General features: G+C 35.4%; 214 protein-coding genes, 10 pseudogenes, 1 riboswitch and 3 other annotated features (2 of these 228 cut by a window edge). Of the genes and pseudogenes, 50 read left to right on the top strand and 174 right to left on the bottom strand.

The genetic code is table 11. The features are described 5' to 3' along the window. A pseudogene (locus NKR74_RS24115) lies at positions 1-270 on the top strand (Tn3 family transposase); its annotated part reaches 277 nt to the left of the window's first position; the annotation flags it as partial. A 148-nt stretch (positions 271-418) separates the two neighbouring features. On the opposite strand, the gene NKR74_RS10635 reads toward NKR74_RS24115, so the two are convergent. From NKR74_RS10635 to NKR74_RS10575, 13 genes and pseudogenes are all read right to left on the bottom strand, one after another. Then, a complete protein-coding gene (locus NKR74_RS10635; RefSeq protein WP_253629516.1) occupies positions 419-796 on the bottom strand; it encodes an FAS1-like dehydratase domain-containing protein in 378 nt (125 codons plus the stop codon). Positions 797-963: 167 nt separating this feature from the next. Further along, the gene (locus NKR74_RS10630) at positions 964-1,797 is read right to left on the bottom strand and encodes an alpha/beta fold hydrolase (protein WP_375337696.1); all 834 of its coding nucleotides are present in this window, start codon (positions 1,795-1,797) and stop codon (positions 964-966) included. Between the two features lie 330 nt (positions 1,798-2,127). Further along, on the bottom strand, positions 2,128-2,433 hold the full coding sequence (locus NKR74_RS10625) for a MazG-like family protein (protein ID WP_253629514.1): 306 nt from the start codon (positions 2,431-2,433) through the stop codon (positions 2,128-2,130). 176 nt (positions 2,434-2,609) lie between these two features. Further along, positions 2,610-2,921: pseudogene (locus tag NKR74_RS10620) on the bottom strand (M3 family oligoendopeptidase); the annotation flags it as partial. Between the two features lie 116 nt (positions 2,922-3,037). After that, entirely contained in the window at positions 3,038-3,286 is a 249-nt protein-coding gene (locus tag NKR74_RS10615; protein ID WP_253629513.1) for a hypothetical protein, read from the bottom strand. A gap of 153 nt (positions 3,287-3,439) precedes the next feature. Beyond that, a pseudogene (locus tag NKR74_RS10610) lies at positions 3,440-3,658 on the bottom strand (NADH-flavin reductase); the annotation flags it as partial. 44 nt (positions 3,659-3,702) lie between these two features. Continuing rightward, complete coding sequence (gene murB, locus NKR74_RS10605; protein WP_253629512.1) at positions 3,703-4,623, bottom strand: UDP-N-acetylmuramate dehydrogenase; 921 nt, start codon at positions 4,621-4,623, stop codon at positions 3,703-3,705. A 168-nt stretch (positions 4,624-4,791) separates the two neighbouring features. Next, positions 4,792-5,196 (bottom strand): DUF3221 domain-containing protein, encoded by a 405-nt coding sequence (locus NKR74_RS10600; protein WP_253629511.1) that lies wholly within the window; start codon positions 5,194-5,196, stop codon positions 4,792-4,794. A 56-nt stretch (positions 5,197-5,252) separates the two neighbouring features. Continuing rightward, a complete protein-coding gene (gene mtnN / locus NKR74_RS10595) occupies positions 5,253-5,957 on the bottom strand; it encodes a 5'-methylthioadenosine/S-adenosylhomocysteine nucleosidase (RefSeq protein WP_253629510.1) in 705 nt (234 codons plus the stop codon). Between the two features lie 132 nt (positions 5,958-6,089). Beyond that, positions 6,090-6,710, bottom strand: coding sequence for a histidine phosphatase family protein (locus NKR74_RS10590; RefSeq protein ID WP_253629509.1), 621 nt, complete (start codon positions 6,708-6,710; stop codon positions 6,090-6,092). Between the two features lie 93 nt (positions 6,711-6,803). After that, positions 6,804-7,781 carry a hypothetical protein gene (locus NKR74_RS10585; RefSeq protein ID WP_253629508.1) on the bottom strand — a complete coding sequence of 326 codons (978 nt, stop codon included), beginning with the start codon at positions 7,779-7,781 and terminating at the stop codon, positions 6,804-6,806. Between the two features lie 191 nt (positions 7,782-7,972). Next, positions 7,973-8,536, bottom strand: a complete 564-nt coding sequence (locus NKR74_RS10580; RefSeq protein ID WP_098307519.1) for a GNAT family N-acetyltransferase — start codon at positions 8,534-8,536, stop codon at positions 7,973-7,975. 70 nt (positions 8,537-8,606) lie between these two features. After that, positions 8,607-8,840 carry a hypothetical protein gene (locus NKR74_RS10575; RefSeq protein WP_098307517.1) on the bottom strand — a complete coding sequence of 78 codons (234 nt, stop codon included), beginning with the start codon at positions 8,838-8,840 and terminating at the stop codon, positions 8,607-8,609. A 291-nt stretch (positions 8,841-9,131) separates the two neighbouring features. On the opposite strand from NKR74_RS10575, the gene NKR74_RS24110 reads away from it, so the two are divergent. Beyond that, the gene (locus NKR74_RS24110) at positions 9,132-9,308 is read left to right on the top strand and encodes a hypothetical protein (protein ID WP_375337662.1); all 177 of its coding nucleotides are present in this window, start codon (positions 9,132-9,134) and stop codon (positions 9,306-9,308) included. Between the two features lie 16 nt (positions 9,309-9,324). On the opposite strand, the gene NKR74_RS10570 is transcribed toward NKR74_RS24110, so the two are convergent. From NKR74_RS10570 to NKR74_RS10555, 4 genes are all read right to left on the bottom strand, one after another. Further along, positions 9,325-9,822, bottom strand: a complete 498-nt coding sequence (locus NKR74_RS10570; RefSeq protein WP_253629507.1) for an 8-oxo-dGTP diphosphatase — start codon at positions 9,820-9,822, stop codon at positions 9,325-9,327. A gap of 61 nt (positions 9,823-9,883) precedes the next feature. Continuing rightward, positions 9,884-10,672: a methyltransferase domain-containing protein gene (locus NKR74_RS10565; protein WP_253629506.1), complete on the bottom strand. Its 789-nt coding sequence runs from the start codon at positions 10,670-10,672 to the stop codon at positions 9,884-9,886. A 227-nt stretch (positions 10,673-10,899) separates the two neighbouring features. Next, a complete protein-coding gene (locus NKR74_RS10560; RefSeq protein ID WP_253629505.1) occupies positions 10,900-12,393 on the bottom strand; it encodes a M1 family metallopeptidase in 1,494 nt (497 codons plus the stop codon). Positions 12,394-12,609: 216 nt separating this feature from the next. Beyond that, a complete protein-coding gene (locus NKR74_RS10555) occupies positions 12,610-13,338 on the bottom strand; it encodes a histidine phosphatase family protein (protein WP_253629504.1) in 729 nt (242 codons plus the stop codon). Between the two features lie 566 nt (positions 13,339-13,904). Here NKR74_RS10555 and NKR74_RS10550 point away from each other — a divergent pair. Genes NKR74_RS10550 through NKR74_RS10540 form a run of 3 tightly spaced genes read left to right on the top strand, consistent with a single transcriptional unit; the run spans position 13,905 to position 16,566 of the window. Then, a complete protein-coding gene (locus NKR74_RS10550) occupies positions 13,905-14,897 on the top strand; it encodes an alpha/beta fold hydrolase (protein ID WP_253629503.1) in 993 nt (330 codons plus the stop codon). Then, the gene (gene ybdJ, locus NKR74_RS10545; RefSeq protein ID WP_253629502.1) at positions 14,897-15,568 is read left to right on the top strand and encodes a two-component system response regulator YbdJ; all 672 of its coding nucleotides are present in this window, start codon (positions 14,897-14,899) and stop codon (positions 15,566-15,568) included. Before NKR74_RS10550 ends, ybdJ begins: the two co-directional genes overlap by 1 nt. Further along, positions 15,565-16,566: a sensor histidine kinase gene (locus NKR74_RS10540; protein ID WP_253629501.1), complete on the top strand. Its 1,002-nt coding sequence runs from the start codon at positions 15,565-15,567 to the stop codon at positions 16,564-16,566. The genes ybdJ and NKR74_RS10540 overlap by 4 nt, the downstream gene beginning before the upstream one ends. A 335-nt stretch (positions 16,567-16,901) precedes the next feature. Here the strand turns inward: NKR74_RS10540 and NKR74_RS10535 are convergent, their stop codons facing one another. From NKR74_RS10535 to NKR74_RS10525, 3 genes are all read right to left on the bottom strand, one after another. Beyond that, positions 16,902-17,081, bottom strand: a complete 180-nt coding sequence (locus tag NKR74_RS10535; protein ID WP_098307448.1) for a small acid-soluble spore protein H — start codon at positions 17,079-17,081, stop codon at positions 16,902-16,904. A gap of 680 nt (positions 17,082-17,761) precedes the next feature. After that, the gene (locus NKR74_RS10530; protein WP_253629500.1) at positions 17,762-20,956 is read right to left on the bottom strand and encodes an FtsX-like permease family protein; all 3,195 of its coding nucleotides are present in this window, start codon (positions 20,954-20,956) and stop codon (positions 17,762-17,764) included. Next, the gene (locus tag NKR74_RS10525) at positions 20,943-21,710 is read right to left on the bottom strand and encodes an ABC transporter ATP-binding protein (protein WP_253629499.1); all 768 of its coding nucleotides are present in this window, start codon (positions 21,708-21,710) and stop codon (positions 20,943-20,945) included. The genes NKR74_RS10530 and NKR74_RS10525 overlap by 14 nt, the downstream gene beginning before the upstream one ends. 241 nt (positions 21,711-21,951) lie before the next feature. On the opposite strand from NKR74_RS10525, the gene NKR74_RS10520 reads away from it, so the two are divergent. Both NKR74_RS10520 and NKR74_RS10515 read left to right on the top strand, forming a co-directional pair. Then, the gene (locus tag NKR74_RS10520; protein ID WP_253629498.1) at positions 21,952-22,623 is read left to right on the top strand and encodes a response regulator transcription factor; all 672 of its coding nucleotides are present in this window, start codon (positions 21,952-21,954) and stop codon (positions 22,621-22,623) included. Continuing rightward, positions 22,620-23,645 (top strand): sensor histidine kinase, encoded by a 1,026-nt coding sequence (locus NKR74_RS10515; RefSeq protein ID WP_253629497.1) that lies wholly within the window; start codon positions 22,620-22,622, stop codon positions 23,643-23,645. The genes NKR74_RS10520 and NKR74_RS10515 overlap by 4 nt, the downstream gene beginning before the upstream one ends. A gap of 618 nt (positions 23,646-24,263) precedes the next feature. Here NKR74_RS10515 and NKR74_RS10510 read toward each other — a convergent pair. The 16 genes and pseudogenes from NKR74_RS10510 to NKR74_RS10435 all read right to left on the bottom strand — a co-directional run bounded on the left by NKR74_RS10510 (position 24,264) and on the right by NKR74_RS10435 (position 41,169). Then, a complete protein-coding gene (locus tag NKR74_RS10510; protein ID WP_253629496.1) occupies positions 24,264-26,207 on the bottom strand; it encodes an AMP-binding protein in 1,944 nt (647 codons plus the stop codon). A gap of 144 nt (positions 26,208-26,351) precedes the next feature. Continuing rightward, complete coding sequence (locus NKR74_RS10505; RefSeq protein WP_253629495.1) at positions 26,352-27,893, bottom strand: acyl-CoA carboxylase subunit beta; 1,542 nt, start codon at positions 27,891-27,893, stop codon at positions 26,352-26,354. A 2-nt stretch (positions 27,894-27,895) separates the two neighbouring features. Then, positions 27,896-28,684: an enoyl-CoA hydratase gene (locus NKR74_RS10500; protein ID WP_253629494.1), complete on the bottom strand. Its 789-nt coding sequence runs from the start codon at positions 28,682-28,684 to the stop codon at positions 27,896-27,898. Positions 28,685-28,688: 4 nt separating this feature from the next. After that, entirely contained in the window at positions 28,689-29,600 is a 912-nt protein-coding gene (locus NKR74_RS10495; RefSeq protein WP_253629493.1) for a hydroxymethylglutaryl-CoA lyase, read from the bottom strand. A gap of 21 nt (positions 29,601-29,621) precedes the next feature. Beyond that, positions 29,622-29,837, bottom strand: coding sequence for an acetyl-CoA carboxylase biotin carboxyl carrier protein subunit (locus NKR74_RS10490; RefSeq protein WP_098307438.1), 216 nt, complete (start codon positions 29,835-29,837; stop codon positions 29,622-29,624). 27 nt (positions 29,838-29,864) lie between these two features. After that, positions 29,865-31,202, bottom strand: a complete 1,338-nt coding sequence (locus tag NKR74_RS10485) for an acetyl-CoA carboxylase biotin carboxylase subunit (protein WP_253629492.1) — start codon at positions 31,200-31,202, stop codon at positions 29,865-29,867. 14 nt (positions 31,203-31,216) lie between these two features. Further along, complete coding sequence (locus tag NKR74_RS10480; RefSeq protein ID WP_253629491.1) at positions 31,217-32,362, bottom strand: acyl-CoA dehydrogenase; 1,146 nt, start codon at positions 32,360-32,362, stop codon at positions 31,217-31,219. Positions 32,363-32,575: 213 nt separating this feature from the next. Beyond that, on the bottom strand, positions 32,576-33,544 hold the full coding sequence (locus NKR74_RS10475) for a YbgA family protein (RefSeq protein WP_253629490.1): 969 nt from the start codon (positions 33,542-33,544) through the stop codon (positions 32,576-32,578). A gap of 4 nt (positions 33,545-33,548) precedes the next feature. Next, a complete protein-coding gene (locus NKR74_RS10470; RefSeq protein WP_253629489.1) occupies positions 33,549-34,202 on the bottom strand; it encodes a TetR/AcrR family transcriptional regulator in 654 nt (217 codons plus the stop codon). Between the two features lie 21 nt (positions 34,203-34,223). Beyond that, complete coding sequence (locus NKR74_RS10465; RefSeq protein WP_253629488.1) at positions 34,224-35,243, bottom strand: ABC transporter permease; 1,020 nt, start codon at positions 35,241-35,243, stop codon at positions 34,224-34,226. Beyond that, positions 35,243-35,971: an ABC transporter ATP-binding protein gene (locus tag NKR74_RS10460; protein WP_253629487.1), complete on the bottom strand. Its 729-nt coding sequence runs from the start codon at positions 35,969-35,971 to the stop codon at positions 35,243-35,245. The genes NKR74_RS10465 and NKR74_RS10460 overlap by 1 nt, the downstream gene beginning before the upstream one ends. A gap of 227 nt (positions 35,972-36,198) precedes the next feature. Continuing rightward, a complete protein-coding gene (locus tag NKR74_RS10455; protein ID WP_253629486.1) occupies positions 36,199-37,017 on the bottom strand; it encodes an SDR family NAD(P)-dependent oxidoreductase in 819 nt (272 codons plus the stop codon). A 51-nt stretch (positions 37,018-37,068) separates the two neighbouring features. Further along, positions 37,069-37,755: an SGNH/GDSL hydrolase family protein gene (locus NKR74_RS10450; protein WP_253629485.1), complete on the bottom strand. Its 687-nt coding sequence runs from the start codon at positions 37,753-37,755 to the stop codon at positions 37,069-37,071. Between the two features lie 11 nt (positions 37,756-37,766). Continuing rightward, positions 37,767-38,360, bottom strand: coding sequence for a TetR/AcrR family transcriptional regulator (locus NKR74_RS10445; RefSeq protein WP_253629484.1), 594 nt, complete (start codon positions 38,358-38,360; stop codon positions 37,767-37,769). Positions 38,361-39,577: 1,217 nt separating this feature from the next. Continuing rightward, positions 39,578-40,681 (bottom strand): annotated as a pseudogene (locus NKR74_RS24105) (M56 family metallopeptidase); the annotation flags it as partial. Positions 40,682-40,773: 92 nt separating this feature from the next. Beyond that, positions 40,774-41,169 (bottom strand): BlaI/MecI/CopY family transcriptional regulator, encoded by a 396-nt coding sequence (locus NKR74_RS10435; protein WP_253629482.1) that lies wholly within the window; start codon positions 41,167-41,169, stop codon positions 40,774-40,776. Positions 41,170-41,584: 415 nt separating this feature from the next. Between NKR74_RS10435 and NKR74_RS10430 the strand changes: the two genes are divergently transcribed. Beyond that, on the top strand, positions 41,585-42,229 hold the full coding sequence (locus tag NKR74_RS10430; RefSeq protein WP_253631127.1) for a formylglycine-generating enzyme family protein: 645 nt from the start codon (positions 41,585-41,587) through the stop codon (positions 42,227-42,229). A gap of 151 nt (positions 42,230-42,380) precedes the next feature. Here NKR74_RS10430 and NKR74_RS10425 read toward each other — a convergent pair whose 3' ends face one another. Beyond that, a complete protein-coding gene (locus tag NKR74_RS10425) occupies positions 42,381-42,515 on the bottom strand; it encodes a YuzL family protein (RefSeq protein WP_098307419.1) in 135 nt (44 codons plus the stop codon). Positions 42,516-42,705: 190 nt separating this feature from the next. On the opposite strand from NKR74_RS10425, the gene NKR74_RS10420 reads away from it, so the two are divergent. Beyond that, entirely contained in the window at positions 42,706-43,224 is a 519-nt protein-coding gene (locus tag NKR74_RS10420; RefSeq protein WP_253629481.1) for a DinB family protein, read from the top strand. A 434-nt stretch (positions 43,225-43,658) separates the two neighbouring features. On the opposite strand, the gene NKR74_RS10415 is transcribed toward NKR74_RS10420, so the two are convergent. From NKR74_RS10415 to NKR74_RS10405, 3 genes are all read right to left on the bottom strand, one after another. Beyond that, positions 43,659-44,114 (bottom strand): putative iron-sulfur cluster-binding metallochaperone, encoded by a 456-nt coding sequence (locus tag NKR74_RS10415; protein ID WP_253629480.1) that lies wholly within the window; start codon positions 44,112-44,114, stop codon positions 43,659-43,661. 76 nt (positions 44,115-44,190) lie between these two features. Next, on the bottom strand, positions 44,191-44,898 hold the full coding sequence (locus NKR74_RS10410; RefSeq protein ID WP_253629479.1) for an SDR family oxidoreductase: 708 nt from the start codon (positions 44,896-44,898) through the stop codon (positions 44,191-44,193). 196 nt (positions 44,899-45,094) lie between these two features. Next, positions 45,095-46,561 carry an aminoacyl-histidine dipeptidase gene (locus NKR74_RS10405; RefSeq protein ID WP_253629478.1) on the bottom strand — a complete coding sequence of 489 codons (1,467 nt, stop codon included), beginning with the start codon at positions 46,559-46,561 and terminating at the stop codon, positions 45,095-45,097. A gap of 195 nt (positions 46,562-46,756) precedes the next feature. Between NKR74_RS10405 and NKR74_RS10400 the strand changes: the two genes are divergently transcribed. Then, complete coding sequence (locus NKR74_RS10400; RefSeq protein WP_253629477.1) at positions 46,757-47,854, top strand: type III polyketide synthase; 1,098 nt, start codon at positions 46,757-46,759, stop codon at positions 47,852-47,854. Next, positions 47,851-48,396, top strand: coding sequence for an isoprenylcysteine carboxyl methyltransferase family protein (locus NKR74_RS10395; RefSeq protein WP_253629476.1), 546 nt, complete (start codon positions 47,851-47,853; stop codon positions 48,394-48,396). The genes NKR74_RS10400 and NKR74_RS10395 overlap by 4 nt, the downstream gene beginning before the upstream one ends. Before the next feature lie 81 nt (positions 48,397-48,477). On the opposite strand, the gene gpmA is transcribed toward NKR74_RS10395, so the two are convergent. Further along, positions 48,478-49,215 (bottom strand): 2,3-diphosphoglycerate-dependent phosphoglycerate mutase, encoded by a 738-nt coding sequence (gpmA, locus tag NKR74_RS10390; RefSeq protein WP_098307404.1) that lies wholly within the window; start codon positions 49,213-49,215, stop codon positions 48,478-48,480. A 692-nt stretch (positions 49,216-49,907) separates the two neighbouring features. On the opposite strand from gpmA, the gene NKR74_RS10385 reads away from it, so the two are divergent. Continuing rightward, entirely contained in the window at positions 49,908-50,843 is a 936-nt protein-coding gene (locus NKR74_RS10385) for an alpha/beta hydrolase family protein (RefSeq protein ID WP_253629475.1), read from the top strand. Positions 50,844-51,393: 550 nt separating this feature from the next. Beyond that, positions 51,394-51,717, top strand: a complete 324-nt coding sequence (locus NKR74_RS10380; protein WP_253629474.1) for a DUF2834 domain-containing protein — start codon at positions 51,394-51,396, stop codon at positions 51,715-51,717. Positions 51,718-52,265: 548 nt separating this feature from the next. Here NKR74_RS10380 and NKR74_RS10375 read toward each other — a convergent pair. From NKR74_RS10375 to NKR74_RS10305, 15 genes and pseudogenes are all read right to left on the bottom strand, one after another. Beyond that, on the bottom strand, positions 52,266-52,427 hold the full coding sequence (locus tag NKR74_RS10375) for a hypothetical protein (protein WP_176524540.1): 162 nt from the start codon (positions 52,425-52,427) through the stop codon (positions 52,266-52,268). Positions 52,428-52,914: 487 nt separating this feature from the next. Beyond that, positions 52,915-53,160, bottom strand: a complete 246-nt coding sequence (locus NKR74_RS10370; protein WP_253629473.1) for an NUDIX hydrolase — start codon at positions 53,158-53,160, stop codon at positions 52,915-52,917. Further along, the gene (locus NKR74_RS10365) at positions 53,157-53,399 is read right to left on the bottom strand and encodes an NUDIX domain-containing protein (RefSeq protein ID WP_253629472.1); all 243 of its coding nucleotides are present in this window, start codon (positions 53,397-53,399) and stop codon (positions 53,157-53,159) included. Before NKR74_RS10365 ends, NKR74_RS10370 begins: the two co-directional genes overlap by 4 nt. A gap of 329 nt (positions 53,400-53,728) precedes the next feature. Then, positions 53,729-55,051: a DEAD/DEAH box helicase gene (locus tag NKR74_RS10360; protein WP_253629471.1), complete on the bottom strand. Its 1,323-nt coding sequence runs from the start codon at positions 55,049-55,051 to the stop codon at positions 53,729-53,731. A 198-nt stretch (positions 55,052-55,249) separates the two neighbouring features. Further along, a complete protein-coding gene (locus NKR74_RS10355) occupies positions 55,250-57,145 on the bottom strand; it encodes an endonuclease MutS2 (RefSeq protein WP_253629470.1) in 1,896 nt (631 codons plus the stop codon). Positions 57,146-57,658: 513 nt separating this feature from the next. After that, on the bottom strand, positions 57,659-58,171 hold the full coding sequence (locus NKR74_RS10350; RefSeq protein WP_253629469.1) for a 2'-5' RNA ligase family protein: 513 nt from the start codon (positions 58,169-58,171) through the stop codon (positions 57,659-57,661). Between the two features lie 5 nt (positions 58,172-58,176). Next, on the bottom strand, positions 58,177-58,890 hold the full coding sequence (locus NKR74_RS10345) for a class I SAM-dependent methyltransferase (protein WP_098307390.1): 714 nt from the start codon (positions 58,888-58,890) through the stop codon (positions 58,177-58,179). Between the two features lie 358 nt (positions 58,891-59,248). Further along, entirely contained in the window at positions 59,249-59,638 is a 390-nt protein-coding gene (locus tag NKR74_RS10340) for a tautomerase family protein (RefSeq protein WP_253629468.1), read from the bottom strand. Positions 59,639-59,940: 302 nt separating this feature from the next. Next, on the bottom strand, positions 59,941-60,771 hold the full coding sequence (locus NKR74_RS10335) for a DUF3974 domain-containing protein (RefSeq protein WP_098307386.1): 831 nt from the start codon (positions 60,769-60,771) through the stop codon (positions 59,941-59,943). A gap of 23 nt (positions 60,772-60,794) precedes the next feature. Next, on the bottom strand, positions 60,795-61,907 hold the full coding sequence (locus NKR74_RS10330) for a toxic anion resistance protein (RefSeq protein ID WP_098307384.1): 1,113 nt from the start codon (positions 61,905-61,907) through the stop codon (positions 60,795-60,797). Between the two features lie 206 nt (positions 61,908-62,113). Further along, on the bottom strand, positions 62,114-62,701 hold the full coding sequence (locus NKR74_RS10325) for an O-methyltransferase (RefSeq protein ID WP_253629467.1): 588 nt from the start codon (positions 62,699-62,701) through the stop codon (positions 62,114-62,116). A gap of 217 nt (positions 62,702-62,918) precedes the next feature. After that, positions 62,919-64,037, bottom strand: coding sequence for an RNA-guided endonuclease InsQ/TnpB family protein (locus NKR74_RS10320; RefSeq protein ID WP_253629466.1), 1,119 nt, complete (start codon positions 64,035-64,037; stop codon positions 62,919-62,921). A gap of 290 nt (positions 64,038-64,327) precedes the next feature. Beyond that, positions 64,328-64,687 carry a hypothetical protein gene (locus tag NKR74_RS10315; RefSeq protein WP_253629465.1) on the bottom strand — a complete coding sequence of 120 codons (360 nt, stop codon included), beginning with the start codon at positions 64,685-64,687 and terminating at the stop codon, positions 64,328-64,330. A 303-nt stretch (positions 64,688-64,990) separates the two neighbouring features. Beyond that, a pseudogene (locus NKR74_RS10310) lies at positions 64,991-65,104 on the bottom strand (zinc ribbon domain-containing protein); the annotation flags it as partial. Continuing rightward, positions 65,103-65,186: pseudogene (locus tag NKR74_RS10305) on the bottom strand (IS200/IS605 family transposase); the annotation flags it as partial. The pseudogenes NKR74_RS10310 and NKR74_RS10305, both read right to left, overlap by 2 nt. A 211-nt stretch (positions 65,187-65,397) precedes the next feature. Here NKR74_RS10305 and NKR74_RS10300 point away from each other — a divergent pair. Beyond that, entirely contained in the window at positions 65,398-65,724 is a 327-nt protein-coding gene (locus NKR74_RS10300) for a luciferase domain-containing protein (RefSeq protein WP_253629464.1), read from the top strand. A gap of 60 nt (positions 65,725-65,784) precedes the next feature. Here the strand turns inward: NKR74_RS10300 and NKR74_RS10295 are convergent, their stop codons facing one another. After that, complete coding sequence (locus NKR74_RS10295) at positions 65,785-66,258, bottom strand: GNAT family N-acetyltransferase (RefSeq protein ID WP_253629463.1); 474 nt, start codon at positions 66,256-66,258, stop codon at positions 65,785-65,787. A 184-nt stretch (positions 66,259-66,442) separates the two neighbouring features. On the opposite strand from NKR74_RS10295, the gene zwf reads away from it, so the two are divergent. Continuing rightward, positions 66,443-67,957, top strand: coding sequence for a glucose-6-phosphate dehydrogenase (gene zwf / locus NKR74_RS10290; protein WP_253629462.1), 1,515 nt, complete (start codon positions 66,443-66,445; stop codon positions 67,955-67,957). Further along, positions 67,944-68,213, top strand: a pseudogene (locus NKR74_RS10285) (cyclase family protein); the annotation flags it as partial. The gene zwf and the pseudogene NKR74_RS10285, both read left to right, overlap by 14 nt. Positions 68,214-68,380: 167 nt before the next feature. On the opposite strand, the gene NKR74_RS10280 reads toward NKR74_RS10285, so the two are convergent. After that, entirely contained in the window at positions 68,381-69,265 is an 885-nt protein-coding gene (locus NKR74_RS10280) for a GNAT family N-acetyltransferase (RefSeq protein ID WP_253629461.1), read from the bottom strand. 575 nt (positions 69,266-69,840) lie between these two features. Here NKR74_RS10280 and NKR74_RS10275 point away from each other — a divergent pair. From NKR74_RS10275 to NKR74_RS10260, 4 genes are all read left to right on the top strand, one after another. Continuing rightward, positions 69,841-70,593: a class I SAM-dependent methyltransferase gene (locus NKR74_RS10275; protein ID WP_253629460.1), complete on the top strand. Its 753-nt coding sequence runs from the start codon at positions 69,841-69,843 to the stop codon at positions 70,591-70,593. A 272-nt stretch (positions 70,594-70,865) separates the two neighbouring features. Further along, on the top strand, positions 70,866-71,069 hold the full coding sequence (gene cspD, locus NKR74_RS10270) for a cold-shock protein CspD (RefSeq protein WP_090911503.1): 204 nt from the start codon (positions 70,866-70,868) through the stop codon (positions 71,067-71,069). Between the two features lie 87 nt (positions 71,070-71,156). Beyond that, positions 71,157-71,342 carry a cold-shock protein gene (locus tag NKR74_RS10265; RefSeq protein WP_020061359.1) on the top strand — a complete coding sequence of 62 codons (186 nt, stop codon included), beginning with the start codon at positions 71,157-71,159 and terminating at the stop codon, positions 71,340-71,342. Positions 71,343-71,923: 581 nt separating this feature from the next. Then, the gene (locus NKR74_RS10260; RefSeq protein WP_253629459.1) at positions 71,924-73,624 is read left to right on the top strand and encodes a pyruvate oxidase; all 1,701 of its coding nucleotides are present in this window, start codon (positions 71,924-71,926) and stop codon (positions 73,622-73,624) included. A 71-nt stretch (positions 73,625-73,695) separates the two neighbouring features. Here the strand turns inward: NKR74_RS10260 and NKR74_RS10255 are convergent, their stop codons facing one another. The 4 genes from NKR74_RS10255 to NKR74_RS10240 all read right to left on the bottom strand — a co-directional run bounded on the left by NKR74_RS10255 (position 73,696) and on the right by NKR74_RS10240 (position 76,823). Continuing rightward, complete coding sequence (locus NKR74_RS10255; RefSeq protein WP_098307358.1) at positions 73,696-74,103, bottom strand: NUDIX hydrolase; 408 nt, start codon at positions 74,101-74,103, stop codon at positions 73,696-73,698. Between the two features lie 33 nt (positions 74,104-74,136). After that, the gene (locus NKR74_RS10250; protein ID WP_253629458.1) at positions 74,137-74,769 is read right to left on the bottom strand and encodes a YdbC family protein; all 633 of its coding nucleotides are present in this window, start codon (positions 74,767-74,769) and stop codon (positions 74,137-74,139) included. 193 nt (positions 74,770-74,962) lie between these two features. Then, positions 74,963-76,015: a metallophosphoesterase gene (locus tag NKR74_RS10245; RefSeq protein ID WP_176524544.1), complete on the bottom strand. Its 1,053-nt coding sequence runs from the start codon at positions 76,013-76,015 to the stop codon at positions 74,963-74,965. A gap of 271 nt (positions 76,016-76,286) precedes the next feature. Beyond that, positions 76,287-76,823 (bottom strand): DinB family protein, encoded by a 537-nt coding sequence (locus tag NKR74_RS10240; RefSeq protein ID WP_253629457.1) that lies wholly within the window; start codon positions 76,821-76,823, stop codon positions 76,287-76,289. Positions 76,824-77,161: 338 nt separating this feature from the next. Here NKR74_RS10240 and NKR74_RS10235 point away from each other — a divergent pair, with 338 nt between their 5' ends. Next, on the top strand, positions 77,162-77,473 hold the full coding sequence (locus NKR74_RS10235; protein ID WP_253629456.1) for a hypothetical protein: 312 nt from the start codon (positions 77,162-77,164) through the stop codon (positions 77,471-77,473). A gap of 159 nt (positions 77,474-77,632) precedes the next feature. Here NKR74_RS10235 and NKR74_RS10230 read toward each other — a convergent pair whose 3' ends face one another. The 4 genes from NKR74_RS10230 to NKR74_RS10215 all read right to left on the bottom strand — a co-directional run bounded on the left by NKR74_RS10230 (position 77,633) and on the right by NKR74_RS10215 (position 82,814). Then, a complete protein-coding gene (locus tag NKR74_RS10230; protein ID WP_253629455.1) occupies positions 77,633-80,722 on the bottom strand; it encodes an AAA family ATPase in 3,090 nt (1,029 codons plus the stop codon). Continuing rightward, positions 80,719-81,876, bottom strand: coding sequence for an exonuclease SbcCD subunit D (locus tag NKR74_RS10225; RefSeq protein WP_253629454.1), 1,158 nt, complete (start codon positions 81,874-81,876; stop codon positions 80,719-80,721). The genes NKR74_RS10230 and NKR74_RS10225 overlap by 4 nt, the downstream gene beginning before the upstream one ends. Before the next feature lie 21 nt (positions 81,877-81,897). Then, entirely contained in the window at positions 81,898-82,137 is a 240-nt protein-coding gene (locus NKR74_RS10220; RefSeq protein ID WP_098307342.1) for a DUF2584 family protein, read from the bottom strand. 416 nt (positions 82,138-82,553) lie between these two features. Next, the gene (locus NKR74_RS10215) at positions 82,554-82,814 is read right to left on the bottom strand and encodes a hypothetical protein (RefSeq protein ID WP_098307340.1); all 261 of its coding nucleotides are present in this window, start codon (positions 82,812-82,814) and stop codon (positions 82,554-82,556) included. A 747-nt stretch (positions 82,815-83,561) separates the two neighbouring features. On the opposite strand from NKR74_RS10215, the gene NKR74_RS10210 reads away from it, so the two are divergent. Together NKR74_RS10210 and NKR74_RS10205 are read left to right on the top strand one after the other, a co-directional pair. Further along, positions 83,562-84,347 carry an enoyl-CoA hydratase-related protein gene (locus tag NKR74_RS10210; RefSeq protein ID WP_253629453.1) on the top strand — a complete coding sequence of 262 codons (786 nt, stop codon included), beginning with the start codon at positions 83,562-83,564 and terminating at the stop codon, positions 84,345-84,347. Between the two features lie 14 nt (positions 84,348-84,361). Then, positions 84,362-85,414: an enoyl-CoA hydratase/isomerase family protein gene (locus NKR74_RS10205; RefSeq protein WP_098307336.1), complete on the top strand. Its 1,053-nt coding sequence runs from the start codon at positions 84,362-84,364 to the stop codon at positions 85,412-85,414. Between the two features lie 78 nt (positions 85,415-85,492). On the opposite strand, the gene NKR74_RS10200 is transcribed toward NKR74_RS10205, so the two are convergent. The 7 genes from NKR74_RS10200 to mmgD all read right to left on the bottom strand — a co-directional run bounded on the left by NKR74_RS10200 (position 85,493) and on the right by mmgD (position 95,347). Then, entirely contained in the window at positions 85,493-86,953 is a 1,461-nt protein-coding gene (locus NKR74_RS10200; RefSeq protein WP_253629452.1) for a CoA-acylating methylmalonate-semialdehyde dehydrogenase, read from the bottom strand. A 44-nt stretch (positions 86,954-86,997) separates the two neighbouring features. Beyond that, positions 86,998-87,888 carry an NAD(P)-dependent oxidoreductase gene (locus NKR74_RS10195; protein WP_098307332.1) on the bottom strand — a complete coding sequence of 297 codons (891 nt, stop codon included), beginning with the start codon at positions 87,886-87,888 and terminating at the stop codon, positions 86,998-87,000. Positions 87,889-87,904: 16 nt separating this feature from the next. Further along, positions 87,905-89,614, bottom strand: a complete 1,710-nt coding sequence (locus tag NKR74_RS10190; protein ID WP_098307330.1) for an acyl-CoA dehydrogenase family protein — start codon at positions 89,612-89,614, stop codon at positions 87,905-87,907. A gap of 139 nt (positions 89,615-89,753) precedes the next feature. Beyond that, positions 89,754-91,514: a sigma 54-interacting transcriptional regulator gene (locus NKR74_RS10185; protein ID WP_253629451.1), complete on the bottom strand. Its 1,761-nt coding sequence runs from the start codon at positions 91,512-91,514 to the stop codon at positions 89,754-89,756. Positions 91,515-91,767: 253 nt separating this feature from the next. Further along, positions 91,768-92,676, bottom strand: coding sequence for a methylisocitrate lyase (prpB, locus tag NKR74_RS10180; protein ID WP_098307326.1), 909 nt, complete (start codon positions 92,674-92,676; stop codon positions 91,768-91,770). Between the two features lie 17 nt (positions 92,677-92,693). Beyond that, positions 92,694-94,130, bottom strand: coding sequence for a 2-methylcitrate dehydratase (prpD, locus tag NKR74_RS10175; protein ID WP_309247630.1), 1,437 nt, complete (start codon positions 94,128-94,130; stop codon positions 92,694-92,696). Between the two features lie 98 nt (positions 94,131-94,228). After that, on the bottom strand, positions 94,229-95,347 hold the full coding sequence (mmgD, locus tag NKR74_RS10170) for a citrate synthase (RefSeq protein WP_098307609.1): 1,119 nt from the start codon (positions 95,345-95,347) through the stop codon (positions 94,229-94,231). A gap of 781 nt (positions 95,348-96,128) precedes the next feature. Between mmgD and NKR74_RS10165 the strand changes: the two genes are divergently transcribed. Next, entirely contained in the window at positions 96,129-96,488 is a 360-nt protein-coding gene (locus tag NKR74_RS10165; protein ID WP_098307322.1) for a hypothetical protein, read from the top strand. A gap of 118 nt (positions 96,489-96,606) precedes the next feature. On the opposite strand, the gene NKR74_RS10160 is transcribed toward NKR74_RS10165, so the two are convergent. From NKR74_RS10160 to NKR74_RS10150, 3 genes are all read right to left on the bottom strand, one after another. Then, on the bottom strand, positions 96,607-98,331 hold the full coding sequence (locus NKR74_RS10160; protein ID WP_253629450.1) for a DUF6345 domain-containing protein: 1,725 nt from the start codon (positions 98,329-98,331) through the stop codon (positions 96,607-96,609). Between the two features lie 615 nt (positions 98,332-98,946). Further along, positions 98,947-99,255 (bottom strand): DUF4870 domain-containing protein, encoded by a 309-nt coding sequence (locus NKR74_RS10155; protein ID WP_098307320.1) that lies wholly within the window; start codon positions 99,253-99,255, stop codon positions 98,947-98,949. A 138-nt stretch (positions 99,256-99,393) separates the two neighbouring features. Next, the gene (locus tag NKR74_RS10150; protein WP_253629449.1) at positions 99,394-100,710 is read right to left on the bottom strand and encodes an MFS transporter; all 1,317 of its coding nucleotides are present in this window, start codon (positions 100,708-100,710) and stop codon (positions 99,394-99,396) included. 387 nt (positions 100,711-101,097) lie between these two features. On the opposite strand from NKR74_RS10150, the gene NKR74_RS10145 reads away from it, so the two are divergent. Continuing rightward, complete coding sequence (locus NKR74_RS10145; protein ID WP_253629448.1) at positions 101,098-101,742, top strand: cupin domain-containing protein; 645 nt, start codon at positions 101,098-101,100, stop codon at positions 101,740-101,742. A gap of 151 nt (positions 101,743-101,893) precedes the next feature. Here the strand turns inward: NKR74_RS10145 and NKR74_RS10140 are convergent, their stop codons facing one another. From NKR74_RS10140 to NKR74_RS10130, 3 genes are all read right to left on the bottom strand, one after another. Further along, complete coding sequence (locus NKR74_RS10140; RefSeq protein WP_253629447.1) at positions 101,894-102,718, bottom strand: GH25 family lysozyme; 825 nt, start codon at positions 102,716-102,718, stop codon at positions 101,894-101,896. A gap of 543 nt (positions 102,719-103,261) precedes the next feature. Then, complete coding sequence (locus tag NKR74_RS10135; protein WP_098307310.1) at positions 103,262-103,441, bottom strand: hypothetical protein; 180 nt, start codon at positions 103,439-103,441, stop codon at positions 103,262-103,264. A 250-nt stretch (positions 103,442-103,691) separates the two neighbouring features. After that, the gene (locus tag NKR74_RS10130; protein ID WP_253629446.1) at positions 103,692-103,916 is read right to left on the bottom strand and encodes a hypothetical protein; all 225 of its coding nucleotides are present in this window, start codon (positions 103,914-103,916) and stop codon (positions 103,692-103,694) included. Positions 103,917-104,198: 282 nt separating this feature from the next. On the opposite strand from NKR74_RS10130, the gene NKR74_RS10125 reads away from it, so the two are divergent. Together NKR74_RS10125 and NKR74_RS10120 are read left to right on the top strand one after the other, a co-directional pair. Next, positions 104,199-104,318, top strand: coding sequence for a YjcZ family sporulation protein (locus NKR74_RS10125; protein WP_253629445.1), 120 nt, complete (start codon positions 104,199-104,201; stop codon positions 104,316-104,318). A 185-nt stretch (positions 104,319-104,503) separates the two neighbouring features. Beyond that, a complete protein-coding gene (locus NKR74_RS10120; RefSeq protein ID WP_098307308.1) occupies positions 104,504-104,719 on the top strand; it encodes a spore germination protein in 216 nt (71 codons plus the stop codon). A gap of 247 nt (positions 104,720-104,966) precedes the next feature. On the opposite strand, the gene NKR74_RS10115 is transcribed toward NKR74_RS10120, so the two are convergent. Together NKR74_RS10115 and NKR74_RS10110 are read right to left on the bottom strand one after the other, a co-directional pair. Continuing rightward, positions 104,967-105,212, bottom strand: coding sequence for a DUF3947 family protein (locus tag NKR74_RS10115; protein WP_141524982.1), 246 nt, complete (start codon positions 105,210-105,212; stop codon positions 104,967-104,969). A 128-nt stretch (positions 105,213-105,340) separates the two neighbouring features. After that, positions 105,341-105,703, bottom strand: coding sequence for a hypothetical protein (locus NKR74_RS10110; RefSeq protein WP_253629444.1), 363 nt, complete (start codon positions 105,701-105,703; stop codon positions 105,341-105,343). A 102-nt stretch (positions 105,704-105,805) separates the two neighbouring features. On the opposite strand from NKR74_RS10110, the gene NKR74_RS10105 reads away from it, so the two are divergent. Continuing rightward, positions 105,806-105,970 carry a hypothetical protein gene (locus NKR74_RS10105; RefSeq protein WP_253629443.1) on the top strand — a complete coding sequence of 55 codons (165 nt, stop codon included), beginning with the start codon at positions 105,806-105,808 and terminating at the stop codon, positions 105,968-105,970. Positions 105,971-106,239: 269 nt separating this feature from the next. Here NKR74_RS10105 and NKR74_RS10100 read toward each other — a convergent pair whose 3' ends face one another. Then, the gene (locus NKR74_RS10100) at positions 106,240-106,569 is read right to left on the bottom strand and encodes a hypothetical protein (protein ID WP_253629442.1); all 330 of its coding nucleotides are present in this window, start codon (positions 106,567-106,569) and stop codon (positions 106,240-106,242) included. A 9-nt stretch (positions 106,570-106,578) separates the two neighbouring features. Continuing rightward, positions 106,579-106,755, bottom strand: a complete 177-nt coding sequence (locus NKR74_RS10095) for a hypothetical protein (protein WP_253629441.1) — start codon at positions 106,753-106,755, stop codon at positions 106,579-106,581. A 167-nt stretch (positions 106,756-106,922) separates the two neighbouring features. Between NKR74_RS10095 and NKR74_RS10090 the strand changes: the two are divergent. From NKR74_RS10090 to NKR74_RS10080, 3 genes and pseudogenes are all read left to right on the top strand, one after another. Next, a pseudogene (locus tag NKR74_RS10090) lies at positions 106,923-107,292 on the top strand (tyrosine-type recombinase/integrase). A gap of 68 nt (positions 107,293-107,360) precedes the next feature. Beyond that, a complete protein-coding gene (locus NKR74_RS10085; protein ID WP_253629440.1) occupies positions 107,361-107,675 on the top strand; it encodes a thioredoxin family protein in 315 nt (104 codons plus the stop codon). 211 nt (positions 107,676-107,886) lie between these two features. After that, positions 107,887-108,768, top strand: coding sequence for a cation diffusion facilitator family transporter (locus NKR74_RS10080; protein ID WP_253629439.1), 882 nt, complete (start codon positions 107,887-107,889; stop codon positions 108,766-108,768). A 51-nt stretch (positions 108,769-108,819) separates the two neighbouring features. Here NKR74_RS10080 and NKR74_RS10075 read toward each other — a convergent pair whose 3' ends face one another. The 5 genes from NKR74_RS10075 to NKR74_RS10055 form a co-directional block, all read right to left on the bottom strand. Next, a complete protein-coding gene (locus tag NKR74_RS10075) occupies positions 108,820-109,473 on the bottom strand; it encodes a phosphatase PAP2 family protein (protein WP_098307298.1) in 654 nt (217 codons plus the stop codon). 72 nt (positions 109,474-109,545) lie between these two features. Beyond that, on the bottom strand, positions 109,546-110,304 hold the full coding sequence (locus NKR74_RS10070) for a sporulation protein (protein ID WP_253629438.1): 759 nt from the start codon (positions 110,302-110,304) through the stop codon (positions 109,546-109,548). Next, entirely contained in the window at positions 110,286-111,104 is an 819-nt protein-coding gene (locus NKR74_RS10065) for a serine/threonine protein kinase (protein ID WP_253629437.1), read from the bottom strand. Before NKR74_RS10065 ends, NKR74_RS10070 begins: the two co-directional genes overlap by 19 nt. Continuing rightward, positions 111,104-111,295 carry a hypothetical protein gene (locus NKR74_RS10060; RefSeq protein WP_098307292.1) on the bottom strand — a complete coding sequence of 64 codons (192 nt, stop codon included), beginning with the start codon at positions 111,293-111,295 and terminating at the stop codon, positions 111,104-111,106. Before NKR74_RS10060 ends, NKR74_RS10065 begins: the two co-directional genes overlap by 1 nt. A 234-nt stretch (positions 111,296-111,529) precedes the next feature. Beyond that, positions 111,530-111,709 carry a YozD family protein gene (locus tag NKR74_RS10055; protein ID WP_098307290.1) on the bottom strand — a complete coding sequence of 60 codons (180 nt, stop codon included), beginning with the start codon at positions 111,707-111,709 and terminating at the stop codon, positions 111,530-111,532. Between the two features lie 154 nt (positions 111,710-111,863). Here NKR74_RS10055 and NKR74_RS10050 point away from each other — a divergent pair, with 154 nt between their 5' ends. Continuing rightward, positions 111,864-112,019, top strand: coding sequence for a DUF3930 family protein (locus NKR74_RS10050; protein ID WP_098307288.1), 156 nt, complete (start codon positions 111,864-111,866; stop codon positions 112,017-112,019). Between the two features lies 1 nt (position 112,020). On the opposite strand, the gene NKR74_RS10045 is transcribed toward NKR74_RS10050, so the two are convergent. The 3 genes from NKR74_RS10045 to NKR74_RS10040 all read right to left on the bottom strand — a co-directional run bounded on the left by NKR74_RS10045 (position 112,021) and on the right by NKR74_RS10040 (position 112,950). Beyond that, a complete protein-coding gene (locus NKR74_RS10045; protein ID WP_098307286.1) occupies positions 112,021-112,593 on the bottom strand; it encodes a hypothetical protein in 573 nt (190 codons plus the stop codon). Between the two features lie 8 nt (positions 112,594-112,601). Beyond that, positions 112,602-112,733 (bottom strand): hypothetical protein, encoded by a 132-nt coding sequence (locus tag NKR74_RS23920; protein WP_301287680.1) that lies wholly within the window; start codon positions 112,731-112,733, stop codon positions 112,602-112,604. Between the two features lie 73 nt (positions 112,734-112,806). Further along, positions 112,807-112,950, bottom strand: coding sequence for a hypothetical protein (locus NKR74_RS10040; RefSeq protein ID WP_176524538.1), 144 nt, complete (start codon positions 112,948-112,950; stop codon positions 112,807-112,809). A 548-nt stretch (positions 112,951-113,498) separates the two neighbouring features. On the opposite strand from NKR74_RS10040, the gene NKR74_RS10035 reads away from it, so the two are divergent. Continuing rightward, positions 113,499-113,672 (top strand): hypothetical protein, encoded by a 174-nt coding sequence (locus NKR74_RS10035; RefSeq protein ID WP_253629436.1) that lies wholly within the window; start codon positions 113,499-113,501, stop codon positions 113,670-113,672. A 308-nt stretch (positions 113,673-113,980) separates the two neighbouring features. Here the strand turns inward: NKR74_RS10035 and NKR74_RS10030 are convergent, their stop codons facing one another. Next, entirely contained in the window at positions 113,981-115,456 is a 1,476-nt protein-coding gene (locus NKR74_RS10030) for a recombinase family protein (RefSeq protein ID WP_253629435.1), read from the bottom strand. Positions 115,457-116,091: 635 nt separating this feature from the next. Between NKR74_RS10030 and NKR74_RS10025 the strand changes: the two genes are divergently transcribed. Further along, positions 116,092-116,304: a DUF6366 family protein gene (locus tag NKR74_RS10025; protein ID WP_253629434.1), complete on the top strand. Its 213-nt coding sequence runs from the start codon at positions 116,092-116,094 to the stop codon at positions 116,302-116,304. Between the two features lie 216 nt (positions 116,305-116,520). Here NKR74_RS10025 and NKR74_RS10020 read toward each other — a convergent pair whose 3' ends face one another. The 14 genes from NKR74_RS10020 to NKR74_RS09955 form a co-directional block, all read right to left on the bottom strand. Then, the gene (locus tag NKR74_RS10020; protein WP_098307280.1) at positions 116,521-116,736 is read right to left on the bottom strand and encodes a YozE family protein; all 216 of its coding nucleotides are present in this window, start codon (positions 116,734-116,736) and stop codon (positions 116,521-116,523) included. Positions 116,737-116,810: 74 nt separating this feature from the next. Beyond that, positions 116,811-117,083 (bottom strand): YokU family protein, encoded by a 273-nt coding sequence (locus tag NKR74_RS10015; protein ID WP_253629433.1) that lies wholly within the window; start codon positions 117,081-117,083, stop codon positions 116,811-116,813. Further along, a complete protein-coding gene (gene kamA / locus NKR74_RS10010) occupies positions 117,080-118,498 on the bottom strand; it encodes a lysine 2,3-aminomutase (protein WP_253629432.1) in 1,419 nt (472 codons plus the stop codon). The genes NKR74_RS10015 and kamA overlap by 4 nt, the downstream gene beginning before the upstream one ends. Before the next feature lie 248 nt (positions 118,499-118,746). Beyond that, positions 118,747-120,126, bottom strand: coding sequence for a sigma-54 interaction domain-containing protein (locus tag NKR74_RS10005; protein ID WP_098307274.1), 1,380 nt, complete (start codon positions 120,124-120,126; stop codon positions 118,747-118,749). A 353-nt stretch (positions 120,127-120,479) separates the two neighbouring features. Next, entirely contained in the window at positions 120,480-121,334 is an 855-nt protein-coding gene (gene ablB / locus NKR74_RS10000; protein ID WP_253629431.1) for a putative beta-lysine N-acetyltransferase, read from the bottom strand. Then, positions 121,331-122,599, bottom strand: coding sequence for a peptidase (locus tag NKR74_RS09995; protein WP_098307270.1), 1,269 nt, complete (start codon positions 122,597-122,599; stop codon positions 121,331-121,333). The genes ablB and NKR74_RS09995 overlap by 4 nt, the downstream gene beginning before the upstream one ends. Before the next feature lie 15 nt (positions 122,600-122,614). Then, a complete protein-coding gene (locus tag NKR74_RS09990) occupies positions 122,615-123,277 on the bottom strand; it encodes a CoA transferase subunit B (RefSeq protein WP_098307268.1) in 663 nt (220 codons plus the stop codon). Further along, the gene (locus NKR74_RS09985; protein WP_098307266.1) at positions 123,262-123,960 is read right to left on the bottom strand and encodes a 3-oxoacid CoA-transferase subunit A; all 699 of its coding nucleotides are present in this window, start codon (positions 123,958-123,960) and stop codon (positions 123,262-123,264) included. Before NKR74_RS09985 ends, NKR74_RS09990 begins: the two co-directional genes overlap by 16 nt. Continuing rightward, on the bottom strand, positions 123,957-125,267 hold the full coding sequence (locus tag NKR74_RS09980; RefSeq protein ID WP_098307264.1) for an aspartate aminotransferase family protein: 1,311 nt from the start codon (positions 125,265-125,267) through the stop codon (positions 123,957-123,959). The genes NKR74_RS09985 and NKR74_RS09980 overlap by 4 nt, the downstream gene beginning before the upstream one ends. An 833-nt stretch (positions 125,268-126,100) precedes the next feature. Then, entirely contained in the window at positions 126,101-127,696 is a 1,596-nt protein-coding gene (locus NKR74_RS09975; RefSeq protein ID WP_253629430.1) for an FAD-dependent monooxygenase, read from the bottom strand. Between the two features lie 510 nt (positions 127,697-128,206). Beyond that, the gene (iscB, locus tag NKR74_RS09970; protein ID WP_253629429.1) at positions 128,207-129,454 is read right to left on the bottom strand and encodes an RNA-guided endonuclease IscB; all 1,248 of its coding nucleotides are present in this window, start codon (positions 129,452-129,454) and stop codon (positions 128,207-128,209) included. A gap of 1,168 nt (positions 129,455-130,622) precedes the next feature. Next, positions 130,623-132,095, bottom strand: coding sequence for an NAD(P)/FAD-dependent oxidoreductase (locus NKR74_RS09965; RefSeq protein ID WP_253629428.1), 1,473 nt, complete (start codon positions 132,093-132,095; stop codon positions 130,623-130,625). A gap of 220 nt (positions 132,096-132,315) precedes the next feature. Next, positions 132,316-132,468, bottom strand: coding sequence for a YjcZ family sporulation protein (locus NKR74_RS09960; RefSeq protein ID WP_253629427.1), 153 nt, complete (start codon positions 132,466-132,468; stop codon positions 132,316-132,318). 539 nt (positions 132,469-133,007) lie between these two features. Continuing rightward, entirely contained in the window at positions 133,008-134,639 is a 1,632-nt protein-coding gene (locus tag NKR74_RS09955; protein ID WP_253629426.1) for a glutamate/serine transporter AimA, read from the bottom strand. Positions 134,640-134,695: 56 nt separating this feature from the next. Beyond that, a riboswitch (ZMP/ZTP riboswitch) is annotated at positions 134,696-134,775 on the bottom strand. 350 nt (positions 134,776-135,125) lie between these two features. On the opposite strand from NKR74_RS09955, the gene NKR74_RS09950 reads away from it, so the two are divergent. Continuing rightward, on the top strand, positions 135,126-135,890 hold the full coding sequence (locus NKR74_RS09950) for a DUF4397 domain-containing protein (protein WP_253629425.1): 765 nt from the start codon (positions 135,126-135,128) through the stop codon (positions 135,888-135,890). Between the two features lie 109 nt (positions 135,891-135,999). Here the strand turns inward: NKR74_RS09950 and NKR74_RS09945 are convergent, their stop codons facing one another. Beyond that, positions 136,000-137,139: a BA2291 family sporulation histidine kinase gene (locus tag NKR74_RS09945; RefSeq protein WP_098307250.1), complete on the bottom strand. Its 1,140-nt coding sequence runs from the start codon at positions 137,137-137,139 to the stop codon at positions 136,000-136,002. A 175-nt stretch (positions 137,140-137,314) separates the two neighbouring features. Here NKR74_RS09945 and NKR74_RS09940 point away from each other — a divergent pair, with 175 nt between their 5' ends. Then, complete coding sequence (locus tag NKR74_RS09940; RefSeq protein ID WP_230575774.1) at positions 137,315-137,707, top strand: YueI family protein; 393 nt, start codon at positions 137,315-137,317, stop codon at positions 137,705-137,707. A 180-nt stretch (positions 137,708-137,887) separates the two neighbouring features. On the opposite strand, the gene NKR74_RS09935 is transcribed toward NKR74_RS09940, so the two are convergent. Continuing rightward, positions 137,888-139,243: a hemolysin family protein gene (locus tag NKR74_RS09935; protein ID WP_253629424.1), complete on the bottom strand. Its 1,356-nt coding sequence runs from the start codon at positions 139,241-139,243 to the stop codon at positions 137,888-137,890. A gap of 359 nt (positions 139,244-139,602) precedes the next feature. Here NKR74_RS09935 and NKR74_RS09930 point away from each other — a divergent pair, with 359 nt between their 5' ends. Further along, complete coding sequence (locus NKR74_RS09930) at positions 139,603-140,094, top strand: chromosome segregation protein (protein ID WP_253629423.1); 492 nt, start codon at positions 139,603-139,605, stop codon at positions 140,092-140,094. A 49-nt stretch (positions 140,095-140,143) separates the two neighbouring features. Here the strand turns inward: NKR74_RS09930 and hcp are convergent, their stop codons facing one another. From hcp to NKR74_RS09860, 14 genes are all read right to left on the bottom strand, one after another. Next, entirely contained in the window at positions 140,144-141,430 is a 1,287-nt protein-coding gene (gene hcp / locus NKR74_RS09925) for a hydroxylamine reductase (protein ID WP_098307244.1), read from the bottom strand. Positions 141,431-141,536: 106 nt separating this feature from the next. Beyond that, positions 141,537-142,133: a hypothetical protein gene (locus tag NKR74_RS09920; RefSeq protein WP_098307242.1), complete on the bottom strand. Its 597-nt coding sequence runs from the start codon at positions 142,131-142,133 to the stop codon at positions 141,537-141,539. Positions 142,134-142,421: 288 nt separating this feature from the next. Next, positions 142,422-144,272 carry a hypothetical protein gene (locus NKR74_RS09915; protein ID WP_253629422.1) on the bottom strand — a complete coding sequence of 617 codons (1,851 nt, stop codon included), beginning with the start codon at positions 144,270-144,272 and terminating at the stop codon, positions 142,422-142,424. Continuing rightward, positions 144,262-146,076, bottom strand: a complete 1,815-nt coding sequence (locus tag NKR74_RS09910; RefSeq protein WP_253629421.1) for an AAA family ATPase — start codon at positions 146,074-146,076, stop codon at positions 144,262-144,264. Before NKR74_RS09910 ends, NKR74_RS09915 begins: the two co-directional genes overlap by 11 nt. 83 nt (positions 146,077-146,159) lie before the next feature. After that, positions 146,160-146,420, bottom strand: a complete 261-nt coding sequence (locus tag NKR74_RS09905; RefSeq protein ID WP_098307236.1) for a LemA domain protein — start codon at positions 146,418-146,420, stop codon at positions 146,160-146,162. Positions 146,421-146,610: 190 nt separating this feature from the next. Beyond that, the gene (locus tag NKR74_RS09900) at positions 146,611-148,038 is read right to left on the bottom strand and encodes a basic amino acid/polyamine antiporter (protein WP_253631125.1); all 1,428 of its coding nucleotides are present in this window, start codon (positions 148,036-148,038) and stop codon (positions 146,611-146,613) included. A gap of 240 nt (positions 148,039-148,278) precedes the next feature. Then, on the bottom strand, positions 148,279-149,769 hold the full coding sequence (locus NKR74_RS09895; RefSeq protein ID WP_301287796.1) for an ABC transporter permease/substrate-binding protein: 1,491 nt from the start codon (positions 149,767-149,769) through the stop codon (positions 148,279-148,281). Beyond that, positions 149,756-150,745, bottom strand: a complete 990-nt coding sequence (locus NKR74_RS09890) for an ABC transporter ATP-binding protein (protein ID WP_253629419.1) — start codon at positions 150,743-150,745, stop codon at positions 149,756-149,758. Before NKR74_RS09890 ends, NKR74_RS09895 begins: the two co-directional genes overlap by 14 nt. Positions 150,746-150,848: 103 nt before the next feature. Further along, on the bottom strand, positions 150,849-151,406 hold the full coding sequence (locus NKR74_RS09885; RefSeq protein ID WP_253629418.1) for a YdcF family protein: 558 nt from the start codon (positions 151,404-151,406) through the stop codon (positions 150,849-150,851). A 530-nt stretch (positions 151,407-151,936) separates the two neighbouring features. Next, positions 151,937-153,655 (bottom strand): alpha-keto acid decarboxylase family protein, encoded by a 1,719-nt coding sequence (locus tag NKR74_RS09880; protein ID WP_253629417.1) that lies wholly within the window; start codon positions 153,653-153,655, stop codon positions 151,937-151,939. Positions 153,656-154,089: 434 nt separating this feature from the next. Further along, a complete protein-coding gene (locus tag NKR74_RS09875) occupies positions 154,090-155,319 on the bottom strand; it encodes an MFS transporter (RefSeq protein ID WP_253629416.1) in 1,230 nt (409 codons plus the stop codon). A gap of 1 nt (position 155,320) precedes the next feature. Beyond that, positions 155,321-155,857 (bottom strand): NADPH-dependent FMN reductase, encoded by a 537-nt coding sequence (locus NKR74_RS09870; RefSeq protein ID WP_253629415.1) that lies wholly within the window; start codon positions 155,855-155,857, stop codon positions 155,321-155,323. Between the two features lie 163 nt (positions 155,858-156,020). Continuing rightward, entirely contained in the window at positions 156,021-156,656 is a 636-nt protein-coding gene (locus tag NKR74_RS09865) for a response regulator (RefSeq protein ID WP_253629414.1), read from the bottom strand. 13 nt (positions 156,657-156,669) lie between these two features. Beyond that, on the bottom strand, positions 156,670-157,788 hold the full coding sequence (locus NKR74_RS09860) for a GAF domain-containing sensor histidine kinase (protein WP_301287795.1): 1,119 nt from the start codon (positions 157,786-157,788) through the stop codon (positions 156,670-156,672). 242 nt (positions 157,789-158,030) lie between these two features. Here NKR74_RS09860 and NKR74_RS09855 point away from each other — a divergent pair, with 242 nt between their 5' ends. Further along, entirely contained in the window at positions 158,031-158,621 is a 591-nt protein-coding gene (locus NKR74_RS09855; protein WP_253629413.1) for a class I SAM-dependent methyltransferase, read from the top strand. A gap of 42 nt (positions 158,622-158,663) precedes the next feature. Here NKR74_RS09855 and NKR74_RS09850 read toward each other — a convergent pair whose 3' ends face one another. The 8 genes from NKR74_RS09850 to asnB form a co-directional block, all read right to left on the bottom strand. Next, positions 158,664-159,212 carry a cysteine hydrolase family protein gene (locus NKR74_RS09850; protein ID WP_253629412.1) on the bottom strand — a complete coding sequence of 183 codons (549 nt, stop codon included), beginning with the start codon at positions 159,210-159,212 and terminating at the stop codon, positions 158,664-158,666. Positions 159,213-159,442: 230 nt separating this feature from the next. Further along, positions 159,443-159,931 (bottom strand): putative periplasmic lipoprotein, encoded by a 489-nt coding sequence (locus NKR74_RS09845; protein ID WP_253629411.1) that lies wholly within the window; start codon positions 159,929-159,931, stop codon positions 159,443-159,445. Positions 159,932-160,223: 292 nt separating this feature from the next. After that, positions 160,224-160,871: a nitroreductase family protein gene (locus NKR74_RS09840; RefSeq protein WP_253629410.1), complete on the bottom strand. Its 648-nt coding sequence runs from the start codon at positions 160,869-160,871 to the stop codon at positions 160,224-160,226. Positions 160,872-161,156: 285 nt separating this feature from the next. Then, on the bottom strand, positions 161,157-162,026 hold the full coding sequence (dat, locus tag NKR74_RS09835; RefSeq protein WP_253629409.1) for a D-amino-acid transaminase: 870 nt from the start codon (positions 162,024-162,026) through the stop codon (positions 161,157-161,159). A 723-nt stretch (positions 162,027-162,749) separates the two neighbouring features. Continuing rightward, a complete protein-coding gene (locus tag NKR74_RS09830; RefSeq protein ID WP_253631123.1) occupies positions 162,750-163,079 on the bottom strand; it encodes a hypothetical protein in 330 nt (109 codons plus the stop codon). An 18-nt stretch (positions 163,080-163,097) separates the two neighbouring features. Next, a complete protein-coding gene (locus NKR74_RS09825) occupies positions 163,098-163,586 on the bottom strand; it encodes a GNAT family N-acetyltransferase (protein ID WP_253629408.1) in 489 nt (162 codons plus the stop codon). Positions 163,587-163,602: 16 nt separating this feature from the next. Next, entirely contained in the window at positions 163,603-163,962 is a 360-nt protein-coding gene (locus NKR74_RS09820) for a GNAT family N-acetyltransferase (protein ID WP_253629407.1), read from the bottom strand. Positions 163,963-164,059: 97 nt separating this feature from the next. Continuing rightward, positions 164,060-165,961, bottom strand: coding sequence for an asparagine synthase (glutamine-hydrolyzing) (asnB, locus tag NKR74_RS09815; protein WP_253629406.1), 1,902 nt, complete (start codon positions 165,959-165,961; stop codon positions 164,060-164,062). A 222-nt stretch (positions 165,962-166,183) separates the two neighbouring features. Between asnB and NKR74_RS09810 the strand changes: the two genes are divergently transcribed. Continuing rightward, positions 166,184-166,642, top strand: a complete 459-nt coding sequence (locus NKR74_RS09810) for an Hsp20/alpha crystallin family protein (RefSeq protein ID WP_253629405.1) — start codon at positions 166,184-166,186, stop codon at positions 166,640-166,642. A 26-nt stretch (positions 166,643-166,668) separates the two neighbouring features. Here the strand turns inward: NKR74_RS09810 and NKR74_RS09805 are convergent, their stop codons facing one another. Beyond that, positions 166,669-167,256, bottom strand: a complete 588-nt coding sequence (locus NKR74_RS09805) for an SCO family protein (RefSeq protein ID WP_253629404.1) — start codon at positions 167,254-167,256, stop codon at positions 166,669-166,671. 161 nt (positions 167,257-167,417) lie between these two features. After that, positions 167,418-167,876 (bottom strand): helix-turn-helix transcriptional regulator, encoded by a 459-nt coding sequence (locus tag NKR74_RS09800; protein ID WP_253629403.1) that lies wholly within the window; start codon positions 167,874-167,876, stop codon positions 167,418-167,420. A 143-nt stretch (positions 167,877-168,019) separates the two neighbouring features. Here NKR74_RS09800 and NKR74_RS09795 point away from each other — a divergent pair, with 143 nt between their 5' ends. Continuing rightward, complete coding sequence (locus NKR74_RS09795; protein WP_253629402.1) at positions 168,020-168,994, top strand: MBL fold metallo-hydrolase; 975 nt, start codon at positions 168,020-168,022, stop codon at positions 168,992-168,994. Positions 168,995-169,101: 107 nt separating this feature from the next. Here the strand turns inward: NKR74_RS09795 and NKR74_RS09790 are convergent, their stop codons facing one another. From NKR74_RS09790 to tatA, 4 genes are all read right to left on the bottom strand, one after another. After that, positions 169,102-169,944, bottom strand: a complete 843-nt coding sequence (locus tag NKR74_RS09790; protein WP_253629401.1) for a DegV family protein — start codon at positions 169,942-169,944, stop codon at positions 169,102-169,104. Between the two features lie 152 nt (positions 169,945-170,096). After that, entirely contained in the window at positions 170,097-170,348 is a 252-nt protein-coding gene (locus NKR74_RS09785) for a DUF2535 family protein (protein WP_141524979.1), read from the bottom strand. Between the two features lie 155 nt (positions 170,349-170,503). Beyond that, on the bottom strand, positions 170,504-171,259 hold the full coding sequence (tatC, locus tag NKR74_RS09780; protein WP_253631122.1) for a twin-arginine translocase subunit TatC: 756 nt from the start codon (positions 171,257-171,259) through the stop codon (positions 170,504-170,506). A 129-nt stretch (positions 171,260-171,388) separates the two neighbouring features. Continuing rightward, on the bottom strand, positions 171,389-171,553 hold the full coding sequence (gene tatA, locus NKR74_RS09775; protein ID WP_230575744.1) for a twin-arginine translocase TatA/TatE family subunit: 165 nt from the start codon (positions 171,551-171,553) through the stop codon (positions 171,389-171,391). Between the two features lie 193 nt (positions 171,554-171,746). Here tatA and trhA point away from each other — a divergent pair, with 193 nt between their 5' ends. After that, positions 171,747-172,403 (top strand): PAQR family membrane homeostasis protein TrhA, encoded by a 657-nt coding sequence (gene trhA, locus NKR74_RS09770; RefSeq protein ID WP_253629400.1) that lies wholly within the window; start codon positions 171,747-171,749, stop codon positions 172,401-172,403. Positions 172,404-172,543: 140 nt separating this feature from the next. Here trhA and NKR74_RS09765 read toward each other — a convergent pair whose 3' ends face one another. From NKR74_RS09765 to NKR74_RS09745, 5 genes are all read right to left on the bottom strand, one after another. Continuing rightward, on the bottom strand, positions 172,544-173,263 hold the full coding sequence (locus NKR74_RS09765) for a lysophospholipid acyltransferase family protein (RefSeq protein ID WP_253629399.1): 720 nt from the start codon (positions 173,261-173,263) through the stop codon (positions 172,544-172,546). Positions 173,264-173,376: 113 nt separating this feature from the next. After that, positions 173,377-174,012: an FMN-dependent NADH-azoreductase gene (locus NKR74_RS09760; protein WP_253629398.1), complete on the bottom strand. Its 636-nt coding sequence runs from the start codon at positions 174,010-174,012 to the stop codon at positions 173,377-173,379. 286 nt (positions 174,013-174,298) lie between these two features. Next, positions 174,299-176,293, bottom strand: coding sequence for a penicillin-binding transpeptidase domain-containing protein (locus tag NKR74_RS09755; protein ID WP_253629397.1), 1,995 nt, complete (start codon positions 176,291-176,293; stop codon positions 174,299-174,301). Positions 176,294-176,564: 271 nt separating this feature from the next. Next, on the bottom strand, positions 176,565-177,047 hold the full coding sequence (locus tag NKR74_RS09750; RefSeq protein ID WP_253629396.1) for a dihydrofolate reductase: 483 nt from the start codon (positions 177,045-177,047) through the stop codon (positions 176,565-176,567). Between the two features lie 20 nt (positions 177,048-177,067). Further along, complete coding sequence (locus NKR74_RS09745) at positions 177,068-178,024, bottom strand: thymidylate synthase (RefSeq protein ID WP_253629395.1); 957 nt, start codon at positions 178,022-178,024, stop codon at positions 177,068-177,070. 269 nt (positions 178,025-178,293) lie between these two features. On the opposite strand from NKR74_RS09745, the gene NKR74_RS09740 reads away from it, so the two are divergent. After that, positions 178,294-179,751, top strand: coding sequence for a serine hydrolase (locus tag NKR74_RS09740; RefSeq protein WP_253629394.1), 1,458 nt, complete (start codon positions 178,294-178,296; stop codon positions 179,749-179,751). A 133-nt stretch (positions 179,752-179,884) separates the two neighbouring features. On the opposite strand, the gene NKR74_RS09735 is transcribed toward NKR74_RS09740, so the two are convergent. The 5 genes from NKR74_RS09735 to NKR74_RS09715 form a co-directional block, all read right to left on the bottom strand. Beyond that, positions 179,885-180,277 carry a VOC family protein gene (locus NKR74_RS09735; protein ID WP_253629393.1) on the bottom strand — a complete coding sequence of 131 codons (393 nt, stop codon included), beginning with the start codon at positions 180,275-180,277 and terminating at the stop codon, positions 179,885-179,887. A gap of 30 nt (positions 180,278-180,307) precedes the next feature. Further along, the gene (locus NKR74_RS09730) at positions 180,308-180,937 is read right to left on the bottom strand and encodes an HAD-IB family phosphatase (protein ID WP_253629392.1); all 630 of its coding nucleotides are present in this window, start codon (positions 180,935-180,937) and stop codon (positions 180,308-180,310) included. Positions 180,938-181,071: 134 nt separating this feature from the next. Beyond that, positions 181,072-181,647, bottom strand: coding sequence for a YpjP family protein (locus NKR74_RS09725; protein WP_253629391.1), 576 nt, complete (start codon positions 181,645-181,647; stop codon positions 181,072-181,074). A gap of 374 nt (positions 181,648-182,021) precedes the next feature. Then, positions 182,022-183,284, bottom strand: a complete 1,263-nt coding sequence (locus tag NKR74_RS09720; RefSeq protein ID WP_253629390.1) for an ABC transporter permease — start codon at positions 183,282-183,284, stop codon at positions 182,022-182,024. Next, entirely contained in the window at positions 183,277-183,987 is a 711-nt protein-coding gene (locus NKR74_RS09715) for an ABC transporter ATP-binding protein (RefSeq protein ID WP_253629389.1), read from the bottom strand. Before NKR74_RS09715 ends, NKR74_RS09720 begins: the two co-directional genes overlap by 8 nt. Positions 183,988-184,356: 369 nt before the next feature. Between NKR74_RS09715 and NKR74_RS09710 the strand changes: the two genes are divergently transcribed. Further along, a complete protein-coding gene (locus NKR74_RS09710) occupies positions 184,357-184,902 on the top strand; it encodes an HAD-IIIA family hydrolase (protein WP_253629388.1) in 546 nt (181 codons plus the stop codon). A 178-nt stretch (positions 184,903-185,080) separates the two neighbouring features. Here NKR74_RS09710 and NKR74_RS09705 read toward each other — a convergent pair whose 3' ends face one another. The 5 genes from NKR74_RS09705 to NKR74_RS09685 form a co-directional block, all read right to left on the bottom strand. Continuing rightward, on the bottom strand, positions 185,081-185,521 hold the full coding sequence (locus NKR74_RS09705) for a GNAT family N-acetyltransferase (RefSeq protein ID WP_253629387.1): 441 nt from the start codon (positions 185,519-185,521) through the stop codon (positions 185,081-185,083). Continuing rightward, positions 185,518-185,991 (bottom strand): tRNA (N6-threonylcarbamoyladenosine(37)-N6)-methyltransferase TrmO, encoded by a 474-nt coding sequence (gene tsaA, locus NKR74_RS09700; protein WP_253629386.1) that lies wholly within the window; start codon positions 185,989-185,991, stop codon positions 185,518-185,520. The genes NKR74_RS09705 and tsaA overlap by 4 nt, the downstream gene beginning before the upstream one ends. A 138-nt stretch (positions 185,992-186,129) precedes the next feature. After that, entirely contained in the window at positions 186,130-187,569 is a 1,440-nt protein-coding gene (locus NKR74_RS09695; protein WP_253629385.1) for a GntP family permease, read from the bottom strand. Positions 187,570-187,791: 222 nt separating this feature from the next. Beyond that, entirely contained in the window at positions 187,792-188,988 is a 1,197-nt protein-coding gene (locus tag NKR74_RS09690; RefSeq protein ID WP_098311079.1) for an iron-containing alcohol dehydrogenase, read from the bottom strand. A 200-nt stretch (positions 188,989-189,188) separates the two neighbouring features. Beyond that, complete coding sequence (locus NKR74_RS09685; RefSeq protein ID WP_253629384.1) at positions 189,189-189,845, bottom strand: HAD family hydrolase; 657 nt, start codon at positions 189,843-189,845, stop codon at positions 189,189-189,191. A 221-nt stretch (positions 189,846-190,066) separates the two neighbouring features. On the opposite strand from NKR74_RS09685, the gene NKR74_RS09680 reads away from it, so the two are divergent. After that, on the top strand, positions 190,067-190,864 hold the full coding sequence (locus NKR74_RS09680; protein ID WP_253629383.1) for a lipid II flippase Amj family protein: 798 nt from the start codon (positions 190,067-190,069) through the stop codon (positions 190,862-190,864). 54 nt (positions 190,865-190,918) lie between these two features. Here the strand turns inward: NKR74_RS09680 and NKR74_RS09675 are convergent, their stop codons facing one another. The 3 genes from NKR74_RS09675 to NKR74_RS09665 form a co-directional block, all read right to left on the bottom strand. Further along, the gene (locus tag NKR74_RS09675) at positions 190,919-192,916 is read right to left on the bottom strand and encodes a DUF3880 domain-containing protein (RefSeq protein ID WP_253629382.1); all 1,998 of its coding nucleotides are present in this window, start codon (positions 192,914-192,916) and stop codon (positions 190,919-190,921) included. 31 nt (positions 192,917-192,947) lie between these two features. Beyond that, positions 192,948-193,952 (bottom strand): polysaccharide deacetylase family protein, encoded by a 1,005-nt coding sequence (locus NKR74_RS09670; protein ID WP_253629381.1) that lies wholly within the window; start codon positions 193,950-193,952, stop codon positions 192,948-192,950. A gap of 81 nt (positions 193,953-194,033) precedes the next feature. Continuing rightward, positions 194,034-194,903: a polysaccharide deacetylase family protein gene (locus NKR74_RS09665; protein WP_253629380.1), complete on the bottom strand. Its 870-nt coding sequence runs from the start codon at positions 194,901-194,903 to the stop codon at positions 194,034-194,036. 177 nt (positions 194,904-195,080) lie between these two features. Between NKR74_RS09665 and NKR74_RS09660 the strand changes: the two are divergent. Continuing rightward, positions 195,081-196,265: pseudogene (locus tag NKR74_RS09660) on the top strand (DUF3880 domain-containing protein); the annotation flags it as partial. Next, complete coding sequence (locus NKR74_RS09655) at positions 196,248-196,718, top strand: lytic transglycosylase domain-containing protein (RefSeq protein WP_309247651.1); 471 nt, start codon at positions 196,248-196,250, stop codon at positions 196,716-196,718. The pseudogene NKR74_RS09660 and the gene NKR74_RS09655, both read left to right, overlap by 18 nt. A 623-nt stretch (positions 196,719-197,341) precedes the next feature. Here the strand turns inward: NKR74_RS09655 and NKR74_RS09650 are convergent. From NKR74_RS09650 to ileS, 4 genes are all read right to left on the bottom strand, one after another. Next, on the bottom strand, positions 197,342-197,905 hold the full coding sequence (locus tag NKR74_RS09650; protein ID WP_253629379.1) for a hypothetical protein: 564 nt from the start codon (positions 197,903-197,905) through the stop codon (positions 197,342-197,344). A 599-nt stretch (positions 197,906-198,504) separates the two neighbouring features. After that, entirely contained in the window at positions 198,505-199,797 is a 1,293-nt protein-coding gene (aspS, locus tag NKR74_RS09645) for an aspartate--tRNA(Asn) ligase (protein WP_253629378.1), read from the bottom strand. A gap of 110 nt (positions 199,798-199,907) precedes the next feature. After that, positions 199,908-200,120, bottom strand: a binding site (T-box leader). A 145-nt stretch (positions 200,121-200,265) separates the two neighbouring features. Next, positions 200,266-204,474 carry a tetratricopeptide repeat protein gene (locus NKR74_RS09640; RefSeq protein ID WP_253629377.1) on the bottom strand — a complete coding sequence of 1,403 codons (4,209 nt, stop codon included), beginning with the start codon at positions 204,472-204,474 and terminating at the stop codon, positions 200,266-200,268. Positions 204,475-204,687: 213 nt separating this feature from the next. After that, positions 204,688-207,792, bottom strand: a complete 3,105-nt coding sequence (gene ileS, locus NKR74_RS09635) for an isoleucine--tRNA ligase (RefSeq protein WP_253629376.1) — start codon at positions 207,790-207,792, stop codon at positions 204,688-204,690. Positions 207,793-207,846: 54 nt separating this feature from the next. Then, positions 207,847-208,089 (bottom strand) — a binding site (T-box leader). 264 nt (positions 208,090-208,353) lie between these two features. Here ileS and NKR74_RS09630 point away from each other — a divergent pair. Then, complete coding sequence (locus NKR74_RS09630; protein ID WP_098311086.1) at positions 208,354-208,587, top strand: hypothetical protein; 234 nt, start codon at positions 208,354-208,356, stop codon at positions 208,585-208,587. Between the two features lie 42 nt (positions 208,588-208,629). Here NKR74_RS09630 and NKR74_RS09625 read toward each other — a convergent pair whose 3' ends face one another. Further along, entirely contained in the window at positions 208,630-209,487 is an 858-nt protein-coding gene (locus tag NKR74_RS09625; protein WP_253629375.1) for a nucleoside-diphosphate kinase, read from the bottom strand. A gap of 688 nt (positions 209,488-210,175) precedes the next feature. Between NKR74_RS09625 and NKR74_RS09620 the strand changes: the two genes are divergently transcribed. Next, entirely contained in the window at positions 210,176-210,865 is a 690-nt protein-coding gene (locus NKR74_RS09620; RefSeq protein ID WP_253629374.1) for a YjjG family noncanonical pyrimidine nucleotidase, read from the top strand. Positions 210,866-210,919: 54 nt separating this feature from the next. Here the strand turns inward: NKR74_RS09620 and argS are convergent, their stop codons facing one another. From argS to NKR74_RS09560, 12 genes are all read right to left on the bottom strand, one after another. After that, positions 210,920-212,608, bottom strand: a complete 1,689-nt coding sequence (argS, locus tag NKR74_RS09615; protein ID WP_253629373.1) for an arginine--tRNA ligase — start codon at positions 212,606-212,608, stop codon at positions 210,920-210,922. 49 nt (positions 212,609-212,657) lie between these two features. After that, positions 212,658-212,873: a binding site (T-box leader), on the bottom strand. Between the two features lie 40 nt (positions 212,874-212,913). Then, positions 212,914-213,690 carry a class I SAM-dependent methyltransferase gene (locus NKR74_RS09610; protein WP_253629372.1) on the bottom strand — a complete coding sequence of 259 codons (777 nt, stop codon included), beginning with the start codon at positions 213,688-213,690 and terminating at the stop codon, positions 212,914-212,916. 45 nt (positions 213,691-213,735) lie between these two features. Then, entirely contained in the window at positions 213,736-214,170 is a 435-nt protein-coding gene (locus NKR74_RS09605) for a BrxA/BrxB family bacilliredoxin (RefSeq protein WP_098311091.1), read from the bottom strand. A gap of 84 nt (positions 214,171-214,254) precedes the next feature. Further along, on the bottom strand, positions 214,255-214,638 hold the full coding sequence (locus NKR74_RS09600; protein ID WP_253629371.1) for a thiol-disulfide oxidoreductase DCC family protein: 384 nt from the start codon (positions 214,636-214,638) through the stop codon (positions 214,255-214,257). Positions 214,639-214,643: 5 nt separating this feature from the next. Then, positions 214,644-215,771: a conserved virulence factor C family protein gene (locus tag NKR74_RS09595; protein WP_253629370.1), complete on the bottom strand. Its 1,128-nt coding sequence runs from the start codon at positions 215,769-215,771 to the stop codon at positions 214,644-214,646. 63 nt (positions 215,772-215,834) lie between these two features. Next, the gene (locus NKR74_RS09590; protein WP_098311095.1) at positions 215,835-216,173 is read right to left on the bottom strand and encodes a single-stranded DNA-binding protein; all 339 of its coding nucleotides are present in this window, start codon (positions 216,171-216,173) and stop codon (positions 215,835-215,837) included. A 543-nt stretch (positions 216,174-216,716) separates the two neighbouring features. Further along, entirely contained in the window at positions 216,717-217,979 is a 1,263-nt protein-coding gene (gene tyrS / locus NKR74_RS09585) for a tyrosine--tRNA ligase (RefSeq protein WP_253629369.1), read from the bottom strand. Positions 217,980-218,169: 190 nt separating this feature from the next. Next, positions 218,170-220,056: a tyrosine decarboxylase gene (gene tdc / locus NKR74_RS09580; protein ID WP_253629368.1), complete on the bottom strand. Its 1,887-nt coding sequence runs from the start codon at positions 220,054-220,056 to the stop codon at positions 218,170-218,172. A gap of 207 nt (positions 220,057-220,263) precedes the next feature. Next, a complete protein-coding gene (gene tyrP, locus NKR74_RS09575) occupies positions 220,264-221,703 on the bottom strand; it encodes a tyrosine-tyramine antiporter (protein WP_253629367.1) in 1,440 nt (479 codons plus the stop codon). 691 nt (positions 221,704-222,394) lie between these two features. Continuing rightward, positions 222,395-223,126, bottom strand: a complete 732-nt coding sequence (locus NKR74_RS09570) for a Bax inhibitor-1/YccA family protein (protein WP_098310820.1) — start codon at positions 223,124-223,126, stop codon at positions 222,395-222,397. A 75-nt stretch (positions 223,127-223,201) separates the two neighbouring features. Then, positions 223,202-225,094 (bottom strand): ABC-F family ATP-binding cassette domain-containing protein, encoded by a 1,893-nt coding sequence (locus NKR74_RS09565; RefSeq protein ID WP_253629366.1) that lies wholly within the window; start codon positions 225,092-225,094, stop codon positions 223,202-223,204. Continuing rightward, positions 225,091-225,738 carry an HD domain-containing protein gene (locus tag NKR74_RS09560; RefSeq protein ID WP_253629365.1) on the bottom strand — a complete coding sequence of 216 codons (648 nt, stop codon included), beginning with the start codon at positions 225,736-225,738 and terminating at the stop codon, positions 225,091-225,093. Before NKR74_RS09560 ends, NKR74_RS09565 begins: the two co-directional genes overlap by 4 nt. A gap of 124 nt (positions 225,739-225,862) precedes the next feature. Here NKR74_RS09560 and NKR74_RS09555 point away from each other — a divergent pair. After that, positions 225,863-226,207 (top strand): annotated as a pseudogene (locus NKR74_RS09555) (hypothetical protein); the annotation flags it as partial. 762 nt (positions 226,208-226,969) lie between these two features. After that, positions 226,970-227,539, top strand: a complete 570-nt coding sequence (locus tag NKR74_RS09550) for a hypothetical protein (RefSeq protein ID WP_253629364.1) — start codon at positions 226,970-226,972, stop codon at positions 227,537-227,539. Between the two features lie 244 nt (positions 227,540-227,783). On the opposite strand, the gene NKR74_RS09545 is transcribed toward NKR74_RS09550, so the two are convergent. The 3 genes from NKR74_RS09545 to NKR74_RS09535 all read right to left on the bottom strand — a co-directional run. After that, positions 227,784-229,709, bottom strand: a complete 1,926-nt coding sequence (locus NKR74_RS09545) for an LTA synthase family protein (RefSeq protein ID WP_098310823.1) — start codon at positions 229,707-229,709, stop codon at positions 227,784-227,786. A gap of 312 nt (positions 229,710-230,021) precedes the next feature. Further along, positions 230,022-230,513, bottom strand: coding sequence for a hypothetical protein (locus tag NKR74_RS09540; RefSeq protein WP_253631120.1), 492 nt, complete (start codon positions 230,511-230,513; stop codon positions 230,022-230,024). A gap of 172 nt (positions 230,514-230,685) precedes the next feature. Next, a protein-coding gene (locus NKR74_RS09535) for a glutathione peroxidase (RefSeq protein ID WP_098310824.1) crosses the window boundary here: on the bottom strand, position 230,686 shows a 1-nt sliver of it. It continues 476 nt past the right edge of the window; only 1 of the gene's 477 nt is visible here; its start codon lies beyond the right edge, outside the window; only part of the stop codon is in view: it crosses the right edge, with 1 base visible at position 230,686.

Raw genomic sequence — 230,686 nt, 5'->3', positions numbered from 1 at the left:
TAAGTTTACGACTGCTTTGTGATTAGGTACCGCATCAGCGAAAACGATTTACGAGGGATATCAAGCTCTATGTGAGTTGAGGAAAGCAATTAAGACCATTTTTTTATGTGATTATCTACACTTTGAGGAAGTCCGTAGAGAGATTAATGAAGGACTTAACACCGTTGAACATTGGAACTCTGTTAACAACTACATCTTTTACGGAAAGAATAGTGAAATTCTCTAGAAAATCAAGGAGTGTCTGGATGGTCACTCCAATTACTACAAAATCTACAATCATGTAAATCCGTATGAAACATTTAAATGAAATGAAAAAAGGCTAGCTTTACTAGCCCACATTATACTCATATATAGTATGGAATCTAATTACTTTTTATGTAAAAAATTCCACTAATACATATTTACAATTTTAGAATGTTCAGTCCCGAATAATTCCATGACTTGATCCTAGCATTACTTCTTTCCCATTTTGATTGCGATATACTGACTTTATTTCTACCTTTTTAAAACCTTCCATTTGTTCAACATTTGTAAGAGTTATTTCGCATGTAATGGTATCTCCAGTAAAAACAGGTCGAATAAATTCACTTATCATTTCTCTTGCGATGTAATTTACATCACCACCAATTTTCGTCCCTATACTTGCAGTTAATAAACCTTGCACCATTAAACGACCTTTTTCATCACGTTCAATATGATGCCTACCTTGGTCACCTGAAAAACTTCCGAACTGCAAAACATCGTCTTCAGTAAAAGTTCTTTCCCATGTAAAAACGTCACCTGTTTTAATAACCATATTTCCCTCCTATAGTTTTGAATATTCTGTATTTTTAGTTTAGCACAAAAATGAATGAATGACCACTCACTTTTAATGGTTTCACTAAATTACATACATTAATTTATTAAGAAAAAATCCTGCATGAAACAGGATTTTTAATCATCTCTTCTACAAATTATTAAATTTTATTCAAAAGCTGCAATATTTTCTTCTACTCTATTTAACCATTCATTTATTAACGAATGGAATAAAACATCCTGCTCAATCTGTAAGTTATGTCCCGCTTTATCTAAAACAGCAAAAGTAGCACGAGGAAATTTATCAAGAATCTTCCAAGCATCCTTGTAGCCTGTTACTGAATCCTGTTTTCCCAATAAAAAGAGGGTTGGTTTTTCATACAGGGATAACTGACTATCCACATCAAATGAAAAAGCATATTGCTCCATTATTTTTGTTAAAAACGCCTCATCTGCTATTTTAATACCTGATATAATCTCTTCAAGATAACGTTGCCAATTATTTTCGTTTAGTGCTACAAATTTCAAACTGAAATTCTCACGTTCCTCCGTACTTAACTGAGATAAAAACTTTTCATCTCGATAAATAACGGTATGCAGAGGAAGCTGTCTCTTGTTTATATCTGGGATAATCAAAGGGCAAATAAATGCTGCTCCATCTACTTTGTCCTTTCTCTTAGATATAACTCCTCTAGTTATGTAACCTCCGTATGATTCACCTGCGATTAATAAAGATTCATCTGGAATAATCGTATCTATAAATTTTATTACAAGATCTAACATGTCGTCTGAGTTTTGAATAGATTCATGTCCCTTTGTTTGTCCCATGCCTGGTAAATCCAAATAAATTCGTTTCCAGCCTTCTCTTTGTAAAAAAATAGGTTCCATACAACCTGACATTAACCTATGGTCAGGAGAAAAACCATGAAGCATGATAATCGGTTTTCCAGAACCATAAACCTCATAATGAACTTTTACATCCCCTATTAAGCATTCCATTATAATCCACCCCGAATTTTCAGTATTTTAATTACTATCAATAATATAAAGGTTCTATCTTTCCAAACAATTAATCTCATACTTCTTATTGCTAAATAAAAAAATTTTTTCTTTATCTCCCGTATACAGTTTACATAATATAATTATATAATACATATTTTTTATTAACTACGTGTTTGCAAAAACATTTCTAAAAGCTTTTTTATTTCTTCTAAAGAACATCCCTGACTAGATACTTCATATATAACACCATTAAATTTCGCACGATATTTTTGATCATAATTTTCAAATCGTCTAGGGAAAAGTTAATGAAAATATAGAAACCGACTATTTTTATACATCCCAATGTCTATATTTATTTATCTCACTCTTTTTTCTAAATGTATCTTCTAAGTCAATATCGAGTTTGTTAGCAAGATCAAAAAGATTCCATACCACATCGTATATTTCAAAACCTAACTGTTCCTTTAGTTCATTTATATTATCAGAGTCAGGTTTGGAAGAGATTTTTAAGACTTCTTGAACGACCTCTCCTATTTCTGTAACCAAAAATAAGGTTCTTTCTTCAATCGTTGAGTTCTCAAAACCTTTATTTTTACTAAACTCTCTAACTTCTCTTTGTAATGCAGATATTTTCACTTTACCAATCCTTCCTATTTTGAAACTCTCCAAAATCTATTTTGGAATTTAACTGTATTTTTCCTGTACTAGCTAATAATAAAATATTTATTGTAAATTAAAATCTCAACATCTTGTTACTCTCCTTCAAATAACTCCAACTCCCTCTCCAAAAATTCCATTAACTCTTTAATTGTTTACGGTGAAGAATCAAAGCGAATACCTGCCGCTTCATACACTTCTTTTACTGATTTTGTACTTCCTAAAGATAGCGCTTCTTTATAATTAATTAAGGCTTGTTTTGGATTCTCTTTATGTTGCTTATACATCTGGCACCTATTTGTGCAATTGCGAAAAGGAGATTCAAAAATATGTAAAATATACAAACGTCTTATTGCTAACCAGTTTTCATAACCTTTCCAGTTTACAAAGTCAAAGTCATATGTTCTTGCAAGTTCTTGAAGATTTCCCTTTCTTTCCACATGTGTATGATTTGGATTTTCATACATCTAATACTGAAATTGCATTGAATCTCTGCTTGTAGCAGAGATTCAAATTGCGTTTGTAACGATTCTAAAACGATAATGATGAAATATTCAGTATTATCTATTTAAAAGACGCCCTTTCATACAATATTCTTCGCAACAAGTTTCAAATGCTCAGCAAGAATAATTTGTTTGACTGATTCCTGCAAATCCTCTGCCATCACTTCTTCAATATGTTCCAATGCTACTTCTAATATACTGCATTCCATTGTTTCAATATTAAGCAGAGAATAATGATTATTTTTTTTTATCACTAAATATCTATGATTCTCTGTCACTAGTAAAGCACCTAACTGAATCCCTAGTATTCTGTTATCTTCAAATTTCATGTACACTCCTCCCATCTATAAATATTTTACAATAAAAGGATATTAAAAGGTGCAAAAAAGGTTCCTAATTTTTTCAGAGAATCTTGCTTTTTTGCTGATACAGTACTAATAACATAAAGGGAAATAGGTAACCAATTAATCGACTACAAACTATTAATTAGCAATGAAAGGACATTTTCTTACATATAAAGGACTGGAAATTTGTCTAATTAAAAAATCAGCAATATCACCATTATAAATCTTTATACCCGGTATATCTGTCAAACTCTCTTTTATTCTGCTAGTAGCAACTCCTTCTACTACAAATGGTAAACGTACAATTGTCCAATCAAGATTACTTTTTAACAACAGGTCTAATTCTTTATACTTATTTATCCCAAATAAAAAACACCTCTCATTTCGAGAGGCGCTTACCATTAAGATACTAAATCTTCTCCAATAATTTTTACTTCTGTTTCTAACTCTACGTTAAATTTAGATTTTACCGTTTCTTGCACATATCGGATAAGTTTTACATAATCACTCGCTGTACCTTCGCCTACATTCACCATAAATCCAGCATGCTTAGTAGATACTTGGACATCTCCTATTTGTTTCCCTTGCAACCCGCTATCTTGAATTAACTTACCAGCAAACATACCTGGAGGGCGTTTAAAAACACTACCACAAGAAGGATATTCTAATGGTTGTTTTGATTCACGCAAAAATGTCAATTCATCCATTTTTTCTTTGATTATATTGTATTCACCTTCCTGTAAATCAAATGTCGCTTCTAACACAAGATATCCTTTTCTAGAAATGCAACTGTTTCTGTATTCTAATTCTAAATCATTTTTATTTAAATTAAGAATTTCGCCATCTCTAGTTATAACTAATACACTTTCAATAACATGTGATACTTCGCCACCATATGCTCCCGCATTCATATATACTGCTCCGCCAACTGTTCCTGGAATTCCACAAGCAAATTCTAATCCAGTTAGATGATTTTTCAATGCAAATCTAGAAGTATCAATAATGGTTGCCCCGCTTTGAACAATTATCTTATTATCTTTCAATGAGATATCAGTCAATTTAGTTAAATTCAGAACAATCCCTCTAATGCCGCCATCCTTAATAATTATGTTTGAACCATTACCTAAAATAGTGAAATCTATATTATTTTGATTTGCATATTTTATTACGTTTTGTACCTCTTGATACGTAGTAGGTAAAACAAAATAATCCGCATTTCCACCCGTTTTAGTGAAAGTGTATCGTTTTAACGGTTCATCTTTTTTAACTTTATTATCATCTAATATGTTCAATAAATCGTTGTATACTTTATCCATTTTCATAACCTCTTTACTAAAACTTTTTCCTATCCATTATAATATATTTAGTTTCAAAAGAAAGCTAATAACTAATTTTGTTTATTTTTTAATTATTCACTTTTGGTAACTCTAATGATTAAATAATCCATAATTACATCAACATTTTTAAATATTGCATGAAACCTCTCTCTCTTAACCTTGAATTTTCTCTAACTTTGTAACCCGTACCTTTGCAGGATAAGATTCAAGTATTTCACTACACTCTATTCTAACTTTATCACCCGTTTGTAATTCCTTTTTTATACTTGGATTATTAAATTGCAAAATAGCGTCAGCGGGAATGCTCCATTTTAGCCTTTCTTCTAAATTTTTTCTGTCGTTATCTGTTTTAATATTTTTCTCGTAAATAAAAAACACAGTATCTCCCTGAAGCAAGATATAACCATCTATCCCATTAGAAACTGTATTATTATCTATTTTCGTTGTAGACTTTTTTATTTCGTTACCTGTAGCTGTTTTCCAAACTAAAACAATCATGAAGATGATTACCAAAAATAAAATCGTACCAACTGTTTGTATACTTTTTTTCATTTGCATCTCCATCACCTAAAATGCTTTTTCTAAAAAATCCATTAACAAATAGTTGAGAAAACCTACGCTTTGATTTCTTTAAAAGAATGCAATAAAAATGCAACTATATATTCACACGCTTTCTCACAAGCTAACATTTTAAATACTCTTTGCTCTTCTACTGTTTTATCATTCGCTTGATCTGAAGCAGCTTTTAAGCAAAGAAATGGCTTGCCATTCACATGACAAACGTAAGAAAATGCAGCAACTTCTTGATCCACCGCAAGTGCTCCGTAAACTGTCCGAAGCAATTCTCTCGTTTCCGAACTACGAATACGTTGATCGCCTGAAATGAAGGTACCATAATGAGAGGTATAAACTAATTGCAACTTTTTCATTTCTTTAATCAAATGTTTCGAAGGTTGAATACACGCTGCTCTGCCCGTATATAAATCAAACGGATCTGCTCCAGTTCCCGCACCTGTTACATCATGTTGCATAACTTTAGTGGCGACAACAATATCACCGTTTTTCACCTTATTTGATAAGCTTCCACAAATTCCTGTCATAAATAGTCGTTCTGGTTGAAATTCATTAATAAGAAGCTGAACACAACTTGCACATTGGACTTTACCGACTCCGGTTATGACAGAAACGACTTCAATCCCGTTCATATTATGAAAATGAAATTTCCAAGCCGCTCGGTCTTCTTTACGATAACTTGGATAATATTTATGTAAATACGCAAGCTCTGGTTCCCATGCTGCAACGATAGCGATTCGATTCATGGGTATCATTCCTTTCTAGTATTTATGTCAATTCCTAACTGTATTGATGCTCTAAATTCCCAGATTAGAAAAACCCTATTCTCGAATTGGTGACAAAAAAACGAAAATAGAGTCCCTACTATCAACAGTTCGTTAAATTGTTACAACCTTATCAAAATGTGTAGTATCTCCTTCTAGCTGTATATTATAATTTCCATCTTTCATTTCTAAAACAGTTAAACTTGTACCATATAGAAAAGGAGGGTCCCATAAATTTGTAATAGATTTACCTTTGACATGCATAAGTAATGCTTTGAGAAACACAGCATGCGTAACAATTAGAATGTTTTCATCTTGATGATTTGAAATAATAGTATGAAATATAGACACGACCCTATGTACGAATTGCTCAAACGTTTCTCCAGCAGCTGGTTCATATTGTGTTGGATTTTCCCAAAAGTTCTTGTATTGTGTAGGGAAAGATTGTTTAATTTCTTCATGTGTTCTCCCTTCCCAGGCACCCATATTAATTTCTCTTAAATCTTCGTGTAATACGAGATTCGTATCATTTTGGCCAATAATAAATTTAGCTGTTTCTATCGCTCTATTACTTGTACTCGCATAAACTGTATCAAACTTTATATCTTTTAATGATTTACTTAAAGAAATTGCATTATTTATTCCTTCATTAGTCAACTTAGAATCTTTCCAACCTTGCATTCTATTTTCAACATTCCATTCTGTTTGGCCATGTCTCGTTAAATAAATTTTCATCTTTCAGAACCCCCGCAATTTTCTATCAAAATACAGTATCATTTATTTTTAAGTTAATTAAAGCCATTCAATATATTTTTAAGTAATCCTCTTTTAAATAACACTCTCTACGTTTTCTTTCCCCTGATTGGTTAATAAGTTAGTATGTTTTCGAAACAACTCTTGAGCTACATTACTAAGTATTTTAGAATCGATTTCCCTCCACCTTTCAGGATCAGTCACATAATCCACACTATATATTTCTTTTGACAAATTAGCACAAATTACATAACTTGAATATGGATGTGGATTCTCCCTATTATTATCAGCGTCTGATAAAAACCTTTTCATTAATACCTTATTATTTAAAGGATGGTAAATTAATTCTACTAATTTTGCTCGATATTCTAAATCTACAGGAAGAAGACATGGGAAGTCTTCATAGTCCGCTAAGTGTTGCGCTTCATGAGCAAGATAAGAGTATAAAAAATCCGGCTTATTTAAAACTTTTTCATACCTTTCTTTTACACAATATAAGGCATTTTTTGATGCCCATCCTCCTGCTGCTCTCCCACCAAAGGTAGCGAAATGCAACCAGCTCTGCATAATAAAATCTGACATGAAATATACAACAACCTTTTTAGATTTATTTGGCAGGATAATTTCATACTCAGCCTTCTCTTCTTTCCTCCAAATGTATGGCCCCCTATAGGGTGGAGTAACTCCTCCAAGAAAGTAAAATCCTCTTGCTTTAAACTCTTTAGCTAATATTTCTTCAATAGAATCTAGGTCATTTGTAGTTTCAATTCCTGGTAACAACTCTATAAGGTGTTCCGCTAAGATACTTTCTGCTTCTTCTTTATTTTTTCTATTTGTTAAGACGGATATAAAGTATTCGTAATATACTCTAATAACACTTCTAATCCAAGTATCTTTTGTTTTATATTGAAATACTTGTTTTTCAGCAAAAAAACGGTTGTAGTATTTCTTTTTAAGCTTTCCCAAACCAATATTATTATCAATACTTTGGAGATATTCATAAGCTTTATTAACATTTCCTTGTAAACAATAAGAATATAGTTTTTGTTTCAATGGTAATTGAACTCCTATCTATTCTATTTTTTTGTAAACTCAGAAACTAGGTCTTAAGAAGAAATTAATAATCTCATCTAAAATTGAACTTATATAAAGTGAAACTTCCATCAGTGGGGGTCTTACTGCTCGTTAATGCGGGATAAACTTAGATTAATGACGATGTAGTGCTATCCCAAAGCACACTTTACTCATCTACTAAATATTATAGACATATCATCGGTGCGTCTCTTCCAAATCATATGATCACACCCCTCACCCCAATAATCTTTCAGTAAATAATCAGGCTCTCCAAATTTCTTCTTCCATATCTTTTGTGCATTTGTATATCCACTATCCAAACAAAATTCTTTAATATCCCTATTCAACAGGGTGAGAAACATTGCATTTAGAAGTAATGTTCCGATACCACGCCTTTGATATTCTGGAAGTACAAATACAGTTCCTATCTCATATAACTCTTTCAGTGCTCTATCTGTGCAAATGTTAATCAGTTGACTAGCTGGACCATATTCAATTGTACCGATAACTTTATTACAACTTTTATCAACAGCTATCAAAAAATATCGATTTCTCCCATTGCTATCAAAGTCACATTTCAAGTATTGTTCCTTACTTTCAATTTCCTTTTCTATATCATCAACCAACTCTGATAAACCTTCTTTAGCAAACGTATCTTTAATCGTTGTACTAAAAAATTGATTTAGCTCTTCAATGTCCTCAATTCGTGGTCTCCTTATCTCAACATTACACACCGGAAATCACTCCTAGTTTTCTAAAGTTTTATTTGTAATTGATCTATATTCTTTATTAAACAGTTCAATCCTATTTCAAACTAACTCTTAATTCATCAAACCAGCGAGCACAAGCAATTGTTTCTTCAGGCACTCGTTCATGACTTTCTATGTACCACCAAAATGAAAGGATACAGTGACATAGTCCCCACGCTATGATTCTTTCTTTGTCTAGTTGGAGTTCCTCCACTAATTGTTCTAGCATATGCCGAATATCTAGTTCCCAACTTCCTGTTAACAAGATAGAATTTATAATTTGGTTCATTCAATACGATCTCTTTATAAAAAATGCTTATAGCCATCACATTTTTATTCTACATAATAAAAAATAATCCTTTTCCATTACGTTACGTGAAATTTTATTATGCAACATATTAAATAATCGGTTGATTACACTGCGAATTCTTCTTTCCCAAGTGATCATGCTACAACTGCTTCAGTAATTACTGTAACGATTTGGCTATCTAGTAGAGGAAATAAGTTTATGTGGGTCATTTTTGGAATGTAAATTGTCTTTTCGAGAATTTGGGTTGGTGCACATTATCCTCTAGATGTATTGGCCGGTATAATCCTTGGAGGTATGTATTGCACTACTTGCCCACTATCGCATTATAAAAATGAATCTTATGAAGAAAATAACGAAATATCCCTTATTCTAAAAATAGAAACAGTCAGATTTCCTGGCTGTTTCTATTTTTATCACAAAAAAATTTATCTTCTATCTAAAAAATAAAATGGAGATACATTATTTACACTTTATGTAACTCTGATTCTTTATAATGTTTTTCCACCCTATTTAAAGTAATATCACGCTCTTTATCCCACACCGAGTGCCATTCAAATGTTCCGGGTTCAAAGAATAGAGGAAACCTTTTTCTGAACCAATCTTGCATCGGTAAATTTAGCGCATCTTTTATATCCACCCATACTAATTCTCCTTCAGGTGGATCTTCAAGTAGCTTTCCTTCAAAAGATGTAGCAAGATAATTAAATACCATATATCTTAATTTCATATTCGGCTCACAAAACTCGGATATCCCTTTAAAAATGATGTCTTTTACAATTAAACCTGTTTCTTCACGTACTTCTCGAATTGCTCCGTCTACAATACTTTCAGGAAAGTCGACTTTTCCACCTGGAGCAATGAACCCAGGAAACCCCAAACGATCTGGACGATTCATTAGTAACACTTTGTCCCCATCTTGCACCATACACATCGTTAACATTTTACATTCGAAATTATTCATCCAAAAACTCCCTCTCTTATGTAGATTCGTTGTTAGAAAATGTATTTCGAGATATCCCTTATTATTTTTTTCGTGCTAAATACAACGCAACAAACTGTGGTTTTTCAATTATGCCACCATGTTTTTCGATTACGTTACGAATACTATGAAACAATTTTTCTTTTATATCTTTTTGAAGCAAGCGATGCGCAGATTGTGTATGTAATAGTGCAATATAATCGTTACTTATATATATATCAGTCCACGTATATGTTTTCACAACTAAATCTTGAAACAAATTATGCTGCATTGTAAGACCTTTTCGTTCTTCAATTAGTTCGTCTGGCGTTGATAACTTATTAGGGTGTAAATGTGATGCATACTTTTCATAGCAAGCTCCAATCTCTCGAAAAACATCTGTATTAGGTTGTATGTGATATGTCCAAAAGAATGCCATTTTCCCATGATTACGTAACAAACTCGCCACTTTCGGATAGCAAATTTCAGGATTAATAAAATGAAATGCAGTTGCGGAAAATGCAAGCGAATATTCATAATGTTGCGGAGTCCATTCTTCAAAAGCGCTTCGATACACTTGGACGTCTTTTTCATATTTGAATTTATCAGCTGTAAATTGAGCTAGTTGCTCTCCAAGCCCAACACAATCAATACATTTATATCCTAGTTGAACAAACCCCTCCGTCGCTTTTCCTGTACCGCAGCCAACTTCAAGAACGGGAGAATATTTTTCAATTTTTGAATAATTGATAATATCAGCAAATAGTTCTCTTGGATAAGTTGTCCGTATTTTTTCATATTCGTAGACAATATCATCAAAGGTATATTTTCTTTCTTCTAAATGGTGATTCATCTCTTCGTCCCCCCTTTAATTTTTCACCTTGAACAATTCAATTTTCCATATAGTTTCATCTGCAATTGTACCAATATTAGAATGAAAATTCGTTATTTTCATCCTCTCATATTATGATAATATTTTCTACAAATTAGTGTATATGATGAAAGTAGCAACTTATCAGCGGGATATTTATCAATAAACAGAAAAACCTGCCGCATTCGATTCGTGGCAGGTTTTTCTGTTTATTCTTGGTCGGAAACAAATACCCTATGAGACGCAAAGAAATTTGTCAAATCTCTTCCAGTTGATTTCTCCATAATTTGAATAAAATCTTTTGTCGTACTCACACCAAATTTCTTTTCGTTAAAGTAATCTTTCATCGCTTTGTAAAAGACTTCATCGCCAAGTTCAAGACGAAGATCATTAACTGTTCTTGAACCGTAACCATAAATCATACCATAATATGCTCCAATCCCGCCTTCTGCAGCACGTTCAGCAAATGTTGAAACAGGATACGAAATATGATAGTCACCGACAGGTTCCGCTTTTAGTTGATCAAGTTCTTTGCCATAGAGCGCTGCTGCAAAACTAGCAAATGATTCATCAAGCCACGGTTCATCGTTCTCGTTATTTCCTATAATGCCGTAAAACCATTGATGCCCAATTTCATGCGCAGTAACATGTTTGACCCATTCTTGAGAAGGATTACCAGCGATACTTATCATCGTTAATTGCGGATATTCCATTCCGCCAAACCAGCCTTCCATGCCAACGATATCTAGTTCTGGCCATGGATACTCTCCAAAGCGGTCACTGTACAACTTGATGCTCTCAACCCCTGCCTCAACCATAGAATCAGCGTATTTTGCCTGTTCATCTGTATAATACACATTAATATTTACATTATTTACTTTCGTTTGTTTTACTTTGTAAGTCGTATCCATTTCTATTGCAAAATCGCGAACTTGTTTAGCTTTATAATGATGCGTTGCTAAATTTCCTGAAATACCTGGTTGCCCCACTTCCGTTCCTGTCGTTGCAATGACCTGGGCTTTATCAGTCGTAAGTGTTACATCAAAATCTCCAGTTAAAGAATAAAAAGATTCTCCATATGGAAAATAAGCATCTACATTCCAGCCCTCTTTATCGTAAACTGCCAGAATGGGAAACCAGTTTCCAAGCGAAACAGTGTTTTTATTCCAACCAAAACGATCTTGTTGTTCCGGTACATGAACTACAAACTCCATCGATACAGTAGATTTTTGATTATCGGGAATTTGAACAGATGAAATATGCATTGCAGTACTATCAACAGTATATTTTGCTGTTTTCCCATTTACTTTTACATTAGAAACAGACATACTTCCGCCATTTTCTTTAAATGTTTCTGCGTTTCCCCACAAGTTAAAATAAAGTTCGTTTAGCTGCGTACGAGTATTGTTCTTAAAAGTGACAGTCATTTCCCCTTGAATAGTATGATTGGTAGAATCATAGTTAACGTTCATTTTATAGTCTGGATTGGCTGGACCAAATATATCTTGTCCGTGCTTGTTCATGAATTGCGACTGAAATGGTGTCTTCAGCTGAACAGGAGATGTAACTGCCGGATGGTATGCTCCTTTTACAGGGGAATCCGTTTCCGCAGCACTTATAGTAAGTCCAGGAGAAAATAATATCCCACCCACAAATGTCGAAGCTGTCACCCATTTTGCAGTCTGTTTTACAAAACTTTTCATAAAAATCCCTCCACTTCCATTTTTCACCACATAAATTCGATATAAATGGTGAAAATCCCTTCAATTTTTATTTAAAATCACTTAAGAAAGTTATCAGGGGAATTTTTAGCACTTTTTCACATTTTTAAAGTGTTTAAGATTCCAAGAAAAAAAGGCGGTCTCTTACTCTCGTAAGAAATGCGCCTTTTTTCTCATTCTATTACTTTCGACATCCTTTTATACTCTTACACTTTCTTTGCCTTTTTCAGCATAACTCATATCACCAACAGATTCGACTTTATATTCTCCATCCTTATAGAGAATTTTAGTTACACTTGCATTTTCTAATCCAAGTTTTGTTTTACTACTATCAAGCATGTCTACTAATGCCATGATCGCAATTCCATGAGATATAACTAAAACGGTACCTCCACCATTTTTGGCAGTCTCTTCACTAATTTTATCAATTTCTTTTTTTATACGAGTTGAAAAGGTTTTCCAATCTTCAGCTTGCTTCGTATGGTCTGCTGCTGCAATGAAATTAACAATTTTCTCAATAGATAACTCCATTAGTTCATCTACTGATGTAACTCCAGCAGCATCTCCAATAACTTTCCACATAATTTCATTCTTTTCGCCTTCAAAAATCCCAAAATTCAATTCCCGTAAATCTTTTCTTTGTTCAAGTTTTAACTTTGATTGCCCGCTATATTTTAATACTAAGTTAGCAGTTTCAATTGCGCGGCCACTATCACTACTGTAAGCATCATCAAAATGAATACCTTTTAATCCATTTCCTAAATCTTTAGCTACTTCAACACCCTTCTCTACTAACGGAGAATCTGCCCAACCTTGCACACGCTCACTAGCATTTAACATTGTTTTACCGTGTCTAGTAATATATAACGTAACTATATTATCTTTATTTCTATCTAATTCGTTACTGTATTTTTCCATATTGTTCATTAATTTCTCCCCTTTAGAATATTATCTATCTGTTTTAATTACTGAATTTAATGGACACAAAAAGGTAAACCTAAGCTGCCAAATTCTCTATTGCTTGAGGAGTTTTATAACTAACTCTACTATGTATTCTCTTACAATTATATCACCCCTCGGTATATTGAAATAGTGCTAGACTTTCTATTGTGTACGATATATTAAAAATATCATAAAATTACTCGATACAAGTGCTATCACACGGACACTTCATCCTTAAAATCCGTTGTAAGGACTTAACTAATATACTCATATGACTATACTAACTCCATACATCTAATCATAGCTGTGGCTTTGAACTTAAGTCGGGGTGTTTTAAATAAAGTCACGACATTGGTAAAAATGTTGCGTTGCTCCCTCCCCTTTGGTTATGATTACCAATGGAAGGCGTTTATGTCCAAAAGAAGGAGATTACCTGAAGTTGAAAAGTAGCTTGTATTTAAAAACACAAAGAAAAATTTAATTTCTATAAAATTAATTAGAAATTTATTTTTATATCGTATCCTTTCAATATAACTTGAAAGGATAATCCTATGAGAAAATTATTTAAAGTATTAAAGCATATATTTGTTATATTAATTGCCTTTACCTTACTCGTATCAGTATCTGTTTTTATTTACCATAACTATCAATTAAGCAAAGAAGCTGCATTAATTAAAAATGAAGGAACATTAATTAATTTTAATAACAAAAAAATTAATGTATATAATGAAGGAAACGGTGAGGATACATATGTATTTATGTCTGGCTCTGGGATTGCTGTTCCTGTTTATGAATTGAAAGGACTATATAGCAAGTTTTCAAAAGAAAACAAGATTGCTGTAATAGAAAGAGCAGGTTATGGATACAGTGATGTTTTTCACGATGATAGAGATATTGATACAATATTAGAACAAACTAGAGAAGCGCTAATTAAAAGTGGAAATAAACCTCCGTATATATTAGTACCACACTCTTTATCAGGTTTAGAAGCGATTTACTGGGCGCAAAAATACCCAAGTGAAATAAAGGCAATTATTGCTTTAGATATTGGTTTACCTCAGCAGTATGTAACTTATAAAATAAGCCTAGTTGATTCATTAAAAATAAAAGGAATGAATATTTTAACGAAAATTGGTTTTCAGCGACTCGTTCCTTCTGCTACTTATAACCCCAAAGTGATTCAGCAATCTTTTTTAACTGAACATGAAAAAGAAATTTATAAAGCACTATCATATAAACAAGCTTTTAATGATGATATGGAGCAGGAGCTGTTACAGAGTTACAATAACGGTAAAAAATCAGTTAACCTACCGTTACCAAAAGAAACACCTATTTTATTTATAGATGCGATTGCTGATCAATATAAAAACTCGAAATATACAAAACAACAAAACAAAGATTATGAGGAGTTTGCGGATCGACTATTAATAGCAGATGTAATAACACTTAAAGGTACGCACAGCATTTATTTATACGCACCTGATGAAATATATAATCTAACCATGGAATTTGTTAAAAAAGTAAAAAATGAAAGGCCTAAGTGATGAAAGGATATAACATTTTAATTGTTGAAGATGATTTGATGATTGGTGATTTATTGCAAAAAATTTTGCAACGCGAAGGGTACAATGTTTGTTGGAAGAAAGAAGGAAAAAATATTATTGATATAATCCATGAGATAGATTTAGTCATAATGGATATTATGTTGCCAGGTGAAGATGGCTATCAAATTACAAAGAAAATAAAAAATCTCGGATTAAATATTCCAGTTATTTTTCTTTCCGCTCGAAATGATATGGATAGCAAACTCCATGGCTTGACAATCGGTGAGGATTATATGATAAAGCCTTTTGATCCTAGAGAGTTGTTACTAAGGATGCAGAAAATGCTAGATAATCAATATGGTACTTTTACGCAAATTAAACATTTATATATTGACGCAGAACATAAAAAGGTTTTCAATAATAACTTGCATAATGAAGTTGTTTTTACGGCGATTGAGCGTAAAATATTCTTCTATTTATATGAAAATAGAGATAGAATTTTAACGAAAGAACATTTCTTTGACTATTTATGGCAACTTGAAGACAGAAATCCAAATATCATGAATGTACACATAAAAAAAATTAGAACAAAAATCAATGATAAAATGGGTGAGATTATTGAAAATATATATGGAGAAGGGTATAGATTGAATACCTATATGAAGAAATGAAATTGAAGAAGAAATACCAGTTATTGTTATTTTCTGCTGTTATAAGCGTACCGTTTTTATTACTATTGATTAGTATCCTTATGTCAGTAATTTATGATAGGGCCTTTAAAATGAAAAATAATGGCATTCCTTTTCATGAATCTTTTGCATATCCTACAATGCTAGTCGTATTTTTTTTATCACTTTTGTTATTAGCCTTTTTATTTTCGAAATCGATTAACTCACTATTAAATAAAATAAATATATTGAATAAAACTATTCGAAATTTAGCTAGTGATAAAAAGATCCCCAATAAATTAGACGTTAAAAGCGATGATGAAATAGGAGAACTAATTAGGTCAGTAAATTTATTAATTGAAAGAACTACATATCGAGAATTAGAACTTAAGCAGCAAGAGGAAATGAAAAAAGAACTTTTAAATAAATTAAGACATGATATTAATACATCTTTAACAGCCGTGAGATTACAATTATTTTACTTAGAAGGTCAATATAATGATCAAGCACCCATACTAGAATCTTTATATCAACAAATACAATATATTGCTGAATTAACCAATGAATTTAATTTACAATCCACTGATACGTTAGAGAATTCTTATATTTTAAATGATGAAGTGAATATACATGATTTATTAGAAATCATGGTTAAAAAGTGGGATTATTTGTATAATATTCATGATATTGAATTAATATATAATCCACTAAATAAAGATTTGATATGGACTAGTAATGCTTTGTGGTTTCAAAGGTTATTTGATAACATTTTCCAAAATACGTTAAAACATTCAAAAGCTAAAAAACTTGAAGTAACCATTGAAAATAGTGTTGTTTCTATTAAGGATAATGGAATTGGTTTCGATATTAATAGCAAAAATGCGGGACTAGGATTAAAAATAATTGAAGATATATCTAGAATGCTCGATTTAAAATATACTTTACAATCAAATAAAAATGGGACTATATTTTCTTTTACAACAATCGAAAAAAATATATAATATAAAGCACACTTTTCATTACTATTTTGTGACACAATATAGTCTGAGTTTGAATATCTCCCAATTGAAATGTTTAATTAAATTTTTTTATAAAAACCAAAATTAAATCTGCTGGATCATTCAATTTGGTTGATTTACCAAGTCTTCCCCTCTTCAAAACATACACAAAATAGGTTCTGCAATCTTAATTAATACCTTGTAACAATAAAAAGAGCGAAATCCTGCATTATCAATGCAGGATTTCGCTTTTTTTATAAACGATCAGACTTTATTCTAAAGCTACAGCTATCGAGATTTTTCCGACAACTGTTTTTATCAAGAAAACATGTAAGCAATTAATGCTCAGTTAAGCTAGAAACAGGAACCTCTTGTTCATTATTTGGTTGGTTGAGAGGATAAATTCTAGCTGTTTCATTATTTTCATCTACATTTTGAATGTAGATTTGCTCTCCATTATAGGTTACATTAGCCATAACTGGTGAAGCAGCAATTTCTTGTGCACGTTGTTTGTTCATGATCATAACCTCCTTTTTCTTTTAACAACTATAATATTGACTTCAATGCCCTCAAATATTCTTGTTATTTCATAATTAAGTAAACAAGAAGCTAATTTTAAAAATATAGTTGTTTAACTTACGAGAAAGACTGTTAAAGAGTAGAAGTATATGTTATGGCTTTAAAATAAAGTTACGACGTTTCTATAATCTTTTAATAATAAATTAGTTTAAAATAAAAGACTACATACTATACGCGAAAGAATATAAACAGGGGAATTATGTGCAAGGGTTTGATTGGTTTTGGAGGAGGACGAAGCCCATAGCGGGAGGCGTATCCGCAGATACGAAGCATCGAGGACCTTAGAATAAGAATAATTAACTAAACAAGCGATTATAAATTAAATAAAAATAATCAGCTATCTAGACAAATGTAGCTTTGTAAAAAAGTTTGATCATTAAGGAAATATGAAATAAACTCTAAATTTGTATAAGTAAGTGTAAGCATCAAATATTCCCCACCTACAAGTTATAAATAGCCCATGATATAATCTCCTTACATCCTACATGTTTAACCAATAATCCCGATGGCAAATTTAACTTACTCATCGGGATTTTCTTTAGTTTGTATTTTGGTTCAAAAGGTGATCCTTAGACGCTTACTTAAGCAAATTGTGGAATACCACGTATTCTCATTTTTTCTATTTTATAAATTCAACGTCCGGGTAGTCTCCCGATGGGGAAAGCAGCAATGGTTGAGGTTCCCCCTTTAGATGAAGATCAAAAAAGGCTGTAATATAATTTCGCTGTGCAGTGATCATTTGATCGGGATCGGCTGTTCCGATACTTTGTTGAATTATCCGTGGCGAAATACCTAGCTTATTACGGAGCTGAGGAAGAAGGAACTGATAATCCGTATAGGTGAAATGGGCTCCTTTTGGTATACTAAGATCCAGTTTCCAGCCACTCGAATGCTTCCAGAGCAATTTTCGGCTCTTCGCTGTAAGATGGGAATCGACCTCGTCTTTGTCATTGTACCCCGAGTTCATCAGCATGAAGGGGCGGTCCAGCCCATACTGTGCCACAGGGAGTGGATCGTCGGGCATATAGCCTATCGTTCCATCCATGTCGATCCCGGCGTCGACTCTGTTATCCTCATACATCACTTCCACAGCAGTAGCTCCCCCGGCGGAATGTCCAAATATACCGATTCTGGAAAGATCCATTGCTTCCCGAATCCCCTTGGGCAACTCCAACTGTTGATGATCTGAATCGTGACCTTCATGGATAAGCTTAAGTTGGTCTAGAACATACCGAGTATCTTCCACTCTGACCTTCAGCATCTTTAGTATAACCTCTTTATTTGAGGACGGTAATTTCTCCGTTACCACACGTCCATCAGGAAATTCGACCGCAGATGCCTCATAAGTGTGGTCGACTGTAACCACTATATATCCTCTACTGGCCAATTCCTCAACTAATATCGTACCGAAGTTTCTTGGAACCGTCCCTCCCGGTGAATATACAATAACTGGCCACCCTTCATCGCTGCTCGCCACAGGGGCGTCCACCCATGCATTGGTGTCAATACCAGATAGGTCAATCCGCCCAGGATCGACTCCGATCGTTGACAAAATGTTTTCGTCGTAATGTTTTGCCGCCCCGGGCTGCATGTACAAGGCTTTCTGCTTGCCCTCCCGCTCAGCGGGATACCATATACTGATCATCAATTCCCTCTTCCTGTCAGTCTTCCAGGGATCGATCCGATCTTCATCTGTCAAATGCATTTCAATCGTCCCTACAGGATACGTTCCGGTTGGTTTTGGCAGGTTCAGCTGAACCTTCTCTCCGGTATACCCTTCATTACTTGGAGTCGGAGACTCCGAACTTATGAATATTCCAACCAAAGCAAGGAGACAGAAAACAAACACAAGCACAGCGAGTTTTACCACGGAGCCAGACTTTCCATTAACCATTCTACTGATGGAGTTGACAGTCAGTACATAGTAGACGGTATAGATCAGGATAAATACAACGACGCAGATGAGGATAGGGAGCATTAGACTAGTCCCTGTCATATTGCTAAACAATCTTTTCAACAAATTTAAGATTACGAAATAGTGTGCAAGTCCGATCACCAACGGCAAACCAAAGATAAATGCGGTCTGTTTGACGATGACAGTTCCAATATCTTTGCCACTCACGCCAATTTTTTTGAGGATGTCGTATCTAGGTTTATCAGCTGTGGCCTCCGTCAGCTGCTTGAAATAAATCATGCTGCCTGTCGCCATGACAAAAACCAATCCGAGAAATCCCAATATAAAGACATTAAAGGCTGCTTCTTCTATTCCAAGACGGTATTCGGAATAAAATGAGGACAATTTTGATTCTGGCGTACTTATGGCTGCAAGCTTGTCGGTTGTATTCTTCGTCGTCTTTTGCCCCTCTACGACATATCCAATATAGTGAGTCGGTGAAACCTGTTCCCTGATTTTTTGGTAGGTACCATCATTCACCACAATCATCACATCCGGATAACTCCAATTGATCACTCTTTCTTCCGCCATACCGGCAAAGTCAAGAGTTATATTATCCTTGGGCAATTGAATAGTAATGGTCTCTCCCTTGTAATCCGAGAATTCATAGTCCGTGTACATCGGTCGGATGGCAATGACTTCGTCATCATCGATTGGCGCAAGAGTGGGGAAACGCAAAGCCTTGGCAACCCGATTATATTCATTGATCGAAATTACCTTGAGCGGATTTTCATCTGCTTTCATTACCCTCTCAGACAAAATATCTGAGTCGGAAGCCTCCCCTTTTGTCTTTAGGATCGGTATCGTCATTTTCTTGCGAACCGGATGTGCTTCATCTTCACGTATGATGTTATCCACGGTCTGGTCAAATAAATTGTCCTGGACGATATGCATATAGCTGAAAGGGGCTGCCAAATTCACTGTTTTCTCAAATGAGTAGTACATGCCAACACCGACACTGAAGGCGCATAACGCAGCTGTCGACAACAGAGAAATGACACTTAATGAACGGGCATTCCCTTTAATACGGTACACCAAATTCGATGTACTAATTAAATTCATTCCCTTATAATAACTTCTTTTTCTCTTCTTTGCTGTTTTCAACAATACAATGATCAATGAGGAAAACAACAATACCGTCCCAACAATAATGCCACCCACCATAATACCCAGATTGGTAAGGATATCTTCGTTGGTGGAAAAGTCACGGAATCCGAACACATACCCCACGACCAGGCAGAAAATAGCTGCGATAGCCGAGACCTTAGATGCTTTGGGTTCCTGCTCTCCTTTTTGTTCCGCTTTAAATAATTCTATCAATTTAAATTTAAAGATCAATCGATACCCCTGAATGGACGTAATTAAAATAATCACCATGAACACAATAAGGGTATTAATCAACGCTTGCAGGGAAAAGGTCATCCCCACTTCTACTGTCGTTCCCAGCAACTTAATTAAAATCATGGTAAACAACTTGGAAAATAAAGTGCCGAACAAAATACCTATGACTAACACGGTTGCTCCAATAATAAGATTTTCATAGAACAACATTTTCCCAATGGTTTTTTTGGGTAAACCGAACAAAGAGTATAGCCCAACCTCTTTCTTGCGCTTTCTCGCAAAAAAGTGATTAGAATATAATGTAAATACTGTAACGAATAAAATTAAAATGATGGATGCAAACATAAAAATGGATCGCATGCTTTGCGAGGATTCAATCGTATCTGCTATTTCCGTGCTGTACTGAAGCGAAACGAAAATATAATAAATTACGACGCTCAAGAGCAAGGAAATGAAGTATACCAGGTAGTTTTTAAAGTTTCCTTTGATATTCTTCTTTGCGATATCAAATAAGGTCACTTGAGCCCCCTCCTAACGCAGTTAATACATCCAATATTTTTTTGAAAAAGTCTTTTCGAGATGAATTTCCTTTCACTAATTCCGTAAAAATGCGACCATCTTTGATAAACAGTACGCGTTTACAATAACTTGCCGCAAAAGTATCATGCGTGACCATTAATATCGTTGTCTGATCACATTCATTCAGGTCTTTCAGTATCTCTAGCAAGTCGGTCGCTGCTTTGGAATCTAATGCACCCGTCGGTTCATCTGCTAATATCAAGCTAGGCTTTGCGATAATTGCCCTCGCAGCAGCTGTACGTTGTTTTTGTCCACCTGAAATTTGGAAGGGGTACTTTCCTAATATTGAACGAATGCCAAATTGATTGGCTACTTCATCTACTCTTTGCTCTAATTCCTTAACGTTCATTTTGGCTAATGCTAAAGGTAGCAATATATTTTCCTTTATAGTCAATGTATCTAAAAGATTGTAATCTTGAAAAAGGAAGCCGAGTTTATTACGCCGGAAACTTGACAATTGTTCTTCATTCATCTTGGCCACGTTAGTTCCGTCAATGATGATGTCACCGGATGTGGGCTCATCTATCGTAGCCAATACATTCAGTAATGTCGATTTACCGGCACCCGACGGCCCCATAACGCCGACGAATTCACCTTCCATAACGGTCAAATCTATATCTTCCAACGCTGTAAATACATTCCCTTTTACACCATATACTTTTTTTATTTGTGTTGTTTCTACTACAGTTTTCATTTATAAAAGCCCTCCATTTCATCTGAGCTATTTGTTTTATTTTATAACAGACAATCATAAAGTAATCTTACAGATTGGTAGTCCAACCTTACATTTTTGTCACTTTGGAACAAGAACAATTCTTAACATCATTCCTTCTTTGTCTGTTTAGTGGAAATCAATTACAATGATGTTATGTCATACGCACATGTCGGGCACACGTTACAAAAGGTGCATTCATGATTGGTTTTGGAGGGATGAAATGAGAATAATGATTGTGGAAGACGATCCTATCATTCGCGATATGGTAGGAGAAACATTAGAAAAATGGAGGTTTGAAACCGTTAAGGTCGTAGACTTTGAACATGTCTTGCATGTATTTCTTAATGAGAATCCTCATCTAGTAATCATGGATATTAACTTGCCTATCTTTGACGGGTTTTATTGGTGCAATAAAATCAGAGAGGTCTCAAAAGTACCTATAATCTTTCTTTCCTCTCGTGAGACACCAATGGATATGGTGATGTCGATGAATATGGGCGGAGATGATTTTATTCAAAAACCTTTTCATACGGATGTATTGGTAGCAAAAATCAATGCACTGCTTCGAAGATCTTACTCCTATTCAGAAATACCGTCCAATGTCATTGAACATGATGGAGTCTTATTAAACTTGAAGGAAGGGAGCATCACTCATGGGAATCAGAAAGCGGAGCTTACAAAAAACGAATTTATCATTCTGAATACCCTTATGCAGCATAAAGGAACAATCGTAAGCCGAAATAAAATCATACGTAGTCTTTGGAAAGATGAAAGTTTCGTGGACGAAAATACGTTAACTGTTAATATTGCCCGTCTGCGCAAAAAACTTGCGGGACTCGGGAAGGAAAACTACATTACGACCAAGAAAGGACAAGGTTATATCATCCAATGAATTTTTTAAAATATTTGTTCGATAAGCGATTTTTCATTCTGTTTTTTATCGTCCTAATGGTATTTGTTTCATTGATGATACTTGTCAGTGTCAGTCCGAAGCATGTTGTTAGTAATCTAGTCTACATCAATATCGTATCCATTATTTTTGCTATCCTTTACATCAGCGTTGGTTTTTTTTATCATCTATCGTTTTACAAAGATTTAGAAGTTCTCATCAATAGTGAGCAGGAGGAAGTCATCGCGGCATTACCTGAACCGAAAAAATACGAACAAAAGCTCAATTTTCAACTTCTTAAGAGGCTGAATAAGAAGCAGGCGGCTCGTATACATACCTTATATGAGGAAAAGCATGATTATCAGGACTTCATCATGTCTTGGATCCATGAGGTAAAGCTTCCGATTGCCGCAAGCAGGCTCCTAATGGAAAATAGTGCAGGAAAAAGCGTCGACCACCTTATAGATAAATTTGAAGATGAGCTTGATAAAATTGACAAATATGTCGAGCAGGCACTTTACTATTCTAGAATCGATTCATTTTCAAAGGATTACTTCATTACCGAAATCGAGTTGAATGCTATGCTGAAGGAAAGTATTAAAAAATATTCCAAGCTTTTTATCAGTAAACGCATTCACTTTACATTGTTTGATGAACTTCGATTTGTCCAAACCGATCGCAAATGGTTATCCTTCATTCTCGATCAGATTGTAGCGAATTCGCTTAAGTATACCGATGAAGGTGGGGAAATTTCATTCAATTTTGAAGAGGATCAACTAGAAAAACGACTGCAAATCCGAGATTCGGGGATCGGGATAAAGCCAGAAGACATCGATCGAGTTTTTGAAAAAGGATTTACTGGATCTACCGGAAGGATTCATGCCAAATCGACAGGGATGGGACTTTACCTTGCAAAGCAATTAGCTTTGAAGCTAGGTCACAATTTAACAATCCAATCAACCGAAGGCGAATACACAAAAGTAACAATCCATTTCCCGAAAATCCGCAATTATTATCAGCTGTAAATTAAGGATGTAGTTCCCATCGAAATGTGAACCATTTCTACATTAGATGGTTTTACTGGTATGGGGTTTAAATCACCTCTTTTCAGTACCTTATTAAAGCTTCGCGTTGTTTCAGACTACACTCGATACTTTTAGTGAGATCTGAAAGACAGGTCTATGGCTTCAATTTGTAACTTTTTTTTATTTGCCGTAGTCTTTTTACAATTAAATGTCACTATATAGGGGTACCGTCACATCGCCATCAACTTAAATTAATTAGTACCCCATAGTCATCAACCTAACGCAATTAAATACTCTCAAAACGAAAAAATGCACTATTCTTTCTATAAATTCATAGGAAGAATGGCGTTTTTTTGGTGGACATTACAGATGATGATCAGACTTTTTATAAAAGAATGATTCAATTAAATATATTGAGAGCTTGTTTTGATCAAACTTTATTCCAAGCCAACATATGTAACACATGAAAGAACTTTTTTCTTTTATATTCTATATACAATCAACTTTTCTGTTTTTTGTACAGTACATTATTTCTTGCTCCTACTTCGATTTATATTAGTATTCATAAACACAAACTAAAAAGCAAACTCTCTGTATCGAAGAGTTTGCTTTTTAAAATTACATTTGTTTCTGAGACTGTAGTCCTTGAATATACGTCACAACCTCAGGATTCACAAGTGAAGATAAATCTCCAAGTTCTTTTCCTAAATACGCTGCTTTAATAACGCGGCGCATCACTTTAGAGTTACGTGTTTTCGGTAAATCTTCGACCACATGAATATCTTTCGGACACAATGCTTTCCCGATATGAGAGTTTACTAGACTCATTAATTCTTTTTTCAATTCTGGTGTAAACGAAGTGCCCTCGCGTAACACGACAAAGCAATGACACACTTCACCTTTCACTTCGTCAGGAACCCCAATTGCTCCAGCTTCTACGACATCATGATGTTTTACGAGGATGGATTCATACTCCGCAGGTCCAATACGTTTTCCTGCAATATTTAACGTATCATCAGAACGACCTGTAATGATATATTGTTCTCCATCATATAATACCCAATCACCATGCACCCACTTATTTTCGAAACGAGACCAATATGTGCTTATATAACGATTATCTTCTTCCCAAAAACTTTTCGTCATACCAACCCAAGGTTTTTCTAGACATAATTCTCCGACTTCATTTTGAACTGGTGCCCCTGTTTCATCTAATACAACAGCGGCCATTCCTGGCAGTGATGCATTAAAACTAATTGGTGCAATCGGTTTAATAAGGACGTTTCCGAAAATACCTCCAGAAATTTCAGTACCACCAGAATAGTTACAAATTGGTACTTTTCCTTTGCAAACTGTTTCAAAAAGCCACATCCATGGGTCTGGATTCCATGGTTCGCCTGTTGAACCGATTACTTCTAAACTTTGCAGTGAATGTTTGTCCACCCATGTGTCACCTTTTGCCATTAATGAACGAATTAATGTTGGTGAAATACCAAGATGCGTTACTTTATAACGATCAACCATTTCCCATAAACGATCTGGCTCTGGATAATCCGGCACTCCTTCATACATAACCATTGTTGCTCCGTTAATAAGAGAACCGAATAGTAGAAACGGTCCCATCATCCAGCCCATATCGGTAATCCATAGTACGCGATCACCTTGTTTCACGTTCATGCCAAAACTAGCATCAAACGCCGATTTTAACGGGAACCCTGCATGCGTATGCACCGTTCCTTTCGGCTTACCTGTTGTACCAGATGTATAAATAAGCATAAGCGGGTCGTCGCTTTTCATCTCTTCCGCATGAGTAAATGGTTTCTCTTTTTCAAGAACGTTCCATGAAATATCATAATCATGCGGTGTAAATTCGTTCCCAGCATGACGGACAATTACTACTTTTTCAACACTTGGGCAATGCTCACATGCTTTATCCACTTCATCTTTTAAAGAAACTGTTTTACCGCGGCGCGCAAATCCATCTGCCGTAATAATCATTTTGGATCCTGCTGCTTGTACACGCGTCATAACTGCATCTGAAGCAAATCCTGAGAAAATAGGAGAAATGATTGCGCCGATTTTCATCACAGCTAACATTGCAACCACTGTCTCTGGTATCATCGGCATGTAAATTGTTACACGATCTCCTTTTTCAATTCCTAAATGCTTAAGACCATTTGCAACGCGGCTTACCCAATGATCTAACTCTTCATATGTAAAAGATTTTGATGTTCCATTTTCTCCTTCCCAAATGAGAGCCTTTTGTGCTTTCGTATCATCTTCTGCAATCCAGCGAGACAGTGCAGATTCTACGACATTACAAGTTCCATCCACATACCACTGTGCAAATGGAATACCGTTTGCCAAATCTAACACTTCTGTATACGGACGCATCCATTGGTAGCCTACAGCTCGCTCTGCTTCTCCCCAAAACCATGCTGTATCTTCAATAGACTTATTATAAAATGTTTCATAATCATCATAGCCCAGTGATTGCATCCATTGATATAAGCGTGTTTTTGCTTTATATTCTTCTGTTGGAAACCAAACTGCTTGCTTCACTATTTTTCCCCCCTTATTTTTTGGAAAAGAAAGCCCTTCAAAAGGGCTATTTCTCTTACTCGCATAGACAAACAAAGCATTGACTATTACGAACTTGATTCATTCTACTTACCTGCAAAATCTTCCACTGAGGGAAGTTTCACTTTATACTGGATAAACTGGGTGTTTTCGATCTGTAAATACTTGATATTTGCTCATATACATTTCAAAACGTTTCTTTAATTCTTCACGTAATTGGTTCGGATGGACAACACCATCAATTACCATTTCTGATGCAAGACGATAAATATCAATATCTTGCTTGTACTCTTCACGTTTTTGAGCGATAAAGCTTGGACGCTCTTCTTCTGGAAGTGCTGCAATTTTATTTGCATACACTGCGTTTACCGCTGCTTCTGGTCCCATTACTGCAATTGATGCTGTCGGAAGTGCAAGGCAGCAATCAGGTTCAAATGCAGGGCCTGCCATCGCGTATAAACCAGCACCGTATGCTTTTCGTACAACGATAGAAATTTTCGGTACAGTTGCTTCGCTCATAGCAGAAATCATTTTTGCACCGTGACGGATAATACCAGCACGCTCTACTTTTGTACCAATCATAAAGCCTGGTACATCAGCTAAGAATAAAAGTGGAATGTGGTACGCATCGCATAATGTAATAAATTTTGCTGCTTTATCAGCGGAATCGTGGAATAATACGCCGCCTTTCATACGAGGCTGGTTTGCAATAATTCCAACTGGCATACCGTTAATACGTGCAAATCCAGTAATAAGTTCTTGTGCAAATAATTTTTTCACTTCAAAGAAAGAGTCTTCATCAATAATACGTTTAATTAAATCCAGCATATTAAAAGGTGCATTTTGATTTTCCGGGATAATTTGTTCTAATGTTTTTTCAAATTCTTTCGGTTCTTGAGGTTCTGTCATTGGAGCTTTTTCTAAGTAGTTACTTGGAAAGTAAGAAATATATTGACGTGCTTTTGAAATTGCATCTTCTTCTGTTTTGCACAGGACATCTCCGCAACCAGATACAGAGCAATGCATACGTGCGCCGCCCATTTCTTCTAATGTTACTTTTTCACCGATTACCATCTCAGCCATACGAGGTGAACCAAGATACATGGATGCATTTCCTTCAACCATCATTACAACGTCACAGAAAGCAGGAATATATGCACCGCCAGCAGCCGATGGACCAAATAGTAAACAAATTTGCGGTACTTTTCCGGATAATTTTACTTGGTTATAGAAAATGCGCCCTGCGCCGCGTCTTCCTGGGAACATTTCAACTTGGTCAGTAATACGTGCACCAGCGGAGTCAACAAGATAAAAAAGCGGTACACGTAATTTTTCAGCTGTTTCTTGAATACGTAAAATCTTTTCTACTGTACGAGAGCCCCATGATCCTGCTTTTACGGTAGAATCGTTTGCCATTACACAAACAGTACGCCCATTTACTTTACCAGTTGCGGTAACAACTCCATCAGCAGGTAAGCCTTCTTGTTCGCAGTTTGCAAATAACGCATCTTCTACGTACTCACCGTTATCAAACAAAAGCGCCAACCGATCACGAACAAACAGTTTCCCTTTTGCTGTGTTTTGCTCATGATATTTCGGTGCGCCGCCTTGCTTTATCGTTTCTATGCGTTCTTCTAATGTACGAGATTGTTGTTTTTGATCTAGCATGTTCATTCCCCCTTATAAATCGGCTTCCGTTTTTCACGAAATGCTTGTAATCCTTCTAAGCGATCTTGCGTATGAATCACTCCTTCATACGCTTGCTTTTCCATTTGTAAACCAGTCTTTAAATCTACTTGCATACCATTTGTAATCGCTTCTTTCGCAAGGCGAACAGCAATTGGGCCATTCTCTGCAATTTGCTTTGCAATTTCAATTGCTTTTTCTTCTAGTTCATCAGCAGGAACAACATATTCTACAAGTCCATATTCCTTTGCTTCTTCAGCTGAAATACGTCTTGCTGTATAAATTAATTCTTTTGCACGTCCAATTCCAATTAAACGCGGAAGACGCTGCGTACCACCGGCTCCTGGAATAATCGCAAGCGATGTTTCTGTTAAACCAAGACTTGCTGTGTCAGAAGCAATGCGAATATCACAAGCAAGACTTAATTCTGTACCGCCGCCAAGCGCAATTCCATTTAGAACTGCAATAACAGGTTGTGATAATTGTTCTACCATATCCATTGTAGAGCGAATCATCCCAACTGCATCGCGTACTTGTTCTTCATTCATATTCGCGCGTTCTTTTAAATCTGCACCTGCACAAAATGCTTTTGCACCTGCACCCGTAATCATTACGACACGGACATCATTATCTTCGTTAATACGACTAAGTGTCTCTTGTAATTCTTCTAAAAGAGCAAGTGATAAAGCATTTGCTTGTCGTTCGCGATTTAACGTTACTTTCACAATATGAGGCGTTACGTACTCAACTGAAATATTTTGCAGCTGTAACATGGGATCACCTACTCACTGTTTTATGTTGCAAAGCACGGTATACATGACTCGGAATCTGCATATCGAGCTTGCTTTGAATAAATTTCGTTGCTTGTAATAACTTTTCTTCATTTACATTTGTCTGCACGCCCATTTTATGAAGCATGTGGACTAAATCATTTGTTGCGACATTTCCAGACGCACCTGGCGCATACGGGCATCCGCCAAGACCACCGCATGAACTATCAAAAGTTGTAACACCGCACTCTAATGACTTTACAACATTGGCAAGTGCCATGCCGTACGTGTTATGAAAGTGCATCGCAAACTTGGAAGAATCATATTTTTTGAGTAAGTGCTCTAGTACACGTTCTACTTGTACCGGATTTGCTACCCCAATCGTATCTCCAAGTGATACTTCATAAATACCGTACGAAAACAATTTGTCACAAAGTTCATCTACGGCATGAACGTTTATTTCACCCTCATACGGACAACCAAACACAGTAGATACGTAACCACGTACCGTTTTCCCAGCAAATAGCGATTGTTTCGTTATATCTTCAATAACAGAAAGTGCTTCATCAATTGATTTATTAATATTCTTCTTATTATGCGTTTCACTAGCAGATAAAAAGACGTTCACCTCATCTACATCTTGCAAAAGCGCCCGTTCCAAACCATTTTGATTTGGAACGAGAGCTGCATATGTAACATGTGGTTTCCGCTCAAGCATTGTAAACACATCTTGTGCATCTGCTAAAGCAGGAATCCATTTAGGGTGAACGAAAGATGAAACTTCAATATAAGAAAGACCTGCGTCTGCTAACATATGAATCCATTTCACTTTATCTTTTGAGCCAACAATTTTCTTTTCATTTTGCAAACCATCACGCGGTCCAACTTCTTTAATAGAAGCAAAAGAAGGTAGTTTCAATCGATTACACCCCGTTTCTAATTATTCAATTTCTACTAATACATCTCCCTCATTAACAAAATCGCCTTCTTGCACAAGAATCTTCATAACTGTGCCAGATTCTTCTACAGCGATTGGAATTTCCATTTTCATAGATTCTAAAATGACGACATCTTGATCTTCCTCTACTGTATCTCCTACACCCACTACAATTTTCCAAACGTTTCCTGCCATCGATGCATACACTTTTGTCATCATTATTTCCTCCTTTAAATTTCGTAACTTTTATTTTTTCACAAGCTGTTTCGTGATAAAGCTTGTTGTGTAAATACCACTTTGGAATACTTCATCTTCTAGTACTTGCAGAAGCATCGGCGTATTTGTTTTAATACCTTCTACTTTCAATTCTTCTAATGCCACTTGCAATTTTTGAATTGCATCTGCACGCGTTTCACCATGTGCAATTATTTTTGCAATCATTGGATCATAAAACGGTGTAATTGTTACACCATCTTCTAAGAAATGATCGACGCGAACTGATGTTGGAAGAGAAAGAGACGTGATTTTCCCCGGTGATGGGAAAAATGTTTTTGGATCTTCCGCATAAATACGAGCTTCAATGGCATGACCATTGCGTTTTACTTCGTCCTGCGTAAACGAAAGTGTTTCGCCTGATGCGATGCGTAGTTGTTGCTCTACTAAATCAAGACCTGTAATTTCTTCTGTTACTGGATGCTCTACTTGTAATCTCGTATTCATTTCTAAGAAATAGAAGTTTTTCTCATCATCAACGAGAAATTCAATTGTCCCTGCATTCGCATAACCAAGTGCTTTCGCAGCTTTTACTGCAACTTCTCCCATCGCCTTGCGCGTTTCTTCATCTAAAAATGGAGATGGCGCTTCCTCGATTACTTTTTGATTACGGCGCTGCACAGAGCATTCACGTTCCCATAAATACACCGTATTCCCCTGTTTATCAGCAAGCACTTGAATCTCAATATGATGCGCATTTGTAATCAATCGTTCCATATACATTTCTCCGTTTCCAAAGAAATTTTTTGCACGCGTTTGATTACTTTCAAATGCTTGAGTGAGCGCTTGTTCAGTTTCAATCACTTGCATACCAATGCCTCCGCCGCCAGCGGATGCTTTTAACATAAGTGGATAACCAATTTGACTCGCAATTTCTTTCGCTTCTTCAACTGTTGGAATGCTAGTTGAAATACCAGGTACAATTGGCACTTCAGCTTCTAGCATTGCTTTACGGGACTCAATTTTGCTTCCCATCTTCGCAATAACATCTTTAGAAGGACCAATGAAGACAATTCCTTCTTCTTCGCAGCGCGCTGCAAATGTTGGATTTTCTGATAACAGTCCATAACCTGGATGAATTGCCTCTACATTTGTTTCTTTTGCAATTTCAATGATCTTTTCAAGGTTTAAATAACTTTCTTGTACGCGCGGACCACCAACAAGATATGCTTCATTTGCCATTTTCACATGAAGTGCAAACTCATCAGCTTCTGAATAAATCGCAACTGTACGAATCCCAAGTTTTTGACACGTCTTTATAATACGAACAGCAATTTCACCGCGGTTCGCAATTAATATTTTTCGAAACATAGTGACCCCTCCTATTAACGACATCCTAAATGTCTTGAAATAACGAGACGTTGAATTTCAGAAGTACCTTCACCAATTTCTAATAACTTTGCATCACGAATATGACGCTCTACTTCATACTCACGCATATATCCGTAACCACCATGAATTTGAACCGCTTGATTTGATACACGGCTTGCTGTTTCAGATGCAAAAAGCTTTGCCATCGCAGCTTCTTTCCCAAATGGCTTATCATTGTCTTTTAACCAAGCAGCTTTATGTACCATATTACGTGCTAATTCAATTTCTGTTGCCATATCTGCCAATTTAAATTGAATTGCTTGGAAGTTTGATAGAGAACGACCAAATTGTTTACGCTCCTTTGCGTATTGCAATGCACGCTCAAATGCAGATTGAGCAATCCCTACTGCTAATGAAGCAATGGAAATGCGGCCACCATCTAACGTATATAAAAATTGTTTAAATCCTTTATTTACATCCCCAAGGATATTTTCCTTTGGTACACGAACGCCATCTAAAACAATCTCACATGTATTCGAAGCACGAACACCCATTTTGTCGTACGGACTAGAAATTGTTAATCCTTCGCTATTTGTCGGTACGATAAAAGCAGAAATTCGCTTCTTACCACTTTCCTCAACACCATTGACAGCGGTTACAATAATCGTATTCGCATACTCAGCATTTGTAATCCAGCACTTCTCGCCGCTAATTACATACTCATCGCCATCTAATACCGCTTTCGTTTGTGTTCCACCAGCATCAGATCCAGCATTTGGCTCTGTTAATCCAAATGCACCAAGTGTCTTACCAGATGCCATTGGAACTAAATATTTTTGTTTTTGTTCTTCTGTACCAAAATAATAGATAGGAGAAGCGCCCAGTGAGATTGTTGCAGCATAACTTAATCCTGTACCACCACAAGCGCGGCCAATTTCTTCAACTGCTAATGCATACGATAACGTATCGCCGCCAGAACCACCGTATTCTTCAGGGAATGGGATTCCTAACAAACCAAGTTCGCCCATCTTTTGAAACGTTTCATATGGGAATTCTGCCGTTTTGTCGTAATACACCGCTTTTGGAGCGATTTCCTTTTCAGCAAAGTCGCGCACCATTTCTTTGATCATTTGTTTTTCTCTAGTAAGAGTAAATTCCATTTGTCACACCCCTTATCGAATTCGCTATTTCGACAGCGTGCGCGTATATAGTACAAATCTTGCTTCGAAAAAAGAATGAACAGTAGTAAGATAATTGCTATAATTCTGTCATAATTCAATTGTAAAACAGAATCTGTACTAATGCACGAAAAAATTCCTACATTGTTCTACAACAACATAGGAATTAAAAGGTCGAATTATGTAGTTTTTTGTTTAATAATCTCTACCTTTTCCAGAATCTGTGATTTCCACTAAAACTTCTGGATATGGTTCAAAATATGTTTGTCTTAATAAGTATGTTTCTTCAAATCGAAGTGCCCACGATTTTAAAATAGCAAGAATACTACTTAATGGTATTTTCTTTTCTGCATACTTACTAAGTAAAGAAAGAAAATGATCTTTCTCTTCATTCTTCAATTTATTTTTAAAATAGCCAAAAATATGCTGACATACGTTTATATTTGATGTATACCGCGGTGTACGCTTTAACAACTCATACAATGTTTTTTCGTAGTTTACAAATACTTCATCAACCGGACATTTTTCCTGATTAGCAATGATACGCCCTAATTCTTTTTGCTTCGTTTGATTATACGCCATGAATAAGTATTTATAATCGGATTGAAATTCAACTAAGGCTTTCATGTTTTTCTTTTTCTTTAACGTTTTAAAATGAGCAATCGTAAATAACTGCGTAAAAAAATGTTCACGAATAATGAAATTCGACAATCTTCCTTCTTCTTCAATTGCTAAATGCGGAAAGGTTGCTAATACTGCACTGCCAAATAAACCGGCGCCCTTTCCCTTTGTTGGTGCTTTTCCTACCCCAGCATATATTTTTACATCACGAGTTCCGCAACTTGGAGAACGATTTTTTAAAATAAAGCCATCTACATCAGGTAGAGAAGATAAAAATACATCTGAAAACTGCTGCATTTTCTCCGTTAAATCATCTCCTGTTGATGGCTGCACTAATTTTTGTATCCCATCTTGTTCAACAATACGAATCGTTTCTCTTGGAATGCTAAGTCCAATCTCCACTTCTGGACAAATTGGAATGAATTCTACAAACGGCTGTAAATTACGCACTGTTGCATCAGAAATCTTGTCACCATTATAACGGCATGCTTCAAATTCTAAACATTTACTTACGACAACTGTTGGTTTTACAAATTGCCTCATATTATTACCTCCGAGGTGTTAGCCCGTATAAAATGAATTGAACCGTAGACTCGATCTCAGCATCATCATCCCATTTTTCTTCTGGTAGTAATAAAAAACGGGTTAAAATTAAACCAATAACAGGTGATAATGTAAACCGTAATACTGCCGGCTTGGGAAGTTCAATAATTTGTCCCTGCTTCTGAAAATGATCAACGATTTTTTCAAAGCGAGAGTAAATTTCTTTTGCTAGTAATTGTTGAATTTCATCTTTCAATTCAGGATGAAACGGTACTTCTTGAATTAAAATTTTCAGCATCGGAAAGTGTTTTCTCGCAAATTCAAAGCGATTCCGAATGACAGCACGTAAAAAATTTTCATATGAATCATACGTATTTTCAAATATTTCTTTTGCAAAAGTTTGCACAAAAAACGGTGCGGCAAATTTCGTTAACGTTGGCATCACAACAGCAAACAACAAGTCTTTTTTCGTTTTATAGTAGCGGAAGATCGTTCCTTCCGCTACACCCGCACGCTTAGCAATTTCGCTCGTTGACGTTGCCGAATACCCTTTTTCACTAAACATGTCCACTGCTGCTTCTAAAATGCGCATTTGCCGTTCATTACGCTTATCCGTCCCTGTGGCAGCAATTAATTCTTCTAACCAATCCTCTTTCATGATAAACTCCTTTTATTTCCATTATATTCTTCTATGCTTCTTCAAAGCAAATACGTTACCTACTGCAAACACAATCGCAAATAATAATAAAACTCCAAGATCAACAGCAATTTCACTAAATCCTTGATTTCGAATCATAACTTGCCGCATCGCATCTGCACCGTATGTTAAAGGAAATAACTTTCCTAATAGTTGTAACCACTTATTCATAGACTCAATCGGAAATAAACCCGAAAAGAAAATTTGCGGTACGATGACCAATGGAATAAATTGAATCATTTGAAATTCATTGTTTGCATACGCTGATAAAAATGTTCCAAGTGTTAGTGCTGTTAATGAAAGCATACATGTAATAAGTAATGTGAGCCAAGGTGAACCTGCAACATATAGATCAAGAACATACACAGAAAAACTAACAATCAGTACGGATTGTAAAAACGCAAAGATACCGAATCCAATGATATAACCCGCAACAATCTCCCAGCGCCGAATTGGGGTCGATAATAATCGTTCCAAAGTACCGCTTAAACGCTCTCGAACGAATGAAACTCCTGATAAAATAAAGACAAAGAAGAATGTAAAGAAACCAATTAATACCGGACCTAATCCATCAAACATCGTAAAATCAGCTGAGCCATGTAAATAAGAAACATCAGGCTTCATAATCGTCGGTTCTTTTTTCTCCATACTCTTTTGCAAAACTTGCATGACAGCACGATTTTTCGATGAATCGCTACCTTCTAACGTTATTTTCATCTTTCCATGATCTACAGTAACTATCGCATCAATTGCTTGATTTTCTAATTCACTACGTGCTTTTTCCTTATCATACTCATAAAAAGAAGCATCTTGCTTTTTCATTGATTCTACAATTGGTGCTGGTACATCAACTAAAGCAATATGAGGCTTGTAATCTTTTTGTGTGAATACAAGTGAAAGAAGCCAAAGAAGTAGCATCGGTGCTCCGAACATAAGTGCAAGCGACCTTTTATCTCGGAAAAACTGACGAATAATGCGGATAACAACTCCAAATACTCTCATCACTCCACCGCTCCTTCCAGTAAAAAGACATCCTCAATACGTCCCGATGTTGTTCGTTCTTTTAATTCAACTGGAGAACCCGTTGCGATTAACTTCCCTTCACGAATTAAACCAAGACGTTCACAAAACTCTGCTTCATCCATAATGTGCGTTGTAACAATAATTGTTGTTCCTTGTTTTTTCAGTTCATAAAACTTTTCCCAAATTGATTTTCGAAGAACGGGATCAATCCCAACAGTTGGTTCATCTAAAATAAGAAGCTTTGGTTCATGCAACAGTGACATGGCAAGCGATAAACGCTTCTTCATTCCACCTGAAAAATGCTGCACTTGCTTTTTTGCATCCTCAGATAACTGAACAAGCTCAAAAACTTCAGAAATGCGCTCCTTCTTTTGCTTTCCTTTTAATCCGTACATTGTCGCGATGAAATCAGCATTTTCATAAGCAGATAGTTCATCATACAATGCATCAGCTTGAGCCATATAGCCAATTTGTTTCATTCCATCCAAGTTTGGCATAACCGTTTGCAGTGCTGTTACTTCTCCCGATGTTGCTTCACTAATACCAGCAATCATTTTAATAAGTGTCGTCTTTCCCGAGCCAGAAGGGCCGACTAAACCAAAAATTTCAGCTTCCCCGACAGAAAATGAAATATCTTGAATCACTTGTTTCTTTCCAAAGTACTTGGAAACATCTTTAAGCAATACTGCCTCATTTGTTGGAGACATAAACTTTCCTCCTCTTCAAATTTATGAGTGAGTACTCACTTTTATTTTAAACTGATACTAATATATGTCAAATGTTTCTTTTAGTTGTTGGTTAAATACATCCTTTCCTCTTAATTGCTCATTATTGGCATGTTAAGAAGCATTTAAAGACATAAAAAAACACACTATCTTTTCCAGTAGTTTCACAAAAAGAATAGCGTGTTTCTTTTTAGAATATCGTTTTTTTATTAATTCATACGAGCTTTTCTACTTACTGTACATACAAATCTCATCAATTTTCTATGAACTGATGGAAACAACGTAAAAATAATATCCATTGTTCTTCGCACTGGCATTGGACAAATGATTGGTTTATTTTTATGAATGCCAGCTAATGTAATTTTTGCGAGTTGCTGCGGGGTCATCATTTTTTGCTTTTTCAACTGTTTTGTAATAACTGATTTATCAATATTAACTGCTTTTGCTGTATTAAAAATAGGAGTATCAACGAATGTGGGACATAACGTGCTTACTTTAATACCGTATTCTTCTGCTTCATAATGCAAAGATGTGGTTAAACCTACAACAGCATGTTTCGTTGTAGAATAGGGTGAGGATATTGGAGAGGGGCCAAGTCCTGCTGCTGATGCTGTATTAACAATATGACCAAAACCTTGCTCTTTCATAAGATTATACCCAACTTGAGTTCCGTAAATGACTCCCCATAAATTAATGTCCATGATTTCTTTCCAGTCTTCAATCGACATATCATATAATTCGCCATACATAGCAATACCAGCATTGTTAAAGAGATAGTCTAATCTACCAAACTCTTTATATATATCCGTAATTGTTCGCTCCACACTTTCAAAATGTGTAACATCTAAGTACACATACCTAGAATTGATTCCATTTTCGTTAAGCTCAGCCTCTACGATCTGTCCTTCTAATTTATTAATATCTGCGATAATTACAAATACATTTTGAGATACCAATTCACTACAAAGCGCCCGTCCTATCCCCAATGCACCACCCGTTACTATAGAAACTTTCCTACCTTCCCCCATTATAACTCCTCCTTCATGCACCATACCTTATACAAAATTAATTGCTACTACCTAATGCCTGTTGTATAGGAATCGATCTATAGTCGAAGCATATTCGTCTGCAACAATTCTAGCACCTGTGCTATTAAAGTGCACGCCATCCATTGTGAAATGAAGTCCTCGTTTTTGGGATAGCTGATCGATTCGATTTGGATTCTTATAGAAGAGGACATCTAACATAACTCTCATAACTTTGGTGCTGATATAATCTGAACTTTTAACTTTAGCAAGATGTTCTTCAAACACGGATTGCATATTCAGAAATCTTACATTTGGATACTGACTAGAAATCGATTGAATAATGGTAGACAAATGCTTTATTTCTTTATTCGGCACACTCGTAGTATTTTCTCCAACTAATGCTGGTGACACTGTGACCACTTCTTTTGAAGAGGCAAGAACTATTTCTAAAACTTTTTGGTAATAATCTTTAAATTCCTCATGATCTTTTGCGATGGGTTGTGCTTGAACACTTAGTAATTTAGCATAAACATCATTAACTCCAATCCAAAGAAAAGTAAGCTCGTAATCGGTCTCTAACTTTGATTTAGTTAGTCGTGAATGTAAACTTTTTATTGATTCCCCTGGTTTACCATGATTAACGAATTTATCAGCTACAAACTGTTCTTGTAGAATTTTGACGAAAGAAACTCCTGGTCGCCCTTCAGTTAAACTGTCTCCGATTAAACCTATTTTCACCTTAAATCCCCCTAATTTTCTTTACTAATAGCTCCTAAGAAGATAGTAACTGCCTGTTTAAAAATAGACTCTAGGGAACTGAATTCTTGTGTATTGGTGAGTTGACATAAACCACCCAGCCATGTTCCTAACAATACGGTCCATTCATCTATATTCCCATTTTTGAATTCTCCTTTGTCTACTCCTTCTTGAAAGATGGAGCGATAAGAACCCATCGGAATAATAGATAAATCATATAGCTGTTTCACCGATTCAGGACTTGAATTTGGATTGGAAGCCAATTCTTGCCCCGCTTTTAATAAAGGTGTTTGATAATTGTAGAGGACATGTATGGCCATACCGTACAATTTCTCTGTTGCTGAGGAATAGCTAGGTTCTACCATCAGCCATTTATCATGCCAATTTTGCATCGTTCTTTGCGCTAAAAGAACAAAAAGCTTTTCTTTATTTTGAAAATGATAATAAATGTGTCCTTTACTATAACCAGAAGCTTTTGAAATATCTGCTACTGAAGTTTGATTATAGCCTTTTTGAGCAAATATTTGCGCTGCCTTTTCCATTATGTCTTTTCTTGCTTGTTCACTGTCATAACGTCTTTTGTTCACTAAAATCAAACCTTCTCACTGAAATTGAACGATTGTTCTAATTTAATTATACATATATTTCCTTTACAAACAATATGTGTATGATAATATACAATATTTTTTATTTTTCTCTCCAAAATTTTAATTATAAAACTCTTGTTACATGCTTGTTTCATTCCAGAAAAGTCACGCAAGTAAAAATAGACTCTGTTTACACAGAGCCTATAATGGATAATTAATTTTTTGGAAATTATCTTGAAAATAATTTTATTTTCTCCTAGTTATTGATATAACTTAAAGTTATTTGCAGTTATTTGGGCATTAGAAGGCTTAAAATCTCCCTGCAACTGCAACTCATATATCATATTACCATGCTCACCTTTTAGAAAATATTGCCCAGTGTATTTTTTATATAACCCCCAATTCGTATCATTTTTCACAAAAGATTCAATTAATTCTGGAGCAGGTTGCTCTCCGACTTTCTCCATTCGAATCGCCCCATCACTCAATTTCTTAGGCTCTAAGACAGGTTCTGTTCGAAACCAAGATTGCTCTAACTTCTTTGACTTATCATACTGATATGCCATAATAAAACCTTGTACTTCATTCCCATGTTCATCTCTAGTATCTTTAGAAGGAACACGATAATACAACACTACACCAGGTCCTAAATCCTTAGCATATGATACTTGAGTTAATGTTGTCGTTCCTGTGTTATCTCGATATTCATACATAGATGGTAATAGTTTCTTCACATTTTTATATGCTATATTTACTTCTGTTTCATCATTTTTTGCGCTTAAAATAGATGTTTCGTCTATTTCATTTGTAACAGGTTCTTTCTTTTCAAATACAAGATAGGCTGCTTTACTTTCATCATTTTCATATGTAACACCTTTTGCGGCAATGAATTGTTCTGGATCCTTTCCCTTTATGGAAAAGATAGGTCCTGGTGGTACTTCATTTGAATCTCCCGTTTTCTTAATTTCCCATTCTCCGATTCTTTCTACCTTACCAATTTGTCGTTCGAGTTGTTCCTTTGGAGCAATTTCACCTGTTTTTACATAATAAAATTCATTTAAAACAATGTACCCATTGCTAGCTCTGTTTTGTTTGTCCCGATCAGTATACTGTGTGTCTTCTTCTTTTTTAGCTGCCTCTTGCTTGTCTACCTGCTTTACATTTTCAACATTTGCATCACCCTTTAAATCCTTCTCTTTATGAGCAGTCTCATCAGCATTTACTAATGAGATTGCGGAAAGAGTTACTACAGCAGCAATCCCGAGTGCAGACCAGCCATATGATTTTTTTTGGAATTTCTTAATCATAAAAATCCTCCTCTTTAAAATTTTCTTATTTCTACTTAAATTCGCCAAACTGGGCACTGGATAATAATGTGAGAAGCGTTCTAAAAGACTAATAATAGTATGGCCATATGCGATTTGTTCGCCTTCCCCTAAAGACTTAAGGGCAAGTGCATCACAAGCGAGTTCTTGATCTTCTCGCATACAGAAGTAGGCATACCAAAGAATCGGATTGAACCAATTTAAAATTAGTAAACTATACATAAGCCAGTTGAAACCAACGTCTCTTCGTTTGATGTGGGCTAATTCGTGATGAAAAATATGACGGAGTTGTTGCTCATGAAGTTGATTGATATGTACACTTGACAGTAATAATCTAGGTCGGAAAAATCCCAAAACGGTCGGACTTACGATTTTCCCAGCTAAAAGTAGTGGTATACCACGCTGCACAGACATGCATTTCTTACAGTTCTCGAAAATTTTATTAACCTTTTCATCTGTAATCGCAGGTTGTTTTTGTATATAGTGGTGTAATCGTCTATTTATAAAATAAGTTGTGAAACTTAATACGATAACACCTGTTAACCAAATGTATAAAGAGATCGTATAAAAAGAAATTGGCTTATCCTTTTTCTTCTCACTATGAATTGCGTCTCCCTGACTTTCCTTAGTTGTTTGTGACTTCTGAAAAGCGTTGCGCTCTTCTACTGCCACTTCCTTTGAGTCAGACATATCCATTGTTTCTTGAGTGCGTTTATTTTCAGAGGAAACAACAGAGTGATTTTGAACTGAAAACGCTGTTTCATAACTATATGAAAGAACTGAATAAATACTATAGGAACTCTCTGGTGACCATGGTAGTAGTAGTCTTACAATCAACACCATCCATAGTAGATAATTCCACCTTGGAGTTAGCTTGTTTCTCAGTAAAACTTTGACACATAAGATAACTACCACTAATATACTTGCCATCATCGACGTTTCTATTACCCAGTCAAAAAAGCGTGGTAGGTAGATGTTTATAAACATATCTATCATTTTTACCTATCCTTCCTAGGATTCTCTTATCCAAAATACCTTTATATAATTAAAAATCTACATAAACTGATTATTTATATTCCCAATACTCATCATTCTTTTCTTCTCTCAGCTTCACTTTTATCATCAAGAATACGTTTTAATTCATTAATTTCCTCTTGGGACAATTTTTCTTCCTTTAAGAAATTCACAAGTAATGGCTTCAACGCCGCACCATAGAAACGTTTAAGAAAAGATTTTGTTTCCACTTGCAAGTAATAATCTTGAGAAACTAAAGGATGATATGTATACATTTTCCCAGTTTCTTGATGAGAAGAAATTGCTTCTTTTTGCACTAATCTGTTAATTAATGTTCGAATTGTTTTTGGACTCCAATCCATTTTCCCTTCAAGATTTTTAATAATTTCATTTGCTGTTTGAGGCGCTTTTGACCAAAGAACTTTCATTATTTCCAACTCAGCTTCGGATATTTTAGGTATTTTTTTCATATTTTACACTTTCTCCTCCCTGATATTACACTTGTAATCTTATAGATTATATTACAAATGTAGTCCATTATTGTCAACCATATTTTGGCATAAAATGCATTCAATTCTCACTTTATAGTGACAGCTACTTAATTTATATAAGATTTTCGCGATATACATTATTCTTTCTTCAACTTAGGGATAGGCTCTAAGGCACCATTATTGATTGACCTTCCTCTCCCAGCCATGAAAACATTTTCATCCTCTGTGGTGCAGCGCTTGCGCTTCACCGATCGCTAACAGGCAGTTATCTGCAAAAAACAACGTAATTTTTGTATTGATTTAATGGCTCTACACGAGGTAAAATTTGTAAAACCAAGATCATTAGGAGGAAGGTAGAGTGGTAAATGAAATAAAGAGTTACCTTGACTATCCAATGGTAAAAATTCCAGGGGGAGAAATAGAATTAAGAGACGATAGAATAAAAAGCAAATGGAAAGTTGAAATAAGACCTTTTCTTCTTGCCCGGTATCCTGTAACTATGGATTTATACTATGCTATTACAAATAAATCACCTAATTCTTTTGACGGAGATCTAAAACCGGTTGTGAATATTTCTTGGAATGATGCAATTTCTTTTTGTAATCTACTTTCACAGAAAGCTGGACTGAAAGAGTGTTATTCTATAAGTAATGATGGTGAAAACATTATTTGTGATTGGGAATCAGACGGCTATCGACTTCCTTCAGAAGCAGAGTGGCAATATGCATGTAAAGCAGGGACTACTGGTTATAGATACGGAGAGCTTGATAAGATTGCCTGGTATAATGAAAATTCAGGAGGCAAAATCCATGAAGTAGGAAGAAAGAAACCGAATGCTTGGGGTCTGTATGATATGTTAGGTAATGTTTGGGAATGGTGTTGGGATTTATATGATGAACAGGTGTACGGCTCCTACCGAATTTTCCGAGGAGGTAGCTGGGCTGAAGAGGCCAGAGGATGTGGGGCTTCGTGTCGTCGTCGTAGCCATCCGTCATTTTGCATAGACGACCTTGGATTCCGTCTTGCCCAGTCTTTTTAACTTCTACAAGCAAGCCAACTTTCGAGATTTTACAACTCAACTAAAGGAGCGCTAATTTTAACATCTAAAAAAGCCATTGGAATTAGTAAACATAATTCCAATGGCTTTTTCACTTTACTACGTTACAGAGTAAACTCATGAAAAATTATGATTAACTACGTTTTTGTCTCTTATTTGATGAAGGTACTTTCATGGAACCTGTTTCTTGCGTAGTAGTTCCTTGACCTTCGACTTGTGAAGAACCAAGGCCTGCTCTGGAAGGATCCTGTTTAGTTTTTCGACCCACTTTGCTCACCTCCACCGTTACTTTTTGCTTAGATGTTAGAAACTATGCAGGACAAAGTAAAAAACTCCCTTCCCTTTTAATAAACTGCTTTTTCATCGTTTCAAACAGGAAAGTCATAAACGCTGGTTGTATATATAAAGTAATTAATCCCTTTATAATTTGAAATTAACTGAAACTGGAGGAATTTTTAATGAAACATCCAGCATTACAAACGTATGATTATCACGTATGGGCAAACAAAAGGCTATTTGAACACTTAAAAACATTACCAACAGACGTTTGGTCTACAGAAGTACAAAGTGTATTTCCCTCTATTTCACAAACATTTGTACATATGTATATCACTGATACAATCTGGCTAGGTACTTTATTAGGCAAACCTTTTGATGAAGTAAAGGCATCAGCAATACATCTTTCAGAAAAAATAAAAGGAACTAGTATGGAAGAAATGGAGCAGTTATTTTTGAATTCCTCTGAAGACTATCAAGCATTCTTTGCTCATCAAGAAAACTTAGATAAAACCGTTTCTCCTAAACACCCTCAGTTTGGGCAATTGGAAACGAATGTTTTTGAATTGATACAGCATGTTGTGAATCACGGAACATATCATCGCGGAAATATAACAGCTATGTTAAGACAGTTAGGTTTTACAGGGACTTCAACTGATTATATTTTTTATTTGTATGCAGTGAGTGAATCAAAGAAATAATGTTTATTTTGAACTTTTCATAAGTAGAAATATAAGAGAGGCTATTTTAACGAATATGTCTAAAATATAAAAAAAGTTACTCCCTTAAAGCTTTACAAAATGTAAGGAGGAATAAACATGGACTCTAAACAGAAAGACTATCATATTGAATATCAATGTCCTAAAGGAGTTGTGTATTACAGAAAAGTTCAAGCGAATGATATTGAAGAAGCAAAATAACAAATATTAGCTCAACAACCCGACATGAAAGTTGGGGCTGTTAACCTTATTGATTCTGATTGAACTCCCCCCACCTACCGCTTCACACTTGAGGTAGGGGTCTTCTCGCTAGATATGATAAACAAAAATAGCTAGAGTTGAGGTAGATAACTACTACAAGATCTAGCTATTTTTTGCTTCGTTCACATAATTGATGTTAACGGAAGTTAATAATATTATTTTTCAACTTGCTTTATAAACGCAGATACGTTTCCTAAACAACAAGAACCTTGAGGATTATTTACCTCGCATCCACAACGGTTTGCTTTCATACGCATTGATATCTCTTGTACCGCTTGGCTCTTTCCGGTTTGTTTTATTTCTTCACGAATACGTGATCGTGTCCAATTAAAACAGTAACAAGCAGGCACGTCTTCCTCTATATCTTTTTGAAAAACAGGAACCTTAAGATCGTTTTTAATAAATACTTGTTGTTCTTCATTAAAGTACACTACATTACATTCTTGCTCTGAACAAAAATAGTATGTTTTATCTGACTCCAATTGAGCTAAAGCATTAGCATTCAGCAAGCTTTTTAATGTAATCAATCTAACTTGTTTTCCCTTCGTTTTGCATAAAGGACAAACAACATCGCTCGCTACACTTTTCGAAGCACCGCAGCAGTCTCCCATTTTACATGGAACCTCCTTTTACAAAAATTTCACCACCAAACCAAAGTGTATATTCGTATCTATCAGATATGATACTTTAAGAAACCTTTGGACAAGTAAGTGATTTTCCATTGTCTTTGGATGTGATACTAAGCATGTATGGTACAGCGACATGCGACCAAGCTTCAGGTGTTGGGGAATTCGATATATATTCTGGCGCACACGAATGCAGCATCGGAGTATCGATGCTACCACCTGGATCCATTGAAACTACTGCCATTTCTTTTGGTAATTCTAATGACATTGATTGAGTCAAACCCTCAATAGCAAACTTGGAAGCACAGTACGGTGCAAGTTTAGCTTCGCCAGACCTTCCCCAACTAGAGCTAATGTTGATAATGACACCTCGTTTATTATGAATCATAGCTGGAACAAATGACCGTAGCACATTGACTACACCATTCACATTGATATTCATAACATTTGCAAATTCTTCCGAAGAAATAGTCCAAAGCGTTGCATTTTTATTAACGATAGAAGCATTATTAATAAGTAAATCTGGTGCACCGTATCGCTGAAGAATATATTCTTCCCAAGCTCTAACAGCCTTATCGTCCGAAACATCAACGGATTGAAAATCATGTTTGTCGTCAAATTGACTCTTAATTTGTTCTATCTTGCTTTGAGAACGGCCACATCCAACAATCAACCAACCTAGTTCAGAAAAACGGTCAATTAATGACCGACCTAAACCTTGCGTTACTCCAGTGATTACCACAAGCTTTTTATTATTTTCTCTACTCAATTAGTTTCTCTCTCCCTTCTAACATTTTGATTCTTAAATTCATTTTACATTTTTTCAATTATAGATACTTGCTACATATTGACTAAATTCCCTCCAACTTTAGTAGTAATTTAAATATTGGCATCAACTGACTTAATAAACTAAACAAAAAGAGATGCTCTAAAGATATAAGCATCTCTTTTCATCTCAAACATATTTAAACCAAAGACTTCGTCTCCCGCAATACTTCAATAAAATACTCCCAGTTATTCAAAACAGAAGGAATACTTACATGCTCATCTGGCGTATGAACATGAAACATATCTGGTCCAAGTGAAATCGCATCTAGTCCTGGAATTTTCTCCATAAATACCCCGCACTCAATTCCTGCATGAACCGCAAAGATCTCTGCATCTGTACCATACTTTTCTTTATGCACTTTTTCAAATAAACTGCGAATTGAAGAATTTGGATTATATGGCCACTCTGGGTACTCAGATTCTTTTTCAAACTGAGCTCCTACTAATTCTGCAATATGCTTAATTTCATTTATAATATGTTGTTTTAAGCTTTTTACAGAACTTCTTACTTCGTTTCTTAATTTAATTTCATTATGTAACGTTTCAACAACACCTAAGTTTGTAGAACTTTCCACTAGTCCTTTTATATCCATACTCATACTTTGAATACCATTAGGGATTAAAAATAATGAAGAAATAAGCTGTTTTTGCGTTTTTTGTGCGAATACCTTCTCAACTGTTTCTTCTAATTTCGTAAGTGAAACATACACATCTGGGTCTACAGCACGTAGTTCTTCTTGCAAAATGCCTGTCCACTCTTCCACTTTTCCCTCTACTTTTTGCGCATCACTTGCAGAAAGTAAAATCGTCGCTGCACTTTCGCGCGGAATCGCATTCATTTTTAATCCGCCATGAACTTCATTTATAAAAAATGAAACTTCATTCGATACATCATGAAGGACTCTACCTAAAATTTTATTTGCATTTCCTCTTTCTTTATCAATTTCCATACCAGAATGTCCACCTTTTAATCCTCCAACAAAAAGACGATACGGTAATACGTTATCTGGAATTTCTTCCCAAACAACAGGAATTGTTTCAACTGCTTTTGCACCGCCCGCACTACTTACTAACAATTTATGATCTTCTTCTGAATCAAGGTTAATAAAGATTTTACCGCTAAAATGCTTAGGATCAACCGCAAAAGCGCCGCCCATCGTTGTTTCTTCTTCTGTCGTAATGACTACTTCAAGAGCAGGATGCGGAATATCTGTTGCATCTAATAAAGCTAAAGCATATGCAACAGCAATCCCATTATCTGCCCCTAACGTTGTATGATTCGCATACAGCATATCCTCGACAATTCGTAATTGAATTGGATCTTTCTCAAAATCATGAACAGTCGATTGATTCTTCTCACATACCATATCCATGTGACCTTGAATAATAATTGTTGGCACATTCTCATATCCAGGTGTTGCCGGTTTTTTCATAATGACATTTAACGCATTGTCCTGCACAACTTCTAAATTTCTATCTTGTGCAAACTTTACTAAATAATCACTAATCTCTTTCTCGTTACCAGATCCTCTTGGAATATTTGAAATTTCTGCAAAATGATGGAATACAGGATGCTTTATTAATTCTTCTAAATTCGTATACATATGCTTCGCCTCTTTCTACTCATAGTAAAATAAAATTCTTATTTTGCCTGCTTCTTCTTACTTTGAAACAATAAACAGTTCTATATAAGTATTGTACCACTTTCAATTGATATATCATCTATTTTCATTTCTTGAATACTTCCACATAAAATTGTGCACCGTATAATCTATATGATGAAAAATGGAGTAGATGCTATGCCTAAAATTATATCGGTTGGAATTTGTCCCCCTCCTCACATAATCAATCAAAAAACAGTCGTCCACTTTGCAAAAGATTTATTTGGAGAGGCTTTTAAAGATATAAAACGTTTATTACAAGTATTTGAAAACGGACAAATAGAAAAACGCCATATCGCAAAAGAGCTATCTTGGTTTGAAAATGATCATACATTTGAGGAAAAAAATAATGCGTATATAGAGTGCTCCATTAAACTCGGTGCTCAAGCAATCGAAAACTGCGTAACCAATAAAACGTTTTTGAAGCAAAATATGAAACTAGAAGAGATTGAAGCATTGTTTTATATTTCTTCTACAGGACTCGCAACCCCAACTATCGATGCGAGAATTATGAATGTCTTACCTTTTTCTTCACATACGAAACGGATTCCTCTTTGGGGACTTGGGTGTGCAGGCGGAGCAGCAGGGTTAGCACGAGCTTTTGAATATTGCAAAGCTTTTCCAAAAGCAAAAGTCCTTGTTCTTGCTGTTGAATTATGCAGTCTCACATTTCAGCGCAATGATTTGTCCAAAAGTAACTTAATTGGAACATCTCTTTTTGCTGACGGTGCAGCATGTGCTTTAATAGCAGGTGATGAAGTGGATATTTCAGCTATGTCTTCTCTTTCTATTCTTCCTTCTTATATTGATTCACAATCTACTCTTATGAAAGATAGTGAGGATGTAATGGGATGGGACGTAAGAAATGAAGGATTGTACGTTATTTTTTCCAAAGATATCCCAACTATTATTAGTACATGGTTTCATCCGAACGTAAAAGAATTTTTAATGAAAAATCATACTCAGCTTAGTGATCTTTCTCATTTCATTGTACATCCTGGCGGAAAAAAAGTACTAGAAGCTTATGAATATGCGCTAGGAATAGACGCACGGAAAATGCAGATTTCTTTTGATATACTACGTGAATATGGAAATATGTCGTCTGCTACTGTATTGTATGTGTTACAAAAATATGTACAGACTGTTAACAAAAGCGATGAACTGGGGTTAATTGGAGCACTTGGACCGGGTTTTAGTTCAGAGTTAGTTCTTCTACGCTGGGAGAATATTCAATGATTTTTTTTATTATTTTCAGTCTGATTGTAATGCAACGCCTCATAGAGTTAGCAATTGCAAAACGAAATGAAAGATATATGAAAGAAAAAGGAGCACTAGAGTTCGGAAAAGCGCATTATAAATATATTGTATTTCTTCACGCTTTCTTTCTCATTTCAATTTTTTTAGAGGTTACAATCTTTCATCGTCAACTTTCACCTATTTGGTACATACTTCTTACTTTTTTGTTTTTAGCTCAATTCCTTCGCGTTTGGACGATTGTTTCTCTCGGTTCGTATTGGAACACCAAGATTATTATTTTACCAAACGCTTCTGTAACAACAAAAGGTCCTTATAAATTTATCCGGCACCCCAACTATATGATTGTAATCTTGGAAATTTTACTTATTCCACTTTTATTTCAAGCATATATCACTGCTGTTGTTTTTAGTTTCCTCAACTTAGCTGTTCTATCAATCCGAATTCGTGAAGAAGAGAAAGCACTAATAGAAATAACAAATTACAAAGAAGCATTTCAGCATATTTCACGATTTCGCCCATAAAGAAAGAGGATGTGTCTACACACCCTCTTTCTTTTTTTCCTTGCGTATATATAAATCACCAACTTCTATTGCATGTCCATATTAGAGTGATATATGCTTCGGAATTTCTCCTTCTGGCACTTCTCCATCCATGCTCAAATAATAATGTCGAATCGGTTGTAAATTATCATCTAATTCATACACAAGCGGAATGCTTGTAGGGATATTTAACGTTACAACTCCATCATCAGATAAGTGATCTAAATATTTTACAAGTGAACGAATTGTATTACCGTGCGAGGAAATAATTACTTTCTCACCACTTTTTAATACTGGCGCAATTTCTTCATACCAATACTTAAGCACTCGTTTTTCTGTATCTTCTAGACACTCTGTAAGAGGAAATTCTCCTTCTTTGAGATATTTATATCTGGGATCTGAAACTTCATAACGCGGATCATTTTCCGTAAGTGCTGGCGGTCTTACATTTGTACTTCTGCGCCATATATTTACTTGTTCTTCCCCATATTTTTTAGTCGTTTCATCCTTATTTAAACCTTGCAGTGCACCGTAATGCCTTTCATTTAAATGCCACGTTTTATAAATAGGTACCCAAGCGAGATCCATCTCATGAAGAATAATCCATAACGTTCTAATTGCTCGTTTTAACACGGAAGTGTATGCCACATCAAACGTATAATCATTCGCCTTTAAAATTTGTGCTGCTTCTCTTGCTTCCTGTAATCCTTTTGCAGACATGTCAACGTCCATCCATCCAGTAAACCTATTTTCCAAATTCCATACACTTTGACCGTGACGAAGAAGTACAAGCTTAATCATGACGATTTTCCTCCTAACAATAACAATTTTTAAACTTACAATTGTAATCATGCTGTTTCTTTTCATTACTCCTATAAGGCACTACTCTCACACCGTTATTTTTATTGTTTTACATAAAAGCAATGTAAGTGCTATCTTAGTTTCAATTTAGATAATTCGGTGTCAGAAAGATTGCGATGTTTGTAATTCATTAGTTGAATCTCACCTGTTAGTATGTCCTGAACTTTTTATGCACATAAAAAAACATGATTCCTTTATTCAATTTTGTTAAAAATACCGAAAGATGTTATCGGGCTTTTAGATTACTGACTTCCGATAGAATGTTCCACATTATATGACGGAATAGAAAATGATAGATAAAAGCAGACATAATCGGCTTTATCTATCATTTTTTATTACTACATATAACCTCATTTACTACTACAACATGTTGTAGGTATCGATTTAAAATAAAGTTTGATTAAAAGTCCTGTATGATATGCAGGACTTTTTTGTTCCACAATCGGGCCATTTAATTGAATAAGAATCTCAAGCAAAAATATTTTTGATAACATTGGTATGAAGTTTGTGAAGCATTACATTTAAACAAGTTATCACTAATGTTATAATTTATCTATGTCAATACATTTAAAACTACTCATTAGTGGAAAACTGCGAACGGAAGATTATTTATATTAGTGGAGGTTTAGATGATGGACTTGAAGTCAGGGATTTCTGAAATTATTGGTATTAAAGCCGATGATATACCAGCTTCAATCGAATACAGGATAATAGAATCCATAAAAGAGGATGGATATAAGAGACATCTTATTGAGTATAACTCCAATGGAGATACAGTCATTGCCTTTCTTTTAATTCCCGAAGTTCTTAATAATAATCCTGCAATACTAATAAATCACCAGCATAACGGCGAGCATCATTTAGGGAAAAGTGAGGTATGCGGATTAGCTGGTAATCCATTGCAGGCTTTTGGACCGGAATTAGCGAGAAAGGGATTTGTTGTTTTAGCACCTGACTCGATATGCTTTGAAGAGAGACGGAAAAATGCGCAGGGGATAGTACCTCTACCAGGCGATGAGGATTTTTTTCAACATTTAAATGAAATGTCTTACCGCATCTTAAAGGGTGATAATCTGATGAAAAAAGTACTGTTTGACGCTATGAATGGAGTAACTTTGCTGTCTGAACTTACTTTTACTGATAATAAAAAAATTGGCACACTGGGGCATTCTTATGGTGGAAATACCGTGCTATTCTTGTCTGCGTTAGATGAGCGGATTTGCTTTAGTTGCGCAAGTGGAAGCGCGTGCACCTATGAGAACCGAATGCTAAATGATGTAGGTATTGAACTGGCAAGCGTGATTCCGCATTTCAACAAAAGCTATGATATATTTGATTTAGTACACTGTATTGCTCCAAGACCGTTATTGATTGTCTCTGCGAATGAAGACAAATACTCGAGGGATGCAGACTTTATTGTTGAACAAGCCCGTCCATCATACGCAAAATATTGGGCTGATAATAAATTATGTCATAAGAGATATAATGGTGGCCATGGACTGACAAAAGAGAGGTTTGATTACATCGTCGAATGGTTGTGTATGAGTGCCGGATACACCGCATTATAAGCATTATATGAAGATATTTTACTTCACATTCTTCTTATTATATGTAACAAAGATATTAGCTTGTTCAAGTAAACAAGCTAATAGAAACATATTGTTATGCCATTAAAGGGCGCTTTTCTTTAGTAAGAGGGCGTCTTTTTGATATGCCCCTACACATCAAGGGATTAGATTTTGTTAAGGTAAAAAAAGATTGTGAATATTTTCACTTAAACTAACGGGTGCTTTAGTTCAATAAGCGCAAGCTGTCTCTTCAGCCTTGAATAGTATTGTCAATCTTCAACAATCGGGCGCTATTGTTGAATAAAACTTAGATTTTCAAACGACTTTATTGTTATATTTTTTAGTGTAGTGAAGTATCTTACATCAAGATTAAACAACTATATTTTTAACCCCGTCCTAAATTTAGAACGGGGTTATGCTTGTTTGAGCTTTTAAAATTAAATAACTTTATTGTCATTTTACATCTTCAATAATATATATATTTTGAACGATCTTAGAATTAGTTATGGTATTCTAATAGTAACTTTGTTAAAAAAGGGGAAATTATCCAGTGAAAAAATTATATTTAATTTTAGGGCTAATTGGTACTGTTTTTCCGTATTATTTTTTTATTCAGTTCCTCAGGGATAATGGACTTGATTTAGGTTTATTAATAGAATTATTATTTACTAACACGATATCAGCCTTTTTTGCAGTTGATTTTTTAATCTCATGTATTGTTTTCTTGATATTTATGTTCAATGAATCACGAAAGTATAACATTAAAGAAAAATGGATTTGTCTTTTATCTCTGTTTACAGTTGGGTTATCTTTAGCTCTACCTTTATTTTTGTTTTTTAGACATTCTTATATTAATAGTAAAGATGAAGTATAAATTAGAAAATAAGCATGCTCCAGCTAAAATAAGTAAAATGCTTATTCAAGTATCGGGCGCGATTGTGAAACAACATAGGTAGAAAGGATTAAACTTTTTTATAAAAACCAAACCTAAATCTGCTAGAGAAGAATCTATTTTGATCAATCTTTTTTCAAAATGGATTCTTTTTATTTATCGTAAAATTTGGGATTGCGAGGTATTTTTGATCAAATTTTATTTCAAAGCTACAAATTGAGTAAGCAAAAAATCCCGCTTTCAAGCGAATCTTTGTGTCAATTGATGGTCTATTATGTTGTGATTTGTGTTGTCAAAAGTTGTGTGATTTCTAATTTTGTACTCCAAAAGAGAACCCGTTATGTAAAACATTGGCTTTTTATTTGACTAAAAATCAACAATGAAATTTAACAGAGCCGAAAACAAAAAAGCCACTTTCTGTTAGAGAGTGACTTTGTATGAGTACGATTACTACATGTTACAGGGCTAGTATGTAAGTAATTACTTAAATGCATATTGCCTTATTTACTGGAAGAAGAACCCTCGTTCTACTATTTTCTAATCAGTCTCGTTAAAGCCATCCCAAGAAATCCAACACCCATTCCTATCAACCATCCAATTTGGGAACTTCCTAACAAAGAGCCCACTCCTCCACCAAGAAACATGCAGCCAACGAATACTAATCCTCCAACGCCCCATTTCTGCCGATCCATAATTCAATCACACCCTTTTAATAAAACATATGCTATTAGCTAACTAACCTTTCCTGAATATGATATGTTAATTATTTTGCTAGAGGTGGTATAGTTGTTTGGCTTAGGATCAGCAATGGTCAGGGAATTCAAAAGATGGAAATTGACGGCTTTGAAGGGATTGTAGGAGGTGAATTTAACTTTTAAGTATCATAACTTAAGAGTTGTGGAACAAATTCTTCTTCAACTAACCAGCTAATAGAAGCTTGGTGATTTTCCGCAATCGGGCGCTTTTGTGGAAGATTAAAGATAGAAAACGATCAAACTTTTTTATAAAAACAAAACTTAAATCTGCTAGAAAAGAATCTATTTTAATCAATCTTTTTTTAATGGATTCTTTTTATTTATCGTAATGTATGGGTTTGTAAGGTGTTTTTTCTCACACTTTATTTCAGATCAACAGTAGGTCATCTTTAACAAGGGCACCCATTTGTTAAAGAAAGACTTGCTAAAAGATTAATTTAAAATAACTAAGAGTTGGTACTATACAATTTGAATCATACATGCTTTCAAGCTCTGATTTTGTTACCCATTTAATATCGCTCACTTCATCTTTTTGAAGTATGGTTTCTGTAATTTCAAAGCTTTGGTTAAAAAGCCATACATCATAAAAGTCATTGTAAACATCCCTACGTTCGCTCTTTATCAGTTTTCCATTAGAACGAGACAAGTTAATTCCGACTTCTTCTTTCACCTCTCGTACAGCACACCATCGAGACTATTTTCGCCTGCTAATATAGAGCCACCTGAACATTCCCATAGATTAGGATGAGGTTTATCAGGATGTCTTTTCGTTAGAAGAATTTCATCCTTTTTATTCCTTATCCAGACATGGACAACTATATGATAATCACCAACCGCTAACGGAGTACCACGTACATGAGTTTTATTTGTTTTATTTCTATTTTTATCGTAAATATCCCAAACCTCCATAAATGCCCTCCTAAATTCAGTGGTTCAATTAAATATCGTGGAAAAACTCTACAATCTTTTGTAAAATCCTTCTTGCACTAACCTGCCCCGTTAGTTGAAGAAGCTTAGAAATGATACAGAGAAAAGAATATAACTTTTTTTACTTGTTGTGGTAAAAGATGAGGTCATTTAGAGGTCTTATGAATAAAAAAAGATACACCACTAATAGTGAGTGATGTACCAATACTTATACAATGTGGAACATTCCATTTGAGTCATTAAAATTAAAGGCTAGATTATCGTTTTACAGAGTAAGGATACTCATGTTTCATGATTTATATAGCTTCAACTTATCTTCCGCGATTTTTCTGTCCCGGCTTTGCACTGCGTTTCTTCTTGCTTGGTTGACCGTAACGCGATTTTTCTGTTTTCGTTCCTTCTTTTCTATCACGACGTCCTGATTGTCCAAATTGTTTCTTCTCTTTAAACTGTTTCTTTTCTTTTGGTTTTTGTGATTTTATTTCTTTTTTCACAGATTCTTGCTCGTTAGGCTGCTCTAATACTTGTCGTTGTAATGATGCGTTAATTCCTTTTTCAATTTGTTGTAAATACATCTTATCTTTCGGCGCAACTAATGTAATCGCAAGTCCACTTCCGCCAGCACGACCTGTTCGACCGATACGGTGAATGTAACTTTCTACATCTTCTGGGATATCATAGTTAAATACATGAGTAACACCTTCTACATCAAGTCCTCTTGCTGCTACATCTGTTGCGATTAAATATTGACTTTCAGCATCTCGAAAACGTTTCATGACACGTTCACGTTTTGCTTGTGATAAATCACCATGAAGTTCATCACAGTTATAACCGTATCCCTTTAACGCTTCGTACAGTTTTGTAACTCTGCGTTTCGTACGACAGAAAATAACTGCTAAAAATGGTTGATCCCGTTCCATTAATTGACGCAGCGTATCTTGTTTTGCTCTGTCTGTTGTTTCAACAACGCGCTGTTTAATATTATTTACTGTAACTTCTGCACTTTGAATTTTTATAATTTCAGGCTTTCGCATATAGCGCTTTGCAAGAGATTGAATTTGCTTAGCCATCGTTGCAGAAAACAACATTGTTTGTCTCTCTACAGGTGTTTGTTCAATAATTTCTTCTACCTCTGGTAAAAAACCAAAATGCAACATTTGATCCGCTTCATCTAAAACAAGCATAGATACATGCGATAACTCCATTGTCCCGCGGCGTAAATGGTCTAATAATCGTCCAGGTGTCGCTACAACAATATGTGTATTTCCTTTTAATTTCTTCATTTGCTGTGAAACATCTTGTCCACCATAAACAGCAAGCACATGAATATCCTTTACATGCACAATCATTTTTTGAATTTCATTTGTGATTTGCAGCGCTAATTCTCGTGTCGGAGCCACAATTAACGCTTGTACATGACTGGACTGTGGATTTATTTTTTCTATTATCGGCAAAATAAATGCTAATGTTTTTCCCGTTCCTGTTTTTGCTTGTCCAATAATATCTTTTCCTGCTAGAACTACTGGGATTGCTTTTTCTTGAATCGGAGTCGATTCTGCAATTCCGTTTTCTCTTAATGTATCATTTAACGTTGTGCTAATTCCTAATTCTAAAAAACCTTTCAAATCGATCACTTCTTTTCACTATTTTTCATATCAAATATTGATTGTACCATTTATTTAGCTAAATATGAAAAACAAAAACGCACTGTTATTGTATTTATTCAAAATAAGATTACATTTACTCTATTTTTAGTATGTAAAACAATCCCTCTCTTCAAAACGTGTTAACGTTTAAGTGAGGGATTGCTGGCAATTGGATTATATTTTCGTTTACTTTTTTCTCATTTCTTTTTGTATGTTTCTTAATGCTTTTTTAGAGCCTCGATCTATATCATGTTGTAGCTTTCTCTCTTTATAACTTACAAACAACGTATTTAAATCATAGCCTTCTGGATACAACTCTGCTGCTTTCAATTCCAGAATAACGCGTTTACAATTCACCTCAATAAACTCTTCTTTGTATAGTACTACAATATTATTGAAACTATCTTTTTTCTTGTATACAATACCAAAATCATTGTGATCTAATAACTTTATTTTGTCTCCAACCTTATACTCATAAGTTTCTTTCGTTTTCACCACATTCACTTCAGGCTTCTTTATTTTATTTTCTTTTACTAGCTCTAAGCTATAATCTTTATTTTCCATATAACACTGTGCTCGCTCCAAAACATGTTCCCCTAAATTCATCTTTCTAGAAATCCAAAGTGCGTTACTATCTCCAGATTCTCCAATAATTAACTTATACATCGGCTCTAATGTTTCATTATTAAATTGCATAGCCGCATTCATGAAGTCACCATGAATTTCTGAGAATCGTTTAATTTCACCATAATGAGTCGTAGCGACTGTCATACATCCCATATGATAAAATTCTTCTAAAATGGCAATTGCAAGTGCGGCACCTTCATTCGGTTCTGTACCACTACCAATTTCATCAAATAATAACAATGTATTATTGTTAGATATTCTCATAATTTCTGAAATATTTTTCATATGTGAAGAAAAAGTACTTAAAGCATTTTCAATACTTTGATTATCACCTATATCTACAAAAATAGAATCAAAAAGGGCAATTTCAGTCTCTTTATCACCATGAATATGAAACCCTGACATTGTTGCTAAAGTTAATAATCCAATTGTTTTCAAGACAATTGTTTTCCCTCCAGCATTTGGTCCCGTAATGACTAAACTGCGGTATTCTTTTCCAATATCAAAATTTAATGGAACAATCTCACCTTGTAAAAGAGGATGTTTACATTCAACTAGTTTTATATATCCATGACTATTTAATTTCGGTGCTATACCATCAATACTCTTACTAAATTTAGCTTTCGCGAAAATCATATCATATTGACTTATAAGCTCAATATTAATTTTTATATCACTAACATTCTCAAAAATCATTCCTGATAAAGTCGCTAATATTTGATACTCTTCTATCGCCTCTTCCGCTTTTAAACTCGCTAACTCCCCGCTTAATTTTGAAATAATAGCAGGTTCCATAAATACTGTTGAACCTTTAGAAGAAACTTCTACAATTGTTCCTGCAACTTGATTTTTATAAGAAGCCTTAATAGGAACAGTGTATCGATCATCTTTTTTACTAATAAAGAATTCTTGAATATACTCCTTATTTGCACTACTTTTTAAAAATTTATTTAATCGCTCTCCAATCTTTCCTTCTGTTGTTTCAATTTGATTTCGAATTCGTTTTAATTCTTTGCTTGCAGCAGAATCAACGCTATTCCCTTTAATCGAAAAATAAATCTCCTCCTCAATATTTGTGAACTCTGCCATAGAATATGCGTAAGAACTTAAAACAGGCGCAAAAAATGCTTTACTTAACATAAACCCCTTAATTTTTCTACATCCTCTTAAAAAATCTGATATGTTAACTAATTCTGCTGGTTCCAAAATCATTCCTTTTTCAAGCTTTCCAATTATGTTCTCTATATTAGAAATCCCTACTAATGGAACGTGACTTTCTGTATTTAATATTGCTTTTGCTTCAGTCGTTTCATTTAATCGATTTTTAACTACTTTCACATTAGAGCTTGGTTGTAGCTTATCTAATAATTGTTTTCCTAATCCACTTACACAATATGATTTTACAATTTCCTTTAATTCGTTATACTGTAATTTTTCAAATGTCATTGTATTCATTTCTGTTCTCCTCACTATGATTTAATAATTGAATCATGTATGAAGATACCTAATAATAAAATTTCAATGAGTTTCTATAAAGTGAAAATAAAAAAAGCTACGGGGATACCGTAGCTTTACATACATTTACAAGACAAGTGTAAAAACAAGTATCTATCATTAAACAGACCTATTTCAAATAAAGGTCTAGGTCTTTAATAATAAATACCGCTACATGCTTTATAAAGTGTTGTAGGTATCTTCATAGGTAACTTAAATAAATCCATGACCAAATACAGGGTATAAATTGATATAAAAAATACCCTTCATCATTAGATTTATTTAATTAAATTTTTCCTATTTGGATACTACTCCACTCACAAAAAGCACCTCGTCTAATTTATTTTTTATTCTCATTGAAATCTAAATTATGGAATTATTATACTATATGTACAAAATCAAGTAAAGATACATAATATCACCTATAAAGCAAATCTGCTTCCATGAAGGTTCTCATTTCGAAAAACAATTTCCTTATTTTATTGTAAGTTGTACTTCAAACTCTATAATAGATTCCTCGTTTTCACCTATGCTTTCTACTATAATTTTATCAATAGTGAATCGCATGGTATCTCGAAGTGGATGAAGATTTTTTATAACGTCAAAAGCTTGTTCTTTATCACCTTTTTTTCCTACAGTAACATGAGGAAGAAAAGGAATTTCTTTGTGAAGAAACGGTTGCAGAAAGTCTGTATACAACTTATTATGCAACTCAATTATATCTTCTTTTCCTTCCTCTATAAGTAAAAATAAATACTCTTCTGAATAAGTTACAACTGGATTTAACGTAATATGAAAAGAATTCATGTTGCCTACAATTGTTTCTATATGTTTTTTTAAACACTCATTTGGAACTTCACTCACAAAAGGAAATACTAGCGTAATATGAGGTGAAATCAAACCAAATAAAGGGTCATGTTTCCTTCTTATCGCTTCAATTTCTTCTAAATCATTATTACTCAAGAAAAGTAAAATTGTTCTCTCCATCGTAATTACCCTTTCTTCCTAAAAAGAGCTGTCCAAAGAAATGATTCTCCAAATACTTCATTAGGTTGCCTAATTTCTTTCATTTTGCGCAGTTCAATGATCTCAAAATCTTGAAAAATATCGCGTAGTTTTTCTTCTGAATATGCAATTCCTCCCTGCAAACTCCACCCTCGATATACATCCCAATCTGATATTTCCGAACCATTTTTTTCATCTAATTCTCCCGTGGCAAAGCATGTTAAACCGAAAAATCCGTTTGGCTTTAATGCTCGCTTCACTAACTCGACATAATGGATTCTCCGGTGAGGTGGGATATGATGTAAACAGCCAGAATCATATACGAAATCATATTGGTTCTCGACCTGTAAATCAAAGATAGACTTACAGATAAAACGCACTGATGCCCCTTGCTCAGCCGCTCTTTCTTCTCCCCATTTAATCCCTTCTTCTGATAAATCAACTGCATCTACTTCACAGCCCGTTTTTGCTAAATACAAAGCATTTCGACCAGGACCGCAGCCTAATTCCAACACTTTTCCTTTATGAATCATATTTCTATCAAAATAGCAAACTAAATTTTCATCCGGCACATTAACAAAGAAAGGTACTTCTTTATCGCGATCGGAATAGAAATTATTCCAAAATGGTTTAGGGGATCTTAATAGAGAATCTAACATAGTAACAATATCATCCATAGTATGTAAAGTTTCATTTCTCATAATCAAATTTCACCTCTTACAAATTATGCTTATAAGATAATTATACCAAATCCCATTCGAATTTACCGTCTATTCGGAATTATCCCAAATAATTTGAAACTACTATTAATTAAACAAATTTATATTTTATTAACTTTTAATAGCTGAGTTTTTGGGGTATAAAAACACCCCTTTAGAAAATCAAATCTAAAGGGGTAAAGCATTGCAAATTTATCTCACTGTTCGCGGGCAGTAAAACTCCCACCTCAAGATTATAAAAAAATCCTACTTTTCCGTAGAAAGGTTACTTTCCATTGTAATCAAGATTTCTTTAAGTTATCACTGCTTAATTAATAAATAAGTTGCCTTAGTATCGAAATTAAACATCCAGCTTAAAGGTAACACCTATTTGAGAAGCTTGCTGTCCTCCTTTAAATCCCCAATTATCAAGAGATAGTTCGTGTAGCGTTATAATTATGGCACTCTTGTCGATTTTCAATATATTTGACACTTGTTCTGTTATTTCTTTTAACAATTTAGCTTTTGTTTCTTTCTTGCGTCCCGGCAAGATTAGAAGCTCAATAAAGACCTTTTCTTCTTCCCATCCATCGGGCATAAACCAATCACTTTCATCTATTTCAAAAAACTTTACAGGTCCATCATTAGCAGGCACTTTAAAAACATCTTTAAGTATCTCTCTTACAGTAAAAGCAATCAATTTTTTATCTATTCCATTTCTTTTTTTTAAATAGATTTTTACTAATGGCATAAAGACACTCCCTACATTTCTTTTATTGTGTAGCATATGTATGAATAATTCGTTTGTAGTAACAAAATATCCTTGGTATGTTTTTCCTTCATCTTGATTTTCATCTTTGTATACTTTATTCATATGAAGTTAACATACTATTATCGGTAGCGAGCAAACTGTAACCCCTTCCCACATTTAGGTTTGTTTACTTTCTTTTTTCTTTTAATTGTAATTATAATTATTACGGTACGTGAAATTACTAACTATTATCTCCATCCCAAATTAAACAAGCGAGCATTGATATACCAATGCTCGCTTGTTTAATTCTTAAATTTCTCTTTCGCTGCACGCATCTTCACTTGTAAATCATAATCGACAGCGTTACGAATATTACGTTCTACTGCTTCCATTTCTTTTTGGAATCCTTTTAGATAAACAGTAAGCTCTTCTTCTTTCTCAGAACGCTGCGCTGATGGAATTTGTGCAATGAGTGACAACATATCTACTAAGTCTTTCATTAAGAAAGTCTCAAGTTTATGTTGCTGTTCAAACATACGATTTTCTTGATAAAACGGAATAGCATGTAAAACAGAGATTGTCACATCATCAATACTTCTTTGCAATGATGGATTCACTGAACGTTTGTACATTTCAATATGTTTTAATGCGTCTGGATAACGATCATAAAAGTATAACTTGTAAAACGAGAAATCTTTCGGTTTCGATAATTGTTGTGATTCCTGTTTCAAAAATTCTTTTACTTTCATCGTTGTCATTTCCATATCTTCACTTGTAATTTGCTTTGTTGTTTTTACATTGTAATGTAGTTTTTTCTGCTTTTCCCTCGGCAACATTGAAAAAACCTGCTGCTTTGTGCGTTGATTAGCTGTGCAAAAAAGAATTGTAAATGCTTTTTGGCTACTGCTTCCTTCTGTACGAATCCAGCGGTAAAACAACGGATTCTGTGTAAATTCTCGTAAGAATGGTACTGTGCTGTGTGATAAGCGTGCTATTGAGTCTGTCGCTCGTTTATACGGCTTTGTCCATGATAAATAAAACTTTCTTCCAAAGTAAACAAGTAAAATTACTGCAGTAAGTCCTAACAAAAGAACAATACCTATCAGTGTCAAAATAAATTGAAAGAAATCCATGATTTCACCTCCTCTATTGCAGCTTATTTAGTTGGACGTTGAATGAGCTTCTTTTTCATTTCATCATTGAACGAATCTAGTTCTTTTACAAACATTTTACTTGATTCGATAATTCGCTCTGATGATTTTTCAGACGCTTCAATCGCTGCAAAGACGTTTTGGAATGATTCACGAAGTTTCTCCATGCTGATTGCTGGATTTTCTAATAATTTTGTCGTTTCTTCTGTATTTTGTTTCAACGCTTGTGAGTTACTTAATACCATAGATTCAATTGCTTCGTTTGTTGCATTCACTGCGTCAATTGTTTTCCTTTGGTTCGTTAATGCCAATTGAATAGCGGCAGATACGGTTACAACGTTTTGTGTCATTGTGATTGCATTTCGAATCGCTTCTGTTAATTTTTCATTGTTCTTCTTAATAATATCAACAGAGGCAATAGATTGCAGTAAGACACTCTTTGCTTGCTGCATGTTACGCGTACGTACAAGAATTTTTTCTAGCGCATCATTAATTAACGGAACATCTTTATATCTCTCTGGATTTTGTTTCTCCACTTCCAACATATCCGCAAGTTTCTTACCTAAATATACTTGTTTATCAAGCGCATAAATCTTTGCTTGAGACTGTTCTTTTAACATTTCTAAACCAACACTATCTTCTTTTAAATTATCACGACCAACTAATAGTGACTTTATAATTTCTTCGATTTGTTTATCAATGGATTGATATTTGTGAACATACGTTTCCATTGGATTTTTCTTAAATACTTTAAACATAATTCGTTTCATACCAGTTGCTTGTAATGAATTCGGATCTAATTCCGATACAACTTTACGTAAATCAAGCAACGTGTTAGGAATATCCTCATTTTTCCCATTCATCATTGCTGTTACTGGACGTTTTAATGCCGTTAATGTTTGTCCTGCATCGCGTTGTTCTTTATCTCCTAAATCAGCCAGTTGTGACAATACTTTTGAAAGATCTGCATTATGCTCACTATTTAACTTTTGTACATACAAATCTGCCTCTTTATTTAGTGCAACTAATTCATCCTCTTTAATTACTGTATCTACGATTACCTCCATATTATTTTGTGAATCTACTGATAAGGTTTCTTTCTTTTGCAATTCCGTCAACAAAATCGCTCCTTTATATGCATACACTTATAATTATGGTTAGGGTACCATATCTCTAAACAATTTATATTACATTCATTCCCTGTTTTATATTATAAGTATACCTTTTGTATTTTTGATTGTCCTCAGACCTAAGGCTGAGAAACATCCATTCTTAAGTCGGATTCTTTAGTTTAGAGGCTAACACTTCCTCTTGTATATTCTTTTCAGCTATTTTTCCGCATTACATAGGCACCCATCTTAAAAGGCAATAACACTGTTTCAAAGTTCTCCGCTTCTTCGACTAACTCAAAAAACTTCTGTAATTCTTCCGCATGCGAAGTCGCATTATCGATGACGATGATTCCTTTAGGCATTAAAATACGTTTTAAATCTTCCCACCACCACATATATTGTGTTCGTTCTGCATCTAAAAAAATAAAATCATACGACTTGTCTATCTGTTCTGATAAAAATGCCCCAGCTTCTTGATTATGGATATGAATATAGTTTGTGAGGTTTGCTTTTTGGAAGTTTTCAATTGCTTGTGCAACTCGTTTCGATGAAAGTTCAACTGTTGTGACAGTCCCATTAGTTTCCTCTGCGGCATTGGCAAGCCATAATGTAGAAAATCCATTGGACGTTCCAATTTCTAGAATATGTTTTGCTTCACAAATTTTCACTAAAATAGATAAAAACTGTCCCATTTCTTTAGAAACATTGCGCAGCTTTTCTTCTCTCGTTTCTTTTGTGCAATCATGTTCTAATCCGAATGCTTCAAGGTTTTGCAGTAACTGTTCTACTTCTAGTCTCATGCATAATCCCCCTTATATACACCGCATATGGATGATACTGAAAGTGATACGTAGATCTACTTACAATTATATACCATTAGAAAGGCTTTTTCCTGTGTCAATTACTCACGACTGAAGTCACGAGCTTGTAACTACCCAGAAGTGCAAACGTCTTGCGACTCCTTCCTTAGAGTGGTGTTACATCGTAGGCAGATTGACCCCTACCCAACAAGAGAAGTCATGCTTCTTTTGTTACTTCAACGATGTACTCAATTCCTTTTCGCTGAAGATTCATAGCTCCAATTCTATCGTCATTGGATGTGTAATCGCAATTTTCACAACAGAAAGTATGTGTTTTCTTGTTGCGGTTTGCCTTCTCCGTATGCCCACACTTAGGACAAGTTTGTGAAGTATATCGCGGGTCAACCGCAATTACTTTAGAGCCATTCATTAGCGCTTTATATTCAAGCATTTGACGAAGTTGATAGAACGACCAAGAAACAGAAACGTATCTATTTCTCACCCGCACTTTTTCTGTTGCATTACGAATTCCTGTTAAATCTTCAATTACAAACAACGTACTTTCTCCATATTTGGATACGAGTGCCTTACTGACAGAATGATTAACATCTGTCATCCAACGGTTTTCTCTATCTCCAATTGCTTTTAATCGTTTACGAGCAGAAGAAGTTTGTTTCTTTTGTAATTGTTTTCGAAGGTGTTTATATTTCGCTCTTTTGTGCTTAATTTGTTTGCCATTAAAGAAGGTGGTGCATCCATTTGAATCATACGAAGTAGCAACAAAGTTTATACCAAAATCAATACCCACGACTTGTTTGATATGGTGTTCAGACACTTCACTTATTTCTTTTGTCATGGGAATATACAAAAACCAATTGTTATATTTGTTTACTAATTTTGCCGTACCAAACGACCAAGAACCATCGAAGTACTGTTCCATTCCTTTCGTATCAAATGGTACTTTGATACGTCCTTGAAGTGTATTAACAGAAAACATGTCTTTTGAAAGTGAATAATCGCGATTCCATACAAGGTCGTATTCAGTTTTTTTGAACTGAACAAGTGACCATTTATGACCATTACTTTTAGCTGATTTGTATTTTGCAATGACAGTCTTTAAAACAGATTGAGCCATTTGAGAACGTAGTCCGAAGTGAGAACGCAACTCATTATATGTAGATTCATGTAAGATTTTTTGACTTAACTTTTTTGTTTGAAAGATGATTTGGGATACGAAATTACACCCTTTTTTGTAGGCAAAAGTAGTTTCTTTTAACAACAGAAGTTGATCATGGGTTGGATTGATTTTAATTTTTGCTGTAACTGTCATCTTCATATGTTTCACCGCCTTTCACTAGATTATAACTCTATTATATTTTAGTGAAAGAAAACATTCAAAAGATTCTACTTAATTTTAGAAAGGAGGAAGCACAGGGGACTGTTTTGGCTTGCGCCAACGCATATTCCTCTCATGACTGAAGTCGTAGGAGGAATGTGTAAAATCATGAAGTTTATACAACCACACGCACTCTCTAATAAACTGCGAAAAGAGTAGAATAAGCCAATAACATGTAAATGGTGATACAATTACTAAACAATTGTATCACCATTTATCCACCACTCATATTAATCTCTCATACGTTTCCTAATATCTGCTGCCACCTTAGTAGGATTATCAATTTCAAAAACAACATACTTGTATTTTTCGTGCCCTTCTAATTCGATCATTACGAGAGGAACTCTGTTTTCATAAGAAAGAAAGTACCACTCATCGGCGTATTTAAAGCTTCCTTCAAAGATATGAAGAGCAGAAATAGATGTTCCAGGCATCCGAAGCATCCATTGCGGAGCATCAAAATAATCAACATATACACTTTTAATAGTATGAAATGGCATTTTTAAGGATAGTTTCAACGCAAAAAAACCAGTTATTCCATTCAACTTCAAAACTACACCTTCATCATCAAAGTGTACTTCTCTTCCCATGTTCTCCCTCCTAACTTTTTCATACCGGTTCCACCTCCTAAATCATACCATTTCTATTCCAAAAATGTTCAAAGATACTGTCAGAATCCAAATTTAAATCGATTCTCTAAACTGCATATATGAAACCATTTTCGTACATACATTCATACTTTTGAACGATATAAACAGCAAATAAAAAACATATTATACTAGTGAACTACCCTCTACCTACACTCTGCTTAGAGATGGGGGCTTCTAAGGTAATCGTACCTAACGATACGAAATTTACTTAGCTACCGAGCCTGTTCCATGCTCTGTATATAATTATGCTAACATTCGCAATCCTTCACGTTTGATATTTATAGAAGCATTCCAGTCCCTGTCTGCCACAAAACCACAATCACAGTGGAATGTGCGTTCAGAAAGAGGAAATATCTTCCGCATAGTTAGATATGGGATCATCAATCACTTCTCTACGATATTTCACGGCCAGAACAAGATGATAATACAGTAAGAACACTGAATGATTAGTGTAATTTCATTGATATAACAGCCTTTCACTTATCTAAGACTGATTATATCACCCCCAAAAAAAAGGAAACAACTTTAGACTACACCTAATCAAAATTCATCTCCAACTTTCACTGGTACTATCGCACCTTCACGTTTAGAAGTGGGAGATGAATTTCGGATGAAAGTTAAAATCTACAATTTATAAGGAGTGATCTATTATGTCACTTAGCAATATATTAAAAAAAGAGATTCTTAGTTGGGAAGGTGTGACTGAAAAGGCGCATCGATACGGCGGGGTTGAATTTAATTATAAAAATAAAGAATTAGGTCATGTTCATGGAGACACATTAGCTGATTTGCCATTTCCAAAATCAATAAGAGATGAGATTTTAAAGCAAGGATTAGCTCAGCCTCATCATATTTTACCTAATTCTGGTTGGATTAGTTATCACATGAAAAGCGAAGATGACCTTCCTTTACTCGTTCACCTCTTCCGTTTACAGTACGACAGAATCGTAAAAAAATTAGATAACAACCAAATGTAAAAATATAAAAGGTATATTAGCTCCAACTAATATACCTTTTATACTAAATCCATATATCATCTATTCTTCCCTGCTAATTATGAGGCGGAATACATCTTCTTCTTGATCAAATTCCCCTGCTTCAACAAAACCAAAACTTTTATATAATTGACGAGCAGCATGGTTTTCTTTATGAACTGTTAAGCGAATTTCTTTGCACTGCTTATATTGCTTTATAATCCAATTCACCATCTCACATAGCGCCGCTCGACCGTACCCTTTACCTTGATGTTTCTCATCAATGATAAAGCCATTGATCCAATACATATCATTAGTATTCTCTACATAAGCATACATCACAAAACCAACCATTCCCCGCTCTTCTTCAAAAATTGCAAAGGGCAGATAGTTCACATTATCACCATCTGGTTTAATATACACCTTAGCGAGTGATACTGCTACAGTAGGTACAAAATGATTTTGAACATCTTTTACTTTTAATTTTAGAGCCTCTTGCCAATTCTCTCTCGTCACTGCTCCCAATTGCACTTTCATCTTATTCCTCCATCTTTAATTTAGTCCTACATTTCTCTACTGTTTAAAATTCTCCTTCTTTTTTCAAATGTACTATATGTACCCTATCAGCTAAAACAAATTATTTAACAATAATTTTACATATATTTCCAAACAAACCGCATACTAAGTGTAAATTTAGTTTGAATAAAGTGAGGACCATTATATGATAAAAACTCCTAAAGCTATTATTGTTATTTTTGGCGCAACAGGTGATTTAGCAAAGCGTAAATTGTTTCCTTCTATTTATAGATTGTATCGTAATGGAGAAATTTCTGAAGATTTCGCTGTTGTTGGTGTTGCAAGAAGACCTTGGTCTAATGAAACATTTCGTGAAAATGTCAAACAATCTGTTAACCACTTTCCAGATGATGATGGAAATCAGGAGACATTTGCTTCCCATTTCTATTACCATCCTTTTGATGTAACAAACGTATCTTCTTATCAAGAGCTTAAAAGTTTGTTAAGCACTCTTGATGACAATTATAATACGAATGGAAACCGCATTTTTTATTTAGCGATGGCACCTGATTTTTTTGGTACAATTGCCACAAATTTAAAGTCAGAAGGATTAACTTCTACGGAAGGATGGATTCGTTTAGTTATTGAAAAGCCGTTTGGCCATGACTACGAATCAGCCGAAGAGCTAAACAACCAGCTTCGCCAGGCGTTTACAGAAGAGCAAATTTATCGAATTGACCATTACTTAGGAAAAGAAATGGTTCAAAATATTAAAGTAATTCGCTTTGCTAACGCTATTTTCGAACCACTTTGGAACAATCAATATATTGCTAACGTTCAAATTACTTCAAGTGAAACATTAGGAGTTGAGGATCGTGGACGTTATTACGAGTCCTCAGGTGCTCTCCGTGATATGGTTCAAAATCATATGTTACAAATGGTTGCTCTCCTTGCAATGGAACCGCCCATTAAATTAACAGCAGATGAGATTCGAAGCGAGAAAATAAAAATTTTTCGTGCTTTAAGATCACTTACTGAAGAACAAGTCGAACAATATTTTGTTCGCGGACAGTACGGGTCCGGCATCGTAAACGAAGAAAAGGTGATTAGCTACAAAGAAGAAAACGCGGTAGATCCAGCATCTAATACAGAGACATTTGTCTCTGGTAAGCTCATGATTGACAACTTTAGATGGGCAGGGATTCCTTTTTATATTCGAACAGGTAAACGTATGCAAGAGAAATCGACTGAAATTGTCATACAATTTAAAGACTTGCCAATGAACTTGTATTTTAATAAGGAAAAAAAGACTCATCCTAACTTACTAATTATTCATATTCAACCCGATGAAGGAATTACACTGCATTTAAATGCCCAAAAAACAAATAGCAGTGTTACATCAACACCAATTAGATTAAGTTATTGTAATAACTGTGCAGATAAAATGAACACACCCGAGGCATATGAGGTTCTCCTATATGATTGCATGCGTGGTGACTCAACTAATTTTGCGCATTGGGAGGAAGTGGCCCTTTCCTGGAAATTTGTTGATGTTATCTCAAATGTTTGGACAAACAAAAAAGCTGAAAACTTCCCTAACTATGAGTCTGGATCAATGGGTCCTAAAGAATCTGATGCTTTATTAGAAAAAGATGATTTTCATTGGTGGCCAACTATAACAACTCGTTTTAAAGAAGAGAACGACAATGAAAATATATGATATAACAGCACCTGTTTTTGAAGGGATAACTGTTTACAAAAATAAGCTTGAAAACAACCAAAATTTTCGAAAGTAACAAACACTCCGTATAGAGTTAGATGTTCATAGCGGTATACATATTGACGTACCTCTACATATGACCAATGAAGGAAAAACATTCGAAACAATTTCATTAGAAAAATTAGTAGGATCTGCTAAAGTTTTTGATTTAACAGCAGTTGAAAATACAATTACAAAAGCCTCTTTAGAAAACATCGTAAATTGAACAGAGGAAAAATTCGTTGCAACAAAAAACACTCATCAATCATAATTGGATGAGTGTTTTTACTTACTTCTGTAAAGCACTGTTCTATCGAAACAATACTTTATGCTTTATTTGTTTGTAACCAATGTCGGTATTTTTCGATAATTATAAATAAAAAATCAAAATTCTGCTAAGATTGGAAACTTACCCTGGTTAAATTCAATAGGAAGTTCTCCTCTTACCATAAAATGCTTATTTGATTCATATAATTTCAACTTAAAATCTTCGACTCCTAATTGATCTGGAGAAAAATAAAACTCTATTGTATGAAACGCTTCCGGAATTACTGCACATAATTCATCTAAAACAGGCATTAATTCACTTATTACTCCGTATAACTTCAACACGCCATCTACAACTTCGTATATAAGTATAGATTTGATTTCCTCTGAAAAGTAAAGCTTATCGTTCCACTTTTCATCGTACATATGTAAATAAAAAGAAGATTGATAGTGAAGTGGTGCAAAAACTCGCGAAAGACATTCTTTATTTTCAAATACATCTTTTATAAGCTGCAAATCTTCTACATCAAAAAAATCTAATTTTCGAATAGCCGATAACTGTAGTTCATTCTTTTCATACTGCATAGTGGATATATATTCTTTCACTGTTTGAAAACCAAATGATGTATACAGCTCTGGTGTTTCTGTAAATAAAAATGAATATGTATACTCTTCATCTATGCTTTTCAATGCTTCACACAACAAGTGCTTCATTAAACCTTTATTACGATAATCAGGATGTGTCATCACAGACTGAATGCCAGCTGCTTTTATACGCTCTCCCCCAACCATCATTGGCATTGAAAACATAGATACATTTGCAATTGCTGTATTTTCTTCAAATAAAGTAAACGGAGCGTAAGTTTCATCCCAAAACCCCTTTTTATAAAAGTCTTGAAATGTATGTACTGGAATGTGAAATACTCGTTCGAACAACCCATATAATTGTTCTCTTCGTTCATTTTCAAACGCATAGTTAACACAAATTGTAAGATTATCCATGTTGTTCCTCCACTTACAAATCACTACTTATATTCCCCTTATTTTTTAACATAAAATGTAAGAAGTAAAATAAAGAATAAATTTTATCTTACAATATATTATCATAATTTTTTAAAAAAAGTTTATGTTCACAAAAATATAATCACCACTAATAAAAGTGGTATAAAAGGATATTCCAATATATTTATATCAGGTTTTTATTTCGTATTTCCTCATTGTTTAGTTTAAACAGTATTTTAGATTGAATGTTATTTTTCTAATCCTCAAGTATCATTTCCAACAAATTCTTAACAAAATTTAAATCTTACTTCCATATTTAATACAGCTTCTTCATACTATTCTTCTTAAATTAATTAATAAAAAAACGAAAACAATTTTATTTTTTTGATTTTTACATTTACTAATTAACATTAAAATCTTACAATAACCCTTAAGATATTTCATTTACATTCCATTTAGAAAGGAAATGTACATATATGTATCATTATGTAATAGACATATAGTAACTTCATTTTATGTCGTGGACCTCCTCTTATATATTACAGCTATAAATATATAACTCAGGAGGAATTACTATGAAGGACACTTTTTACCATTTTATTAAACAGGCGGATAAGCCTTTTCATGGGTGGGACTTCTCGTTTTTAGCAGATACCGGAAGACTAAGCACAGAACCTCTGCCATGGAGTTATGCAGCAAATGTATTACACTATATACAAAAAGTAGATAGCATGCTAGATATGGGGACTGGTGGCGGTGAGTTTTTGTCTTTGTTAACCCCGCTTCCTGCTAGAACTGCAGCAACAGAAGGCTATCCACCAAATGTAGCTTTAGCAAAAGCAAAATTAGAACCTTTAGGTGTCTCTGTTTATCCAGTCGAGGATGATACATGTTTGCCTTTCGCAAACAATCAATTTGATTTAATTACTAATAAACATGAATCATATTGCGAATTAGAAATAAGACGAATTTTAAAACCAAACGGAATTTTTATTACACAGCAAGTTGGCGGATTAGATAATTTAGAATTAAATCACCTGCTTCACGCATATAATGAAAGTGAATATAGTTATTGGAACATGCAGTACGCCTCTTCACAACTAAAACAAGCTGGCTTTCAAATTCTTAAGCAACAAGAAGCATTCCCGTATCAACGCTTTTACGACATCGGAAGCATTGTGTATTATTTAAAAGCAGTTCCATGGCAAATCCCTGATTTTTCAGTATCCAAATATGAAGATCGCTTACTTTGCACTTATAACTCCATTCAACAAAATGGATATATTGAAGTAAAAGCACATCGATTCTATATCGTAGCTTCCTTATAATGCCTCACCTCTCCAAGCAAGTTAATCCTGCATGGAGAGGCCATTTGTTAAAATAGCCAAAAATGTTACCATCACTTGCAATATTTCTCATTTCGTTGTAAAATGAAACGGTAGAATACAATATGCAGACAAATCCACTTCACATATTATCAAGCATCAATAGGGATGATATGCGTTCCTTATGGGTTTTTGATAATATGTGAATTTTTATTTTCTTAGAAATAAGACGGATCATATTATATTTATTTTTTTATTTTTAGGAGGCATTTACCATGACATTAACAGGTAAAGTAAAATGGTTTAACAGCGAAAAAGGTTTCGGATTCATCGAAGTTGCAGACGGAAACGACGTATTCGTTCACTTCTCAGCTATCACTGGCGACGGCTTCAAAACTCTTGACGAAGGTCAAGAAGTTAGCTTCGAAGTTGAAGAAGGTAACCGCGGACCTCAAGCTAAAAACGTTGTAAAGCTATAATTTAGACAATAAAAAGGTTGTTAACACGAACGGTTAACAACCTTTTTACTTATACAAACAAATATTTCACATAAAAGGAGTGATCTCATGTATCGTAACAAAAAGAATGACGTTGCAGAAGTAGCACCAGAAGAAATCCCAGTTTGGGAATGTGAGTCAGAAGAGTGCTTAGGATGGATGCGAAAGAACTTCGCATTTGAAGAACATCCGAAATGTCCTTTATGTGGAAGTGAAATGAAAAGCGGAGAACGTTTATTGCCTCGATTGGGATAAACCATAGGTTGCCCCTTGCAAGATGTTCTCTGCAAGGCTTTTTCTTTCATCTCTCCTAAATGATGATTCAAATGATTTCCAAGCTATACATAATTGCTAACAGCTATTGAACCCTCTTCCTCCCTTATTATCACCAGCATAAAATACATCATATTACTAACTAGATGAATCATTGAGTATTTTCTATTTTCCCTTATACTTCATTACAACAAAAAGCAAAGTAGTTTATTTACTACTTTGCTTTTTTGTTGTGCTTACTCCTTTATCCCGCATTAACGGGCAGTAAGACCCCCACCTCAAGATTGAGAGAAACGAAGAAGATAGGCGAGGGATCCACTGCCCGTAAAAGCCCGATTGGTTCAACTAACCATCAGTGAGGGATGAAGAAAACCCTCACTGATGGAAGTTTCACTTTATGTGGCTCTTTTTCCTACACAGCACTTCCATTCCCCCTTCTATATCGTATCATTGTGGATTATCGTACTTGAATAAGCTCCCTTTTCTATAGCTTCTATTTATTTGTATATTTTACCTAGTTTATCAAAAAATAAGTTTAGCTTAATAATAAAGGAGTGAGTACGTTGTTTCGAAAAACAGCCGGTGAAGTACTAGTCGATTTACTAATCGAATGGGGCGTTGATCACGTATATGGCATGCCTGGTGATTCCATTAATTCTATTATCGAACCTCTTCGTAAAGCACAAGATAAAATTAAATTCATTCAAGTTCGTCACGAAGAAGCAGGTGCTTTAGCAGCTGCTTCTTATGCAAAATTAACTGGAAAACTCGGCGTATGTATGGCAATCGCAGGGCCAGGTGCAATTCATTTACTAAATGGATTGTATGATGCCAAATTAGATCAAGCGCCCGTCCTCGCTATTACCGGCCAGATTGAGTCTGATTTAATTGGAACTGGTTTTTTTCAAGAAGTAAATTTAGAAAGAATGTTTGATGATGTCGCAGTTTATAACCAGCGAATCATGTCAGCTGAGCAACTGCCAGCTGTTGTAAATCAAGCAATTCGCATGGCTTATACAAAAAAAGGTGTGTCAGTTCTTACAATTCCAGATGACATTCAAAAATTTGAGGTAGATGCAAAAGCACGGATTACAACCTCTTCTTTCACGATGCCGGAGTTATTTCCGCAAAAACATGATTTAGAAAAAGCAACGGCTGCATTAAATGAAGCAGAAAAGCCTGTTATTCTAGCAGGAAAAGGGGCAAAAGATGCAAGGGAATCTTTGCTTGCTTTTGCAGAACATATTGGAGCTCCTATTGTGTTAACACTTCCAGCTAAGGGGATCATTCCAGATGAGCATCCACTTTGTATTGGTGGTTTAGGTTTAATCGGAACAAAACCTTCATATGAAGCGATGAAGAATGCCGATACACTCATTATGGTCGGCACTTCTTACCCATTCACAGGATTTTTACCAGACAAAGCAAAAACAATTCATATCGACACAGATCCAGCACAAATCGGAAAGCGTTATCCAACCGATATTGGTCTTGCTGGTAATGCTGATAAAACCTTAAAATGGCTCACACAAAATATTGAAAAGCATACTGATCACTCTTTCTTAGAACATCATCAAGAACTGATGAAGAAATGGGAAGAAAGACTGCACAATCAAGAAAACGACACTTCTATTCCAATTAAACCACAAAGAGTAATGCATGCTGTGCAGCAAGTTGCACACGATGATGCTATTTTATCAGTAGATGTAGGCAATGTAACAGTTTGGACAGCGCGCCATTTCCGTATGACAAATCAGCGCTTTATTTTATCAAGCTGGTTAGCAACACTTGGCTGCGGTCTTCCCGGCGCAATTGCTGGGCAGATTGCGTATCCAAATAAACAAGTTTTCGCAATTTGCGGAGATGGTGGATTTGGTATGACGATGAACGATTTTGTAACAGCTGTGAAATATAACCTCCCAATCATTGTAGTCGTATTAAACAACCATAAAATCGCTATGATTAAATTTGAACAAGAAGTAATGGGAAATATTGAGTTTGGTACAGAACTTACAAATCCAAACTTCGCGAAATATGCTGAGGCATGTGGTGGAATCGGTTACCGTGTGGAGAAACTCGAGGAATTAATGCCTGCTTTTGAAAAAGCTGTACAGCAAAATAAACCATGTATTATAGACGTTATCGTTGATGTCAATGAAGCCCCTATGCCGGCAAAAATTACATTCGCACAGGCAGCTGGCTATACAAAGCACATGCTGAAAGAGTTATTTGAAGAAGGAAAAATTGATTTACCTCCTTTATAAAAATACAAATATAAAACAGCGGTTTATTTTTCAATAACCGCTGTTTTATTGATATCTATCCTGTTATTTCATTAAAAAGCCACCAAAAATGGTTGTTTCTTTTCATCCAAACAATATAAAATACGCTCTTTGAAATTTGTCCATGTTACCATTTGCAATGCTTCTTCAATAGAAAAGTACCCAACTTCTAAACTTTCACTACTTGTTGTAAATTGTCCACCAACTGGCTTTCCTAGGAACAAATGATTGCAAATACATTGTGAAACATTTTGATACACTCCGCAATATTTTATAATTTCAATATCAATTCCAGTCTCTTCTTTCGCTTCTCTAATAGCACCTACTGGAATTGCTTCTCCTTCTTCTACTTGACCACCAGGGATTTCCCAGCCTCGCATTGGACTTTTTAAAAGTAAAATTTCATTTTTATCATTTAATACGACCGTTGCAGCCGTTACAATATGCTTTGGATAAGGCATACATCCCCCTCCTTTGTAAAAAACAATGAATTTCTATACACAATGAATAGGTAGTACAGACCAAGAGCTGACAAGTGTGATTTGTTTCCCCTCTATACGTAACACTTGTTCAGATGGGTTTGCTAAATGTTGTAATTGAGGGAATATTTCTTTTACATAATGTTGGTGAGCTGCTGCATTTTCCCATAAAGACAAAACAATGTAACGGTTCGAAGAAAGAGATCTTCCAACAACTCCTCCCATCATTCCTTCTATTCTTGCCATGCCTGGATTCCAAACGGTTTCTTGCATATGTAAAAATTGCTTTTCATGCCCTTGCTTCACATCACATATCGCTACTCGGAAGAAGGAACTATACTCCAGTGCTTCTACAAATGAGGTATCCTTTATGTCAAATAAAGATTGATATAGTTCTGTTTCACATGATGTATACGTACCTTTTTGATTGCTGCTATGAAAAATCGTATCATGTGTTTCATTCATAAAACTTTGATACATTTTCATATTTTCCCAGCAACCAACTATATAAGCCTCTGATTCATTCCATCCCCCAACTTGTCCATGAAATCCTTCTAATTCTTTCAACTCTCCCCATTGCTCTTGAGCAGTTGAAAATCGTTCCTTTTTTTCTTCGTCAACTTTACAATTAATAGACTTAATTAACATACTCGTATCCCCCTTATTTTCTATAAAAACCTTAATGTAGTTTATCTTTTTCTAATCACATCACTAAAATCTTATAATTTTATTTTAAAGAAATTGAACAAAAAAATCAAAATTATAAGAAAAATGCAATTACAAAAAGTAATACAACATAATAGAAAAAAACAAGGGTCAAAAATCCCCTTGTTTTTTCTACTCAATCAAATGTAAGTTCTATTTGAATAATCTCTGATCGACTCCCAAGTCTTAAAGCTGGTCCCCAAAATCCAAATCCCGAGGAAACAATCGCATGAAATAAATCTTTCTGTACATATCCCCAATCTAATTCGTACATTCTTCTTGTAATGATATGATTCGGCGCCATTTGTCCTCTATGAGTATGTCCAGACAATAATAAATCAACACCTGATACTTCAGCTTGCTTTAATTCAAAGGGCTGATGATCCATTGCAATGATTGGAAAACTCTTATCTACAGCACTCATTAACTCCTCAAAACTTTTACGATTTCGGTCCGTCTTATCTCTTCTTCCTACAATATAAAAACAATCTTCAATTTTTACAACTTCATCTAATAATATATTTACATCAATCTTATCCATTTCCTGCAAAAACTCCGGAATAGCCCCGCCGTAATATTCATGATTTCCTAGCACCCCATAGATGCCAAGCGGAGCATGCATTTGTTTCATCACTTGTCCCATATTCTTTTTTATAAAATATTCTGGATGATCGTCAATAATATCTCCTGGCAAAAGTATGATATCCGGTTTCATATCATTTACATGATCAACCAATCTTTGAAGGTGCGACAAGCCAGACAGTTTACCGAAGTGCATATCTGAAGCCATCGCAATTCGAAGTGTCTTACGATTATTAGCTTTTTTAGGTACGTGAATCTCGTATTTTCGAACGATTGGACTATACGCATTAAATGTTCCATAAACAAAAATAAGAACAAAAATAATAAGAACGATTAATCCAGTCCAAAAAATAGATTGTTCTTTCGGAATAGAGAACCAATCTAAAATGAATACCGTTACATCCGCTATTGGTAATAGTATGACTGCATATTGTACGACTGCAAACCAATAAGAACCAATTGTTCTAAGTGGTGAATCAAATTTAATCAATCGATCTAGAATATACGCGTATGAAAATAATCCAACTATAATCGCATAATATCCCCAAGATTGAACTTGAAAGGTCGTACGAATCCAAACCCAGCCATTCCATCCAATATAAATCATTAACAGCGTATATAGCGTAAATAAAATAATAATATTAAATAAATTTCTCGCTTTCAAAGTATCCCCCTCTTCTATATGTTTCATTATAACCATTCATTTACGATTGTTTACATACTATACATTTATGAATTAACAGTTATATCTAATGAGAATTTTATTTTGACATAAAAACTTTTATAATTCCACTGATACGCAGCAAAATTAAAAAGAGACTGATTCAGAATTTTTTATGAATCAATCTCTTTTTAACTTTCATTTACAATTTCATATTTCAGCTGAATGGATAAGCATCAGAACTCAAATAACGTTCTTTTATAATTTGGCGATGATGAAGCTCATGACCAGCAATAATGCTTGCCAATGCACGAACCGTTACTTCAGAATTATTTGCCACCCCTCTTTGTAACCAAGCTTCTTCATCTAAACTTTTAAGCAAATGCACGGTAGCTTGACGAACAACTGTTAAATTCTCAAGAAGATCTTGCATAGATTGCTTATCAAATGCAGCTCTTAGAACATACATATCATCGTTATATCCAGGAAGTTCTGCTGTCTCGCCTCTCGCTATAGAAAGCAGTCGATATCCCATAATACGTTCAGTATCCGCAATATGACCGATTACTTCTTTTATACTCCATTTATTAGGAGCGTAGCGAAAATGTCCCTCATCATCAGAAATATCCTTCAATAAAAGGTTCGTTTCCTTCACTTGCTCTTCTAATATATGTATGATATCTCCCTCTGGTAATAAGTTTATGTATGTTGAATAATACGGATTATATTCATTTGCTTCCGGTCTCTTTTGCATCTTGATCATCCTTTTTATTATTTTTAGAAAATAAAGTGGAACTTTCCTTAATGAAACAAGTTAGAAAAATTTATTATTATCTCCTTATAATTGTAATTCACTTCCCCTCATCATTTACAGCCATTATAAATTTACACAATATTCTATCCCCTTTACTATTTTAGTAGATTCTGCCATGATTTTCATCTCTAATAAAATATAAAATGGTATAATTTTCATTTAAAGCTGAGTCAAAGCTAACACTACATAAATAAGAACTAGTTTTAAAGAAGATTGACATTCCTGATTTTATTCCTTTTATTGGTGAATATGACTTTGAAATACGAGGCGAATTTGGATTGGGGACATTCGGTTACAAATTACGTGCAGGTCAAGAAACTGATGCGTATGCTGGCGCTGGAAAAGTTGATGGTGGAATATTTACTAAATTTAGTAAACCTGGGGGAATAATAAACATGTTTAAACAAGCAAGATTTATTAAAATTTTTGGGTTTTCAGCTTTATTTATCTTGAGCCTTTGTGCTCCTTATGGATTTTGGAAAAAGTTTACTCTTATTACTTTTGTACTTATACTAGCCTCCTTATCTTTTGGTACTACAAACTTACTAGAATGTATAACTAGTAAATTTAAAAAGAATGGAGGTAACTAGATTGTAGAAAAATTGCATAAAGGTAATACGACTGAAAGTAAATTAGTGCTATTTGAAACATTGTTAGAAATGTAAATACACATAAAACCTCTGTCAAATTAAAAACAGAGGTTTTATTATATAATTGTTACAGATTTACTCCAATCGAACCATATTTATCTATTTCACAACAAACCTCGTCTTACTACATCCATCTTTCTGCTTCATTACTTCAAGCACTGCTGGCATAGCGTTTTTCAATTCTTGTACGTGTGAGATTACACCAATAAAGCGACCTGATTTTTGAAGATCAATTAAAGCATCTACTGCTTTTGTTAACGATTCTTCATCTAATGAACCAAAGCCTTCGTCAATGAACATCGTTTCAATCGAAATACCGCCTTCGTATGATTGAATGATATCAGCCATACCCAGCGCTAAACATAGAGATGCGTTAAATTTTTCACCGCCGGACAATGTTTTCACATCACGTGTTTGCCCCGTATAAGCATCATACACATCTAATCCTAAACCACTTTGACGATTTCGTTTTTCCACGCGTTCACTTCGTTTTAAATAAAACTGTCCGTTTGATAGTTTACGAAGTCGTTCATTGGCTACTTGAACAATTTGCTCTAAATATTCTATTAAAATGTAACGCTCAAACGAAATGCGGCTTTCATTGTCACCTTTCATAACTTCATATAAATCAACAAGCTCTTGGAATGCCGCTTCTTCTTCATGAATTTGTTCATCAATGCGGCAAATATTTTCATGCAAATCGGAAATATATTCATTGGCACTTTTTGTACGCTGACGCTGTTCTTTTATGATATCAAGCTGAATTTCTAGTTCTTTCAACTGTTCTTCTAGTTGCGTTAACTCTGTCCATTCTTTTCCTTGTAATTGCTCTGTTAATTCTTCAATTTGTTTTGTTAATACTTCAAGCATAGAGTAGTAGGATTGAATGTGTTGTTGTAAATCGTTACGCTCTGCGTCTGATAATTTAGCCTCTGTGTATGCCTGCTGACTCACAAAACCACTTGCTTCAAGTTCTGCCATAAAACGTGCATACTTTTCTTCTTTGTTCTCATTTCCTTGTGTATATTGTTGCTGCGCTGCTTTATATGCTTCTTCAACACGAATTTTTTCACTGGTGCAACGCTGAAATTCCTCTTGTGCTCTTTGCCATGATTCTTGCAGACGACGAAGTAAAGAGGCTTTTGCTTCATACGCTTGTTGCCACGCTTCTAATGTTTGCATCTCTGCTGGAATTTTTTCTTTGTCATTTTCATACGATGTTCGCAGTTGAATCGATTCCATTTCAGAGCGATGCAGTTTTTCTTCTATATCACGTTTAGTTGCTTGCAACATATCTAATTCTTCTTCTAGCTTTTGAAGCTGCGATGATAATTGTTTACGTTCTTCTTCACTTTCTTTTAATTCATTTACTTCTGCAGCTAGCTGTTTTCCTTGTTGGATTAACGTTTGATACGCATCTGCTAACTCTGATACAGCGTACCCCCGAGCCTGTACTTCTTTACATAATTCTTCATATTGACCTTTATAAAAATTACATTTTTCTTCTATTTGAACGTGTTGCTTTTCAGCTTGTACTTTTTGTTCACGAAGAATATTTAACTGTTCTTCATTAATAGACACTTCTTGTTCAGTTGCTTTGTTTGGGTGAGAGGTACTACCACAAACCGGGCAAGGTTTACCATCATGTAAATGAATCGCTAACTGACCAGCTTGTTCGCTTAACCATGATTTCTCCAACGTTTCATACGCTTGTTGAGCCGCACTCATACGTTCTAATACACCTTTTCTTTCCCTCTCATACTTTTGCACTTCTTGCCACACTTGATATGCGTCTTTTAATACTTTTGCATCTTCACGCATACGACTTAACTGTTCTACTTTTGCTCGGTATTGCTCAAGTGCTTGTTCAATCTGTTTTAGCTTACCTGAAAGCTGTTGCTTTCGTGTACTGCTGAATTCTTGCTGTTTCTCTAATTTACTTACCTCAAGCTTAAATTGCTCCATTTGTTTTTCTGATGCCGCTAATTTTATTTTTTTATCAGCAAATGTGGCGATAACCTCTTTTAACTCTTCTAACATTTGTACGTTTCGCTTCGTTTCTTCACGAACTGTTTCATTGTTTTTTTCTTGTTCGTACTGCTGCTCCGCACGCTCATAAGCTAATACAAATTGTTCTTGTTTGGCAGCAATTTGTTTCATATATTGCTCGGCTTGCTGAGCACTTTGAACCGCTTCATCATACCACTGTTCAAACGGTAATAACCGGCTTGCTTGCTCTGCACGTTTAAATTGTTGTTCTTTCACTTCAATAGAAGAACGTTCCTGTTGCAATGAGTCATAACGATTTTGTTTTGTTTGCAAATCTTGCAATCTATCATTTAAAGCCTTCGCTTCATGATACCCTGTTTCCGCTTCTTTTAATTGCTTTAGCTGTATTGATTCTTGTTTTTCTAATTGCTTTTCTTGTTTTTCATAAAAAGCGATTTCTTGTTGAAGTGCTTCTACTACTTGATGTGTATTTACATGTTCTTGATTTGCTAATATTTCAAGCAGTGCACCGTCCCGCACCGGAAGCTTGAAAACGTTACGAAAGTACAATTCTCGTTCTTTTTGCTTTTCTTGCAGAACATCTTTCCATTCTTTACGCTTTTGATCTAATAACTCTCGCATTAATTTATATCGATCCGTTTTAAAAATACGGCGTAAAATTTCTTCTTTATTTTCTGTTTCAGATGTTAATAGTTTACGGAATTCACCTTGTGGAAGCATTACAATTTGACTAAATTGATGCTTACTAAGACCAATTAAATCTTCCACTTTTTTGTTTACATCCGTCACATGGAAACGATCTACACAAGGAATTTGTTCGTCATTAACGACTTCATAAAATTCAATCGCATGACCTGTAATCGTTTTGTTGCCTTGTTTTTTATGACCAAGTTGACGCTTTATACAATAGGTTTTTGCTTTTAATTGAAATAATAATTCAACGCTTGTATACACGTTATCATCAGCAAATTGACTACGAAGCATACTCGTATCATTGCGTTCTTCTCCACTCGCTTCTCCGTACAGCGCATAACAAATCGCATCAAAAATCGTTGTTTTTCCTGCACCTGTATTTCCAGAAATCGCAAAGATTCGATGTTCACCTAATTCTTCAAAATCAATTGTTTCCTGCTGCTTATAGGGACCAAACGCTGTCATAATAAGTTTGATAGGTCTCATGCTCTCTCCCCCTCTCGCTCATGAACTGTCTTTAATACTTCTAAGAAGAGACGCTCTTTTTCTTCCGATAACTCAGTCCCTTTCATTTCTTTATAAAAAGCTTTCACAAGGGAAAGATCATCCATTTTATGACGTGAAGTGACTGTAGTATTTTCATTCGCCAGCTCTTTTCTTTGCATAACACGCTCTACATGCATCGCATTTGGATAAACAGAACGAATCTTTTCCATTGGCTGCAATACAGGATTTTCATCTAATAATTTCACAAATACGTAGTCTTCACAAACAGGATGTTGCAACAATTCATCAATTTTTGCTTCAACCGTTCTCATTTTACGTTGCGGTGTTAATAACCGTTTCTCAATTGTTATTTCTCCTGTTTCATTTAATTCAACAATGGAATATCCTTTTTTGTGATGCTCTTCCGAAATCGAATACGCGAGCGGCGAACCCGCATAACGAATTGTTTCATTACGTACGTAATGCGCTTGGTGTAAATGACCAAGTGCCGTATAATGGAAGGCATCAAAATAATGACTGTTTACATATTCTGCTCCGCCAATTGATAATGGCCTCTCAGCATCACTTGTATTTTCTTCCGCTTCCCCAGACGCTGTTACGAAAGCATGTCCGATAAAAACATGACGCGCCTCTTTATCCATACTTTCCGATAACTCATTCATAAAAATACGCATCGCATCATCATGACTACGAATATCATCATTTTTCATCACATGACGAACAATGCTCGGATCAACATATGGAACCAAATGGAAATGCACTTCTCCGTATGCATCATTCATGATAACAGGCTCATATGGATATTGAAATTGCCCAATAATATGCAGCCCTTGTTTCTTCATTAAGCCGCTCCCAAAATGAATACGGTCTGGACTATCATGATTCCCAGCTATCGCAAGTACTGGCGTTTGTAATTCAATCACAATTTTTTGTAATACTTCATTTAATAAATCTACTGCTTCTGTTGGCGGAATTGCGCGGTCGTATAAATCTCCTGCAATAATCACGGCATCTGGTTTTTCCTCTTCAACAGCTTGTACGAATTGCTCTAAGACATAACGCTGATCTTCTGTCATATAAACACCGTGAACAAGCTTTCCTAAGTGCCAATCGGCTGTATGAAAAAATTTCATCTTTCCCTTCCTTTCTTTTTATTAGTTCACAGATTGAAGTGAAATAAGCTGATATAAAAGCGTCGTCTTCTCTTCTGTCCATTCCACTTTTTTTACAACTGCACTTCCAACAAGTTCTTGATTTGTTTTATACACTGGCAATATTTCATCAACTACAAATAAATGATACCCTTCTAAAATTAACTGAAATATATTATCTTCTATATGTAATCGTTTCTCTGTTTCGTTTACAATAATCTTTGTATGCATTTCAAATTTCATGCGAAAACACCCCTTTTTTATGTCTCTATTTTAATAGTATAGCGGGCATTACTGATTGACAAGAGAATCAGTAAGAAAGGTAGGACTTCCCTAATGAACATTCCCTCTACTTACAACATTATAACTGCAATATATCTTCAACTTCTCATTTGTAGTATGAGAAAAGTAATAAAAGAATATGAAAACTCCCGCCACTTATCTCCTTTAAATCTTGAAGTAAGAGTTTTCCATGTACCATCTTCAACAAACACCTTTAGAACTGCTTTTTTTCAATATGTTATAAGAGCCCCTTCACATCTGCGAATAGCGAGATAGATGCAAATAATGTTGCTGATGCTTTTGTTAACATTTTAATTTTTAATACGGTATGTGAAATTAAATATTTATTTAAAATAAAAATGCCGTTTACGGCACTTTTATTTTTGTAAATAATCCTTCATTACAACGTACAAAACAATAAATAATAATACTGTTGTCAAAAGCCACGAAAGAATCGCAACGTAATCATTTTGATTTAATGCAAAACTAATCGCAATTGTTAAGATAAGGACCGGGAATACAAATCGTACTTTATCTTGTATAGTATCATGCTGTGCATCTTCTTGATGAAAATAGAAAGTTAAACCAATCATAAGAGAAGATAAAATAATGACCGATAATAACAAAGGCCCTGACATTCCGATCTCCCCTTTCTTTTCTTTCCTTTCTAAGGGCACATTAGACATTCTATACTTATAATAAATAAAGCTTATAAGCGAACTTAATACATATGACATATTAGCAACAAAACAAAAAATTCAAATACAGAAAATGTATTACCCATATTTATTTAAACCTTTATTCTAAAAAATTACAAATTATATATTTAGTAAAAATCTGTTCAAAACAATATCCGTTAGAAGTTGTATATTCCTTTTTCTCTAATGAAAATCCTCTAAAAACAACTCGTCAAAATATGCCAAGTTTTCATTTCATAAATTCTCATGCTTTCCTTCTTTACATATTTTTGATTGTTTACCACTTTTTTATTTTAAAAGACATATTCTTTCAGTCTAAAAACTTTAGCATAATGATACAAAAAAACACGAAACAACGCACTACTTCTCTTCTATTTTCTACAGTATACTCATTTGCTCTTCATTTTAAAACAAAAAAAGACATGCAATATGGCAGGATTCAAGAAATAAAACAAGAAAGATATACACAAGAGCTCATCTTTCATAACGATTCAGGAGATCGCTACATATTTTAATTCGTTGCTACAATTATCACCATAGATGCTCCCGCTCTGTCTTCTTATAAAATGTCTATTTGTTTAGACACTTAAACATTTTGTGTCCAATCCATCCTTGCTAATATACAGCATTTGAATTGGCACAGTTCTTGCAAAAATAAATATATGATCATAAAGGAGGATATAGATAATGGAAACCAAATTTGCAAATATAAGAAAACAAAACTTTATTACAATAGTAGAGGTGAACAATGCCCCAGCAAATGCTTTATCATCTGCATGCATAGCTGAATTACGCTCAATCTTTTCAATGCTTGCTGAGGATGACGAAACAAGGGCTATTATTCTAACAGGTGCCGGACGTTTTTTTGTAGCTGGTGCCGATATTAAAGAGTTTGTTTCTGCACTAGGAGATCAAGAGAAAGGATTAGCAATGGCAAAAGCAGGACAAGCACTTTGTGACAAAATAGAAGCCATGAAGAAGCCAGTCATTGCTGCCATAAACGGTCCTGCTCTTGGCGGTGGATTAGAGTTAGCTATGGGATGTCATTTTAGAATTACATCAGATACTGCTATTCTCGGTTTACCGGAATTAAAACTTGGATTACTCCCAACATTCGGCGGTACACAACGCCTTAGCAGAATAACAAATATGGCAACGGCTTTAGACTTAATTTTAACTAGTAAACAAATAAGCGGAAAAGAAGCAGCCAATCTCGGTCTTGTTCAATTGGTTGTTTCCCAAGAAGAATTATTACCAACTGCTCTCTTAATTGCTCAATCCTTTCTCGAAGGAAAAAGCATGACTAGTGTCACACGTGCCGTAGAATGTATTACACAAGGATATAACGAAAATATATCTGAAGGCTTGAAAAGAGAGCGCGAGAAATTCTCTGAATTATTTTTAACTGATGACGCTAAAGAAGGCATTCAAGCTTTCATCGAGAAGCGGAAACCTAACTTTATACATTTATAAAAGGAGGATATGTTATGACTGATCAAGTTCTATTTTCAACTAACGAAAATGGTGTAGCCACTATTACGTTAAATCGTCCGAAAGCACTAAACTCACTTTCTTATGAAATGATAGGACCGATTACACAAAAGTTAAAAGATTGGGAAGCTGATGATCAAATTCATCTTGTCATTATAAAAGGCGCAGGTACGAAGGGACTTTGTGCTGGTGGTGATATCAAGACACTTTACGAGGCTCGTTTACATGAATCTGCCATGAAAAAAGCAGAGCAATTTTTTGAAGATGAATATAAATTAGATATGCTCGTTTATAAGTTTTCTAAACCGATTATCGCATGTTTAGATGGCTTTGTTATGGGCGGAGGCGTCGGACTAACTTCCGGAGCGAGCCATAGAATTGTAACTGAGCAGACGAAGTGGGCCATGCCAGAAATGAATATTGGCTTTTTCCCGGATGTCGGGGCTGCCTATTTCTTAAATAAATCTCCAGGGTATATAGGACGTTACTTAGCATTAACAGCTTCTGTTATTAAAGCTCCTGATGTACTATATATAAACTGTGCAGATTTTTACATGACAAACGAAAACTTAAATGCTTTTCTTAACCGTGTCGAACATATAGATTGGCCTGTAAAAGACATACATACAACATTGACACAACTGGTAAATGACTATTCTGAGCTTCCTGTTAACGAAAGTGAGCTAGCGTCATTCCAAACAGACATTAACAATCACTTTTCTTTTCACACAGTTGAAGAGATTATACATTCATTAGAAAAAGATGCTAGCCATTTTGCAGCTAAAACAAAAGAAACAATTTTATCAAAATCCCCATTCTCCTTAAAGATTACTTTAAAACAACTAATTGATGGAGAAGAAAAAACGTTAGAGGATTGCTTTAATACTGATCTTGTACTTGCTAAAAATTTTATGAAACATGAAGATTTTTTCGAAGGAGTACGTTCAGTTGTCATTGACAAGGACCAAAATCCGCAATATAAATATAAGAAATTAGAAGATGTTTCAGACGAGGTTGTGAACAGCTTTTTCAACCTTTTAAGAAGCTAATTATATCAAGTGAAGCTTATACATTTTATTTCAAATAAAAAAAGTGTCCAATACCATGGACACTTTTTTATATTCTTCTTAAAACCAGCGTTCTGTCACTACTTTTTTACGTGTATAAAATTGTACACCATCTTTTCCATTTGTACCTAAGTCACCGTAGAAAGAAGCTTTATTTCCTGCAAATGCGAAAAATGCCATTGGAGCTGGAACGTTTACGTTTACGCCAATCATCCCTGCATCGATATTATCACGGAATGTTTGTGCGTGTTTACCACTTGACGTATAAATGACTGCACCGTTTGCAAATTTTGATTGGTTTGTAAGCTTAATTCCTTCTTCTAAATCCTTTACTCTCACAATGCTTAATACTGGAGCAAAAATTTCATCTTGCCAAATTTTCATATCTTGATTCACACTATCAAAGATTGTTGCTCCAACGAAATACCCTTCCCCAACTTCTTCATTAATTTTACGGCCATCTACTAATAAAGTAGCTCCATCTGCTACACCGCTATTAATATAGCCTAGTACACGCTCTTTATGAGATTCACGAATTAATGGACCTACATAATTTTCTTCATGGAAACCATCACCGACTTTTAATTTACGCGTTTCTGATACAAGAACATCAATGAATTCATCAGCAATTTCATCCACTACCGCTACAACAGAGCATGCCATGCAGCGCTCTCCACTGCTCGCAAATGCAGAACCAATGACACCTTGTACTGTCTTTTCAATATCGCAGTCCGGCATAACAATTGCATGGTTTTTCGCTCCTGCAAGTGCTTGTACTCGTTTTCCATATTTTGTTCCTGTTTCGTATACATAGCGTGCAACTGGCTCAGATCCAACAAATGAAACAGCTTGAATATCTTTATTTTCTAAAATGCTATTTACAACATCTTTTCCACCTTGTACTAAGTTTAAAACCCCTTTCGGGAAGCCCGCTTCATAGAATAATTCTACTAGTCTTTCTGCTAAAAGCGGCGTTCTTTCAGATGTTTTTAATACAAATGTATTACCGCAAGCGATTGCTAATGGGAACATCCATAGTGGAATCATCATCGGGAAGTTGAACGGTGTAATACCCGCAACAACTCCAATTGGGTATCTCCAAATTGAACCATCAATTCCACCTGCAATATTTGGAAGTGCTTGCCCCATCATTAAATTTGGTGTTGATGTTGCCAGCTCTACAGCTTCAATCCCTCGCTGCACTTCGCCAGTTGCATCTTTTAATGTTTTACCATTTTCTAATGTAATGATTTTTGCAAGCTCATCTTTGTTTTCTTGTAAAAGTTGTAAATATTTATATAGCTGTCTTGAGCGATTTGGAACTGGTACTTTAGACCATGTTTCATATGCTGCTTTTGCAGCTTCAACAGCACGATCCACATCTTCTTTTGGAGAAAGTGGAACATAAGCAATTATTTTCCCAGTCGCAGGATTCGGAACAGCTTCCACTTCTGTGCCAGTAGATTCTACCCATTCACCATTAATATGATTTTTCACGCGTTTAATTTCTGTTGTAATCATTGTATTCGCTCCTTTTTATTTTTTATATTTGCTAGTATTCATTGTTATTTATGACTAGAGATTAATTGTTCACTTACCTTTTGATATAAAGCAGCCATGTCTTTTTCACCATATCCCGCTTTATCAGCTTCATCATACAAATTCAAAAGCATTTCACTCACTGGTAAGTGAAGCTCACCTTCTTTTGCTAAATCAACTGCAAATCCTAAGTCTTTCTTTAGTAGATTTACAGTAAATCCTGGTTCATAGTTTTCTGGCGCAATAAAGCTTTTATAATTGCGCTCATAAATTCTACTTTGTCCATAACTCACATTTAAAATATCAAACATTTTATCTAAATCCATATTGTTTTTCTTTGCTAATGTCAGAGCTTCACTAACACCTGCTGTATAAAAACCAATTAATAAGTTATTAATCAATTTTACAGTTGTACCACTATCAATTTGCTCACTCACATGAAATATATTTGCTCCCAATACTTCCATCACTGGTAAACCTTTTTCATATACTTCTTTTGATCCACCAACCATAAAAGTTAATGTGCGGTTTTCCGCTCCAATTACTCCACCGCTAACCGGTGCAGCCAAGAAATCGACTTTTTTATCCTTCGCAGCATCTGCAAGCTTTTTATTTAGTTGCGGAGCTACTGTGCTTGTATCAATTAAAACAACATTCGAATGACTATTCTCAATTAAACCTTCTTCTCCAAAATAAACAGCTTCAACAGCTCGCGGTGACGGTAAACTTGTAAAAATCAAATCACATGTTTCTGCTAATTTTCCAATTGATAAACCGATGATTCCCCCTTCTTTCTCGAAGGAAGCTTCAGCATCTTTATTTAAATCGACTCCATATACCGTATAATTTGATTTAACTAAATTTTTAGACATCGGAAGACCCATGTTACCTAAACCGATAAAACCAATCTTTTTCATACTGCTCTCCTCCTATTTAAACAATATATTTCCCGCGATTTATAATCGTTTTTGCGATTTCTCTCTTTTTCGTAAACAAGTTCGTGTATAGAGGTACTGACAGTTGACGAATTTCATCTAGAATGGCGTTTCTAGTTTGCTCTTCTTGCACCGCTGCAGAAAGAAGAACAATTGCTGCTGATTCTACTTTTCGATATCCTTCTTCACAAAGCACATCCGTTATAAACTGTTTTGTACGTTCTTTTTCTTCACCATTTTTACTGATCGCTTTCTTTGTACGTAAAAATGCCGATTCCATTACATATACATCTTTCAACATGTCTGCTAACACGCGTGAATATTCTTGTTCTTGTTCGATTTTTAATTCAGGAGTTTGAGATAGCGTTTTCAAAGATTGCTTCAATAATTGTTTCGATAATAAAATATAACGATGATTTCGTTCTATATTTTCAAATGTGTCTTTATCTACTTGGTCCCCTAGTTGTTTCGTTTGTTTCATTAACATTTTCGCGACTGTTAAGCGGTTAATTTCATTCGTTCCTTCAAATATACGGCTAATTCTAGCATCACGATATAATCGTTCTACTTCATATTCTTGCATATAACCATAACCACCATGAATTTGTACCGCTTCATCCACAATATTTCCAAGTGTTTCTGAAGCATTCACTTTGTTGATCGCACACTCCATTGCAAACTGAGACATTTTCTGCATAATACCTTCATCACTCTCATGAATTGCTTCATCAATTACGCCTGCTGTTCGATAAGCTGCACTCTCTGCACCGTATGTAGCGATAATCATATTTGCAATTTTCTCTTGAATCATCGTGAAATCAACTAATTCTGTTTGAAACTGTTTTCGTTCTTTTCCGTATTGAACAGATAGGCCAATTGCTTGCTTTGCTGTTCCAATATTTCCGAAAGCAAGTTTCAATCTAGCAAAATTGAGAATATTAAGAGCTACGTGATGTCCCTTTCCTACTTCCCCTAGTACATTTTCAGCAGGAATGACGACATCCTCTAAAATCAGTGTCGCAGTTGAAGAACCTTTAATACCCATTTTCTTTTCTTCTAGGCCAATCGAAACGCCTTCACATGTTCTTTCGACAATAAATGCTGTCATTCCTTTATTTGTCTTTGCAAAAACAACATATACGTCAGCCATATGAGCATTTGTAATCCACTGTTTTTCACCATTTAATGTCCAAGCTGTTCCTTCTTCATTTAAGACAGCACTTGTTTTTGCACTTAATGCGTCAGATCCAGCATTAGGTTCTGTTAAAGCATAAGCTCCAATCCATTCGCCTGATGCAATTTTAGGTAAGTATTTTTCCTTCTGCTCTTTTGTTCCGTAATATATATATGGCAGCGTTCCTACTCCAGCATGAATATTAAAGGAAACACTAAAGGCTCCTGCATATCCCATCTTTTCCGCCACAAGTCCAGAAACTGCTTTCCCTAATTCAAATCCACCATACTCTTCTGGAACCTCTATACTCAACAATCCAAGTTCTCCAGCCTTTTCAAACAACCTGCGGGAAACTTGATAATTGTGCTGCTCGATATTTTCAATTTGAGGAACAATTTCCTGTTTCACAAATTGTTCTGTAGTTTTTGCGATTAAATCTTCATCATCTGAAAAATCCTCAGGTGTAAAAAAGGTTGTCTTAAGCTCCTGATTCAGCGAAAAAAATTCGTTCCATTGCAACTTTGTTTTCTCCATCTGTATCCCCCTATCATTTCGGTCTTCATTTTATTTATGTGCAAAATCTATGCCAATCTAAAAACTTGATAGAACAAGGGCAAAATGAAAAGAAAACGTAAAACTGTCTAGACAGTTTTACAATTGATATAACAATTGTTTAGATTTTGAATCTTGACAATTTATTATAAAGGGTCGCCCTAGAAATCCCTAACAATGCCGCTGCTTTTGACTTATTTCCTTTTGCTTCTTTTAAAACGCGTTCAATTAATCCTCTTTCTTCCTCTTCACGTACTACTTTCATCGCTTCTTGTTTTGCTGGTAAAGACTGAATCATAGGTACTAATTTCTTTTGCTCCATATCCCGATAATAAAATTCTTCTGGTAAATCCTTAGCTCGTATATGTGCATCATCTGATAGTGCAAATAGCCTTTCTAACACATTGATTAATTCCCTGACATTACCCGGCCAATTATAATGGAACATAAGGCGTAATACTTCTTTATCAAGTGTCTTTTCTTCGGCACCATACATTTGACATAACTTTTGTAAATGTTCTTCGACAATGAGTGGTATATCTTGTTTTCGAAAGCGAAGCGGTGGAATATGAATCGGAATAACATGAAGACGATGATATAAATCCTCCCTAAAAGTTCCTTCTCTAACCATTTGTTTTAAATCTTTATTTGTCGCTGCGATTAGCCTGAAATCAACAGGAATTGGATGTGTACCACCTATTCTTTCTATTTCCCTTTCTTGTAAAACACGCAAAATTTTTACTTGCGTTAATAGAGACATATCGCCAATCTCGTCTAAAAATAATGTTCCATGATTTGCAAGTTCAAACTTCCCTGCCTTCCCATTCTTTTTCGCACCTGTAAAAGCACCTTCTGCATAACCAAACAATTCAGATTCTAGTAAATTATCAGGAATAGCAGCACAGTTCACACTAATAAATGGACCGTCTTTTGTTATACCGGTATCATGTATAGCACGTGCAAATTGCTCTTTACCAACACCGCTTTCCCCAGTAATTAATACTGATGCTTTTGATCCAGCTGCTTTTCGAGCCATTTTTTTCGTTTCAGAAATTGTTTGGCTTTCTCCAAGAATATCTTCAAATCGAATCTGTTTCTTTTTCGGTTTAGAAAACGTTGGTTTGATTGTCCTATCCTTTTGATCAAATCGTTCTAGTATTTTATAAATATCTGAAATCCCTTCATGAATAAGCATCCCTACAGCACCTATCACTCTTCCATGCTTCCAAATCGGCATCCGGTGCACAACTAGATTCTGTCCTTGCAGACGGTGCACTTGATTTCTTTCTGGTACTCCTGTTTTTAATACAACTGGAAGCCGCGTATTCTCAATTACATTTTCAGCGCGCTGCCCAATTGCTTCTTCTTTCGTTACACCAACAAAGCGACTATACGTGTCATTAAACATTTGGATAACTCCATTTTCATCCACAATTGCAATACCTTCGTATGCAGTATCAAAACAAAGTTTAAACCACTCTATCGTTTGATGTGCACATTTGATTTCTTGAACCAAATCTTTATGAAAGGCTAATAATTCCTTATTACTGAACACTCCTTTAAGCTCTTTGTTTTCCTCACAGGTAACGTAAAGTGGAATATTCTCTAACTCGCTTAATGAAAACTCTTCCCTTACGTTATAGAAAGAATGTCTCAGTATAGTAACAATCGGTTCATCCCACTCTGAATGATCCTCTAACCACTTTACACAATCGATTAGTTTAACAACCCCAATCACATGATTATTTTCTAAAACAGGGAGTTCTGCGCTCTCTGATTCAGCTAGTAGTCGTAATGCTTCTCGAATTGTATCATCTTTCCTCAAAATGTACGGGTCCCGCTTCATCCAATTTCGAACAGATTCATATTTTGCGGCCATCATAACTGAATTTCCCTTCCTTTAGAATGTCTATACTCCTCTTTTCCTATCTGGTTAACACGCTAATGCTTTTCTACCGTGGAAAAAATATTATGATAAAATGCAACTACATAAACGAGGATTTCGTTTCTTTTTCGTCCAAAAACTTTTATCAATCTCATTCTTACTGCCCGTTAATATGAAAAAAAGCGATGATTCATTTCACATCAAGCAGGTGTTTTTGCTAAAGATGTGTATCATCGCTTTCTTATTTTATTTATTGCCCATCAGATAAGACGGTTTTTGCAATTCCCTTATCTAACTCTTCAAAATCATGGTACGAAATTGTTTCATACAATTCACTTCTTGTTTGCATATCAGAAAGCCCTTCTTTTTGCGATCCTTCCTCTTTTATGAGATGAAAAATACGCTCATAAGCTTTTGCTGCTACGCGAAGAGACGTCACTGGATATATGACCATTTGATAACCGATATTGGCAAACTCTTCAGCAGTATAATACGGTGTTTTTCCAAATTCGGTCATATTAGCAAGTAAAGGTACTGTTACTTTCTTTGTAAATAAACGAAACTCTTCTTCTGATTGCAAAGCTTCTGGGAAAATAGCATCTGCACCTGCTTCTATGTAAGCAATTGCTCTCTCAATCGACGCATCTAACCCTTCAACTGCACGAGCATCCGTACGAGCTACAACAACCATCGATGGTGCTACTTCTTTTATAACTTTAATTTTTTGTTGCATTTCTTCAATGGAAACAAGTTTTTTCCCATTGAGATGTCCACACTTTTTAGGGAGTTGCTGATCTTCAATTTGGACAGCGGCTACATTTGCTTCCACCATTTCTACAGCAGTTCTCGCTACATTTAACACTCCACCAAATCCTGTATCAATATCGACAAGAAGAGGTAAATCCGTTGCTCTAACAAGATCTCTTGCTCTTTCAGCTACTTCAGTAGATGTTACAATACCTAAATCTGGTAAACCCTTACTTGCTGTATAAGCAGCTCCCGATAAATAAAGAGCTGAAAATCCAGTATTTTTTGCAACAAGAGCAGCCATCGCATCATGTGCACCAGGAATTTGCAAGATTTCAGGTGCTTCTACTAAAGCTCGGAATCGATTGGCAAGTTCTTCTTGTGTTGACAGTTTATTCACAACCCAAGCCATTCTTATTCCCCCTATACTTAAATTAAGAAAAGATCTACAAATTCATTTACATTCATATTTTCTAATTTTTCTTCATTCAAACAAGCTTCATGAATTTTTTCTTGTTGTTTATTAGAATAATGAACAGCCATATTTGCAGAGAACTTTTGAACAACTTTTGGAATTGCTTCATCTCTACGGAAACGGTGACCTAATGGATATTCACATTCTACGTTTTCTGTTACTGTACCATCTTTAAAATGAATTTGAACAGCGTTGGCGATTGAGCGCTTGTTCGGATCAAGGTAATCTAAACTGTATTGTTTATTTTCAACAACAACCATCTTATTTCGTAATTCATCTACGCGAGGGTCAGAAGCTACTTCATCCTCATAATCATCTGCAACAATGTCACCTTTTAATAAACCGATTGCAGTAATGTATTGCAAGCAATGATCGCGGTCAGCTGGGTTATTTAATGGGCCCTCTTTATCAATAATACGAACTGCTGATTCGTGTGTCGTAATTGTAATACGGTCAATTTCATCTAATCGTTCTTTCACTTCTGGATGTAATTTCACTGCACATTCTGCAGCTGTTTGAGCATGGAATTCTGCTGGATATGATACTTTAAACAATACATTTTCCATTACATAAGAATCTAAACGTCTTGCTAATTTTAGTTCTTGCTTGTTAAACAATACATCTTGGAAGCCCCATCCTGGTGCAGATAATGCTGTTGGGTAACCCATTTCACCTTTTAATGCAGTAAGTGCAAGATGAACACCACGGCTTGTTGCATCCCCAGCTGCCCATGACTTACGTGAACCTGTATTTGGAGCATGACGATATGTACGAAGACTAGAGTTATCAATCCATGCATGAGACAATGCGTTAAAGATTTCTTCACGCGTGCCACCAAGCATTTTAGTAACAACTGCTGTCGTCGCTACTTTTACGTATAACACATGGTCAAGACCAACACGGTTTAAACTATTTTCTAATGCAAGTACACCTTGAATTTCATGTGCTTTAATCATCATTTCAAGTACATCTCTTACTTTTAATGGTTCTTTTCCTTCTGAAATACGAACGCGGCTCACATAATCTGCAACAGCTAAAATACCACCTAAATTATCAGACGGATGTCCCCATTCTGCTGCAAGCCATGTATCGTTATAATCTAACCAGCGAATCATACATCCGATATTAAAAGCACCACGTACTGGATCAAGTACAAATGATGTTCCCGGCACACGTGTACCATTTGGCACAATTGTTCCTGGTACAACTGGTCCTAGTAATTTCGTACACTCTGGATATTGCAGTGCTAAAATTCCACATCCAAGCGTATCAAGTAACACATAGCGCGCTGTACTGAATGCTTCTGAACTTGTAATCTCATCATTTAATACATAATCCGTAATCTCTTCTAAAATTGCATCTTTTTGTTTAATTTCATTTGTTTTAATCACGCTATTCTTCCCTTTCTGTCGAAAATTCGTTATTATTAAGAATGGGTGTCGGTCAAACACCCACATGGCGGGCGGCCTTAACAACTCCCCAGTTGTTTTTATTTGCTAAGCACATGTCGCTCGCCGATATAATTTACACGTGGGCGGAACAATCGATTATTTGTATGTTGCTCAATCACATGCGCACATAAGCCTACCGTTCTTGAACTGAAAAAGATTGGTGTATACAGTTGAATTGGAATACCTAACATCCAATAGACTGGAGCAGCATAATAATCTAAGTTTGGATAGATTCCTTTTTCCTTCTCCATAATCTTTTCTCCAGCTTCACACATTTCATATAATGTATAATCGCCTTTCACATCACATAACTGTTTTAATGCTTCTTTCATCATAAGCGCTCTAGGATCTATCTTTTTCATGTAGACGCGATGTCCAAATCCCATGATTTTTTCTTTGTTATACAGTTTCTTTTGCAGTAATTCTTCAAATTTCTCAACAGTACCCGCTTCTAGCAGCATGTACATTACTGCCTCATTTGCGCCTCCATGTAAATTACCTTTTAAAGAAGCAACTGCTCCGGTTAAGGCACCGTATAAATCTGATTGTGTCGACGCAATTACTCTAGCCGTAAAAGTAGAATTAGGCATCTCATGTTCACTATACAGAACAAGTGATTTATCAAATATTTTTTCTTCTAATTCAGAAGGCTTCTTGCCCGTAAGCATATGGAAGAAGTTCGCACTATAAGATAATTCTTGAATTGGTTCAATCGGTTCTTCATTATTCAAAATTCGATAACTGTTAGCTACTATATTCGGCACTTTACTTAACAATTTATAAGCACGTTTTTTATTCACATCTAATGAGCGATCATCAATTTCATTATCATAACCAGAGAGTGCTGAAATTCCCGTACGTAACCCGTCCATCGGATGCGTTTGTTTTGGCAATGCTTTTAAAACATCAAAAACACCAGTAGGAACTTCATATTCATGCTTTAGTGTTTCTTCTAATGCCGCTTTTTCATCTGAATTAGGAAGTTTCTCCTCTAATAAAAGATGAACAATATCTAAATAACTTTTCGTTTTAGATAACTCAATCAGATCATACCCTTGAATAACGATTTCTCCTTTTTGTGTATCAAGAAAAGAAATCTTCGTCTCTGCTGCAACTACCCCATCAAGTCCTGGAAAAAAATTTTTTTCAGCTCCCATTTTATCTTCCTCCCATCCAAATAGATCTTCATTTACATTTCTGTAAGCCTTTCCAAGATTGCGCAAATATATTTCTCTTATATTCTCTTCTAGTTATTTCATCCGCTAATAAAGAATACTTATAAGCAGCGTACAAGGTTTTCTATGTTTAGATTGTTCATATCTAATAGTTTTAAAAGAGTTGATAAATTAGGAAATGTTCCAAACAAAGAATTTCTCATAAACTTGATAATCTATTACTGAATCATAACAATACAAACAACCACCGAAGAAACTCCTACAATTCGAAGAGACAATGTATCTAGCTTCGCACTTAACACCTCCCCGTGTACTCAAACAGACAAAGGATTTCATCGTTTCCAAATATATTTTCTGCTCATTGTTAGGTTTAAAGAATTCCTTTTGAAAAAGATAAAATCAACATCATATCTTCACCTGTTTTACACTTACTTTCTATTCAAATATATCAGACTTTTTTAAAAATTACAATTTGTTTTATTTTCTGACACAATAATTGCATTTGCATCTAACTTTTTGGAAATAGTGAAAAGAAGCATTTACCAGCAGAAATCATTCACCTTCCACACCATCATTTACAACTAAAAAAAGGATAGCAACACGCTATCCTTTTTACTTGTATCTTCTACTTTAACCATGAACCAACAATATACAAATGTTGATTTTTTTAGTTTTACATAAAGTTATTATCTTTTATATTAGCATTTTTGATAACAAAATTTACATTCCGTAGTATATAATTAAAAGTAAAGGATGGGAGAAAATGAGGACATATACTTTTACTTTACTAATAATAATTTTATTTTGCTTAACTTCATGTAGTCCGCTTAGCAATAATAAGGAATACTCTGATGTAAAGACAATGAAGATAAATAATAGAGAAGTACCATTTAATCAAAAAATTATCAATATTATCAACCAGAGAGAGACTGATAACGTGAAATATGCTATGGTTGGGAATATTGAACCCAATTATACCATTCATGTCAAAAATGACACATATAAAATTTTTGACCTAGATAACGAAATTGTACTTGTAATAGCTAAAATAAAAGAGAAAGACAATAGGTATACTATTACAAAAAATAATTACAAGAAACTAGTAAAATTAATCAACACATAACAAGACCTCTTAAAGAAGTGATAACTTATTCTTTAAGAGGTCTTGTTATAGAGGATCACTATAGCATTTCTGGAAAATCGTACAGCCTTCCCAGATTGGTGTTGTGACCCCTATAGGTTTATTCTTTTTCTACAATTTGGTTAAAATCTTGCGTCTGGTTGTTTAATTCTTTTAAATACTTTTGCTTGTATTCATATGATTTTGCCTCGGCTGGGATATTGTATAGCTCGTCTTTTACTGTAGTTTCTTCAAATGATGGATTAATGTACTCACCAGTAAGGGCATTCACGTAAACAGCATTTGTATTATCAATATTTAATTTATACGCCGGGACTAAATCGGAATCTAGGGCGCCCATTGTAGCAGAATAAAACACTAGTTCTGCACTATTTACATTCAACTCTTCCGTTGCAATTGTACCTCCAGTTTTCAAATGCCTTGGTGCTTCTGTACGAAATTTTCCGATTGCGTTTCCCAGCTTCTGGATAGATCCTTCTTTAACCCTTGTTTTATTAGTAACTTCTTTTACATTCCGTTTATAAAAGTTAACACCATCTGCATCATACCCTACAACGATGGCTTCTGCTCCCGGTCCATCAATATAAGAACCATTGAGTTTTTGAACAAATGTAACTGTATACCCCGTTACAATTTGAAAGCCTTCAGGAGTTTCTTCTGCCATAGGAAGAACTTGTTTAAGAACAAGGTCGTTTCGGTTTCCTCCATTTTTAGAAATAAAATTGTTAATTTCTTTTATGACCTCTTCTGGTTCCTTACTAATCGGCTTGAATTGTATATCACGACTAAATACAAAGGAGTTATTATCGTATAACTCTACTGTTCCTTGTTCACTACTCAAGACATCTAGTTTCTTTACTGCTTTCTTAGTTGTTTTATAATTATCACCTAGTAGATTATGCAGAATTTCTTTCTCGTTTATCTCTTCAGGTTTAACCTTAAATTTATATTTATAATTTTGTTCCAAAGCCTTTAGTTCTTCCTGTGTAGTATCCACGTGTAGAGAATTTCCGGATTTCAAATAACCGCTAATGTCTGTAGAGCTGTAGCCGCTGGTAGTACCTTTCCAACGATATACATCTGATGTCCCCATAATATCAGATGTTGCACCAGTTTTGATTCCATGCACGAAATCACCTTTATTATTATTGTGACCAATAATAGCCCAGTCATATTCTGAATACATTCGATTTGCATTCATCCATGCTGAAAACATAGTTGTTGCTGTATATCCACCTGTGCCAAATGAACGATCTATGAAGTTATCAATAATAGAACTATCTACTCCATCACTAGAAACATTATGATATGTAAAAATATGATGAAGGCCGTTTGTTAATTGTCTTCCCCAGTTAGTCTGATTAGCAACACTACACGCGGCAAATATCATCCACTCTGCATCTTCATTTTCATAATCTGTGTATCCTTTAATATCACCACCAACTCGATTATAATTTGCTACAAGATTGTATTCATAACCTGTTGCATTTGGGTTTGTCCCTTCGCTAAGTACCAATTGCCCAGTAGAATTACCATGTCCTGTAAAATAGAGTATATCTGATTGGTTTCCGAAATTTGTAAAATCAGTGTGATACACTGCTCTATCATACCATTCAGCTGTCATAGACCAACCAAGGGAACTCATTCGAGATTTAAATTTATATGCATCTCCATTATTTAAATCTGCATTCGTTCCATAATAATCGCCAACTCCTAATACGGTAAATTCGTTCGCTGCTTCAGCTGAAAGCGGGACTAAATTAAGACTAATCGCTCCGGTCATAATTACTGCTAATACTTTTTTGCTCCAACCTTTCCTACGCATTATTCTTTCCTCCATAATATATTTTTAGTTTTATCGATTGGCTAAAGAATTTTTAAACCTTATTTTATATAAGTATAAAATATCTCCATATAGATATACTGCAGCTTCAAGATAGAGTTTGTTGAAAAATACGCTCAAACAGTTGGAAATACGTTAAATTGTAAAACATTTTTTAAATTGCTAAAAATATATGTTTATCTCAGGTAAAAAACAATGATTGTTATAAACGATTCAACTTTATCTTAAGGACACAGATAAAAAGATGACTTGCCATTTTTATATAGATAATCTCGATAAAACTAAAATGATTATATTCTAAAAATTCAGAATAAATAATGGTTTTGGAAAAATTTTCTTATTCCCTCATTTCACTAGTGTCTCGTAAAGTGAGACAGAAAATTTAATTTGTTTCTTTTGTGATTCAGAATCAAAAAAGTAAACACTTCAATATGCAGTTTACATCACAAGAACCAATTCCCTCCACATAACCGCCCGTAGCATTATCTGTATATTGCCATAACGAGGTAACCATACGAAATCAGCTTTCACAAGATGATTTTCAAAAAAAAAAGATAGCATCATGCTATCCTTTTCACACTTTTATACTTGTAAATTCTACTTCAACCATGACCCAACAATCGGATATTGAAAAGGTCGACCTTTTATCGCACGAACGATACCGACGATTGGAGTAATTAAAGCAATTAACCCAAAAATAATTAAGAACGGAATTCCAATTAATACCCAAGAAAAAAATACTGAAATAGCAATTAATACACCTATTACAAAATGAAATATGACTGCTTGTAATGATAAACTTTTAATTTCTCGATCTGAACTAACAAGAAATATAATAAACGGAACTAATACAGGTGCAAACCAAGTACTAGCATGAATGAATATTTTCAGTCCTTTATTCTCCATTTAAAAATTACTCCTTTTCATTCGCATTTTCTTTATTATGTAATATTTTACATTTTATTCTATAATATGTGAATGAATCCTGAGACTGATTTATATTCATTCAAAAGTTGGATAATTTACTCTGACTTTAAACCGATATTAGCTTCTATTAGCCCTCTTTTGATTACCACGAGACCAGACAATGACTGGGATAAGCAGTAATGAAAGGATACCTCCGGCAAATGAAAGTGTTGCGTAACTGGAATGAGCTACGACCATGCCCGATAGTGCTCCCCCTGATGCCCCCGCCAAAGCAATCAAGACATCAACAGATCCTTGCGTCTTTGCGCGATTGGACGGAGTAGTTGCATCCACGATGAGCGCAGTGCCGCTAATCAAGCCAAAGTTCCAACCAAGCCCAAGCAAAGCGAGCGCGATGATGAGTACTAACATGGAATCAGCAGGTGCAACAGCTGCCAAAACACCGGCAGCAAGTAGAGTGGCACCAGAAGCGATTGCCATTGCAGTACGTCCAATCTTATCTACGAGGATACCAGTCATAAGAGATGGTAAGTACATTGCACCTATATGAAAACCAATTACCAGTCCTACCTCTTTCAAACTATGTCCATGATGTCCCATATGTACAGGTGTCATTGTCATAATTGAAACCATGACAATTTGTGTTAAGACCATGATTGTGGCACCAACAACGATTCCTCGTTTTTTTATTGCTAATTTACTTGATTTTTCATCTGAAAGATTACTCCCGTCCGTTCTCTGCACATCTGCAATTGCTTTCGCAACAACGAGAGGGTCTGGGCGAAGTAGAGCTAGAAGTACCAAACCGGCAAGGATATAGGCTGCAGCTGCTAGAATGAACGGACCGGCTAGAGCAGGAACTTTAATCATTATTGCGAATCGACCCATTACATCAACCAAATTTGGCCCTGCGACAGCACCTAAAGTGGTTGACACCATTGCAATGCTGATTGCTGTTGCTCGCTGTGTAGAATTTGCTAGGTCTGTACCTGCATAGCGTGCTTGTAAATTTGTAGCAGTTCCAGCACCATAGATTAGTAGTGAAGCAAAAAGAAGTACAAGATTATTAGTTAATGCTGAAATCACCACTCCGATTGCGCCGATACCGCCAGTCAAAAATCCTGTCGCGAGTCCGAAACGTCGTCCAAAACGCTGAGAGAGTCGCCCTACAAGTAGCGCTGCCCCAGCAGAACCCAAAGTGAACAACGCAGCCGGAACCCCTGCAAAACTATCTGTACCTAGCATGTCTTGTGCAAGGAGTGCACCGACGGTTACGCCCGCTGCAAGTCCTGCACCACCGAAAATTTGTGAAATGACAACTATAATCAACGTCCGTTGATATAACTGTCGTTGTTTTTTTGGAGAATCAATGTAACTTTGTAACCAAGCCGGTTGATTTTCTAAAGCTTTTGAATCATCAACTTTCTGCAGCATCACTTAGGCCACCTTTCCTAGGAACTGACTTTGCAAATTGTATAAGCCAATTGTTAAAGTCTTCTTTCCGATAAGGTATCAATACTAATCTCTCAGTTTCAGAACACAAGCTAAATTGTCTCAAATTAATTCTCCTAACCTCACATTTTTTACACTTATTTATTGAACAGAAAATTCCAATAATAACAATTTACCATATTACTTCAATACCCACTAATATTCATTTCACTTTAATCAATTTTTCTGCTATTTTATTTCTCCTTTATATTTATAATTCTAAAAAAAACGATCCAATTTTGTTCCTTGTTTTAAATTTAAGGTTACACAGACTGCTGCACATATTCCATATACCTAGACATATTTCAAAACAGAAAAGCAGGAAAAGTGATGACTTCTTATATAAATTACACCTCTCCTTCTATCCAATTCGCTCAAGATGTAAGTAAAAGTAATTTTTTCACAAAGGATGCGCAAAATTATATAAACGTGTTAGGGATTAAACAATTAAATACATTAGATAATACATCTTTACTAGACATTTTTTTAAGCGCGGATAATGTTGTAGAGCCTCATGTACACCAAAATGCCGCTGAACTAGTTTATTGTATTTCTAGTGCAGCTATCGTTTCCTTACTTAACCCATTTACGAATCAAATTCTTAATTTCCCTATAAAGCCAGGTCAAGTTACTAATGTACCGCAAGGTTGGTGGCATTATGAAATTGCCACTGTAGACAATACACATTTATTAGCCATTTTTAATGCTCCTACTCCAGAAGCTATTTTTGGATCAGATATTTTAAGATTAACTCCATCCAACGTAATGGCCCATACTTATTGTCTTGATGAACAACAATGGAAGCAAGCAGTAGCTCCTATTCAATCTACTACTGTAATTGGTCCTCCAAAAGACTGTAATCAAAGTCAACATCGAAATACAATTCATCATATACCTAACCAAAATCAAACACATCCCCAACATCCATCATATTATTATCAATCACAAATTCCATATCAATATTGGGGATATTGATATGACAAACTACCTTTAAATTCCATTTTCGATGTATACTTTTGCAAACACACCATACTTAACTGTTAGTTGTCCAATTTCTTTATAGTTTTTATAAGCACAATAATAATGTAAGTAAAAAAAGCTGACTCTCATGAGCCAGCTTTTCTCATTACATTTCTGAAATCCACATTCCATACCCCGGATACACTGCATTCAACTTCGCGAATGTCTCATCGCACCATGTTTTTGAATTAAAATCACCAACTGCAATGCGGTGATTTCCATCATCTAGACACTGTACCCAAACACCATATCCTGGTAATATTTCTTTAATTTTTCTCAATACATCTGCAGTCCACTCAACAGAATCGAAATCCCCTACATAAATACGATAGGACTCTGTGCCTATAAAACATTCTAACGGCTTGTCCCCTGTTAATAGGTTCACATCAACTTTCCCAATCCCTTCAACATAACCATTATCACTGTATTGCCACAAGTCACACGCATAATCAGGTTTTACTTGTGGTGTTCCGTCATTTGTTCCATAACGAGGTAACCATATGAAATCTGCATTCACATTTTGTAATCCGTAAGATCCGTACATATAGTGCGATACATATAACCCTACCTTCCATCCAGCCTCCTTACATGTATCAATAAAGGTCTGCGACGCTTCTGCTAGATTAGCAGCTCCGCAGCTTGTTAAAGTATCATTCTCAACATCTAGAACTAGAAATTTAGCATTTAGGCTTACTCGGTTCATAAAATCTTTCGCCTCTACAATAGCATCTGCCACAGATACATAGCATCCGTAAGCATAAGCTGCATGGGGAATACCTCGTGCTTCTAAATGTTCCACATGGTCTGTATATATCTCGTCTATTTTTCGGGAACCATACTGCACACGGCAGATTGCTAAATCAATGTGCTGGGCAGCTATATCCCAATTTATATTTTCATTCCATTTTGAAATATCTATGATATATCCCATGATTTATTTTCTCCTTTTACATTATTGTATTCGATAGCTTGTCTCATAATCTGTATGAACACTTAAAATAACAGCAAGTCCTTCCAGTTTTATCACTATCTCAGTATATCCCGCTTAATTTTGTTCTTCTTTTTTCATCAGGACACATCATACTTTGTAAGTTGTTCCATTCAATATATTTCTCCTCCTTTCACACTACTTTTCTACTTCAATTGCAGTTCTTTATATATATAAAACGCCACGCTATAATTTGGTAAAACAATTTTGCTGTTCTATATCCCTCAATGTAATATCATATTAGAGGTAAATATTATGCAGAGTTTAAAATCTTTAAAACGAGATATAATTCTCTTTTTCCTTTGTTTGTTTTTAATGCAGTTCTATTCATTTCAAAGATTATTATAGACAATGACCTAAGCTGGATACGCGCACTATTAACATTAGCATGCCTTTACGTTTAGTTATCTAGTGCAATAAATATTAAAAGTAAGAATTACAAGACAAAATAAAAAAGCACCCGTTATGGATGCCTTTTTAATTTCGTCACTTATATATATTAAGTATTACTGTAAAACGATGATTTCCATGAGGTACAACTTGATGAATCTCAACGTATTGCGCTTCAGACTCTCGACGAGTATCCTCATTCAACTTCAATAAAGCCTTAGTCAATGTTTCTCCTTCATGAAGTTTTAACTCATCATAACCTTGTTGTTTAATCATCCATCCCACTCCTTTCATTAATTTAATTTGCATTTCGACTAAAAGAAATATTCATCAAAACGAAAGGAAATGTTGCAAGTCATTCCGAGATGGTGGTTTTACATCTTTTAAACATCGCATTGATGTAACTATGCTTAATGAGATGTAAAACAGTATGACGAATGCGATTATTTTCACACTCGCCACACTAGAATATGTCTTAATTTGTTTTAATTAACTTCAATAATTCAAGTAAGGGAATCTTACCACCTTAATCGCGGGTTCCTACCGCCCATGCCCGTTCAATTTGTTTAAATTTAATCTCATGAATTTGATCATCTTTCATTTTTGGAAAAAGAACAGCGTATCCTGCTGCATTCCGTTCCTGTCTATTCTGCATCTGAACTCGTAGCGCTTTGTAGTTTTTCAATTCCTTTACTACTAACCTACGCATCTCTCTTTCATCGATGTCCTCGAAAAATGACATTTGTTCCATACGATACGCTTCCCCTCCTGCATAACATCTCTCCATCTGCACATAGTACAAACAGGCGACTCCGTATTTGCAGCTATTGCCACTTTTCCATTGAGAGCAGTTAGCTTTTGCTAGCTGCTCTTTTCAATGTAACTTCTTCAAATTGTAATTAGAGCTGCTAAATTAGCTTTCTTTACATACATGCACTCTTTAGATCCACGTCACATAATGTAATGTAAATCCGCTGGAATATCTATAACAACCCCTCATAGTTTTTTTCCTCACCAAAGGAGGAATAGATCCATGGGTTTTGGAGCTGGTTGTGGTGGCTTCGGCGGCGGCTTCGCCTTACTGATTGTGTTATTTATCTTATTAATCATAATCGGTTGTAGTTGTTTTGGAGGCGGTGGATTTGGCTGCTGATGCTAAGAGAAGGCACTCAATTCGAGTGTCTTTATTTATTTGTCCAGTACTTTCCCCTTACTTCACTACAAAATGAAATTTTTGTTTTAATCCCTTCGCAATTCCATGAATAAATTACAGTCGAACCCTTTCGAAGAATGAATCATATAGTGATTTAAGCAATCCCTGATAAAGTAGGTGAAAATATGCCGTCTGTTGTTGGGAACTTAGTCGTTCAAAATAGTAACGGTTCTTTTAACTTAGGAGACTTCTATAATGTATCTCCGAAAGAAAATACGAAAGCTTATAACGGATCCGGTTCATCTAACGTTGCTTTTGTTCTTAATACCTTTAACGGTATAAGCGGTACGAATACATTTGATTCAGATGTAGCTGATCAAAATCAAATTGGAACAGCCTAAAATTATTTATCCTTTTCTCTCCACTGCAAAATATTTCAAATCCCTTTTATACTACAGCTAGTTTCAGCTAATTTTAGCGAAGCGACCCCATATTTCTTTTGTAGAGCAGTTAGCTTTTGCTAGCTACTCTTTTTATTGAACTTGTACCACTTTCGTTTTCCTTCATTGCGATAATCCTCAAACGGATCAAATTTTACTGACATGAATAAGTTTCCATTAAACAGCTATTATTTTTTATTATTATTTACTATAAATTGTATTCAGTTCCATACGGAATCGTTGAAAAAGATATTCCATATTGTGTAATATGCATTGGGTAATAATATTGCAATGGATAATAAGGTTGCATACTTTGTTGCATTTGTTGCGCCTGTTGCTGTGCTTGTAATGTTTGTTGAACAGCTTGAATTGTACTTTGCGCTCCACTAGACGTTACACTAGCACCATACCCAGCAGGAATTCTCATTTGGTTGTTAAGATAAGGATAAAACATTATTATTCAACTCACTTTCGTATAAGTGACTACAAAATATGTTATGAAGATTAATTTTGGAAAGTGTTAAGTAAAACGAATTATCTAATTCGTTACCTCCCTACCAAATAACGCTTTTGTTATAAAACTTAACACTCGTATCCAATAACAAGAGCTGTCGTTCCTGTAATTGGTTTGATTATTGTTCCCGAATAATTATCTTCGCAATATCCCGTAGTTTGGTGAATATAAATATTATCTTGTTTTTCATATATTGAACCATCAGACAGCTTTGCAATTTGGTCAATCCATTCTTGAAATACTGTCAAACCTGTTTCTGCATTGCTGCTATGTTCGTTTACATGTTCAGCAAATCCCTCAGCAAACTTCCTTTTGTATTTGACCTTAATTTCTTCATCATAATTATTTGGATTATTGTTAAAAGCGATTACTAACATATCAATCGGTAGTTTAATTACCACATTATTACCGCTAACCTTTGCATATTTCATTTCCCGTTCTCCCTTTCTCCCAAATAAGGATTTTGTTGGAACCTTACATATATTTCTTTTTCGTTATATAATAAAAATATTAATATTCTAGGAGTGTTAAAAATGTCAGAAGCCATAGTAATTTGTATATATATCGCTTGTGGGATAAGTGCTGCATTCGGTTTAATAAAAGAATTTAAAAAAGAAAAGAAAAAGTATTCTTTAATTTTATTTGAATTTCTAATTTTAATAGCAGCTACATTTATCCTAGCTGATATCTTGATCTAAACTACATAACTTAGGTACTGGAGCAGTTAACCTTCGCTATCTGCTCCTTTGACTAAAATAACGCTTTTGTTTAGTTTTAGCTTTCAGAATCAATCTGAATTCCGTCTTCTTTTTCGATTTCTTCCCATAGTTCCTCAAGTGTCATATCATCAAGAGATTTCTTTTTCATTTCTTTCATTCTCCTTTTATATAAAATTCAAAATTAGTACTACTTCGCCCCCCCGATTCCACGTCTTTGTCGTTCCCACCCAAAGACCTTCCTTCTGCCATTACCGCTTTAATTTCGAAACATACGAGCCGCTACGGTCAAACATAATGCTAATCTCTATATCTGGAATGCCTTGCTCATTCAACTTCCGAACAAATTCCGGCGTCAATCCTGCTGGCGTATTCTTCTTTAGGCCACGTCGATTTCTCTCTCCAGAATCAAAATACCGCCCCAACTGGAGTAATTCCACGCCAGTTGGGCAAGTAGGACAAACAGTGACATTAAAACTTTCTTCAGATGATTTGTTATATACGCATCGTCTACATTTCTGCTCAATAATGTCTCCAATTTCGTATGTGAGTTTTGTACGTTCCTCTTTTGTCAGTTTCATGATGGTCACCTACAAGACAGCTTCGAGAGCCATCCCTAATGCTTGTGACTTACCTTGAAATTCAAGACGGATTGAGCACTCATTTTCCAGTTCGGTATGTGATATTTGAATCAGCTCGTGTAACTTCTTGATTTCCGCCCGCTGTTCAAAATCTGTTTCAGTGATGGCGTTAAACTCATTTTTCAAGGAATTGTAATCTTCCTCGAGATCACGGAATTGCTTCTGATAAAATTCTGTATATTCTTCTACCTACAGACGAAGTTTTGTTTCTGCAACCAACTCTTTCTCATGTTATAAAAGAATTTCATGAACCTAAGACTTCTTCCGGAAAACGATTAATTGTTCTTCCTGAAATTACATTACATGCTCTAGAAGAACAACTTGGCCGAATTAATACGGACAAAGAACGCTATAGTAGTGGAATATAATGACTTCGAATTAATCTGTTTCACATCTAACAAGCATCCCTGCAATTTCAAAAGTTTGACACATTTGTAGAAAAAGCTTATAAAGAAAAGTGAAGTCCCTGATATTCGCTTCAATAATCTTCGGCACACTCACATAACATTCATGCCAAAACAAGGTATTCATCCGAAGATTGTCAGTGAGCGATTAGGACATAAAAGAATAGGCATCACATTGGATACCTACTCTCACGTTGTACCAGGTATTCAAGAAAAAGCTGTAGAAGATTTTGCAAACAATCTATTTCAAAAACACTAATGTTTGCAAATACGAGTTTTGCATAAAAATACTAGCAAATTCGTCTTACATTGAAAGGAGTCAAAAACATGAAAGAAATCAAGTCTGAACGAGAGTTTCGCGATCTTATCGCAAAGGAAAATCCAGTAGTGGTTAAATTCTTTACAACATGGTGCCCAGATTGTGTACGTATGGATAACTTTATCGATGATGTAATGGAAGAGTTCAATAAATTTGAATGGTATTCCATTAATAAAGATGAGTTCCCAAGTATCGCTGAGGAATATCAAGTAATGGGAATCCCAAGTTTATTAGTGTATCAAAACGGTGAAAAACTTGGACATTTACATAGTGCAAATGCAAAGACAGAAGAGCAAGTTACTGAGTTTTTAGAAGTATATTAAAATGGTATAAATAGCATACAAAAAGCGCTTAGGTATATCTAAGCGCTTTTTTTTGTCTTTTTTATGAGCGAACTTTTTTTGCCCTTACGAAACAATGTTCTCTCTTCCTCAAAAAGCTAAAAGTACACAACAATGTTTGTATAGACCCACACGACTTTCATTTGATACGCTTATACATAGAGAATCTTTGAAAGAAAGGTGAGTGAGAAACATGGAGTCACTTTCTAACAAAGCTGCTGATAAAGGGGCAATACTAAGCATTGCTGCATATATTTTTTTGTCAACCATTAAAATTGTAATAAGCTACATAGCTGTTTCTAGCGCACTACGTGCAGATGGTCTTAATAATTTGACCGATATTGGAGCATCACTAGCTGTTTTAATTGGATTAAAAATTTCTCGAAAGCCTCGCGATCTTGATCACCCATATGGTCATTCACGAGCTGAACAAATCGCTTCACTCGTCGCGTCATTTATCATGATGACTGTCGGATTAGAAGTTATTGTGAATGCTGTTCAATCCTTTTTCAAAGAAGAACAAACGACACCCAATTTATTTGCAGCTTGGGTTGCTTTATTTTGTGCCGCTGTTATGTATAGCGTATACATATATAATCGCAAAATTGCAAAGGAAACAAAAAGTAAAGCTCTAGAAGCTGCAGCGAAAGATAATTTATCTGATGTTCTCGTAAGTCTTGGGACAGTTGTTGGTATTTTGGGGTCACAGTTTCAAATGCCTCTTCTTGATCCAATTGCAGCACTTCTCGTTGGTATGATTATTTGTAAAACTGCATGGGACATCTTTAAAGAAGCATCACATATGCTAACAGATGGTATTGACCCGGACAATATGGAAAAATACATTGAAACAGTAAAAACAATTGCAGGCGTCGAACACATTGTGGATATTCGAGCGCGAATGTATGGAAATCAAACTTATGTTGATATTACAATTAAAGTAGATGCACACATGGATGTAAGTGACAGTCATCGTATTACCGATGAAATTGAAGAAAAGTTGCAACTCTATCACAATATTTGGTACACACATATTCATGTGGAACCAATGCAAAAAGAACCTATGCTCACATAGGTTCTTTTTGCATAAAGTGAAGCTTTCATCATTACCTCCTGCGATTGCTTACTATCTTGATACAGAAGATTTACTATCCGCTGAGTATGGGATAAATGTTTGATGAAACATGATACACAAAACAAGCCAACTTCCCCCAGCAGCCCAACCTGCTAAAATATCAGACGGATAATGTACCCCTAGATATATACGACTGATAGAAATTGAAAAAATAAGAAAACAGGAAATGAAAATAAGTAATATTTTTTGATGCAATTGTAGACGGTGTTCGGTAATCGTAATATATGCAATAAACCCAAGAAATGTAACAGCATTCATCGAATGTCCGCTCGGAAAACTGTAACCTGTCGCAGTAACAAGTTGTGATATATCAGGCCTTGGTCGTTCATACCATAGTTTTAACATATAGTTCATATAGCGCGAACCGTAAAAATTTATCATTAACAAGATCGCTGTCATATATCGTCTTCGAATCAAGAAATACATAAGCAGAATAAACAATACAGGAAAATATACCTTTTTTGATCCAATATAAGACATCCATATAAAGTAAGAAGTAAGATATTCATTACGAAAGCTTTGTATATAATTACTCACTGCATTATCAAACTGATCAATGAAAGGTGTTTGATAAGAAAAAGACAACTCGATAAAACAAATGAGCAAAACAAATAGTAACGTATATAAATGTCGATATCTCTTCATCTGCATAACCTCACTATATAGAAATGGAGGGGATGTCTTATTTTCCCCCTCCACTTCTTTTTTATGCATGCATTATCGAGAAATATAATTGTTAATTTTTTGCTGCATTGTTGGAATGTCTTCACGCTTCACTGTGAAACGTAAAACTTTTTCGTCCATCTCTAAAGCTTCAGCAAATAATCCAGCAAGGCCTCGTGCTTTTCGATCTACTTCCATCACAATTTCTAGACTATCGTACGAGCGCGGTATGATAAGCATCTCTAATTCATCGAGCTTTCCGTAATATTGTCCAGATACAGGAACAAATTCAAATTCTTGTGCAAATGGTACGTGATCACGCAAACGATATGGAAGTTCTTCACATTCCGCTTGACGAAGACGAAATCCAAGATTTTGGACTGCATCTAACACACTTTTTAACAATATATTTGGAAGTACTTGAATATAATCACGGTCACTCGGGTCAATACTGCGTTTAATATCTAGACCAGTATGCACCCAAACGGTTTTCATACCAAATGTTAACGGTACTTCAATCGGCATTGGAAAAGAAAATGGGATTTCTCGTTTTTCGTTTATTCCAATTGTAATTGGAGTTGTTAAACGAACTTTCTTTAAATCATATGTTGAACTCATTTTTTTATCATCCACTTCACGAATATATGTAGTCGATAACGTTAAATAAATACTATCAATTTCTTGTTCTACCGATCCACCAGTAATATGTACAACCCCTGTAATTTCTTCCCCAATGAGCCACTCCTCTTGTGTTAACATAGTATCAACTTTTGCACTACCAATACCAACACTTGCTAAAAACTTTTGGAACATGTATTCCCCATCCTTTCTATTATACAACGCACATCTTCTATTAGCTCTTGTACACTTTCATAATACGGCTCTTTCATTTGCAGCATCCGCATGATTACATCACAACTATTTACTGATAATGTTAATTCTTTATACCAAGGCTGCTCTTCTTTTGAAGATTCATAACTAGAATACAACAAAAACAAAACAAAATGACCTAAGGCATAAAAATCACTACGATAATGAATTTCACGCATATACGCTTGTTCACCTTTATAAGATTGAGCACGTTCATCATGTTCACCAATAAATCGAGCTAATCCAAAATCAATGATAGATATATCATCATCTCTCATTAAAATGTTAGGAATTCGTAAATCCCGATGAACGATACCTTGACTATGAAAATAGGAAACAATATGAAGCACTTTATATAAAATAAGAAAAGTTTCTTTCTCTGTATACATTTCTCCATCTCGAAAAATAAAATCCTCAAATGTTTTCCCACACATTTCCTCCATCACAAAAAATGGTTCTTTTCTCCATATAAAACTATGAAAGAAACGAGGAATTGCATGGTGCTCTAACTGCTGTAAAATGGCTTGTTCGTATGTGAACGATTCCCTTCCTGATGCATACCTCTGTTTACTTTTTCGAAGCTGTTTTAATACTTTGGTCTCACCAGACAGCATGTCAGTAACAAGATATGTAAAACCATAACTTCCCATACCAAGAGTACTCTTAATTTGGTACCGCTGTGCAACGACAGTATCAATGGACAGCGGTCGATCAAACCATGTCAATATTTTACGAAAAGTCATCAGCTACTAGAGAAAAAACTATGGCTTTTATGTTTTCTTTTATAATGGTGATGTCCATATTCATGAGATGGGCGACGCTTGTGATAATCGCTACTAGAATAAGAACGATGTCTATGATGATAATCACTACTGGAGTAAGAGCGATGCTTATGCTTATTTCCTAGTAAAGAATCAATAATTTTTTTGATCATCTCTTCACCTCTTCAAAAAATTTTCACTTTTATTATACCAAATACAACACGATATAGTTATAGCTGTTTTATAAAGTGAAACTTCCATCAGTGGGGATTTTTTTCATCCCCCACCTATCGTCTTCACTTTTCTCAGAATCTTAAGGTGAGGGTCTTACTGCCCACGAATAGCGGGATAAACACGGACAAGCCATATACGATATAAAAAACGACGAGTCTGTCCCGTCGTTACTTTCATTCATCATCTTCATCAAATATTTCATCAATCATACATTTTTCTAACAAATAATCGAACGCAATATCTGCAAGATCTTCAATTTCTTCGCGCTTTGGTACATACCCTCTCACAATTAATTGCTCATAAAAAAATTCCGCAATTTCTTCCGTATCAATCACGACTTCTATTTCCTTCATGAGCATCACCCCTTTAATTCTGTTTTATGAAAAAAAATAGAAATTATGTATAAGAATAGAAAAACATTTTTCTTTTCATACTAGATATGTAGGTTATATGCAGAGAAACTTTTGCATAGGATGTAGTACAAGCTATATAAGGGAGGAAAACGCAATGAAATATAAAGAAGAAATGACGCATGCAAAAGAAGAGTTCATACATGATGATGAATGGGTGGACAAGCTTATTTCTATATTTATTATATTTTTAACGATTGTAGGCATACCATATACAGCTTATATTCTCTTTCAATTCCTTCTCTCTTTCTAGATTATTTTTTCTCAGATAATTTGATTAAATAGTTACGTACAACTTCCATCACAATCTTATATTCTTCATCTTGAAATGTTTCATATAATGTTCTGTAATCATTAAAAATATCTAATAAACCGTCGATAATTTCTTTTCGATTCGTTTTTATACTTACTTTTTTCGAGTTATTAATAGACTTTAATTTACCTAGATCAAGCTTATTCATTCCCGCCTTATCTTGCTTTAACCTCTTTAAAATTGCATTTGCTGTTTGTGCATTCGCAATAAGCGTCAAATCTGATTCATCCGCTTCTAGCCACTCACCATCAGTAATACGTGATAATTCATAAATCGTGTCTTCCCAAGCATCATTTTTATAACGCCATACTTCCGTCCGGTATCCAACAACACGGAATACATCTTTTTCATAGCCTGTTACTTGAACAAGATCGCCAAATGTAAATTTATAGCGCAGTTCAATCCATTCTAATTCGCCATCTTTCACCTCTTGTTCTGTCACAAGCTGCAGTGTATGTTCTACGTAAAATCCATCGTGATTGTTCACTTCATATACATAAACACCATCTAGCATTTTTATATTTATGATTTTTCTACTTTTATTGGCTCGATTTTTTCTTCGTAAAACTCCTTGAAGATATCCGTATCCTTTAATTTTGAGTAGAGCTCCAGCATCTTCTTTATACCCTCTGAATCAGCAGAATATTCATTCATCTTTACCCGTATCACTCCTTAATATAATTATAAAACATAAAAGAAAACCCGTACACACAGAATATGTACGGGTTCAACTTACTTTCTCATTATCATTTTTATCTTCACTTTTACGTTCTTGTTCATCTTCTAGTTTAATTTCTTGTGCCAATTCAAGGAGAGCTTTTGCTGCTTTACGAGCATCAAATTTTCCAATTTCTTTGTATTTAAAATTCATGATGCTTCTCACCTCTGCCGATATGATATGCGAGACATTTTGTCTGTGTTCTTTGTCCCTATCGGTTTTCTATCGAGAGAATGGAAAATGTAAATCAAGAACTAAAAAACATAAAAAATAAGCCTCTTGTAGGAAGCTTATTTTTAATCTATTGTTTAGTTTTTAAGATCACCTGATTTAATTAAGGCTTTTTCAACTTCATCACCAAAGGTGTTTCTTTAATAAATCATTTTATTTATTTTTTTAAAATGACTAATCATTTGCACTTTTACGGCTTTTTCCTCCTATTTCATCCTTTCAACCAATATAAAATATCTTTTATTCATTTCACTAAATATTATATGACATAATTAACTTCAACTGAGTTTGAGCGGTTTCTTTAATACCGAAGACCCAATGTCTACTAGACATTGAACTCCCCCCACCTACCGCTTCGCGCTTGAGGTTGGTGTCTTCTCACTAGATATGATAAAACGGTATAAGATTTCATAAAACAGAAATAATACCGGTGTATGTAGTAATTATTAAATTAAAGAGGAGAAATGAATATGCCTACTAATAAGTGGAATAATTCCAAAAAAGAGTCAGCATCAAGAAAAAGCCAAAACATTGATGAATTGAATGATACAGAAGAAGTAAGCATGCAAGATAGAGATGGTATTTCAATTTATTGGGGCGACGAATGGAATATAGAAAAAGGTGAAGAGAAAAAGAAGAAGTAATTTTCGAGGGTTATTCGTAAAGAAGAATCCTTTTTACTTCAACAGAGTTTGGATTAATTGGTAACTTTCGGGAATTTCACCTAAGACCGCTTATAAATTGGAATAAACTGTATATGATTAATACTGTGAGAGATAATAAATGAAGTTTTAACCAAAGGGTTCTATCAATTTCAATAGAGCCCTTTACTTATTTTAGACTAAGATAAGTCTTAAAACGTCCTTAATACTCAGTGCTGCACTCTCCACATTATATAATTCAACAGTGAATCTCTAAAGTTTTCTAAGAACCATTCCGAAATCTTATCAATTTATAACCACTCAATTTCTATTGTAGCTGCTTCTCTCGGTCTTGTCGTATCATAATTTGCTTCTGTATTACTACTGAACCATATCTTTTTTATAAATTTCTTCAAAAAAGTATTACATGATTCTGCTTTAAGCTCTTCTAATTTATCTAATTTTTTAATAGCATCTTGCAATCTTTCCTGTTCTTCATCCGTATTAGATAAATTCTCCAGTCTAATATCAATAAGCTCTATTTGTTGCCTAACTTGTTTGATTTGTTCTTCGTTTTCTTCACGCATTTCATAAAACTCAGTTCTCGTAATCTCTCCATCCATCCGCATTTCTTTAAGATTCCGTTGACGTTTATTAAATCTATCTATTTGTTTCTCTAAAGACTCTCTTTGAATTAATAGTTTCTTTTCTATCTCTGTCGTATCAAGAGATTTCAACATTTCCAGCTCTTGTTCAAAAGCTGGTTTCATTTCTTTAACCTTTTGTAATACAAATTTCTCAATTGGATTATATTTGAATCCTCGATCCCTACATTTATTATTATCAACTTTATAGATACATGATTTTATATAATCCACATCATTTCCATCACATTGAATATATCTTTTCCTTTTACAGCAATTACAGTAAATTAAGCCTTGAAGTTTTCTTATAGATTTCGCTTTGTTAAAGAAATTACCAGTCGTATTTTCTGCCAATATCTCCTGCAATTCTAAAAATGTTTGCTTGCTTATAATCGGTTCATGAGCATTTTCAACAAATACTTCATCAACCACCCTACCGTTAACTCGTCTGCACGCTTGAACAACTCCATAATAAACGACGTTTCTTCTGATTTGACTAACATGTGCTGATGTGAGAACTTTACCATTTCTGCTTCTCCATCCGAAAGTATCTAACTGTTTTGCAATTTCGTTAGCACTAACTCGTTCTAATGTCTTTTGAAAGATAAAGCGAATGATTTTAGCTTCATCTTCAACTATCTCTAATCGTTTTTCTTCATTCTTCTTGTATCCCAAAGGAATTTGATTTGACATCGTCCATTTCCCTTGTTCTGCTGCTGCTAATCGTCCTCTTCCCAAACGTTTACGAATTTGTTTATATTCAAAGTTTGCCATCATCGCTTGAAAGGAGAACAGCATTTCATTGCTTTCCTGTGACAAGTCAATTGCACCTTGAGGAGTCAAAATTTTGATGTCATGGAGAATCAACATTTTCTTAATTTCTTCAGCATGAGCGTTATCACGAGAAATTCTGTCTATGTCCATTACAAGGAGAGCGTCATAATCATCTAATCTGCTTAATAGTAAATTCAATTGAGGTCTGTCAGTATTAACTCCGCTTGAAATTTCTTGATAAATGTCGTAAGTTAATTTCTGCTGTTTTGCAAGCTTCGTTAGAGCATTTCTATGGTTAGATAAAATTTCATCTATGTTTAGTTGCTCTTCGTTTCTGGATAAACGTAAATAAATTGCGGCTAATCCCATTTACTTCACCTCTTAGTCTATGTATTGGGAATGATTCCACATTATTAAACGAATAAAAATAGAAAATTAATATTTGTGACTTTACCGACTGTACCATATAACGTAATCACGACTATATCTCCTATATTATATTTGGGCTGCTTTTTTCTCGTCATTTTTCTCTCTCCTTTTAAAGTCGTGATTTTAAGTATGTGACGCTAACAGTATATGCGCCTCACTACGAAAACGCTTATCACATGAGTTTGTATAATTGAATATTTTTTTATAAAGTGAAACTTCCATCAGTGGGGGTTCTCCATCCCCCACTGATGAAAAGCCCTCACCAATCGGGCTTTTACGGGTAGTTATCCTCCACCTATTATTGTTTTATAATAAAGTTTGATTAAAATGACCTCTTCCTTTATCCGTAAAAGATCAGTTTTTATTTTTTGACAAAAGGATGATGTAACATATGTAGGATTTTTAAGAATAAATAGCTCCCTCAAAAAAGAGGCATACATTTCACGAATAATAAAATCGTTTAAAACGATGGTGTTGGATTAGAATTTGAATCCATAAATTCTATTTTCCTATTTATCTGTAAAATAGTGGTATAAATAAGTAAAGTATGAATTGATTTTAGAGGTGATTATTACATGGGTTCAAAAGAAACACCAAAAGAAAAAAGAGAACGCTTAAGACAAAACGAATTAAAAAATAACCCTACAGGTTCTCTTAATGAAGGATTAAAAAGAGAAGAAAATGGTAATTTAGTTGATTTATCTGGTGGTATGGGTTGGAAAGGTACAGGTTTATTAATTTTAGTGTTAGTTTTAGGCTTTATTATATACAATTGCATTTTTCGTTAAAAGGAGAAGGTTCGTTAGAAGTTAGATGATTACTTAATTAAGTAGTATACCCAAAATATAATATTTAAAATTCCTAAAATTCACTTTACTTCCTTTAGGTGGGGGTCTTACTGCCCATTAATGCGGGATAAAAAAAATACACTCCGCTATTGGAGTGTACATAACACAAATTGAAAATGATTAGTGATAAAATGGCCTATGGATAGACATTTCACTCTATCGTTCTTGCATATATAATTCCCATGCACGATCAAAAATGGCCATGCTTTCTAGTGAACCGCTTAATTCCAAATATGAACTAATCTCATCATAATCCTCCGATTGTTTTGGAAAACTATGGTCCTCATACATTGTTTCTGCCAAGTCTGATAGTTCATCTTTCAGTAAAGAAGCACGGTGCTTCATCATATAGTGATAAAATGACTTTTTCAACAATATTCCCTGCCTTTCTAACTTGGCTACATTATACAAGGCCAACAAGAAAAAAACCAGCATAAAAATGCCGGTTAAAAATCAAAATAATTTCGCTTTAGTAAACGTGGACGCTCCATAAGCTCTGTATAAGTAACTTGTTTTGGCAAATCTTTTGTATAAATCAAAAAGAGCTGATCTTCAATTTCTTTCACAATATCCTCTGATTGATAATGCATTCCGCAATTTTGACATGCGATACAAGGTGTTTCTTCAATTGCAACTGTTTTTGTTCCGTCTGGTAATTCCCAGTATACAGTGTTTACACTCTCAATTGCTTCCTCACCTTCACACCACACACATCTCATACTGCATCTCCCTCAGTTTTCGTGCTCTCCTCTAGTTTTGCCATTTGCGCTTGATATTTTTTATCCTTCAACTGGTCACGCTTGTCACGTTTATCTTTTAATGAAGCATGTTCTGTACTTGTTTCGTAATCTTTACGGCGATTCATACGCTGCAAACCTTCTGGTACAAGGTTAAACTTCTTATCGCTCATCAGCCCTGCGATTCCAACATCAGAACGTTTTTCTTCGTAAGTTGGATAAATTTCTTTAAAGTATCCTTCCGCTCTGCCTGCCACATAATTCTCTGGCTCTGGATACGTTGTAATTACACCTTCAAAGTTACGAAGAACAACTTTATCAGCACTTTGTGAAATAATGTAGTTTGGCTGAACGGCAATTTTACCACCGCCGCCCGGTGCATCTACAACAAATGTTGGAACTGCATAACCAGACGTATGTCCACGTAACCCTTCAATAATTTCAAGACCTTTGGAAACTGGTGCGCGGAAATGACCAATTCCTTCTGATAAGTCACATTGATAAATATAGTAAGGACGCACGCGAATTTTTACTAAATCATGCATCAATTTTTTCATAATCGGTACGCTATCATTAATACCTGCTAAAATAACAGCTTGGTTACCAAGTGGCACACCTGCATTTGCAAGCATTTCACAAGCAAGTTTTGATTCTTCCGTGATCTCAATAGAAGTATTAAAGTGTGTATTTAACCAAACTGGATGATATTTCTTAAGAATATTGCAAAGATTTTCTGTAATACGCTGTGGAAACACAACAGGAGCTCTCGTTCCAATACGGATAATTTCCACATGCGGAATTGCACGTAAATTCTTTAAAATGTACTCTACAATATTATCGTTAATAAGAAGACCATCACCGCCAGAAATTAAGACGTCGCGTACTTGCGGCGTTTCGCGAATATACGCAATTGCATCGTCTAATTGCTTCTTCGGAACACCCATTCCAATTTGTCCACTAAAACGACGGCGTGTACAATAGCGACAATACATAGAACATTGGTTTGTTACTAAGAAAAGAACACGGTCTGGATAACGATGTGTTAATCCTGGAACTGGTGAATCTTCATCTTCATGAAGCGGATCTTCTAAATCATACTTCGTTTTATATAACTCCTCTGAAATCGGTACAGATTGCATACGAATCGGACAACGTGGATCATCTGGATTCATAAGAGATGCATAGTATGGTGTAATGTTTAATGGGATTGTTTTTGTTGAAATTTTAACACCTTCTTCTTCTTCCGGTGTTAAATTGATGACTTTCTTTAAATCATCTAATGTTTTAATTGTATTTGTTAATTGCCAAATCCAATCATTCCATTGCTCCTCTGTAACATCTTTCCATAATTCAATCTCTTTCCAATGACGTTCTGGTTTATATACGTCGTGTAACATTGCAATTCCCCCTTTTTTTCAAACGCTCGCTATTTATTAAAGCAATAATCATGCCAATTATAACTATTAAATCTAAATTTCTATTTGTCTCTACTAGTACAACCTTTGCTATTACACGTTTCTTTACTATAAAAATATCATTTTATACAAAAACAAAATAAAATAATTAACAGAAAAAACTAAATTTTCTTTTACTTTCTATATATGTAAGTGCTTATTTATTGGTGCAAATGCACAAAAGCTGCCAATTATTCGGCAGCTTTCGCATTTTTATTTAATTTATACTGCAAAGTTTGTCTTGGAATGCCTAACAACTTTGCAGCTTGTAGAACATTTCCTTTCGTTTCTAACATTGCTTGTTCAATTAATTCTTTTTCCGTTTCATGAAGTGCCTCCCGCAGCGGTAATATCGGCTTTTTCTGCGGATGCGGCACTTGTCGAAACGAACGTGGTAAACAAGATAACGTGAGTGTTTTTCCTTCTGTAACAATGACCGCATGTTCTATCATATGCTTTAATTCACGCACATTACCTGGCCAATGATACTGAAGCAATTGCTTTTTCGCATCTTCATCTATATCGATCACATGCTTTGTATATTCCATGTTATAAGCCTTCAGAAAGTGCGGGACTAACAATAAAATATCTTCTTTTCTCTCGCGAAGCGGTGGAATAAATAAAGAAAACACATTTAATCGATAATATAAATCCGTACGAATTTTATTTTCACGAAGGCACTCATCCGGCGGCTGATTCATTGCTGTAATAACGCGTACATCAACCTTTCTTGTTTTGTTATCACCGATGCGGCGAATGACACCATCTTCCAATACCCGAAGCATTTTTGCTTGTAAATCTAAAGGCATCGAATTTAATTCATCTAAAAATAACGTACCACCATCCGCAAGCTCAAATAACCCTGCGCGTTCTATGGCACCTGTATAACTACCTTTTGTTGTTCCAAACAGTAAACTTTCAAGTAATGATTCTGGCAAAGCAGCGCAGTTTTGAGCGATAAATGGATTATTTCTTCTTTTCGAAGCTTCATGTATCGCTTGAACAAACAGCTCTTTTCCCGTTCCTGTTTCACCATAAATGAGTACGTTCGCATTAGTGGTAGCAACCTTGTGTGCAAGCTGTTTCGTCTGCAAAAAGCGCTTATCATTCGTTATAATCGTATCAAATGCTACATGCCTCTGCTGTGTTTTTTTCGCTGGTGATCGCCTCATTTTTGACTGCAAATCAGCAATACTTTCTGTCAGCTTTTGAATGGTAGAGTAATCTTTTGCAATCTCAACAGCGCCAGCAATGCGCCCTTCTATAAAAATCGGAAGCGTTGTATTTACCGTATAAACATCTTTCCCACTTTGATTTTGATATCGCTGCACTTGATGTAGGATTGGCTTTTTCATTTGCAGTACCTTTAGTAATGTACTCGTTTCTGGCGTTAACGAAGGAAACGCTTCCAATAAATACTTACCAAGTACATCTTCTACATTTGATCCGTCATGTTTTGCTGCTACTGTGTTATAAAAAATCGTAACCCCATTTTCATCTACTGCATGAATAGCTTCATCAATACTACTTAAAATCGCTTCAATCACTTCTTGTGTTGAAATCGCCAGCAACGCATTTCCCTCCTTTGCTAAAAAATCAGCAATATCGTGCCGAATTTTTAGCACCTACCGGTAAAATGAAACTCCCATCAGCAAGGGCTTTTCATCCCTAACTTATGGAAGTTGAATAAATTGATTCTTTATGAACCTTTATTTCTATTCTGTAATGTCTATTAAATACGAGATAAAGTGAAACTTCCATCGGTGGGGGTTTTTTTCATCCCCCACCGATGGTTAGTTGAACCAATCGGGCTTTTACGGGCAGTTATCCCCCACCTAGCTTCTTCGGATTCCTCACAATCTTGAGGTGGGGGTTCTACTGCCCGTTAATGCGGGATAAAGTGAAACTTCCCTCAGTAAGGGGCTTATTGTCCGTTAGTGCGGGATAAATCTTTTACCCAAACGTTCATATCCTCTAACTTATCAAAAATATAACAGTTATTCGCCAATCTGCCTGTGTACGTATATCCAAGCTGATAAAACGCTGCATTCATACCAAAAGAAAGCGACCGTGCAATTGTATACGAACAAAAAATAGATCTATCTCGCAGCTCTTCTTCTAACTTCATAAGTAAGCTTTTCATGAATCCATGCTTTCGATACTCTGGTAATGTTGCGCAATTTGTCAACTCCGCATTTCCTTCTTTTAGATTCATTTCTGCTGAAGCTGTGCTAATAATCTTCCCTTCCATTTCATACACGTAATAAATCGTATCTTCCTTCATCGTTTTCACGATATAGTCTGCTTCGTTCAAAGGTGTTGGATAAACCTCAAATACTTTTCCAAATACGTCCGCAAGCTGCTCTGCATCTTGTTCCGTCGCTTTTCGCAAAACAAACTGTGCTGGTATTTCCTTTTCTATTACTTGCTTCGCAATTACACCACTTATAATTTCATCTTCCTTCACCCACTGCACACTATTACGGCGTTCATCATCCCGATATTTCACCATAAAATATGCATCATGGCCTTGGAAGTATTGAGGAATACTAGCTTCAAGCATAAAGCCAAGAGAGAGCCACGCCGGAACGTGCTCTCTTTTTCCTTTTATAATTAATTTAGTGAAAGAATGAGAGTTTGCGAGTTCTTCCACTTTACGCATTACTTGCTCAACATTTCCTTTATAATGATCAACGCGAATACGCTTATTAAAATAATCTAATGAGCATTCTAATGTATAGTACTGTGTCTGTTCTGCAAATTCTTCATAATATTTCATTCGTCCACCTCGCACCAGTCTAGTAATGTACATGCAATAATCTTTGCCGCCGCAATCATTTTGTCAATTTCAATATATTCATCTGGATAATGGGCAACTTTCGTTTCACCTGGACCAAACACGATAGTTGGAATATTCGCAATTTGTGTAAATAAACCACCATCTGTTCCCCATGGCGATGCCTCAACAATCGGCTCTGTGCCTTCAATATGCACAAAATTGTCCTTCAGAGTTGTAATAAGTGGATGCTTTTCCTCTAATTCACCTGGAACCCAGCGTGCGCCAAACCATTCTACTTCTACTGGGTGCTCTATGAACCATGGATCTACTTTATTTAATTGTTCTACCCAATTTTCAAACTCTATTTTTGCACCCTCCATACTTTCATTCGGTGCAACACCGTATCTGCCTTCTAAAGTAAGGAAATCAGGAACAGAACTCGGCCAACTGCCACCTTCAATTTTTCCAATATTAATCGGAATCGGAATTGGAATTCCTTTATATAACGGATCTGTAATCCTTTCATTTCGTTTTGCTTCTAGCTTTCTCATATGCTCTACAACAAGCATACTTTTCTCAATGGCACTCACACCTTCATAGCGCGTACCACCATGAGCAGCTTTCCCTTTTACGAATAAACGAAACCACATTGAACCTTGTTGTTTCGGGAAAAATTTCATGTTTGTCGGCTCTGGGATAATTACACCATCCGCCTCGTAACCTCGTAAAATTGCCGCAAGCGTACCTGCGCCGCCGCTTTCTTCTTCTATTACACTTTGAAAATATACATCTCCTTTTAAATGAATCCCCGTTTCTACAATTGCTTCCATCGCCAGCATGAGCGCAACATTTCCGCCTTTCATATCTGTTGTGCCGCGTCCATATATACGATTCCCAATTTTTTCTCCTGCATATGGATGGTGCTCCCACTGGTTCAAATCTCCTTCAGGTACAACATCAATATGCCCATTTAAAATCATTGACTTTCCGCCGCCGCTTCCCTTTAATGTTGCCACTATATTCGGACTATCAGTAAAGTTTGTACGCGGTGAAACGAAATATGGATGATCTTTCATTTTCGTAAATGAAGGTTCCCAAATATCCAAATCTAAACCAAGTTCACGCAATTTTTCAATCACAACTGCCTGCGCGCCGCTTTCATCCCCGCTCGTACTTTTCTCTTGAATTAAACGTTTTAATAATTTCACACTCATATTTTCATGAGTTTCAATATATTCACACACTTGTTTTTTATATTGCTCCAATTATTACATCCCCTTTCATTCAATTACTAGTAAAGATGGACTCACATGAAAAGCAGCTTCTGTGCATTTTTTTACATCTTCTACTGTGTATGGACTCATCAATTCTTGCAGCACTAAACCTTCTGGCGTTACTTCCATTACTGCCATGTCTGTAATAATTACATCCACACATCGTTTTGACGTAAGCGGAAGTGTACACTCTGAAACAATTTTCGCATTCCCATATTTATCAACGTGATTCATCACAACGACAACACGCTTTGCCTTTTGTGCTAAATCCATCGCCCCGCCAATACCTGGTACACGCTTACCTGGTACAATCCAGTTTGCTAAATCTCCGTTTTCACTTACTTGCAATGACCCGAGAATTGTAATATCAAGCAACCCTTTTCGAATCATCCCAAATGCCATGCTGCTGTCAAAATAACTAGCCCCGTCAATAATCGACGTTGGCAATCCAGCCGCATTACATAAATTTTCATCCTCTTCGCCCTTTACTGGTGTCGGCCCCATACCAACAATGCCATTTTCCGCATGAAACATAACATGCATATCATCTGGCAAATGATTCGGAACAAGAGATGGAATGCCAATCCCTAAATTAACAATCATTCCGTTTTGAATTTCCTTTGCAGCGCGCTTTGCAATTTTATTGCGAACCTCTACTCCCATGCCCATTTCCAATTCACTCCTCCCGATGGAACAATATAATCAACAAATACACCAGGCGTTATAATCTCTTCTGGGTTCAGTGCCCCAAGCGGAACAATTTCTTCAGCCTCCACAATCGTAATATCCCCAGCCATTGCAACGTGTGGATTCATATTGCGTGCGCTTTTATCAAACACAAGATTACCAAAAGGATCTGCTTGTTTCGCAAACACGATGGACACTTCAGCTGTTAATGCTGTCTCAATTAAATATGTCTTCCCATTTATTTCAACAGTTCGTTTCCCTTCTTCTACAATCGTATCCATCCCAACATCAACAAGAACACCACCAAGCCCGACACCGCCAGCTCGAATTCGTTCTGCTAATGTACCTTGAGGAGAAAATTCAATATGCAGTCTTCCTTCATTTAATTGTCGTCCTGCATTTGGATTTGAACCGATATGCGACGTAATTAACGACTTTACACGCTCATTTGTCACAAGGCGGCCAATTCCCACATCAGGAAAACCAGTATCATTACCGATTAAATGTAAATCGGAAATTCCTTTATCTAAAATTGCTTGAATTAAAGAGGGAGGAGAACCAATACCTCCAAACCCTCCAAACATAAGTGTCATCTCATCATGAAAATATGGCATAACATCTTGTATTGTTTTTAATTTCCCAAATGTATTTGTAATAGTTGTCATACGATACTATGCCCTCCTTTTTGAACTATTTCCTCTACACTTTTCGCAAAAATATGAAGTAATTCGTCAAGCTCTTCATATGTAGTAGTAAGCGGCGGCGCAACTAACAATGCACTATCTTCCTTGCCTGCTTGTCCTGATACAGCTTGATATAAAAGAAGGCCATTTTTCGCCGCAACAGAAATAAGTTCAGATGCTTTTGTAAACGGTTGCAATTCTACTCCAATCATCAAACCTTTCCCGCGTACATCAGCAATAATTGTCGATTCTTGCTGCACCTTTTGCAGTCCTGCGATTAAATACTCTCCTTTTTCAGCAGCCGCTTCTGGTAAACGATGCTTCTCCGTATATTCAATCACCGCTAAAGCTGTCGCAGCGGAAAGTGGATTTGCACTCAATGTATGCCCACTCATTACAGAACGAGAACCGCGCAGAATTGGTTCCATCACGCGATCACTTACCATAGTTGCTGCCATCGGTGTATAGCCAGCTCCTAATCCTTTACCTAGCGTCATAATATCCGGCTGAACACCCCAATGTTCCATTGCAAACCACGTACCAGTACGGCCAAGTCCTGTCATGACTTCATCAGCAATAAATAAAATATCATAATGCTCACAAATGTCCTTAATCACCTTATAATAATCCTTCGGTGGTACAATTGCTCCCCCAGCTGCACCGATAATCGGCTCAGCAATAAATGCCGCAATATGCTCCGCCCCAATACGTTCAATTGCTCTCTCTAACTCTGTTGCACATGCAAGTTGACATGTCGGATACACCTTTTGTACCGGACAGCGGAAACAATACGGTGCTGGCAATGTCGGATAATCTTCCAAAATGGAAACAAAGCGTTGCCTACGCAGCGGATGTCCAGACAATGATAATGCTCCCATCGTAATTCCGTGATAACTCATCCAGCGTGACAAAATTTTATTTTTCCCTTGAATACCGCGCTCTTGAAAATGTTGAATCGCAATCTTCATTGCCGTTTCATTTGCCTCTGTACCGCTATTAACGAAAAAGCTCCAATTCAAATCCCCCATATTTAAATCGCTAAGCTTCTTCGCAAGCTTCTCTGCCGGCTCACTCGTAAACTGCGAGCGATATACAAATGCAATCTCCTCTGCTTGCTGCTTAATAACTTCTGCGATCTCTTTTACGCCATGTCCGATACTTGCCGTAATTGCCCCTGACGAACCATCAAAATATTTATTACCGTTTTGATCATATAAATATACACCTTCTCCATGCGAAATCATCGGATAAGGTTGACCAACAAGTGGTTTAATTAAGTAATCGCGCATGACGCTTCCCCCGTTTCTTCGACTCATATGTAAATGTGAAAAAAATCGACTTTTCTCTCATAAAAAAAGAACTCTCTGCCTATGCAGTGAATCTATTAAAAAGTCATTATTATAGAATATAAAAATAAATGCATAAAAATTAAATAGAAAGAAATTTCAGAAACAAAAAAATGTAAGTAAACAATATTCTCTCTACATCCCCCTCCTACACAAACACAACCAACAACTAAAAAATCCCTCTTACTCCTCTCTTCTAAAATAACATTCGAAGTGAAAACATGCTGCTAATGTGTAAACTTCGACATTCCTCTAGTAAATCTCCTTCCTTCTTCTTCACTTTATATCGTATACTTTCAAATAAATTTAGACAAAATTCGATAAAGAAAATTCTTCCAGCAGACAACGATTTCTTCCTTTAATTCTTGAAATAGAAATCGGATTGCTTCTTAGGACAAAATATAAAAAAACCTATGGCAAAGAACCATAGGGTGGTATAGCAATCACATTTAATCCCCTAATTCGGGTTTTTCTTTTTCATCGCAGTAATACTGAACCGATTAAAAAGCCCAGATTTGTGTTAATCCCCTAACCCGGGGTTTTTCTTTTTCATAGCACCTTCATTTTGCTGTAACGACTACAAAATACGATAAAGTTTCCCCACTTCTTCTTGAAATCTTTCTTTATTCAATTGCCAATATGGTGAAACAGCTTTCCCTTTTAAACTATGAATTCGTTGAAATATTTTACATTTTTTCACTTTCATTTTATTGTTGAAAATAAAGAAAAAGAGGCGATGAGTGCATGAAGTTAATTGGCATGTATAGTAGCTCCTACTAGGAATACTTTTTTAGGTGATTTAAGGTAGACGCAATGGTTGGAGTATCACTTATAAAGCCTACATATCCATCCGGCCGAATGACTACAAGTCCATCCTTTTCAAATCCATATTGCTCCTTAAGAAATTTAATATCAGCTTGATTAGTTTGTACAGCTGTCACTTGGTAAAAGTTATAAGGAATGGCTTGCTTTTTCAGGGAAAAATCCAGGTTTGCGTACAATGTTTCGTCATTAGAAAAAAGCAGGATAGTAAGTTCTTTACCACTATTTAACTCAAACAAACGATTGACTCCATCTACGTAACCATCTGGAGAACGATCTCCGGGATATATTAACTTCTTCTTTCTTAAGTTATTTGATAAAGAACGATTTTCCATGTGCCCTTCAACAATCCGACTATATCGGTAGTTAATAGCAAGTTGAGATAACATATTCACAATTCGAGATTTTACACGTTCATTAGAGGTAATTCTTGGGGCTACTATATTTCGAATCAATTGCAGTAAACGGCTTTCATTCAGAATCATTTTGGTTGCTCTTTCTGTTCCATTAACAAGGGATGACCAAATAGGTTCTCGTTCTTCTGTATAAGTATCCAGTAAAGAGGGAGAACTTTGGTGCTTCAAGACATATGTGATTTTCCAAGCTAAATTAAAAGCGTCTTGCATTCCAGTATTCATTCCTTGTGCTCCAATCGGCGAATGAATATGAGCTGCGTCACCGGCTAAAAAGATTCGACCAACACTTCCGTTCTTAACTTTTCGTTGATTGACTCTAAATGTAGATTGCCAAGTTGGACTATGGACGGTGGTGTTCTTCGGACCGACTTCATTAATAATCTGTTGAATTTGATCTAAACGGATGTCTGCCTTCTGATTATCAAAGTGGTCAATGGAGATCATTATCCGATGTTGCCCATTCTTCATTGGAAAATAAGCCGTAAATTTTCCGTTTTTTACAAAAGCATATAATTCATCGTGCGGTAAATCCCAGTTCACAGTCAAGTCTGCTAACGCAAAATTTTGATCAATCGTAATTCCTTCAAAGTCCATATTTAAGCCATGCCTTACTACACTATGGGCCCCATCACATCCTATTAAATATTTTGCTTTTATAATCGATTCTTCTCCCTCAGAATTTACTATAGTCGCTTCAACACTTAATGGGTCTTGCTTGAAGCCTGACAATGTCGTTTCCCACTGCACCTCACCACCAATATTGAGGAAGTGAGAGTATAGTATGTCTTCTGTAATGTTCTGAGGAATCATGAGAACAAATGAATAAGGACCTCGTAATTTTTCTCTAAAGTCTAGACGTGCTAATGAAATATTCTCAGAACGGGCGTTAAAAACATACGTAGGATGTCCGCGTTCTACAAATTCATGAGCAACTCCCATTCTTTCTAAATGCTCCAATGTCCTCGCCATAACTCCAAGTGCTTTTGTTTTTGTTGAAATTCCAGAGGCTTTATCAATAATTTTACAATCCACACCAAAACGTCGCAGCTCAGATGCAAGTGTAAGGCCTGTAGGTCCAGCTCCAACAATAAGTACATCTACTTCAGTAAGGCGTTCACTTTGATTACTCATCATGTCGTTCACTCCTTATTAACAAAAAAGATTTAGTTTTAAAGACGTTTACACCATGAAAAGAAACTATAAACAACACATTGTTTATAAAAATTATACCAATTGTCATGAAGGATTCAATAAACAATAGTAACGACTATGTCGGTTAAACAACAAGCTTAATTGTATTGTCAAATAAAGTGAAACTTCCATCAGTGGGGGTTTTCTTCATCCCAAGCTGATAGTTAGTTGAACCAATCTGGCTTTTACGGACAGTTATCCCCCACCTATCTCCTTCACTTTTCTCTGAATCTTGAGGTGATGATCTTACTGTCCGTTAATGCGGGATAAATAACTAATGAAACACAGAAAAATCAAAAGTGTAGGATTAAAAGACAGCATATAAAAACCATCCAATTGAAATGAAATGGATGGTTAAAATTTAACGTATTTCCGAAAGAAGTCCCCATCTTCAAGCGCGTGACGGGCAAAAGCCCAGCGGTAAAGTGGGGATGAATTTCGGTTAGGCATAGCCTAACTGATTTGTAAGAACTGCCAATTGTTCGTATGGTGTATACGTTCCATATCTGACATCTTCACTTGCTTATAGGATTTAGAAGGATTTTGTATATATTGTCCATGTATATCTTGTACGTATACCATTTTTCCTGTAAATCCTGTCACAAATCCTACTTGTCCAAATACCTTTACTTTATCACCTAAATAGATTCCATCTATATGTGGTGTATTTTTCTTGTTCCGTTTTGCACTTGTATTCTTTGTTTTCCTTCCTTTTCTTGCGGTTGCTTCATGCAGGGAGCGTTTTTTCTTTCTAAATTGCTTCATTCGAAACTCACCGCTTTGGTCATATTCTTGTAACCGTTTTGGATTTGTAATCGCAATGGCATCATTTACATGTGTTTTGGATAAACACAACTCTTTTCGTATCAGTGTTGTGTAACTGCCATACGTAATTTCACAATCTAAGTGTTTCATGATTTGCAAACGCAGTATATTCATAAAGGCCGTTTCTTTATATTGTTTTGGTTTCTTGAAATTGTGTTTGATTTTCCCTTGATGGAATTTTTGATGACATTCTTCATGTACCGTTACAAGGTTATCTGCCATATCTGAACCGCCACTGCATCGTTCAATGATATGATGTGTATGCAAAATGCCACCTTTCTTCTTACAAATTTGACAGGTGTAATTGTCTCTTGCGAATACATAATATCTCGTATTCCAAAAGCCAAAGGTATCCCCTTGTTGGTATTCTGTTCCTTGTATATCGGGATTTTTTAGCTTTTGTACATCAAATTTTCCTACTTCGACAATCACTTTTGGAGATGGTAATAACGAGCGAAATATTTCAATCCAATGAATTTGGTTATCCACTCTGCTTTGAATTGATGGCGGTAACCATCCTTCTTTCTTTTTCCGATTGAGAAAACGTGCTTTTCGATATCTTGTTTTTCGTTGTCTTCTACCTCTGCGTAATGTAGCTCTCAGTGTAAGATTTTCTTTGACGTCTTGACGTACCTCAATGGTTCCTTTTGCTAGCACTTTGTCTTCAGTGGTGATCGCAATGCCGATATGCTTTGCTCCGCTGTCAACACCGATTGTAACGGGTTGCACCGCTTCACCTGTGGCATATTGTAATTGAATTGTAAACGGAGTGTATCCAATAATCGTTGCTTTTTCTTGTTTGAGAAGAAGCCGTGCTTTACGAGGACTGCAAGGCATGAGCGGTTCTCCTCTTACATTCTTGACAAATACACGCATGTTTTGTCCCTCCTAAGAGTTTGTTTCCCTTCGCCAATGTTTGTAGGTGTTGGCAACTTCTCGTGCAAGAAGGCATGTGGTTGACCGTTCCTTCCCAATCAGAACTGTTACAGAGCCACCATAGAGCCAAGAACTAGGGAATTATTCTTGGGTATGCAACCTACGAACGGAGTCCACGAAAGACTGAGGCTAGACAACCAGGGCTTTTTTCAAGCCCCCACTTCAAAACGTGTTAGCGTTTAAGTGGTGGGTAGTTGACTATAAGTTTATGAAGAACATAGGGACTGTAAGGGGTCATTAATAAATAGATTTGCCATTTGTGTTTAGCTATAAATTGAGAGGGATAAAGTAGTTCATCCTTTAGCCATTGTGTTAGCAATCCAAGATTCGCTGTAGATGGCGTTTTTTTGTGAAACTTTTGATTCAAGATGAGTTCCATTTATTCGCTGAAGAACTACAACGATATCTATCTCCACATATCCTTCAACAACTCGCGCAGGAAACAGGTTTTGTTAAACGTAAAAGACGTTCTTTTGTTAATCTCACTAAACTGCCCTTAGCGCAGCTACGGCTTTATTGAGCAAACTAATATCTTACGTTTATCCTCTATACGAGGTTTCTTCTCTTACATTGTCCCCATAGTTACTGTGAACCATTTTGGATGGTAATACGTGTTAATCCTCTACACGAGGTTTCTTTTCTTACATGATCGACCTCGTATGCATGCACCATGGTCAAAATTGTGTTAATCCCCTAATTCGGGGTTTTTCTTTTTCATTACCAACTATCATGAAGAGCTTATGGCGCTTTCTATTGTGTTAATCCCCTAACTCGGGGTTTTTCTTTTTCATAGCACCTTCATTTTACCTAAATCTCCCAACGCCTGCAAGCGCCAAATTTCATGGTTTGTTCTAATTCTCATAAACACGATATACATTATGTTATCTACAGTCTGTTTTTTCACCAAACTATTATATTAATAATAGAAATAAACATTCTAATCTCAGTTGTTTCAATAAAAATAGGTGAAAATATGCTATATTAGAAAAATGACATAGTTTCTATTAGTTTTATCCTTTTTACAGCCATGTCATTTCGTTAAGTTGGTGAAATACTAATAAAAAAACGATCTCATTCTACCATAAGATCGTTTTTCTTCTATTATATATTACCCCACTACAACTTCTTCTCTTTTTTCTGTTTTACTCGTTAAATGTTCTATAATGTGACGAGCGATGTGAACGCCGCAAGCGCTTGCTTGTGCTAATCCGCGTGTTACGCCAGCACCGTCTCCGCCTAAGTATAAGCCGGAAATTTCAGATTCGAAATGTTCGGTTAGTTTTGGTCTTGCGGAGTAGAATTTCGCTTCTACGCCGTAAAATAATGTATGTTCAGATGCAATACCTGGTGTGACGTGATTCAATGCTTCTGTCATTTCAATTAAACTTTTCATTGTATTGTATGGCAATACAAGACCTAAGTCACCTGGTACTGCTTCTTTTAATGTCGGCTCAAGGAAACCTTCTTGAATACGCTTCGGTGTAGAACGACGACCTTTTAGAATGTCTCCGTACTTTTGTACCGTCACTCCGCCCATTGAAATACGGTTTGCTAGACGTGATACTTCATGTGCGTATTCGTTCGGCTGATCAAATGGTTCTGAAAATTGATGTGATACTAAGAGCGCAAAGTTCGTGTTATCACTGCCAAGCGCAGGATCTTTGTACGCATGACCATTCGCTGTCATAATACCGGAGTGGTTTTCAACAACAACGTGACCAGACGGGTTACTACAGAATGTACGTACTCGCGTTCCGACAGATGTATTAAATACGAATTTCCCTTCATAGAGATGCTTGTTGATCTCCTCCATCACAATGTTTGAAGTTTCAACACGAACACCAATATCAACTTGGTTCGTGTTCATTTTTAAACGGCGCTTTTTCATAATTTTTGTTAACCAAGCAGATCCGTCACGTCCTGGTACAATTACTACTTTTTTCGCAGATAGCATTGTCCCGTCTTTTAAAACAATGCCGCGTACGACATGTTCATTCTCTACTTTTTCAGTTACAATGTCGTCTACTTCTATTTTAAATTTCATATCGATTTTCTCTTTTAAATATTCGAAAATACTTTTTAAAATTTCTAAGTTTTGTTCTGTACCTAAGTGACGAACTTGTGCACGCAATAGTTTTAATCCAGCTGCGTAAGCGCGTTTTTCGATATCACGAACTTCATCTGTTAATGGATCTGTAATTGAAGTAGTTGCCCCGTGTGCTAAGTTAATTTCATCCACATATTTGATTAAATCCATTACAGTCGATATAGATAAATAGTCTGTCATCCAACCACCGAATTCACTTGTAATGTTAAATTTCCCATCTGAATATGCTCCTGCACCGCCAAAACCATTTGTGATTGAGCATGCTGGTAAACATCCTGCATGATCTTTCTTCCCAGCAGCAGGTGGACATTTCGTTATTTTCTTCTGAAGAATCGGACAATTACGACGATAAATATCATGTCCTTTATCAATTAACAGCACTTTTGCATCTGGCATTTTAACAATTGTTTCATAGCAAGTAAAAATTCCAGCAGGACCTGCACCTACAACAATTACATCATAGTTCGTATTCATGTATTCATTCCCCCATTGCATTCCTTAGAAAACCCTTACTAAAAGTACCATGTTCTATTTGGAATGTCAACGAATTTAACGAATTATTCACAAAATAACAACGTTAATGTTCGTAAAAAAACTATTTTCCCTCTATTTTTTGGTTAAATAAGGATTTTACAAAAGAAAGAACCGATTAATGTATAATTAATCGGTTCACCATGACGCTCTTTCTAAATAACTAGAAGCGCACGCAACTAGCTCCAATGATAATTAGTAAAATGAATAACACAACAATAATCGCAAAACCAGAACCACAGCCTCCACAGCCATAACCACCGTAGCCATATCCACCACAGCCATAACCTGGATATCCTCCACCATAACCCCACATAGTTTTTCACTCCTTACATCCATTTAAAATAGTTTACATTGTCAAAATATGTAGGACAAACCTCACTTTGTATGTGTGTTTGCCTAGAAATAAAAAAAATCTCCAGCTTAGCTAGAGATTCCATCTACTGTCATTTTTAAATATAGGATTACTGGTAAAGATAAAGTGAAACTTCCATCAGTGGGGGTTTTTTCATCGCCCACTGATGGTTAGTTGAACCAATCGGGCTTTTACGGGCAGTGCTTCGATTTTCTCTGAATCTTGAGGTGGGGTCTTACTGCCCGCGAATAGCGGGATAAAAAAGATAGTGTGAAAAATGAGTTAAATTCAGTTTGTGCACCCAACTGTTGTTGATTGCTTTTATTTTCTTATAGACAAATTCCGAACATTCTTCTGACATAAATTCAGCAATGTTCAACGATAATTGTTCAAGTACTACACTCAATCAGCTTTTCTAATGAAGAGACAAAATTAATAACAGTGGAAAAACGCAGCAATGTGCTGCGTTTTTCTTTATTAATATCGTATATGATAACAATTTACATCGCTTGACTTTCAGAAGAAAATTCACTCTTATCGTCTTGATCTAATAAACTTCCATTAATTTTCTCAGCTTCTATCATATATTCTGTATAACTTCCACTTCTTACTCCCCAAAAATAAAAAACAAGTGCTATCGCTGTAATAAGAAGCATGTCCCAACCATATGGTATTATATTCATTCCGCCAAATTTGTAACTTCCAAGATAGGAAATCGTTACCATACATAGTAAATATACAATTAACCAAATGCTCGAACGGAACTGATTTTTAAACCCACGCCATTTATTTTTATATTGATAATAAAAATAAATCGGTAATCCAATTGCCATGATGAACAATACCTCACCTGTTAGCGGCCAGCGTGCCCAATACAAAGTGAGCGATGCAAAAACAAATCCGCACGGAGCAATAAAATTAGCTCCTTTTAAACGAAATGGACGATATAAGTGACCCGCTGTACTCCGTAATGTCATAAGTGCAATTGGTCCCATAATGTAAGAAATCAACGTGGCAACTGAAATAATCTCGGCTAAAACGCCCCATCCACGAAATAATATTAAAAAAAGAAAACATATAAATAAGTTCAAAATTAAAGCTGGACGAGGAACACCATACACAGGGTGTAAAACACCTAATTTTTTAGGAAGATAACCATTCTTCTCCATTCCATAAACCATACGAGCTGTGGTTGCAGTATAAGTAGTTCCAGACCCAGATGGAGAGATAAACGCATCGGCATACAGTAAAATAACTAACCAATTCATTCCGAGTGCAATTGCCAAATCAGCAAACGGAGAATTGAAATTCAAATGATTCCACCCATTGGCAATTACCGCCGGATTTACTGCTCCGATGAAGGCAACCTGCAGTACAACATACACAACTGTAGCAATCAAAATAGATCCGATGACTGCAATTGGAATAGAGCGATTCGGCTTATTCGCTTCACCAGCCATATTGATTGGACTTTGAAATCCATTAAAAGCAAATACAATTCCAGAAGTAGCAACTGCCGTGAGTACACTTGCCCATCCATATGGTGCCATCCCTTGTGAAGTTGTAAAGTTACTTTCTTGAAATCCGACAAATAACAAGGTACCAGCAGTAATTCCAGGCACAATAATTTTAAAGATTGTAATCCAAGAATTTGCCTTTGCAAAAAGGTTAACTGTCCAATAATTTAGGAAAAAATATACGAAAAGTAATACAGATGCAACTAGTAATCCTTTAGATGTTAATACATTATCTTGTACAAGCGAATGTGTCCAACTAGCCCATTTCCACGGCCATGTACTCATATATTGTACAGAAGCAATAGCTTCTACTGGAATCGTAGAAGTAATTGCAATCCAATTGGCCCATCCTGCCAAAAATCCAACCAATGAACCGTGGGAATATTGCGGATACTTTACCATTCCTCCTGTTTCAGGAAACATAGCTCCAAGTTCTGCATAAGACAATGCAATAAATAAAATAACGACCATACCAATCATCCAAGAAAATATAGCAGCCGGCCCCGCAATTTCTGCAGCTCTCCAAGCTCCAAATAGCCATCCTGAACCAATCATGGAACCGAGCCCCGTCATAGTAAGGGCAAACGTCCCCATCTTCCTGTGCATAGAATTCATCCCAATCTACTCCTTTTCTATTATAGAAAAATAAAAAGCACTTGATAAAAATATCAAGTGCTTGCCCAGGCGCGCGGCTCATAAATCCATATGCTTCCTCATGGTAATCCATGTTGCGCCAGTTACATATGGGAATTAAATTCTTTTTTTAATATACAATACTATTAGAAAATTAACAATAGCTTTAATACATTTTATTTAACACAAAAACAACATGTAATTATTTTTTGATAATAACAATTTATTATCTTATCTTTTCAAAATATAAAAAAACGCAGTTAAAGCATTCATAAATCATTTATTTCCAAAAACTTAATGTTTACAAATGCTAATTTTGCACAAAATATTCGTTAACTTTTACCAAAAAAATCAATTGTAACAAAACTTTTCCCTCTCTCTTCAAAGAAATAATCAGCAGTTATCAAGTACTTATGACATTTGTACATGCATATAGTTGTAATAATGATGCTAGAGGAGGGAAAATAAATGAATCCATCTGAAGTAGAAAAGTATGCGCAGCAAGCTGCAATGTATGAGCAACTTGCCTGTTATTACAAATATATAAATCCACAAAAATATATGGAATTATATTTGAAACACTATAACGCTATGAAACAATTTGTACAGGCTTACGAGCAAAGCCGGATATCACTACCACATTCAAGCGAACAGTCATTACCATCTCAAGTTCGAATCTTACACGCTTCTCCTGATGCACCCACTGTTGATATTGTCATAAATGGACAAAAAGTGGTGAAAAACATTTCGTTTAAGCAGCATAGTCCATACCTTTCACTTACACAAGGACAATACCGCATTGATATCGTACCTGCCGGTGATGAAACTCCAATCTTTTCAGCTCTCGTTCCTGTAATGGGAAACCATGTATATACCCTTGCGGTAGCTGGTAATGTTGATAAACTTCAACTGCTACCTCTCATTGATAATACGCCTCTACCATATGGTCAAGCAAAAATACGATTCGTCCATTTATCTCCTGATACCCCCGAAGTAGATGTAGCTTTAAAAGATGGAGAAAAACTGTTCGAAAAGGCTGCTTTTAAACAGGTAATAGATTTCTTGCAAGTAAGTCCTGGCGTAGCAGATATAGAAGTATCAGTTGCGGGAACAAAAAACGTTGTATTAACAATTCCCGAAGTGAAAATTGAGGGAAATAAAATTTATACAATTGTTGCACTTGGTTATGCAAATAAATCACCAAAGTTAGAAACAGTATTTTTAACAAATTAAAAAGTCTACACCGCTATCGCCGTGTAGACTTTTCTTTTTATCCCGCATTAACGGGCTTTCCATCAGTGGGAAATCCCCCCTCCCCCACTGATGGAAGTTTCACTTTATTCTATATCGATTTTTCAAAAGAAATATGAAATTCTGTCCATTCTTCTGTTGACTTACATGTAATAGACCCTTTATGTTTTTCTACAATTTGCTTACAAACAAATAGGCCAATTCCAGTTCCTAACTTTTTTGTCGTTACAAATGGTTCAAATATTGTTTCAATATTTTTTGGCGGAATCATCGGTCCATTATTTTTAATAAAAATATGTATTAGTTCTTCATCTTCACACACATCAATAACAATTTTCTTACTTTCTTCCATTCCTTCAAGAGCGTCAATGGAGTTCATTAAAATATTTAAAAGCACTTGCCTAACTTCACTTCGATACCCGATAAATGGTATTGGATACGGCAGATTTTTCTCAATAGAAACATTTGCATTCACTAAGCTTGGATATAAGAACTGGATAATATCATGAAATAAATCATTCAGCCAAAACCGCTCTGCTTCATTCCAAATTTCTTTTTTGGAAACAAGTAAAAATTGAGAAATTCTAAAATTTAGTTGGTCAAGCTCATGCGAAATAATATCTAAATATGGAAGATGCGGTTGATCTGATTGTAACAGTTTCACAAACCCCATAATAGAAGTTAGCGGATTGCGAAACTCATGAACGAAACTTGCTGACATTTGTCCCAAAATTGTCAATCTCTCTTTATGTGTTTCGTTAATGAATTGTTGCTTTTCTTCCAAATTTTTCGATATAATTTCTGAGTATTTCAAAACTGTATAATAGATTAGACGGTCAAAACAAGTATGTATTTTCCCCATGATTGGTTTCAATTCACGAGCACTCACATCTAATTCACACATTGCCTCAAACAATTCATTCCGTCCTACATTCGCATTATAGACAAAATCTCCAATATTTGCATCTGCCTCCGCACGCTCAATGGCGATTTTCTCGCATAACAGTCTAATATGTTCAATTTCTTTCTCTTGCATAATGAGTTCCATCATTAATGTTAATAAATTTTCTCCATTTTCAATGATTTCTTTTTTAAATGGATCATTTGCTGAAATAATAATTTTGGTTTTCCAGTTCTCTATGAATTGTTGACTATTCTTTTTTAAGTACGTACAAAACATTTTACTAATATCCTTATCGATTGGAAAAACCCCCATTCCCTCCATCTCCATACGAAAAATACCCTATATATTTTGAATATTAACACAAAAAACAAATTTCGTTAAGAGAGTAATGTCACATTTTGTTATTTCATGTTGATAAAATTTTAAAATTCAGTACGTGAAATTATTTTTTGCATCCTTTTCATTTCTTTCGTACAATAGAAATAGGAAAGGTGTGAAAAAAATGGGAAATAAAAATGTGGAAGATTATCTTCAAGAAGGCATTCATGGACAAAAACAAAACAAACCTGAAGAACGCAACATGTTTTTAAGCACATTGCGTGAGCGTGTGGAAATTGCGTTAACGATTGGGCAAGTCATGCAAACAAACGTATATACAGCAGTAAAAGAAAGCATGGGTTCTTCTCAAGGATTAACATTGTATGTGAACGGTAGCATCGCTTACCCACATTTATCTAAATACATTAAATTAGCAAATGAAAAACAAGTACCGTTTACAATTGTACAAAATAAAGATACAAACACACCAATTGGCCTTGTACTCGCGCATGATACAGCAGTTGAGAAAGAGCATATTTATGTAGAAGATGAAATTTACAAGCAAGAGATGAACTAACAAAAATGCACCTGACTAGAAGTCGGGTGCATTTTTATAAAGTGAAACTTCCATCAGTGGGCACATGCCAGCAGTTATCCCCCACCTATCCTTTAAATCTTGAAGTGGTGGTCTTGCTACCCGCGAATAGCGGGATAAAATACTTTACCGTAAATAAAAAACCTCACCATATGGGCAAGGTTATGAACTTACTTGTTCTTGGAGTGAAACATGTTGTTCTGTTACTTCTACAGGCTGCAGCGCAATTTGCTTCGTCACTTCAATTTGTTTAATGTAATGACCATCTAATTCAACAATACGAAATTTATAATTTTCAATGTCGACAATATCACCTTGTTTAATTTCAAGATGTTCTGTTAAAATCCAGCCGCCAATTGTATCGACGTCTCCATCGTCAATTGAAAGCTCTAATAATGCGTTGACTTCACTAACAAGCACTTTTCCTTCTAAAATTGTTTTCGTTTCGCTAATGCGCTGAATCTCCGGCTTTTCATCCGTATCAAATTCATCCTGTATATCACCAACGATTTCTTCTAATATATCTTCAACTGTTACAAGTCCAGATGTTCCGCCGTATTCATCCACTAAAATTGCCATATGTGTGCGTTCACGCTGCATTTTCACAAACAAATCATGAATAGCAATTGATTCAATAATTTGAATAATCGGACGGGCATACTGTGCAACGGTTTCTTTATTTGTACCATCATGTTTCACAAAATCTGTAAAAATATCTTTAAAATTTACAAAACCAATAACATGATCTTTATCGCCGTCAATGATAGGATATCTTGTATACTTCTCATTTGACATCAATTTCATTGCTTCCTTAACAGATTGCCCTTTTCCTAAAATTACCATTTCTGTGCGTGGAACCATAATTTCCTTCGCAAGTCGATCATCAAATTCGAAAATCTTATTTACATATTTATATTCTGATTGATTAATTTCACCATTTTTATAACTCTCTGATACAAGCATACGTAACTCTTCTTCAGAGTGTGCTACCTCATGTTTATGCATTGGTTTTAGTCCAAACATTCTCGTAACAATACGTGCTGAACCATTTAATGTCCAAATAAATGGATACGCCAGTCGGTAGAAAAAGATAAGCGGTCTTGCAACTGCTAAACTAATCCCTTCCGCCTTTTGAATTGCCAATGTTTTTGGAGCTAACTCACCTACTACGACGTGAAAAAAAGTAATAAACATCAAAGCTAGAAAAACAGATAAGACGGATTCCACCGAGGGAGGCACTTCCAATCTTGCAAAAATCGGATCAAGCATACGTTTAACCGTCGGTTCTCCTAGCCATCCAAGGCCAAGTGCTGTCACTGTAATTCCCAACTGACACGCTGATAAATACTCGTCTAAGTTTGTAATGACTGTTTTTGCAGCAGTTGCACGTTTATTTCCTTCTGCAATTAAATAATCGATACGTGAGCTCCTAACTTTGACAATTGCAAATTCAGACGCAACGAAGAAGGCAGTTAAGGCAATTAAAACAATCACCATACTTATACTAAATATGTCCAAATACGTTTCCTTACTCACTGTGTAAGTAAGGAAGCCACCTCCTAATAGTTTTATTCTAAAGAAAGGACTTCTCTAACAATCTTACAAGTTTCTACACTAGCAATCTCCTTGTATACATTATATGCATACATAATAAAGATATTTACGTTTATGATAACGAAACTTATACTCTCCGTCAAATAAGAGAAACAACTGAAATTAGACAACTTTTGTTCATTTTCGAGATGTTTTCTTTCTTACAATTTTATTTTTGTGAAAAAGCACTTTCTTTGCCGATTTCTCACTTCTTTTGTCAAGCATGCAGGGAACGAACAAACTATCACGAAACCTTCTAACAACAAGATTTGGGAGGGATTATTGTGGAATATAAAACGCCGATGATTGCAAAAAAATTAGGTACTAGTCCAAAAGCTGTCATCCGTCTTGCACAGCAAATTGGATTAGAATTAAAAAAGAATAAATTTGGACACTATGTTTTTTACGAACAAGATTTACAACAAATGCTCGAATTTCAACGCTCTGTACCAAACCAAGAACATGAACCATCTTCCTATCATGCTGCTGAAGCAGCACCATCCAATGAAATGCAACAATTTATAACGCAATTAAAAGACATTTCCTTGCGCTTAGATCGGCTAGAAGAAAAATTACAAGAAAAAGCAGATGATGTGGTGAATTATCAATTATTACAACACCGTAATGAAATGGAAGAAATGCACGCAAGAATTGAGCAATTAGAAATGACACTTAAGCAAAAAGAATCAATTTATATGACGCCAGAAGTAGCAGCAGCAAAACAGGAAGAAAAACCGAAGCGTCGTAAAATGCTTTTAAGCATTTTTGGATTTTAATATATCATAATAAAAAAGACGATGTTCTTTATAAACATCGTCTTTTTTATTATGATAACATAGCTTTCATATCTTCTTCTGCTGTTGTAATTAGTTTTAAGCGAAATGCCTCTTGCAACACTTGCAGTACACCTGGTGATATAAACTCCGGCGCTTTCGGACCAATACGAATATCTTGAATACCAAGGCTAAATAACCCAAGTAAAATCGCTACAGCCTTTTGCTCAAACCAAGACAGTACAATGCTGACTGGTAGCTCATTCACTTCACATTGGAACGCTTCCGCTAAAGCTACTGCAATTTTCACTGTTGAAATTGAATTATTACATTGTCCCAAATCAATAAAACGCGGTATATTCGTTTCAGGTACAACGCCATAATCTACATCATTAAAACGAAATTTCCCGCAAGATGTCGTTAAAATAACTGTTTCTGCTGGTAATGATGTTGCTAATTCACGATAATATTCTCCACCTTTTCCCGGCGCATCACAGCCAGCAATTACAAAGAAACGTTGAATCTTACCAGCTTTCACAGCATCAATAATTTCTGGTGCGAGCGATAATACCGTCTCATGATGAAATCCTGTTATTAATTGTTCTTCTGATTCCATTTGTACATCTGAAAGCTTCAATGCCGTTTCAATAAGTGGTGTAAAATCATCATTTTCAATTTTACGTACCCCTTCTAACCCTGCAACGTCATAGGAAAAGAAGCGATCTGCATATGTGCCTTTAATTGGCATAACACAATTTGTCGTTGCTAATATAGCTCCTGAAAATTTTTCGAATAAGCGACGCTGATCATACCAAGCCTTTCCGATATTCCCTTTTAAATGTGCATATTTTTTCAACTGTGGATAACCGTGTGCTGGCAGCATTTCAGAATGTGTATAAATATTGATATTTTTTCCTTCTGTTTGCTTTAATAACTCTTCTAGGGCAAATAAATTATGCCCTGTAACAACAATCGCTTTTCCATAGGCACGATTTTGTGTAATTTGTACTGGTTCCGGCACTCCAAAATGTTCAGTATGTGCCTTATCAAGTAGTTCCATCACGCGAATAGCAGCTTTTCCGACTTTCATTGCCATATCTAAATGTTCTTGTTCATTAAAGTTCGAATTTGTTAACGTCATGTATAACGCTTCATGTGTTACTGCATCTACAAACGGATCTGTGTACCCTAGTTGCGCTGCATGAGTGCGATATGCGGCAATTCCTTTTAAAGCAAAGACGATAATATCTTGCAAGCTTGCAATTGTTTCGTCTTTACCACAAACTCCAATCACTTTACATCCACCGGTAGGCGTTTGTTCACATTGATGACAAAACATCATTCCCATCCCCTCTCTAGCAATCTTTACAATGTAAGCGTAATACACATCGCTATTGGAAGATGTGATGATAATCACATGGAATGATGCAATTTTGTGACAATCTTCATCTTGTTAACATAATTTTTTTACTGTTCTCTTGGATTAAAACTTGTGCATGTGCATTTCCTTGAATCACATCACGAAACTCTTTTAAAGAGTACATATGAGTTAATCCTTTCATAACATGAATGCGAACCGGTACACCTTGCAGTTTATCATTAACAGCAAACGAATCATCAATTGGCTCGATTGGAAATCCTAATGAACGTAAGTACATATACATCCGCTTTGTTACAACCGCAATATACCACTCTGCTTTTACTTCTAATGCATGTATAAATAAAATCGTCGCAAGTTGTTTAAATTGTCCACGACCGCGAGATGTTTTTGCAATACTTAATTTCCCAATTTCGTACACGTTTTTTAAATCTTTTATATATTTATTTTTAGAAAACGGGTAAAAAAACTCAGAATTTGATTGCTCAGGTACTGTATAATTTATACATTCAACAGTTCCGATGTAATGATTTTCTTCTACCAATAAAAATCTTGAAGGTGTTAAATTTCGTTCTACAAACATTAAGTTTCGTTCTTCACAAAAATCTCCCCATAATTGCTCGAACCAAAAATGTTCTTCCTTTGTTTGAACACGTTGGAACATACTCCCCCGCCTTTCTCATCACCCTTTACTTTTTTGTTAGCGCTTTCACCATATATCATATAAAAAGGAAACATGCTATGCAAGAAAAACTATTTCTTTATTTATAGTTTCCATATATGAATCATCATTCCTGTATTACTTTTATATTTATATAAAAAATTTACAAAAGACATGACAATATTAAAAAAAAGGAAACATGTTACAGACCGGGAATGACATCCTCACCTCAATATTCAGAGGAAGCAAAAAATGAGTGGAGATAAGGTCCCTACTAATAAAAGTTTCACTTTATTCCCTTATCTCCGCTAACCAATGCTGAAAAATATTTAATAGTTCTTTTTTCCCTGCTAGCCTCTCTTCTCCCTTTTTCGTTTTATACGGATACAATTGTAAAAACACACCACAACCTGCTTCAATTTTTTTCGCATGCATATTGCTTCCTGGATATACACATATGACTTCATAAATCGCACGGCGATGAAATAATCGTTTTCCATTCTGCTTTTCTACATATTTAATTGACCAATATTTGTACATCTGTTCGGTTGCTTTCGTATTTCCAACTGGTTGAAAAATGTTATACATCGGACTATACTTCACTTCAATAATAATAGATGATTGATATTCATAAGCAGTTTCTCCTCTTTTATAACAATCAATACGGATATCCGGCTTTTTTGTGTCTTCTCCATTATAAAAATGACTATTTTTACTAAGCGCAATAAGCGGATGTGTTTCAATTAAATCATTAAAAGCCACATGCAGCTGCAAATCTTTATTGTCTAACACAATTGTTGTTCCATCTTGTAAACCGTCTAAATAAAAATAAGATTGAATTTGCTCTGCAATTGACAGGGAATCAACAAAACCAATCTCTTGTAAAATTGCAATAACAGTAAAATACGCAAAGTACTCATAAATTAAAAATGTCGGCTTATAAACAAATAAAAACGATGGTTCTAATTCATTGCGATGCAGTGAGAACTCAAGTTGATGTAATAATTGATGATATACAGGAGGCAGCGAATGTGTTGTAAGTGTAACTTCTTCCCGAATCCCTCTCCAAAACGGCGTATATAGAAGATATGAAAAATATGTGAGTGTACTTTGCAAAATTGTATAGAGAACTTTATATTCTTGGATTTTCATTGCCATTTTGCGTAGGTCAGTGTCTTTTAACAAGTGGATGTTGCGATATTTTTGTTTATCTCGTTCGGTCACAGATCCATTTCGTTCAATCGTTTGTAAAATAGTATGCACTGCTTTTTTCTCTTCTCTCCGCGTTTGTTGTGCACTCTCTAGTTTCTGAATGGTTTCGCGTAAAAATGAATCAATTTCTAATAACTTATTATAAAATTGATTCGTTTTATATTTCACATAGCCATTTTCTTTACTATGCTTTTGCTCCCTAAAGCAGCGATTATACCATTTTGCATATGGCTTTTTCTCATGTGTAATGATGCTTTTTCTTGTTGGTTTTCTCTCTCTCATCTCCCATGTATACTCTTGTTCAAAATTTGTTTTTTTCTGCACTTCATAATATAACTGCTTTACTTTTTTCATTTTTTGCGGCAGTGCACGGAGTATGCGCATATATGAATAATCTTCAATATCTGTAAACGTAACAAACGTCTTTTTATAATACCCACGATCTAAAATAATTCCACCTAGCACAGACTTTACATATTGCTGAATTAACTCTAGCTGATCATCAAAAAAGTTTTTCGGAACAATTTGAAATGCTCCATAAAATAATTCTTCTCCAACCTGCACTTCAAAATGATATACACCACAGCGCCATGGATATAAATAGTCTGTTTTACCATGCTCATACAGTAAAACAGTACGTTGTCGTTCATTAAGTTCATATTTCCATTCCATATGTTGCTTTTGCCCTTCATATACTTTATTCCAAATAAACGTAATCTTTATTGACTTTTGTGATTGTATATGTAGCCGGAGCGGTTTTAATTCTTGAATTTTGTACACACACGAAGAAATTGTAAATGGCGAAGTACAAAGTTTATTCAATACAATATGCTCACCCTTCTCTTCTGCCCCTACTATTATTTTCAGCACAAAAGGAAGCCTCTCCCCTGTCTCTATAATTTCTGTTTCACACGCACTCTCATTTAACATATCCGTACAGCTCCAATTCTCGCCGTTTCTGCTTCATATACATTAGAGAATGTTCAAAAGTTGATACACGATTTGCAAGTGCTGATTGCAGCAATTGTACAAGAGACATCTCTTTTTTTCCCTCTTCACGAAGCAATGCACCAATTGTCGCTTCTGTACCGCGTAACTTCGTTAAAATACGTTGTTTTATTTGCAGGTCAAATGCTTCTTCACGGCTTATTAACAAAGATCGGCCTTCATCACATGGAATATTGTTCAAATAAGATGCAATTGCTGATGCAACGCGAAAAGAAATTCCTTTTGAAGTATCGTGATGAAATAACAGTTGATGCATTTTATCTAATAACTCTAATTCTTCATCTGTAAATACATCAAGCATTGCCTTGCGATAAACCCAGTTCATTCGAAATTCTAATGCAGAAACAGAAAATGCAAACGGAAGATGTAGCATTTTTTTCTCCACCATACTCATCTCACAAAATGGAATTTTTTGAAGTAATACAACATTTACACGATCTAATAAACGGTCAGATAGCTCCTTTGTTGTTTCATCAAAATTAACTGTACCAATAAAAATGATATTATCACCAATTTCAATTTGTGCTGGTATATCCTGTTCTTTTTCATTACAAGCTGCATACAAAGATAAAATACGATTTTTCCGATCTAACTGCAGGAGAGATAAAAAAGGAGTAAACCAATGCTCAATATACGACATATTCATTTCATCAAATACAATCATATATAATTGATTTGGGTTTTCAGCTGCTTCCAAAAGTGTTCGTACAAGTTTTGTTTCACTTTCCATGTACGTTCCATTTGAATGTAGATAGCCTAGTACATCATGAGGTTCTTGATAGGATGGTGACACCGGAATCCAAATAAAATTTTTCCCAAACGTTAATCCGAGTGCTTCCGCATAGGTTTGCACAAATTGTGATTTTCCAATACCAGGCATACCGCCTACTATTGTTAATAGATTTGTTTTTACACAAACATGAAAATTGTAAATATCGCTCTCATCAATATATAATTCTTTTTCTGCGATAATTTGCTTTACATATTGTAAAAAAGAATGTTCACGTTCATTCCATTCGTTTCCTTTCTCTTCTTTACATGTATCGATAATTTCAATTTGTTTTCCACTCTCTTTTACTTGCTTTTCTAGCTGTTCATACACTTCTGTACGAACAAAAAACAAGCTATTCTCGACATTCATCTCGGCATATTGCACCCAATCGTCTACATCAAGGTAACGAACATCCCCCCTCTGCTCCCGATATGTAATAGCACTAATCGAAGGCTTCAAAAATATATTCCCATATATCCGTCCTTCATACCATAACAACTCTGGCGTACCAAAATCATGCGGAAATTTTGGTATCAAAAATGAAACATATCCTTTTCCAAGTTTTCTTTCAAATGCTTCTCTCGCCTTTGGAGCTGATAATTTAGGAGAAGGAATCACTTTATAGGAATTTGCTATTTCTCGTTCTTCAGCACGTATTAATTCCACATATAAAGCGCCTCCTGTATAAGAAAGACGAAATAACAACAATTGTTTTTCTCTTTTTCCTTCTTTTATACTTGCAAAAAACTTTTCATTTTGTTTATTTTTATATAAACCCTCAAATATATAAGAACGTCCTCCAAAAGCAGCTTCAATTATATTTGGAATTGGTGAAAGACAAACGACAAAAAACGAGCCTTTCCTATCCTTTTGCTCTTCTACAAATTTTCCAACAAAACGCATATGCTGCAATCTTTTTACAAAGCTTGGATGAAGAGCTTTCTCCAGTTTCATCTCACTCACCTTCTTTTTTCGATGCTTTTATCATTGTATGAACAATAAAAGCAAACTAGAAACAAAAAACCTGACGCTTATCGTCAGGTTAAATGAAAGCCTTCTTTTTCTTGAGAAATTGCATTGTGAGCAATCCTCATTTTTGTTAGTACATAACGTAATGTATCTTCCGCATTCTCATCTCCGTGTATATGCATATTGGCTAAAACTTCTACAGAACACGCTAAATTCTCTACCGCTCCGCGCAGTTCGGGATGTCGATTAAAGAACGATTCTTGCACTAATAATTTTTGAACGTCTTTTGCTAACTCCGCAATTCGCACCAATTTTTCCGTCTCTTTCATAACAATCCCTCCTACACACCGTATAAACTAACTATTCTGCCAATTACTAAAAATCCCTGCTATTTCTATAAAAATGATACATAAGAAACTACGTAAACGAAACAAGTTGCTATTAAATAAATCATATTCACCAATAAAAAAGGACTTATGCTCACACTTTAGCATAAATCCTTTTTTTGGATTGATATGTTTACATTCCAATCTTTCCGGTAGCTAACATATAAATAGACGCACACGCTGCAAGTAAAATGACAATCATCACATATTGTTCGCCACGAGTAAAACATCGATTCCCTTTTTCTTTTCTTGCAGCGACATACACGATAAGTCCAATACCATATACTAAAGAAACAAGTAATAGGTTTTTCAATCCAGCTGCATACACAAGCCAGAAACCATATACTGATGCCATAATAGCAAGTATCCCATCTTTCAATCTATTTCCTTCATATGCTTTTGTAATCACTAATTTCAATTGATATAGTGCTGAAAATACATATGGAAGTAAAATCGATGTCGATGCAATAAAATACATAATCTGATATGTGGATGCTGAAAATAACACAATAATAAATATTGTTTGGGCAACACAGTTTGAAATCCATAATGCCATATGTGGTGTATGATTTTTATTCGTTTTTGTAAATACCTTTGGAAACACACCGTCTTTTCCAGCCACGTGAGAAATTTCCGAAACGAGTAAAAACCAACCAATTAAAGTACCAATAAGAGAAGCAATTAATCCTATGTTAATAACAAACGCTCCCCATGAACCAACGACATGTTCTAGTACCTGTCCCATTGACGGCGTTTCAAGTGCTGCTAATTCTTCTCGTGGCATCGCCCCTAGCGATAAAACAGAAATTAAAATATAAATACTCATTACTAGCAGTAAACCAAATACAGTTGCTTTACCAACATCACGGCTACGTTTTGCTCGTCCAGATAAAACAACTGCCCCCTCTACGCCAACAAATACCCAAAGCGTAACGAGCATCGTGTTCTTCACTTGTCCAAGTACAGAAGATAATGAGACTGTACCTTTCCCCCAAAAGTCATGCGTAAATGTATCCCAACTAAACGCAGTAACCATAATGACTATAAATAATAAAATTGGAACAAGCTTACCAATTGTCGCAATAAAGTTCATAATAGAGGCTTCACGAATTCCAAGTAAAATAAGAAAATGAAGCGTCCACAATACGAGTGATGCACCGATGATTGCCGGGACATTATTGCCGCCTTTAAAAATTGGGAAAAAATATGCTAATGTGTTAAATAACATCATAATTGTTGCAACGTTACCTAATATTCCAGCAATCCAATATCCCCATGCGCTGTTAAATCCAATATACTCTCCAAAGCCAGCGCGTGCATAACTATAAATACCGCCCTCAAGTTCAGGCTTTCGATATGCCAAAGATTGATATACGAGGGCAAGTGGAATCATTCCTAGTGCTGTAATACACCAACCAATTAAGGTAGCACCGCTGTTTGCTCCTACTGCTAAATCGTGCGGTAAACTAAATGCCCCTCCTCCAACCATTGTTCCTACTACAAGTGCGATTAATGGAAAAAATCCTAATTTCTTTTCTATTGGTATCACCCCGTCTGCAATTTCTTGATGCGTTCATTCCGCTCTACCAGGCATTCATATTATGAGTCATTTATATATCAAATACGTACCCTGAAAATGACGAACCGTTTCATTTTATATTCTTTCAGAAAAACATTACTTATTCTAAAAGAAAACGAGCAAAAATGGAATACTTTTTCGAAAAAAAGTATAAGTATGCACAAAAAAAGTCGTTTCTTTTTGTATAAACGACTTTTTTAAGGTTATATTTGTAAATTATGTCTATTTCAATAGTCCTTCTTTTTGTAAAAATTCATGTGCTACGTTCTCTGCTGCTTTCCCTTCTACATTCACTTCATAATTCATTTTACGCATTTCTTCATCAGTAATTTTCCCAGCAAGTTTGTTTAGTGATTTTTCAATCTCTGGATATTTCTTTAACGTTTCTTCGCGTAATAATGGTGCTCCTTGATAGGGCGGAAATAAACCTCTATCATCTTCTAGTACTTGTAGACCATATTGCTGTAATTCACTGTCTGTTGAATAAGCATCAATGACATTTACATCACCAGATTGAACCGCACTATAACGCAGCTTCGGTTCCATTGTTTTTAAATTTGGAAACTGTATATTATATAGCTTTTGTATTCCTTTATATCCGTCTTCTCTATCTGCAAATTCAAGTGTAAATCCAGCTTTCATTTGAGAAGAGACGTTTTTCAAATCAGAAATAGTCTTTATGTTATACTGCTCCGCTATTTGTTTTGGTACCGCTAATGCGTATGTATTGTTATATTTCATCGGTTTTAACAGCTTCATATTATATTTCTGCTCCATGCCATTTCGCGCCTGCTCATATACTTCTTGACGATCTGTACTTTTTGGCTCTTCTTTTACGAAAGTTGATAATGCTGTTCCTGTAAATTCCGGATAAATATCAATTTCTCCGGATTTTAATGCTTCGAATACAAAAGATGTTTTTCCAAAACCTGGTCTTGTTTCTACTTTTAAATCGGTATCCTGCTCAATTAATTGTTTATACATCTGAATTAAAATTTCCGGTTCTGAGCCAATCTTACCAGCAATTATGATATCTTTCTTCTGTGTACTCCAAAGAAAAGGTGCAATTGTGATTACGGCTACAGCAACTATTGTAATCACTGTTCGCCTTGGTGAAAATCTTACATGCTCGATTATGCGTAGTACTCCATCAAAGAACAATGCTAATAGTGCAGCTGGAATAGCACCTAACAAAATAAGAGCATAATCATTTCGATCAATTCCAAGCAAGATAAACTTTCCTAATCCTCCGCCTCCAATTAAAGCAGCTAATGTCGCCGTACCAACAATTAGTACCATTGCTGTCCGAATCCCTGCCATAATAAAGGGCCAGGCAAGTGGTATTTCTACTTTCCATAATCGTCTCCAACCATTCATCCCCATCGCTCTTGCTGCCTCAATTAGAGATGGATCTAGTTTGCGAATACCTGTATATGTATTTCTTAATATAGGAAGCAACGCATAAATAACAAGAGCAATTATAGCTGGAACCTTTCCGATACCAACTAATGGAATTAATAATCCAAGAAGCGCTAAGGAAGGAATGGTTTGCATCACAGCAGAAGTACCAATAACCCATTCGGCAATGCGTTCTCGTCTTGTTAACAAAATTCCAAGCGGAACCGCGATAAGAACTGCGAAAAATAAAGCAATCAACGAAATTTGCAAATGTTCCAAAAGAGCACTTAACAGTTCTTGTTTACGCTCTTGCATCGTTTGTAATAATGCTGACACTGTCTATCCCCTTTCTTTCATTTGATTTACTATGAACGATATGTTGACTTGTTAATGTACCAATATATGTACCGTTTTGTTCGATTGGTATTTCTTTTTCATGTTCTAAACGAAGTAAAGCATCTTGCAAGGTAACTTCAGTCGAAAGTGGGATACCGCCAACTCGTTTCCCTTCTTGTGCAAATATGGATACTATATCCTCTACTTTTCTATTATCATACCAAGATGATAATCGCGGCTTCCCAATAAATTCTTCTACAAATACATTTGCGGGATTTTGTAAAATCACTTCTGGCGTATCAAGTTGGACAACTCTTCCATCTTTCATTATACAAATGCGATCACCAAGCGATAACGCTTCTTGCATATCATGTGTTACGAAGACAATTGTTTTTTGAATCTTTCTTTGCAAGGCTACTAAATCACGTTGCAGCTGCTCACGACTTAAAGGGTCAAGTGCACTAAATGGCTCATCCATTAAAACAATTTTCGGATTAGCAGCAAGTGCCCGCACAACACCAACACGCTGCTTTTGACCGCCAGATAATTCATCTGGCATACGTCCCCTATATATATTAGGATCTAAACCAACCATTTCTAACAATTCATCAACACGCTTTTGAATTTTCGATTTACTCCATTTGCGCATTTCTGGTACAACCGCAATATTTTCTGAAATTGTCATATGCGGAAATAATGCAATTTGTTGCAAGACATATCCAATATCCCATCGTAATTCATGAATGTTATAATCCCGAATGTTCTTTCCATCAATAAAAATGGCGCCTTCTGTTGTTTCGATTAATCTATTAATCATTTTCATTGTCGTTGTTTTCCCGCATCCACTCGGGCCAATCAGAACAAAAAATTCTCCTTTACGAATCTCTAACTGTAGAGAGTCTACTGCTTTCGTTCCATCATCAAATGTTTTTGAAACACGTTCAAATTGAATCACATACACAACTCCTTTTTCATTCTCTCTTCCATTCTCACGGAAATTCGAGCTATTTTCAAATGATTTGTTTTTTCAAAAATAAAAAAGAGCTCTATTTTGAGCTCTAATGATCCACTAAAATTGTTTTCATAATAGCAACATATTCACGTATATATGCCTTTTTCTTTGAACGCTTTGGCGTTGGTGCAGCAAGCGATTCCATCCTCATCCCTAAACGATTTGCAATAATTTTTGTTCGGTATAAATGATAAGTGTTACTTACTACAACCGCATGCTTCACATCATATAAATCTATAGAAAACTTTATATTTTCATATGTACTTGTAGAACGATCTTCGAGTAAAATCCGTTCATTTTCAATACCGTTTGCCATTAAATAACGGCACATACTAAGTGCTTCTGGAATATCCTCGTCGTCTCCTTGTCCACCAGATACAACTACTTTTACTTTTGGATGCATCCGTAAATAACCTAGCGCTGCATCTAATCGATATTGCAGTGATAATGATGGTTTATCTCCAAATAATTTTGCACCTAAAACTAAAACATATGGCGCTGTACGACTTACTTTTTCATTGGCAGTTTTCTTAATGCGGTATGTCATATACACAACGTATAATGGCGGCAATAACAACAGTAATAATAAAAACCATTTATTCATATAGCAGTTCTCTCCCTTTCTTTTTATTATATAAAAGAAAGGGATTATGCAGAAGTACTTTATCTTGTGGTCCGCACTTGATTTCAACAAATAGCAATGTATCATATTATATATATATATATATATAAAGATTTATAGAGATTGAATTTAAAAGCCTGTATCTATGATTACTAAGTAATCATAGATACAGGCTTTCTTATATATAAACCGTATTTCTTGTTGAAGAATCACACCCGTTAGTTTAAGTATAATAATTCACAATCAAACTTCTAAGTTCTTCCTATTAACTCTTACCCACATGGAACGCCATTTTTTTAGATAATCCATAATGTTCACATGATTTAAAAAACACCATCAAAATAATGGTGTTTTTTGTCCATCTGGGAGTAACAGAAAGAATTGCTTAGCAAAGTTTAGGTAGCTAATAGAAGGGAGCGGCTTAAAAATGCTAATTTTTCTCCATAACCATTTTTCAAGGGTACCCCTTAAAGATCAGATCCATCTTTCAGTAACACTCGTGTTATTCGGGACTATTTCTGACTGCGCTGCATCTCCTGCCTCTCCATATAACTGCGCATCTGTCGCATATATTCGGGTGCGTCCATCGGATTCCCAGCAATCATTTCAATGATACAGAGTCTTTCGGCACGTTCCTTTTCAGCTTGGGTTATAGCTTGATCAAGCTCTCCATAGGTCCGGACCGTAACGGTAAACGCGTTGCCTCCAAAGACTTCGGCCAGCTTAGTGTAAGACCATCGAGGAATTTGGTTGTACTTTTGATCCTCTGTTTTGACATTCAAATATTTCTCAATCGTATAACCATCGTTGTTCAAGACAAAGATTATAGGCTTGCAGCCGTAATAGAGCATGGAACTGATCTCCTGGGCTGTTAGTTGCAAGGAGCCGTCACCTGTAAACAGCAATACCCGGCGTTCCGGCGCAGCGATAATGGCACCGAACGCCGAGGGGGTTGCGTAACCGATGGATCCCCAGCCTCCTTGCCCAATATATGTTACATTGCTCGGCAGTCTCACCTCAGCCATTCCATTGTAGAACGTTCCTGTCTCGGCAATCACAATATCGCCTTCTTTCAGCATGCGCTGAAAAAGGGGATAATAGCCGGCCGCCATTAGAGGCTCTTCAGCACTAGCTGTGACTTGATCGTAAGGGAATAACAAATTTCCCGCCAAACCTTGACCTATGTAACCCACCTTCTGCACTGCAAGCAGCATGTCGGCTGCAAAAACATTTGGATATTCCGCCTCAGCGACCTTGACCATGTCCGGTTGAATATTGATAGTCACCAGCGGGTTCAGCTTTGCGGTAAAATTCGCGGTGTTGGTGTCCGCCCATAACATCCCGACCGCAATGATACAGTCTGCATTTTCCACCGTACTTTGGACTTCAGAACTTCCGAAAGAGCCTAGGTACATTCCGATATAATTTGGATGGGTTTCGTCGAATGCCCCCTTCCCAAGCATCATCGTCACAATAGGCACGTTCATAGCGTCGGCCAGCCGCCGAACTGCTGTCTGAAGGCCAAAGCGCATTGTTTTGACATCCACCAGGATAACCGGCCTGTGAGCACGCTCTAGCAGCCGACGGACGTGATCCGCCGCAGCCTGAAGGGTTTTTAGGTTGGACGTTGGACGCGGCGGCATCGGCTCTTTCCGGGCAGTGATCGGCTTATTCACTAAATCATCTGCCACAACCAGATATACCGGCTTTTTCTTTTCCTTAGCAATGCGAATCGCAGCCGGAATTTCAATCTTGGCGTTATCCGGCGTAAGCACCGCGGTATAAACCGTAATCTGCTCATACATCTTCCGGAAGATACTAAAATTTCCATCCATTAGGGTGTGGTGCATCAGCTTATGCTCCTTTTGATCTTTCTCAGGAGGCGCACCCACAATGTGAATTATTGGCACATGCTCGCTGTTGGCTCCCGCTATCGCATTGCAGGCGCTGAGCTCCCCGACCCCGAAGGTCGTAATAAGAGCGGACATGCCTTTGATTCTTGCGTAGCCATCCGCAGCATAACCCGAGTTTAGTTCGTTCCTTCCATTTATAAACCGGATGCCGTTATACCGCTCCAGAGCATCAAGCAGTGTAAAATTATAGTCCCCTGCGACGCCGAAAATTTCGGTAATGCCCTCCATCTTCAAGCAATCGAACAAATACTGGCCAACTGTTTTTTGAGCCGTTCCGGTTGATGAGCCAGAACCGCCCTCCGCCATCATGTTGTCCATCGCTCACTCACTCCTTATCCATTTCTTGGGCTTGTTCTGTGTAATAGTACCCTTTTAATAGTTCCCTTTCATTGAACAGCTTATCCGGCATGCGGAGCGATGAGCGATCTTCTGTGCGTTATATCCTTTAATTATTTTGTTCAAGTAATAGTAAAGTAAGGCATTGACGAAATGATATTATAAAAAAAGATAGTAGGGATAATCAATCCTTACTATCTTTACTGTTGATATTTATAAGTCTTTAAATTAAATCCTCGATGTTTCTAGCCTTGACGCTGCCCTGCATTTTGGGCATTGCGTGCTTTCTTTGAAGAAGTATGATCCTGCGTTTGATTTCCTTTATGCTTAGCAGAACCTAATGCTTTTGTTTTTCCCATATCATTTCACACCTTTTTTAGAATGTTACATCTATAGGATGTGTATTAGATTCGCTACTATACAACCGTTTTATTGGTAATATGAACTCGTTCCTGTCGCTGCATTTTCACATACAAAAATCCCATACACGCTGCGCCAATTAATAATATGCTCAGTGCATAAAACGGAACCATAACACCAATTTGGGACACAAATGTTGTAAAGGCAAGAAGAAGAATGACGCGTACTCCTGTACCAACAAACCGAAATAGACTGTCCACACGGCCAATTACTTCGTTTGGAACTTGTTCCATCATGAGTACATTGCGTGCAACACGTGTACCAGCATTTCCAATCGCCATAAAAATAGCAAGACCATATAGTAAAAAGACTGATGGTTTTATAATCATTACGGTAATTGAAATTGTATAAATGAACATCGTTAATACAATTGACACTTCTGTTTTTACATATTTCATAAGAATTGGAATTCCAATTCCTGCAAGCATTGCACCGATACCGTACATCATTCCTTCCGTACCATATACGGATCCACTTTCCTTTAACACATCCGAAATGTACACAGGCATTAAATAGTTTGTCATCATGACACCGATAAACGGCATATATGTCGCAAATAGAAACCAAAATAATTTCTTTCTTTTCTTCATAAAATGAACGCCTTCAAAAATTTGCTTTGTGAATGGTTGTTTTCCGCTTTCTGTACTCCGTCTTGTATAAGGAATAAATGATAATAATACAAATGCGCCTACATACGCTAACATATTGATAAATAAAATCCATTTCACAGCAACAATTGTAATCATAAAACTGGCAACCGCACCAGCGATAACTTGTGTCAATTGTCCTTGTATTTCCATCGTTCCACTTAATGATTTATAATGCTCCGATGCAAACACTTCTTGATTAAAGGCGAAAATGTTCGGATAAAATACTAAATAATAAAATGAACCTGTTATATACAGCACAATATAATGTATTGTTTCATAAGAATGACCTGTAAATCCCCAACATACCATAATACTGACAGCAATTGCTCCAATGGCTTCATTCACTAAGAGTAGCGTTTTACGAGAAAAACGATCAATACAATGTCCAATAAACGGTGTACACAAAAACATAACAAGTGTGGATATAATCGAAATATAACCAAACATGGTATTTCCACCTGGTGACGTTACAAGTAGCCACGAAATCGTAATCATCGTAATACCGGAGCCAATGGCAGATAAGCTATTGGCTCCAAGAATATAGTACAACCGAGAATCACGATAAAGAGATGACATATTAATCAGCTCCTAACTGTTTTTTCAGTTCTGGAAAGATGCTCATGTATACTCTCAATTCTTTTAATAAATCCGCAATCAGTGGTTTTGCCTCTTCACCTAGTTCTTCGTTCTGTACATGAAGACTATCAATAACAACTTGTTTCGGAATGACATTTGCATATACCCCTCTTGCAACAATACGCATACTATTTAATGCGTTTATACCGCCTTTACCGCCGCCTGCAACTGCAAGAAGTCCAACCGGCTTATGCATAAACTCGCTGCTTCCAAGAAAATCAAATGCATTTTTCAATGCACCGCTCATCGCATTATGATACTCAGGTGTGCATAGTACAACACCATCTGCTTCTTTTACAAGTTTCTTTAATTTTGTTACTGCTTGTAATTCATATTGAGAATTTTCTCCGTTATATAATGGAAGCGCCTCAACAGCTAAATCATATAATTCTCCTTTATAAGCCTCCGCAATATGCTTTGCAATGACGCGAGTTTTACCAGATTTACGTGGTGTACCGTTAATTACAACTAGTTTCATGATTATTTCTCTCCCTTGTTTGAATTTCTATATTTATATTATCAGAAAATTACCTCTTATAACCCGTAAGAAAGACGGAAAACGATTGAGAAAATAGTATGAAAAAATAAAACAGGAATTCATACTTTCGTATGAGTTCCTGTTTTATTTTAATTAATCCTTCCTATACAACACCGTGCTTTACCGCATACAGGGCCGCTTGCGTTCGATCATCTACATTTAATTTAGCAAGAACATTTGAAACATGCGTTTTTACGGTTTGTTCTGTAATATGTAGCTCTGCTGCAATTTCTTTATTACTTCTCCCTTTGGCAATTTCTCGCAGCACTTCTTTTTCCCGCTTCGTTAACATAGATAAACTATCTTGCTTTATCTCAACTGTTGCTGGGCGTCCTAATAAAGCAGGGGTTATTTTTGGATGGAAATTAGTATTTCCTTGATGAACTGCAATAATTGAAGCTACAAGTTGATCCGGTTGTACTTCTTTTAATTGATATCCATCTGCACCTGCTTCGAGTGCCGGAAGAACATAATCTTGTTCTGAAAAACTGCTTAACATAAGTATTTTAATAGATGGATCATATTGTTTCATACGCTTCGTCGCTTCGATTCCGTCCATTTTCGGCATCGATACATCCATTAATACAACATCAGGTCGTTCTTTTTGAATAAATTGCAACGCTTCTTCTCCATCTCCCACTTCACCAATAATATCAAATTCTTCTTTTGTTTTTAAAAAGAAAACAAGACCTCTTCGTACAATATGATGGTCCTCTACAAGTAATAGTTTTATTTTCAATGAATTTCCCCCTTCAAATGGGTAATTGAATCCCCAGTTTCGTTCCTTCTCCAGGTTTCGTTTGAATATGAAACTTTCCTTTCATTAACTCAATACGCTCCTGCATATTTTTTAAACCAAGCGCAGAATCTCTTACTTTTTCTTTCATAAATCCTACTCCGTCATCCTCAATCTGAAACTTCAACATATTATTTTCTATTTTTAAGTGTACAAATACTTTTTCGCAAGATGCGTGTTTTTTACAATTATGGAGCGCCTCTTGGCTAATACGCCATAGCATTTCTTCCATTTCATCGCTTATCGAAATAACTCCATCAATTCGCATAGTTACATGGATACCAAGTAAATTCCCATAATTCTGAATCGCTTCAGCAAGGCCCTTTTCTAAACCCTCAGGCCGTAATTGCCAAATTAATAATGTCATCTCTTGCAGTGCCTCTTGTGATAACTCTCCTATATACATCAACATCTCTTGTAATTCTTTATTTTTCGTCATATCAATCGTTCCTCTAGCTGTTAACATAATTGAAAAGAGAAGTTGTTTGACAGAATCATGTAAATCACGTGCTAATCGATTTCTTTCTGCAATGACTACATATTTTCGTTCTTTCTCAACCAGTTTAATACGTTGAATTGTTGTCCCGATTTGAAAGGAAATGGCTTCTAATAAAGCTAATTCTTCTTCTGTAAAGTGCATTTTATGAGGAGAAGCAACATTTAATAATCCAAACTTTTCTTCTCCTGCTTGAAGCGGAATCGTCGCATGATGAGTAATACTCTCTGTTTCTCCCCATTTATTTTCAATCGCATCTTCTATTCGCTTACATTCAATAATATTTGTTGCTTTTTGCAAACGTCCAGCAACAAATCGATCAATACACCAACAATCTCCTTCACACATTGGTTTCTTTTCTTCCCATGTAAGTGCTGGTGGCAAATTTGTATCAACAAGCATTCGATGCGTTCCTTTTTCATCAATAAAAAAAATCCATCCTGTTTGTAAATTCATAACTTGCAATAGCGTATGTAGTACCTTTTCTAACATTTCCTGCAAATCAGTCGCTTCATTTAATAACTCGGCAATTTCTTTTAACGCTTGTAATCGATGCATTTGCTTTTCATTTTCATTCATGTTCATCACCATTTCCCATTATAACATCAAGAAAATTCTAAATACTACGAATGGAGGGAAATTTCTATCACCAATTAAATCTTGAAATAAAGGATTTTACTACTCATAAATATAAGAATTAAAAAATCACATCTTTCTTTCATATAAAGGAATTAGAAGGAAATATAAGGAAGATATACAGAGGAATTGCTATCAATGAAAATTTTTGTACGCTAAAACAGGGTAAGAAAGGTGCGAGAGAATTGAGTTTATTAAACAAGTTAATTAAACAAGCTAAAAATCCACAAGGTTTTGTCGGTTCAACTATGCTATGTATCATGAATGTAGTTCATACAAATATGACAAAATGGACTTTAAGTAAGATTAAAATGAAAGAACGTGTGACAATATTAGATATAGGTTGCGGTGGAGGAAAAACAGTACATACTCTCTCTAAAATGAATCCATATGGAAAAGTATACGGTATAGATTATTCCGAAAAAGCAGTAGAGAACTCTATAAAAATGAATAAAGAAAATGTGAATTCAGGGAAAGTTCTTATAAAAAAAGCAAGCGTATCTTCTATGCCTTTTTCAAATCACCTTTTTGATATGATTACTGCATTTCAAACACATTATTTTTGGCCAAATTTAGAAAGTGATGTAAAAGAAATATTTCGAGTATTAAAACCAAATGGCTATTTTGTCATTACGGCTGAACTCTATAAAATAAACTATCATATGACACAATTTAAAACAAAAGAAGCTATAGAAAAACTACTAAAAGAAACCGGCTATAACAATGTGGAATTTCATGAATATAGAGGATCGATTTGTATAGTTGCAATAAAATAACGAAACCGCCAGAATCCCTATTCTTCTGGCGGTTTTTTCTTCCTACTTTACTTCAGCATTTAAACAAGACTTAAAATGCTGTAATGCAAACTCGTGCCCTTGTTCATTAAATGAGGCAACTGCTTTTTCGTATACTACGATACGAAATCCTTTGTTATAAGCATCCACTGCTGTATGTAACACACAAATATCCGTACAAACACCTACAAGATGCACTTCTTGTACCCCTCTTTCTCGCAATTTGATTTCTAAGTCCGTTCCAGCAAAAGCGCTGTACCTTGTTTTATCCATGTAGTATACATTTTCATCATCTTTGTATTTTTCATATACATTTTGCAATTCACCGTATAAGCCTCTTCCTTTTGTACCCGCTATATTATGCGGTGGAAATAATCTAGCCTCTGGATGATAAGAATCATTTTCTACATGTTTATCGATGGCGAACACAACATAATCCCCAGTTTCAATATGCTGCTTCGTTATTTCTACAAGCTGCTCTTCTATAACTTGCGCTGGTTTTCCGCACGTTAGGGCCCCATCTTTCGCTACGAAATCATATGTATAATCAATATTAATAAGTGCTCGTTTCATCTTTTCTCTTCCTTTCGTTTCACAGTAAACAATAGAAAACGCGTTATAACGACGCCTTATTACATATTCGACATTTGTAATGAAAATCCCTATAAAGTGAAACTTCCATCAATTTTTTTTCATCCCTCACCTATCTTCTTCGCTTTCTCCGAATCTTGAGGTGAGAGTCTTACTGCTCAAAAGTAGCGGGGTAACAACAAAAGAAACCTGCTCCTAGAGCAGATTTCTTCTTATTGTGCTGGTTTATTTTCAAACTTCGCCTGGGCAAAGTTGATTACTTTTCCATTCGGATCATTATTTTCATACTGGATTGCTGCTACGGTATGAACACCTGGTTGTAGTGTCTCTTCTTTTAATGCAATTGTCGTTTGTGTTATTTTCCTTACTTGATGCTTTTCTTCAAATTGTTTATCAACGTATACATATGTTTCTTTATCCTCTTGGAAATTCGAAAGTTCAATTTCCACTTTTTGGATAATCGTATCTTTTTTGATAAATACTACAGGCACATTCCCATTTTCTGATGTACCATCCGGAGTAATAACTTTCACTGTTCCTTCACCAACTGAAGTTACTCCTTCTGGGAATGAATATTTGATTTCTTGCTGCGCATTAACAGTTTGTTCTTGTTGTGTTTCTTCCGTCACTTTCTTGTCTTTTGTTGCTCCGCAGCCCACTAACAACATAACAGATAATCCAGTGATTATGAATTTTTTCAAAATCCATTCCCCCTGTATCTTAATGTTAATTTATTATCTAAACATAACTTTTAAATATATACATTTATTTGAAACACTTTCATAATCGAAGCATGTTATTTACACAACTAACTGTACCACACTTATCCCTCTATTATCATCATTATTTTTCCAAGAAATTTTTAGTAAATCCTTTTCAGCATTCTTTATAACCTATTAATTATATATTTCCTTCATTTCTACATGAAAAATAATCTTAGTCCTTACAACTAAGATTATTTTAACATTTATCTCTATTAATAGGAGTCTTACTTTATTTGATAAATTTCGTAATTTCCGCTACTTCTTTTCGAGCTAACTTTTTCGGCTGATCCTTTGGATGGCCTAACGAAATAACCATATTAATTTGTTTATCAGATTCGATTTGTAAATAGCTTCTTAGCTCATCCTGTGCTAATAACACCGGTCCTGTCATTGGACATGTACCAAGACCACGAGCATGGGCTGCGAGCATTAAGTTTTGTGCAGCTAAACAGCTGCTTTTAATTCCTTCTTCCTCCCAAATAGACTCTGGAACAAAATCAATCGGATCAAAAATCTTTTCACGAAACTTAGACTGATATGGCGTTGCTAAACAGATGATTAAAACAGGCGCATCTGAAAAAGCTGTTGCGTATGGTCCAAAAGAACGAGTCAATAACTTCGCTGCTTTTTCTTCTCCTTTTTCTGTAGCCTCTTCTGCTCGTTTATGTAATGCATTCCATGTCATTTCTTCTATGTCTTTGATTTTGTCACGATTCATGATAACGACAAATTCCCACGTTTGCGAATTTGTATCACTCGGTGCATATCTCGCACAATCGATGATTTCTTCAATATCCTCCACAGAAACATCTTGCTCTGTAAATTTACGAACGCTACGGCGCCCATGAATAATATCTTTGAATGCTTGATAATCCATATAACTCCAAATCCCCTTTTATAACGTTTTCAAAATCCCTACTTGTCTGATTATATCATATAACAAAAAAAGCTGGACATGTTCCAGCTTTTTAAGCATTTATTTACTTTTAACACCTAATAAAAACCATTTTTATTGTATCCCGCATTGACGGGCAGTAAGATCCCCACCTCAAGATTCAGAGAGAAGCAAAGACGATAGACGGGGGATAACTGCCCGTAAAAGCCCGATTGGTGAGAGCTTTCCATCAGTGGAGGATGAAGAACCCCCCCACTGATGGAAGTTTCACTTTATGTTAGCAGTATAAACACTTTCTTTATACGCTGCCTGCAACTTTCTTATAACTCGTTGTTCTTCCGTTTGATACCAATCTTCTCCAATTTGCGTTACTGGTACAATTTCAATAGGTGTAGCTGTAAAAAAACACTCCTCCGCTTCATATACTTCTTGAAGAGAAAATTGGCGTTCTTCTACAGGGATATTCAGCTGCTTTGCTAAGGAAATAACGTGATGACGTGTAATTCCATACAAAATAAATTGATTCGCAGGGTGTGTAATAAGAGTTCCATCTTTAACAATAAAGAAATTAGAATGACATCCTTCCGTTACAATACCATTACGAACTAAAATTGCTTCATAATAGCCTTCTTTTGCAATTTTATTTTTAATCATGATATTAGGAAGTAAATTGAGAGATTTAATATGACAACGGTGCCAACGTATATCTTCCGTTACTGTCACTTTAATTCCATCTTCCATAAGAGTAGTTGGCCTCGGAAATGGTACGATATTTGCGTAGTATGTAGGTTGGAGATTTAATTCGAACAAGTGATTTCTAGGTTGTACACCTCTCGAAATTTGAATATATACATTCCCATCTTCTTTAAATTGATTTTTCTCAATCAATTGCTGCAGTTGAGAAATAAGTTCTTCTTTTGTAAATGGCGGTTCTAATTCAATTTCCTCCATAGATTGGAAGAAACGATCTAAATGGAGATCTAATAAATGAGGCTTCCCATCATATAAACGAAATACTTCATATACTCCATCCCCAAACTGTAATCCTCTCTCTTCTAATGAAATCATTGGTTCTTTCTCTTTCGTATTCACGATGCTTCCATTAAATAAAATCCAATCTTTATAAACACTTTTCATAATCTCTCGCCTCCTCTTCATAAGTACTTCCATTGTACAACTTAAATTACTTAAAAAGTAAGAATTTTCACTCTTTTATACAACAAAAAGCTTCTCTACATTTATTGTTATTCTTAAGAAAATTATAAAATTAATTTGTAAAAGATAAAATTACAGTAACGTGAATTACTCCTCCCTTAAATGCTAACACAATCTACAAAAGGACTTGCTCATAACATATATATATACATAAAATATTAGACGCGAACCGTTTAAGGTATCTAATTCTCACGGTTTTTATCTCTTAAAAAGGGGGGGATTAGCTTGGGGTTTCTCGAAGGATATAATAGTTTCAGCGGGGCATTTTCGCCTTTAATTGTACGTTCTATTCATTTTTATAGTCAGAATTGGAAGCAGCGATTTCACAGGAAACAGCTCCAAAAACTGCGAATGAATAAAAGAAGACGTTATTATCTCAAGCAATTATCATAACGGAAAGCTTCTTTGTACATTGAAAAAGTATAATTTTCTACTCACAAAAACTAGGGGCCCCTGTAAAATACAAGGAACCCTAGTTTTTTGGTATACATCCCATTTTAAAGATTTATTTGACGAAATTAAGATAAAGTGAAACTTCCATCAGTGGGGGGTTTTCTTCATCCTCCACCTACCTTCTTTGCTTTTCTCTCAACCTTGAGGTGGGGGTCTTACTGCCCGCAAATAGCGGGATAAACAAAAACCGTCTTATGAAAGACGGTTCCTATCATCCCGTTTCAACCAATTTAAAATAAAAATATAAGTTTGATAGTGAACATATCTGATACAAAATAAACAGAATAGAATTCCCATACCAATACAGCTATATAACAAGCCTAATTTCAAAAAAATTGCAATTGGTGGTGGAAAAAGAGTGACTTTTTGCAAAGTATATAGTGCAAGAAACAATATTGAAAACAAAGGGAAATATTGCCATTCATATGGTGTACGCTTCTTGTTCAATATATTTTTCACAAGTAATTGAAATAACTCTGCAAATAAAAAACAGCCTAGAACTGCAATAAGCGCTAGCGTCATTCCCATACACTTCCCACCTTATTTTATAATGTACTGATAAAATAACACATCTTGCCACTCATTAAACTTATAGCCAACTTCTCGAAAACATCCTACATATGTAAATCCCATCTGTTCATGCAGCTTCACACTTATGTCATTCCCCTTTGTAATCCCAGCAATAATAGTATGATGCCTCAATTCCTCTGCTAATTGAAGTACGCGCTCTATCAATTTTTTCGCAATACCTTTTCCGCGCGCCTGCTTTTCCACATAAACTGAAATTTCTACTGTTTGCTTATATGCCTCTTTTTCTCGAAATGGAGATAAAGAGCAATACCCAAGTACGATACCATCTTCTTCAGCAACGATGATTGGATACATTTCATTATGTGTATCAAACCACATATTCATTTCTGCTAATGATTTCTCTTGCAAATCAAATGTAGCGGTTGTATGTACAATTGCATCATTATATATATGTAAAATAGCTCTTACATCTTCCCTATTTGCGCTGCGAATTTCCATTTCTTCGTCTCCCCCATTACAGTTGCTTTATATAAACATGATTATTTTGTTGAAAGCCAAGTTGTTCAAAAAATGCTTTTACCCTTTCATTCTTATCTATAAGTGTGATTTCAATCTCTTCCACGTCGTCTCTTTTGACGATTTCTTCAAACGTATAATAAGCATTTGTTCCATATCCGTATCCTTCATAATCATGATGAATGAGAAGATAAGATAAAATCGCTTTATTTTGTTGCAAAGTGTAATCAATAATCCCTACGTATGTATCGTCTGCTTTTATACAATACACTACATCTTGAACAGGTAGATTATGAGAAAAAAACATTTCTTCTATTACTAGCCTTGTTTCATCTATCACCTTTTCAAACGTTAACATAACTATTTCACCTTCATTCTTATTATTATTGTATCAAGTAGGACAAGTATTTATGAAAAAAACCTTAAGATAACAATGTTATCTTAAGGTTTTCTATTTATACTAAGCTATAAGCACGCTTTGTTTCTTCATGGAACACATTTGTATCATATTTATGCTCAACAAAAATTTGATGCCATACCATAAATGCAAGTACTGTCCAAATTTTACGGCTGTAATCGCCTTTATCTGCACAATGTGCTTCTAATAAGTTTAATACGTACTGCTTGTCGATTAAATGCTCTGTTTTGCTTTCTTTAATGATATTTACAGCCCAATCATGCATTTCATCTTTTAACCAGTGACGTATTGGTACTGGAAAGCCTAGCTTCTTACGATCCAATACGTGATCCGGTACAATACCGCGTACTGCTTCACGTAAAATTGCTTTTGTTGTACCGTTTGCAATTTTTAATTCTGTTGGAATTTTAGATGCAACATCAAATACTTCTTTATCTAAAAATGGTACGCGAAGTTCTAATGAATGTGCCATTGTCATTTTATCAGCTTTTAATAAAATGTCGCCGCGCAGCCATGTGAACATGTCAATGTATTGCATTTTGCTTACATCGTCGTAGTTCTTAATATCATCATACAATGGCTTCGTAATATCCATGTAATTAACACTCTCATTGTAGTGCTTCATAAGTGCTGCTTTTTCTTCTTCACGGAAAATTTTCGCATTTCCATAGTAACGCTCTTCGATCGGTGTACATCCGCGCTCTAAGAAGCTTTTTCCTTTGAACCCTTCTTTTAATGCACCACTTAACGCTTTTAACACACGTTTTCCTGGGCTAGGGATGTAAGAGAACATTTTTAAAGAGTTTGGCTCACGATAAATGTTATATCCGCCAAACAGCTCGTCTGAACCTTCACCAGAAAGAACAACCGTTACATGTTTACGTGCTTCTTTTGCAACGAAGTACAATGGTACAGCTGCTGGATCCGCTAATGGATCATCCATATGCCACATAATTTTTGGGAATTCATCCATAAATTCTTGCGGTGTTACGAATACGCTATAGTTTTTTACACCTAATTTTTCTGCTGTTTCTTTCGCTACGTCAACCTCACTAAAACCACGACGATCAAAGCCAACAGAGAAAGTTAATAGATTTGGATTCATTTCTTTTGCAATAGACGCGATAATCGATGAATCGATACCACCAGATAAGAATGAACCTACTGGTACATCACTGCGCATATGCATTTTCACAGAATCGTATAATACGTCACGAATTGCTTGAATATGCTCTTCTTTTGTCGCATCAGATGCATTGAAATATGGTTGCCAATAACGACGGATTTCCATCTCTTTACCAAGCTCTTTTACAAAGTAATGACCTGGCTCAATTTTGTTAATATCCACTGTTAATGTTTCAGGCTCTGGAGCATATTGATACGTAAAGTAATGTTGTAGAGAAGCTGGGTTAACCCCTTTATCTTCCATCACATGTAAGATACTTTTCTTTTCAGATGCAAAGAATGTTGTATCCTCGTGCTGCGCAACGTAAAGCGGTTTAATACCGAAATGATCACGCGCACCGAAAAGTTTTTTCTCTTCGCGATCCCAAATCATAAATGCAAACATACCACGAAGGTAATCTACACATTTTTCTTTCATATGAGCATATAATGCAATGATTACTTCTGTATCAGATTGTGTCGCAAATGTTGCACCTTTTTCAAGAAGCATTTCGCGAAGCTCTACATAGTTATAAATTTCACCATTAAAAATAATTACATAACGATCATTTTCATACGTTAACGGCTGATGTCCTGCCTCTAAGTCAATAATACTTAAACGGCGGAAGCCAAATTGTACGTGTTCATCACGGAAGTACCCTTCATCGTCTGGACCACGGTGAAAGATAATCGTATTCATATTTTCAAATTGATGTTTTTCTTCTGCCGAAAACTCTCTAGGGTTTTCACATAAACATCCTACAAAACCACACATACTTTCTTACCCTCTTTCGGTTTTCATTCTTTTTCTATACTACTAACCCTATTTATACTAGCACAATCATAACAATATAGCGACAAAAAGTACAAAAAACCGCTCCTATTCTTATCCTATCCTTCATCAACTTTCAATTTCTTACGTAACTGAAAAAACCACACTCACATTTAGGCATTTTGGTCATATGATATTTCAGATTTATCTTTAGGAGGGGAAATTATGAGTGATGAACAAAAGCCTTCACGTCCGCCATTTCGAAGTTACTTAAAGCAAATTGATGACTTTTTCGAACAAACTCCGCTTCGTGATGTTATTGCAGATATGAATCACTTTTTCCAAAAAGGAAATCGTTTATTAACATTTCCTGTTGATTTATTTGAAGTAGGAGAAGACCTTGTTATAAAAGCTGAACTTCCTGGTGTTCAAAAACAACAGATTCAAATTGAAATACAGGGTGAATACTTAAAAATTTCCGTAAAAGAAGATGTCTTAGGAGAAGAAATAAAAGAATCACATAATTATTATCGCCGCGAACGCGCAATGTCAGAAGCTTCCCGCATGATTAAACTACCGTATACGATTAATAAAAAACAAGCGAAAGCTTCTTATCAAGATGGCATTTTAGAAGTTCGTGCACCAAAACTTCCGCAGCAACATGATATTTTATCGATTGAATAAAAAAGGATGCCCATTCGCATCCTTTTTTACTGTGTTAAACGCTTAATATCACGTAGTATATCCTCATATGGTGTATTTTTAATTCCGCTATATTGCTTCACGACTTTCCCGTTTTGATCTACTAAATAAAATGATGTCCCATGAACAACTTGATCTGTATTGTCAGGCTTGTCAACAAGCATTTGGAAGTTTTTCTTTGCAAACTTTTCAATGTCATCTTGCGTATACCCTGTTAGAAAATTCCAGTTCTTCGTATCATCTGTGAACTTTTGTGCAAATGCTTTTAAATCTTCGGGCTTATCTACCTCTGGATCAACACTGAACGATACAAATTGAACATCTAGTTTTTGTTCTTTCGCCAACCTTTGTAATTTCGCCATATTAGCTGTCAGTGGTGGGCATACCGTTTGACAGTGTGTAAATGCGAAATCCGCTACCCATACTTTTCCTTTTAAATCTTTCGTACCAAACTTTTCACCATTTTGATTTATGTATTGAAAACTTTCAACATCCCAATTTAATGGATCTCGAAGTTTTGATCCTGAACTGCATCCAGCTAAGACTAGTAAGCAAAAAACAGTAAGAATACCAATCCATTTTTGATATTTCTTCATTCTAGAACACCCTTCTCTCTTTCAAAATATAACATTTCTTCTATCCTATGCTAACGAACAGTAAGAGTCCGATTTATAAGATATTTTCATCAATACGGAACAATCCTACTAATGAAAGTTTCACTTTATTGTAACAAAGGTAAACACTACAGGAGAAGTGTTTACTTCACTTGTTCACTAAATCGTACTAATTTTTCAATAGCTTCTTCTTTATCAAATGTGCTAAACCACCTATAATCTTCGTCATCTAAAATACGATAATGCTGACTAACAATATTTTGCTGTAAGCAGAAAAGCCCTCTTTTCTCAATTTCCTTCCACCATACATGTCCACCCATCGTTTTTTCTTTTTTATATTCAATATGGTGATGAGAGACTGTTTGAACAACTTCAAGAGCAGATCCCCCAAACGCAGACTGTAACACTTCGCTGTCTTGAAACAACGCACATACCGCAACAACAGTCGTCCACGAAGGTAAAATGCGTTCCTTTTCAATTTGAACAAGCGTCTTTTTGGAAAGACCTAAAATCTCTGCCATTTCTTCTTGCGTATAATTATGTTCTATTCGAATAAGTTTCATTCTTTTCGCAATTGTCAGTATCACTTTCTCTTTATTCATGTGAACACACCTCTGTTTGCTTTGTAAAGATTACCTCGTTGTAATTTTACACTTTTTTAATAATTAGTCAATTTCATTTACTTCTTTCCTTTACAACATTTCGATACAATAGAACTAAATAGATTTTATATGAGGTGATGCTCATGTGTGGAAAGCGTTATGAGAACATGGATAATATTAGTACCAAAAAGCCAATAAGGGAATTTTTACGGTGGAGAAAAGAACGTAAACAAAAGAAAAAAGACTCCACTTTCGTTATAGAACAATCGCCTGTAAAACAAGCTACATTTTTACGTGCGAATGCACATAAAACAACCGTTACATGGATTGGCCACTCGACATTTCTTATTCAAATGAATGGACTTAATATTTTAACCGATCCTGTATGGTCTAAAAAAGTTAAAGTTGTACCACGGCTTACAGATCCTGGACTGACGCTTGAAGAACTTCCGCCCATTGATGTAGTACTTATTTCTCACGGTCACTACGATCACCTTGATTTCCCCACGCTTCGTCAACTAAAATCGGATGTACTATATTTGGTACCAAGTGGTTTAAAAAAGTTATTTTTACGAAAGAAATTTTTCCATGTTGAAGAATATAACTGGTGGGAACATACAGTAATTGATAATATACATTTTCACTTAGTCCCAGCTCAGCATTGGACGAGAAGATCATTATTTGATATGAACTCCTCACATTGGGGCGGGTGGGTCATTGAAAACAAAACAACAGAAGAAACCATTTATTTTTGCGGCGATAGTGGATACTTTCGGGGTTTTAAAGAAATTGGAGAACGCTTTACAATTGATATTGCCCTCATGCCAATTGGAGCCTATGAACCCGAATGGTTTATGAAAATATCGCATATTTCTCCAGAAGAAGCGGTGCAAGCATTTTTAGATATAAAAGCAAAACATTTTATCCCCATGCATTACGGTGCATTTCCACTCGCAGATGAAACGCCAAAGGAGGCGATTACAAGACTTCGCAACAATTGGAATTTACGAATGCTCCCATGGGAACAATTGCACATTTTATTTCTTGGGCAAACGTATATAGCTACTTCGCCTTCCATACAAGAAGAAAAAATAAAAAAAGAAAATACGCATGTATAACACATTTACAAAATCAGAACATTATAGTATAAGCATTCGTATCGTGCGTATTATTTCTTTTGCACTATACTAAAAAAGCTACTTGAATGTGATCAAGTAGCTTTTTTCTATTCTGCAAAATAAGAAAATCCAATTGCTCCAACGCCTGTATGTGTACTAATAATAGGTGTTGTGAAGAAAATCTCTGATTGTGTAAATCCACTAATTTTTTCAACTGCTTCTTTCATTTTTTGCGCTAACGGTAGTGCTTTCGCGTGAGGAATAGCCACTGCTTTTACTGTTTTACCAGCTACATCCTCTTCAAATATTTTCGCTAATGTTTTTACAATTTGTCCTTGGCTACGTACCTTAGTAATCGGATTGTAGACTCCGTCTTCAACACTAGCAATCGGCTTAATATTTAATAAAGATCCAATCATTGCTTTTCCTTTACCAATACGACCACCTTTTACAAGGTTTTCTAAGGTATCAACGACAACAAATAGGCGTGTGTTTTTTCTAACTTCTTCAACACGTTTTAAAATATCTTCTAAAGAACGACCTTCTTGCGCCATTTTTGCTGCTTCAATTACTTGATAAGCTAAAGCATGACTAATAAATAAAGAGTCAATTACTGTTACTTTTGTATCTGTCATCGTCGCTGCACTATTTGCTGTTGCAACTGATCCACTTAGGCCATTTGTTAAGTGAATCGAAAGAACTTGGCTGCCGTCCTCTCCTAAACGATCATACATTTCTACAAATGAACCAACCGCTGGTTGAGATGTTTTTGGCAATTCTTCCGATTTTTCCATTTCTTCAATAAACTCATCTGGTTGTAAATCTATACGATCTAAATAAGTTTGTCCGTTCACAGAAATTGATAATGGGATAACATGAATATCATATTTTTCAATCACATCTGGTGATAAATCCGCCGTTGAGTCTGTGACAATTTTAATTTTTTGCATATTTTACTTCTTCCCTTTCCACTACGCTCTCCCTGTTATTATACTAGTATTCCCATTGCTTTCAACAGTTTGAGATAATTTTCCGACAAAATCCTCACTTTTTATGACTAAAAAGAAAACGACAGAGCGCATTTACTCTGTCTCGAATTTTTCTATGCATTTTTTTCTAACGTGTTTGTTTCATATACATTTGAATAATCATTCCATTTTAAGCAACTTCGCAAATATTCTCGAAATGAGTACGAAAACCTTGGTTGTTTTTGTTTTTGAATTTTGGAGATAAAGAGCTGAAGACGCGACTGAATTTGAAACGCTAATGGGTGCTGTGTTTGTAGCACAGGGATTTCGACCACCTTTACGCATTTTCCTGTTGGATGAGTAAAATAAAAACTCTTCATAATCACGATATCAATCCTCTTTTTTTTTTGATTTATAATGTTAGTATAAACCGACAAAGACAAAAAGTTTGTCTAAATTTTGGAGAAGCATTAATTTTTTTCTTCTTTATATTGTATACGCTTACATTAATAGTATAACAAAAAAATAAAAAAAGTGCCCGTCATAAAGAGGCACTTTTCGATGAGGATTGCAATTCTCGTTTTACTTTTCTTTTATATACAATTTTTGACATCGTAATACTTAATTCATAAATTACTAACAATGGAATTGCTACAGAGAAATCTGAAATAAAGTCCGGTGGTGTAATGCATACCGCAATTACAATTAATATAAAATACGCGTATCTCCTAATCTTTTGTAGTGCTACTGGATTTAAAATCCCAATACTCGTTAAAAACATGGTTACAACGGGTAATTCAAAAATCACAGCAAATGGTACGGTCATGTTCATAACAAAAGAAAAATACTTTTCTGTTGTAAACATTGTTTGAAACATTTCATCACCAAGACTAACTAAAAATTGCAGTACAAATGGTAAAATAATAAAATATCCGAAACATAGTCCACCAATGAATAATATAAATAATCCTGGTACGTATAAAAGTGTCATTTTTTGCTCATGCGGAAGCAATGCTGGCTTGACAAATAACCAAAGCTGCAGGGCTGCGATTGGAATCGTACATACAATCGAAAACACAGCCGCAATAACAAAATATATCCATAAAATATCGCTCGGACCAAGAACTGTTAGTTTCATATGTAGATCTTTGACAATAAAACTATAGATCTCTTTCGTATAAGAAAAACCAATAATAAGGAAAAATAAAAATGTTACTGCTGTAATAATGAGTCGTTTCCGCAACTCACCAAGATGGTCTACTACGCTCATTTCGTGATCGTTCATATCCTCACCCATTTCCTTGGTCACTAGAAAAAGATGCAAGAAACTCTCTCACATCTTTTATCCCTCACAACCGGACGTATGAACCCGTCCAGTTTAACTAGCAATCAGCAGGAAATCCCCCTTACTGATAGATGTTTCCCTTCATTTTTTCTCATCTATATCATCATGCAAACCTTTTGCAGATTTTTTAAATTCTTTTAAGGTCTCTCCAAATGCTCGTCCAATTTCCGGTAATTTTTTTGGACCAAAAATAATTAATGCTATAATTAAAATTAAAATCAATCCTGGAAACCCAATATTCGGCATACTGCTTCCCCCTTATTTTCACTTAATTTCATTTTGTCAGAAAAGTTTGTAAACGTCAATGTATCCATTGCCTTTTGTCAAAAAAAATTGAAAATATAATTTTTATACAATTTTCATTTCCTATTTCTTTTGTATATGATATGGTGAAAGAAACTGCACTCCTCATTTTACTACGTAAGAAAGGAGTCGAAACATGACTCAAAAGATGACTCGAATGACTCAGTTTGTTAAAGAAGAAATCGCAAATGCAATTACACATGGCATCGGCGCCATTTTAAGTATCCCTGCGTTAATTATTTTAATTATCCATGCCTCAAAGTACGGAACAGCATCGGCAATTGTAGGGTTTACTATATACGGTGTGAGCATGTTTTTACTTTATTTATGTTCAACGCTATTACATAGTATCCATCACCCAAAAGTAGAAAAGTTATTTACTATCTTAGATCATTCTGCCATCTATTTATTAATTGCTGGCACATATACACCATTTCTACTCGTTACACTACGCGGACCACTGGGCTGGACATTACTCGCAATCATTTGGACACTAGCAATCGCCGGAATCGTCTTTAAAATCTTTTTTGTACGTCGTTTTATTAAACTATCAACTTTGTTTTATGTCATTATGGGCTGGCTCATCATTGTTGCCATTCAGCCGTTATATGAAAGCTTAACAGGTAGCGGCTTCTCATTATTATTAATTGGTGGAATTTTATACTCTGTCGGCGCCATCTTCTTCTTATGGGAAAAGCTACCATTCAATCATGCAATTTGGCACGTATTTGTATTAGGCGGAAGTGCGATGATGTTTTTCTGCGTGTTATTCTATGTATTACCTGTAGCATAAAGTGAAACTTTAATCAGTGGGGGATTCTCTTCCCCCCACCTAACTTCTTTGCTTTTGCTGAATTTTGAGGTGAGGATATTACTGACCTCAAATAGCGGAAGAAAAAAGGTCTCAGCTTTTATAGCTGAGACCTTTTCTACTTATTTTTTTAACTGACCCGCAATAATATCTTGCGTATATTTTGTTAATTCTTTAATATCCATATTTTGATATTGTTCTGCTGTAATTGGTTTCGAAATTGTGACTGTTGCATGCGCCGGCTTCATTCGATTACCGTTTGCTTCAAACATTTTATAAGTTCCGTCCAATGTTACTGGTAAAATCGCTACACCTGCTTTTACAGCAAGATGGAAACTACCAGCTTTAAATTCTCCCATTCCATTTCCCTTACTACGAGTTCCTTCTGGAAAAATAACGATAGAATGTCCTTGCTTTAACAGCTCAATTCCATCTTTAATAGCTTGTAAAGATTGACGGCGATCCTTGCGATTCATAAATACACAGTTCATCAATTCCATCCATGTTGATACAAGTGGAAATTTTTTAATTTCCGCTTTCGAAACAAATCCAATTGGCTTATTTAAATAACCTAGTAAAACAGGAATATCCATATCACTTTGATGATTACTTACTACTAGCACTGGCTTATCTTGTGGTACATTTTCAAGTCCATTCACTTGTACTGTTGATCCAGCTACATGAACCATCTTCTTGCCAAACCAATTTGTTGTTTTATATACCAGACGATCTTTTTCTTGCGGCGATAGTGTATGTAACTTTCGTTTTATACGCCACATTCTTGGCGTAATACCAATTACTATTAAAATTAAGTACAAAATTTTAAAAAACGTTTGAATCATATAGAACCCCCACATATTGTAATTCCGTACTTCATTATACTAGACAAACGAAGGAAAAAGAAGAAAAAATGTCCAAACGACAAGCGCTTGGACATTTTTTATAATATGATAGATTAGAATTGTTTTGCTAATTCACGTGCTTTTTCAATTGCTTGTTCTTTAATTTCAGGTGCCTGTGCAGGATTTGCACTCATACCTTCTACTGCAATATATTCTACATCCGTTACACCCATGAAATTTAACATCGCTTTTAAGTGGTTGCGGCCAAAATCCATTGCTGCGTATGGTCCTTCAGCGTAAATGCCGCCTGTTGCTTGAATATGAAGCGCTTTTTTGTCTTCTAATAAACCAACTGGACCATTTTCAGTATATTTAAATGTTTTACCTGCAATTGATAAGTTATCTAAGTATGCTTTTACAACTGGTGGATAGCTTAAGTTCCACATTGGTGTTACAAATACGTATTTATCTGCATGCATAAATGTTTCTAAGTTCCCACTCATTGCTGCAACTTTTTGTTGTTGGCTTTCACTTAATGTTTCAAAGCCTTCTCCTGCCCCAAGTTTCCCCCAAGCAGCAAGCACTTCACCATCAATTGCAGGTACGTTTGTATGGAATAAATCAATTGTTACAACGTCATCTTGTGGATTCGCTTGTTTGTAAGCTTCAATAAATGCTTCTCCTACTGCCATACCAAATGATACTTCTGCTGGATTTGGATTTGCTGTAATAAATAGTACTTTTGTCATGTTTATTTCTCTCCCTTTTTTCTCTTCGTTAATATCTTCAATTCAAGATTTTTTGTTAAAAAATAAATTACTTACCTTACATAAGTAATGATATATAATTACTGTTTATCTGTCAATAAAAATAGTTACTTTTTTTTCGTAAGTAAATAATCATATTGGGCGAGACTTTCATCAGTGAAAGAAATTCATCACTGAATTACGGAAAGCTATTAACAAAGGGATCTGACTGCCTATAGCGGGATAAAAAAGAGCTACCTCACTTATGAATGAAATAGCTCTTTGTCCATCACTTTTGAAACACATGTTTGACTTTCTCAGCCGGAATACTACTTCCACCTCTACCTTTTACATCTTCAATCATCATTGCCACAACCATATTTGGAGAATTTGCATCAAATGCAACAAACCACCCTAACTCTTTACCATCTGCTTCTTTTGATTCTTTTAATTCCGCTGTTCCTGTTTTTCCAGCAAGCGTAATACCATCTAATTTTGCAATCTTACCTGTTCCTTCTGGGTCATTCACAACTTTTATTAAAGCATCTTTCAAAATATCACTGTTCTCTTTTGATACCACGTTTTCCTTCCACGCCTTTACCTGCTTTTCATCTTTTAAAAGATGTGGAGATGGAATATTCCCCTCATTCACAATTGGCGCATAAGATAATGCAACGTGAAGAGATGACATTAAAACTTGACCTTGACCATACCCTGTATCAGCAAGTTGAATATCATTTTTTATACCATCTTTTGCGATCTGCGAAGTTGCAAATCCATATTCAATCGGTAACTTTTCACCAAACCCAAATTTCTTCGCTTCTTCCATAAACTTATCTTTACCAATTTTTAATGCTTCCTGTGCAAAATAAATGTTATCGGAATAAATCATTGCTTTTTCAAAATCAACTGGATTGACATCTTTGACACGCGTTACATAATAGTTACCCCAAGAAGAATCTTTTGCCCATTTTAAACCATCAATGTTAAGAGATTCTTTTGGATTCAGTACTTTTGTTTCTAGACCAATGGCGCCTGTAATTGGCTTAAAAACAGAACCGGGTGCGTATACTTGTGTAAACCGATTTGTCATCGGATTTTTCGGATCATTATTCCAAGCATCTCGTTCTGCTTTTGCTGACTCTCTTATCATAGCGTTTGGATTGTATGATGGACTACTTACAAGAGCTAATGTTTCTCCTGTTTGTGGATGCACTGCTGCACTTGAACCCGCTTCGCCCTTCATTTCTGCATAAATTTTTTGTTGTAAACCTCCATCAATCGTTAGTGTAATATTTTCGCCATCTTTCGCTTCTTTTTTAGCAAGTTCTTTTAATTCTTTTCCTTTCGCATCCGCAATATAAACACGTCCGCCTTTTTCACCGCGAAGTTTATCTTCAAAAACACTTTCCAGACCTGTTCTTCCAATAGGATCATCGGCTTTATATCCTTTGTCTGCTAATTTCTTTAAATCCTCTGCATTCACTTTCCCCATGTAGCCAGTTAAATGTGCCGCAGCTTCTCCTAAAGGATATGTACGAACATTCACTGTACGTATCGCTACACCAGGCATAGATATGTAATCATTTTCATTTGCATCCTCTGGTAAAATAGAAAGTGGAACATAGTAGCCTGGTTGTACCCATTTTGCTGTTAATTTCTTTTCGATATCTTCAACCGGCATATGTAATAATTTTGCTAATGTTTCTTTTGTTTGCTGTGCTGATTCACCTAATTTTCCAGGCACAACTCCAACTTCTGAAGCTTTCCCATTCGTTGCTAATCCGCTTCCATTCCTGTCATAAATTTCACCACGCTTTGGCGAAAATGATTGAACAAGTACTTTATCATCTTGTTTCATAGTTGGAAAAATAAATGATGGATTCCAATCAACTTTCCAGACATCCTTATCTCCATCCTTTTCTTTCACAAGCTTTGCATCATTTTTAAACGTAATCTTCCCGCCGATTGTATCCATGCTTACTTTGAAAGGTACATTCGCATTGTTTTTCTCATCTTTTTTGTCTTCTTTTTTCGTTACTGCTTCTACTTTTAAATTTTTCACCGCAATTCCTGTATAAACGTTTTCATATTTTTTTACAAAATCTTCTTTTGTAATCGACTGCTTTGCCTCTTTCGATAACTGTTCATACATTTCATCAAACTTTTGCTCATTCCATGCTTTTACATATGTATCCATCGCTTGCTCTGGCTTCTCTTCTTTTCCGCAGCCTACTATGAATAGCATTGAAAAAATAAAAAGCATTCCCCATATCTTTTTCACATTTTCCCCTCCTTTATATTTCGATACTATCATACTATAAAAATCCAATTTTATAAAATTCACCCAATAAAAAATCGACGCAATATGCGTCGTTCTTTATATTATCATTATAACATTCAGAAAATTTTTATATAAGGATTTGTTTTTACTTTTCGTTTTCTTAGTATAAAAACAAAAAGGAGAGGACACAAAATTGTGGAGTGTACTTAGAAAAGACAACAACAAAAGAAGATTGGTATGTAATACACCAATCTTCTCTCCCACTTTATTTTCATTTACCATACACATGATAAGCATACGTATATGGATTTTTCTCATCTGTCACGCCTTGTTCTACAGATATTTCTTTCCACTCATCGTAATTAATTTCTGGAAAGAATGTGTCACCTTCAAATACTTCTTCAATTTTCGTAATATACAAGCGATCTGCAAATGGAAGAACTTCTTTAAAAATCTCTGCTCCGCCAATGACAAAAATTTCTTCATTCATTTGCTCGTCCAATTTCTGTACATCATCAATAGAATGGATAACTTCGCAGCCTTCCATTTCATAATTTTTGTTACGAGTTAAAATAATGTTCGTTCTACCAGGTAAAGGTCTTCCAATTGATTCAAACGTTTTTCTTCCCATAATAATCGGATGGCCCATTGTTACTTTTTTAAAGTACGCCAAATCTGCTGGAAGATGCCAAGGTAATTGGTTTTCTTTACCGATTAGACGATTTTTATCCATTGCTACAAGTAATGAAATCATATGTATCCTCCTATCTTCGCTTACACAGCTACCGGTGCTTTAATTGCTGGATGTGGATCGTATCCTTCTAACATAAGATCGCTCATTTCAAAATCAAAAATAGATTTCACATCTGGGTTTAGCTTTAACGTTGGGAATGAACGTGGTTCACGTGCTAATTGTTTTTCTATTTGTTCAAAGTGATTTGTATAAATATGTGCATCACCAATTGTATGAACAAACTCACCCACTTCTAATCCACACTCATGCGCAATTAGATGTGTTAATAAAGAATAACTAGCTATATTAAACGGAATACCTAGGAAAATATCACCGCTGCGTTGATATAGCTGACAAGATAATTTCCCATCTGCCACATAAAATTGGAATAATGTATGACAAGGTGGTAGTGCCATACTTGGTACATCTTCTGGATTCCATGCAGACACGATTAAACGGCGGGAATCTGGGTTTTTCTTAATCATGTCAATTACATCTTGTAATTGATCAAGCGTCTCTCCAGCAGTTGTTTTCCATGCACGCCACTGTTTCCCGTACACATCTCCTAAATTACCGTAACGCTTCGCAAATTCATCATCTTCTAACACCTTTGTTTTAAACAATTCCATTTGCTCTTCGTATTGCTTATTAAAGTCTTCATCTTGCTGTGAACGTAGTCCAAAATCTGTCATATCTGGACCTGTATACGCATCGCTCTCAACCCAATTTTTAAACGCCCATTCATTCCAAATATTATTATTATGCTGCAACAAGTAACGAATGTTTGTGTCACCTTTCATAAACCAAAGAAGTTCGCTCGCTACTAAACGAAACGGCACACGTTTTGTCGTAAGTAACGGAAAACCTTGACTTAAATCAAAGCGCATTTGATACCCAAATACAGATACTGTCCCTGTACCAGTGCGATCTTCTTTTCTCGTACCGTTTTCCATGACGTGACGGCACATATTTAAATATTCATACTCTGCGTGTTTCATCAAGTAACCTTCTTTCACAATTGCTTTATGTAACATTATTTTTTCCTATATGGAGTTTATCATATATGCATTTGAATTTCACACGGCCTTTTTAGTAAAAAACTCTTTCATACAGAATACACGTACAGAACACCGTATTAAAAAATTTTTTCATCTTCAAAATCTGACATACTTTTGTCAATATTACCCATAAAAAGAAAAAGGTTTTTCCTATCCTTTTCAAGAAACTATAGTGCGGAAGTAAATAATATATGAGTGGAGGTTATACTATGCAAAAACTTGAACTGCCTCTTACAAGTAAATTACATACGACAATCAAAAACATGATGAAAGATTTAAACGTTCCTGGAGCTGCAGTCGCTATTGTAAAAAATGGAGAAGTAGTATTCTCAGAAGGTTATGGGTTCCGTGATACAAAAAATAAAAAAGCAGTTACATCAAAAACATTATTTGCAATTGGTTCATCGACAAAAGCATTTGGTACACTTTCTTTAAGTTTACTCGCACAACAGCAAAAATTTAATTGGGATACACCTGTGCAAACTTACATTCCAACTTTTTCACTTCATGATCCGCTAGCAAGCGCACAAATTACAGCTCGTGACCTAGCATCTCATCGTACCGGTGTCAGTCGTCATGATACATTATGGTATATCTCTTCTTTAACTCGACAAGAAATCGCTGAAAAAATTTGCCACTTAGAACTAGATGCACCATTTCGCTCGGCATTTTTATATAACAACTTAATGTATGCCATGATTAGTTATATTGCTGAAAACATTACAAATCAAACATGGGAACAATATGTCACAGAACATATTTTAGACCCGCTTCAGATGGAACGTACGAACTTCTCTGTTACCACTTCACAAAAATCAGATGATCACGCACTTCCTTACATCGAAAAAGATGGGAACATAACAGAAGTACCTTTCTGTAAAATTGATACAATTGGTGCTGCTGGATGTATGAACTCTAATATAGAAGATATGGCAAAATGGGTATTACTTCATTTAAATAAAGGAAAAGTTGGTGAACATGAACTTATTATGCCGGACATGCTCCAACAAATGTATACACCGTATATCCCAATTCCAGATGAACCAATGTTTGCTATGCCGGAATGCCCATTAAACAGCTACGGTCTCGGCTGGTTTATTAGCGCCTATCGCGGACATAAAGAAATCCATCATGGCGGGAATATCGATGGATTCTCGGCACTTGTATCCTTTATGCCAGAACATAATATTGGGCTTGTCGTGTTAACGAATTCCGGTCATACGTTACTTCCATCTTACCTTGCGCATCAAATTTATGATGAATTACTTGGATTAGAACCAATTGATTGGCATAAACGTGCAATAGAAGATACAGCTAAATTTAATGAAATAATGAAAGAAATGAACAAGCCGCTACCACAAGTAAAGGAAACCGTTCTTTCACATCCATTAAAAGATTATATCGGAACGTTCGAACATCCTGCTTACGGCACAATCGAAATACACAAACGAAATGAAACTCTATACTTAAAATTTGCCTCATTTGATATTGAAATGAAACATCATCACTATGATATGTTCAGCACGAAATGGAATGTTTTCCAAATGGAAATGAACATATTAATTTCTTATGAGATGAATACAGCAGGTGAACTAAACGAGCTTAAACTGCACCTACCAGCAACGTTAAGTACAAAGCCGCTACTGTTTACGAAAATAGGAAAATAGAATTTCTATTAGTAAGGTTTATTTCCAAAACAAAGAGCGCTGACTTTTGTGCAGCGCTCTTTGCCTTTAAACAATCCTATTTGTAATTCGGCTCATTACATAGTAAGAGATGCAAGTGTTTCAGATATTCAATTTACATCTCCATATTCGGCGCATATGCAACTTCTAATATGTAACCGTTCGGATCATAAAAATCAACTGTATAATATCCTTCTGAATACTCTTTCATTTCTATTGGTCCGCGAATGATTGTGGCACGAACATTATGTAAGAAATGTGCTACTTCATCAACTACAGACCGATTCATTGCCTGATAACAAATATGCCTTGGGCCTAACGTTCGCACAAGTTCCGCACCAATCTCTTTAAAATATATTTCTGTTTTCCCTGTACTAAAAGCTGTTTCATTTAGTTGTTTCCAGCCAATAATAGAAAAAAATTGACGATAAAATTCAATAGATTTCTCTAAGTTTGCGACCCAAAATTCGATATGGTGAATACCTGGTTCAAACGTTTTCTCCGGCATACTCCCCTTGCTCCCTTTCCTACCAACTTTCTACTTCGAATGTACGACAGTTACAATTTCTTTTGGCACATTCACAATATAATTCGGAGATTCAGCCTGTACCGTTTCTATTACATCATAGCCCCAGCTTACCCAAATCACTTCTACACCAATTTTCTTACAAGATACAATGTCACGAAGCTCATCCCCAACATAAATCACATCGGAATTTTGTAGTTTATTTGCTTTTAAAAATTTCTTTATCACTTTATCTTTTCCAAAAATATTATTAGAACAAAAAACATCATGAATAAAATTAATTTCATTATGACGTAAAAATTCCCGAATATGCTCCTCAGCGTTCGAGGATACAATGACAATTTCAAAGCCGCTCTCTTTCAACGTCTGCAAAACATCTCTTATTCCATCGAACAAAGTAAGATTTGAGATCGATGGTTGATATAATTTATAAAACTCTAATGCTATCATAGGGATTTTATACAGAGGCACGTGAAGCAATTTACACCTCTCAGGAATTGATAACTTCCGCAATGCTTCAACATCCTCTTCTCTTACCTGTTTAAAACGGTGTTTCTCTGCTATTTCATTGAAAATAGGAATAAAGATATCTTTAGAATCCACTAACGTACCATCAAAATCAAAAATAATATATTTATTCATTACGAATGCTCCTTGTTATCGTTACTTTTATATTCTTTATATTTATGAATTCTCTTTCAAATTGATATTACCTTTTATTTACTTTCTCTTTATCTACAAAAAAAGAACAAGGTATATATCCTTGTTCTTTTTTCCTATGAAAGCCATTGCGGCGGTGTATTCGTATTCCAATAAATATCACCAAGCTCGTGATGTGCTATAAAATCATCTTCATAACGATGATAATGAAAATTAAAATAATAACCATCTTGCGGCGGATGATCTCGTCTTACGTGAAACCGCAGTAAGTCACCCCCTGTTTTTGTATCATAAACATGAAAAATCTTTTCATGTTGCCCACCAGCTGGCTTTTGTGAAATTGCTAAAGACTGTAATGAATCTTTTGGTGTATCGTTTGCAAGTTCTGCAATTGCTTCTTCTATTTTCGGCAATACAACACCTTTAAACTCATCTTCAATTACTGGCCCAATTTTCGATCCAAATTTCTCCATTGATTGCCGCTCTGCTTCATCTATCGCATAAGAGAGAAATGCTTCTGAACTTATCTCATTTTGTTTTTCATCCAATGTATACGGTGTTCGCTCTAGATTTTGCTGTTTTGTAGGCTTGTCCGTTTTTGCATTATCAAGCAGTGCAGAAGGAGGTGTTACTAATCCAAATGTAAATACAGTAATTAACGCGACAAGTGTCTTTTTCATCCAATTTGGCATTTTGCATCCCTCCCTTTCTTTGCTTCTGTTTTTATCCCGCATTAACGGGCAGTAGGCCCCCACTGATGGAAGTTTCACTTTATAACTGTTTCTCCCATTATACAAAATGATGCCAATTTTTGCACTTTATAAATGTATTAACGTTAATATTATTTGTAATGATTTGAATATGGAATAGTAAGATTTCATACAATAAGTATTATTCTTTGATTTTACTAGGAGGTTTTCCTTTTGAATCTTGATTTTCTCTTTTCAGCAATAAGCATTTGTGTTCTCATCTATTTTATGTATGTGTCAATTACGGATTAAAAAAAGAGCTACATAGCTCTTTTTTGTTAATGATAAAATGACGCTAATTTAGCTCTTACAAACATTTATCCCTCACCTAGCTTCTTTAATTGCTCATAGTCTTGAGGAGGAAGTCTTACTGCCCTTTTGTGTGGAATAAATAAAATCCACACTGTTATTATGATCGCAACTCCTGCACAAATTCCAGCAACCATGACGTAAAATTGCGCTAGTGTAACAATTCCATACACAAATAAAGCTGGCAAAAATAAATATCCCTTCGCTCTCTGTGAAAGCCATAGTTTTTTCCCTTCTGAACAATATAACTGTAAGAATAATTTTCCAGAGAAAACTTTCCATATATCACTTGAATAACGAAATATTGCAAATAACGCAAACAAAATAACGATTGCAGCAACCCACCATGGTGTAAGCCAAATCGAACTTGCACTAACAAGAATGATACGAATGTAAAAACCACCAGCATCACCCGAACGAAAATATTCCTTTAAAAAAGCTTCAATGATTCTAGCATCATTGCTATTTCCTATTAATATACGTTTAGAGCGCGGAAATAACCACGGCTTCGCTGCGTTTGTAGGTTTTTGTACTTGGCCTCCCAGTGTCATAATTTGCTTTGTCCATCTCATTTCTTCTCCTTTTTCTTTTTCAATTTCTTTAAAGAAGAAGCGATGGTAGTGCAGTTTTTCCTTTACTAAGAAAAAACTTATGGTAAAGAGAAGCAAAAAGAAAAAAAACGTATAAAAAGACTGTTGTAGTACGTATCTACACGTTATACCTATATATACAATCCCTACAAAAAAGAGAATATTTTTTATGATCATCACTTGCCACTGCTTATGGAATCGAACATCAATATAACGTTTTAGCAGGACAAGTGTGAAACGAAAACAAATCAAAAATACAAAACAGAAAAAAGCTTGTACGCCAGTTCCCTTTAAGCTTTTCAAAAAGATTGGTAGAAACAGTATGGTTATAAGTGCACTCGTGAAACAAATACGGAAAAAAGAATAGATCATACCATATTTCATCATTTGTTTTATATGATATGGAAATTGAATTAGAAACAAACTATCTGCTTGTTCTAAAAATGAGCGTACACTTCTTGAAAATGTCGCTACATAAAACACAAGAAATCCGACAGACCAATATAATACATCTTCAGGTGTCGGTCCATTCTTCCAAAGTGAAGCATAATATATCCAGCTAAATACAAGTGCTGGAACAATTAAGTATAATGCGATGGTCCAATCGACAACAGAGCGTACTGCTTTCCACTTTCGTTTTACCTCATGAAACAACCTTTTATAAAATAGTTTTCTAATCATGTTGTTCCCGCCTTACAATCACATCAAAACAATCTAACAATGTGCCTTCTGGCATGTTAGCAAGTGTTTGAATACTATGTAAATCTCCATTTGCAAATAAAGTTCCTTCTGAAATTAATAAGAAACGCTCACATATTCTTTCTGCTGTATCTAGCACATGTGTGCACAGTAAAATGCCCGCACCACGTTCCTTTTCTTTATACAAAAAATTGAGAAAATCACGAGTTGCTGTCGGATCCAAACCAATAAACGGCTCATCAATAATATAAAAGTCTGGCTCTGTTAAAAAAGCTAAAATAAGCATCGACTTTTGTTTCATTCCTTTTGAAAACTTCGATAGATACTCATGTTTATGCTTGTCCATCCGAAACGTACGTAACAACTCTTCTGCCTGTACTTCCCAGCTTCCTAATTCAACATCCTTGGCAGCCATCAATAATTCAATATGTTCCCATAATGTTAAGTAATCATAATACGTCGGATGTTCAGGTACATATGCATACGGATTCTTTCTATTTCCAAACGAAATTTCCCCTTCCATATGCGCTAATAATCCAAGAATCGATTTTATTGTTGTACTCTTTCCTGCACCGTTTGCACCAATTAAAGCAACAAGCTCACCTTTTTCAATTGAAAAAGCAATATTATGTATCGTTTGCTCTCCAGCTTCGTATCCAGCCGATTTTATATTAACTTGCAGCAAAGATATCCCTCTCTCTATATAAAATTACAAAAAATTCCTATGAAAATAATAACATATTTTTCAATGAAAATACTTTTTAAGCTTAAACGTAACAAAGATGCAATTCATCCCGTATTAACGGGCAGTAAGATCCCCACCTCAAGATTCAGAGAAAAGCGAAGAAGATCGGTGGGGATCTTACTGCCTGTAAAAGCCCGATTGGTTCAACTAACCATCAGTGGGGGGATGAAGCCCCCCACTGATGGAAGTTTCACTTTATATGCAGGAAAACAATACTGATAGTAGAATATTTTATATTTTGAGTTCAAAATAATTTTTTGTTATTCAACCTAAAACACTTCTAGCAAACAAAGAGAAAGGGTATATACTATGACAAATAAACGAAGCATCGAAGCTATTTTCATCGACCGTGACGGTACAATCGGCGGTGATACGACGATTCATTATCCTGGGGAATTTCAGTTATTTTCATTTACTAAGGTGACTCTAGATAAGCTAAAAGAACAAAATATACAATTATTTTCTTTTACAAACCAACCTGGTATAGCTGATGGCAAAGCAACAAAGGAAGACTTTATTGAGGAATTAACAGCATTCGGTTTTGACGACATATTTCTTTGTCCACACAGGCATAATGATGGTTGCCTATGTCGTAAACCGGAAACAGGAATGCTTCTTCAAGCGGCGAAAAAACATCATCTTGACTTAACAAAATGTGTTATAATCGGCGATCGCTGGAGTGATATCGTTGCAGGTATAAAAGTCGGCGCAACAACAATTTTAGTACAAACAGGTGCTGGATACGACGCCCTGCATACATATCGTCATAAATGGGCGAACATGGAAGCTAATTATATTGCAGAAAATTTAGAGGACGCTGTTTCTTGGCTCTTTACACATCCTATATCAAAATAAAAACAGCAATGCCATTTAAAACGGCATTGCTGTTTAAATACTCTATTCGCCCTTGCATACCTCAACGATGAAAATACTAAAACGATTTCTCTATGAAATGCTTGTCTCTATATATTCATATGTTATGAGACTGAATCGTCCTATGCTTGGTTATGTATCACTAGTCATATATGGATTTTTACAAATTTAATTCATAATGAAAATAACGACTATCTCTTATATAACCGTTCTCTACATATAAACGCTGCGCTGTTACATTATCAACCTCAGTTTGAAGTTTTAGCCCTTTTGCGTCTGTCTCCAATGCAAATTGCTCCGCTGCTTTTAGCAGTTGTTTCCCTATTCCAGCTCCTCTCACATCTTTTTGCACAAATAAATCATTTAAAATCCACAACTCTTTCATAGAAATGGAAGAAAAAGAAGGATATAGCTGCGTAAACCCTACGTACTTCCCATCTTCTACTGCTACAAAAATAATTGATTCGTTTTGCTCTAAACGTTCATGTAAAAATTGTTCTGCTTCTTCTATATTAGAATCTTGTCTATAAAACATACGATACTCATTAAATAATGATGCTACTCCTTGTAAGTCTTCCATAGATGCTTGATATATTTTCACTTCTCTTCGCTTCCTTTCCAATAGTTCTTCATTAAATCCGTTGCCCAGTTCGGTTGTTTAATTTCTTCCCTTGGCAAAAACTCTTTCATAACTGGCTTCATATCTAAAATAGGGGTACCATCAATCGCATCTAACCCTTGTACAACTAATCGTTTTCCTTCTCTTCGTACTATTTTTACAATCGTAGCACCTAATTTATTCGGACGATTTTTCCCCCGCTGTGCAAAAATACCGATTTTCGGATACTGTTCATTATTACGAGGATGTCTTGCCGTATACTGAATGTTAGCATCTGTCACTCTATCAAAATAAAAAATAACTTCAATATGTGAAAATTGTTCAATCCCTTGTAAACTTTCTTCTGTATACGGCTCTATCAATTCAATAATAGATTCTATTTCGCCCCACAAATCATCTTCTATATTGATTCGTTCATTATGTACAAAAGCGATCGGTTGTAACGAAAACATCGTATCCCCCCCTTTTTGTAACCACTTACATTATAATATATTTTCTGAATACTTTCCATGAATAATACATTTGTTTACATAATAATATTATGTAAACAAATGAAGAGAAAGCACTTAACTCTCTCTTCTTTCTGAATATTATACAAGACCTGTTAAACTATACGTGCCAATTACAACAAATACCGCAACAGTTTTAATAATTGTAAGTGCAAAAATATCACGATACGATTGTTTATGCGTTAATCCCGTTACTGCAAGTAATGTAATAACAGCTCCATTATGCGGTAATGTATCCATTCCTCCTGATGCCATCGCAATAATACGATGCATAACTTCTAATGGAATATCAAATTGCTCTGCAGCTGCAATATATTTATCAGACATTGCACTTAATGCAATTCCCATTCCCCCAGAAGCCGATCCTGTTATACCTGCAAGCACATTTGTCGTAACCGCTCCATTAACAAGCGGATTCGTAAAAGTTGTTGAAATACTATCACGAATTCCCCCAAATCCTGGGAGCGCTGCAATTACGCCACCAAATCCGTACTCTGCACCTGTATTCATTGCCGCTAGTAATGCTCCGCCAATACTTGCATTTAACCCAGTTTGAAAATCTACAAATACACGCTTCCAATTTAAAAGAATTGTTGTTACAATGCCAATTACAAGTGCTAATTCTACTGACCACACCCCAAGTACTCCAGACAGTTCTACTTTCCCAAAACTTTTTAAACCAATAGATGCAAAATCAAAACCATTTGGATACCATTTTGGAATAGCAATTGTAAAAAATTTGTTCATCACACCTACTAAAATAAGTGGAACGAAGGCAAGCACTTGACGAAGTGGTGTAATATCAACCGTTTGGATTGACGGTCTTACGTTTTGTTCCGCTTCGATGGATGCTGCCATTTCAGCATTTCCATCTTTAAATCCATAATACCCTTCGCCTTGCGCTTCTGCTTTACGACGGCGTCTTTCCAAATACACCATACCGACTATGAAAACAAAAATAGCTCCTGTAATTCCTAAGAAAGGACCGGCATAAATATCTGTCTTGAAAAAGGTTGTCGGAATAACATTTTGAATTTGCGGTGTTCCTGGAAGTGCATCCATTGTAAAGGTAAGAACCCCAAGCGCAATTGTACCAGGAATCAAACGTTTAGGAATATTTGCCTCACGAAACAAATTATCTGCAAACGGAAATATAGCAAATGCCACAACAAATACACTGACACCACTATATGTTAAAATAGCTCCCATTAATACAATTGCAAGTATAGTCCGTTTCACACCAACAATTTGGATAATTGTCTTTGCGATAGATTCTGCGATTCCTGACATTTCAACTACTTTTCCGAAAATCGCTCCTAGTAAAAATACAGGGAAATATAATTTAATAAAGCCAACCATTTTCTCCATAAAAATATTTGAGAAAAAAGGTAATACATAAGTCGGCTCTGTTAACAAAACTGCAAACAGAGCACAAATCGGAGCAAATAAAATGACAGAAAATCCGCGATATGCTACAAACATTAGCATACTAAGTGCTAATAAAATAATTACTAATTCCATACGTTCCTCCTTTGTAATTTCCAAGGAAATTTTTATAGAATTTTCAGTTTATTTAACATAAATTGATTTTATCCCGCATTAACGGACAGTAAGACCCCCACCTCAAGATTCAAAGAAAAGCGAAGAAGATAGGTGGGGGATAACTGTCCGTAAAAGCCCGATTAGTTCAACTAACCATCAGTGAGGGATAAAGCCCCCATTGATGGAAGTTTCACTTTATTCTTACACAATTTCTTCGCGATCTACAAAGTTATAATCGTAGCAAATTCGATATAATTCAATCACTTCTTCATACGAAGGAATACGAGGATTGTTACTTGGACTCCCACTTGCAAGCGCATCCTTCGCCATCTTTGCTATAACCAGTTCAAATTCATCCTTATGTATTCCATACTCGTTCATATTTGGAATACGTAAATCTGTACAAAGATGCTTTATTTCATTGACAGTAATATTTGCAAACTCTTCATTTGATAACGCTTTCAAATCAGGTCTGATCTTACGCCCAATATCAGAAAGACGTTTCACTGTATAATCTTTCGTAAACTCTAATACTGCTGGAAGGAGCATCGCATTTGATAGACCATGAGGAACATGAAACATTGCCCCGATAGGACGGGACATTCCATGAACTAGTGTTACAGACGCATTTGTAAAAGCAATTCCCGCTTCCATTGAGGCAAGCATCATCTGCTCTCTAGCTTCTACATTTTGGCCATCTTCATAAGCAATACGGAGATATTTCATAATCTTTTCAATTGCTGAAAGTGCAAATATATCAGTAAGAGGTTGTGACAATCGAGAAATATATGCCTCTATCGCATGACATAACGCATCTATTCCTGTTGCAGCTGTTACATGAGATGGAGTAGACATCGTTAATAATGGGTCCACAATAGCTACTTGAGGTATAAAACTTGGGTGCTTAATCATCATTTTTACATCTGTGCTTGTATTTGTAATAACAGTTGCACTCGTAACTTCAGATCCTGTTCCAGCAGTCGTTGGAATAACAATAAGAGATAGAGGTACCTTTGTTATCGGATATTGATTACCAGCGTATTCCCCAATGTTCCCTCCGTTTGTTGCGATAACAGCAACGGTCTTTGCAACATCAATACAACTTCCTCCGCCAAGTCCTATAACAAGATCGCATTCATTCTTTTTACAAACAGATAATGCTTTTACTACATGCTCATCTGTCGGCTCAGTATTCACATCAATAAAAGTCACAACTTCTATTTTTTGTGATGCTAACATTTTCTTACACCTTTCTACATAACCAAGCTCATTCATAATAGAATCGCTTATTATTAATGCTTTCTTACCATACTGAATAGCTCTTTCTCCTAGTTTTTCTAATGCATTTGTTCCATATAAGACTGTCTCAGGCACTCGAAATTCTGAAACTCCTTGCAAATATACCCCCTCCTTCTTTTTTCATCCCTAAACTAGCTATGCTAGAAAAAACAATTTACATAACAAACTACCTTTACAATTCCACTTCGCAACTAAAATCCCTCTTTTAAATCCCAAATATAGTCATTTTTTTACAACATCTCTATACAAAAAAAGACAAGGTGACGACCTTGTCTTTCCAAACAAATCTAATCAATCTATTACTGTTCTAACACATAATGAAACCTCTTTATATGTTCTACATCTTCAATAATATGAGTAGCTCCCGCTGCCACTAATTCTTCTTTACTACCATATCCATACATTACTCCGATAGAATCAATTCCAGCTTGCTGCGCTCCAATTATATCGTGCTCTCGATCGCCTACCATAACCACATGTTCTTTCTTTAAATCATGATATGTATGTAAAATATGCTGAATAATGTCCGTTTTTGCAATACGCGTACCATCTAAATTACTACCGACAATCTCTTCAAAATAATGTGCAAGTTGAAAGTGCTCTAAAATTTGTTTTGCAAATATAGTTGGCTTAGACGTTGCCACAAATAAACGCTTCCTTGCATTCTTTAAATCTTTTAAAACACTAGGAATGTGTTCATATACGTGATTCTCAAACATTCCCTTATCTTGAAAATATTCACGATAATACGTTACTGCTTCTGCTACTTGTTTTTCATTCATTCTATATATGCTAGCAAACGAATGTTGAATTGGCGGGCCGATAAAAGATAGTAATTTTTTATCATCTTGCTCATCTATCCCCATTTTTCTTAACGCATATGTGACCGAGTTTACAATACCTTCTTTTGGATCTGTTAATGTGCCATCTAAGTCGAATAAAAAAGTTGTATACATTTATTCCCCTCCGCTCGGTTACTGTAATATATTTTCATCCCCATCCCCTTACCATCCTAGCTACAATCTTCACTATTTTACAAAATAATTATTTAAATGTAAATATTCTGTTAACAAACTACCCACAAGCCGCCATCTAACAAAAAATCAAGATGTACAAAACCCTTCTCATCATGTATGATTAGATTTATTTTCCAATTTGTAATAGATGGTGAATACATATGACAACAAAATTAATTTTTATAGTAGTTTTTACAGTTATCATTCATGCAGTAGAAACAAGTTCTTATAGTATCCGCCTTGCAGGCATTCGCTTAAAAAAGATTGCTGTTTCCTTATCTGTAGTTGGAATCGTGTTACTTGTTGCGAGAACATCTAACTTACTCCAAGCTTTTTTGCTTGGCGGTATCGTCGATCAAGCAAAGCAAGACGCTTCTATCAATTTAGAAGGAACTATTCGTCTTATTTTATTAGCCGCTTCCATCGGTACATTACTAGCCATCTTTTTGTATCCGACTCTGACAAAACTATTTAGCTATGTGATTAAAAACTTTGAAACAGACGGTTCTTTCATTCGCATGATGAAAACAAATAACATTCAAAAACTAAAATACACAAAAAAATATGTCCGTTTTCCAAAATTGGAAATGATTCATCGGATGCGGATTGGCGGTATCCCAAAGCGAATTATGCTCATTAATATGTTTGCTACTGCTATTTATACAGCAGGTGTTCTTTCTGCTTTATACGCCTCTTTTTTAAATCCAGCTTACGCAACGAATGCAAGTACGGCTTCTGGTCTCGTTAACGGATTTGCAACAATCTTATTAACTGTACTATTAGACCCACGAATCGCTCTATTAACCGAACGAGCTCTCCAAAAAGAGAACGGAACAGAAACAATGGGAAAAATGTATGGATGGCTCATGATTTCCAGGTTTTTAGGAACATTACTTACCCAAGTACTTTTTGTACCAGGTGCTAATTGGATATTGTGGATTATTTCGATTACGAATTGAAAGTAAAGTTGTAAAAAAGGTTCTTCTTAATTATGTAGAAGAACCTTTTGTTTTTTAATAATTACGCAACAAATCACTTACTCTTACAAGAGAATATCCCTGATTTTTCAGTTGTGAAATAATAATATCAGATGCTTCTTCTGTCGGAATTCCATTAAGGTGAAATAACACAATATCCTGTTCTTTAATACTTCCCATAACTCGGCTGACAATTGTCTCAACCGACGGTTCTTTCCAGTCTATTGTGTCTAAACTCCAATAAACCGTGTAAGGATATTCCACTTTGCTAGCAGCTTCTAAAACATCTTTATTCCAATATCCATAAGGAGGTCGAAACAGGGAAGTCCCTTTTTGTCCAAGTATAGTTTCAAAACATTTTTTTGTTTTTGCTAACTCACTCATAATCATAGGAATGGATAGTTTAGTTAAATCTGGATGACTATAAGAATGATTACCTATTTCATGCCCATCTGCAAGTATGCGTTTAGCCAATTCTGGAAATTTCCCAACCCAGGTTCCTGTTAAAAACATGGTTGTTTGGATTCCATGTTTTTTTAAAACATCTAGAATTTTTTCTGTTTCCTCAGCACTGTCACCTGCATCATATGTGAGTGAGACCATTTTTTCATTTCCAAGACCCTTCGAAATAAGCACTGAAGAAGTGAACTTGGCTATTGCTTTTTGACTGTCTATCTTCAATAGTTGCCCTGCATAAATCAAGTCTGAGTGCAAGTTATTGTCCTCTTTTAATTGTTGAACTGGAATCTCAAACTTTTTGGAGATACTTCCTAATGTTTCTCCATGGCAAATCGTATACAAGTTAAATTGATCTGAGGAAATAGAAGATTTTTCGTTCTTCTGAGATGAAAGTTTTCTTACTTTTAATAAAAATCCTGCATCAATAGCATCAGAAGTCAATCCATTAAGCAATTTGAGACTTTCTATTCCTATATCGAATTCTTTAGATATACTGAACAGCGTATCGCCATTACGTATGGTATAGACTTCAAATCCACCTTTCTGAAAGGTTTTTCTTTTTTCCTTTACTAACTGATAGGATTTCTTTTTCCCTTTGAACAAGCCTTGCCGAGTTAAGATATCAATCATATACTCAGCTCTCTTTTGATAGGAGTGGTTTTTAACTGCATCCATTCCGTTTTTCTTTATTTCCCTTCCTTTTTCAAGGTTTCCTAAATATTCCTTGACAATATTGATTGTTTCTTCAGGGGAACGAGATATAAGCAAATCTTTTCCGGGGATAAATAGACGATTTATTTCTGGGGTGTCATTTGTTAATAGAAGACTACCGGATGCGAGAATTTCGTAGGTACGTTGAGTAAGTTGCGTTGGGAGATTTTGCAGGCCTAAAACGATTTCAGCTGAACTATACACTTTATTAGCATTTGAGTAATGAATATATCCCCGAATCCAATCCTCTGGAATATCCACACCTAAAACCGGACCCATTTCATCCCAATAGTTTCCATAAAAATCGATTCTAATATTTTCTTTCACTAATGGTGTGATTAAATTTTTCATAGATTCATGGCGGTAATGATCAGGAAAATAACTAAGCTTTTTAGGATAAGCATTTGCAACAATCGCCACAGGCGCACGGAATTTCTCGTCTGCTTCCACAGGAAAATGAACACTCTCATGGTATCCAAAATCTAAATGTGCGGCAGGAATTCCCCGTTTTTCGTAATACCCCACCCTGTCTTTGCAAATAGTGAAAACAAAATCTGGTCTCGTTCTTTCGATATACTGTATCGAAAAAATTTCTGTAGATGTAGGATCCTCAGTTGCCCAGTAAACATGAGGAACATTAGCTTTTTCCACACTAGCGCGAATTTTTTCTTGTTTTTTTAGGCATGCATTATCCGGCCCCCAGCCCATCGTAATAATTAAATCGGGCTGAAAATCAGAAATCAGTCTATCCAAATTTTGATCATCAAGGAGTCCCGAAACTTCCACTACATAGCCTGCATCGCGAAACCCATTTGGTAATCCGTAAACCCACATTGGATGACTTTCTAAAAATAAGATACGCATTTATGTCTCCCTTCAAGAAGTAATTAATTCGTTATAAATAAGGCGTAGTATCCTTCAGCATCTCCGGAATGGTCACAAACTGATACCCTTGACTAACCAAATTATCGATAAGCACAGGAAGGACCTCTAATGTTCCATCCAGCGGCAATAGATTGAGTGAATGCTGTAGTACAATTGAACCTGGTGATACATCTCTCATGACAATCGAAATGATTTGCTCCATTGGTAAGCCCATCCAATCGAGCGTATCTACCGACCATAGGATTAACTTTAAACTTAAGTCGTCAATGATGTGTAGATCACTATTTGTAAAGAGCCCAAATGGAGGCCGTACGATTTCAGCCTTATACCCTGTAACTGAAGTGATTTCTTCATTTGTCCGTTGTATTTCATTTTTCAACTCAGATGTAGTTAATTCTGGAAACTTCAGATGGCTCCAACTATGATTTCCAAGTGCATGTCCCTCCACAACGATGCGTTTTAACATTCCCGGAAACAATCTTATTTGTTTCCCTACAACAAAAAAAGTAGCTCGTACATTCTTTTTAGATAGAATATCTAAAACTTTTGGTGTATATACATCATCAGGACCATCATCAAAAGATAGAGCTACTTGTTTCTTATCTCCTACTCCTTTATGATAAATTGTAGGTTTCAACATCGAAGAAGTATTGGTTATTACATAAACTCTTGAAATCTTCTGATTCTCCCAAACTGTCATTCCTAATTTTTGAGCTACTTCATATAAGGGAACACACATTTGTTCCTCTATTACCATTAAAGGGGTACAGAGGGACCCTTGCTGAAAACTGTTCGTTCCTTTCATAACAAAGCAGCCGTCTGATTGAAAGTTAAATAAACCAAGAAATAACGTTTTCGTGTAAAAAAACGCGGCATATTTTTTATTATCAAAATCTACAGCTGCACCTGTGTGTTTTAAAAAAAGTGCAGGAACGAGGATACTTCCATTTATGATCCAATAATCTGTTTCTATCGGTTGGCCGTCAACGAAAATTGTCCCATTCTCTACTTTCATATCATTTCTCCCTTTTGAGGTATGAATTTAAATTTTTTTCTGTTCAAATGACAATATATCTTTGATTTCTCCATGTTAAGATTAAACTTCTGGATAACGGTCAATTACCTCTCTATGTGGTGAAAGGAGATTACTTACTGTCACAATTTTTAATCCTTTATCCTTTATCGCTTTTAGCATCTCAGGCAATGCCTGTACAGAAGATTCTGTAGGATGAATGAGAATGAGGAAACCCCTTTTTACGTTGGTTTTAACTTGATGAACCATTTCTTCCGGAGGCGGCATTTTCCAGTCCTGTGTATCAATTGAGCTCAAAACAGTATACATTCCTTCTTTGATAGCCGTTCTAATTACTCTCTCATCAAACTCACCGGATGGAGGAGTGAAAAGCTTAGGTCTTACTCCAAGTTCCTTATAGATTACTTGATTAGTCTTCTTCAATTCCCATTCAATATATTCTAGTGTCTGGCCTCTCATATCCGGATGTGAATAGGCATGACTTCCAATTTCATGTCCAGCATTCTTAATCTTTCTTGCTAGCTCAGAAAATTTATGAGTCCATCCACCTTGTAGAAAAAAGGTAGATTTACATTGAGCTTCCTCCATAATATCTAACAAAGTGGGAATATTTTCATTTCTCCATGCTACATTCACCATGATAGAAGCCATTGGTTTGTTAGGATTCCCGAAAAAAATAGGTGCTGGCGGTAAACTTGAAATAAGAACCTTTGGTGTAACCTCCTCATAAACAAGCAATGATTCATCCCATTTTCGATCTTTTATCATGTTATTTAGTGATCTTTCTACATTTATCTTAAGCCCATTATAAGCGGGGATTATCATCTCACCTGAAACGAAGTTGGCGTCCATAGGCTCGCTATCAAACTTTTTCTTCATCTCTATAATTCTGTTATAAAAGTCGGCAAATTGGCTCTCTAAACTCATGTACATTTTCTATTCTCCCATTCAATTCAATAGATCTCCTCGTTATCATATGATTATTTCACGGTTCCCGTACCAGCTTTTTCTATGCATGAACACATCTTCAATTATTTTGCGTGCTTGTCCTATACTATATGTTTCTAAAAACATAATATATTTATGAAAAACTTTTAAAGGAGAATAAGAATGCGCATTTTATTCTTAGAAAGCAGTCAAATTTGGACAGCCGGCCTTCCAAAAGGCTTTGTTGATGCAGGGCACAAAGTCATGATATCAGGCCCATTAACGCAGAAAAATATTCCTCATATGATAGAAAGCTTTCAACCTGATCTTGTCATTACAATAGGCTGGGGCGTTGAGCATACAGATGAAAAGCTGAAATGGATAAAAAAATATTTGCATGAAGCTAGAACTCCTCTTGTTTATTGGGCCGTAGAAGATCCTCAATTTACTACTACCTGGTCCCTCCCTCTTATTAATAAAATACAACCTAGCTTTGTATTTACCATATCTCCTGCAACAGTCGACTATTACAAACAACAAGGGATTAAAGCAGCATATATGGATTTTGGCCACCACTCCAGCGTTCACTTCCCGGTAGGTGCCATTCCTCAATATCAAGCTTCAATTGCAGTCGTAGCTAATGCTTATCCTGATGTATTAGAAAAATATCCTCAGCATTTCCGCCATCATGTAATAAACACTTTAATACGTCCCCTCCTTGCTGAAAATATACGTATTGACTTTTGGGGCAGACATTGGGATAAAATGAATCCATTCCTTGGTATGGACATACCTAAAGATTGGATTCATGGATATGTACCATACAATGAAGCGAATTATGTATATAGTTCAGCCAATATCATTCTAGGTTTACAAAATTACCCCTCACAAGTGACCCAAAGAACTTATGAAATACTTGCATCTGGAGGTTTTCTGTTAACGATGGATACACCAGGAGTAAGACATCTATTTCAGCCGGGACATGATCTTGTTGTTTCTTCATCACCAGAGGAAACCGTCAAGTTAGTAAAATATTTTTTAGAGCATCCCGCAAGTTGTGAGAAAATTAGGGAGCAAGGTAAGCTGACTGTCAAAATTCATAGCTATCAAAACCGAGCTGAATTCATGGTTAACGTATTGACCAAAGAAGGAATAATAAAACCGGAGATTATTGATTCGAAGGAACAAGGTGAAATCTATTATTATGAAAACTTTACTGAAGAAAAATACCAATTGTATATCGTTAGTCCCTCTGACTCTCTATGGAGCATTTCACAAAAATTCGGGGTCACAATTAGTGACTTAAAAAATTTAAACAGCTTAGCAAATGATGAGATCTTTGTTGATCAAGTGTTAAAAGTCAGAGAGATTATAGATACAACACAATTTTTGGTTCAGTCAGAGAATAAAAGCACTCTTGGAAATCCTCAAGCAACACAGTGGATTAAACCTATTTTTCAGGCTGCTAAAGAACATAACATTCCCAGCAATATCCTCTATAGCATTATGATAGCCGAGAGTAACGGTAATCCAAATCTAGTTTCCAAAACCGGAGGAATAGGATTAATGCAGTTTCAGATTGAAACAGCCAATTTATTAGGAATTAACCCTTGCAATGCATTCGAAGCAATCTACGGAGCAGCCCGCTATCTACAAGAATTATATACTGAATTTAAAGATTGGAAACTAGCTATTGCCGCCTATAACGCTGGACCAAATATGGTAAAAAAATACGGGGGGATTCCGCCATTTGAAGAACCTCAAAATTATGTTAAAAAGGTCCTTTCATATTCTAAAGCTGTCAACTTCGACAATCTGTAATATAGTAACATTATCCTAAATATGTATTTATACAAATAAGGTTGATTAAGAAACCTCACTTTACACACAATTTCATTTCCTAAAAAGATTTATACAATCAATTGAAATTTTACACACTGTCATTACAAATTCACAGCAGTTTCTCCATAACAAATCCCCGGTACATTATTTTACTGAAAAATATAAAAAGTGAAGTTTAGGTAGTATTCTTTTACGACGACCTATGCTGTTTAACAATTATAGAAAAAAAGGAAAGGAGTGGGGAATCCACTCCTTTTATTACGACACACTGCTACTTTTTTATTACGACAACCTATGGTTTTATCACGACTTTTATCCTTCGTAGTTCTTAAATAAATCTGATAAATATTTATTATTTTCTTCCGCGATGTATTGCTCAGCTTCTATCAAACGGACTACCAGCTCAGCTTTCGTTAGACGCATGTATTGACGATAAACATGTTTTAGATTTCTATCTGTTTTTAAAAGTTCAAACTCCCTAAATGAAGATATGCTTCCTCAAAGAATTCTTTTTGAGAATCTGGATTATCTTCACTTAAACGTTCAAAAAAACTTCCGTGTCAAAAAAAATCTGGATCCAAAGATCCAGATTTTTTCTTTCTTTAATCGCGTTTTTTGCATTTTTTGTTTTTTTCTATTTGGTCGCCTTCTTCTATTTGGTCGCCTTCTTCACCTGCGTTTTTTGCCAAACTATCCGTTCCGCCTCCCACTGCATGTTGCTGTTTGGTATTAGAACTTTCGATGGCAGCGTTGGTTCCCGCTGCACTGTCATCTCCACCACCACTGGCCACTTGAGTAGCACTAGCCTGTTCCTCACTGGTTTCATTAATTTGATTATTGATGATAAGTACAAATTCTACTTTTTCATCCGAATTTTCTTTTTTCATTTTATGCGGCTCAATCTGATCCTCACTAATTCCTTTATTTATCGCTTCGCCTCCAGCGCCCACCGATTGTTGCTGTCTGGTATTCGATGAATCGATTGCTGCATTACTTCCTGCTGCACTGTTTTGTCCGGCTCCACTGGCAATTTGTGTTGTATTCGGTGCAAATGTAATCTGATTATTAATGACAATGACAATTTTTTGTTTATCAGCAAGATTTCCCAAATTAATTTCTTCTCCATCTTTTACAAATCGAAACGTGATTTTTTCATTGTTTCCCATGTTCTCACCCCCTTTGTAATATTAAATGCTAGAGAATGATAATGGATTGGACAAGCGTATTTTTTTTATAAATATGTGCAACCCTGCCCACAATAAAGGGTGTATTACCAGGTTCCGTTATTTTCCTTGTTTTTGGGTGTGAGGTGGGGGCTAATCGTGTGGGGGCTAAACCCCACGAACGTAACGTAACTAAATATGAAGTAAGCTTATTGCTTTAGGCGATAGAATTTACCTAAATTTATAAATCGGCTAAATGTTGGCGGAACCCCCTAAATAAACAAGATACATTGACTTCCGCCTTCGAACCTTATGTTAACAGCCCCAGTCGGGGCTGTTTTTTTCCTTTCCATACGTATACATGTTTTTTTATGAGGACTTCAACAAATGTAGTAATAAAGTAGTGATAAACATAAATAATGTAGGTTTAAAAGTAGTAATAAAAATAGTAATAAAACCACAAAAAAAGGTGCGTCAACCGAATCGTTGATACACCAGTAAATTGCATTGTTAAACAACATAGGTCGTCGTGTAATAACACTACCTAAACTTCAATAACTGTAAATTCAGTATTACATATTAACCGGGGATTATTTCATATATTACGGTACTAACCGCGTACAGTCTCTTGGAAATGCGCTTGCTTCACGAACATTCGATAAATTTAAAAATTTATATACAAGTCGTTCTAATCCAATCGCAAATCCACCATGCGGCGGACATCCATAGCGGAATGCATCGATATAGGATTGGAAGTTTTCTACGTTTAATCCCTTTTCTCCAAAAGAACGAACTAACATATCATAATTATGAATGCGCTGCGCACCTGATGTAATTTCTAATCCTTTATACAATAAATCAAATGAGTCTGTGACAGAAGGATTCTCTTGATTTGGCATTGTATACATCGGGCGCGTCTCTTTCGGGTAATGGGTGATAAAGACGAAATCGCTATTATATACTTCTTTTACATACTTTCCAAGCAGTTTTTCTCCTTCTGAGTCTAAATCGCCTATTGGTGATTCTTTTCGATACTCTCTTTGTAAAATGCCTCGTGCTTCCGTAATCGTTAATTTCGGAATTTCTGTAATAACTGGTATGTCAATTTGAAGCAACTGCAACTCCTTAGCACAACATTGCTGCACTTTTTCAAACATATACCGAAGTACATCTGTTTCAAGCTTCATTACTTCATAAAAGTCTTCAATAAACGCAAGTTCGACGTCTAAGGAAATGTATTCGTTTAAATGACGAGATGAATTATGATGTTCAGCACGGTACACAGGTGCCACTTCAAAAACACGTTCTAATCCACCCGCCACCATCATCTGCTTATAAAACTGCGGTGATTGTGCTAAGTATGCATCTTTTTCAAAATATTGAAACTGAAATACGTTTGCTCCGCCTTCCGCCCCTTGTGAGACAATTTTCGGTGTGAAAATTCTCGTAAAATCATTTTGAAGTAAATATTCGCTAAAAGCATGGGCAAGCATTGATTGAATTGTAAAAATCGCTTGCACTCGTTCATGTCGAAGTGACAACGTTCGAGAGTTTAACATTTGGTCTAAACCAACTTGCAGTTTCTTTTTATTCACTTCAAATGGAATTGGCTCTGTACTGTTTAGAAGCTGTACATCCTCAACTAATAATTCTACTCCAAGTTCCGTTTTATCTGTCTCAATTACTTTTCCTGTAACTTGCACAACACTTTCTACTTCTACCTTATATCCAGCCCATTCTTTTTCAAGTACACATTGCATGACGCCTGTTCGGTCACGGAGTAATAAAAAGCTTATATTTCCGAGATGGCGAATTTTCTTCACCCATCCTTTTAACACAACTGTTTCATGCGATGTACATTCGCTAATAAGCGACCGCTTCGTTTGTTGACTCATACATTCCGCCTCCTACTATTAATTGTATGATTGTATGTTTATTATTATCGTTATCATCATCATCCACGGCCGCTCACCTCCTTTCAAAGAATACAAAAATCCGCCCCTATATAAGGGACGGATTTAACCGCGGTACCACCCAAATTGTCACATTGACCACTTTTCGCCTGATAACGGTAGGTGCCGTTTACTTTTACTAGTTGTTCACGTTCAAAATAACGCTCACAGGTGTCTTTCCATCACGCTGCATCGCAATCTTCTCAGCTACCGATTGCTCTCTGTAGATCAGGTCACGATGTACTTTTCCTGCTCATCGCTTTTTATATTTACGGAATATTCTATCCTTTCGAATGACGAATTGCAAGTTGTTTTTCTTTATTTTTTTAAAAGTAATTAGAAGAACTATCTCTCTTACTCCTTCTACTCATCCGATATCATCTTTTAATTTATAAACTTTCCCCACATATATCAAATATACTGCTTCACATACTTTTTAATACTTTTTAACTCTGGATCGTCCTCCATTACTTCTGCAAAATAGCCGCTTTCATCTTCTTGCAGTACACGCTCTAATTCAGCAATTGCTTCTTCATTTCGATTTAATACAACTAAATAGCATGCTTTATTATATCTTGCATTCAAATGGGACTCGTCAATCGATAATACATCATTCATGAGCCGTAACGCTTTTTCCGTATCACCGTTTAAATGATGAGAAACACCGAGCCCAATATATAGTTCATCCTCTTCTGGGTGATGCTCTAATCCTTTCTCCAATACAGCAATCGCTTCCCGGTAACGCTCTTGCTTATTATAAAGAGCACCTAAATACATAAAACTACCACTGATCATCGGAACATCCTCTGCTAAAGCGCGGAGAATTTGCTCCCCTTCTTCTTCCTTGTGTAAATCAAGTAATATCGTGCCCTGCAGCATTCGAATCGGTGCGTCCATCGGCCGTTCTTGCAAAATGCGTTCCGTTTCACACAATGCTTCTTGCAGCCATGTCTTATTTTCATTTGCATATTCTAAAAGTAGCATAACAAGTTGATGTGCAACTTCATAATTCCAATGATTTTTGAGCGACTTACGCAATACTTCTAGTGCATCATCAATGAGATTAGCATTTACATAAAAGTGGGAAAACCGCTGCACTGCTGCGTCGTTTGTCTGATCTAGGCGGATTGCAGTTTCATAAAGATCAATAATAGAAGTGATAGAAAGAACATCTTGTGCACGCTTTCGAATACGACGATACATTTTTGTAAAAAATGCTCCTGTTTGTTCCTCCTGCTCCATCTGTTTAATAAATTTTTGTTCAAGTGCAGAAGCTGCATACATAAACGCAGAGCTTTTTTCTTCATTTGATATTTTCAAATCAGCTAAACTATCACTTATACTTTTTCTTTGCGTTCGCAACCCATCTACATACGTTGCATACACTTCTTCATTGTGAACATTTTGCATAATAAGATTTTCAATAACATGTAAGCCTTCTTTTTCGTGTGCGGCAAGTAATATTTTCGCATAATGATGTAATATCTCTTCATGGTCATTTTCCTGTGCAAGCGCCTGTTCTACATAAACACGTTCTTTCTGCCCATCACCAGATGCACCGTACACATATGCAAGACTATTCAAACGCCATGATTCAGAAACAATACCTTTCTTTTTGTTTAAAGCCGCAATCAGCTCCTCATGACGCTCAACTTTTACTGATATATTTGCTAAATGTTCCATATTTACTAATAGAGGTGCATATTTACAGCCTTCAAACATATGATGCTGCTCTTTTACTATATCTTCCTCAACAAAGTAAATTTCAGCTAATTTCAAATGAGCAATAGCGAACGTAGAATCTCGTTGTACACATTTCAAATAAGTCTTCTTTGCTTCTTCCCATTCCTCCAATGCTTTATATGCTTCTCCCAGCCTAAAATGAGGGAATGTATCTTCAGTCATCTGCGCCGCTCGCTCATACAGCTGAATGGCTTTTATATAACTTCCAGCTGACTCCTGTAATATGCCTAAATAGCATATATAATCTATATTACTACTATCTTTTTCAACTAAAGTATTTAAAAACGAAATCCCTCTTTGTAAAAATGGTGTATCCTCCAGCTGCGTTACATATATTTCTAGTGCATCTCGGAAATTATTTTGTATACAAACAATTCCTTCTTCCGTTATCGTTAAAGCTGATTCTATTTCCCTTTGCTCTATATTTTGATCCATAGCCGCATTCCATAATATTTTCCCGGCATTAATAAGGAAGTCACTATCTTCAGCAAACTGTTCTTTCAAGCTAAAAATATATTGTTTTCCAGCTTCATAGCTCCCTTGTTTCATGTAGACTTCACTTATCCCCAGATGACAAGGCACATCTTGCTTGTCATATTGAAGCCCTGTTTCATACATTTTCTGTGCTTTTTCATATTGCTCTCGTTCTAAATACAAATCTCCTAATTTCGCATATAATACAGCTGACTGAACATCATTTTGCATTCCTTCAAGTAAAACCTCTTCTGCTTTTCTTTCATCGTCTAGTTCTGCTTCATAAATATCAGCTAACATGATATATGGCAACGGGAGCTGCTGATCTAATTCTTTACCGATACGAAGTCCACGGATTGCTGATCTTAACTTTCCTAATTTATAAGCACACCTAGCACGTTCGCACCATACATATCCGTCGCGTTTATATTGTTTTAGCAGCGTATTAAACACATCATATGCTTCTTCGTCCCGGTCTGCATCCATTAAAATAAGGGCATGATTAATGAAAACAAAACGATCTTCGTGGCGACTCACTGCAATGAACGAGTACTTTAAAGCCTTTTCTACATCATCTAAATACATATAGCCAATTCCCATATAACTCCAAGCTACCGGCTGGTCAGGATCTAGTTGGAGCGACGCACGAAAACTTGCAATCATATCGTGAGAACGAGATTCATCCATCGCAATGCGCCCTTGAATGAAGTGATAGAATGGATTATCGATTTTATGCTTTACCTGTTCTAATACTGTATATGCTTGTTCCAATTCTTCAATACGCACAAAGCATTGCGCGGCATGAAGTTTCACATAATCCGATTCCGGATAAGCATGTAAAGCACGTTCGATACAGCTATATACAAACTCCTTTCCATCCTGTAAATCTAAATGCTTAATCGTATATAGCCATGTGTACGGATTTTCTTTATGCTCATGTAAAAATTTTAACAAAGCTTCCACATCGTCATGTTCGGCAAATTCCATTTGATCTGTTAACGAAAAAATACGACGAAAATACAAATCATCATCTTCACATAAAGAAGAAAGGAGATCATTTTTCTCTTTTGGAACAATCGCGATGGATAAATAATTTGTATTTAAATACTGCTTCGCAAATTCTTCATATGTGACAAGAATGCGCTCTGCAAAATTTGGATCTTGAATATACAAAACTTGCAACTGATCGTTATAACCGACTAACAATTGTACATGTGAAACATGATCTATATCGACACTAAGCAAAATCGGAACATTAGCATCGATAAATTTTTTATACATGTCCACTGTACCTACAAAGAAACGACTTTTATAACCAATCGATTCTACATATTCAACTGTTTTTGACAACTTCGACCCTATTCCATCAAAAGTATGCTTAGCAATTTCATCTTGCGTTTCGTGCTTTCCAAAAAGCTTCAATATCATTTCTATGCTTGCAGGCACACAATAATTATCTTTCTGCACGACAGGTGTAATCGGTAGCATCACTTCTTTTTTCTCATCAAATCGTAGTGTGTTATGATAAGGTGAATCTTTTAAACTATTCTCACTTTCTAACAATGTTTGCAGAGCAGTCCAATCACCTTTCGTATAATAGATTTCTGCCCATATTTGTGAGAAATACAATTGATAACTATGAAATGGCAACAACTGTTGAACTTCATGTAAAACTCGACTCAACTCATCATATGATTTTTTATCATATAATCTTTTCACCTTTTCTAAATAAAAGAACGGAACTTGTGGAAATTTCCTCATCGCTTCCGTAATGATTTGTAAGGATTTTTCATGTTCTCCTTTCATGGAATGCAACTCGGCAAATAAATATGTTGATGTATCTGCACATTCCTCACAATTCATTCCTTTTCGAAACACTTCTTCTGCTTTCAGCCAATCGCCTTTAAATAAATAAAAGTAGCCCCACTTATCAAAAATAGGAATCTCACTTAACTCTTCTGCTTTCTTCATATATGTATATGCTTCTTCATAACGGCGCATTTCAAGTATGCAGCGTGCCAATACAAAATATGCTTTGGCAAGATGCTCTTTTTCAACAGTTGTACCTTCTTTTTGTAATGCCTCTTTTAATAAATCCTCTGCATCTAATGATTTTCGTTCATCAATTAAATCATCACAAAACCAAGTAAGCGTACGAAAGCTATTAAAATGACGATGTGCATATCTCACAACAAATCTACTATAAGACGGCATCAAGCCTTCATCAAACAATTGAATAAGTGTATAAAAATCTTCTTCTGAAGAAATTGTGCCTAACCACTCTTTCAAGTATGAAAGGGATTTTTTCGATCTTATTTCCTCAATTTCTTTTTGAATTTCTGATATACCATTTAAAAATTCCTTCTTTTTTACATATACCCGTAATTTCTCAAAATCTCGCATTTTTTCACTCCATTCTCTCTTCACGATTTTACATACAACCTATATAAAGTACAATCTTTTTCTCATGATTGTTTTAAAAGAAAAAACAGAGCATACACTCTGTTTTTTCTTATTTTATCCCGCATTAACGGACAGTAAGACCCCCACCTCAAGATTCAGAGAAAGGCGAAGAAGATAGGCGGGGGATGAAGCCCCCTACTGATGGTTATCACTTTATATTTCGTTCGCTCTCAGATTAATCAATACCTTCTTATTTCCTACTTGAACTTGTTCTGCATTTTGTAATGATTCATTAAATAGTAATTGTTTCATGAGTAAATTTTCTTGTAGTAATGCCTTATACTTCGTTATTACATACTGTAATTCTTCGTCACCATTAACTTCAATGTCTACCCGCAAATTCACTGGTAAATTCAATTGTTTTCGATATTCCTGCACAGCACGAATAAATTCTCGTGCCATTCCCTCCTGCAGCAATTCATCCGTTACATTCGTATCCATCATGACAGTATATAATCCGTTCGTAGCATCAGCAAATCCTGCTTTCGGCACTTTTTCAACAAACACATCGTCTAATGTTACTGTGACAACTTCTCCAGACAACAATTGACATGCTCCCTTTTCATCCTTTATAAACACTTTTACTTCTTCACTAGATAAATTTTGCAGCCACTTACTTACCGTATTGATTTGCTTTCCGAATTTAGGTCCTGCTTGTTTAAAGTTTAGTTTTAACCGATATGACATATAACCCGCTTCGCTATGTTCAACTGTAACTTCTTTCACATTAAGTTCATCCATTACAATCTCTTTATAGGAATCCCAATCCATTTCTTGCTTCGTATACTCAAATACAACGAGTTTTGCTAATGGCTGTTTTACTTTTAATGTATGTTGATTGCGAATGCTACGTCCGAGCTCCACTACTTGTAAAACAGCTGCCATCTCTTTTTCAAGCTGTGCATGAATTAACGTTTCATCAAATACTGGATAATCTGTTAAATGAACGCTGCTCCCTTCTAAATTTAAATGAATATCCTCTGCTAAAAATGGTGTAAACGGTGCAAGCAGCTTACTAATTGTCACAAGTACTTCATGTAGCGTATCATATGCCGCTGCTTTTTCAGCACTCATACCTGATGCCCAAAAACGACTGCGGGAACGTCTTACATACCAATTGCTTACTTCTTCAACTAATAATGCTATTTCACGAGCTGCTGTTGTAAATTGATAATCTTCTAAAGCCACGCTCACTTTTTGAATCGTACTATGCAATCTTGATAATACCCATTCATCCAATTTTGTTTTCTTTGTACTATATTCCTGTTTTGGATTGTATCCATCTAAATCCGCGTACAATACATAAAAACTATATACATTTAACAACGTATCTACTAGCTTCGACTTTGCTTCTTGTACAGTTCGTTCTGAAAATCGCTTCGGATTCCACGGAGCACTATCTACAAGAAGGGCCCACCGCAACGCATCCGCTCCAAATTTCTCTACTAAATCTACTGGGTCTAACGCATTCCCTTTACTTTTTGACATCTTTTGTCCATTTTCATCTAACACATGTCCAAGTGATAACACACGCTTATATGGTGCTCTGCCAGTGTACAGTGTAGACACCGCAAGTAAGCTATAAAACCATCCGCGCGTCTGATCAATTCCTTCAGCAATAACATCCGCTGGAAATTGTTCTTCAAATAACTCCTTATTTTCAAATGGATAATGATACTGTGCAAATGGCATCGAACCGCTATCAAACCAAACATCAATAACTTCCGGCGTCCGCTTCATCGTTTCGCCGCATTTAGAACATTTTACTTTTACTTCATCCACATATGGCTTATGCAGTTCAATTTTTTCATCTACAGCGTCAGTTGCATAACGTCTTAGCCCTTCAATGCTTTTCGGTGCAAATTGATGATGACAAGCTTCGCATTCCCACACATTAAGCGGCGTTCCCCAATACCTGTTTCGGCTAATATTCCAATCAACCATATTTTCTAAAAAATTACCGAACCGTCCATGTTGAATATGCTCTGGGTGCCATGTTACTTCATTATTATTTTGTAAAAAGTTCTCTTTTAAAGTAGTCGTTCGAATGAACCAACTTTCATTTGCATAATAAAGTAGCGGTGAATCACAGCGCCAACAATGCGGATAACTATGCTCATATTTCTCTTTATGATAAAGAAGACCATGCTCAGCTAAATAGCGAACAATATCAACATCACACTCTTTTACAAATTTCCCTTGTAAAAAAGGAACGTCAGATGTGTATTCTCCTTTCTCGTTTACAACATTCACAAATGATAAACCATGTTCTTGGACAACTTTATAATCATCTTCCCCGTAAGCAGGCGCGATATGCACAATCCCTGTACCGCTATGTGCAGTGACAAAATCAGCACTCACAATACAATGACCATTTGCAACTTCCGCAAACTGAAATGGCGGCACATAAGAAAGCCCTATTAATTCACTTCCCTTGTGAACAGATAACATTTTATACTCTTGCTGCAGTACATCTTTCGCTAACTCTTTCGCAACAATATAAACATTTTCTCCCTGCTGCGCTCGGACATATTCCATCTCTGGATGAACCGCTAATGCTACATTAGCCGGAAGCGTCCACGGAGTTGTTGTCCATCCGAGAACATACTCGTTTTCTCGACCTGCAATCTGGAATTTAACTGTTGCACTTAAATCCTTCACTGTTTTATATCCTTGCGCGACTTCATGCGAGCTTAATGATGTTTGGCAGCTTGGGCAATAAGGAGAAACGCGGTGCCCTTTATATAGCAACCCTTTTTCATGAATTGTTCCAAGAATATGCCAAACGCTTTCGATATAAGAATTACCTAGCGTGATATACGGCGCATCCATGTCAACCCAATAGCCAATACTCTCTGTAAACTCACGCCACTGCTTTTCATACGTAAATACACTCTCTTTACACTTTGCAAGAAATGCTTCGACACCGTACTTTTCAATATCATGTTTACCAGAAATACCAAGCTGTTTTTCAACTCCTAATTCCACCGGTAATCCATGTGTATCCCATCCGGCTTTGCGCAGCACTTTATATCCTGTCATCGTTTTATACCTTGCGACCAAGTCCTTAATTGTCCGTCCTAGCGCATGACCGACATGCGGAAGACCATTCGCAGTTGGCGGTCCTTCATAAAAAACGAAAGATTGTGCACCTTCACGATTTCGAATCGATTGCATAAAGGTATCCTGTTCATTCCATTGCTTACGAATTCGCGCTTCTCTCCTTACAGCTAATTCTTTCACATCTACCTTCTTCATCTACAATCACTCCTTATGAAATAATTAAAAGTACACAAAAAACCCGTCCCTATCATTAGGGACGGGTTTACCCGCGCTACCACCCTACTTCTATTGATTAACCGTTCAATCAATAGCACTCAGCAACGTACAATCATACGCGTTCCTTGTAACGGTAGACAACCGTTCGAACTTACTATGTTCAGTTCGACTCCTCGGAGATGATTTTCAAATATAAACCGAACACCGGCTTTCAGCAAAGCACCGGCTCTCTGGGGAACAGCGATATATTTTACCCTTTCTCGTCATCAGATTTGTATACTTTTATTAACAGTTATTTTATTCCAACGCAACGCTAATTGTCAATTAATTTAGAAAAAACTATCTGAATTCTATTTATGCCTTTAATGTTTACCTTTACTACACTTTTTTATTCTAAACATATATCAGAATGCTTAATGAATATCAGAAGCTGGCATGGTTAAGCTATTGAAAGACCCACAGATGTTTTATCGTATGGGAAGCTATTAAGTCAATTATATCTAAAATATTAGGATTGAAAAAGAAGAGGTGGTGTTTTTTATGTCAGATTTTTCAGAATCAATCGAGTATGAAACAGGTACGTCGATTCAAACTTTCAACATTATTGAAACGAATGCTACTGCTGATGGATATGAAGTTCTATTGGATATTGATTTAGACAGTGGTTACGAATTAGAAAAAGTAAAAATGAAAATTACCTTTGAAGAATTAGCAGGATACGAAACAACTGATATTCATGAAGGAGTAAAATACGCTTTAGGATTTTTTTCATGAATGATCGCACCGACATAAAAACCTTCAGTGTACTGAAGGTTTTTATGTAAAACTTAACATTGTCGTTTTAAACAAACAGGTTTCCCATTTTGTAAGTTTTAAACCGGCTTTATCGAACGCTTGAAACAGTATATTGTAGTTTATTCTTTTAAAATTTTTGTTGTTAGTTATACACTCTAGTAATTTGTCTTTACCAATGTACATGTAAAACATCCGATATTCCTCCTGCAAAGTTTTATACAACCAAAGCTGCTTCATTGACCTTTTTACCCTCATAGCCTGACGTTGTTTCTTATCAAGATAACTTATATATCTTTTCTTTACTTTCGTATGCATGGATGAAACTCGTATACATTGCCGTTTGATACGAAAATATATATCTATAACATCAAGATTGCCTGCTTCTTTTTGCTTAAGTACACTTAAAGCATCTTGATTTGCTAATTGTTTTATCTCTTCCGCTGTAAAAAACAATGACGCTTCCCTTTTCACTGCGTTTGTACAATCTGCAGAGTGAAATAAATTAAATATCCCATTCAATGCCCCAAACGTGCATCGTATGGTTCCTTTCTTTGCTTTTTCGGGCTTGAAGTTTCCCTTCCACGTTTTTTCAATCAGCTCGGAAACTGATTTATACGGCGATTGTGGTGTCCCTTGAACCAACACACATAAACTTTCTCCTAAGTTCAAGAATTCGGATTCTAATTCCCACCACCACTCAGCATAATCCTTATTTTCATCCCAATATAAACGCCGGCATAAATGTGGTGTAATCGTCACATATTTGCAGGCAAGAATTTGAAACCCTTTTCTCTCTAAAAATGACAGGATTTCTCGTTCTAAATGTAAGTATACCGCATCTGGTTTGCATATTATGAACCCTAAGTTGTCCCAATTCAATATCTATATCCCCCTTCTAACATATGTAATACTATATGGCAGAAAAGGAAAGTTGCTTATGCGAACATAATAATGATTATGTTCATAATGGAAACGAATATTAGTATGATGCTTTTAATTTCTATTTAGCTAATCTTCTCTCAATTACTTAAATGAAAAAAGTACTACCTGTTAAAGGTGATACTCATTTTTTCATGATAAAGTAAAACTTCCATCAGTAGGGAGTTTCTTCATCCTCCATTGATGGAAAGCCCGCCCAGTCAGGCACATGCCAGCAGTTATCCCCCACCTATCTTCTTAGTTCTCTCTGCATCTTGATGTGGGGGTCTTACTGCCCGTTAATGCGGGATAAAAATAAAGTTTTATATATTTTAATATATCCTTACCGCATTTATTTTCTATATTTTTGTTGAACAATATGATAGTCTACAAATTTATTCTCAATTTTTCCAATAACACTCGCTTTATATGACATATGTCATATACAACACTTTGTAAATACTGTAATTTATAAAAGTGTTGTATAGCATAATAAGTATTTTATATAAAACTAGATTGGTATTGTACTTGTTATGACATTTTGTAACAAAATGCTATAGGACATCATATATGTACGTTAATAAAGCTTTTTTTATAAAAAAGTTTATATGTGATAACTAGAAAAACGAACTATATTTGGAGGATTATTATGAAGTACGAGATTATAATATTTGATGCAGATGAGACTTTATTTGATTTTAAAAAATCTGAAAAAGATGCTCTTAAAAATACTATGCTTGCATTTAATATAGAATATGATGAAAATCATCATTTGAAAGTATACAAGGATATAAATACAGCTATATGGAAAGAGCTTGAGGATGGACTTATTACTCAGAAAAAATTAAATGTTGAAAGATTTAAACGGTTATCAAATAAATTAAATGCTGAATTTGATGAAGTTGAATTTGCACAATTATATATAAAACATTTATCTAATGCATCTTTTTTATATAACGAGAGTATGGACCTTGTAAAAAGCCTGCATAAAGATTATATACTTACTATAATTACTAACGGTCTTAAGGATGTTCAGGATAATAGAATTAGAAAATCTATTATCGCAAAATACTTTGAAAATATAGTAGTCTCTGAGGATGTTAAGGTATCGAAGCCAGATTCTAAAATATTTGAACACGCTTTAAACAATATAAAGCATACTGACAAGAGTAAAGTATTGATGGTAGGAGATAGCTTAACTTCTGATATACAAGGCGGGATCAATTTTGGTATAGATACGTGCTGGTTTAATCCTAAAAAAATTGTAAATGCATCAGGATTAAAACCTACTTATGAGATTTCAAATTTGATGGAGCTTAAAAGTATACTTAAAAAATAAATAAAAAAGAGAAAGCAATTGATGAACACTCAAGTCCTTTCTCTTTTACATCTTCTACATCTCCTCAGGCGCTTCCATCCCAAGCAAACGTAAACCTTCTTTTAATACAATTTCCACCGCATATACGAGCGCAAATCTACTTTCCTTCTCTGCATTTTCTTCTAAAATACGAACGTTACCATAATATTTGTTAAACGCCTGCGCCACGTCTAATAAATACTTTGCAATATGCGATGGCTCGTATCTGATAAAAGCTGTTTCAATTACTTGCGGAAAGCGATTTAACAGTTTTATCACTGTCCAGCTTATATCATCAGTTAACTGTAATTCTTGTTTCTCAATATCGATATCGCTTTTTTTCAATAATGAACAAGTACGTGCATGTGTGTATTGTACGTATGGTCCTGTTTCTCCTTCAAATTTCAGCATATTTCCAAGCGAAAATTCGATGTTATGCATGCGTTCATTTTTCAAATCATGGAAAATAATCGCACCAACGCCGACCTGTCTCGCAACTTCATCTTTCTTCTTTAAGTTGGGATTTTTTTCTTCAATATTTTGCTTCGCTAGCGTGATTGCTTCTTCTAACACCTCTTCTAGTAAAACAACTTTCCCTTTACGGGTAGACATTTTCTTACCATCTTTTAAAATAAGTCCGAACGGAACGTGAGACATACCTTCTACCCACTCAAATCCTAATTTCTTTAATACAGTGAAGAATTGTGAAAAATGTAAGCTTTGTTCTTCCCCAACGACATATAATGCTTTATTAAATTCATACGTATTTTGGCGATATAATGCAGCTGTTAAATCACGCGTTGCATAAAGAGTGGCACCATCTGACTTTTTAATTAAACATGGCGGCATTCCTTCTGCCTCTAAATTTACAACTTGTGCCCCGTCAGATTCTTCTAGTAAGTGATGTTCTTCTAGAAGCGAAACAAGATCATCCATTTTATCATTATAGAATGCCTCGCCTTGGAAATTTGAAAATTCTACGCCAAGCAGTTCGTAAATACGAGAGAACTCTTTTAAAGATTCGTGACGGAACCAGTTCCATAAATATACGGCTTCTTCATCACCATCTTCTAATTTTTTAAACCAAGCACGCCCTTCCTCTTCTAACTCGGGGTATTCTTTTACTTCTTCATGAAAACGTACATATAACTTAAATAGCTCACGAATTGGATCTTCTCTTACAAGCTCTTCATCGCCCCATTTTTTATAAGCAGTAATGAGTTTTCCAAACTGGGTTCCCCAGTCACCAACGTAGTTAATACCGACAACTTCGTAACCACATTTTTCACATATATGCTTTAATGCATTTCCGATCATTGTGGAACGTAAATGTCCCATCGAAAACGGCTTAGCGATATTGGGAGAAGAATAATCAATCACAACTGTTTTCTCTTGTCCAAAGTGCAGATTTCCGTATCCTTCCTTTTCATCTAGTATCGTATTCAGTACTTCATTACTTACAGTTTGACGATTAAAAAATACATTTATATACGGCCCAACCGCTTCTACTTTTGCAAAGAAGGAATCAGATAATTTGTCTGCTAACTCCATTGCGATCGCCGCTGGTGCTTTTTTGTATTGTTTTGCTAATGTAAAACAAGGAAAAGCAGCATCTCCAAACTCATCTTGCTTTGGCGTTTCAATTAAAGCGGCAATTTGTTTTAATGATAAACCTGGTTCTAATACTTCGAATACATGATTTGCAAGCTTCATTTTATATTCCATCAGTTTCTTCCTCCTTTTTTGCTCATAAAAAAACTCGCCTCTTTTCGAAAAAAGAGACGAGTTTACACCCGTGGTACCACCCTTGTTGTTCATACTGAACCACTTTCCCGTTTATAACGAGGTTGGGGATCCCCGGCTTACTCTACTATACCGTTCAAGCAGCATCTCCGAAGTGCGCTTCATTATTTTCTCTGCGCTAGGCTTTCACCATCCCTAGCTCGCTATCGCTTCTGAAAATAATTACTCTCTTCATCCAAGATTTTCTATACAATTTATTATAGTCCATTATACATATTATCTGACAATTAGCAAGTTTCAATTACACCAAAATGAAATTTAGAGCTTTTTCGTTTATATACAAAAAAGTTATGTTTTTTAAAACGCGTACTACGAAAATGGTCTTTTAAAACAACACGTTTTCTTGCTACACGCTTAGCCTCTTCAATTGTTTCATCCGTAATATCATTGTACAGCGCAAAATGTTTTAAACCGCGTATACCGTCTGATTCTAATACTGTTTCTTCAAACATTGGGTCTAAATACACAACATCATAACAATTCTCTGCACATTGTTGTAAAAAAGCTAAATGCTCCGTATGATTCACTGTAATTCGTTGCATTGCTTCATTTATTTCTGTCACACCGGCATTCCATTGCTTAAGACCTTTCTCAATCAAATATGCCATATAGCGGTTGCCTTCTAACCCAGTGACTTGTCCTGCTTCTCCTACGGCATAACTTGCAACGATGCTATCAGATGCCATACCTAGTGTGCAATCCAATACTTCCATCCCTTCTTCTAGCTGCGCAGCTTGCAGAAATGGATCATGTTCACCGCGCATTAATCGCTTCACGCGAAACATCGCTGAATTTGGATGAAAAAAGAACGATTCTTCCGTTCCTTGCGGAAAAATCGCTAAACGATTTTTCCCAGTAACAAGTGCATCTTGTTTATATTGATCATGTAATTCATAAATAGGACGGTCATTTCTCGCAAAAAAAGAACATTGTAAATCTGCTGCTATTTTTTCAGCATATGCGGTCATTTCTTTATTTGTTCGCCCTGCTGTCGTTACAATCATTCTGCCACCTCATTACAAAGAAAAAGGGAGAAAATCTCTCCCTTTTTAGCAATGCTTTTCAAAAGCTTGTTCTAAGTTATTAATAATTTCATCCATTGTTGCACCTTCAATTTCATGACGGTGAATAAAGTGAACTACTTCTTTACCTTTTAATAGTGCCATAGATGGTGAAGATGGCGGGATATCATCAAAGTAAGAACGCATCATCGCTGTCGCTTCTTTATCTTGACCTGCAAATACAGTTACAAGATTGTCAGGTTGCTTCTCAGAACGTACAACCGCTTGACCAGCTGATGGACGCGCTAAGCCTGCCGCACAACCACAAACAGAGTTCACAACAACTAATGTTGTCCCCTCTGCATTTTCCATATATTCTTGCACATTTTCTGCTGTTGTTAATTCTTTAAATCCCGAGCGTACTAATTCTTGGCGCATTGGAATTACCATTTGACGCATGTATTCTTCGTATGCATTTGTCATGTTACTAATCTCTCCTTCAACTTTCATTCCAGATTTATCATATCACGCTCTCATAATAGACGCAAAAGAAACATAATGACTTTCTTATTTTTTCCTCGGAAGTTCGCAAACCCCATTTTTACAATGTCCAACGGGGACAATTTCCCTTTTTGTCGCAATATAATCATATAAAAAATGACCAAAACCGAAAAGAATCGATAATTTAATAAAAGGTACGATTGCCCAGTATGCAGGAATTGTTTTCGCTAAAACATCTACACTTTTAATGCCTTTATACCAACGACTATCTTTATAAATATACAGCTGTTTCTCCATATTTTGCTGTATCTCTTCTGATAAGCAATATCGCTGAACAATTTCTTCTTCGCGAAAAGAGACAAATTTGATTTCCCCCTTTTTATCTAGTTCTTTCGTTCGATTTGCAACCTTTGTACACATCGGGCACCAGCTATCATAAAAAACAAACATGGCTATTATTCTCCTTTTCGATACTCCGTCATTTGCTTCCAAACAGAACCTTTCGCTTCTTCTCCGCCTTCAATACGTTCAAGTGCTAAGCGAGCTTGCATCGCTACCTCAAATTCTGGATCTTCCTGTGCTACGCGAAGTGCCGGAACTGCACTTTCATCACCAATTTCAAATAAGAACATTGCCGCACGCCAGCGCACAAGTTTACTTGGATCTTTTAACGCTTTAATCATCACAAACATTGCTGCTGGGTCACCGATATCTGATAGGCAGTCACCTGCTGTACGGCGTACGCTGACTGATTTATCAAGTAATGCTTTATATAGTAAAGGTAATACGGCATCACCTTTTACCATTCCTAAATAAGCTGTTGCTAAGCGGCGAATTGATACTTTTTCATCTTCTAACGCTTTCTTCAGTACAGGAATATCTTCTTCTGTTGGATCCATTTGTTCAAGTGCCGCATAACGTTTTGTCCAATCAGAATCATTCATCATTTCCTCTGTTACTTTATATGGCTGACGTTTTGTAATCGTTACTTCTTTTGCTCCTGCTTGCTGTAATAATTCTTGTACAATTGTTTCTACGCGCTCAGCTGGATATGCCGCAACAATCTCTTCCACAACTTCTTTCCCGATATCTTCAAAGTCACCGTAGCGTGTACTTTGCTCAACCCACTTACGTTCTTTTACAACATTTGGCGCAGACATCTGCACTTTCATAATTGCTTCTTTAAAACGATCTGGTAATCCAACTCGTTCCTCTGTTGTACCATCTGTTAACTTCACTTGCATAGGAATAGTAAAGAACATTTGAATAAATACTTTTACTTCCCCAAAATGCGCATTAGATTCTTGTTCACTCTCCGTTGCTACTTCTTCCCCAAATACAGCACGTACTTGTTGTAAAATATGTTTCCAGTCATATTTTGCATTACGCTCTACTGCTAAAAAATCCGCAACATGATACACGCCTTTTATACCATCAATTTGTAAAATTTGCTGCACTCTTTCTGGAGCTTCTCCCATATTAGTACGTGTATAGTTATTACGTGCTCCTGACGGTAACACTTCATTTAAAATAACCTTCATTGTATTTGGACTTGGTGTCGGTTCAATCCCTTTAATTTTCACGAATAGTGTCTCTCCTTTATTGCTGTTCTTAGCTGTATTGTAACATGTTCTGAAATGAGACTCCTACTGAGGTGCTTGCTCTTTTTTCTTCTCTAAAAAAGTAATTCTTTCAATAACAACTTCTGTCTTATATATTCTTTTTCCACTCTCATTATTGTATTGACTCGTATGAATATGTCCGGTTATACCAACAAGTGCTCCTTTTTTGCAGTACATCGTTACATTTTCCGCTGATTTTCGCCAAATCATGCAGTTAATGAAATCAGCTTGCTGCTCCCCTAAACTGTTACGAAATCCTCTATTTACTGCCACACAAAGACGCGCATAAGCAATCCCTTGCTTTGTATAATATAATTCTGGATCTTTTGTTAATCTACCGATTAATACAACTCGATTCATCATACGATTTGTTTCACCTCTTCTTTTTTCTTTATTGTAGAAAAAACGAAGAGTGCCGTAAAAAACGTAAAAAGATATTTTTGTATAAAAAAACTCATTTTTGTCTTTATAAAACACCAAAAAGAAATCCTGCATGATACAATCATGCAGGATTTCTTTACTTTAATCATTTAATTCATCAATATCGATAGAAAAGCTCTCTTCTCATTTCTACACATTATAATTATGTAAACGTCTGTACACTAACATAGAGTTAGTATAGACATATGGGCTCAACTTAGCTAAGTCCTTATAATAGATTTCAAAGAGGAAATGTCCGGATGGCAAACAAGAAGTTTCATGAAGAGTTTTAAAAAAATGAAATGGTAAAAGATGAATGTAATGTATTTACTAACTCTTTAATATTATTTATTCTCTGTTGATACTAATGTTAAGTGACCTATTAACTTGTTTTTGTTAACCTCTGTTATCACATGGTGATTAAATCTAACAATTGTTTCCACGACGTAAGCATAATGAATTCCCGCTGTCACCTATAACACTACCCTATTCTCTCAGTTTTACTAAGCTGTAATTCTTTTTACCTTTACGGATAATAATAAATCTTCCATCAAATGAATTTTCTACCGTAACATCTGTATTTACATCTGTTACTTTGTCTCCATTCATCAAAATAGCTCCATTATTAATATCTTCCCTTGCTTGGCGTCTAGAAGGTTCAATTCCTAAATCTACTAACCACTCGACAATATTTTTTGTTTCCTTTGCAGCATGGAAAGTTGGCATATCTTTAAAGCCTTGTTCAATTTCATCCGCAGTTAACGCTTTAATATCCCCGCTAAATAATGCTTCTGTAATTTTTACTGCTTGTAGAAATGCATTTTCACCATGAACAAATTTCGTCATTTCTTCTGCTAACACTTTTTGCGCTTCACGTTTATGAGGTTCTGTTTGAACTTTAACCACTAATTCATCAATTCTATCTTTTGTTAAGAATGTGAAGAATTTTAAGTATTTAATCACATCGCGATCATCTGTGTTCACCCAGAACTGGTAGAATTCAAATGGTGTTGTCTTTTCAGGGTCTAACCAAATCGCTCCTCCTGCTGTTTTACCAAATTTCGTACCGTCTGATTTTAATAGTAATGGAATTGTTAATCCAAAGACTTTTGCATCTGGTCCTTCTTTTTTACGAATTAAGTCTAAACCGCTTGTAATATTTCCCCATTGGTCACTGCCGCCAATTTGCAGTTGTACGTCTTCTTCTTTGTATAAGTGATGGAAATCCATCGCTTGTAGAATTTGGTATGTGAATTCTGTAAATGAAATCCCTGTATCTAAACGACTTGCTACAATATCTTTTGCTAGCATATTATTTATACTAAAGTTTTTACCGTAATCACGTAAAAACTCAAGGATACTTACTTCATGTGTCCAATCGTAGTTATTTACCATTTTCACTTCGCTATTTCCGCCAAAGTCGAATAACTTTTGCATTTGCGCTGTTAACGCTTCAACATTATGCTGTACTTGTTCTAATGTTTGAAGTTGTCTTTCTGTTTGACGTCCACTTGGATCACCGATTGTTCCAGTAGCTCCTCCAATTAGAATTACTGGATGATGCCCTTCTAATTGGAAACGTTTCATCATCATAAATGGGATTAAGTGTCCAATATGCATACTATCACCCGTTGGATCTACCCCACAGTACAGGGAAATTTTTTTCTCTTCTACTAATTCACGTAACCCTTCTGCATCTGTTTGTTGGTTGATAGCATTACGCCATTCCAATTCGTCAATGATGTTCATGCTTTTCTAGCTCCTTTAATTTTTAAGAATTTACTCTTTTAGTTTGTCTAAAAACAAAAGTCCCTATGTCTAAAAAATACATAAGGACCATTCTTAATCGTATTACCACCCAGATTGTACCATTACTATTGCTCTCAGCAATAGTATCGATAGCTACTGTGCTTCCTCAACGTATATCGTATACTGCATCTTAAACAGATGTCTCATCATTACTTTTCTTTTCCACATTGTAAATGATTTCAAGCTTTTCTTGAATTGCGCTTTCAATCTTACTAGCGTATTCATCGAATACATCTTTATCATGAGCGTACGGAGATAATGCACAAGCTCGTAGTATTGTTACTTTTCTTTCCTTATCCCATTCTCCTTCACTAAATCCAAGACTTTTCACATATGGAAGTGGGCTGTTTCCATAGTCAGGGATAGCAAAATCTGTATGAGAAGTGATAAATTCATTGTGATATATATTCCCTTTAACGTAAGAAGCTTCACCAAAGAAATCATGATTTAATTTGTTCATTTTTGCTAAATCTGTGTTTCCTTCTTCATTAAACACATAGTCAACCATATTAAAGTCAGGTTTTGTTAATGGATAAACTTTAATCGTTTTATCCCCAACTTTAAATTGTTTATCCTGTAAAAAATGATAAAAACGGTAAGCTCCTTCAATACTTGCACCAAGTAATTTTCCATAACCAGTCACGTTTAATGGTAATACTTTATGGGCTGTCCAAACTGAGGCTGCAGTTGCCCCCGCTTTAGAACCTTCAAGCATATATGCACCAAGTAATGCAGGAATATCGGCTCCTTTTTCAAACACATATGTTGCAAAATAAGAAATGACATCCCGCATTCTAATATCTTTTACTACAATCCCACCAGCTGAGTAAGGGATATATCCCATTTTATGTGGATCAATCGTAATCGTTTCAGCGTGCATCATTGCTTTGAAAGAATGGTAAATATCTTCAGTCAGCCATTTATTTTTCTCATTGAAAATACCATATTTTTCATACACTTCATCAATTTTGTTATAATCAATAAATTCATTGTTTTCATCTAAGAAAATAGATCGAGCATACCCACCATAAGCAGCATCTATATGAATGTAAAAATAAATACCCTCTTTTGCTAATTTTTCACGTAGCTCAACAATTTTATCAATACGATCTACTTGTCCCTCCTCTGTTGTACCAATAACGCCTACCACACCAAGAATAGGTATTTTTTCTGCAGCCAATTCTCGGATTTTTTCTTCGAGTTTGCCAATGTCCATTCGATAGTTATGATCAACATCAATTGCTTCCACATTATCTAGGCCAATACCAATAATATCCGCTGATTTTAGCCAAGAATAGTGTTTGGTTTGTGGAATCAACCATTTACCTAGCTCTCGTAGATGTTGACCACTACGCGCAGAATGTGCTTTTATGTCATCAATTTTTTCAGGAATTTTTTCTATAATATCTAATATCTCTTCTGTAGTCATGTTTAATAATTCCCAATCTGATTTATTTTCCACTAATTGAGGAGCTACGTCTTTAACCGCTAAAGGAAGAGATTTCATGTTTCTTGCATACCAAAGGCCTTCTAGATTAGCAATCGAACCATCCGCACAAATATGCCCCCAACTCTCACCTTTTTTATAGCTCATAAGAGCAGCAAATTCATGTCCTACTTCTTCTTCCATTTGAGAAGTGGCAGGGGAAGATTCATATGCCACGTTATTCCCATTCCATAACATTGCAGCTGTATACCCAATAATAGCTGGCATTAATGTTTCGGAATTCATATGTCCCCAAAACCGCCCCGCCGAATGCCATGGTAATGAATTGGTACGAAGTTTTGATGATAATAAATCCATTACACTACGGATATGATCTGCAGTTTCTTCAAAACTTTGTGAACTTTTATCTTGCGGAGTAATTACTGGTAAATCTTGTGGTTGGTAATTTTGACGCCAACCTACATGTTCATCTACCATTTTGATTAACAGCTCTTTAAATAAGTCGGCATTTTCACCTTTATCACCTAAGAATAGTGCTTTTAAATTAATATCCGGAATTTTATAGTTCATTTTTCATTTCCTCCAAATTATCTCACATATTTTCCTAAGCAACTTCGATACAAAATACGTTATTATTTTTAGGTTTTACCGCACAAAAATTCACACATAAATTAATATTTGTCATCAAAAACAGGGTATAAAACAGGGTATAAAACATTGTTAGTCAAATAAGCTAACTCAAATTTAAGGAATACGTACCAAATATTTATGGGCTCTTTAGCTTGATTTCTTTAAATCCCCCGGTGGGTCGTTATCTTTTTTCCACTCTGGTTTTTTAAATTTGTTGATGATAAGTGCTATACCAATCATTACTACTGTAGCGGCCACTTGATAAATAACATATCCAGTATATTGACTTGGCTTTAAAATAGATGGCGGAATAATACTTACAATAATTGTGAAAACAATACTTATCATTGAAAGAATAGAGACCGTCCACATTAATCCATTCCCTTTACTTCCTAATCTAAATGGTCTATCAAGATCTGCCATCTTATAGCGCAAACGAACGGCTGAAATAGCGATTAAAACATACACAACACAATATAAAATCGTTGTTGTAATTGTTATAATTAAGAAGGCACTATTAACATCTGGAACTACTATATATAAGATAGATACTAACGAAATTACAATTGCTTGAATCATCACAAAAGTAATTGGAATATCTTTCTCTGTTCTCTTTTGGAAGAACTTCGGCAAATTCCCTTCCTCTGCCACTTTAATCATAGATTTACTTGGTCCAAGTACCCATGCACTTAGCTGCACTAATACACCAATTAAAATCATTAAAGAAATGATGTTAACAACGATAGATGGAATACCTAAATCTTTACAGAAAATCATATATGGCTGTGTAATATTGGCAAGCTCCAATTTACCTTTTGGTACCGCATTTGCAACTGTTAAACCAGCAATGATATTAAAAATTGCTAATAAAATAACAGAAGTGATAACAGCAATTGGATAGTTCCGTTTTGGATCGTCAATATTATTCGCATGTACAGACGAAATTTCTACTCCTGCAAAAATAAAGATAATTCCTGATAAATAAGTTAAACTTCCTAAGTCCTTAAAATTAGGAATAAGGTCACTCGGCTTAAAACCCCCTAAATAACTATTAGCTTGAATCCCGTTTTTAATCATATAAATGACACCTATAATAACAAGAATGACAAACGGAATGTACACACCAATAACAGCGCCCCAGTTACCCGCAACTTTTACCATATCAAACTTAAGGTTTAATAAAGTCACACTCCAGTATGAAATTAAGATTACGGCAAAAATAAAGTAGTTGTTTGAAGATAATGCTGGTTTATTAATAACGTAACCGAATAGAACACCAACAGTTGACGCAACCATTACCATCCCGAAAAACATTTGAACCCATAATAACCATGAGGTAACAAATCCCCATTTCTCACTTAAACCATTTTTCACCCAAACTTGAGGTCCGCCTTCCTCAGGGAAAGCCGTTGAAAGCTCAGCTGACATTAATGCAATAGGGAGAGCAAATGCAAACGCAGCTATCACCATATAGAAGATTTGGGTCCAACCAGTAATTGCAAGAGTCGGCACACTTCGTACCGTTCCAAAAAAAGCCATTGTAATACCAATCAACCCAAAAAGTGTTAATTTTTTTGTGTTAGCCATAAAAATTTCCTTCTTTCCCATATTCAATGTAATAATCTATAAAAGACATAGAATTCATCCTTTTTAAAATAGCCATATCACTTGATGGTTATGTAAGATAAGGATTTGGTGAATTTTAGTACAGAAAAAACGCTCGAGGATTTGCATAGAATTAAAATATGGAAATACAAAAAACTATTTAACCATTTTTAAGGGACGTTCTTATTTCAGAAAAATATTATTATATAGGCACACTCAAAAATCCGTTAAAGAAATAAATTTGAAAAGAGAGCTTTAAAATATTTTTTATTGTTTTCAGACTTGGCTGTTCATTCTTTAAATCATTAACATAGCTCGTAATCATCATTGTTATCAATGGACACTAAAAAAGATGGCCCCGGTACTATAACCGAGGCCATCTCTTAAGTATTTAGGTATTAAAAGACGTTTACTAAACTGTTCGTTTTAGTTTCTTGTTCTTTTTCGCTGTTTAGATAGTCTAAAAATTAAAGTCAAGTAGACTATAACTATGTACAGAGAATATTCATCATGCGATTTGCTTCACCTCTTCTTTTTTCTTTATTGTAGAAAAAACGAAGCATGTGGTAAAAAATATAAAAAGATATTTTTGCATAAGAAAAAATCATCTTTATCTCGATAAAACTTCAAAAAAGAAATCCTGCATGATACAATCATGCAGGATTTCACCATTTTAATCATTTTTTACAAAATAAGAAACGAAGCGTAAAATTTCTAGGTATAACCAAACTAATGTCATCATTAATCCTAATGCGCCGTACCACTCCATATACTTCGGAGCACCGCCGCGCGCACCGCCTTCAATGAAATCAAAGTCTAGCATCAAGTTTAACGCGGCAACAACAATCACAACTGCACTAACAATCATGCCAATTGTTCCACCTTGATGTAAGAATGGTACTGCCACGCCAAATAATTGTAGAACTAAAACGATTAAATACATAATCATAATCCCAAGCGTTGCTGCCATAACACCTGTACGGAACTTATCCGTTACTTTCACAGCACGCGTTGCATATAACACTAACATTGCTAGTAAAATAGAAATGGTTAGTAACACTGCATGTAAAATGATATAATCACCAAAACGTATTGTATACATAGCAGAAATACTTCCTAATACAATCCCTTCCACAGCTGCATAAATCGGTGCTGTAATTGGTGAAATACGCGGTACGAATGCCGAAGCAAGCGCTACAATCGCCGCTATAATTAAAGCACCAATTAATACTGGTGGTTGCATCTTATTTTCTATCATCTGCATGTATGCGTACACAGACGTTCCTAATAACAATATGAGCATAATAAACGTTTTACCAACTGTACCACCGATTGTCATCGCTGAAGTACTTACGCCCTCTTTCCGAAACGCCTCTTTCTTTAACATTGGATTAGATGTTCGCATGATTTCCCTCCTAAAATATTTTCTACCAATAGTGTAAATATTTTCCCTTTATTTTTCAACATATGCAGCTTGTTCTTATTTTAACCCTTCTACAATGTCAGATAGTTCACTCCAGCGCTCCATTGTTTGCTCTAATTCTTCTTCTGTTTGTTGCTGCTCTTCAGAAAGCTGCTGTGCTTTCGTATAATCAGCGCCAACTTTCTCTAATTCTGCTGCAATACTTTCAATTTTCGCTTCTAACTCTGCAATCTTATCTTCAATTGTTTCCCATTCACGCTGTTCATTATAGGAAAGTTTACGTTTTCTTTGCTGTTTTGGAGCCTCTTCTACTTTCTTTTCTTTCTGCACTTCTGCTTTTAACAGTGCTTCTTGTTCTTTTTTCTCATCTAAATAATCGCTATAACTACCAAAGAAGACGCGAACGTGACCGTTACCTTCAAAAACAAAAAGTTCTTCTGCGATTTTATCAAGGAAGTATCGATCATGCGATACGGTAATCACAACACCAGGAAACTCTTCTAAATAATCTTCAAGCACTGTTAATGTTTGCGTATCTAAATCGTTTGTCGGCTCATCTAGAAGCAGAACGTTCGGCTCTCCCATTAAAATGCGCAGTAAATACAGTCTTCTTCTTTCACCGCCTGACAATTTATTAAGCGGTGTACCATGCGTGTGCGGCTCAAACAAGAAGCGCTCTAGCATTTGCGAAGCACTAATTGTTTTTCCATCTGTCGTATGAATGACTTCAGCTGCTTCTTTAATATATTCAATCATACGCTGATTTAAGTTCATATCTTCATTTTCTTGCGTATAGTATGCGATTTTTACTGTTTGTCCTACTTCAATCTCACCACTGTCTGGTGTGATTTTCCCAGCTAGCATATTTAATAGAGAAGATTTCCCGCTGCCATTTGCACCGATAATACCGATACGATTCCCTGGTTTCACAATATATTGGAAATTATGAAGAACAGTTTTATTCCCGAATGTTTTTGTCACATCTTTTAATTCAAGTACTTTCTTTCCTAATCTACTACCGCCAAGTGCAATATCAACGTTTTGTTTTGCTGTTGGTCCTTCTTTCTTTTGCAGATCTTCAAAACGCTGAATACGTGCTTTTTGCTTCGTAGAACGAGCTTTTGCACCGCGGCGAATCCACGCAAGTTCACGGCGATATAAGTTTTGACGCTTTGCTTCCTGTGCAATTTCTTGTTCTTCTCGAAGTGCTTTCGCTTCTAAAAAGGCACCGTAATTTCCTTCATAGCTATATAACTTACCATTGTCTAATTCAAAAATACGGTTCGTTACACGATTTAAGAAATAACGATCATGCGTAACAAGTAAAACGGAACCTGTGTAACGTGATAAATATTCTTCTAGCCACTCTACTGTTTCATGATCCAGATGGTTCGTCGGCTCATCCAAAATTAATAAATCTGGTGTTTGAATAAAACATTGCGCCATCGCAACACGCTTTTTCTGTCCGCCTGATAAATTTCCTACTGCCGCAGAAAAATCAGTAATCCCAAGCTTTGTTAACAACGATTTTGCATTTGCATTTGCTTCCCAAGCATTCATTGCATCCATACGCTGCTGCACTGCAAATAATGCTTCCTGCGCTTTTTCATTTGTTGGATTTTTTTCTAAGTTTAATAATGTCTGCTCATACTCACGAAGAAGACGAATTAACGGTGTATCGCCATGGAACACTTGCTCAAGTACAGTTAAGTTTTCTTTAAAATCCGGTTGCTGTGATAAATAACTAATCGTATAACCACGTGTATGTGTCATTTCTCCCGTATCTGGAATTTCTACACCTGCAATAATTTTTAATAATGTTGATTTACCAGTTCCATTTACACCGATGATACCAGCACGCTGCCCTTCAGCAATACTAAAAGATAGACCATTAAATAACGGTTTCTCCCCATATGATTTGGATACATTTTCGACTGTTAACATTCTCATATTTGTGCATTCCACTCTTTCATAAATTGGTCAATAAATTGCTCCATATAGCGATGACGTTCTTCCGCCTCTTCTTTCGCTGCAGCTGTATTCATTAAATCTTTCAACTTTAACAGTTTTTCATAAAAATGATTCAACGATGGTTCATCACTTTTTCGATATTCTTCCTTCGTCATCACTTCACGCGGTGGAATTTTTGGATCATATATTAAACGTCCCTTTGCCCCTCCATAAGCAAATGTCCGGGCAATTCCAATTGCCCCAAGTGCATCAAGGCGATCAGCGTCTTGTACAATTTTTCCTTCTAACGTTGCCACAGTTCCACCGTGTCCACCTTTATAAGACATATTGGCAATAATATGAACAATATGATCTACATCCTCTTGTATAATCTCTAATTGTTCAAGCCAATCTGTTACTTTCTTCATACCAGCTTCTTCACTTTCATTTAACTTCTCATCTGCGACGTCGTGAAGCAAAGCTGCCATTTCAATAACAAAGCGCTGCCCACCTTCTTTTTCAGATAATGCAATCGCTAATTTATGCACACGCTCAATATGGTACCAGTCATGTCCGCTTGCATCTTTTTCTAGTATGTCTTTTACAAATGTAATCGTTTTTTCAATTTGTTCTTGTTTTTTCATAATATCTTCACCCAATTTATTATTGTAACACGCCCCCATTTTTTCATCACACATTTTCTCGTCCGCCCATACTATATGTTGTAACTAGTATCATGGAGGAGGAAAAAAAATGTTCTACAACCCGCAACAGCCCTATCCACACCAACCATACTATCAATCAAACTATGAGCCACAACCACACCAACAGTATTATTATGATTCACGTGTCCCTCAGCCCAGCCCTACAACGCCAACAGAGCCAACACAACAACAAATACAACAATATGTTTCACAATTTCAACACTTAAAACAACCTGTATTAAGCCTCGTAAAACCTTGGGTAGACTACGGTGTAAATGAAGCAAAACATACTTCCATAGCACACGCCATGACTGAAATTGCGGCGATCACGTACTTAATTGGCCGCGGTGTAAGCCCGACAGTTGCTCATTATATCGTTGAATCTTGGGAAAAAAATGAACAGTTTTAAAACTATTCATTTTGTAAAACATACAAACGATGAAAGTGCCAAGTGACCTTGTTTTACAGGGATTTTGGTGCTTTTTGTTTTTCTATAATCTATTTTATCACAAAAATCTTTTTCACATTTTTTGCATGTTGTTTATATTGTTCATGAACAAAATTCAATCCAAAAACCTAAAGAAAAAGCCTTTATATAGCGCAATTTAATATTTATAAAACTAGAACTTTAATTTTTTTCACATATTTTTAGAAAAACTGTACACTCTATCCATAAGCCGTTCGAACTAGCGGCTTCACTCTTCTTGCAATGAGTAAGCGATTAGTTATAACAGCTTACTCATTGTACCAAATGACAGGCAATTCATTTTTTCCTGACTCTTTTTAGATAAGATAGAACAATTTTTTACATACTTCTAAAAAACTACTTGTATCGAAAATCTCAATACCTTTCTAACAAACTCTCCTCCGTTAACCAAACGCTGTTATAACCGGCAAAATTTTAAGTTATCTGTTGTTTTTTGTATAATCCATTTCATTTTACCTACACTATCCAAGAGTCCTTTTAACAATATGAATCATTTGAGAATTACTTAACACTACTTGAATTATTTTCATTCTGACAGGATAAGCAGAAATGCTTGTCCTGTTTACAGTTCATGTATTTCCTCTACTTTTATCCACCTGAAATTTTATTTAGTATTAAAAGCTAACTTTTGTACATTATAAAAAATGTTCTTCACTACATGTGAATACAAAAGGAGGACTAAAAATGGACAAACGAACAGAAAAAAAAGTTGAGGCTATAGCACGTAAAGCGGCAGATTTAGAAGTAGCTGAAGAGTTAACTAATTTGAGAAATCAAATTCAGCATTTACAACAAGCTCTATCCCAAAAATCCCAAGCACAACAACAAATGCAACAGCCACAACAAGGATTACAACAGGCTAATCAATTAATGCAACAGCTTCAACAATTTAGCCAACAGTCTCAACAACAGATGCAACAAGCTGACCAACAATTACAGCAAACTATTCAACAAGCGATTCAAACTTTAAACCAAGGTCTTCAGTACCTTCAATCCAATCAAACATTAGGTCAAATGAACCAAGCAATTTCCCAGGCTCAACAACAAATCAAACAAATGGGTGGTCAACAAGGGCAAATGAGTAACCAGCAAGGCCAGCAAATGGGTGGCCAACAAGGGCAAATGGGCGGCCAACAAGGACAAATGGGTGGCCAACAAGCTCAAATGGGCGGCCAACAAGGACAAATGGGCGGCCAACAAGCTCAAATGAATAATCAGCAAGACAATTATTCAAACCAACAACAATTTCATTAAAAATACCCCGAATCAAACAAGAAAAAGCAAACTTACTATCTCTTATAAGATAGTAGGAAAAATCCAATTTCTTTTTATTAGCTATAATTAACTCAAAAATAACAATGTATATTCGTAAAAAGGAGTACTATCTACGGTACTCCTTTTTACGAATCTTCTATAACCAAACAAAGGTAACATAGTACTAACAGCTATAGAAAAAACCCGATGCCTTTTTTCAGGCACCGGGTTTTTTCATGATTCTTTATTCTTTCTTATCATCTTTAATCGCTGTTTTGATTGTTCCTGATTTCACTTTAGTCGCCGCATCTGAGAAACGTAACAAGTCACCTTGAATAATACTATCGGACATTTTCAATTCTGTCTGTGCCCGATTAATAAGTGCTTTTGCCTCTTGTTCTGGTACTTGAGCGACCTGACCAGTTAGACGATCGTAGAATGTGTTATTGTAATAAATATATTTGTCTGTAATAAAGCTTCCATCACGTTCTACAACGAACGGTTCTCGCTCTGGTGAAAATAAATCATGACCAAACTCAATATCATTAGAAGTATCAACTCCTAATAAGTGAAGAATCGTCGGTTTCACGTCTACTTCACCAGCAGGAGCAGTCATTGTTTTTCCTTCTGTTTGACCTGGAACATGAACAAATAATGGTGTACGTTGTAGCTGCATGTGATCATATGGAGTAATTTCATTTTTCCCTAAGTATTGTGCCATCGCACGATTATGGTTGTCTGAAATACCATAGTGATCACCGTAGAAAACGATAACTGAGTTGTCATATATTCCAGTGTCTTTTAAACGTTGAATAAATTCTTTTAAAGCTTCATCTTCATAGCGCGCTGTAACAAAATAGTTATCTAATGTTTCGTCGCCTGAATTAAATGGTTCAATCATTTTTATACTGTCATCATACGTAAATGGAAAATGGTTCGTTAATGTAAGAAAACGAGCATAGAACGGCTGATCAATCTTTTGTAACTTATCCACTGATTGATCAAAGAATTCTTTATCCTTCAATCCCCATCCTATTTTATTCTCTGGTGTAACGTTATAATCCAATTCATTATAGAAACGATCATATCCTAAGGATGGATACATCACATTACGATTCCAGAACGAAGCATTATTCGCATGGAATACAGCTGTATAATAGCCTTGTTCATGTAAAATTTCTGGAGTTGCCATATACTCATTACTAGCATTCGTAAAGAATACTGAACCACGATCTAACGGATATAATGAGTTATCAATCATAAACTCTGCATCCGATGTTTTCCCTTGTCCTGTCTGATGATAAAAGTTTTCGAAATAATAACTTTCTTTTTTAAATTGATTTAAGAAAGGTGTAACTTCTTGCCCATTTACTTTAGAATCAATTAAAAAGGACTGCGTTGATTCTAAAGAAACAACAATAACGTTCTTTCCTTTTGCCATACCATACATATTTGGATCAGGTTTTGTTTCCACTGTTTTCATATAATTCTCTGCTTCTTGAATTTTACTTCCATCAGCAAATACTTTTTGTGAGCTTGTCTTTACTTGCAATGCAAAATCATACATTTGATGGAAATATATCCCAAGGTTTTTCACAATCATAACGCGGTCAAATGAACGAGTTAATAATTCAGGACGTTCTTTTTCTGCTAAACCAAGGTTTACCATAAAAATAGCAATACTGATTAAAAAGTATAGTGACTTCATAGAGCCAGAAATACGCTCTGTTTTTGCAAATTTAGGTTTCTTTTTAGCAAGGTAAAATAAAAAGATAATATCTGCAAACATTAATAAAAACTTAATGTCTAACAAAGCTTTTATACTAGATCCTAATCCGTCCATATTCGACGTTTGCGTTAACACTGGAAGTGTAACAAAATCATTATAAAAACCATAAAACATTACATTACCAATGAGGATAATGGTCATAATAATGTCGATAATGATAGCTATATAATTCCTTTTTGGTCCCTTCGCAAATAATGCAAGCCCAATTAACACCAAAGAAGATGCTAACGGACTAATAAAAAGAATAAATTCCTGCATAGCAGAATCTATCTTCAAATCAAAACTAAATCGCGTAACAATATATGTTTTTAACCATATCAAAATAACGGTTAACAAAATAAAGCGCATATTTTGAAATTGTTTGTTTAACGCTTCCTTCATCTCTCTCTCCCTTTCTGACTAGAACATTTGTTGAATGAACACATAGAATATCTCTTCATGTATTTATGGCTTTTTTCTCACCGAGACATTGTATCGAATACTTTTGTATTTCGTGTGAACTTTTTCTTTTTTTTTATTAAATTAATATACAAAAAAGAAGCTCTTCTATTAGAGCCTCTATTTTACCATAATTCCTTCAATTTTCCCTTCTAACTGTTAACATCCTTATGGAAAATTGCTATGAACATTTAAAACGAATGGTTTATCATTTAATTTATTCTTTGTTTCTTGCGCCTTCGGTGTTTCTGCATGTCAGTTTTTCTTTGCTTCTATTTTTTCCGTTGCTTTTTCGGCTTTATCTAAAGATTCTCCAATCTCCTTCTGCTTTTCTCTTACTTGATCAACACTATCTACCGCATTAATGGCTTTATCAATACCTTTCTCATCTATTTCCTTTCTCTTTTCATCTCTCGCTTTTTCTTTTTTCTCTATATCTTTTGCCTTCTGCAACATTTCTTCAGCATTTGATTTTACAGCTTTTTCAAGTGTAGCATCTTTTTTCATATATATTACTTGATTCGCATTTTCAATTGTTTGTTTATAATCTCCATCTTTTAATGCAGTGGCACCCTGTTCCATCCATTTTGCAACTTTCATATAAGTTTTTGTTTCAGCTGTAGACTTTTCTTGATTGGCTTTTTCAAACCACATAATTGCATCACTATACTTCTCATCTTTTAATGCTTTCATGCCTGCTTCAACGTGTGCATCATAATTACTCGTACTGCAACCAGCTAACATCATAAATAAACATCCTATACTAAAAATAAATTTTCTCAAACTATTTCCCCCTACATCCTTATACTACTATATTATTTTCGAATGCTCCTATTATCAATGAAAATTCTTCTCTGTTATCTATGTTTTAAAAGGTAGCTAACAAAAAAAGAGGCTCTTCTATATCGGCCTCTTTTCTC

This window comes from Bacillus sp. 3103sda1 (assembly GCF_024159135.1).
Lineage (GTDB): Bacteria > Bacillota > Bacilli > Bacillales > Bacillaceae_G > Bacillus_A > Bacillus_A rhizoplanae.
Note: the sequence above shows the minus strand (reverse complement) of the source record. Positions and strands in the feature narration are given on the sequence as shown.

Coding starts and splice junctions, on each gene's coding strand:
- NKR74_RS10635 (WP_253629516.1), bottom strand. CDS start 796: ATGGTTATTAAAACAGGTGACGTTTTTACATGGGAAAGAACTTTTACT.
- NKR74_RS10615 (WP_253629513.1), bottom strand. CDS start 3,286: ATGAAATTTGAAGATAACAGAATACTAGGGATTCAGTTAGGTGCTTTA.
- murB (WP_253629512.1), bottom strand. CDS start 4,623: ATGAAAATGGATAAAGTATACAACGATTTATTGAACATATTAGATGAT.
- NKR74_RS10600 (WP_253629511.1), bottom strand. CDS start 5,196: ATGCAAATGAAAAAAAGTATACAAACAGTTGGTACGATTTTATTTTTG.
- mtnN (WP_253629510.1), bottom strand. CDS start 5,957: ATGAATCGAATCGCTATCGTTGCAGCATGGGAACCAGAGCTTGCGTAT.
- NKR74_RS10590 (WP_253629509.1), bottom strand. CDS start 6,710: ATGAAAATTTATTTAACGAGACATGGCCAAACAGAATGGAATGTTGAA.
- NKR74_RS10575 (WP_098307517.1), bottom strand. CDS start 8,840: ATGAACCAAATTATAAATTCTATCTTGTTAACAGGAAGTTGGGAACTA.
- NKR74_RS10570 (WP_253629507.1), bottom strand. CDS start 9,822: ATGAATAATTTCGAATGTAAAATGTTAACGATGTGTATGGTGCAAGAT.
- NKR74_RS10565 (WP_253629506.1), bottom strand. CDS start 10,672: ATGAATCACCATTTAGAAGAAAGAAAATATACCTTTGATGATATTGTC.
- NKR74_RS10560 (WP_253629505.1), bottom strand. CDS start 12,393: ATGAAAAGTTTTGTAAAACAGACTGCAAAATGGGTGACAGCTTCGACA.
- NKR74_RS10555 (WP_253629504.1), bottom strand. CDS start 13,338: ATGAACAATATGGAAAAATACAGTAACGAATTAGATAGAAATAAAGAT.
- NKR74_RS10550 (WP_253629503.1), top strand. CDS start 13,905: ATGAGAAAATTATTTAAAGTATTAAAGCATATATTTGTTATATTAATT.
- ybdJ (WP_253629502.1), top strand. CDS start 14,897: ATGAAAGGATATAACATTTTAATTGTTGAAGATGATTTGATGATTGGT.
- NKR74_RS10540 (WP_253629501.1), top strand. CDS start 15,565: ATGAAATTGAAGAAGAAATACCAGTTATTGTTATTTTCTGCTGTTATA.
- NKR74_RS10535 (WP_098307448.1), bottom strand. CDS start 17,081: ATGAACAAACAACGTGCACAAGAAATTGCTGCTTCACCAGTTATGGCT.
- NKR74_RS10525 (WP_253629499.1), bottom strand. CDS start 21,710: ATGAAAACTGTAGTAGAAACAACACAAATAAAAAAAGTATATGGTGTA.
- NKR74_RS10520 (WP_253629498.1), top strand. CDS start 21,952: ATGAGAATAATGATTGTGGAAGACGATCCTATCATTCGCGATATGGTA.
- NKR74_RS10515 (WP_253629497.1), top strand. CDS start 22,620: ATGAATTTTTTAAAATATTTGTTCGATAAGCGATTTTTCATTCTGTTT.
- NKR74_RS10505 (WP_253629495.1), bottom strand. CDS start 27,893: ATGCTAGATCAAAAACAACAATCTCGTACATTAGAAGAACGCATAGAA.
- NKR74_RS10500 (WP_253629494.1), bottom strand. CDS start 28,684: ATGTTACAGCTGCAAAATATTTCAGTTGAGTACGTAACGCCTCATATT.
- NKR74_RS10490 (WP_098307438.1), bottom strand. CDS start 29,837: ATGATGACAAAAGTGTATGCATCGATGGCAGGAAACGTTTGGAAAATT.
- NKR74_RS10485 (WP_253629492.1), bottom strand. CDS start 31,202: ATGTTTCGAAAAATATTAATTGCGAACCGCGGTGAAATTGCTGTTCGT.
- NKR74_RS10480 (WP_253629491.1), bottom strand. CDS start 32,362: ATGGAATTTACTCTTACTAGAGAAAAACAAATGATCAAAGAAATGGTG.
- NKR74_RS10475 (WP_253629490.1), bottom strand. CDS start 33,544: ATGAGGCAATTTGTAAAACCAACAGTTGTCGTAAGTAAATGTTTAGAA.
- NKR74_RS10470 (WP_253629489.1), bottom strand. CDS start 34,202: ATGAAAGAGGATTGGTTAGAAGAATTAATTGCTGCCACAGGGACGGAT.
- NKR74_RS10465 (WP_253629488.1), bottom strand. CDS start 35,243: ATGAGAGTATTTGGAGTTGTTATCCGCATTATTCGTCAGTTTTTCCGA.
- NKR74_RS10460 (WP_253629487.1), bottom strand. CDS start 35,971: ATGTCTCCAACAAATGAGGCAGTATTGCTTAAAGATGTTTCCAAGTAC.
- NKR74_RS10455 (WP_253629486.1), bottom strand. CDS start 37,017: ATGGGGGAAGGTAGGAAAGTTTCTATAGTAACGGGTGGTGCATTGGGG.
- NKR74_RS10435 (WP_253629482.1), bottom strand. CDS start 41,169: ATGAAAAAAATACCTAAAATATCCGAAGCTGAGTTGGAAATAATGAAA.
- NKR74_RS10430 (WP_253631127.1), top strand. CDS start 41,585: ATGGTAAAAATTCCAGGGGGAGAAATAGAATTAAGAGACGATAGAATA.
- NKR74_RS10420 (WP_253629481.1), top strand. CDS start 42,706: ATGAAACATCCAGCATTACAAACGTATGATTATCACGTATGGGCAAAC.
- NKR74_RS10415 (WP_253629480.1), bottom strand. CDS start 44,114: ATGGGAGACTGCTGCGGTGCTTCGAAAAGTGTAGCGAGCGATGTTGTT.
- NKR74_RS10405 (WP_253629478.1), bottom strand. CDS start 46,561: ATGTATACGAATTTAGAAGAATTAATAAAGCATCCTGTATTCCATCAT.
- NKR74_RS10400 (WP_253629477.1), top strand. CDS start 46,757: ATGCCTAAAATTATATCGGTTGGAATTTGTCCCCCTCCTCACATAATC.
- NKR74_RS10395 (WP_253629476.1), top strand. CDS start 47,851: ATGATTTTTTTTATTATTTTCAGTCTGATTGTAATGCAACGCCTCATA.
- gpmA (WP_098307404.1), bottom strand. CDS start 49,215: ATGATTAAGCTTGTACTTCTTCGTCACGGTCAAAGTGTATGGAATTTG.
- NKR74_RS10385 (WP_253629475.1), top strand. CDS start 49,908: ATGGACTTGAAGTCAGGGATTTCTGAAATTATTGGTATTAAAGCCGAT.
- NKR74_RS10375 (WP_176524540.1), bottom strand. CDS start 52,427: ATGGATCGGCAGAAATGGGGCGTTGGAGGATTAGTATTCGTTGGCTGC.
- NKR74_RS10365 (WP_253629472.1), bottom strand. CDS start 53,399: ATGGAGGTTTGGGATATTTACGATAAAAATAGAAATAAAACAAATAAA.
- NKR74_RS10355 (WP_253629470.1), bottom strand. CDS start 57,145: ATGAATACAATGACATTTGAAAAATTACAGTATAACGAATTAAAGGAA.
- NKR74_RS10350 (WP_253629469.1), bottom strand. CDS start 58,171: ATGGAGAGAACAATTTTACTTTTCTTGAGTAATAATGATTTAGAAGAA.
- NKR74_RS10345 (WP_098307390.1), bottom strand. CDS start 58,890: ATGAGAAATGAAACTTTACATACTATGGATGATATTGTTACTATGTTA.
- NKR74_RS10340 (WP_253629468.1), bottom strand. CDS start 59,638: ATGCCATTAGTAAAAATCTATTTAAAAAAAAGAAATGGAATAGATAAA.
- NKR74_RS10335 (WP_098307386.1), bottom strand. CDS start 60,771: ATGGATTTCTTTCAATTTATTTTGACACTGATAGGTATTGTTCTTTTG.
- NKR74_RS10325 (WP_253629467.1), bottom strand. CDS start 62,701: ATGAGACTAGAAGTAGAACAGTTACTGCAAAACCTTGAAGCATTCGGA.
- NKR74_RS10320 (WP_253629466.1), bottom strand. CDS start 64,037: ATGAAGATGACAGTTACAGCAAAAATTAAAATCAATCCAACCCATGAT.
- NKR74_RS10315 (WP_253629465.1), bottom strand. CDS start 64,687: ATGGGAAGAGAAGTACACTTTGATGATGAAGGTGTAGTTTTGAAGTTG.
- NKR74_RS10300 (WP_253629464.1), top strand. CDS start 65,398: ATGTCACTTAGCAATATATTAAAAAAAGAGATTCTTAGTTGGGAAGGT.
- NKR74_RS10295 (WP_253629463.1), bottom strand. CDS start 66,258: ATGAAAGTGCAATTGGGAGCAGTGACGAGAGAGAATTGGCAAGAGGCT.
- zwf (WP_253629462.1), top strand. CDS start 66,443: ATGATAAAAACTCCTAAAGCTATTATTGTTATTTTTGGCGCAACAGGT.
- NKR74_RS10280 (WP_253629461.1), bottom strand. CDS start 69,265: ATGGATAATCTTACAATTTGTGTTAACTATGCGTTTGAAAATGAACGA.
- NKR74_RS10275 (WP_253629460.1), top strand. CDS start 69,841: ATGAAGGACACTTTTTACCATTTTATTAAACAGGCGGATAAGCCTTTT.
- cspD (WP_090911503.1), top strand. CDS start 70,866: ATGACATTAACAGGTAAAGTAAAATGGTTTAACAGCGAAAAAGGTTTC.
- NKR74_RS10265 (WP_020061359.1), top strand. CDS start 71,157: ATGTATCGTAACAAAAAGAATGACGTTGCAGAAGTAGCACCAGAAGAA.
- NKR74_RS10255 (WP_098307358.1), bottom strand. CDS start 74,103: ATGCCTTATCCAAAGCATATTGTAACGGCTGCAACGGTCGTATTAAAT.
- NKR74_RS10250 (WP_253629458.1), bottom strand. CDS start 74,769: ATGTTAATTAAGTCTATTAATTGTAAAGTTGACGAAGAAAAAAAGGAA.
- NKR74_RS10245 (WP_176524544.1), bottom strand. CDS start 76,015: ATGATTTATATTGGATGGAATGGCTGGGTTTGGATTCGTACGACCTTT.
- NKR74_RS10240 (WP_253629457.1), bottom strand. CDS start 76,823: ATGCAAAAGAGACCGGAAGCAAATGAATATAATCCGTATTATTCAACA.
- NKR74_RS10230 (WP_253629455.1), bottom strand. CDS start 80,722: ATGAGACCTATCAAACTTATTATGACAGCGTTTGGTCCCTATAAGCAG.
- NKR74_RS10225 (WP_253629454.1), bottom strand. CDS start 81,876: ATGAAATTTTTTCATACAGCCGATTGGCACTTAGGAAAGCTTGTTCAC.
- NKR74_RS10220 (WP_098307342.1), bottom strand. CDS start 82,137: ATGAAATTTGAAATGCATACAAAGATTATTGTAAACGAAACAGAGAAA.
- NKR74_RS10215 (WP_098307340.1), bottom strand. CDS start 82,814: ATGTCAGGGCCTTTGTTATTATCGGTCATTATTTTATCTTCTCTTATG.
- NKR74_RS10210 (WP_253629453.1), top strand. CDS start 83,562: ATGGAAACCAAATTTGCAAATATAAGAAAACAAAACTTTATTACAATA.
- NKR74_RS10205 (WP_098307336.1), top strand. CDS start 84,362: ATGACTGATCAAGTTCTATTTTCAACTAACGAAAATGGTGTAGCCACT.
- NKR74_RS10200 (WP_253629452.1), bottom strand. CDS start 86,953: ATGATTACAACAGAAATTAAACGCGTGAAAAATCATATTAATGGTGAA.
- NKR74_RS10195 (WP_098307332.1), bottom strand. CDS start 87,888: ATGAAAAAGATTGGTTTTATCGGTTTAGGTAACATGGGTCTTCCGATG.
- NKR74_RS10190 (WP_098307330.1), bottom strand. CDS start 89,614: ATGGAGAAAACAAAGTTGCAATGGAACGAATTTTTTTCGCTGAATCAG.
- NKR74_RS10185 (WP_253629451.1), bottom strand. CDS start 91,514: ATGATGGCCGCAAAATATGAATCTGTTCGAAATTGGATGAAGCGGGAC.
- prpB (WP_098307326.1), bottom strand. CDS start 92,676: ATGGCTTGGGTTGTGAATAAACTGTCAACACAAGAAGAACTTGCCAAT.
- mmgD (WP_098307609.1), bottom strand. CDS start 95,347: ATGGGAGCTGAAAAAAATTTTTTTCCAGGACTTGATGGGGTAGTTGCA.
- NKR74_RS10165 (WP_098307322.1), top strand. CDS start 96,129: ATGAGGACATATACTTTTACTTTACTAATAATAATTTTATTTTGCTTA.
- NKR74_RS10160 (WP_253629450.1), bottom strand. CDS start 98,331: ATGCGTAGGAAAGGTTGGAGCAAAAAAGTATTAGCAGTAATTATGACC.
- NKR74_RS10155 (WP_098307320.1), bottom strand. CDS start 99,255: ATGGAGAATAAAGGACTGAAAATATTCATTCATGCTAGTACTTGGTTT.
- NKR74_RS10150 (WP_253629449.1), bottom strand. CDS start 100,710: ATGCTGCAGAAAGTTGATGATTCAAAAGCTTTAGAAAATCAACCGGCT.
- NKR74_RS10145 (WP_253629448.1), top strand. CDS start 101,098: ATGACTTCTTATATAAATTACACCTCTCCTTCTATCCAATTCGCTCAA.
- NKR74_RS10140 (WP_253629447.1), bottom strand. CDS start 102,718: ATGGGATATATCATAGATATTTCAAAATGGAATGAAAATATAAATTGG.
- NKR74_RS10135 (WP_098307310.1), bottom strand. CDS start 103,441: ATGATTAAACAACAAGGTTATGATGAGTTAAAACTTCATGAAGGAGAA.
- NKR74_RS10130 (WP_253629446.1), bottom strand. CDS start 103,916: ATGGAACAAATGTCATTTTTCGAGGACATCGATGAAAGAGAGATGCGT.
- NKR74_RS10125 (WP_253629445.1), top strand. CDS start 104,199: ATGGGTTTTGGAGCTGGTTGTGGTGGCTTCGGCGGCGGCTTCGCCTTA.
- NKR74_RS10120 (WP_098307308.1), top strand. CDS start 104,504: ATGCCGTCTGTTGTTGGGAACTTAGTCGTTCAAAATAGTAACGGTTCT.
- NKR74_RS10115 (WP_141524982.1), bottom strand. CDS start 105,212: ATGTTTTATCCTTATCTTAACAACCAAATGAGAATTCCTGCTGGGTAT.
- NKR74_RS10110 (WP_253629444.1), bottom strand. CDS start 105,703: ATGAAATATGCAAAGGTTAGCGGTAATAATGTGGTAATTAAACTACCG.
- NKR74_RS10105 (WP_253629443.1), top strand. CDS start 105,806: ATGTCAGAAGCCATAGTAATTTGTATATATATCGCTTGTGGGATAAGT.
- NKR74_RS10100 (WP_253629442.1), bottom strand. CDS start 106,569: ATGAAACTGACAAAAGAGGAACGTACAAAACTCACATACGAAATTGGA.
- NKR74_RS10085 (WP_253629440.1), top strand. CDS start 107,361: ATGAAAGAAATCAAGTCTGAACGAGAGTTTCGCGATCTTATCGCAAAG.
- NKR74_RS10080 (WP_253629439.1), top strand. CDS start 107,887: ATGGAGTCACTTTCTAACAAAGCTGCTGATAAAGGGGCAATACTAAGC.
- NKR74_RS10075 (WP_098307298.1), bottom strand. CDS start 109,473: ATGAAGAGATATCGACATTTATATACGTTACTATTTGTTTTGCTCATT.
- NKR74_RS10070 (WP_253629438.1), bottom strand. CDS start 110,304: ATGTTCCAAAAGTTTTTAGCAAGTGTTGGTATTGGTAGTGCAAAAGTT.
- NKR74_RS10065 (WP_253629437.1), bottom strand. CDS start 111,104: ATGACTTTTCGTAAAATATTGACATGGTTTGATCGACCGCTGTCCATT.
- NKR74_RS10060 (WP_098307292.1), bottom strand. CDS start 111,295: ATGATCAAAAAAATTATTGATTCTTTACTAGGAAATAAGCATAAGCAT.
- NKR74_RS10055 (WP_098307290.1), bottom strand. CDS start 111,709: ATGAAGGAAATAGAAGTCGTGATTGATACGGAAGAAATTGCGGAATTT.
- NKR74_RS10050 (WP_098307288.1), top strand. CDS start 111,864: ATGAAATATAAAGAAGAAATGACGCATGCAAAAGAAGAGTTCATACAT.
- NKR74_RS10045 (WP_098307286.1), bottom strand. CDS start 112,593: ATGCTAGATGGTGTTTATGTATATGAAGTGAACAATCACGATGGATTT.
- NKR74_RS23920 (WP_301287680.1), bottom strand. CDS start 112,733: ATGAATGAATATTCTGCTGATTCAGAGGGTATAAAGAAGATGCTGGAG.
- NKR74_RS10040 (WP_176524538.1), bottom strand. CDS start 112,950: ATGAATTTTAAATACAAAGAAATTGGAAAATTTGATGCTCGTAAAGCA.
- NKR74_RS10035 (WP_253629436.1), top strand. CDS start 113,499: ATGCCTACTAATAAGTGGAATAATTCCAAAAAAGAGTCAGCATCAAGA.
- NKR74_RS10030 (WP_253629435.1), bottom strand. CDS start 115,456: ATGGGATTAGCCGCAATTTATTTACGTTTATCCAGAAACGAAGAGCAA.
- NKR74_RS10025 (WP_253629434.1), top strand. CDS start 116,092: ATGGGTTCAAAAGAAACACCAAAAGAAAAAAGAGAACGCTTAAGACAA.
- NKR74_RS10015 (WP_253629433.1), bottom strand. CDS start 117,083: ATGAGATGTGTGTGGTGTGAAGGTGAGGAAGCAATTGAGAGTGTAAAC.
- kamA (WP_253629432.1), bottom strand. CDS start 118,498: ATGTTACACGACGTATATAAACCAGAACGTCATTGGAAAGAGATTGAA.
- ablB (WP_253629431.1), bottom strand. CDS start 121,334: ATGAAATATTATGAAGAATTTGCAGAACAGACACAGTACTATACATTA.
- NKR74_RS09990 (WP_098307268.1), bottom strand. CDS start 123,277: ATGGGCATGGGAGTAGAGGTTCGCAATAAAATTGCAAAGCGCGCTGCA.
- NKR74_RS09985 (WP_098307266.1), bottom strand. CDS start 123,960: ATGACAACTATTACAAATACATTTGGGAAATTAAAAACAATACAAGAT.
- NKR74_RS09980 (WP_098307264.1), bottom strand. CDS start 125,267: ATGCGCGATTACTTAATTAAACCACTTGTTGGTCAACCTTATCCGATG.
- NKR74_RS09975 (WP_253629430.1), bottom strand. CDS start 127,696: ATGATGAGTAATCAAAGTGAACGCCTTACTGAAGTAGATGTACTTATT.
- iscB (WP_253629429.1), bottom strand. CDS start 129,454: ATGCGTGTATTTGTCAAGAATGTAAGAGGAGAACCGCTCATGCCTTGC.
- NKR74_RS09965 (WP_253629428.1), bottom strand. CDS start 132,095: ATGAATACGAACTATGATGTAATTGTTGTAGGTGCAGGTCCTGCTGGA.
- NKR74_RS09960 (WP_253629427.1), bottom strand. CDS start 132,468: ATGTGGGGTTATGGTGGAGGATATCCAGGTTATGGCTGTGGTGGATAT.
- NKR74_RS09955 (WP_253629426.1), bottom strand. CDS start 134,639: ATGAATTCTATGCACAGGAAGATGGGGACGTTTGCCCTTACTATGACG.
- NKR74_RS09950 (WP_253629425.1), top strand. CDS start 135,126: ATGAATCCATCTGAAGTAGAAAAGTATGCGCAGCAAGCTGCAATGTAT.
- NKR74_RS09945 (WP_098307250.1), bottom strand. CDS start 137,139: ATGGAGATGGAGGGAATGGGGGTTTTTCCAATCGATAAGGATATTAGT.
- NKR74_RS09940 (WP_230575774.1), top strand. CDS start 137,315: ATGGGAAATAAAAATGTGGAAGATTATCTTCAAGAAGGCATTCATGGA.
- hcp (WP_098307244.1), bottom strand. CDS start 141,430: ATGTTTTGTCATCAATGTGAACAAACGCCTACCGGTGGATGTAAAGTG.
- NKR74_RS09920 (WP_098307242.1), bottom strand. CDS start 142,133: ATGTTCCAACGTGTTCAAACAAAGGAAGAACATTTTTGGTTCGAGCAA.
- NKR74_RS09915 (WP_253629422.1), bottom strand. CDS start 144,272: ATGTTAAATGAGAGTGCGTGTGAAACAGAAATTATAGAGACAGGGGAG.
- NKR74_RS09910 (WP_253629421.1), bottom strand. CDS start 146,076: ATGAAACTGGAGAAAGCTCTTCATCCAAGCTTTGTAAAAAGATTGCAG.
- NKR74_RS09905 (WP_098307236.1), bottom strand. CDS start 146,420: ATGAAAGAGACGGAAAAATTGGTGCGAATTGCGGAGTTAGCAAAAGAC.
- NKR74_RS09895 (WP_301287796.1), bottom strand. CDS start 149,769: ATGCAAGAGCGTAAACAAGAACTGTTAAGTGCTCTTTTGGAACATTTG.
- NKR74_RS09885 (WP_253629418.1), bottom strand. CDS start 151,406: ATGAATAAATGGTTTTTATTATTACTGTTGTTATTGCCGCCATTATAC.
- NKR74_RS09880 (WP_253629417.1), bottom strand. CDS start 153,655: ATGGACAACATGATGGCGGAGGGCGGTTCTGGCTCATCAACCGGAACG.
- NKR74_RS09875 (WP_253629416.1), bottom strand. CDS start 155,319: ATGTCATCTCTTTATCGTGATTCTCGGTTGTACTATATTCTTGGAGCC.
- NKR74_RS09870 (WP_253629415.1), bottom strand. CDS start 155,857: ATGAAACTAGTTGTAATTAACGGTACACCACGTAAATCTGGTAAAACT.
- NKR74_RS09860 (WP_301287795.1), bottom strand. CDS start 157,788: ATGAATGAAAATGAAAAGCAAATGCATCGATTACAAGCGTTAAAAGAA.
- NKR74_RS09850 (WP_253629412.1), bottom strand. CDS start 159,212: ATGAAACGAGCACTTATTAATATTGATTATACATATGATTTCGTAGCG.
- NKR74_RS09840 (WP_253629410.1), bottom strand. CDS start 160,871: ATGGATTATCAAGCATTCAAAGATATTATTCATGGGCGCCGTAGCGTT.
- dat (WP_253629409.1), bottom strand. CDS start 162,026: ATGAAAAGTGTTTATAAAGATTGGATTTTATTTAATGGAAGCATCGTG.
- NKR74_RS09830 (WP_253631123.1), bottom strand. CDS start 163,079: ATGACGCTAGCGCTTATTGCAGTTCTAGGCTGTTTTTTATTTGCAGAG.
- NKR74_RS09825 (WP_253629408.1), bottom strand. CDS start 163,586: ATGGAAATTCGCAGCGCAAATAGGGAAGATGTAAGAGCTATTTTACAT.
- NKR74_RS09820 (WP_253629407.1), bottom strand. CDS start 163,962: ATGTTAACGTTTGAAAAGGTGATAGATGAAACAAGGCTAGTAATAGAA.
- asnB (WP_253629406.1), bottom strand. CDS start 165,961: ATGTGTGGTTTTGTAGGATGTTTATGTGAAAACCCTAGAGAGTTTTCG.
- NKR74_RS09810 (WP_253629405.1), top strand. CDS start 166,184: ATGAGTGATGAACAAAAGCCTTCACGTCCGCCATTTCGAAGTTACTTA.
- NKR74_RS09805 (WP_253629404.1), bottom strand. CDS start 167,256: ATGAAGAAATATCAAAAATGGATTGGTATTCTTACTGTTTTTTGCTTA.
- NKR74_RS09800 (WP_253629403.1), bottom strand. CDS start 167,876: ATGAATAAAGAGAAAGTGATACTGACAATTGCGAAAAGAATGAAACTT.
- NKR74_RS09795 (WP_253629402.1), top strand. CDS start 168,020: ATGTGTGGAAAGCGTTATGAGAACATGGATAATATTAGTACCAAAAAG.
- NKR74_RS09790 (WP_253629401.1), bottom strand. CDS start 169,944: ATGCAAAAAATTAAAATTGTCACAGACTCAACGGCGGATTTATCACCA.
- tatC (WP_253631122.1), bottom strand. CDS start 171,259: ATGGGTGAGGATATGAACGATCACGAAATGAGCGTAGTAGACCATCTT.
- tatA (WP_230575744.1), bottom strand. CDS start 171,553: ATGCCGAATATTGGGTTTCCAGGATTGATTTTAATTTTAATTATAGCA.
- trhA (WP_253629400.1), top strand. CDS start 171,747: ATGACTCAAAAGATGACTCGAATGACTCAGTTTGTTAAAGAAGAAATC.
- NKR74_RS09765 (WP_253629399.1), bottom strand. CDS start 173,263: ATGATTCAAACGTTTTTTAAAATTTTGTACTTAATTTTAATAGTAATT.
- NKR74_RS09760 (WP_253629398.1), bottom strand. CDS start 174,012: ATGACAAAAGTACTATTTATTACAGCAAATCCAAATCCAGCAGAAGTA.
- NKR74_RS09750 (WP_253629396.1), bottom strand. CDS start 177,047: ATGATTTCATTACTTGTAGCAATGGATAAAAATCGTCTAATCGGTAAA.
- NKR74_RS09745 (WP_253629395.1), bottom strand. CDS start 178,024: ATGAAACACGCAGAGTATGAATATTTAAATATGTGCCGTCACGTCATG.
- NKR74_RS09740 (WP_253629394.1), top strand. CDS start 178,294: ATGCAAAAACTTGAACTGCCTCTTACAAGTAAATTACATACGACAATC.
- NKR74_RS09735 (WP_253629393.1), bottom strand. CDS start 180,277: ATGCCGGAGAAAACGTTTGAACCAGGTATTCACCATATCGAATTTTGG.
- NKR74_RS09730 (WP_253629392.1), bottom strand. CDS start 180,937: ATGAATAAATATATTATTTTTGATTTTGATGGTACGTTAGTGGATTCT.
- NKR74_RS09725 (WP_253629391.1), bottom strand. CDS start 181,647: ATGCCAAATTGGATGAAAAAGACACTTGTCGCGTTAATTACTGTATTT.
- NKR74_RS09720 (WP_253629390.1), bottom strand. CDS start 183,284: ATGATTAGAAAACTATTTTATAAAAGGTTGTTTCATGAGGTAAAACGA.
- NKR74_RS09710 (WP_253629388.1), top strand. CDS start 184,357: ATGACAAATAAACGAAGCATCGAAGCTATTTTCATCGACCGTGACGGT.
- tsaA (WP_253629386.1), bottom strand. CDS start 185,991: ATGTTTTCGTTACAACCGATCGCTTTTGTACATAATGAACGAATCAAT.
- NKR74_RS09695 (WP_253629385.1), bottom strand. CDS start 187,569: ATGGAATTAGTAATTATTTTATTAGCACTTAGTATGCTAATGTTTGTA.
- NKR74_RS09685 (WP_253629384.1), bottom strand. CDS start 189,845: ATGTATACAACTTTTTTATTCGACTTAGATGGCACATTAACAGATCCA.
- NKR74_RS09680 (WP_253629383.1), top strand. CDS start 190,067: ATGACAACAAAATTAATTTTTATAGTAGTTTTTACAGTTATCATTCAT.
- NKR74_RS09675 (WP_253629382.1), bottom strand. CDS start 192,916: ATGCGTATCTTATTTTTAGAAAGTCATCCAATGTGGGTTTACGGATTA.
- NKR74_RS09670 (WP_253629381.1), bottom strand. CDS start 193,952: ATGAAAGTAGAGAATGGGACAATTTTCGTTGACGGCCAACCGATAGAA.
- NKR74_RS09665 (WP_253629380.1), bottom strand. CDS start 194,903: ATGTACATGAGTTTAGAGAGCCAATTTGCCGACTTTTATAACAGAATT.
- NKR74_RS09650 (WP_253629379.1), bottom strand. CDS start 197,905: ATGGGAAACAATGAAAAAATCACGTTTCGATTTGTAAAAGATGGAGAA.
- aspS (WP_253629378.1), bottom strand. CDS start 199,797: ATGAGTCAACAAACGAAGCGGTCGCTTATTAGCGAATGTACATCGCAT.
- NKR74_RS09640 (WP_253629377.1), bottom strand. CDS start 204,474: ATGCGAGATTTTGAGAAATTACGGGTATATGTAAAAAAGAAGGAATTT.
- ileS (WP_253629376.1), bottom strand. CDS start 207,792: ATGAAGAAGGTAGATGTGAAAGAATTAGCTGTAAGGAGAGAAGCGCGA.
- NKR74_RS09630 (WP_098311086.1), top strand. CDS start 208,354: ATGTCAGATTTTTCAGAATCAATCGAGTATGAAACAGGTACGTCGATT.
- NKR74_RS09620 (WP_253629374.1), top strand. CDS start 210,176: ATGAAGTACGAGATTATAATATTTGATGCAGATGAGACTTTATTTGAT.
- argS (WP_253629373.1), bottom strand. CDS start 212,608: ATGGAATATAAAATGAAGCTTGCAAATCATGTATTCGAAGTATTAGAA.
- NKR74_RS09610 (WP_253629372.1), bottom strand. CDS start 213,690: ATGATTGTAACGACAGCAGGGCGAACAAATAAAGAAATGACCGCATAT.
- NKR74_RS09605 (WP_098311091.1), bottom strand. CDS start 214,170: ATGACAAATGCATACGAAGAATACATGCGTCAAATGGTAATTCCAATG.
- NKR74_RS09600 (WP_253629371.1), bottom strand. CDS start 214,638: ATGTTTGTTTTTTATGATAGCTGGTGCCCGATGTGTACAAAGGTTGCA.
- NKR74_RS09590 (WP_098311095.1), bottom strand. CDS start 216,173: ATGATGAATCGAGTTGTATTAATCGGTAGATTAACAAAAGATCCAGAA.
- tyrS (WP_253629369.1), bottom strand. CDS start 217,979: ATGAACATCATTGACGAATTGGAATGGCGTAATGCTATCAACCAACAA.
- tdc (WP_253629368.1), bottom strand. CDS start 220,056: ATGAACTATAAAATTCCGGATATTAATTTAAAAGCACTATTCTTAGGT.
- tyrP (WP_253629367.1), bottom strand. CDS start 221,703: ATGGCTAACACAAAAAAATTAACACTTTTTGGGTTGATTGGTATTACA.
- NKR74_RS09570 (WP_098310820.1), bottom strand. CDS start 223,126: ATGCGAACATCTAATCCAATGTTAAAGAAAGAGGCGTTTCGGAAAGAG.
- NKR74_RS09565 (WP_253629366.1), bottom strand. CDS start 225,094: ATGAGAATGTTAACAGTCGAAAATGTATCCAAATCATATGGGGAGAAA.
- NKR74_RS09560 (WP_253629365.1), bottom strand. CDS start 225,738: ATGAAAAAACAAGAACAAATTGAAAAAACGATTACATTTGTAAAAGAC.
- NKR74_RS09550 (WP_253629364.1), top strand. CDS start 226,970: ATGGACAAACGAACAGAAAAAAAAGTTGAGGCTATAGCACGTAAAGCG.
- NKR74_RS09545 (WP_098310823.1), bottom strand. CDS start 229,709: ATGAAGGAAGCGTTAAACAAACAATTTCAAAATATGCGCTTTATTTTG.
- NKR74_RS09540 (WP_253631120.1), bottom strand. CDS start 230,513: ATGATGTTAGCTGGTTGCAGTACGAGTAATTATGATGCACACGTTGAA.